The sequence below is a fragment of the Pseudoalteromonas nanhaiensis genome, from assembly GCF_051235485.1.
Lineage (GTDB): Bacteria > Pseudomonadota > Gammaproteobacteria > Enterobacterales > Alteromonadaceae > Pseudoalteromonas > Pseudoalteromonas lipolytica_C.
This window is the reverse complement of sequence record NZ_JBPNYQ010000006.1, coordinates 1-205,525: the sequence shown is the minus strand read 5'-3', so window position 1 is coordinate 205,525 and position 205,525 is coordinate 1. Positions and strand designations below refer to the sequence as shown.

General features: G+C 40.9%; 193 protein-coding genes, 2 tRNA genes and 4 pseudogenes. 154 read left to right on the top strand and 45 right to left on the bottom strand.

Going from position 1 to position 205,525, the window contains the following annotated elements; translation table 11 throughout:
- Positions 1-66: 66 nt before the first annotated feature.
- Positions 67-1,863, top strand: a complete 1,797-nt coding sequence (locus ACSFVZ_RS08400; RefSeq protein WP_435558601.1) for a hypothetical protein — start codon at positions 67-69, stop codon at positions 1,861-1,863.
- Between the two features lie 208 nt (positions 1,864-2,071).
- Here the strand turns inward: ACSFVZ_RS08400 and ACSFVZ_RS08395 are convergent, their stop codons facing one another.
- Complete coding sequence (locus ACSFVZ_RS08395) at positions 2,072-2,425, bottom strand: DUF3147 family protein (RefSeq protein ID WP_348708073.1); 354 nt, start codon at positions 2,423-2,425, stop codon at positions 2,072-2,074.
- Positions 2,426-2,509: 84 nt separating this feature from the next.
- On the opposite strand from ACSFVZ_RS08395, the gene ACSFVZ_RS08390 reads away from it, so the two are divergent.
- Genes ACSFVZ_RS08390 through ACSFVZ_RS08355 form a run of 8 tightly spaced genes read left to right on the top strand, consistent with a single transcriptional unit; the run spans position 2,510 to position 11,254 of the window.
- Positions 2,510-2,893, top strand: a complete 384-nt coding sequence (locus ACSFVZ_RS08390) for a BlaI/MecI/CopY family transcriptional regulator (protein WP_138558786.1) — start codon at positions 2,510-2,512, stop codon at positions 2,891-2,893.
- A gap of 17 nt (positions 2,894-2,910) precedes the next feature.
- Positions 2,911-3,885 carry a M56 family metallopeptidase gene (locus ACSFVZ_RS08385; RefSeq protein ID WP_435558600.1) on the top strand — a complete coding sequence of 325 codons (975 nt, stop codon included), beginning with the start codon at positions 2,911-2,913 and terminating at the stop codon, positions 3,883-3,885.
- Between the two features lie 13 nt (positions 3,886-3,898).
- A complete protein-coding gene (locus ACSFVZ_RS08380; RefSeq protein WP_138558788.1) occupies positions 3,899-5,224 on the top strand; it encodes a TolC family protein in 1,326 nt (441 codons plus the stop codon).
- Between the two features lie 16 nt (positions 5,225-5,240).
- Positions 5,241-6,473, top strand: coding sequence for an efflux RND transporter periplasmic adaptor subunit (locus tag ACSFVZ_RS08375; protein WP_138558789.1), 1,233 nt, complete (start codon positions 5,241-5,243; stop codon positions 6,471-6,473).
- A 10-nt stretch (positions 6,474-6,483) separates the two neighbouring features.
- On the top strand, positions 6,484-9,627 hold the full coding sequence (locus ACSFVZ_RS08370) for an efflux RND transporter permease subunit (RefSeq protein ID WP_435558599.1): 3,144 nt from the start codon (positions 6,484-6,486) through the stop codon (positions 9,625-9,627).
- Positions 9,617-10,312, top strand: coding sequence for a HupE/UreJ family protein (locus tag ACSFVZ_RS08365; RefSeq protein ID WP_348708068.1), 696 nt, complete (start codon positions 9,617-9,619; stop codon positions 10,310-10,312). The genes ACSFVZ_RS08370 and ACSFVZ_RS08365 overlap by 11 nt, the downstream gene beginning before the upstream one ends.
- Positions 10,313-10,355: 43 nt before the next feature.
- Complete coding sequence (locus tag ACSFVZ_RS08360) at positions 10,356-10,880, top strand: hypothetical protein (protein WP_348708066.1); 525 nt, start codon at positions 10,356-10,358, stop codon at positions 10,878-10,880.
- 41 nt (positions 10,881-10,921) lie between these two features.
- Positions 10,922-11,254 carry a DUF6488 family protein gene (locus tag ACSFVZ_RS08355; protein WP_348708064.1) on the top strand — a complete coding sequence of 111 codons (333 nt, stop codon included), beginning with the start codon at positions 10,922-10,924 and terminating at the stop codon, positions 11,252-11,254.
- A 479-nt stretch (positions 11,255-11,733) separates the two neighbouring features.
- On the opposite strand, the pseudogene ACSFVZ_RS08350 reads toward ACSFVZ_RS08355, so the two are convergent.
- A pseudogene (locus ACSFVZ_RS08350) lies at positions 11,734-11,892 on the bottom strand (ISAs1 family transposase); the annotation flags it as partial.
- A gap of 90 nt (positions 11,893-11,982) precedes the next feature.
- Between ACSFVZ_RS08350 and ACSFVZ_RS08345 the strand changes: the two are divergent.
- The 3 genes from ACSFVZ_RS08345 (at position 11,983) to ACSFVZ_RS08335 (ending at position 13,933) form a co-directional block, all read left to right on the top strand.
- Positions 11,983-12,050: transfer RNA gene (locus ACSFVZ_RS08345), tRNA-Arg, on the top strand.
- Positions 12,051-12,273: 223 nt separating this feature from the next.
- Complete coding sequence (locus ACSFVZ_RS08340) at positions 12,274-12,636, top strand: helix-turn-helix domain-containing protein (RefSeq protein ID WP_205994302.1); 363 nt, start codon at positions 12,274-12,276, stop codon at positions 12,634-12,636.
- Positions 12,569-13,933 (top strand): HipA domain-containing protein, encoded by a 1,365-nt coding sequence (locus ACSFVZ_RS08335; RefSeq protein WP_435558598.1) that lies wholly within the window; start codon positions 12,569-12,571, stop codon positions 13,931-13,933. The genes ACSFVZ_RS08340 and ACSFVZ_RS08335 overlap by 68 nt, the downstream gene beginning before the upstream one ends.
- 72 nt (positions 13,934-14,005) lie before the next feature.
- Here the strand turns inward: ACSFVZ_RS08335 and ACSFVZ_RS08330 are convergent.
- From ACSFVZ_RS08330 to ACSFVZ_RS08315, 4 genes and pseudogenes are all read right to left on the bottom strand, one after another.
- Positions 14,006-14,395, bottom strand: a pseudogene (locus ACSFVZ_RS08330) (hypothetical protein); the annotation flags it as partial.
- A 14-nt stretch (positions 14,396-14,409) separates the two neighbouring features.
- A complete protein-coding gene (locus ACSFVZ_RS08325) occupies positions 14,410-15,069 on the bottom strand; it encodes an alcohol dehydrogenase catalytic domain-containing protein (RefSeq protein WP_435558597.1) in 660 nt (219 codons plus the stop codon).
- Between the two features lie 280 nt (positions 15,070-15,349).
- On the bottom strand, positions 15,350-16,783 hold the full coding sequence (nhaD, locus tag ACSFVZ_RS08320; RefSeq protein ID WP_135923810.1) for a sodium:proton antiporter NhaD: 1,434 nt from the start codon (positions 16,781-16,783) through the stop codon (positions 15,350-15,352).
- 233 nt (positions 16,784-17,016) lie between these two features.
- On the bottom strand, positions 17,017-17,745 hold the full coding sequence (locus ACSFVZ_RS08315; protein WP_138557383.1) for a glutathione peroxidase: 729 nt from the start codon (positions 17,743-17,745) through the stop codon (positions 17,017-17,019).
- A gap of 110 nt (positions 17,746-17,855) precedes the next feature.
- Here ACSFVZ_RS08315 and ACSFVZ_RS08310 point away from each other — a divergent pair, with 110 nt between their 5' ends.
- Positions 17,856-18,755, top strand: coding sequence for a LysR substrate-binding domain-containing protein (locus ACSFVZ_RS08310; RefSeq protein ID WP_235382555.1), 900 nt, complete (start codon positions 17,856-17,858; stop codon positions 18,753-18,755).
- On the opposite strand, the gene ACSFVZ_RS08305 is transcribed toward ACSFVZ_RS08310, so the two are convergent.
- Positions 18,726-19,928, bottom strand: a complete 1,203-nt coding sequence (locus ACSFVZ_RS08305) for a flagellar assembly protein FlgT (RefSeq protein ID WP_435558596.1) — start codon at positions 19,926-19,928, stop codon at positions 18,726-18,728. The genes ACSFVZ_RS08310 and ACSFVZ_RS08305 overlap by 30 nt on opposite strands.
- Before the next feature lie 113 nt (positions 19,929-20,041).
- Between ACSFVZ_RS08305 and ACSFVZ_RS08300 the strand changes: the two genes are divergently transcribed.
- On the top strand, positions 20,042-20,500 hold the full coding sequence (locus ACSFVZ_RS08300) for an LPP20 family lipoprotein (protein WP_135923814.1): 459 nt from the start codon (positions 20,042-20,044) through the stop codon (positions 20,498-20,500).
- A gap of 97 nt (positions 20,501-20,597) precedes the next feature.
- Here ACSFVZ_RS08300 and flgN read toward each other — a convergent pair whose 3' ends face one another.
- The 3 genes from flgN to flgA form a co-directional block, all read right to left on the bottom strand.
- The gene (gene flgN / locus ACSFVZ_RS08295; RefSeq protein ID WP_435558595.1) at positions 20,598-21,029 is read right to left on the bottom strand and encodes a flagellar export chaperone FlgN; all 432 of its coding nucleotides are present in this window, start codon (positions 21,027-21,029) and stop codon (positions 20,598-20,600) included.
- Positions 21,022-21,342 (bottom strand): flagellar biosynthesis anti-sigma factor FlgM, encoded by a 321-nt coding sequence (gene flgM, locus ACSFVZ_RS08290; RefSeq protein WP_135926250.1) that lies wholly within the window; start codon positions 21,340-21,342, stop codon positions 21,022-21,024. The genes flgN and flgM overlap by 8 nt, the downstream gene beginning before the upstream one ends.
- Before the next feature lie 79 nt (positions 21,343-21,421).
- Complete coding sequence (gene flgA / locus ACSFVZ_RS08285; RefSeq protein WP_435558594.1) at positions 21,422-22,126, bottom strand: flagellar basal body P-ring formation chaperone FlgA; 705 nt, start codon at positions 22,124-22,126, stop codon at positions 21,422-21,424.
- A gap of 142 nt (positions 22,127-22,268) precedes the next feature.
- On the opposite strand from flgA, the gene ACSFVZ_RS08280 reads away from it, so the two are divergent.
- The 28 genes from ACSFVZ_RS08280 (at position 22,269) to ACSFVZ_RS08145 (ending at position 51,071) form a co-directional block, all read left to right on the top strand.
- Positions 22,269-23,201, top strand: a complete 933-nt coding sequence (locus ACSFVZ_RS08280; RefSeq protein ID WP_135923817.1) for a chemotaxis protein — start codon at positions 22,269-22,271, stop codon at positions 23,199-23,201.
- Positions 23,202-23,222: 21 nt separating this feature from the next.
- Complete coding sequence (locus tag ACSFVZ_RS08275; RefSeq protein ID WP_135923818.1) at positions 23,223-24,053, top strand: CheR family methyltransferase; 831 nt, start codon at positions 23,223-23,225, stop codon at positions 24,051-24,053.
- A gap of 134 nt (positions 24,054-24,187) precedes the next feature.
- Positions 24,188-24,598 carry a flagellar basal body rod protein FlgB gene (flgB, locus tag ACSFVZ_RS08270; protein WP_135923819.1) on the top strand — a complete coding sequence of 137 codons (411 nt, stop codon included), beginning with the start codon at positions 24,188-24,190 and terminating at the stop codon, positions 24,596-24,598.
- A 2-nt stretch (positions 24,599-24,600) separates the two neighbouring features.
- Complete coding sequence (gene flgC, locus ACSFVZ_RS08265) at positions 24,601-25,032, top strand: flagellar basal body rod protein FlgC (RefSeq protein ID WP_135923820.1); 432 nt, start codon at positions 24,601-24,603, stop codon at positions 25,030-25,032.
- 13 nt (positions 25,033-25,045) lie between these two features.
- Positions 25,046-25,726 carry a flagellar hook assembly protein FlgD gene (locus tag ACSFVZ_RS08260; protein ID WP_135923821.1) on the top strand — a complete coding sequence of 227 codons (681 nt, stop codon included), beginning with the start codon at positions 25,046-25,048 and terminating at the stop codon, positions 25,724-25,726.
- A gap of 56 nt (positions 25,727-25,782) precedes the next feature.
- A complete protein-coding gene (gene flgE / locus ACSFVZ_RS08255; protein ID WP_138557386.1) occupies positions 25,783-27,135 on the top strand; it encodes a flagellar hook protein FlgE in 1,353 nt (450 codons plus the stop codon).
- Positions 27,136-27,284: 149 nt separating this feature from the next.
- The gene (locus tag ACSFVZ_RS08250) at positions 27,285-28,049 is read left to right on the top strand and encodes a flagellar basal body rod protein FlgF (RefSeq protein ID WP_054553307.1); all 765 of its coding nucleotides are present in this window, start codon (positions 27,285-27,287) and stop codon (positions 28,047-28,049) included.
- A gap of 21 nt (positions 28,050-28,070) precedes the next feature.
- Positions 28,071-28,859: a flagellar basal-body rod protein FlgG gene (gene flgG, locus ACSFVZ_RS08245; RefSeq protein ID WP_135923823.1), complete on the top strand. Its 789-nt coding sequence runs from the start codon at positions 28,071-28,073 to the stop codon at positions 28,857-28,859.
- A 15-nt stretch (positions 28,860-28,874) separates the two neighbouring features.
- Entirely contained in the window at positions 28,875-29,558 is a 684-nt protein-coding gene (gene flgH, locus ACSFVZ_RS08240) for a flagellar basal body L-ring protein FlgH (RefSeq protein WP_135923824.1), read from the top strand.
- Between the two features lie 12 nt (positions 29,559-29,570).
- On the top strand, positions 29,571-30,665 hold the full coding sequence (locus ACSFVZ_RS08235) for a flagellar basal body P-ring protein FlgI (RefSeq protein WP_435558593.1): 1,095 nt from the start codon (positions 29,571-29,573) through the stop codon (positions 30,663-30,665).
- A 204-nt stretch (positions 30,666-30,869) separates the two neighbouring features.
- Positions 30,870-31,826, top strand: a complete 957-nt coding sequence (gene flgJ, locus ACSFVZ_RS08230) for a flagellar assembly peptidoglycan hydrolase FlgJ (protein WP_135923826.1) — start codon at positions 30,870-30,872, stop codon at positions 31,824-31,826.
- A 13-nt stretch (positions 31,827-31,839) separates the two neighbouring features.
- Positions 31,840-33,849: a flagellar hook-associated protein FlgK gene (flgK, locus tag ACSFVZ_RS08225; RefSeq protein ID WP_435558592.1), complete on the top strand. Its 2,010-nt coding sequence runs from the start codon at positions 31,840-31,842 to the stop codon at positions 33,847-33,849.
- A gap of 2 nt (positions 33,850-33,851) precedes the next feature.
- Positions 33,852-35,084: a flagellar hook-associated protein FlgL gene (gene flgL / locus ACSFVZ_RS08220; RefSeq protein WP_435558591.1), complete on the top strand. Its 1,233-nt coding sequence runs from the start codon at positions 33,852-33,854 to the stop codon at positions 35,082-35,084.
- 345 nt (positions 35,085-35,429) lie between these two features.
- Complete coding sequence (locus ACSFVZ_RS08215) at positions 35,430-36,413, top strand: flagellin N-terminal helical domain-containing protein (RefSeq protein ID WP_435558590.1); 984 nt, start codon at positions 35,430-35,432, stop codon at positions 36,411-36,413.
- A 426-nt stretch (positions 36,414-36,839) separates the two neighbouring features.
- Positions 36,840-37,826, top strand: a complete 987-nt coding sequence (locus tag ACSFVZ_RS08210) for a flagellin N-terminal helical domain-containing protein (RefSeq protein ID WP_435558589.1) — start codon at positions 36,840-36,842, stop codon at positions 37,824-37,826.
- Positions 37,827-37,988: 162 nt separating this feature from the next.
- Complete coding sequence (locus ACSFVZ_RS08205) at positions 37,989-38,972, top strand: flagellin N-terminal helical domain-containing protein (RefSeq protein WP_435558588.1); 984 nt, start codon at positions 37,989-37,991, stop codon at positions 38,970-38,972.
- Positions 38,973-39,058: 86 nt separating this feature from the next.
- Complete coding sequence (locus tag ACSFVZ_RS08200; protein ID WP_435558587.1) at positions 39,059-39,481, top strand: flagellar protein FlaG; 423 nt, start codon at positions 39,059-39,061, stop codon at positions 39,479-39,481.
- 26 nt (positions 39,482-39,507) lie between these two features.
- Positions 39,508-40,914 carry a flagellar filament capping protein FliD gene (gene fliD / locus ACSFVZ_RS08195; RefSeq protein WP_435558586.1) on the top strand — a complete coding sequence of 469 codons (1,407 nt, stop codon included), beginning with the start codon at positions 39,508-39,510 and terminating at the stop codon, positions 40,912-40,914.
- Between the two features lie 38 nt (positions 40,915-40,952).
- Positions 40,953-41,375 carry a flagellar export chaperone FliS gene (gene fliS / locus ACSFVZ_RS08190; RefSeq protein ID WP_435558585.1) on the top strand — a complete coding sequence of 141 codons (423 nt, stop codon included), beginning with the start codon at positions 40,953-40,955 and terminating at the stop codon, positions 41,373-41,375.
- Positions 41,365-41,661, top strand: a complete 297-nt coding sequence (locus ACSFVZ_RS08185; RefSeq protein WP_435558584.1) for a hypothetical protein — start codon at positions 41,365-41,367, stop codon at positions 41,659-41,661. The genes fliS and ACSFVZ_RS08185 overlap by 11 nt, the downstream gene beginning before the upstream one ends.
- A gap of 7 nt (positions 41,662-41,668) precedes the next feature.
- Positions 41,669-43,744: a motility associated factor glycosyltransferase family protein gene (locus ACSFVZ_RS08180; protein ID WP_435558583.1), complete on the top strand. Its 2,076-nt coding sequence runs from the start codon at positions 41,669-41,671 to the stop codon at positions 43,742-43,744.
- Between the two features lie 33 nt (positions 43,745-43,777).
- Positions 43,778-44,731 (top strand): thiamine pyrophosphate-dependent dehydrogenase E1 component subunit alpha, encoded by a 954-nt coding sequence (locus tag ACSFVZ_RS08175; protein WP_435558581.1) that lies wholly within the window; start codon positions 43,778-43,780, stop codon positions 44,729-44,731.
- On the top strand, positions 44,715-45,779 hold the full coding sequence (locus tag ACSFVZ_RS08170; protein WP_435558580.1) for an alpha-ketoacid dehydrogenase subunit beta: 1,065 nt from the start codon (positions 44,715-44,717) through the stop codon (positions 45,777-45,779). Before ACSFVZ_RS08175 ends, ACSFVZ_RS08170 begins: the two co-directional genes overlap by 17 nt.
- On the top strand, positions 45,779-46,957 hold the full coding sequence (locus tag ACSFVZ_RS08165; protein ID WP_435558579.1) for a DegT/DnrJ/EryC1/StrS family aminotransferase: 1,179 nt from the start codon (positions 45,779-45,781) through the stop codon (positions 46,955-46,957). The genes ACSFVZ_RS08170 and ACSFVZ_RS08165 overlap by 1 nt, the downstream gene beginning before the upstream one ends.
- Entirely contained in the window at positions 46,957-47,895 is a 939-nt protein-coding gene (locus tag ACSFVZ_RS08160; RefSeq protein WP_435558578.1) for an NAD-dependent epimerase/dehydratase family protein, read from the top strand. The genes ACSFVZ_RS08165 and ACSFVZ_RS08160 overlap by 1 nt, the downstream gene beginning before the upstream one ends.
- Positions 47,888-48,826 (top strand): GDP-L-fucose synthase family protein, encoded by a 939-nt coding sequence (locus tag ACSFVZ_RS08155; RefSeq protein WP_435558577.1) that lies wholly within the window; start codon positions 47,888-47,890, stop codon positions 48,824-48,826. The genes ACSFVZ_RS08160 and ACSFVZ_RS08155 overlap by 8 nt, the downstream gene beginning before the upstream one ends.
- Entirely contained in the window at positions 48,820-50,133 is a 1,314-nt protein-coding gene (locus tag ACSFVZ_RS08150; RefSeq protein ID WP_435558576.1) for a nucleoside-diphosphate sugar epimerase/dehydratase, read from the top strand. Before ACSFVZ_RS08155 ends, ACSFVZ_RS08150 begins: the two co-directional genes overlap by 7 nt.
- Positions 50,134-50,144: 11 nt before the next feature.
- Complete coding sequence (locus ACSFVZ_RS08145) at positions 50,145-51,071, top strand: CgeB family protein (protein WP_435558575.1); 927 nt, start codon at positions 50,145-50,147, stop codon at positions 51,069-51,071.
- Positions 51,072-51,173: 102 nt separating this feature from the next.
- Here the strand turns inward: ACSFVZ_RS08145 and ACSFVZ_RS08140 are convergent, their stop codons facing one another.
- Positions 51,174-52,043, bottom strand: a complete 870-nt coding sequence (locus ACSFVZ_RS08140; protein ID WP_435558574.1) for a hypothetical protein — start codon at positions 52,041-52,043, stop codon at positions 51,174-51,176.
- Positions 52,040-53,566 carry a sulfotransferase domain-containing protein gene (locus tag ACSFVZ_RS08135; protein ID WP_435558573.1) on the bottom strand — a complete coding sequence of 509 codons (1,527 nt, stop codon included), beginning with the start codon at positions 53,564-53,566 and terminating at the stop codon, positions 52,040-52,042. The genes ACSFVZ_RS08140 and ACSFVZ_RS08135 overlap by 4 nt, the downstream gene beginning before the upstream one ends.
- A gap of 297 nt (positions 53,567-53,863) precedes the next feature.
- On the opposite strand from ACSFVZ_RS08135, the gene ACSFVZ_RS08130 reads away from it, so the two are divergent.
- From ACSFVZ_RS08130 to ACSFVZ_RS08075, 12 genes are read left to right on the top strand one after another with little or no spacing between them, the layout of a single operon-like run.
- Positions 53,864-55,387, top strand: a complete 1,524-nt coding sequence (locus ACSFVZ_RS08130) for a B12-binding domain-containing radical SAM protein (protein WP_435558572.1) — start codon at positions 53,864-53,866, stop codon at positions 55,385-55,387.
- Position 55,388: 1 nt separating this feature from the next.
- A complete protein-coding gene (locus tag ACSFVZ_RS08125) occupies positions 55,389-56,093 on the top strand; it encodes a sugar phosphate nucleotidyltransferase (RefSeq protein ID WP_435558571.1) in 705 nt (234 codons plus the stop codon).
- Positions 56,094-56,095: 2 nt separating this feature from the next.
- The gene (locus tag ACSFVZ_RS08120) at positions 56,096-57,088 is read left to right on the top strand and encodes a GHMP family kinase ATP-binding protein (RefSeq protein WP_435558570.1); all 993 of its coding nucleotides are present in this window, start codon (positions 56,096-56,098) and stop codon (positions 57,086-57,088) included.
- A gap of 36 nt (positions 57,089-57,124) precedes the next feature.
- The gene (gene pseG / locus ACSFVZ_RS08115) at positions 57,125-58,129 is read left to right on the top strand and encodes a UDP-2,4-diacetamido-2,4,6-trideoxy-beta-L-altropyranose hydrolase (RefSeq protein WP_435558569.1); all 1,005 of its coding nucleotides are present in this window, start codon (positions 57,125-57,127) and stop codon (positions 58,127-58,129) included.
- A 24-nt stretch (positions 58,130-58,153) separates the two neighbouring features.
- On the top strand, positions 58,154-59,230 hold the full coding sequence (pseI, locus tag ACSFVZ_RS08110) for a pseudaminic acid synthase (protein WP_435558568.1): 1,077 nt from the start codon (positions 58,154-58,156) through the stop codon (positions 59,228-59,230).
- Positions 59,227-59,967: a cytidylyltransferase domain-containing protein gene (locus ACSFVZ_RS08105; protein WP_435558566.1), complete on the top strand. Its 741-nt coding sequence runs from the start codon at positions 59,227-59,229 to the stop codon at positions 59,965-59,967. Before pseI ends, ACSFVZ_RS08105 begins: the two co-directional genes overlap by 4 nt.
- A gap of 1 nt (position 59,968) precedes the next feature.
- Positions 59,969-60,508, top strand: coding sequence for a UDP-4-amino-4,6-dideoxy-N-acetyl-beta-L-altrosamine N-acetyltransferase (gene pseH / locus ACSFVZ_RS08100; RefSeq protein WP_135923846.1), 540 nt, complete (start codon positions 59,969-59,971; stop codon positions 60,506-60,508).
- A gap of 1 nt (position 60,509) precedes the next feature.
- Positions 60,510-60,752, top strand: coding sequence for an acyl carrier protein (locus tag ACSFVZ_RS08095; protein WP_119853507.1), 243 nt, complete (start codon positions 60,510-60,512; stop codon positions 60,750-60,752).
- Positions 60,742-61,488, top strand: a complete 747-nt coding sequence (locus ACSFVZ_RS08090; RefSeq protein WP_435558563.1) for an SDR family NAD(P)-dependent oxidoreductase — start codon at positions 60,742-60,744, stop codon at positions 61,486-61,488. The genes ACSFVZ_RS08095 and ACSFVZ_RS08090 overlap by 11 nt, the downstream gene beginning before the upstream one ends.
- A 1-nt stretch (position 61,489) precedes the next feature.
- Positions 61,490-62,836 carry an AMP-binding protein gene (locus ACSFVZ_RS08085; RefSeq protein WP_435558562.1) on the top strand — a complete coding sequence of 449 codons (1,347 nt, stop codon included), beginning with the start codon at positions 61,490-61,492 and terminating at the stop codon, positions 62,834-62,836.
- Complete coding sequence (locus ACSFVZ_RS08080) at positions 62,820-63,863, top strand: LuxE/PaaK family acyltransferase (RefSeq protein ID WP_435558561.1); 1,044 nt, start codon at positions 62,820-62,822, stop codon at positions 63,861-63,863. Before ACSFVZ_RS08085 ends, ACSFVZ_RS08080 begins: the two co-directional genes overlap by 17 nt.
- A complete protein-coding gene (locus ACSFVZ_RS08075; RefSeq protein ID WP_435558560.1) occupies positions 63,847-64,980 on the top strand; it encodes an acyl-CoA reductase in 1,134 nt (377 codons plus the stop codon). Before ACSFVZ_RS08080 ends, ACSFVZ_RS08075 begins: the two co-directional genes overlap by 17 nt.
- On the opposite strand, the gene pseC is transcribed toward ACSFVZ_RS08075, so the two are convergent.
- Together pseC and pseB are read right to left on the bottom strand one after the other, a co-directional pair.
- Complete coding sequence (gene pseC, locus ACSFVZ_RS08070; protein ID WP_435558559.1) at positions 64,972-66,147, bottom strand: UDP-4-amino-4,6-dideoxy-N-acetyl-beta-L-altrosamine transaminase; 1,176 nt, start codon at positions 66,145-66,147, stop codon at positions 64,972-64,974. The genes ACSFVZ_RS08075 and pseC overlap by 9 nt on opposite strands.
- 8 nt (positions 66,148-66,155) lie before the next feature.
- Positions 66,156-67,157, bottom strand: a complete 1,002-nt coding sequence (gene pseB, locus ACSFVZ_RS08065; protein ID WP_435558558.1) for a UDP-N-acetylglucosamine 4,6-dehydratase (inverting) — start codon at positions 67,155-67,157, stop codon at positions 66,156-66,158.
- Positions 67,158-67,350: 193 nt separating this feature from the next.
- Here pseB and ACSFVZ_RS08060 point away from each other — a divergent pair, with 193 nt between their 5' ends.
- Complete coding sequence (locus ACSFVZ_RS08060; protein ID WP_435558557.1) at positions 67,351-68,136, top strand: flagellin N-terminal helical domain-containing protein; 786 nt, start codon at positions 67,351-67,353, stop codon at positions 68,134-68,136.
- Between the two features lie 141 nt (positions 68,137-68,277).
- Positions 68,278-69,717, top strand: coding sequence for a sigma-54 dependent transcriptional regulator (locus ACSFVZ_RS08055; protein WP_138557426.1), 1,440 nt, complete (start codon positions 68,278-68,280; stop codon positions 69,715-69,717).
- Positions 69,718-69,770: 53 nt separating this feature from the next.
- On the opposite strand, the gene ACSFVZ_RS08050 is transcribed toward ACSFVZ_RS08055, so the two are convergent.
- A complete protein-coding gene (locus tag ACSFVZ_RS08050; protein WP_435558556.1) occupies positions 69,771-70,358 on the bottom strand; it encodes a DNA-3-methyladenine glycosylase I in 588 nt (195 codons plus the stop codon).
- Positions 70,359-70,486: 128 nt separating this feature from the next.
- On the opposite strand from ACSFVZ_RS08050, the gene ACSFVZ_RS08045 reads away from it, so the two are divergent.
- The 31 genes from ACSFVZ_RS08045 (at position 70,487) to ACSFVZ_RS07895 (ending at position 100,871) form a co-directional block, all read left to right on the top strand.
- Positions 70,487-71,599, top strand: a complete 1,113-nt coding sequence (locus tag ACSFVZ_RS08045) for a sensor histidine kinase (RefSeq protein ID WP_135923856.1) — start codon at positions 70,487-70,489, stop codon at positions 71,597-71,599.
- Positions 71,596-72,999 (top strand): sigma-54-dependent transcriptional regulator, encoded by a 1,404-nt coding sequence (locus ACSFVZ_RS08040; protein ID WP_135923857.1) that lies wholly within the window; start codon positions 71,596-71,598, stop codon positions 72,997-72,999. The genes ACSFVZ_RS08045 and ACSFVZ_RS08040 overlap by 4 nt, the downstream gene beginning before the upstream one ends.
- A gap of 168 nt (positions 73,000-73,167) precedes the next feature.
- Positions 73,168-73,500, top strand: a complete 333-nt coding sequence (fliE, locus tag ACSFVZ_RS08035; RefSeq protein WP_135923858.1) for a flagellar hook-basal body complex protein FliE — start codon at positions 73,168-73,170, stop codon at positions 73,498-73,500.
- Between the two features lie 20 nt (positions 73,501-73,520).
- On the top strand, positions 73,521-75,236 hold the full coding sequence (gene fliF, locus ACSFVZ_RS08030) for a flagellar basal-body MS-ring/collar protein FliF (RefSeq protein ID WP_435558555.1): 1,716 nt from the start codon (positions 73,521-73,523) through the stop codon (positions 75,234-75,236).
- On the top strand, positions 75,229-76,269 hold the full coding sequence (fliG, locus tag ACSFVZ_RS08025; protein ID WP_036970138.1) for a flagellar motor switch protein FliG: 1,041 nt from the start codon (positions 75,229-75,231) through the stop codon (positions 76,267-76,269). Before fliF ends, fliG begins: the two co-directional genes overlap by 8 nt.
- 3 nt (positions 76,270-76,272) lie before the next feature.
- On the top strand, positions 76,273-77,091 hold the full coding sequence (fliH, locus tag ACSFVZ_RS08020) for a flagellar assembly protein FliH (RefSeq protein WP_135923860.1): 819 nt from the start codon (positions 76,273-76,275) through the stop codon (positions 77,089-77,091).
- Positions 77,092-77,123: 32 nt separating this feature from the next.
- Entirely contained in the window at positions 77,124-78,443 is a 1,320-nt protein-coding gene (gene fliI / locus ACSFVZ_RS08015; protein WP_435558603.1) for a flagellar protein export ATPase FliI, read from the top strand.
- The gene (gene fliJ, locus ACSFVZ_RS08010; RefSeq protein WP_063706592.1) at positions 78,443-78,898 is read left to right on the top strand and encodes a flagellar export protein FliJ; all 456 of its coding nucleotides are present in this window, start codon (positions 78,443-78,445) and stop codon (positions 78,896-78,898) included. The genes fliI and fliJ overlap by 1 nt, the downstream gene beginning before the upstream one ends.
- Positions 78,899-78,998: 100 nt before the next feature.
- The gene (locus ACSFVZ_RS08005) at positions 78,999-81,215 is read left to right on the top strand and encodes a flagellar hook-length control protein FliK (protein WP_435558554.1); all 2,217 of its coding nucleotides are present in this window, start codon (positions 78,999-79,001) and stop codon (positions 81,213-81,215) included.
- A 75-nt stretch (positions 81,216-81,290) separates the two neighbouring features.
- Positions 81,291-81,812, top strand: a complete 522-nt coding sequence (gene fliL, locus ACSFVZ_RS08000) for a flagellar basal body-associated protein FliL (protein WP_435558552.1) — start codon at positions 81,291-81,293, stop codon at positions 81,810-81,812.
- 9 nt (positions 81,813-81,821) lie between these two features.
- On the top strand, positions 81,822-82,913 hold the full coding sequence (gene fliM / locus ACSFVZ_RS07995) for a flagellar motor switch protein FliM (RefSeq protein WP_135923864.1): 1,092 nt from the start codon (positions 81,822-81,824) through the stop codon (positions 82,911-82,913).
- 22 nt (positions 82,914-82,935) lie between these two features.
- On the top strand, positions 82,936-83,337 hold the full coding sequence (gene fliN / locus ACSFVZ_RS07990) for a flagellar motor switch protein FliN (protein WP_135923865.1): 402 nt from the start codon (positions 82,936-82,938) through the stop codon (positions 83,335-83,337).
- The gene (gene fliO, locus ACSFVZ_RS07985) at positions 83,334-83,717 is read left to right on the top strand and encodes a flagellar biosynthetic protein FliO (protein WP_135923866.1); all 384 of its coding nucleotides are present in this window, start codon (positions 83,334-83,336) and stop codon (positions 83,715-83,717) included. Before fliN ends, fliO begins: the two co-directional genes overlap by 4 nt.
- Positions 83,718-83,721: 4 nt before the next feature.
- Entirely contained in the window at positions 83,722-84,462 is a 741-nt protein-coding gene (gene fliP, locus ACSFVZ_RS07980) for a flagellar type III secretion system pore protein FliP (RefSeq protein ID WP_135923867.1), read from the top strand.
- Positions 84,463-84,502: 40 nt separating this feature from the next.
- Positions 84,503-84,772 carry a flagellar biosynthesis protein FliQ gene (fliQ, locus tag ACSFVZ_RS07975; protein ID WP_054553264.1) on the top strand — a complete coding sequence of 90 codons (270 nt, stop codon included), beginning with the start codon at positions 84,503-84,505 and terminating at the stop codon, positions 84,770-84,772.
- Positions 84,773-85,552 carry a flagellar biosynthetic protein FliR gene (fliR, locus tag ACSFVZ_RS07970; protein ID WP_135923868.1) on the top strand — a complete coding sequence of 260 codons (780 nt, stop codon included), beginning with the start codon at positions 84,773-84,775 and terminating at the stop codon, positions 85,550-85,552.
- A gap of 9 nt (positions 85,553-85,561) precedes the next feature.
- Positions 85,562-86,692, top strand: a complete 1,131-nt coding sequence (gene flhB / locus ACSFVZ_RS07965) for a flagellar biosynthesis protein FlhB (protein WP_135923869.1) — start codon at positions 85,562-85,564, stop codon at positions 86,690-86,692.
- A 71-nt stretch (positions 86,693-86,763) separates the two neighbouring features.
- Positions 86,764-88,875, top strand: a complete 2,112-nt coding sequence (gene flhA, locus ACSFVZ_RS07960) for a flagellar biosynthesis protein FlhA (protein ID WP_135923870.1) — start codon at positions 86,764-86,766, stop codon at positions 88,873-88,875.
- 20 nt (positions 88,876-88,895) lie between these two features.
- Positions 88,896-90,377, top strand: a complete 1,482-nt coding sequence (gene flhF / locus ACSFVZ_RS07955; protein ID WP_135923871.1) for a flagellar biosynthesis GTPase FlhF — start codon at positions 88,896-88,898, stop codon at positions 90,375-90,377.
- Positions 90,370-91,230 carry a MinD/ParA family ATP-binding protein gene (locus tag ACSFVZ_RS07950; RefSeq protein ID WP_135923872.1) on the top strand — a complete coding sequence of 287 codons (861 nt, stop codon included), beginning with the start codon at positions 90,370-90,372 and terminating at the stop codon, positions 91,228-91,230. Before flhF ends, ACSFVZ_RS07950 begins: the two co-directional genes overlap by 8 nt.
- A gap of 26 nt (positions 91,231-91,256) precedes the next feature.
- Positions 91,257-91,967, top strand: a complete 711-nt coding sequence (locus tag ACSFVZ_RS07945) for an RNA polymerase sigma factor FliA (RefSeq protein ID WP_135926251.1) — start codon at positions 91,257-91,259, stop codon at positions 91,965-91,967.
- A gap of 40 nt (positions 91,968-92,007) precedes the next feature.
- On the top strand, positions 92,008-92,391 hold the full coding sequence (gene cheY, locus ACSFVZ_RS07940; RefSeq protein ID WP_016708035.1) for a chemotaxis response regulator CheY: 384 nt from the start codon (positions 92,008-92,010) through the stop codon (positions 92,389-92,391).
- Positions 92,392-92,408: 17 nt separating this feature from the next.
- A complete protein-coding gene (locus ACSFVZ_RS07935; RefSeq protein ID WP_138557430.1) occupies positions 92,409-93,176 on the top strand; it encodes a protein phosphatase CheZ in 768 nt (255 codons plus the stop codon).
- Between the two features lie 15 nt (positions 93,177-93,191).
- On the top strand, positions 93,192-95,465 hold the full coding sequence (locus tag ACSFVZ_RS07930) for a chemotaxis protein CheA (protein ID WP_435558549.1): 2,274 nt from the start codon (positions 93,192-93,194) through the stop codon (positions 95,463-95,465).
- Between the two features lie 63 nt (positions 95,466-95,528).
- Positions 95,529-96,668, top strand: a complete 1,140-nt coding sequence (locus ACSFVZ_RS07925; RefSeq protein WP_138557432.1) for a protein-glutamate methylesterase/protein-glutamine glutaminase — start codon at positions 95,529-95,531, stop codon at positions 96,666-96,668.
- Positions 96,661-97,425: a flagellar motor protein gene (locus ACSFVZ_RS07920; RefSeq protein ID WP_135923876.1), complete on the top strand. Its 765-nt coding sequence runs from the start codon at positions 96,661-96,663 to the stop codon at positions 97,423-97,425. The genes ACSFVZ_RS07925 and ACSFVZ_RS07920 overlap by 8 nt, the downstream gene beginning before the upstream one ends.
- Before the next feature lie 4 nt (positions 97,426-97,429).
- On the top strand, positions 97,430-98,389 hold the full coding sequence (locus tag ACSFVZ_RS07915; protein ID WP_135923877.1) for a flagellar motor protein MotB: 960 nt from the start codon (positions 97,430-97,432) through the stop codon (positions 98,387-98,389).
- 11 nt (positions 98,390-98,400) lie between these two features.
- A complete protein-coding gene (locus ACSFVZ_RS07910; protein WP_135923878.1) occupies positions 98,401-99,171 on the top strand; it encodes a ParA family protein in 771 nt (256 codons plus the stop codon).
- 2 nt (positions 99,172-99,173) lie between these two features.
- Positions 99,174-99,932, top strand: a complete 759-nt coding sequence (locus tag ACSFVZ_RS07905; protein ID WP_435558547.1) for a chemotaxis protein CheW — start codon at positions 99,174-99,176, stop codon at positions 99,930-99,932.
- A gap of 21 nt (positions 99,933-99,953) precedes the next feature.
- Positions 99,954-100,451, top strand: coding sequence for a chemotaxis protein CheW (locus tag ACSFVZ_RS07900; RefSeq protein WP_054553251.1), 498 nt, complete (start codon positions 99,954-99,956; stop codon positions 100,449-100,451).
- A 15-nt stretch (positions 100,452-100,466) separates the two neighbouring features.
- Positions 100,467-100,871: a DUF2802 domain-containing protein gene (locus tag ACSFVZ_RS07895; RefSeq protein WP_135923880.1), complete on the top strand. Its 405-nt coding sequence runs from the start codon at positions 100,467-100,469 to the stop codon at positions 100,869-100,871.
- A gap of 30 nt (positions 100,872-100,901) precedes the next feature.
- Here ACSFVZ_RS07895 and ACSFVZ_RS07890 read toward each other — a convergent pair whose 3' ends face one another.
- Positions 100,902-101,210 carry an EscU/YscU/HrcU family type III secretion system export apparatus switch protein gene (locus ACSFVZ_RS07890; protein ID WP_135923886.1) on the bottom strand — a complete coding sequence of 103 codons (309 nt, stop codon included), beginning with the start codon at positions 101,208-101,210 and terminating at the stop codon, positions 100,902-100,904.
- A 5-nt stretch (positions 101,211-101,215) separates the two neighbouring features.
- Positions 101,216-103,849 carry a flagellar hook-length control protein FliK gene (gene fliK, locus ACSFVZ_RS07885; RefSeq protein WP_435558546.1) on the bottom strand — a complete coding sequence of 878 codons (2,634 nt, stop codon included), beginning with the start codon at positions 103,847-103,849 and terminating at the stop codon, positions 101,216-101,218.
- A 102-nt stretch (positions 103,850-103,951) separates the two neighbouring features.
- On the opposite strand from fliK, the gene ccmA reads away from it, so the two are divergent.
- The 10 genes from ccmA to ACSFVZ_RS07835 are packed head-to-tail and all read left to right on the top strand — an operon-like array spanning position 103,952 to position 111,664.
- Entirely contained in the window at positions 103,952-104,572 is a 621-nt protein-coding gene (ccmA, locus tag ACSFVZ_RS07880) for a cytochrome c biogenesis heme-transporting ATPase CcmA (RefSeq protein WP_135923887.1), read from the top strand.
- Positions 104,572-105,258, top strand: coding sequence for a heme exporter protein CcmB (gene ccmB, locus ACSFVZ_RS07875; protein WP_135923888.1), 687 nt, complete (start codon positions 104,572-104,574; stop codon positions 105,256-105,258). The genes ccmA and ccmB overlap by 1 nt, the downstream gene beginning before the upstream one ends.
- A 1-nt stretch (position 105,259) precedes the next feature.
- Positions 105,260-105,997, top strand: coding sequence for a heme ABC transporter permease (locus tag ACSFVZ_RS07870; RefSeq protein ID WP_135923889.1), 738 nt, complete (start codon positions 105,260-105,262; stop codon positions 105,995-105,997).
- Between the two features lie 2 nt (positions 105,998-105,999).
- Positions 106,000-106,203, top strand: a complete 204-nt coding sequence (gene ccmD / locus ACSFVZ_RS07865; RefSeq protein ID WP_054553244.1) for a heme exporter protein CcmD — start codon at positions 106,000-106,002, stop codon at positions 106,201-106,203.
- Positions 106,200-106,679: a cytochrome c maturation protein CcmE gene (gene ccmE, locus ACSFVZ_RS07860; RefSeq protein ID WP_135923890.1), complete on the top strand. Its 480-nt coding sequence runs from the start codon at positions 106,200-106,202 to the stop codon at positions 106,677-106,679. The genes ccmD and ccmE overlap by 4 nt, the downstream gene beginning before the upstream one ends.
- Before the next feature lies 1 nt (position 106,680).
- Positions 106,681-108,636 carry a heme lyase CcmF/NrfE family subunit gene (locus ACSFVZ_RS07855; protein WP_138557435.1) on the top strand — a complete coding sequence of 652 codons (1,956 nt, stop codon included), beginning with the start codon at positions 106,681-106,683 and terminating at the stop codon, positions 108,634-108,636.
- Positions 108,633-109,205 (top strand): DsbE family thiol:disulfide interchange protein, encoded by a 573-nt coding sequence (locus tag ACSFVZ_RS07850; RefSeq protein WP_135923892.1) that lies wholly within the window; start codon positions 108,633-108,635, stop codon positions 109,203-109,205. The genes ACSFVZ_RS07855 and ACSFVZ_RS07850 overlap by 4 nt, the downstream gene beginning before the upstream one ends.
- Positions 109,202-109,663, top strand: coding sequence for a cytochrome c-type biogenesis protein (locus ACSFVZ_RS07845; RefSeq protein WP_135923893.1), 462 nt, complete (start codon positions 109,202-109,204; stop codon positions 109,661-109,663). The genes ACSFVZ_RS07850 and ACSFVZ_RS07845 overlap by 4 nt, the downstream gene beginning before the upstream one ends.
- Entirely contained in the window at positions 109,664-110,923 is a 1,260-nt protein-coding gene (ccmI, locus tag ACSFVZ_RS07840) for a c-type cytochrome biogenesis protein CcmI (RefSeq protein WP_138557436.1), read from the top strand.
- A gap of 9 nt (positions 110,924-110,932) precedes the next feature.
- Positions 110,933-111,664: an MlaA family lipoprotein gene (locus ACSFVZ_RS07835; protein WP_435558545.1), complete on the top strand. Its 732-nt coding sequence runs from the start codon at positions 110,933-110,935 to the stop codon at positions 111,662-111,664.
- 66 nt (positions 111,665-111,730) lie between these two features.
- Here ACSFVZ_RS07835 and ACSFVZ_RS07830 read toward each other — a convergent pair whose 3' ends face one another.
- Positions 111,731-112,954, bottom strand: coding sequence for an EAL and HDOD domain-containing protein (locus tag ACSFVZ_RS07830; RefSeq protein WP_435558544.1), 1,224 nt, complete (start codon positions 112,952-112,954; stop codon positions 111,731-111,733).
- A gap of 370 nt (positions 112,955-113,324) precedes the next feature.
- Here ACSFVZ_RS07830 and putP point away from each other — a divergent pair, with 370 nt between their 5' ends.
- A complete protein-coding gene (gene putP, locus ACSFVZ_RS07825; protein ID WP_135923897.1) occupies positions 113,325-114,836 on the top strand; it encodes a sodium/proline symporter PutP in 1,512 nt (503 codons plus the stop codon).
- Between the two features lie 62 nt (positions 114,837-114,898).
- Here the strand turns inward: putP and ACSFVZ_RS07820 are convergent, their stop codons facing one another.
- On the bottom strand, positions 114,899-115,201 hold the full coding sequence (locus ACSFVZ_RS07820) for a YebG family protein (protein WP_135926253.1): 303 nt from the start codon (positions 115,199-115,201) through the stop codon (positions 114,899-114,901).
- 287 nt (positions 115,202-115,488) lie between these two features.
- Here ACSFVZ_RS07820 and ACSFVZ_RS07815 point away from each other — a divergent pair, with 287 nt between their 5' ends.
- Entirely contained in the window at positions 115,489-115,782 is a 294-nt protein-coding gene (locus tag ACSFVZ_RS07815; protein ID WP_135923898.1) for a ComEA family DNA-binding protein, read from the top strand.
- A gap of 23 nt (positions 115,783-115,805) precedes the next feature.
- On the opposite strand, the gene ACSFVZ_RS07810 is transcribed toward ACSFVZ_RS07815, so the two are convergent.
- From ACSFVZ_RS07810 to ACSFVZ_RS07800, 3 genes are all read right to left on the bottom strand, one after another.
- Positions 115,806-116,108 (bottom strand): DUF6170 family protein, encoded by a 303-nt coding sequence (locus ACSFVZ_RS07810; protein WP_235382065.1) that lies wholly within the window; start codon positions 116,106-116,108, stop codon positions 115,806-115,808.
- Positions 116,108-116,626: a disulfide bond formation protein DsbB gene (gene dsbB, locus ACSFVZ_RS07805; protein ID WP_199527882.1), complete on the bottom strand. Its 519-nt coding sequence runs from the start codon at positions 116,624-116,626 to the stop codon at positions 116,108-116,110. Before dsbB ends, ACSFVZ_RS07810 begins: the two co-directional genes overlap by 1 nt.
- Before the next feature lie 127 nt (positions 116,627-116,753).
- A complete protein-coding gene (locus ACSFVZ_RS07800) occupies positions 116,754-117,905 on the bottom strand; it encodes a chorismate mutase (protein ID WP_135923901.1) in 1,152 nt (383 codons plus the stop codon).
- Positions 117,906-118,237: 332 nt separating this feature from the next.
- Between ACSFVZ_RS07800 and ACSFVZ_RS07795 the strand changes: the two genes are divergently transcribed.
- On the top strand, positions 118,238-121,237 hold the full coding sequence (locus ACSFVZ_RS07795) for a bifunctional diguanylate cyclase/phosphodiesterase (protein WP_435558543.1): 3,000 nt from the start codon (positions 118,238-118,240) through the stop codon (positions 121,235-121,237).
- A gap of 16 nt (positions 121,238-121,253) precedes the next feature.
- Here ACSFVZ_RS07795 and ACSFVZ_RS07790 read toward each other — a convergent pair whose 3' ends face one another.
- Complete coding sequence (locus ACSFVZ_RS07790) at positions 121,254-121,583, bottom strand: SUI1 family translation initiation factor (RefSeq protein WP_435558542.1); 330 nt, start codon at positions 121,581-121,583, stop codon at positions 121,254-121,256.
- Between the two features lie 133 nt (positions 121,584-121,716).
- On the opposite strand from ACSFVZ_RS07790, the gene ACSFVZ_RS07785 reads away from it, so the two are divergent.
- The 4 genes from ACSFVZ_RS07785 to ACSFVZ_RS07770 all read left to right on the top strand — a co-directional run bounded on the left by ACSFVZ_RS07785 (position 121,717) and on the right by ACSFVZ_RS07770 (position 125,661).
- Positions 121,717-122,022 carry an STAS domain-containing protein gene (locus tag ACSFVZ_RS07785; RefSeq protein ID WP_135923903.1) on the top strand — a complete coding sequence of 102 codons (306 nt, stop codon included), beginning with the start codon at positions 121,717-121,719 and terminating at the stop codon, positions 122,020-122,022.
- The gene (locus tag ACSFVZ_RS07780; protein WP_435558541.1) at positions 122,022-123,692 is read left to right on the top strand and encodes an ATP-binding SpoIIE family protein phosphatase; all 1,671 of its coding nucleotides are present in this window, start codon (positions 122,022-122,024) and stop codon (positions 123,690-123,692) included. The genes ACSFVZ_RS07785 and ACSFVZ_RS07780 overlap by 1 nt, the downstream gene beginning before the upstream one ends.
- Positions 123,693-123,737: 45 nt before the next feature.
- Positions 123,738-124,397 carry a GAF domain-containing protein gene (locus ACSFVZ_RS07775; protein ID WP_435558540.1) on the top strand — a complete coding sequence of 220 codons (660 nt, stop codon included), beginning with the start codon at positions 123,738-123,740 and terminating at the stop codon, positions 124,395-124,397.
- Between the two features lie 73 nt (positions 124,398-124,470).
- Positions 124,471-125,661, top strand: coding sequence for an amino acid aminotransferase (locus ACSFVZ_RS07770; RefSeq protein ID WP_054553227.1), 1,191 nt, complete (start codon positions 124,471-124,473; stop codon positions 125,659-125,661).
- Positions 125,662-125,735: 74 nt separating this feature from the next.
- Here ACSFVZ_RS07770 and ACSFVZ_RS07765 read toward each other — a convergent pair whose 3' ends face one another.
- From ACSFVZ_RS07765 to ACSFVZ_RS07730, 8 genes and pseudogenes are all read right to left on the bottom strand, one after another.
- Complete coding sequence (locus tag ACSFVZ_RS07765) at positions 125,736-126,485, bottom strand: DUF3379 family protein (protein ID WP_138557442.1); 750 nt, start codon at positions 126,483-126,485, stop codon at positions 125,736-125,738.
- A pseudogene (locus ACSFVZ_RS07760) lies at positions 126,485-127,027 on the bottom strand (sigma-70 family RNA polymerase sigma factor); the annotation flags it as partial. The pseudogene ACSFVZ_RS07760 and the gene ACSFVZ_RS07765, both read right to left, overlap by 1 nt.
- Before the next feature lie 78 nt (positions 127,028-127,105).
- Positions 127,106-128,755 carry a BatD family protein gene (locus ACSFVZ_RS07755; RefSeq protein WP_435558539.1) on the bottom strand — a complete coding sequence of 550 codons (1,650 nt, stop codon included), beginning with the start codon at positions 128,753-128,755 and terminating at the stop codon, positions 127,106-127,108.
- A complete protein-coding gene (locus ACSFVZ_RS07750; RefSeq protein ID WP_435558538.1) occupies positions 128,749-130,626 on the bottom strand; it encodes a vWA domain-containing protein in 1,878 nt (625 codons plus the stop codon). Before ACSFVZ_RS07750 ends, ACSFVZ_RS07755 begins: the two co-directional genes overlap by 7 nt.
- 1 nt (position 130,627) lies before the next feature.
- Positions 130,628-131,614 (bottom strand): vWA domain-containing protein, encoded by a 987-nt coding sequence (locus ACSFVZ_RS07745; RefSeq protein WP_135923911.1) that lies wholly within the window; start codon positions 131,612-131,614, stop codon positions 130,628-130,630.
- On the bottom strand, positions 131,607-132,047 hold the full coding sequence (locus tag ACSFVZ_RS07740) for a DUF4381 domain-containing protein (RefSeq protein WP_138557445.1): 441 nt from the start codon (positions 132,045-132,047) through the stop codon (positions 131,607-131,609). The genes ACSFVZ_RS07745 and ACSFVZ_RS07740 overlap by 8 nt, the downstream gene beginning before the upstream one ends.
- Positions 132,048-132,049: 2 nt before the next feature.
- On the bottom strand, positions 132,050-132,994 hold the full coding sequence (locus ACSFVZ_RS07735; protein WP_138557446.1) for a DUF58 domain-containing protein: 945 nt from the start codon (positions 132,992-132,994) through the stop codon (positions 132,050-132,052).
- Positions 132,995-132,997: 3 nt separating this feature from the next.
- The gene (locus tag ACSFVZ_RS07730) at positions 132,998-133,954 is read right to left on the bottom strand and encodes an AAA family ATPase (protein ID WP_135923914.1); all 957 of its coding nucleotides are present in this window, start codon (positions 133,952-133,954) and stop codon (positions 132,998-133,000) included.
- Positions 133,955-134,313: 359 nt separating this feature from the next.
- On the opposite strand from ACSFVZ_RS07730, the gene fadI reads away from it, so the two are divergent.
- From fadI to ACSFVZ_RS07710, 4 genes are all read left to right on the top strand, one after another.
- Complete coding sequence (fadI, locus tag ACSFVZ_RS07725; protein WP_063529462.1) at positions 134,314-135,624, top strand: acetyl-CoA C-acyltransferase FadI; 1,311 nt, start codon at positions 134,314-134,316, stop codon at positions 135,622-135,624.
- Positions 135,624-137,849: a fatty acid oxidation complex subunit alpha FadJ gene (gene fadJ / locus ACSFVZ_RS07720; protein WP_138557448.1), complete on the top strand. Its 2,226-nt coding sequence runs from the start codon at positions 135,624-135,626 to the stop codon at positions 137,847-137,849. The genes fadI and fadJ overlap by 1 nt, the downstream gene beginning before the upstream one ends.
- A gap of 156 nt (positions 137,850-138,005) precedes the next feature.
- Positions 138,006-138,935 carry a signal peptidase I gene (lepB, locus tag ACSFVZ_RS07715; protein ID WP_435558537.1) on the top strand — a complete coding sequence of 310 codons (930 nt, stop codon included), beginning with the start codon at positions 138,006-138,008 and terminating at the stop codon, positions 138,933-138,935.
- A gap of 124 nt (positions 138,936-139,059) precedes the next feature.
- On the top strand, positions 139,060-139,590 hold the full coding sequence (locus ACSFVZ_RS07710) for a GNAT family N-acetyltransferase (RefSeq protein ID WP_138557449.1): 531 nt from the start codon (positions 139,060-139,062) through the stop codon (positions 139,588-139,590).
- Positions 139,591-139,604: 14 nt separating this feature from the next.
- On the opposite strand, the gene ACSFVZ_RS07705 is transcribed toward ACSFVZ_RS07710, so the two are convergent.
- Positions 139,605-139,991, bottom strand: a complete 387-nt coding sequence (locus ACSFVZ_RS07705) for an MmcQ/YjbR family DNA-binding protein (protein ID WP_135923918.1) — start codon at positions 139,989-139,991, stop codon at positions 139,605-139,607.
- 190 nt (positions 139,992-140,181) lie between these two features.
- Between ACSFVZ_RS07705 and efpL the strand changes: the two genes are divergently transcribed.
- From efpL to ACSFVZ_RS07670, 7 genes are all read left to right on the top strand, one after another.
- Positions 140,182-140,754: an elongation factor P-like protein EfpL gene (efpL, locus tag ACSFVZ_RS07700; protein WP_135923919.1), complete on the top strand. Its 573-nt coding sequence runs from the start codon at positions 140,182-140,184 to the stop codon at positions 140,752-140,754.
- A 177-nt stretch (positions 140,755-140,931) separates the two neighbouring features.
- The gene (locus ACSFVZ_RS07695; protein ID WP_435558536.1) at positions 140,932-141,660 is read left to right on the top strand and encodes an RDD family protein; all 729 of its coding nucleotides are present in this window, start codon (positions 140,932-140,934) and stop codon (positions 141,658-141,660) included.
- Positions 141,657-142,607 carry a stage II sporulation protein M gene (locus tag ACSFVZ_RS07690; protein WP_435558535.1) on the top strand — a complete coding sequence of 317 codons (951 nt, stop codon included), beginning with the start codon at positions 141,657-141,659 and terminating at the stop codon, positions 142,605-142,607. The genes ACSFVZ_RS07695 and ACSFVZ_RS07690 overlap by 4 nt, the downstream gene beginning before the upstream one ends.
- A complete protein-coding gene (locus tag ACSFVZ_RS07685) occupies positions 142,597-144,057 on the top strand; it encodes a hypothetical protein (RefSeq protein WP_435558534.1) in 1,461 nt (486 codons plus the stop codon). The genes ACSFVZ_RS07690 and ACSFVZ_RS07685 overlap by 11 nt, the downstream gene beginning before the upstream one ends.
- Positions 144,047-145,195, top strand: a complete 1,149-nt coding sequence (locus ACSFVZ_RS07680) for a hypothetical protein (RefSeq protein ID WP_435558533.1) — start codon at positions 144,047-144,049, stop codon at positions 145,193-145,195. The genes ACSFVZ_RS07685 and ACSFVZ_RS07680 overlap by 11 nt, the downstream gene beginning before the upstream one ends.
- On the top strand, positions 145,192-146,175 hold the full coding sequence (locus ACSFVZ_RS07675; RefSeq protein ID WP_138557453.1) for an AAA family ATPase: 984 nt from the start codon (positions 145,192-145,194) through the stop codon (positions 146,173-146,175). Before ACSFVZ_RS07680 ends, ACSFVZ_RS07675 begins: the two co-directional genes overlap by 4 nt.
- Positions 146,172-147,491 (top strand): DUF58 domain-containing protein, encoded by a 1,320-nt coding sequence (locus ACSFVZ_RS07670; RefSeq protein WP_435558532.1) that lies wholly within the window; start codon positions 146,172-146,174, stop codon positions 147,489-147,491. Before ACSFVZ_RS07675 ends, ACSFVZ_RS07670 begins: the two co-directional genes overlap by 4 nt.
- 78 nt (positions 147,492-147,569) lie before the next feature.
- Here the strand turns inward: ACSFVZ_RS07670 and ACSFVZ_RS07665 are convergent, their stop codons facing one another.
- Positions 147,570-148,046, bottom strand: a complete 477-nt coding sequence (locus ACSFVZ_RS07665) for a DUF4234 domain-containing protein (RefSeq protein WP_135923926.1) — start codon at positions 148,044-148,046, stop codon at positions 147,570-147,572.
- A 374-nt stretch (positions 148,047-148,420) separates the two neighbouring features.
- Between ACSFVZ_RS07665 and ACSFVZ_RS07660 the strand changes: the two genes are divergently transcribed.
- Positions 148,421-148,615, top strand: a complete 195-nt coding sequence (locus ACSFVZ_RS07660; protein WP_135923927.1) for a hypothetical protein — start codon at positions 148,421-148,423, stop codon at positions 148,613-148,615.
- On the opposite strand, the gene ACSFVZ_RS07655 is transcribed toward ACSFVZ_RS07660, so the two are convergent.
- Both ACSFVZ_RS07655 and ACSFVZ_RS07650 read right to left on the bottom strand, forming a co-directional pair.
- On the bottom strand, positions 148,612-150,726 hold the full coding sequence (locus ACSFVZ_RS07655; RefSeq protein ID WP_435558602.1) for a sensor domain-containing protein: 2,115 nt from the start codon (positions 150,724-150,726) through the stop codon (positions 148,612-148,614). The two genes, ACSFVZ_RS07660 and ACSFVZ_RS07655, sit on opposite strands and share 4 nt — an antisense overlap.
- A 176-nt stretch (positions 150,727-150,902) precedes the next feature.
- Positions 150,903-153,623: an insulinase family protein gene (locus tag ACSFVZ_RS07650; RefSeq protein ID WP_435558531.1), complete on the bottom strand. Its 2,721-nt coding sequence runs from the start codon at positions 153,621-153,623 to the stop codon at positions 150,903-150,905.
- Positions 153,624-153,819: 196 nt separating this feature from the next.
- Between ACSFVZ_RS07650 and sixA the strand changes: the two genes are divergently transcribed.
- The 4 genes from sixA to ACSFVZ_RS07630 are packed head-to-tail and all read left to right on the top strand — an operon-like array spanning position 153,820 to position 155,887.
- Positions 153,820-154,296: a phosphohistidine phosphatase SixA gene (gene sixA, locus ACSFVZ_RS07645; RefSeq protein ID WP_135923930.1), complete on the top strand. Its 477-nt coding sequence runs from the start codon at positions 153,820-153,822 to the stop codon at positions 154,294-154,296.
- Between the two features lie 49 nt (positions 154,297-154,345).
- On the top strand, positions 154,346-154,696 hold the full coding sequence (locus ACSFVZ_RS07640) for a RidA family protein (RefSeq protein ID WP_435558529.1): 351 nt from the start codon (positions 154,346-154,348) through the stop codon (positions 154,694-154,696).
- On the top strand, positions 154,680-155,150 hold the full coding sequence (locus ACSFVZ_RS07635; protein ID WP_435558528.1) for an ASCH domain-containing protein: 471 nt from the start codon (positions 154,680-154,682) through the stop codon (positions 155,148-155,150). The genes ACSFVZ_RS07640 and ACSFVZ_RS07635 overlap by 17 nt, the downstream gene beginning before the upstream one ends.
- Positions 155,151-155,152: 2 nt before the next feature.
- Positions 155,153-155,887, top strand: coding sequence for an SDR family oxidoreductase (locus tag ACSFVZ_RS07630; RefSeq protein WP_435558526.1), 735 nt, complete (start codon positions 155,153-155,155; stop codon positions 155,885-155,887).
- Between the two features lie 3 nt (positions 155,888-155,890).
- On the opposite strand, the gene ACSFVZ_RS07625 is transcribed toward ACSFVZ_RS07630, so the two are convergent.
- The gene (locus tag ACSFVZ_RS07625) at positions 155,891-156,811 is read right to left on the bottom strand and encodes an AEC family transporter (RefSeq protein ID WP_295512678.1); all 921 of its coding nucleotides are present in this window, start codon (positions 156,809-156,811) and stop codon (positions 155,891-155,893) included.
- Between the two features lie 24 nt (positions 156,812-156,835).
- A complete protein-coding gene (gene smrB, locus ACSFVZ_RS07620) occupies positions 156,836-157,393 on the bottom strand; it encodes an endonuclease SmrB (protein WP_135923935.1) in 558 nt (185 codons plus the stop codon).
- A gap of 101 nt (positions 157,394-157,494) precedes the next feature.
- Here smrB and prmB point away from each other — a divergent pair, with 101 nt between their 5' ends.
- Both prmB and aroC read left to right on the top strand, forming a co-directional pair.
- The gene (gene prmB, locus ACSFVZ_RS07615) at positions 157,495-158,430 is read left to right on the top strand and encodes a 50S ribosomal protein L3 N(5)-glutamine methyltransferase (RefSeq protein ID WP_135923936.1); all 936 of its coding nucleotides are present in this window, start codon (positions 157,495-157,497) and stop codon (positions 158,428-158,430) included.
- Between the two features lie 65 nt (positions 158,431-158,495).
- A complete protein-coding gene (gene aroC, locus ACSFVZ_RS07610; protein ID WP_135923937.1) occupies positions 158,496-159,593 on the top strand; it encodes a chorismate synthase in 1,098 nt (365 codons plus the stop codon).
- A gap of 59 nt (positions 159,594-159,652) precedes the next feature.
- On the opposite strand, the gene ACSFVZ_RS07605 is transcribed toward aroC, so the two are convergent.
- Positions 159,653-160,492 (bottom strand): LysR family transcriptional regulator, encoded by an 840-nt coding sequence (locus tag ACSFVZ_RS07605; RefSeq protein WP_435558525.1) that lies wholly within the window; start codon positions 160,490-160,492, stop codon positions 159,653-159,655.
- A gap of 101 nt (positions 160,493-160,593) precedes the next feature.
- Between ACSFVZ_RS07605 and ACSFVZ_RS07600 the strand changes: the two genes are divergently transcribed.
- From ACSFVZ_RS07600 to ACSFVZ_RS07565, 8 genes and pseudogenes are all read left to right on the top strand, one after another.
- Entirely contained in the window at positions 160,594-161,244 is a 651-nt protein-coding gene (locus ACSFVZ_RS07600; RefSeq protein WP_435558524.1) for a glutathione S-transferase family protein, read from the top strand.
- Positions 161,245-161,368: 124 nt separating this feature from the next.
- Positions 161,369-162,583: a GGDEF domain-containing protein gene (locus tag ACSFVZ_RS07595; protein WP_435558523.1), complete on the top strand. Its 1,215-nt coding sequence runs from the start codon at positions 161,369-161,371 to the stop codon at positions 162,581-162,583.
- A gap of 956 nt (positions 162,584-163,539) precedes the next feature.
- A pseudogene (locus ACSFVZ_RS07590) lies at positions 163,540-165,114 on the top strand (HD-GYP domain-containing protein); the annotation flags it as partial.
- A 122-nt stretch (positions 165,115-165,236) separates the two neighbouring features.
- On the top strand, positions 165,237-168,413 hold the full coding sequence (locus tag ACSFVZ_RS07585; RefSeq protein ID WP_435558522.1) for an HD domain-containing phosphohydrolase: 3,177 nt from the start codon (positions 165,237-165,239) through the stop codon (positions 168,411-168,413).
- A gap of 90 nt (positions 168,414-168,503) precedes the next feature.
- Complete coding sequence (locus tag ACSFVZ_RS07580; RefSeq protein ID WP_435558521.1) at positions 168,504-169,073, top strand: elongation factor P hydroxylase; 570 nt, start codon at positions 168,504-168,506, stop codon at positions 169,071-169,073.
- A complete protein-coding gene (locus ACSFVZ_RS07575; RefSeq protein WP_135923946.1) occupies positions 169,063-170,205 on the top strand; it encodes an ATP-NAD kinase family protein in 1,143 nt (380 codons plus the stop codon). Before ACSFVZ_RS07580 ends, ACSFVZ_RS07575 begins: the two co-directional genes overlap by 11 nt.
- Positions 170,206-170,207: 2 nt before the next feature.
- Positions 170,208-170,486, top strand: a complete 279-nt coding sequence (locus ACSFVZ_RS07570; protein WP_135923947.1) for a YfcL family protein — start codon at positions 170,208-170,210, stop codon at positions 170,484-170,486.
- A gap of 149 nt (positions 170,487-170,635) precedes the next feature.
- A complete protein-coding gene (locus tag ACSFVZ_RS07565; protein WP_135923948.1) occupies positions 170,636-172,195 on the top strand; it encodes an AbgT family transporter in 1,560 nt (519 codons plus the stop codon).
- 135 nt (positions 172,196-172,330) lie between these two features.
- Here the strand turns inward: ACSFVZ_RS07565 and ACSFVZ_RS07560 are convergent, their stop codons facing one another.
- The 3 genes from ACSFVZ_RS07560 to ACSFVZ_RS07550 form a co-directional block, all read right to left on the bottom strand.
- Positions 172,331-174,157 carry a DEAD/DEAH box helicase gene (locus tag ACSFVZ_RS07560; RefSeq protein WP_435558520.1) on the bottom strand — a complete coding sequence of 609 codons (1,827 nt, stop codon included), beginning with the start codon at positions 174,155-174,157 and terminating at the stop codon, positions 172,331-172,333.
- A 147-nt stretch (positions 174,158-174,304) separates the two neighbouring features.
- Positions 174,305-174,568 (bottom strand): GrxA family glutaredoxin, encoded by a 264-nt coding sequence (locus ACSFVZ_RS07555; RefSeq protein WP_054553185.1) that lies wholly within the window; start codon positions 174,566-174,568, stop codon positions 174,305-174,307.
- A gap of 113 nt (positions 174,569-174,681) precedes the next feature.
- Positions 174,682-175,140: a TlpA family protein disulfide reductase gene (locus ACSFVZ_RS07550; protein WP_235382040.1), complete on the bottom strand. Its 459-nt coding sequence runs from the start codon at positions 175,138-175,140 to the stop codon at positions 174,682-174,684.
- Positions 175,141-175,469: 329 nt separating this feature from the next.
- On the opposite strand from ACSFVZ_RS07550, the gene ACSFVZ_RS07545 reads away from it, so the two are divergent.
- A complete protein-coding gene (locus tag ACSFVZ_RS07545) occupies positions 175,470-175,916 on the top strand; it encodes an Hsp20 family protein (RefSeq protein ID WP_135923951.1) in 447 nt (148 codons plus the stop codon).
- 78 nt (positions 175,917-175,994) lie between these two features.
- On the opposite strand, the gene ACSFVZ_RS07540 is transcribed toward ACSFVZ_RS07545, so the two are convergent.
- Positions 175,995-177,551: a cryptochrome/photolyase family protein gene (locus ACSFVZ_RS07540; protein ID WP_435558518.1), complete on the bottom strand. Its 1,557-nt coding sequence runs from the start codon at positions 177,549-177,551 to the stop codon at positions 175,995-175,997.
- Between the two features lie 129 nt (positions 177,552-177,680).
- Between ACSFVZ_RS07540 and ACSFVZ_RS07535 the strand changes: the two genes are divergently transcribed.
- The gene (locus ACSFVZ_RS07535) at positions 177,681-178,460 is read left to right on the top strand and encodes a DUF4124 domain-containing protein (RefSeq protein WP_435558517.1); all 780 of its coding nucleotides are present in this window, start codon (positions 177,681-177,683) and stop codon (positions 178,458-178,460) included.
- On the opposite strand, the gene ACSFVZ_RS07530 is transcribed toward ACSFVZ_RS07535, so the two are convergent.
- Complete coding sequence (locus ACSFVZ_RS07530) at positions 178,455-178,916, bottom strand: globin (RefSeq protein WP_135923954.1); 462 nt, start codon at positions 178,914-178,916, stop codon at positions 178,455-178,457. The genes ACSFVZ_RS07535 and ACSFVZ_RS07530 overlap by 6 nt on opposite strands.
- Positions 178,917-179,161: 245 nt before the next feature.
- Here ACSFVZ_RS07530 and ACSFVZ_RS07525 point away from each other — a divergent pair.
- From ACSFVZ_RS07525 to purF, 22 genes are all read left to right on the top strand, one after another.
- A tRNA-Met gene (locus ACSFVZ_RS07525) sits at positions 179,162-179,238 on the top strand.
- Between the two features lie 295 nt (positions 179,239-179,533).
- Positions 179,534-179,989, top strand: a complete 456-nt coding sequence (gene rimP / locus ACSFVZ_RS07520; RefSeq protein WP_062569821.1) for a ribosome maturation factor RimP — start codon at positions 179,534-179,536, stop codon at positions 179,987-179,989.
- Positions 179,990-180,027: 38 nt separating this feature from the next.
- Positions 180,028-181,527 (top strand): transcription termination factor NusA, encoded by a 1,500-nt coding sequence (nusA, locus tag ACSFVZ_RS07515; protein ID WP_135923955.1) that lies wholly within the window; start codon positions 180,028-180,030, stop codon positions 181,525-181,527.
- Between the two features lie 25 nt (positions 181,528-181,552).
- Positions 181,553-184,210, top strand: coding sequence for a translation initiation factor IF-2 (gene infB, locus ACSFVZ_RS07510; protein ID WP_421966215.1), 2,658 nt, complete (start codon positions 181,553-181,555; stop codon positions 184,208-184,210).
- Between the two features lie 110 nt (positions 184,211-184,320).
- On the top strand, positions 184,321-184,725 hold the full coding sequence (gene rbfA / locus ACSFVZ_RS07505; RefSeq protein ID WP_036969898.1) for a 30S ribosome-binding factor RbfA: 405 nt from the start codon (positions 184,321-184,323) through the stop codon (positions 184,723-184,725).
- Positions 184,725-185,669: a tRNA pseudouridine(55) synthase TruB gene (gene truB / locus ACSFVZ_RS07500; protein ID WP_135923957.1), complete on the top strand. Its 945-nt coding sequence runs from the start codon at positions 184,725-184,727 to the stop codon at positions 185,667-185,669. The genes rbfA and truB overlap by 1 nt, the downstream gene beginning before the upstream one ends.
- Before the next feature lie 108 nt (positions 185,670-185,777).
- The gene (gene rpsO / locus ACSFVZ_RS07495) at positions 185,778-186,047 is read left to right on the top strand and encodes a 30S ribosomal protein S15 (RefSeq protein WP_036969894.1); all 270 of its coding nucleotides are present in this window, start codon (positions 185,778-185,780) and stop codon (positions 186,045-186,047) included.
- A 243-nt stretch (positions 186,048-186,290) separates the two neighbouring features.
- Positions 186,291-188,420 (top strand): polyribonucleotide nucleotidyltransferase, encoded by a 2,130-nt coding sequence (pnp, locus tag ACSFVZ_RS07490; RefSeq protein ID WP_138557813.1) that lies wholly within the window; start codon positions 186,291-186,293, stop codon positions 188,418-188,420.
- Positions 188,421-188,548: 128 nt separating this feature from the next.
- Positions 188,549-189,427: a lipoprotein NlpI gene (nlpI, locus tag ACSFVZ_RS07485; protein WP_135923959.1), complete on the top strand. Its 879-nt coding sequence runs from the start codon at positions 188,549-188,551 to the stop codon at positions 189,425-189,427.
- 226 nt (positions 189,428-189,653) lie between these two features.
- The gene (locus tag ACSFVZ_RS07480; protein WP_435558516.1) at positions 189,654-190,613 is read left to right on the top strand and encodes a hypothetical protein; all 960 of its coding nucleotides are present in this window, start codon (positions 189,654-189,656) and stop codon (positions 190,611-190,613) included.
- A gap of 212 nt (positions 190,614-190,825) precedes the next feature.
- Positions 190,826-193,618, top strand: a complete 2,793-nt coding sequence (locus tag ACSFVZ_RS07475; RefSeq protein WP_199527848.1) for a monovalent cation/H+ antiporter subunit A — start codon at positions 190,826-190,828, stop codon at positions 193,616-193,618.
- On the top strand, positions 193,618-193,962 hold the full coding sequence (locus ACSFVZ_RS07470) for a Na+/H+ antiporter subunit C (protein ID WP_135923962.1): 345 nt from the start codon (positions 193,618-193,620) through the stop codon (positions 193,960-193,962). Before ACSFVZ_RS07475 ends, ACSFVZ_RS07470 begins: the two co-directional genes overlap by 1 nt.
- Entirely contained in the window at positions 193,959-195,476 is a 1,518-nt protein-coding gene (locus ACSFVZ_RS07465; protein WP_435558515.1) for a monovalent cation/H+ antiporter subunit D, read from the top strand. Before ACSFVZ_RS07470 ends, ACSFVZ_RS07465 begins: the two co-directional genes overlap by 4 nt.
- Positions 195,476-196,012, top strand: a complete 537-nt coding sequence (locus ACSFVZ_RS07460) for a Na+/H+ antiporter subunit E (RefSeq protein WP_135923964.1) — start codon at positions 195,476-195,478, stop codon at positions 196,010-196,012. Before ACSFVZ_RS07465 ends, ACSFVZ_RS07460 begins: the two co-directional genes overlap by 1 nt.
- Entirely contained in the window at positions 196,006-196,275 is a 270-nt protein-coding gene (locus ACSFVZ_RS07455) for a K+/H+ antiporter subunit F (RefSeq protein ID WP_135923965.1), read from the top strand. The genes ACSFVZ_RS07460 and ACSFVZ_RS07455 overlap by 7 nt, the downstream gene beginning before the upstream one ends.
- Positions 196,276-196,283: 8 nt before the next feature.
- Complete coding sequence (locus tag ACSFVZ_RS07450; protein WP_135923966.1) at positions 196,284-196,616, top strand: Na+/H+ antiporter subunit G; 333 nt, start codon at positions 196,284-196,286, stop codon at positions 196,614-196,616.
- 102 nt (positions 196,617-196,718) lie between these two features.
- On the top strand, positions 196,719-197,513 hold the full coding sequence (truA, locus tag ACSFVZ_RS07445) for a tRNA pseudouridine(38-40) synthase TruA (protein ID WP_135923967.1): 795 nt from the start codon (positions 196,719-196,721) through the stop codon (positions 197,511-197,513).
- 158 nt (positions 197,514-197,671) lie between these two features.
- Positions 197,672-198,547, top strand: a complete 876-nt coding sequence (gene accD / locus ACSFVZ_RS07440) for an acetyl-CoA carboxylase, carboxyltransferase subunit beta (protein ID WP_135923968.1) — start codon at positions 197,672-197,674, stop codon at positions 198,545-198,547.
- 25 nt (positions 198,548-198,572) lie between these two features.
- A complete protein-coding gene (folC, locus tag ACSFVZ_RS07435) occupies positions 198,573-199,838 on the top strand; it encodes a bifunctional tetrahydrofolate synthase/dihydrofolate synthase (protein ID WP_435558513.1) in 1,266 nt (421 codons plus the stop codon).
- Positions 199,839-199,849: 11 nt separating this feature from the next.
- On the top strand, positions 199,850-200,503 hold the full coding sequence (locus tag ACSFVZ_RS07430) for an SPOR domain-containing protein (RefSeq protein ID WP_435558512.1): 654 nt from the start codon (positions 199,850-199,852) through the stop codon (positions 200,501-200,503).
- Positions 200,504-201,075: 572 nt separating this feature from the next.
- Entirely contained in the window at positions 201,076-201,570 is a 495-nt protein-coding gene (locus ACSFVZ_RS07425) for a CvpA family protein (RefSeq protein WP_135923971.1), read from the top strand.
- 18 nt (positions 201,571-201,588) lie between these two features.
- The gene (gene purF / locus ACSFVZ_RS07420) at positions 201,589-203,115 is read left to right on the top strand and encodes an amidophosphoribosyltransferase (protein WP_135923972.1); all 1,527 of its coding nucleotides are present in this window, start codon (positions 201,589-201,591) and stop codon (positions 203,113-203,115) included.
- Positions 203,116-203,192: 77 nt separating this feature from the next.
- On the opposite strand, the gene ACSFVZ_RS07415 is transcribed toward purF, so the two are convergent.
- Both ACSFVZ_RS07415 and ACSFVZ_RS07410 read right to left on the bottom strand, forming a co-directional pair.
- The gene (locus tag ACSFVZ_RS07415) at positions 203,193-203,792 is read right to left on the bottom strand and encodes a Yip1 family protein (RefSeq protein WP_135923973.1); all 600 of its coding nucleotides are present in this window, start codon (positions 203,790-203,792) and stop codon (positions 203,193-203,195) included.
- A gap of 441 nt (positions 203,793-204,233) precedes the next feature.
- Complete coding sequence (locus ACSFVZ_RS07410) at positions 204,234-205,472, bottom strand: PKD domain-containing protein (protein WP_435558510.1); 1,239 nt, start codon at positions 205,470-205,472, stop codon at positions 204,234-204,236.
- Between the last annotated feature and the right edge of the window lie 53 nt (positions 205,473-205,525).

Here is a 205,525-nt window from a genome sequence, read left to right as displayed (position 1 = left end):
TTTTACACCCAAATTTGTATGCTTATTAGCATAACATTTCTTTCTTAATGGGTGGCCAAATTAACTATGCCACTACAATTCGATGGCATTAGAGAGTCTAGCCAAATTACGATTGTGGACGAATATGAAGAGTGTATTAATTCCTTCACTCAAAGTGCACGGATGGGGCAAACCCTAACTAGCAGATATCAAGCATTAGCGAAATTCGTAAAATTACTCAATAAGCCAAAAGTGATCCTAGCAGATGCGTTGTTTTGCGATTTGAGTATTGAGCAATTACAAAAACTGACAAATAAAAAAATTCACATCCTCAGCAACTCCGCAACACCCAAATACCCAGCTAAAAAGATTCATGTTTTGGATGATAAGCAGCACTTATTTAACCTGATTGAAGCAAGAAAGTCTGGTGAATCCATGGCTATTTTCAACGACGCAAGTCAACAAAAGTTCAATAAGTTTAAATCGGTATTTGAGGCAATAACGGAAGGTGAAAACAATATTGGTTATTGCGCAAATGCAAAGTTTCTTCGTTCAAAGTCAGGACAAGAATACTTAAGAAACATAGATCAAGAATTGATTGAAAAGAAGGTTCACCAATTTAGTCCTTCAATTACTTCAGGGCATAGCTTTGAGCAAGTCGAAATGGATTCAGTCAATATATTTTCAAACAAGACAATATTGCCGACGCAGATAATTCAATCCACTGGTCGTTTTCGGTTAAATTACAAGGTTTATCTCTCGTTTTACAAACCTAATATTCCCGTAGATTTTGAAGTTAGTCATCAAGCAATAAAAGATGAACTAATTAAAGAGGAACTCTATAAGAATAGCTCAGCAGAAGAGGAAGAGCTTCAAAACAATTTGTATGTTGACGTAATTGTTCAGCGAGTTCGTCAGCAAAGACTTATGACTAAAAATTACTGTGCCAACACACTTTTAATGTTAGAGCATTTGGGTTGCACAATAACTTATGGATCTAATTTCGATGAACATAAAGAGCTTGCAAAAAAAAGGCTATCAAATGCTGAAGCAGCGTTATCTGAACAATATCTTTTAATTAACTTGGAAGAACCTGTTTCTGAACATAAGTACTTGAAGCTGTTATCTAATTCTCATTGGAATACGGAAGAACAAGAGCAGCTAATCTACACTTATGAGCTTATAAATCACTACCAACTTCATAGTCATCCGATGCTTATTGAAGAAGTATTAGCGTTTGACAGCTTTGGTCAAGGGCGCCAGCATATCTCTAATATTGAGCTGATAAAAAGCAATATAGAATTTAAAGAAATAGAGCTGGCTTACAAAAAGTTGGTGTTAGGAAAACTGGCGAAGATAACAGGATTACTTGAATCTGATACACCTGAGTGGACCAGCCATGACGCAGTGAGTTTTGTTAATTGGTTAGCTGAAGAAAAATTGGTTCTTAATGCCATTCTAGTGCCAATAGCGAGATATTTTGAGGTGGTATTTAATTACACAAAAATATCAAAACCCCAGCCTGCAAGCACAATAAAAGCACTTTTAGAGAAAGAGTTTGGCCTTCAAGTAGTGAAGAAAAAGGAAACTAAGTCTATTAATGGTGAGCGCCCTTATCGTTTCAGCATCAAACATGCAGACTTGGATAAACTAAGGGCAGGCAAAAAACTAACATCAAATGACCAAATTGCGAGAGCGCAAGGCTTACTGTATTTCTATCAGCAGTCGTTCCCTGAATTTGAACTTGAAGACACAGAAATTAAATCCTGTGAGCCAAAACAGTTGCGGCATTCGCTAAAGTTTGCTCAGAACAGGGCCTCATATTACGACTACCTTGATGAGCGAATAGTAAGAATGCAATCTGAAGCCTATGAACATCATTAGTTTACTATTGCATGAGGTGGATTACTCTCATGTGTACAGCATGAGGTGGATTAGCATGAGGTGGATTAGTCAGGACGTGATCTTCCAGTTCTCTAACAGCGATGTAATCAGTTCTGACAGATTACTCTTGCTCACTTTTCCCCATTACGCGTTCACGTAAATATTCTAATGGCGGCTGTGGGGCGAACAACGGACCTTTCTGCTACCCTCAAGGAAGCAAATCAATCCCAAACTGCTTCAGTAATAACGAAAACAGCCAAAAGCAAATTATGGTTACTATTGAGCTGATGAGTAACGATAGCCAAAAACTGTAGCGTTGGATCAGCATGGGGAAAAGTAAAAACATGGGCAATGTCGGAAGTACATACCAAAAGGTGTACCAAGTATGATTGGCTATTTTCTCAGCAGGTTGCTTTTCAACATATAACCAAATCATGGTTAAAATGGTGACTGTCGGTAACGCCACTATCAGTGCGCCTAGTTTATCATTTCGTTTTGCTAGCTCCGATGCCGCGACAATGACCGTAGCGGTGATCAAATACTTAGTTATTAGCCAACCCATATAATGTCCTTAAATGAAAAAACCGATTGCCTATCGGTTTTTGTTGTGACAATATAGCCAACGAATTAAATAGAGTAAAGTGTTATGCAGTTAGGTGAACTAGAAAAGTTAGTGCTTCAACATTTCTGGAATGTGAAAGAAGCGGATGCAAAGCAAGTACATAAAGTACTGGGGTTAGCTCGTGGTAATTCGTTAAATACTATCCAAAGTACGCTTGATAGGTTATTTAAAAAAGAATTACTTAAACGCACTAAACAAGGCCATGCGTATTGTTATTCAGCCAGAGTAGATCGTGAAGGCTTAATTGCTCAACTTATTTCAAATGTAACCAGTGACTTTGTTGAAGATGGTGAAAATAGCTTAATAGCCGCTTTTAGTTCTGCTTCGGCACAGCTTAATGACGAACAACTCGATACATTAGAAAAAATGATCGAGAAACAACGCCAGCTTAGAAAGGAGCGGGCTTAATTATGTTAGTTGGAGATATGGCAGTCGTTCTAAATTTGCTCAGTGTTTCAGTGCTTGCATTTGTGATCGGTATTGCAACTGTTGCTGTCGTATCTCGTTTTGTGTTGTTCAGACTCAAACAAGTCAGTTTTAATAGTCAAAAGTTTATATTGTGGTCACTAGTGAGTGCACCTTGGTGGATAGCCTTTTCTTGTATTGGTTACTTTATGCCTTACTCGTTAGGGTTTGATAAAGTTTTTAACATAAGCTGGTTCGAAGATTTTGCCCATTGGCACCATATCGATATTTTTAGCTTTTCAAGTTGGCACGCGTTAACCTTACTTTTAGCACTAATCTATTTAGCTTGGCGCGTAACTAATACTACCTTTGTTAGAACCAAACAGTCCATCGCATTATCGAGTTTACTAAGCTTTACTGATGCACAAGATGCTAGGACGACTAATGGCAATCAATATTTATTGATGCCTGTTAAAGTGCCTGTTGCCTTTACTACAGGTTTTATATCTCCCAAGATATATGTATCAACCGGACTACAAACCCAAGTTAGCGATGAACAACTTAATATCATCGTTAATCATGAACTGGCCCATGTAACGGCAAGAGACCCGTTATTTAAAGTGCTTTTCACGGCACTTGCCAGCTTCTATCCGTCAGGTATAAAACAAACCTTAATCGAACAATATGTCTTAATGACGGAAAAGATAGCCGACAATGAGGTCACTAAAGAATACGACCATCTTGATATCGCACAGACATTAATTGATGTCGCTAGACTTCAAAAAGCACTTCCTACGGATTGCGATCAGGCGTCTGTTAGCTACTTCGGACATGATTACACGAGTCTTCGTGTTGAGGGGTTATTAAATCCAATTAATAAACCGTCACTTACTACTATCATCATTACTCTAGCATTATTGGCAACTATGCCAGTACTAGCGGCATCCACTGTCGATAGTTTTCATCACTTTATCGAAACTTTTTTCATCCATTAATTAAGGATATGGAATGAGATTTAATCTTTATAAAAGCAACGAAAAAAAACCGATTGGCTATCGGTTTTTGGCTGTTGGTATAGCTGTAACAACGGGACTTGGTTTAGCAATATCAACTCCCTCTTTGGCTAATTCGAAGTCCCAGCAGCAAATACAGTCATCACATCAGATTATTAATCTGAGTAAGGCTGTGACCATGACTCTAGAAAGTCATCCCGAACTAAAAGCCTTGGTAGCTGAAGAAGCTGTGTGGCAAGGCAATATCGAGCAAGCTGCCATTGGAGAACGCCCACAAATAGGTTTAATGATTGAGGATGCGTTAGGGACAGGTGAGCATAGCGCATTAAAAAGTATGCAATCGACTCTCACCTACTCTTGGCTGCTTCAACAAGATCAAATTGATGGCCGAGTTAATGCAGCAAAAAGCCAAGCAAGTGCAGTAATAGTAGAGCAAAAAATAAAAGCACTCGATCTATCTGCGATTGTTGCGAAGCAGTTTGTTGAAATCTTGATAAAGCAAGAGCGCTTAAAATTAAATCAATTAGCAGTTTCTCAGGCACAGGAAGTGGTTGACGCGATTGCCAATAGAGTAAAAGCGGGTAAAAGTTCCAATGTTGAAATGCGCTTGGCTCAAGCCGAGCTGGTTCGAAGAAATCTCGCTGTAGAAGATTTAGAGCACGAATTAAAAGCTAGTCATTATCAACTGTCATCCTTATGGGGCAAGCCTCAGGCTGAGCTTAAATTAACTGGGAATTTAATGCTTAAGCCGGAAATTCCCTCGGTAGAAAGCCAGCTAATCAAGCTTAAGCAAGTCCCACAAATACAGCAGTTTGTTAATGAACAACGTATCGCTCAGTCTCAAATGGAGCTTGCACGCATTGAAGCAAAACCTCAGTGGCAACTCACTGCGGGATTGAGACGATATGAAGCGACAGATGACTTTGGTTTAGTAGCGGGTATATCTATTCCTTGGGGGAATGACAATAGCAATGCAGGAACAATAGCGGCCTTACGCGCAAAACAAGATGTACTGGCAACTCAGCAACAAGCCTTAATGCAGAAACTGGATGCACAGCTATATGTGCTATTACAAGAAATGGCGCATTCCCACCATGTCATTGAAACGATTCAAGCTGAAATTATTCCCGTACTAGAAACCGCATTGACTGAAGCAAGTCAGGCATTTGATATCGGCAAGCTTAGCTACAACCAGTGGAGTGATATCCGTAGAGAGCTACTTAGCGCCCAAAATCAGTTACTTGATGCCTATCAATCTTTGCACTTACAACATATTGAAATTCAACGTCTAACTGGCGTGTCCGTTAGTGATAGCGAGTAGAACCGTGAGCAACCTTATGAAAAATAAAAATATCCTGTCGTCACTGAGCTTGGCGATACTTATCTCATTAACAGGTGTCATCGCACCTAATGCTGTTGCATCATCAACACCTGCGGCAGAGCAAGCTGAACCAGAGAAAGGTCCACACCGTGGGCGCATGTTACGAGATGGTGACTTTGCAATAGAGTTATCTATTTTTGAAACAGGTGTACCGCCAGAATTTCGAGTTTGGGCGACTAATGATGGACAGCCTATAGACCCAAAGAATGTCGATTTAAACGTAAAATTAATTCGCTTAGGCGATGGTACTGATGATATTAACTTTAATGCCCAAGGTGATTTTCTTCGCGGTGATATGGTCATTTATGAGCCTCACTCTTTTGTTGTTGCCATTGAAGCCACTTATCAGGGTAAAAAGTACAATTGGCGATATGACAACTTCGAAGGTCGCACCACGATTGAACAGGCAGTTGCCGATGCAATGGAAATCAACACTGAAATTGCAGGCCCTGCGACCATTCATCAAACCATACCCGCTTATGGCAAATTAAGTTTACCTGTGGACGCTAAGCGAAACATTGCTGCCCGTTTTGATGGTGAAATCACCAAGTTACATGTCAATTACGGTGAAACTGTTAAAAAAGGCCAAACGCTGTTCACAGTAGAGAGTAATGAAAGTCTTAAACCCTACGTTATTAAAGCGCCCACTAACGGTGTTGTTACCCAGTTATTCGCAAACGCGGGTGAGCAAACGGGTGGTAGAACCTTACTGACCATTACTAATTTTAATCGCTATATTGCCAAATTAGCGGTTTATCCCTCGGATTATTCCAAGGTGAAACTGGAAACGCCAGTAACGTTAAACGTTGAAGGTCATGAGGAAACCCTTGCAGGTAAGGTGTCATTTATTGAGCCTAGCGTGAGAGATGATCAGGCAAGAATAGTTTGGGTCGAATTAGCTGATGGCCTCTTTTCTGAAGGCAGTTTTGTTAAAGCTGACATAGAAATTGCCACTATTGATGTGCCACTCGCAGTTAAACGTGTTGGCTTGCAAGGATTTAGAGATTTTACTGTCGTTTACGCCAAAGTGGGTGAGCAGTATGAAGTTCGTATGCTTGAGTTGGGCCGCGCTGGAGGCGAATGGATTGAAGTATTAGGTGGCCTAAAAGCGGGAACCGAATACGTGACCGACAATAGCTACATCTTAAAAGCCGACATTGAAAAGTCTGGCGCATCACACGATCACTAGGAGCGTATAAATGTTGGAGTCAATTTTACGCTTTTCAATAAAGCGCAAATTCCTTGTTATGGTGATGGTGTTAGCTGTGTCAGGTTTGGGTATTTGGAACTTTACCAAATTACCGATTGATGCAGTGCCCGATATCACCAATGTGCAAGTCATGATCAATACCGAAGCGGCTGGGTTTACGCCATTAGAAGTTGAGCAAAGAGTAACCTTTCCGTTAGAAACTGCGTTATCGGGTTTGCCGGGTTTAACCTATACCCGCTCAGTTTCTCGTTATGGCCTATCTCAAGTGGTTGCAATATTCAGTGATGATACCGATGTCTATTTTGCTCGTCAGCTTGTTAATGAGCGTTTATCAGCGGCACGCGCCGAATTACCGCAGGGCTTAGAGCCTCAACTTGGGCCAATTGCGACAGGTCTTGGTGAAATATTCATGTTCACCGTTGATGTAGAGCCTGATGCGACACACGCAGATGGCACGCCTATTACACCAATGGATTTACGAACAGTACATGACTGGACAATTAGACCTCAGTTGATGCGTGTACCGGGTGTAGTAGAAGTCAATCCGATAGGCGGATTTGAGCGTGAAATTTTAGTCGCCTTCAAACCTGAAAAGCTACTTGCTTTTGGGCTGTCACAAGCCGATGTGGTGGATGCAATTTCGCAAAATAATCAAAACCAAGGCGCAGGCTTTATTGAGCAAAATGGCGCACAGTGGCTGTTAAGGCTACCCGGTCAAGTTGCTGATATGACGGCCATTGGTAATATTCCGCTTAAGTCGATTGATGGTTCATCACTTTATATTAAAGACGTCGCCGATATTGAAAACGGCAAAGGGCTTAGAACTGGCGCTGCTACACAAAATGGTCGTGAAGTGGTGATGAGTACGGTATTTATGCTTATTGGCGAAAATAGCCGCACAGTAGCTCATGCCGTGGGAGAAAAGCTCAAGGAAATTAACGCCACTTTACCAGAAGGTATAGTCGCAACTGCTGTTTATGATCGCACTAAATTAGTAGATAAAACGCTACAAACGGTTCAGCTTAACCTGATCGAAGGGGCGATATTGGTTATCGTTGTACTCTTTGTGCTACTGGGTAATTTCAGGGCTGCATTTTTAACAGCCTTAGTGATCCCATTTGCCATGTTGATGACAGTAACAGGTATGGTACAAACTCGCGTGAGTGCTAACCTGATGAGTTTAGGCGCGTTAGATTTTGGTTTGTTAGTCGATGGTGCCATTATTATCGTGGAAAATTGTCTTCGCAGGCTAAGTCAAGCAGGAAACAAACCTCTGCCGCTAAAAGAACGCATGGAACTCGTGTTCGAAGCCACAAAGGAAGTCATACGTCCAGCGCTATTTGGCGTGTTTATTATCACCGCTGTTTACTTACCCATTTTTGCTCTTGAGGGTGTTGAAGGCAAAATGTTCCACCCGATGGCGATCACCGTGGTTATCGCGTTACTTAGCGCTATGGTGTTATCGGTTACCTTTGTACCCGCTATGGTTGCCCTGTTATTCAAAAAACCTGTGAAAGAAAAACATAGCCCAATAATTCGTGGTGCTGCTGTTCTTTACAAGCCTGCTTTAAACTGGGTTTTAAAAGCCCGTTGGTTCGTTGTTATAGCCGCAACAGTATTAGTGGGTTTCTCAGGTTATCAGGCAACTAAGTTAGGTAGTGAATTTGCGCCTAATTTGGATGAAGGTGATATTGCCATGCACGCGCTGCGAATTCCGGGTACGTCACTGTCTCAAGCAATCGCGCTTCAGGAATCTTTAGAAGATAAAATTAAACAAATGCCAGAAGTTGAACGCGTCTTCGCCAAAATAGGCACAGCCGACGTTGCAACTGATGCCGTACCGCCAAGTGTCGCAGATAACTTTATTATCCTAAAACCTCGCGAGTTATGGCCTGATCCTGACAAAACTAAAGTACAAATCGTAGAAGAGCTGGCCGCGCTAGTAGAGCCAATTCCGGGTAACCGCTATGAGTTCTTACAGCCAATACAAATGCGTTTTAATGAATTGTTAGCTGGGGTGAGAGCTGAACTTGCGATAAAAGTGTTTGGTGATGACTTTGATACGTTGACCACGTTAGGCGATGAGATAGAGGGTGCAATCTCTCAGGTTGAAGGTGCCGTAGATATACAAGTTGAGCAAACCACTGGTTTACCAATGCTTAATCTTGTGCCAAATCGTGAAAAACTGATGCAGTTTGGCATTAGCATTAGCCAAATACAGTCTCAAGTGGCAACGGCTATGGGCGGTACAGTTGCAGGTAAGTTTTATCAAGGCGATGTCCGTTCTGATATTGTGGTGCGCCTTGCAGAGTCTAAGCGTAATGATATAGATTCATTACCTTATTTACCGATAGCCTTGGCTGATGGGCATTCAGTACCGCTTAAAGAATTGGTTGATATTGAGCTGATATCGGGTGCAAACCAAATTAACCGTGAAAATGGTAAACGCAGAGTGGTGGTGACTGCCAATGTTCGCGGCAGAGACTTGGGAAGTTTTGTTGCCGACATTCAAAGCGTGATTAATGAAAATGTTGAAGTTCCGGCAGGCTACTGGGTGGAATATGGCGGCACTTACCAAAAACTGCAATCCGCTTCAGAGCGCCTAAGTATTGTTGTACCTGTCACTTTAATCATGATTGTTGGTTTGTTAATCCTCGCGCTTAACTCATTTAAAGATGCCATGATCATCTTTACGGGTGTTCCGCTTGCATTAACTGGTGGTATTGCTGCGCTGTTATTACGTGATATTCCATTCTCAATTTCGGCAGCAGTTGGCTTTATTGCCTTATCGGGCATCGCTATCCTTAATGGACTGGTTATGGTGTCGTTTATTAGAGAGCTGCGCAAAGATGGCTTAGCACTTGATAAAGCAATCTTTGATGGTGCGTTGACTCGTCTTCGCCCTGTGTTAACAACCGCACTGGTTGCTTCATTAGGTTTTATTCCTATGGCGTTAAATACAGGTATAGGCTCAGAGGTTCAGCGGCCTCTAGCAACAGTGGTCATTGGCGGCATTATTTCGTCAACGATTTTGACCCTGTTTGTCATTCCTGCCTTGTATAGAATTTTACATAAAGAAAAGGAGTCTATTTTGACTGATGTTGAAGTATTGGAGTCACAAGATGCCAAGTAACATGATTAAAGTACTGACCTATCTGACGATTGCGCTGTTAGCGCTTCTCAGTATCGAAGCTTTTGCTCACGGAGTCGATGATAAAACCAGAGCATTTTTAGAGCAAAATAATGGTGTACAGTTTATCCCGTTTTTATATATAGGCGCTAAGCATATGATAACGGGCTATGACCACTTGTTGTTTTTAGTCGGTGTTATCTTCTTTTTATATCGTAGCCGTGACGTACTGTTGTACGTCACCATGTTTACTATTGGGCATAGTACAACCCTGTTATTTGGTGTGTTAAGTGACATACAGGTCAATGCTTATTTAATTGATGCCATTATCGGTTTTTCCGTAATTTATAAGGGCTTCGATAATCTAGGTGGCTTTAAGCGTTGTTTTAATTGGCAGCCTAATACCCAATGGGCGGTGCTGATTTTCGGTCTGTTTCATGGCTTTGGTTTAGCTACCAAATTACAAGAGTTTAGCCTAGCTGATGAAGGTCTTATTACCAACCTGATTGCCTTTAACTTAGGTGTTGAACTTGGTCAATTTGCTGCGCTCGCAATTATTTTGATCATGATAAATGCATGGCGAAAACTGCCTTCATTTCAACGCTTTTCGACAGTCACAAATACCGCACTAATGAGTGCTGGTGTGATGTTGATGGGCTTACAACTTACTGGTTACTTTACCATTTAATCGATTTTTAACTTATAGAAATACAGAAATAAAAGAGAATTTTATGCAACATACAGTTAGTACCAAAACACTCGTTAAAGCGAGTATTTCAGCAGTCGTTGTCGCGGCTATTGCATTGGTTACCTTTATCTTACCAGCAGAGTACAACATCGATCCGACAGGTATTGGAAACAAGTTAGGTTTAACAGCACTTGCACAAGCGGCTGAAGTGGAAACAGCCTCATTAGAATCAACTAAAGGCACGGATGAGTTTCAAACAATAGAAGTGACAGTCCCTGCGGGACGCGGCATCGAATATAAATTTTATATGAAGCAGCATGAAAAAATGACTTATGAATGGTTAACCGATGGTGCTCCATTGTACTTCGATTTACATGGTGAGCCAGAAGGTGACACAACGGGATATTTTGAAAGCTATGCTATTGCTACTACTAATGAAATGAACGGTAGTTATACCACGCCATTTGAAGGCTCTCATGGCTGGTACTGGAAAAACAAATCAGACAAGCCAGTTTCAATACAGCTACTGGTCAAAGGAGATTATGAAGTTATTGGACTTAAAAAATAACGAATTTGATTTAACGAATTCCACACGAAATGGAGACTAAAATGAACAAACTAATATCAATTTTTGCACTTTGCGGTGCCTTGCTTACTGGTAACGTACAAGCTCATGGTGATCATGGAGTTATCAGCGGTCAAAAAGCTGTTAGCATCGCTGCAACACATATTCAAAAGATGACATTTAAAGACGCTGGTTTTGAAGTCGGTAAGTTAGATGAGTCATGGAAAAATATTGATAAGTCGCAACTTTCGATTGCTAGCGTTGAAGACAATTTCTACGTAGTTAGTGCATCTAATGCTAGCAACGAAGATAAGCTTTACTTCCAAATTGCAAAAAATGGTCAAGTTATAGCGGTTAAAAATAAAAACAACTTTTAACAAAATAAGAAGGCACCTTTTGATACATGAGGTGCCTTTGTTTTTGTACCAAGTCCGCTATTGGCACAGAGCCACTGGTCGGCTCTAACTCATTCTGTCCAGAAGCGATTTTGGTGGCATAAGAGACAGTCTGTACGACTAGGTCAGACTTTACCACCATAGGTGTCAGATCGTGTATGAGTCAGTACACATGAGAGTAATTCACTTCTAATTATTCAAGTTTCTCTCCTTAAAAGCCGATAATGTAGTAAAAATAAACAACAAACCGCTGCACGATAGTTCGACTAAAAACGGATTCTGCTTTGTTGAGCAAATTTTACTTAGGTTGTTAGGAAGCAACTCTCTCGCGTGGACGCTGCTGATTGATACCAGCATAATTTTTCGGTAAATCCTTCTCTCTGGCATTTATGCCATCAAGTATTGAACTCTATCGACCATAGGGCCTACCCTAAAGGCCGAAAATTTAATCCGCTTTGATAAATAATTTGTTTTGCTATCTCGCTTTGACATCCCATCGCGTCCAATATGAAGATGCTACTTTCAATGTCCAGCATCGTTAATAATTCGGGGATCGCTATTATTTCATTGCTTTTTCCATCGACTGCCGTTTGGCCTAATACCAATTGATGCTGGCAACTCCGCACCAGTTACTTATTATTTAGTATATTTAGGGAAGCTTTTTGAACCACAATTCTGAACCATTGATTTTTAAGTATATGATATTTAATAGTTAAATTACTTTAATCAGCCCCCTCCTAAGGGGCAGTTACAGGTTCGATTCCTGTAGGGGCTACCAAATCTCACTTTTTGAATATCACCCCCAATAATTTCACCATAAATGTAATTAGTAATGACCAAAGTAATACTGAAAATTTTTAAAGTCTATCAAGGTAGACTTTAATAGAGGTATTGTAATTATTTACATATAAAGTCTACTATATTGGACTTTATTTTGGTTTTTAAGTCTTAAAACTGTAAAAGTCTTTTAAGGTAGACTTTATTTAGATTTATGGTGTAGGTTGAAATTAAAGTCTGATAGATTAGACTTTAATAGAAACATTGTTCAAATTGAGATTGTGATGGCAAAGAAAGTTAAAGCGAGTAAATCCCCAGATTTAAGTAGGGCGTTCACACCTTCTTTGCTTGGTGACGTTATTAAAGCGAAGAGAACACAAAGCAATATCACGCAAACTGACGCTGCATTACTTTCGGGTATATCAAAGCAGACATACATAAATATTGAACAAGGTAGTGCTGATGTAAAAGTGGCCTCGTTAATGAAAGTTGTCTCGGCATTAGGCGTAAAGATATCAATTGAGCCATGGCAAAGTGATAGCACAGCTAACTCACCGCTGGAGGATGAGAATGACGTCTGGGTCTGATAGATATACGCTCGATATAATTTATAGCCAAAAGCTGGTTGGTAAATTACATCTTTCTAGAGAAAGCGATAATTTATCATTGAGTTATCAACAAGAGTGGGTGGATGAGGGCTTTCCAATATCTCCTCATTTACCTTTTGGACATGACATACCTTCTGTCAGTATCAGACGTTTTTTACAAAACTTACTACCCGAAAATAAGGGGCTAGATTATTTAATAGATTACTTAGGGGTATCACGGACGAATGTATTTGCTCAGATCGGTGGAATTGGTAAAGATACCTCTGGGGCTATGATGTTTTTACCTGAAGGTGCTTTAAACGATAAAGTAAAAAGTAACTTTATCGCTATTAGTGATGCTGAACTGATCAAAAAGTTATCTGATCCTCAATTTTGGCATTTGGAAGTCTGGGACGGTAAGCCAAGATTGTCAGTAGCAGGTGTTCAATCAAAATTAAATGTATTGTCAGTTGATGGCAAGTTAGGTTTTGGTGAAGGAGACCTTTGTTCTACCCATATTATTAAGTTTGAAAAGAATAATCAGCAACATCTTGTTATAAATGAATTTGTAACAATGAAACTTGCAAAACTAGCTGGGCTAAGTGTTGCAAAGGTTGAACTTAAATATTTTGATCACCACCCTGCATTACTTGTAGAAAGATTCGATAGAAAATTGTTTAGCCCTGAAAGTGTAAAGCGCAGGCATATGATTGATGCATGCCAAGCTTGTAATTTAGGGGTTGATAAAAAGTACGAAAGAAATTTAGGTAAACAGCGAGATGTTCGTCACATTCGTGATGGTGCAAGCTTTGAAAAATTGTTTGCGCTATCTAAACTCTGCGAAAACCCAATAGCGGCAAAAATTGAAATTTTAAAGTGGGCGTTATTTAATCTTTGTATCTACAACTCAGATGCACATGGCAAAAACTTTAGCTTTTTTGTGCAAAAATCAGGTCTAATCCCTGCGCCATTTTATGATTTAGTAAACGTTAAAATGTATCCAGAGTTTGAACAGGATCTAGCTATGAGTATAGGAGATGAGTTTGACCCTGATGCAATTAATGCCTATCAGTTAGTTGACTTTGCAGATGAAAATGGAATTTCAAAAAAGTTACTACAAAGCCATCTAACTAAAATAGCGACAAGTATTAAAAATAATTTACAACAGGCGATATCGCTTGTTGATAGCCCTTCAAAATCACAAGTGTCATATTTAAAGCATTACTTTGATATAGTTAATGCACGTTGTGAGCACTTTCTTGAACAGGCAACTGTAATCCCTGATATCGAACTATAGTTTACAGTTTAGAAATTAACGTTTGATTGTTAATTTCTAAATTGCAGGGTTATTACTGGTTTTTAAACTAAATTAACCCGTTACTTTTTCAAGCTCACCTGTGCGCCATGGTTCAATGATGATTTTGATATGGTCATTTGGTTTAAATAAGGTGTCAAACGCACCTTGTACGCCGTCTATGCCGACTTTACCAGTACGCATTTTTTGCCATGCGATCTTGCCTGACGCGATGTTTTCAAGTGATTGTGCAAACTCTTCTGGCTGGTAGTAATAAGAGAAAATAAGGTCTAACTCTTTCACTGTGGCATAGGCAAAGTTAACGTTTAGTGGCGCGGTATGTACACCTGTTACAACGATTTTTGCTTTTGCTGGCGCACGTAAAATGTAGTCGTTTAATAAGCGGCTTACACCAGCACATTCAAAAATAACCACTTTATTATTGTCTGCAAGGGCTGCTGCTTTGGCTACTTCATCATCTAGGGTCGGGTTAACATATTCAGTCGCACCAAACTCAAGAGCGACGTGTTTTTACTCTCTTGTGGGTCTGAGGCAATAATATGCTTAACACCTTGCAATCTAAGTGCTGCAATTGCGGCAAGGCCAATTGGGCCACAGCCAACCACGATTGCTATGTCGTCATTACTCATTTGTGCGCGGTTTACCGCATGCAAGCCAACAGCAAGGGGTTCTGTAATGGCTGCAGCTTCTGATGGTACTGCATCAGGAATAGGTAATAACAAAGCTTCATCAACGATAAAGTATTCAGAATAGGCACCATACAGCCCCGGGGTTACACCCACGCCAGCACCGCCCGCAGAGAGTAAGATTGGCACTGAGGTTACACGGGTGCCTTTAGCAAGTTCGCCTTTGGTATTTGGGCCGTAGCTGACGATTTCTGCCGCATACTCGTGACCTAGTAATACTTCTTGGTCGTCACCTGCATCGTTTGCCATGATGCCCAAGTTTTTATAGATATCAAATACATCACTGGTATGGCGGGTGATATGAATATCTGAACCGCAAATACCGCAAGCAAGGCTTTTTACGAGTACTTGGCCTGGTCCTGGTGTTGGAATATCAATTTGTTTTACATGCAGTTTACCATTTTGCATGGCAACAGAGTTCATTTGGGTCATTTGTGTGTCCTCGATCAATCACGAAGAAGTTTCTTCGTTTCGATCTCTAGACTAAAGTAAAGTGACTGGTGATATCTTGACTTTTTACGCCAAAAATACAACAAATTGCGACAATGCTGTTTATAAATTCTTCATTTATGATTTTTTAAAACAAAATGCTCATGAGTATTTATTGGCTTCTTGGTGCGAATTTAAAACGAGTAAGCCTTTAATTGTCGATAGAATTGAAGTTAAAACCCTAAACTAACCATCAGGGTTTTAACTTTGACATTTTTAAGGCTTAGCCGAAATAGGCAGTATTGAGGTATAAATGAGTAAATACACCAGCAAAGTAACCCAGTAAAATGACAGGCGACCATTTTAAGTGGCTATTAAATGTGTAAATCCCTCGTGCTTGGCCCATTAGTGCAACACCCGCGGCTGAACCTATCGATAGTAAACTACCGCCAATCCCAGCTGTTAGGGTGATCAAAAGCCATTGACCATGAGACATCTCTGGCATCATTTGAAGAACAGCAAACATCACAGGAATGTTATCTACTACCGCTGACATCAAGCCTAATATAATATTTGCGCCAGTTGCAGACCAATTCGTATAAAGTAAATCAGAAAGCAGTGCTAAATAGCCTATAAACCCTAAACCACCGACGCAAATAACAATACCGTAGAAGAACAATAATGTATCCCACTCAGCGCGTGATACCCGGCTAAATACATCAAAAGGAACAACGTTACCTAGGCGAGACAAGCGCTCTTTATCTCCTTCACGCTCTGCCATCGCGCGTTTTCTGGCAAGCGAGCCGGGCAGGGTGACTCGTAAAAAGTAACCAAAAAATTGTAAGTAACCTAAACCCATCATCATGCCTACAACAGGAGGTAAGCCAAAGGCTGTTTTTAGTACTACGGCGGTTAAAATTGTTAATAAAAACAGGCATAAGATTCGTAGCGCACCGCGTTTTAATTCAATATCTTCGTCGACAGTATCAGGGTGCTTATTATTGATGAATAATGACATTACCGCCGCTGGAATGATATAGCTCACAAGAGCAGGTAAAAACAATACAAAAAACTCTGTAAATTCAACAACGTCAGCTTGCCAAACCATTAGCGTGGTAATGTCTCCAAACGGGCTGAATGCACCGCCGGCATTGGCTGCTATCACAATATTAATGCATGACATGGCGATAAAGCGGTTATCATTTGCGGCAACTTTCATTACGACTGCACACAATAGTAGCGCTGTTGTGAGGTTATCGGCGATGGGTGAAATACAAAATGCCAGTACGCCACTGATCCAAAATAATTGTTTATAACTAAAGCCTCTGGCGACCAGCCAACAACGTAGGCCATCAAACAGTCTGCGCTCTTCTAAGGCATTAATATAGGTCATGGCGACCAATAGAAATAGCATCAGTTCAGAGAACTCTAGCAAGGCATGGCGAAATGCATCTGTGCTCAAGTCTGACATATTGTAAGCACTGTATTGCCAAGCAATTAATGTCCAAATGATACCAGCAGCAACAAGAACGGGTTTTGACTTACGTAGATGGATTTTTTCTTCAAGGATAACCAGTACATAAGCGAAGATAAAAATGACAAGGCAGATAATACCAACAGGGTGGGTGAGTAGATCGATAGTACCGGTTGACGCAGCATGAGCTTGGCCAGCGAAACTTAGCAAGGACAGGATCAATCCTTGTAGTAGTTTTTTCATTGTATGTTCCAATTAATTCATTTTAATTTCGTTACGGGTTGTGTGCATGTAGCTGCAGACATTTTAGATTCATTCTTTTGGTTATGTAACAAATTAGTAACTAAGAGGTTAGTATTTTGAATATAAATATGGATGATGGCGAGAGCAGACCAGTTGATTAATCTATAAATTAATCAATAAGTTGTGGGGATTTGAATTGAAAAGGGCTGCATAGTGCAGCCCTAACTTGAAAATTATGCAAAGTGTTTCTCTAAATCGTCAGAACCACCTATATGCTCACCACCTATAAATACTTGTGGTACCGTTTCACGGCCTGAAATGGCTTTTAAACTCGTTAATGAAGCATGTTTACCTAAAATAATTTCTTCGTAAACATAACCTTTGCTGTCTAACAATGCCTTAGCTTTTGTGCAAAATGGGCAGTTAGGTTTAGTAATAATGCTCACTGGCTCAGGCTTTACTTGAGCTGGGTTAATATATTCAAGCATTGTATCAGCGTCAGATACCTCAAATGGGTCGCCTGGCTTTTGTGGCTCAATGAACATTTTTTCAATAACGCCATCTTTCACTAGCATCGAGTAGCGCCAGCTACGTTTGCCAAATCCTAAGTCGTTTTTGTCGACTAGCATACCCATGCCATCAGTAAATTCGCCGTTGCCATCTGGTAATAGGGTGATGTTTTGCGCTTCTTGATTTTGTGCCCAAGCATTCATTACAAAGGTATCATTTACTGATATACACACAATGTCATCAACACCATTTTGCTTAAACACACCTGCAAGTTCATTGTAACGTGGCAAGTGAGTTGATGAGCAAGTTGGTGTAAATGCACCGGGTAATGCAAATAGCACAACCGTTTTACCTTTAAAAATTTCATCAGTAGTTACTGACTTCCATTGCTCGTCTACACGGGTTGCGAATGTAACGTTTGGTACTTTTTGACCTTCAATATTGTTTAGCATTGTTTTAATTCCTCTTGATTTGTTGAGTGCTATTATGTCGCCCATAGCTTAATAGTTCCAATCGTTTGTTTTTATCGATATGATAGTTAAAAACTATTGATGAGTTTGCGATGAATTTAAAAGATTTTGAATATGTAAAAGCGGTGGCGCAGTTTAAACACTTTCGTAAAGCCGCAGATGCTTGTTATGTCAGTCAGCCAACTCTTAGTGGACAAATTAAAAAGCTTGAACAAGAGCTTGGAGTGACAATATTTGATCGCTCTACTAAACAAGTAACCTTAACTGCACAAGGAACGCGTTTACTTAGTCAAATTTCTCTCATCCTTGAACAAACTAAGGTGCTTAAAGAGTTGGCGGCAAGCTCTCACGATCCACTCAAGGGGAAGGTTAATGTTGGTATTATTCCTACCATCGCGCCTTATTTATTGCCGACCTTGTTAACTTCAATGAAGCAGGCCTTCAACGAAACACAATTTTCATTTATTGAAATGCAAACCGCACAAATACTGACAGCACTCGATGCCGGCGATATTGATATTGCGATTGTCGCTGATGTGCCAGATTTAGCGAGCTATCATATTTCGTCTTTGTATAAAGAAGATTTTTTAGTGGCAGTGTCTGAACAACACCCACTTGCAAGCCGAACAGAGGTGGCACTGCGTGAGTTAAACGAATGCGATATTTTAATGCTAAACGAGGGGCATTGCTTTAAAGAGCAAGCTGAACAGTTCTGTTTTTCGGCAGGAGTTGAAGTGTCTAATCAGTACAAAGGTAATAGCATCGAAACTTTACTTGCGCTGGTGGCGATGAATGACGGCATTACCTTTGTACCAAAACTAGCATGTACAGCACGTGCAGGAATAAATTACCTTACGATGAAACCAAACCAGCAACGTCATGTGGTTATTGCAACGCGTAAGCATTACCCACATATTGCTGGAGTAGAGCTGTTAGCGCAATGGCTAAGCCATCATGAAGGTTTAAAAGCTCATTTGCTCTTTTCCAGCTAGTTCAACAATATCGTTAATCTGAATATTTGGCAGTGGCTGTTGGTCAATACTTATTGCAACCGCAGACTGCTGATAAAGCTGTGTAACTTTTAACTGGTTTAACGTGGTTATCTTATGGGGCAACTTGTTACCTTGCGCATCGGTTAAGTAATTATGATGTGCAATATTTAGTATTTGCCCTTGTTCAAGACCATGCGCTTTACCAAGATTAATGATTAGCCTATCGTTTTCAATATGTAGAATTTTACCTTGAGTAGGCAAGCAAGCCATAACTGCTTGCAAGTCATAGGTCAATGTTTGGTTTATGTCGGTAATGGCTTTGCCATAATCGGTTGCCCAAAATCGGTCGCTGTAAACATCGATAATTTCGGTTTTTTTGTATGGCCAAATCCCTTCTGTTTGGTAGCTTTTTTGCCAAAGTTTTTCGTATGTCGTGCCATCAAATAACACATAGTCAACTTTGTATGCGCGCTTAAAACTATCGTCTTGCCAAAAAGCATAGTCGTTATTGATTTTATGGTTGACCGATAAGTCGCGAATACGACTTAACAATACATATTGCGAATTGCTGCGGCTGGTGATCTCTTCAAGTAATGCATTACTGTAGTCATATTGCTGTGTAAAGAAATGATCGACTCTAAGCGGCAAATTATAATAAGCCGTGGGTTTAGCAGCCATTTGAGTGTTCTCTAAGCTGGTATACAGGTGCTCACTAATCGCTTTGTTTACGTCAAAAATTTGGCCCATACGAGCTTGTTCACGATTAGCCAACTGGCTTTGTGTAATTGCAATAAATTTAGTGTATTGATTTGCTGGGCACTCTTCAGCTTGTGGGAAAATATCTAAACGCAGGGTAATGGCATAGGTGTCGTTATGGCGGTTTTCGCTGATCAATTCAATTTTTTGTATTTCACCATGACTACTGATCTTTAGTTGATCTTGTGTCAAAACCCCGTCAACTAAGGTTTGTACAGAGGAAACTCGAGCGCCAGAGAATACTAAAGCTTGCGTTATCGCATCTTTTATCGCGGCTGATTTTGCTTGACTAGTATCACCATTTTTGACCGTAGCATGCCCTGTAGACTCAAACCATTGAGCTAAACTATTGTTTGAAAAAACAATTGCACTGACTAAACCAAGCCATTTTATATTTGCCATAATTTTAACTTTCATGCTGACACCTAGCATTGATACTCATAGATTACAGGTAAATGAGCAAGGACTGTACCAGATGTGGCATTAAACGTGCATATTTACGAGAAATGAGTTCTAAGCGGAAGCAAATTATGCGAGCACTTTTATTAAGCGGGCTAGTTGCCTGCACAGCATTAACAGGCTGCAGCAGTATTTTCGACAAGCATGTCGAGTATCGCTATGTAGAGCCTGATAATTATCCAGTACTAAAAGCAATAGGTTACGCGCCAATTAGCGCTCAACCAAGTAGCAATGAGTCGCAACGCACCTTACTTGCAATTAAAGCGTCAAAGCTTGAAGCTTACCGTGAACTTGCTGAGCAAGTGTATGGGCAAAAAATTTCCGCAGGCACAACAGTGCAAAATAGTATTGCTCAAAACGATCAATTACAAAGCCAGGTATTAGGTGTAATAAAAGGTGCGCAGGTTATAAAAACTTATGCAGTAGGCGATACCTACGCAACAGAATTACAACTTGATATGAAACGCGTACATGACCTTTATATTGGCGAAATAAAACCACGCGAAGTTAAAAAAGTAACCTATTACTAGGTTACAACATCAGAAATGTATAATCTGCTCTAAAAAATAAAGCGCGATAATTTGGTATTATCGCGCTTTATTTTTGTATTCAATTTAATATCAGTTGCTAGGCTTTTAGGTTATGTACAATTGTTTTGTCGCCTTGAACCACACTGCCGCCTTGGTCGTAGGTCATCGATGAAGGCGAACCGATTAAGATATCTTTAAGTTGTTTAACACTTAGTTGAGCTTGATGCGCAGCATGAGCGTTAACATCGTTTTTCTTTTTACATTCAGCAAGTAGGCTGTTCACTTGCTTAATAAGAGCAGTAACGTCGTCATCTTTAGAATCATTATTGACTGATAGTTTCTGCACTTCTTTGTCGATAGTTTGAATTTGTTGCAGCAAAGAGATTTTCTGTTGGGCAATACTTTTTAACCCTTCGCCACGTTTCGATGCGATTGCATTGAGTTCATCATCTAAAAGCGCAGCAATAGACTCCAAGCAAGAAACTTGTTGTGTTAGTTTACTGGCAATTAAATGATTAAGATTAGCCATAGACATCAAACTCAAATGCGGCGATGTTCTTCGCTAGTTTTTCAGCATCAATTTGGTATTTACCTTCACTAATTGCTTTTTTTAGCTCGGCAACTTTGTTACTGTCAAAACCAGACGATTGCTCTGCTTTTTCTTGTAAAGATTTAAGCTGTTTAGCTTGAGGTGTTAAGCTTACAGAATCTGCACTTGCTTTTGGCGCAGCTGACTTAGCTTCAGCAGCGTTAGCATTATCTTTTTGTAAATCAAGCTTTTTTTGCTTGGTATTTGTCAACACAGAGGTTTGTTGTTGACCATTATTGACATTGCTTACCATAATATTTGACCTATACATTACCCAACATATGCCTTTATATCGGCAGGCAGAGCGGATACTTTAGCATAAATATAAAAAATTAAATATTTACCTGAACAGACTCGACACCATCCACACGTGCATTTAATACTTTACCTGATTTTTTGTTTTTTACACGCACTAATTCGTCTAACGTACCATCTTCAAGGGCAATGCCTGTCGTTTTAATTCTAAGGCCTCGTAGTGAAGCGTAAATAGTCACGTTGTCGCCTTTACAAACCATGCAAACCTGACTCATTACAATTGGTGTACCGTCACGCAAATTGCGCTTAATTCGACTGCCAATAAGTATAGACTCATCTTGCACATATTGCGTTCTAACAAACTGTTTTGGTTTCATTTCAAGGCGTAAATGTTCAGCCCTGATCACTTCACCACGGCTTAAATGAGTTGTCACAACAACCACAGGCTCAAGCTCAATGATGCGCACGTGTACGTATTGGGTCCAACTATTTATATCTTCGCACTTAAGTTGTACAGTTACCTGCCGATTAAAAGGAGGTGTTGTTGGTACTTCTTTACTTAAAGGTGATTCACACGCTCTGTCGGGTATGCGGCTATCAAGCGGCAATGCACTCACTTGTGGTGTACTTTCTAGATCAGTAAGCTGCTCACTAACAAAATCGATAGCGATCTGTTGAAGCTGCTCGTTTTTATATACTTCTGCATGCACTTGTGTAATGGACAACAAGCTAGCAAGGAAATAAAAAACACTGTATCTTCGGCTTTTTTTTAACAAACTCATATTGTTTCGACTATGCTTATGGTTGAAAACAAGGTATAAATATTTTGCGTCAAAAAACAGACGCTTTGTAACCTTATGTAGCTTTAACACAAAGAAAGCAATTATTGTTCCGGCTCTGATTGTTTATCTTTAGGAGATTGAAATGGCAGGCATTTTAGACTCAGTGAACCAGCGCACGCAGTTGGTTGGGCAAAACCGCCTTGAATTACTATTATTCAAACTCAGAGGGCGACAACGCTTTGGTATCAATGTGTTTAAAGTGAGAGAGGTTTTGCAATGCCCACCACTCACAAACATGCCCAAATCTAATGCTTATATACGAGGCGTAGCTCACATTCGCGGTCAGACTATTTCAGTCATTGATTTATCAATGGCCGTTGGCGGTCCTGCTATCGAAAATATCAAAGACAGCTTTATTATCATTGCCGAATACAACCGCTCTGTGCAGGGGTTTTTGGTTGGCGGTGTTGAACGTATCGTTAATATGAATTGGGAAAAAATAATGCCCCCACCATCAGGTGCGGGTCGTTATTCTTACTTAACTGCGGTCACCGAAATCGAAAACGAGCTGGTTGAAATTCTAGACGTAGAAAAAATCTTGAATGAAATTTGCCCTGTAAATACAGAAGTAAGTGCAGAAGTAGTGGGTGATGGTGAAATCCAGCGAGACTTAGGTGAACGTATTGTCTTTATAGCAGACGACTCTGCTGTTGCGCGAAACCAAGTTAAACGAGCGCTTGAGCCATTAGGTGTGCAAACTGAACTCGCTAAAAATGGTAAAGAGGCTTTATTACGGTTACGTGAGATTGCAAAACTCGATTGCCAAAATGATATTACCGAACGCGTAGGGTTATTAATTTCAGATGTTGAAATGCCTGAAATGGATGGTTATACCCTTACGGCAGAGATAAAAGCGGATCCAAAATTATCACCTTTGCATGTGATCTTACACACTTCTTTAAGCGGTGTATTTAACCAAGCAATGATCCAAAAAGTAGGTGCAGATGATTTTATTGCAAAATTTAACCCTGACGAATTAGCAACGGCTGTTAAAAAGTGGGTTCATTGTGATTAATTATTTATAGGTGGTATTACTTTGGAAAATAAGCACTTACAACAAAGCGAATACGATCAATTTCGCTCTTTTCTAGAGCAACAGTGTGGCATTGTGTTAGGCGACAATAAGCTTTACCTAGTGAAAAGTCGTCTTGCGCCATTAATGGTGCGCTTTAATGTTGAGTCTCTATCGCAGTTAGTTAGTAAAACGCTCAGTCCACATGAAAGACAGCTTCGTGCTGCTGTTGTGGATGCGATGACGACGAATGAAACCTTATGGTTTCGTGATCAATACCCATTTGAATTGCTCAAAACAAAGCTGTTTCCTGAGTTGAAAGATGTGCGTAGGCCACTAAAAATCTGGTCAGCGGCAAGTTCATCAGGCCAAGAGCCGTATTCAATTGCTATGTCGGTTGCTGAGTTTCAGGCGAAAAACCCTGGCGTACTTAAAATGGGCGCGCAGATTATCGGCACTGATATATCTAATACCATGCTTGATATGTGTAAAAATGCTGAATATGACTCGTTGGCACTGGCCCGTGGTTTATCAATTGAAAGACGGCAAAAGTTTTTTAAAGACAGCGGCAATGGCATGGCGCAGGTGATTGATCCAATCAAAAAAATGGTGAGCTTTAGGCATTTGAATTTATTAGATTCTTACGCCTTAATGGGCAAGTTTGATATCATTTTTTGCCGCAATGTACTGATCTACTTCTCTCCAGAGGTAAAAGCAAAGATTATCTCTCAATTTGCTCAGGCCCTTAATCCAAAAGGGTATTTATTTTTAGGGGCATCTGAATCTATGGCTGGCTTAAGTGATAGCTTCGAGATGGTTCGTTGTAACCCAGGTATTATCTACCAGAAAAAGTAATCTCTTCTTAGCAACCTAGCTCTTAGGTTGCTAAATTATTTATTATTCAAAAGCTTACCGTGCTTTATCTATCTAGTTAATTTTGGCTTGCCTTTTGCATCTGCACTAGCAGAGTCAATTTTTTGGAGATGGTTATGGCTATCAGTTTTGATAAAGCATTTGGTGTGCACCCGCATGCAATGTTGATCCGTTCACAACGCGCTGAGTTATTAGCGACAAACATCGCTAATGCTGATACGCCGGGCTACAAAGCAAAAGATATCGATTTTGCGGCGGCTCTAAAAGCGGCAAAAAGCAACCAGCAAGGCGGCAATAACATGGTGCGAACTGACGCAAAACACCTTGCCGGTGGCAGTCGATTTGTTGGTAACGCAGAAATGTTTCGTACGCCAAATCAAGCAGATACAGGTGATGGTAACTCAGTTGATATACAAGTGGAACGAAACTTGTATGTACAGAACTCATTAGAGTATCAGGCAAGCCTGCAATTTATGAGTAGTAAAATTAAAGGCCTTAAAAAAGCCCTCGGTAGTCAAGGAGCTTAATCATGAGTTTATATAATGTTTTTGATATTTCAGGCACTGGTATGAGCGCGCAAAATGTGCGTCTTAATACAACAGCAAGTAATATCTCGAATGCGAATACGATTAGCTCTAGTCAAGACAAAACATACCGAGCGCGCCATCCTGTTTTTGCTGCGGAGTTGACAAAAGCGTCAGCAACACAAAGCAATCCTCAGGGCTCTTCTGTTGGCGTAAAAGTGTTGGGTATTGTTGAGAGCGATAAGCCTCTGCAAATAGAGTACAACCCTAATCACCCCAGTGCGGATGAAAACGGTTATATCTACAAACCTAACGTTAATGTCGTAGAAGAAATGGCTAATATGATTTCTGCCTCTCGCTCTTACCAAACAAATGTGCAAGTTGCTGATGCAGCTAAGCAAATGTTAAGTAAAACACTGTTGCTTGGGCAGCGGTAACCGAGGATAAGTTATGAGTAACGACATCAGCAGTGCGTCATCCACGTATTTAGATAATTTACGTTGGCAGGACAATCAAAACAAACCAGAAGAGAAAGATGACACTTTAACGCAAGAAGACTTCTTCTCGCTTTTAACACAACAGTTGTCGTTTCAAGACCCAAGCAAGCCGGCTGATAATGATCAAATGATTGCTCAGATGACCAACTTTACCATGGCTGAAGGGATCTCGAATTTAAACTCAAAATTTGATGCACTTACTGCGTCAATGACATCGAACTCGGCATTACAAGCTTCGACCTTAGTTGGTAAACAAGCACTATTAGAATCAAATACGATTGATTTTGATGGTAGTAACGTTGCTAAAGGTTCGGCAATTGCAGAAACGCCTGTTGAAGATCTTACGCTTCGCATTACTGATGAGTCAGGTCAACTTGTACGTACCATCAGCATGGGCGCTCAATCGGCTGGCGCAGTTCGTTTTGAGTGGGATGGTAAAAATGACGATGGAGAGCTTTTGCCTCCAGGCGAATACGAAGTTAAAGCTGAAGGATTCCAAAATGGTGACTATAGCAGTCTACCTTTAGCGACTTTCAAAAATATTGAAAGCGTTAATATCAATGGATCTAGCGGCATTATTATTAATACTAAAGAAGGCGCGGTTAGGCTAACTGATGTTGCAGAAATCGCTTAATTACACAGATTAACTAGTTAGCCTAGTGCTACAGATTGACACTTTAGAGGTGACTTATGAGCTTCAATATTGCATTAACCGGCCTTGCTGCCGCGCAAAAAGACTTAGATGTAACAGCAAACAATATTGCTAACGTTAACACCACAGGCTTTAAAGAGTCTCGTGCTGAGTTTGCTGATGTGTACGCATCATCAGTATTTAGCTCAGGTAAAACTAAAAATGGTGACGGCGTAAGAACTACAATGGTGGCACAGCAATTCCACCAAGGTTCATTATCTTTCACTAATAACTCACTGGACTTAGCAATTACTGGTGAAGGTTACTTTGCCATGGCAAATGACCTAGGTGCACAAGATTTTACATATACTCGTGCTGGTGCGTTCAAACTTAATAAAGACAACTTTATTGTGGATGCTAGCGGAAACTACTTACAAGGTTTCCCTGTTGATGAAGCAACGGGTGATACAACTTCTGTTAGTTTAAGCACCTCTTCTGCGCTACAAATTCCTGATGCATCAGGTTCTCCACGCGCTACGACCAATGTTTATTCGTCGTTTAACTTAGATTCGCGTGCATTAACGCCAGCAGTTACACCATTTGACCCAGAGACAAGTGCATCGTACAACAGTTCAACATCAACAACGGTGTATGATTCTTTAGGTGAGCCACACATTTTACAGTTCTTCTTTGTTAAAACTGACGCAGCAGTGACTGGTAATGACAATGAATGGCAAGTGTTTGCAACACTTGATGAAAAGCCGTTTGCTGCTAATGGTACTGAGCAAACTGTGTCGCCATATACACCTATTTCAACTTTTCAGTTTGACTCAAGTGGTTTACCTCAAAGCACTGGTGGGACTCCAAATACTGATGCTACGTTTAATCCATTAACAATACCTTCAGGCGGTATATCTGGTTTATTATCTAACGGTGCGAGTTTCCCTGATGATGTAAACATCAATTGGCGCGATGAAGCTGGTACAACGAATAAAATACCGACTCAATATGCAAGTAACTTTGAAGTGAAAGCGCTAGAGCAAGATGGTGCGACTGTAGGTCGTCTATCAGGTATTGATATTGGTACAGATGGTAAAATCGTTGCTTCTTACAGTAATGGTGATACTTCATTCTTAGGCCAAGTGGCAATGGTGCGCTTTTCTAATTCACAAGGTTTACAGCAAGTGGGTAACACGGCATGGAAGAAAAGCTTAACCTCTGGTGAGCCAATTGCCGGTGAACCAGGTTCAGGTACATTAGGTTCAATTAACTCATCAGCTCTTGAGCAGTCAAACGTTAACTTAACAAGTGAACTTGTTGATTTGATCAGTGCACAACGTAATTTCCAAGCAAATTCACGTGCATTAGAAGTTAACTCAACACTACAACAAAACATCCTACAGATCCGTTAACCTTAACGGCTCTGAGCTTAATCCGACACGAAGGCTGCTCCCTCAATTGGCAGCCTTTTTTCATTTTTACCATCCTGTTTATGCGTCAATTTTACTTTGGCACTTTTATTGCATTTCTTTAGTTATCGTATTTTTAGTGAGTCAATGTTATGGACAAAATGGTCTACATTGCCATGTCTGGTGCCAAGCAAAGCTTGCGTGGTCTTGAGTTAAAGGCTAACAACCTTGCTAATGCTAACACCACTGGCTTTAAAGCTGATTTTGCACAAGCGCGTTCCATGCAGGCTTTTGGTGAAGGCTTGCCATCACGTGTGTTTGCGATGCAAGAGCGTCCTGGTTCAAATATGGAGTCGGGTGGATTCGTTGAGACAGGCCGAGAGCTTGATATTGCCATGAGCGACCGTGGTTGGCTCAGTGTGCAAGATGCATCAGGTAACGAAGCTTATACCAAAACAGGCACACTAAACATCACACCTGACGGCGCATTGATCACCAGCCATGGCCGTCAAGTTATTGGCGAGGGCGGGCCTATTATCTTGCCTTTGCCAATTGAGAAGGTTGAGTTTAGCGAAGATGGCGCGATCCAAGTGCGCCCGCAAGGTGCGCCTGCCAACTTTTTAGAAGTGGTTGACCGCTTAAAAGTGATCGAAGCTGATAACACTCAGCTTGAAAAAGGTAATGACGGTTTATTTAGACCAAAAGAAGATATGTTGGTCAATGATCTTTGTGGGTTCTGTGATATTTCACCCAATGTAAAAGTACTGTCAGGTACGCTTGAAATGTCGAACGTTAATCCAGTCCATGAAATGGTCGACATGATCAGCAACCAACGCCAATTTGAATTACAAGTTAAATTGATGAAAACAGCCGAAGAGCTTGATGAGCGTCAAGATCAGCTGTTACGCATTGTTTAAGATGACTGAGAGGGTAGAGTTATGAATCCAGCATTGTGGATCAGTAAAACCGGGCTTGACGCCCAGCAAACCGATATTTCGGTGATCTCAAATAATCTCGCGAATGCCAGCACGGTCGGTTACAAAAAAAGCCGCGCCGTATTTGAAGATTTACTATATCAAAACATTAATCAACCAGGTGGTCGTTCGTCTCAAGATACTGAAATGCCATCAGGTTTAATGCTTGGTGCCGGTGCTAAGGTTGTAGCAAACCAAAAGAACTTTTCGCAAGGTAATATGTTAACGACCGAAAACTCACTGGACTGGATGATTTCAGGACCAGGTTTTTTTGAAGTACAGTTACCTGACGGCAATATTGCTTACTCACGTAATGGTCAATTTACGACAGATGAAGACGGTCGTATCGTAACTTCAGGTGCGGGTTTCCCGTTGCAACCTGAAATGAATGTGCCAAATGATGCGCAATCAATTACGGTGTCACAAGATGGCGAAGTATCTGTTCGTGTAGCAGGTCAGGCAGAAAATGTGGTAATTGGTCAGCTCACTATAACAGACTTCATCAATCCATCGGGTCTTGAGCCAATGGGGCAAAACTTATACACAGAAACAGCTGTAAGTGGCGCACCAGTGCAAGGTAATCCGGGGATTGATGGTTTAGGTACTGTGGTACAAGGTTCGCTTGAAACGTCAAATGTAAATGTAACTGAAGAGCTGGTTAATCTGATTGAAACGCAACGAATTTATGAAATGAATTCAAAAGTGATTTCAGCAGTGGATGAAATGCTTAGTTACATCAATCAACAGTTATAAGTCGTAGGAGGCAGCATGCGTAATCTTATCTTAGTCACATCAGCAGCATTTATGCTGGGTGGTTGTATAACAACGCAAAATCATCATGTGGTTCAGGATGACCCTTACTATGCGCCTATGTACCCAGAGCCTACAACAGAACAAATGGTGCCAACAGGATCGTTGTTTGATAGCTATACATCAAACGATTTGTACTCTGATAAAAAGGCACTGCGTGCTGGCGATATCATCACTGTTAAATTGCAAGAGTCAACGCAAGCAACCAAAGCAGCAAAAACCGAAACCGATAAAGAAACAGATGCTAACTTAGACCCTGTAATTGGGTTAGGTGGTAATCCGGTTAACATTGGTGGTGACAGCATTCAATTTGGCATTGGTTCAGGGTCATCATTTAAAGGTGACTCAAAGTCGAATCAATCGAATAGTCTATTTGGTGATATCTCTGTCAATGTGATGCGCGTTTTACCTAATGGAAACTTAGTGATCCGTGGTGAAAAGTGGCTCACGTTAAATACCGGTGAAGAGTTTATTCGTTTGGAAGGGTTAGTTCGTCCAGAAGATGTCTCAGCAAGTAATACAGTCACGTCAAACCGTATAGCGAATGCACGTATACAATATTCTGGTAAAGGGCAAATGCAAGAAACACAAAGTGCTGGCTGGCTTTCTCGATTCTTTAGCAGTTCGCTTTTCCCATTTTAGAGGAACAAAGTCATGAATGGGTTTAAATACATTATTGCTCTTTGCTTAATCAGCCTGCAGTTTTCTGCTCAAGCTGAGCGAGTTAAAGATGTGTCTATGGTTGAGGGTGTACGCTCTAACCAGTTGGTAGGCTATGGCCTTGTTGTTGGTTTGCCAGGCACAGGTGAGCAAAGCCGGTTCACACAACAAAGTTTTAAAGCCATGCTAAATGGCTTTGGTATCACTTTACCTGATAGCTTAAAACCCAAAATAAAGAATGTCGCAGCGGTGGCTGTGCACGCCGAGCTTCCAGCGTTTAGAAAGCCTGGGCAAACTATTGATGTTACGGTTTCGTCTATAGGTAGTGCGGGCAGTTTACGTGGCGGTACTTTATTACAAACCTTCTTAAAAGGGGTTGATGGCAATACTTATGCGATTGCACAAGGCAGCTTAGTTGTGGGCGGTCTAGGTGCTGAAGGTGCTGATGGTAGCCGAGTTATTATTAACACACCAACAGTAGGTCGTATTCCAAATGGTGCAATTGTAGAACGTGCTATTAAAAGCCCGTTTATGCAAGGCGATTACATTACTTTTAATTTAAATCGTCCAGATTTCACAACAGCAAAGCGCTTAGAGCAAACCATTAACGATTTAGTGGGCCCTGATAGTGCCCAGGCAATCGATGCAGCCTCAGTACGCGTGTTAGCACCGCGAGATGCGTCTCAACGTGTTGCTTATTTGTCTACTCTTGAAAACTTAGAGTTTAAACCTGCAGACACAGCAGCGAAAATTATTGTTAACTCTCGTACCGGTACCATTGTGATTGGCAAAAACGTGAAGCTACAGCCTGCGGCTATTACGCATGGTGGATTAACGGTGACGATCGCTGAGCAGCAAAATGTATCGCAGCCAAATGCGTTAAGTGAGGGTGAAACCACAGTTACCAATCAAAGCATTATTGATGTGAATGAAGATGACTCACGTGCTTTTGTATTTAATCCAGGTGTTAATCTTGATGATCTCGTACGCGCAATCAATGAGGTTGGGGCTGCACCGGGTGACTTAATGGCAATACTTGAAGCTTTAAAAGAAGCGGGGGCGATAAACGGGCAACTGGTTATCATTTAAATTAAAACGCGCTCTAGGGCGCGTTTTTTGTTTTCATATCTTTTAGCACTTTTTATATCTTTCACTCTTCAAGCATTAGCTAAAACTATTGTTTTAAAGTTAGTCAAAACCAATATCATTTATTAGCTATTCATTTCTAAAGATTTTTATTGGCGCAATTTTTGCATTTTAATTTGCATTATTAACTATTGTGTCAAAAAGCTGATGGATACTAATCATCTCGACAAGCAAAACTTTTTTGATTTAGGTAACTTAGACTCACTACGTCAAAGTGCCCTGAAAAGTGATGCCTCTAGCGATGCGTCAAAAGAGGCGCTGAAAAAAGCGGCGGCACAATTCGAATCTATCTTTACGCAAATGCTGCTTAAAAGTATGCGTAAAGCCAATGAGGCATTCGAAGATAAAGATAGCCCATTTAATTCAAGTGGCGTGAAGTTCTTTGAAGAAATGCATGACCAACAGCTTTCAGTCGAGTTGTCGTCGAATGGCTCGCTAGGCTTAGCTGATTTAATCGTTCAGCAGTTATCACCAGACGGTAAACAGTTTACCCCAGGCTCAGTACTAAGAACGACGACTGAGTTTGATAGTGATAAACGAGCAAGAGGGCAAGATGATGCTAATGCTCAAACTAAATCGGTTACAGATACTGAGCTAAATGAGCAGGCTAATAATCGTTTTGACGATGCTGAATCGTTTATTAGTTCTATCTGGGAACATGCCAAAAATGCTGCACAAAAGATTGGCCTGAATCCGGCGGTTATGGTTGCTCAAGCCGCACTTGAAACGGGTTGGGGTAAACACATCATCAGCAAAGCGGATGGTACAAGCAGTAACAACTTATTCAATATTAAATCAGATCAGCGTTGGCAAGGTGATAAAGCAAGTAAGCTTACCCTTGAGTTTGAACAAGGCGTGCCTGTTAAAAAACAAGCAAGTTTCCGCGCATATCAATCAATTAAAGACAGTGTGAATGACTTCGTTGACTTCTTAAATGAAAACCCACGTTACGAAGAAGCACTAAAAAACACTGCAGAACCTGCTGCCTTTTTAGATTCGTTACAAAAAGCAGGCTATGCAACTGATCCAAATTATGCCGATAAAATAAAGCAGGTGCTGAAGCGTGTTGAGCTTCAAAGTGTCGCTGCTTCATTGGTACGTTAAGGAGTAAACCCTCATGTCATTTAGCTTATATGACATTGCTAATGCCGGTGTAAGAGCGAATTCTGAGCTTTTACAAACCACCAGTAAAAACATAGCGAATGTGAATACTGAAGGCTATGTGCGTGAACGCACTGAGTTCACAACCATGATCGACAACCAAGTGGGTCGTGGCGAAACGTATCGCTTGTTAAATGAGTTTGCCCAAAAGCAATTAAATCGTGATACCTCAAATAAGGCATTCTTTGATCAGTTTGTAACTGAAGCAAGCCGAGTCGATAGCCTGTTTTCAGAAGAATCAAACAGTTTATCGACCAGTATCAACTCGTTTTTTAACAACGTACAAGAAAGCTTAAATCAGCCTTCATCAAGAGTCGCTCGTTCACTAGTAATGACTGATGCACAGAACTTGATTGATCAGATGGATAGGTTATCGAGCATCGTGGTTGATCAAAAAGCGGTTGTGAATGAACAATTAGAAATCTTCTCAGATGAGGCGAATAACCTTATCCAAAATATTAGTGATTTGAATACTAAAATTGCGGCGGTTCATGGTACTGATCGTGAGTCAGTCTCTAGTGGTTTATACAATGAGCGTGATAAAGCAATTCGTGATTTATCAGAGTTGATATATATTGAAACACTTGATGGTAATAACGGCGAAAAACAAGTGTATTTAGGCTCAGGTCAAGCACTTGTTATGCAAAGCGGTACATTTAACCTGTTTTCATTTAGTGGCGACCCCGATCCAAACTTTAAAGAGTTAAAGCTCGACGTCAATGGTGGCAAAGCCGTGCCGCTTGAAGTTGATGTAAGTAAATTAAAAGGCAAAATTGGTGGGCTGCTTGCTTTTCGTGATGACATTTTAGTCCCTGCCCAGAATCAACTTGGTCAAATGGGCTTAGCGCTGGCAGATGCATTCAATCAGCAAAACCGCCTAGGTATGGACGCCAATGGTGAAATTGGTGGCGATATTTTTGCTATTCCAACCGTTGATGCATTTAGCTACCAAGCCAATACCGGTTCATCAACCATGACGGCAACGGTTGAACCAGGTAAAGGCAGCGAATTGCCAGCAAGTGATTTTATTATCACCTATACCAGTGCTACCACTGTCGAAATTCAAGCTATTGATAATAAAGGTGAGCCAATTGGCACAGCGTCAACAGCGAATGTGACGGCAGGGGTGATTGATTCATCAACCATCACAGGCGGTGAAGCGTTTGGTTTACAGCTTAATGTATCAAGCACAGCAAATGCCGGTGACCAATTTATGGTGAAGCTTAACTCACAAGCAGCAACAACGTTAGAGCTTGCAACTGAGCGTCCTGAAGACTTAGCGCTTGCTTCGCCCATACGTACTCAAAATGATATAAACAATACCGGTGACGCCAATATTTCGCCGGGTACGGTTACTGACATAGCAAACTCGACGGGTATTACAGTGGGGCCCCCACCTAGTTTGGCTAATAGCGATATAACATTAGTAAAAACGGCGAATGCTAACGAGTATCAAATCACAGATGGTAACGGTACTAGCACCTTTACAATCACACCTCCGGCAGAGAATATTCTTGCGCAAGCAGGGGCGCCATATGATAGCTACGGTTTTGACTTTAATATAGAAGGCACACCTGCTACCGGCGATACTTTTACGCTTGAATTTAACACAGGTGGTTTTGATGATAATCGTAATGGTTTATTACTGGCAGGCTTACAAACTGGCGACTTAGTGCGTCAAAATGTTGAAGCAAGCAGCACCGCTGATAATCATAAAACATTCAACCAAGCATACTCTGGCATTGTCACTGATATTGGTGTTGTTACGAGCCAAGCACAAACCAATGGTGCGGCCTTTACCGCATTGGCTGATCAATCTGAAGCTTGGTACGAGTCATTATCTGGTGTAAACCTTGATGAAGAAGCGGCAAACCTGCTTCGTTTTCAGCAGTCTTATGCGGCATCAGCGCAGGTACTTGCAACAGCACGTACTATTTTTGACACCTTATTAAGTGCGGCGAGGTAATTATGCGTATTTCAAATAATATGATGTATAAGAATAACCTTAATTCTATTCTTAACTCACAGCAAAATGTTAATAAAGCACAAGAGCAGGTTAATACCCAAAAGCGCGTTTTAACTGCTGCGGATGATCCTTCAGCAACTGCACGTGCGTTACTTTATAGTGACCGCATTCAAGGTAATGAACAGTTCACAAAAAATATCACTATGCTGAATAGTCGTTTAACGACGGAAGAAAGTGTGCTGCAAAACATCAAAGGCGCACTTGAATCTGCTTATACATTATCTATTCAAGCAGGTAATGGTGCTTACAGTGATATCGACCGTGAAGGTATTGCTGAAGAAGTTAAAGCATTGCAAAGCACGGTGCTTGATTTAATGAATGCAAAAACCGAAGACGGAAAATATATCTTTTCTGGTTACCAAGATAATACGCCTACTTATAGCTATGACAGTGCATCAGGTCGTTACGAATACGGTGGTGACCAAGGTCAGCACAAAATTAAAGTGGCCGAAGGTGTAGAAATAAAGTCGAGTGATAATGGTTTTGATACGTTCGAAAAAGTAAATGCCCGTTTAAATGTAGCGTCAAATGACGGTACTGTGTCAGGTGGTATCACAAGTTCTAAAATTTATGTCACAGAGCAGGGCGATTTTGATAGCTTCCATAAATCTAACTACAATGCTGATCCGGCTGCAGCAGCGAATGCAAATACATTAAGCTTTATTACCACCACAGGTACACCAAATACTTACGTGGTACAGCAAGCGGGTGTAACAATTGGCAGCGGTAGCTTTGATGAAGGCAAAATTAATTTTAAAGGAATGCAAGTAACTATTGACCCTGTTGCTAACGGGCAAGTTGATGTAGACCTAGAAGCACCACAAAAAGAGAATGCCCTTAATACCTTAGATGATTTAATTGCTGGCCTGACAGCGCCGAACTTAACGCAAGAAGAGTTTGATCAGGTGCTCGCCGATGCTGTTGTACAGCTAAATAATGCTAAAAACCAAGTATCTCTGGTTCAAGCCGGTTTAGGTGGCCGTTTAAACACAGCAAAGAAAATTGAAGAGTCTAATAGCGATCTTGATATAAACAACAAAGCTGCAAAAGCCGAGTTAGTTGAGCTTGATATGGCTGAAGCAATTACAGAGCTTACTAAACAAGAGACTGCACTGCAGGCATCGCAGGCCACATTCGGTCGTTTAGCCAATCTTTCTTTGTTTGATTATCTATAATTAATCTAGGTTAAGCTCATTTTTTGGGCTTAACCTTTAAAACCTGCTTTAAATTACCTACCAAAGAGCCTTTTGAGCGAAATATTTATAAAGTTTTAAACGTCTACAATACATATCTAAAACTATTTTTTAGCTACTCTAAAATGATTGATAAAGATTTTTAAAATTAATTTTCATTTAAATACAACGGTTTAAATAAAAAATGAAAAATTGTTTAAAAATTCGCTAAAGGATTTTTTGACCGGACCGATAACTTAATTAACCAAGCAGCGTAGCAAATAACAGTTACCGCTTAATTAGAGTAAGTTTGAGAGTAAATGATAAGTTTACTTCGGGAGAAATATCATGGCACTTTATGTAAATACAAATGTTAGTTCATTAAACGCACAAAGACAATTAATGAATTCTGGTAACTCACTTGATACTTCATTCAAGCGTTTATCATCAGGTATGAGAATCAACAGCGCAGCTGACGATGCGGCAGGTCTACAAATTTCAGACCGTTTAACATCACAAATCAACGGTCTTAACCAAGGTAACCGAAACGCGAATGATGGTATCTCTTTAGCGCAAACAGCTGAAGGTGCACTAGACGAAGTTACTGCAATGTTCCAACGTGTACGTACGCTAGCGCAACAAGCTGCAAACGGATCAAACACAGATGAAGATCGTTTAGCGATTCAAGAAGAGATTCGCTCATTATCTGCAGAAGTAAATCGTGTTGCTAAAGATACAACGTTTGGTGGACAAAACTTATTAGATGGCTCTTATGAAGCTAGCTTCCAAGTTGGTGCAGATGCTGTGCAAACGATCGGCTTCAGTATGAAAACTGTTGGTAATACAGCTGAAGATACTCAGAATAGAAGCTTAGCTGCACAAGGTGGCTTCACTCTTTCAGGTATTGCAAGCGTTGCAAGTGCAACAGCTGATAAGGGGTTAACAACATTAGCTGCAGGCGTGTCAGATATTTCAGGCGTAGCAATAGCTACTGGAACAGACAGTTTTGCAGCAAGGTTTGATGCTGACACAATTAGTGTATCTACACAAGCAAATGCGCAGTTTGTGTTAGCCGGTATGGATGCAATGATTGCTGTAGTTGATAAAAAACGAGCTGAGTTAGGTGCGGTACAAAACCGTTTCCAATCAACAATTCGTAACCAATCGAATATTGCTGAGAACCTAAGTGCTGCTAAATCACGTATCAAAGATACTGACTTCGCTCAAGAAACAGCTAACTTAACTAAGATGCAAATTTTACAACAAGCTAGCCAAACAATCTTAAGCCAAGCAAACCAACGTCCTCAAGCGGCATTAAGCTTACTAGGTTAATAGTTGGTAACTTGAGTTGAAGTGAAGTCAAAACTTTGACTCAAAAGAAAAGCGCCTTTGTCTAATGGGGTATTAACAAAGGCGCTAAGATCGGATTATAAAGCGGAGGCGCTCAAAATCCTGACAGTAGTGTTCTAACATTTGTAAGAACATAAAATACTAAGCACAGACTGTGCCATAGTTTGTGTTGATTTAACCCACTCTCAACTTATCTCTTTCAAGGCTCCTTTTAGGAGCCTTTTTTCATTCTGTTACTATTTTATCAATAGTTGGCCTATTTATTGCTCTATTTAATTCAAGTTAACTAACTAACACGCAAAGTGGCAGCTTTTTGCCTTAGGCAACTTAGAATTGCCGCCTAGTAAGCCACTTTGTCAAAACACTTTTAAAGTGACTTAACTTTGACAGATAAGAAGAGAGTTTATTATGGCTTTATATGTAAATACTAACGTGAGTGCACTAAACGCACAAAGACAACTAGATAGAACAGGTGGTGATTTAGATACCTCGTTTAAGCGTCTTTCATCAGGCCTACGCATCAACAGTGCGGCTGATGATGCTGCCGGTTTGCAAATTTCTGACCGCTTACAATCACAAATTCTTGGTCTAAATCAGGGTAACCGAAATGCGAATGATGGTATATCACTTGCGCAAACGGCAGAAGGTGCCCTAGAGGAAATTACTAGTTCATTTCAAAGGATTAGAACGCTTTCGCAGCAAGCTGCGAATGGTTCGAATACAGATGAAGATCGTTTAGCTATCCAAGAAGAAATTCGTCAGTTATCAGCAGAAGTAAACCGAATTGCTTCAGATACAACGTTTGGTGGTCAGAACTTACTTGATGGTAGTTATTCTGCTAGCTTTCAAGTAGGAGCTGATGCAGTGCAAACAATTGGATTTAGTATGCAATCTGTTGGTAATACGGCTGAAGATACTCAAAATAGAAGCTTAGCCGCTCAAGGTGGCTTTACTCTTTCAGGTATTGCAAGTGTTGCAAGTGCAACAGCTGATAATGGATTAACATCATTAGCTGCAGGGGTGTCAGATATTTCAGGCGTAGCTATAGCTACTGGAACAGATAGCTTTGCAGCAAGGTTTGATGCTGACACAATTAGTGTATCTACACAAGCAAATGCGCAGTTTGTGTTAGCCGGTATGGATGCAATGATTGCCGTCGTAGATAAAAAGCGAGCAGAACTTGGAGCGGTGCAAAACCGCTTTCAATCTACTATTCGAAACCAAGCGAATATTTCTGAAAACTTAAGTGCTGCAAAATCACGAATTAAAGATGCTGACTTTGCAGCAGAAACGGCAGCACTAACAAAGAACCAAATTTTACAACAAGCAAGCCAAACAATTTTAGGTCAAGCAAATCAACGACCTCAAGCGGCTTTAAGCTTACTACAAGGTTAAAATTTAATAATTAGTTAAAAAATTTACAAATAAAGCTAAAGCTTTCGCTTTATCGGACGATAACTGAGTTAGAGAACTATAAATCTAGGACTCTAAGTCGGTTAAGTAGCTGGGTAGGGGTATCCCGCTGTTTAGCTATAAAATGATAAAGCGGAGGCTAATATGGCTTTATATGTAAACACAAATGTGAGTTCTTTGAACGCACAACGCCAGTTAATGAATTCTGGTAATTCACTGGACACTTCATTCAAGCGTCTATCATCAGGTTTACGCATTAACAGTGCAAAAGATGACGCTGCTGGTATGCAGATCGCTAACCGTTTAACAAGTCAAGTTAATGGTTTAACGCAAGGTAACCGAAATGCGAACGACGGTATTTCTTTAGCGCAAACAGCTGAAGGTGCGCTAGATGAGGTAACATCGATGTTCCAGCGTATTCGTACTCTTGCACAACAAGCTTCAAATGGTTCAAATACAGATGAGGACCGTTTAGCACTTCAAGAAGAGATTCGCTCTCTTTCTGAGGAAGTAAATCGTGTAGCTGAAGATACAACTTTCGGTGGGCAAAACCTTCTTGATGGTACTTATGATGCTAGCTTTCAAGTTGGTGCAGATGCCGTTCAAACTATAGGTTTCAGCATGAAAACTGTAGGGAACACATCTGAAGATACTCAAAATAGAAGCTTAGCTGCTCAAGGTGGATTTACTCTTTCAGGTATTGCAAGTGTTGCAAGTGCAACAGCTGATAAGGGGTTAACAACTTTAGCTGCAGGCGTGTCAGATATTTCAGGCGTAGCAATAGCTACTGGAACAGATAGTTTTGCTGCAAGGTTTGATGCTGACACTATTAGTGTCTCTACACAAGCCAATGCACAGTTTATTCTTGCAGGTATGGATGCAATGATTGCGGTCGTAGATAAAAAGCGAGCAGAACTAGGTGCGGTACAAAACCGTTTCCAATCCACTATTCGAAATCAAAGTAACGTGGCAGAAAATTTAAGCGCTGCGAAATCACGTATCCAAGATACAGACTTTGCCCAAGAAACAGCTAACTTAACGAAGATGCAAATCTTACAACAAGCTAGCCAATCAATCTTAAGCCAAGCAAATCAACGTCCTCAAGTAGCACTTTCACTACTAGGCTAATATTTGTTTTATAAGTCACTTCAGACTCAGGAAATTTGCTCTGAAGTGGCTTATACTTAACGAGTAAGATATTAAGAGGTGTTACTATGATAGATCTTAATTCAACACAAAGGTCTAATGATAACCTTACTACCAGTGGAAATTCTGCAAATTTAAAAGCTGAAATCGATGATATTAAAGCAAATAAAGGCACAGAACTTGCTGGAAGGGAGGCGGTGGATATTGAGCTGGTTTCTAAACAAAATGAGCAAAAAGACAAAAAAGTTCTAATTGCCGAAGTAAAACAAAACTTAGAAAAGCTTAATAGTTATATCCCAGTTACATCAACAAATTTAATTTTTGAATTTGATGAAAAAGGTGATCCACCCATTATCAAAGTTCTTGATAAAGAAAATGATGAAGTAATTCGAGAGATTCCAACAGAAGAATTTCGCGAAGTAGCTAAAGCTTTAGAAGAATTTGCCGATAAATTAAGCAATAAAGGTTTGTTGTTCGATAGAACAGCGTAGCAATACAGTTTTTTAGGAGTATTACAATGGCATTAATTACATCTGCTGGGGTTGGTTCTGGGCTTGATCTGGAAAGCATCATCAGTGCAACATTATCAGCTGAGAATACCCCTAAACTACAAGCTTTTGCAGAAAAAGAAGAGTCCCTGAAGGTTGAACTATCTTCGTTGGGCGAAGTTAAATCAGCTATGTCAAAGCTTCAGGATACTATCGAAAAGCTTGCTGATATTGATAATTTTAACAAGCGTATTGCAAATATTAAGCAACCGACTAGTGATGATGGTGACCTCATATCTGTAACACCAACTTCAGATATCTCGCCTGGGGATTTTAATATTGAAGTGATTGAGCTTGCTCAGGGTAGTCGTGCTACCTCAAATGCTGGTCTATTTACTTCAACAGACGATGTTGTTACAGCTTCTGGCGGTACTTTATATTTTGCTGCTGGTGATGAGAGCTTTGATTTAACGCTTGATGCAGGTGCGACCTTAGCGGATTTACGTGATGCTATTAATGATTCAGATGAGAACTTCGGTGTAACTGCAAACATCATTAATACGGGCACGGAGTCTAAACTTGTTCTCACATCAAATGTATCAGGTGCAGGTAATGATTTAGTTATTACCAACGATACTGCTGAACTTGATAATGTTTCAACACTTGCTAACGATGGTGTTACTGCAGGCGGTATTGCTATTGCTGCTGATGATGAAGCTAAAAGTGCAGAAATCAAAGTTGATGGTATTTCAATTGTTAATGATACCAATACATTTAAAGATGCTGTACAAGACATGACAATTGTTGCAAAGCGACAAAGTGTTGACGGTGAAACAGCGAAGTTATCTGTAAACGTAGACACTGAAAGTGTTACTAAGCTAGTTGATGAGTTTATCGCGAACTATAATAACCTAATAGGTCAAATTGGCTTGCAAACGCGTGTAGGTAAGCCTTTAAATGCTGATTCGACTATTCGTTCATTCGATTCTCAATTAATTAATGCTCTTTCAACACCTATTACGGATGCAGGTCCTTTTTCAAGTATCTTTGATATTGGTTTAGGTGTTGATAAAGATGGTTACTTGGAAAAATCTAGCCTAGTCCGTAGCTTAAATGAAGCAATGGATGAAAATTATGATGATATTGGCAAGGCTTTTGCAGGTGAAAATGGGATAGCAAAACAATTAGAGTCTCTTTTTGACAATTATTTAGACTCTAAAGGAATCATGAATCAACGAGAAACTAACTTAAATTCTCAACTTGATGACCTAGAAGATGATGTTATTAATCATGAATATAGAATGGAAGAGTTAGAAGTAAGGCTTCGCCAGCAATATGCAGGCTTAGATGTGTTGTTAGCGCAAATGCAGTCAACACAAACTTACTTAAGTGCACAACTATCTAGTCTTCCAGGATTTACTAAGTCATCATCATAAAAGTTATTTTTCTCTTTGTTTAGGCATATAGGTGAACCATGTACAACGCAAAAGTTAAAAATTATCAAAAAGAAGCACTTAAAACTCGCATTGCAGGTGCTGACCGTTACGAAATCATTCAAATGCTAATGGCTGGCGCTATTGAAAAGATGGTGCTGGCGAAAGTGGCAATTGAAAAAAGGCACCTTGAAGTCAAAAGTGAACATTTATCAAAAGCATCTGCAATCTTAGAGGCTCTTCGTGGTTGTTTAGATTTTGAAGTGGGTGGTGAGGTTACAGAGAACCTATATGCTTTATACTCATATATGATCGACCGTTTGTTAGATGCAAGTATTAAAAATGACACTTCGATTATTGACGAAGTTTCTGGTTTATTGAAAGAAATCAAATCAGCCTGGGATGCGATCCCTGTTGAAACTCGTAATCAAACTTTTTCTGAAAATAGCGCCCATGCAAGCTAAAATTGAGCAAGCAAAAGCAATTTTAGATGTGTTGGAACAAAATTTTAATTCAATGAGTATTGATGATGCTAAATCTAAAGCGCTAGAATTAATGCTTTGTTTAAAAAAAATTTTTGAAAGTCCAAAGTCTTTGAGTGAAGCTGAACAGCATACTCTCATTATACTTGATGAGCGTCTCAATAAATTTTGTATTACCCTGAGTCAAGCAAAAGAAAATAGTAAGAGCGAGCTCTCAAAGCTTGTACAAAATAAAAAGAAAGTTGGGCTATATAACCAACTAAAATAGGCTATCTATGACCTTACCTGATGATTTAAAAGCTCAATTTACTGAGCTTGAACAAAAACTAAATCAAGCTCAAGAACAGCAAATTAGAGAGCAGAAGTTTGCAGTTGACGCTAATGAACGTTTTCAAAATAACTTCATAGCCTTTGAAAAGTTTTACCCTAACATAGCACGTGCTATTGAGAATTATCAACCTCGTGAAGACTTCTGCATTCATGTTACTAAAACTGGGTTTGGTAATTTTATTTGCAAGGGCGAATCAACTCCCATTTATTCTGATTCACCATTAGAGCAAGCTAAGGTTCAAGTGACTAAATCTATAGAATCTCCAACGTTTACTTTAACATCATATTCTCATTACCCTAAAGATATGAGGGATACACGGCTACACATTGAGTTTATGAGAAAGTTGGGCAAAGAAATAGGGAGTATTGAAGAGGATGGGAGTTTTGAAGCTTTACAAGGGTTACCCAGCAGATTTCCTACAGCAATGATATTTGGAATTGGTTTAGGTTACCACCTTCCAATATTACTTAGTAAAACCGATTTTGATTATGTTTTTGTTATTGAGCCAGATTTTGAGGTTTTTTTTGCAAGTTTATATTGTACTGACTGGTATGAAATCATAAATAAATTAGACAATGATGGTAGTTGTTTGTTTTTACTTTTAGGCGCTACTTCTGAAACTATTGTTAATGATTTAAAAACAATATCTGAAGATATTGGTGCATTTTCTATTGTGAGAAGTTTCTGTTATCAGCATACACCAATGCCTGAACTAAACTCTGTAATTACAAAGTTCTTTGAGGATTATTTTCAGTTTCAGTTCGGTCATGGCTTTTACAATGATGCAATAACTGGGCTTTCGCATTCTTTTTATCATTTGAAGAATGGCACTTCTCTATATTCACCCAAAAACAGACTTGCATTAGCGCTTAGCGATACCCCCGTTTTAATTGTTGGAAATGGTCCTTCTCTTGATGAAGTAAAAGACTTTTTAATTAAAAACCAAGATAATGCGATTATTTTTGCATGCGGAACTGCGCTCACATCTTTATTAAGAATGGGGGTAAAGGTTGATTTTCATATTTTAGTTGAAAGACCCTACAGGAATTACCAGGCTGTACTAGATATGGCTTCAAAGTCTGAATTAAACAATATTAACCTGATGTCTGTAAATACAGTCTATCCTGATACCACAGGGTTGTACAATTGGTCAGGCTTAGCTCTGAAAGGAAACGAAGCCGGAACTGACTTTATTAACAGCCAATTAATGTTAAATGGTTATCAAAAAATAATACCCACCTCCTATTCAAACCCTTTGGTAGCAAATACAGGTTTGTCATTTGCAATTCATTTTGGTTTTAAAAACATCTATTTAATGGGGGTTGATAACGGTAAAAGTAATAATGGTAAATCGCATTCAATTTTCAGTATTTATAATGATAATTCAGGTCAAAAGTATAGGTATAATGCGAGTAAAAAAAATGATGGTTATTTAAAGGGGAATCTTGGTGGTAAGGTTTTAACTAACCATCTTTACAAAGTTTCAAATAATCAATTAGAGAGATTAATCGAGTTAAGCTCCTCAAATATTTATAATGTTGGTAGTGGAGCTTATATTGAAGGGGCAATTCCAGTAAAAGTTGAGGATCTGATAGATTTAGATTCTATTGATAAAAAGGTAACAATCGAAGCCATAAAGAATTTATTTACAGCAGTTGATTTCAAAGGGGTAAATTCTGATTCTTTGAATAAAAATGAGATCGATGAAGTGTTTGAGCATTTGATTAGTATTGCTAGCGAAATTCCGAAGAGTATCGAGGATGCCTCTAATATTCTTAAAAGACAGCAAAGATATTTGTATACATATAAGAAAACGTTGAAAAGTCATATTTTTCATATAATCAAAGGATCTTTGTTGTACTACCATTGTCCAATGGTGACATATTTGTTTAAATTTGATGAAAGTAGCTCTCTAATCATTTATTCTCGTCTTAATGGTTTATGGGTTAGTTATTTAAAAGATATGAAAAGCCACTGTGAAAGACATCTGCTTGATAAGTGTGATTGGGAACTATACTAAACGATTTAAATTATTTAATTTTAGAGAAATGCTATGGTGCGTTATCCAGATGTAAATGCCAGACTTTACTATGATTTGGCTTATATTAGAAAAGTAGAAGAAGCGATAGCTGAAGTATATCCGAGCGACAAGATTAAGAGCCCTGTGCATTTGGCGATCGGTCAAGAGTTCATATGTTCTGCTGTAATAGATCACCTCAAGGAATCAGATTATGCATGCGGTACTTATAGGGGGCATGGCGTTTATCTTGCGAAAGGTGGAAACTTAAACGCGATGATGGCAGAACTATATGGGAAGGTAACGGGGTGTGCAAAAGGAAGAGCTGGTTCCATGCACTTAGTTGACTCCCAACAAGGTATTATTGGTATGTCAGCTGTTGTTGGTACTGGAATTCCTGTTGCTGTAGGTTATGCCTTGGCTATTAAGCAAAAAAAATCACCAGATGTGGTAGTTGTTTTTATGGGCGATGGTGCAACTGAAGAAGGTTGTTTCAGTGAAAGTATCAACTTTGCTGCATTACACAAACTTCCAATCTTATTTGTATGTGAAAATAATCAATTAGCGATCCATGAACCAATAGAAAAGCGATGGGCGACGCCCTATTTAGCCGAACGAGTAAGTACATACGGAATTCCATCTAAACAGTTTACCAAACCAGATATATTAGCAATACATGAATATGTTGGAGCACAGATCGAGCAAATGCGAAAGGGGTCAGGACCTTCTTTCATAGAGTGCTTTACTCATCGTTGGAGTGAGCATGTTGGACCGAATGAAGACTATGACCAAGGCTATAGAACTTCAGAAGATGCTAAGCAGTGGCGGGAAAATGATGTTTTGATAACTCTAGGCCAAACTCTAACACCAGAGCTGCGTGATAGTATCGATAGAAAAATTGAGACCAAAATTAAAGAAGCTTTAGAGTTTGCAGAACAAAGCCCATTTCCTGATCCTACGGAGCTGTACGATTATGTCTACGCTAAATAACACTCGCCTATTAAAATATTACGAAGCACTTAATGAAGGTGCTGAGCAGGCGATGCTTGAAGATCAACGCGTATTTATGATGGGTCTAGATGTAGACGATCATAAAGGAATACAAGGCTCAACACTTGGATTGGTTGATAAGTTTGGAACAGAGCGAGTATTTACCACTCCTTTATCTGAAGATGCCATGACAGGCGTTGCAATTGGAGCTGCAATGGCTGGGCAACGTCCTATTCACGTCCATATACGTATGGACTTTATGATGTTGTGTATGAATCAGTTAGTTAATATTGCAGCAAAAAGTCACTATATGTACGGTGGTACGGTTCAAGTTCCTCTAGTAGTGAGAACTATGATTGGTAAATCTTGGGGGCAGGGAGCCCAGCACTCACAGGGACTTCACGCAATGTTTGCGCATGTTCCTGGACTGAAAGTAGTGGCCCCATCTAATGCTTATGATGCTAAGGGGTTAACAATACAAGCTGTTAGGGATAATAACCCTGTTATCATAATGGAACATAGGTTGCTCTATGGTACTGAGTCCTATGTTCCAGAGCAACCATATACTGTCGAATTTGGTAAATCTAGGGTAATAGAAGAGGGCTCCGACATCACTATAGTTGCCATTTCCAATATGGTTACTGAGGCAATTCGTGCTGCGGAATTACTCTCAATGCAAGGAGTAAGTGTAGAAATTGTTGACCCTGTAACAATTTCACCATTAGATTCTAAAACTATAGAGCAATCGGTAAATAAGACTGGAAAGCTATTAATAGTTGATAATGGCTGGCTTAATTGTGGAATTTCTGCGGAAATATCTGCTAGGGTTGCTGAAAGCGAGCTTATTACAAGAAAAGTACAGGTTAAGCGACTTGGTTTTGCTGCAACTACTTGTCCAACAACTCCATCGCTAGAAAATGCTTTTTACCCATCGCCTAAATCAATAGCAGTAACAGCTATGAATTTATGCCATCCAGAAAGTACTTGGGAGCCAAGCGATACTCAATGTGAGTTGGCATACCAGAAGCAATTTAAAGGACCATTTTAATGTCATATAATTTAGCTGCACCTAGCTGGGGAAAAGAAGAGTTAGAGGCACTACAAAAAGTAATCGATTCTGGTTTTTTTACCATGGGCCCAATTGTATCAGAATTTGAGCGACAGTTTGCCAGCTACCATAAAAAGAAACATGCAATTATGGTGAATTCGGGGTCATCAGCTAATTTAATATCAGTAGCCTCACTATTTTTTAAAAAAAACAACCCCCTTAAACGAGGAGATGAGGTATTAGTACCAGCTTTAAGTTGGGCTACTACATATCATCCGTTACAACAATATGGCTTAAAAGTTAGGTTTATTGATATTGAGCTTGAAACGTTGAATATGGACCCTGATATTTTGCGTGAGGCGATAACAGAAGATACACGTATGATTTTAGGGGTTAGTATTTTAGGTAACCCTGCAGCACTAGATGTTATGCGAGAAGTTGCTGATGAAAATGGATTGTACTTTATGGAAGATAACTGTGAGTCTATGGATGCGGAGTTAAATGGTAAAAAAGCTGGTACATTTGGAGACCTCAATACATTTAGTTTCTTTTTTTCCCATCATATTTCAACCATGGAAGGCGGAATGATTTTGACAGATGATGATGAGCTAAATGAAGTTTGCCGTAGCCTAAGAGCCCATGGTTGGACTAGAGACCTACCAGCTGATTCTCTTTTATTCGATAAAAAAGAGGATGATCTTTTCGAAGCTTATCGTTTCATTTTACCTGGCTATAATGTAAGGCCAACTGAGTTGAACGCAGCTGCAGGTATTGAGCAATTGAAAAAGCTGCCTGATTTTACTAAAGCGAGAAGGAAAAATTTCGCATTATTTAAATCGCTATTTGCAAATGATGATAGATTCATTATTCAAAAAGAGAATGGTGTAAGCTCATGCTTTTGCTTTACAATAATTTTAAATCCAGAGATGAAGTTCGACCGTTCAGCTATTTTTGATGCACTAACTGAAGCAGGAATCGGTTTTAGAATTATTACTGGAGGAAACTTTTTACGACACGATGTAATAAAGTATTACGATTACACTGAAGCTTCGTCGATAGTTAACGCTAATATTGCTCATGACAATGGTTTTTTTGTTGGTAATCATCCATTTGACTTAAGTGCTGAGTTAGTTAAATTACGTAAAGTATTAGATAATGTTGCCAAGGAGGTAATCTAATGGCTTTAAATATTTTAGTAACAGGTGGTGCTGGTTACTTGGGTTCTATTATGGTCCCTGAATTACTTCGAAAAGGTCATAAAGTAACAGTTCTAGATAATTTTATGTTTGGGCAAGACTCTCTCAACGCTGTTTGTGTGAACCCTAATTTTTCTGTTATTCGTGGTGACTGTCGAAATTTAAGCTTAATGTCTAGTCTGGCAAGTAAACATGATGTAATTATCCCGCTAGCAGCACTAGTAGGAGCGCCGTTGTGCTCCCGTGATGAAGTTGGAACTATAACAACGAACAGGGATTCAGTTATTTCGCTTACTAAGCTTCTAAGTAAAGAGCAAATGATTTTAATGCCTATCACTAACAGTGGTTATGGAATAGGTGAGTCTGGGAAGTTATGCACAGAGGAAAGTCCACTTAACCCTATCAGCTTATATGGTAAGACCAAAGTTGAAGCTGAAGCAGCAGTGCTTGAGCGTGAAACATCAATAAGCTTTAGACTCGCTACTGTTTTTGGTTTTGCTCCGAGAATGCGCTTGGATTTATTAGTTAATGATTTTGTGTATCGCGCAGTAAAGGATAAAGCAGTTGTTCTGTTTGAATCTCATTTCAAACGTAATTATATCCATATTCGCGATGTAACTAGGGCCTTTCTTCACGGACTAGAAAATTTCGAAACAATGAAAGGTGAAGCCTATAATGTAGGTCTTTCAGATGCCAATCTATCTAAGCTAGAGCTTTGCCAAAAAATACAGAAGCAAGTGCCGCAGTTTACATTTTTAGAAGCACCGATAGGAGAAGATCCTGATAAACGTGACTATATCGTTTCTAACGATAAAGTTGAGGCTACTGGCTTTTTACCTAAATATTCTTTAGAAGATGGTATTTCCGAACTTGTTAAGGGCTACAATATGATATCAAATACAAAATATAGCAATGTCTAAGATTTTCGATTTAAACAATAAGAAGGTATTTGTTGCAGGCCATAAAGGGCTAGTTGGAAAAGCGCTTATAAAAGCGCTTTCTACGTTAGATGTGGAAATAATCACAGCAGATAAAGAATCTCTTGATTTGCGAAGCCAGTCCGATGTAAAAAACTTTATTGCTGATACAAAGCCAAATGTAATTATTGGTGCTGCAGCGATGGTTGGTGGTATTGAGGCCAATCGTACCCAGCCAGTTGAGTTTTTGTACGATAACTTAATGATTGCAACAAACTTAATACGTTCAAGTGCCGAATTAGGTGTTGAGCGGTTTCTTAATCTAGCTTCTAACTGTTTTTACCCAAGGCTTGCAGAACAGCCAATTCAAGAGAAAAGCTTACTAACCGGTCCATTTGAACCAACAAACGAAGCTTACGCTATTGCTAAGGTCGCAGCTACAAAGTTAACAGAGTATTATGCCCGGCAGTATGACCGTAAGTATTTAACACTAGTTCCTACTAGCCTCTATGGTCCCGGTGATCATTTTAATGATGAACGAGGTCATGTAATTCCAGCTTTGATAAACCGATTTCATAAAGCAAAGTTAGATGGAAAAAGTGAGGTTATGCTATGGGGGAGTGGAGAGCCGACCCGAGAGTTTTTATATGTGGATGATGCTGCAAAAGGAATGCTGTATTTTTTAGAGCATTATGAGGGGGTTGAGCCGATTAACTTATGCGGTGGAGAGATCGTTTCAATTAAGGAGTTAGGTTCCATGATTGCTGCTGTGACTGGGTACTCCGGACAAATCCTGTGGGACTCTTCTAAACCAGACGGAATGCCCCATAAATCACTTGATAAAACACTTTGCCAGCAATTTAAATGGCGACCTGAAGTGGACTTTAAAACAGGTCTTACCATGACATACCAGGACTACTTAAAACAATGCTAAATAGTCCAAGAACCTTTTTTGCCATTCATTTGTTTGAAACAAAGCCTTACGAAGACTCAGCAGGAAAATTAGAGGTGAGGGAGCCTATGGTTCAGTCTGGCTTACTTGGTGAACATGAAACCTATGCATTTGGTTGGCAAGAGGCAGACAGTGAAGAACTAGTAAGTCGGTCTGTAGACAATTGTTTGTCTAAAACTGGTCAAGCCCCAGTTGTAGTTTATGGTGCTGGGGCTCATACAACACAATATTGGAAGTACATTAGTCGTCTTAATGTTATTGCTATTGCTGATAAGAATGAAAAGCTCTGGGGTAAAAAACTAAACGACTTACCTATAATATCACCTCAAGATATAGGCTCTTATAGTTTAAATGTACTGGTTTCTAGCCGAGCTTACGAAGATAATATATATACAGAGTTATCCCAAAGATATCCGACTGCAGCACTTTTTAAGCTTTATGGAACTGAGTTTATGGCTGCAGCATTGGGAAAGTGGTGTGAAGAACTAGAGTCACGCATTTTGGCATTCAAGCCGGTTCTTTTGGTACATACTCCCACTCATGTAAAAGAAAATATTCCTAAATCATTTTTTCTTAACTTAAAAAGTCAGCTACCTAAGTTGAAAATTGTAACAGTATGGTGGGATTATGATGAAGAGAATGAAGAGTCGGGGTATTTAGATTACGAAAGAGATGTATTAGAGTATGCAGATTTGATAATTGAAAACTCTAATGCAAGTAGGCTAAAAAAAATGGCTAAAAAGCTTCCTCCTTACCAATTACATTGCCATCCTGAAAAAGTTATTTTTCATCCCACTTGGTTTGATCCTTCTCTTTTTTATACCACTCCAGAAGAGCCTAAAGAAGTTAAAATTGGGTTATTTGGTAGCTTAGTTGGTGAGCGGGAAAAGTGGGTTAAAACTCTGAGTAAACACTTTGGTAAGTGCTTTAAGCACTTTGGAGGTGTTTCTGGGCAAGCAAGAAAGCCACTATCAATTAAAGAGTACGCAGATACGATAAGAAAAACGCAAGTAGTTATTAATACTCAAACTTACAGTTTTAGAAGCCAATGTAAGGGGAAAGTTAGGGAAGCTATACAGGCAGGGGCTTACCTAATTGAGCAAGATAATAAAGAAACAAGGCACTTTCAGTCAAAATATCCAGAATTTTACATAAATTATTTTGATTCAGAAGCTTCTTTGATTGAAAAAGTGGAGTTCTTACTGAGTGATAGTAGGCCAAAGCTTCCAAATGTTAATTCTAAAGAGCTTTGTAAAACCTGGACTTTTCATGTTTTAAAGTCCTTATAAGGTGAATTTATATGAGTAAAATGCGAATTACATATGATAACCATTGGAACTTTGGAATTCATGTTACTGATACAATCAAGTTAGCTCAAAAATTGTTTAGCTCAATAGGGTTTGAGGTCGAAATTGCTAAATCAATTGATATATCCAAAATAAATATATTAATTGAAAACTTTGATGATGAATATACAGAAAAAGTGATGCAAGCACATAAGCAAGGTGCTGAATTTATAGTAATTGCAACGGAGTTTTTAACTGGCACTACATTTAATAGCTTTAATGACTTTAATAGTGAGGAGCATTACGAAAAAAAAGTTTATTGGAAAAAAAGGCATGATAATTTTAAAAAAATTGCGCCTATATCAAAGTTGATATTACATCTGTCTGATATTCAAGTTCCAATATATCAGCGAGCAATTCCTAGTACTCCAGTAATATACTTACCTCATGTCTTCTTTAAATCTTTAGTTAGGTTTGAAATGAAGCCATTCCGTGAGAGAGATATAGATGTTTTGTTTACAGGAACAATGACGTCATATAGACAAGAACAAATAAATTTATTGAGTGAAGCTGGGTTTAATGTCGTTGTTTTACCAATGCTCACTGCTGACTTCCATAGGGAGGACGTTGTCAGTAGAGCGAAATTAACACTCAATATACCTCAAAGCAGGGATTGGGCTTACCCTTCAAATTCAAGGTTATATTATCACCTGCTGCATAACTCTCCGATACTTTCACAGGAAACAGAAGTTTCTTGTGATTTGGATAGGTATGTGTTTCATTGTCAGCCTGATACTCTTGTGGCAGAAGTTAGTGAATTGTTGGTGAATGAACAATTTATTAAAAACTTTCAGTTAAAAAGGCTAAGCTTTATAGAAAACGATGAAGTTAAAATAAATGCTCAAAAGGAAATCCTGTCTAATTTAAACTTTAATGCGTAAAACTTCAGTGTAGTGGTTCAATAATCCCGAGCAATGGATTATTGAATCACTACATTGGTCAATATTATTTTTTAAATCTTTGAAGTATTAGCTGGTTTAAATTTAATCGAATTTCTTATGGTCATGATTTAGTTCAGGTAATTCATAATTCAGCGTATATAAATAAGCGTATAACTCTTCTGGTATTATAGATTGCAAGATAACCTTTTCATCTTTTGATAGATTAATTTTTTGTTTATGGCTTGTCTGATGTTGATTTATTTTCCCTTTCTCAACCCATTGCTTTAATGAGTTTTGATCGTATTCGCAATCCGTTATTTCCTCGCAGATGGATTTTAAGGCTATTGGGTTCGTTGTTATGTCTTCCATTCTAATAGTTTTCATAAGGCTACCGTACCTCCTTATGTCTTGAGCTAAGTTGAAGAGAGTATAGCAGCTAATGATGAATGCTCTTTGATTTGGGTTGCCTTTGTCAAACCAAGCTTTTTTAAGGATATAGGGGAACCTTGTTAAGAAGAGTTTATAAAAGTTTTCATAGTGTTCATTTAGTTCTGGCACATTATGAGACTGAAGCACTCCGGTAGTGTGGCTCTTTAAAAATGCAATGGGGTTTCTTACTAAGTGAAATACTCGTATGTCTAAACTTTCTCCCCCTTCTTTATAAAAAAGCTCTCTAGGCACGTATGTATGTACATTGCCATATGCTTGCATACCAGGAAAGCTGCTTTGATACAAAGAGTAGAGCTTATTAATTGCCATAGTCTTTATATCAAGCCTCTCTCTTCCACGAGTTAGTGAGTCAAGGCGCTCACCTGATTTTTCATGTTCTCTTTCAATACTATCTGAGCCATTATAAATTGAGTCTATTGCATAAGTTCCATGGGACACAAATACTTTTGGGTGTAGGGATAGGCTATAAGCTAGCCAGCGGCTAGCTGAGTAACCGTAACTTACGACAGCAAAATTCTTCATTCGAAGTTCTCCTTGGTAATTAATTTGGCAGAGAAGCCTTGTCCTTGTGCGAACTTTTTCATACTTTCAATTGCTTGATCATGCTGTGGCAATGCGATGACTTTTCCATTAAAGCTTTTTAGATGACCGGTTTCAGCGACTGTTTTACCGTTAATTATTAAACCAGACTCCAGTTGATCAAATAAGGTTAAATTTGGATAATCTGAAATATCAATACCTAATTCATTAATTAGTTTTGAAAAGTCACTTGATATACCCCAAAGGCCTAAGTTTAGACCCTGATTTAGAGTGCTCTTTATTTCTTGTTCCAACTTTTCAAAGCAACTGTCTTCGGCTTTTATCTTTTTATTAATCTTTCTATTTAGAACTTTATTAGACTCTAATATTATATTTTCTAACATCTCAATATTTGTGAAAGTGGAACGTTCAATCTTTGTATTTTCAACCCAATCGCCAACATAAAAATTATATTCACTTGCATCTATATTGGACTTGTTAAAGCTGAATGTTAGGAAGTCTCGATCTTTTATGGTTGGTTTATTGCCATTTTTAATATTTTCAGCAATCTCTCTTTGTTTGGGAGTGTATTCATTTTCATTTAGGTATTTGAGCTCTGAGTACCCCAAATCTTTTACTATATGCTGGAAACCATGTTGTAAGAAAAGCTCTATGTGCTCATTTACAATATTATTCTTCCAGTCGCCAATAATACCTTTTTGCTCTCTATAGTTGTGCTGATGATATAGCATGGTATTTACGTGATCCATTGAGTTCCAAATAGATGCTAATGCTGAATGAGGCAAACTTATGCCTAAAATTGCCGATATTTTCTCCAATGTGGTGATGGGGTGTGTTATTAGATCTTCCCATTTAATGACGTTAAAGTTATCTTTTATATTTAAGAACTCATCCCAGTACTTCTTTTGGTGCTTCAGCAAGCCCGTACAGAGCTTAAGGTCTGAGAACTTGCAAATTGACATTTCTTCCCTTACATCACTTGGTGATTTATCAGGGCAAAACTTTTGCAAATACTCACTAGATAGAGCATTGATTGAGTGGTTGGCGGAGTTGAAAATCCCAAGAGGATTTCTGACGGTCGCAAAAGCTGTTTTATTATCTACTAAGTTTAGCAAGTTACTCGGGTTTTCATGTGAATGAATCGAATCATAAAAGTACTTTAACTCGCTTGGTATCTTATGAGTTACAAGGATGTCTCCCATGCCAACAATGCCAATATACTTTCTTACATACATCTCACCGTCAGGCCCAAACCACTGTGGGCCACCACATATAGTTCTGAACTCACCATTGATAATAATATTTTCTTTATTTTTTACATACGGCTCAAGTGCTTTCATATAACCATGATAAAGCTGAATACCAAATTCTTGGAATGCGTTTTGCGCTATTTTCTTATTAATGTCTTGGTTAAGTTTTCCACTACATAACAAAAGCTTGTGTATGATAGTGTTAAACAGAGCATAACCTGTTCTTGGTTGGCCTGATAGTATAATTTTGTTCATTGAGTCTATCCTTTTAAAGCGGCTAATTGTATCTTCATAACTGATGTAAAGGCTTATTTGATGCAATGACTTTTGTTAATCCTTGTCATTAAACTTCTTCTGCTTATTGTTTTGGGTATGAAAATTTTGTGCCAATAACGTGATTGTTTTAAAAACAAAGCTTTAAGTCAACTTCTTAAGTGGCTAGAATATGGTTGATATCAAAATAAAAAATTAAATATCTATATCGATTGTTTAAAGACTTTACCACTCAAGCCGATATAGCTTTATACACTAAATAAAAGTCGAGGAGATACCTTGAATTCAATTTCACAAGAGTCGAGAAAAGTAGTTGTAGTCAACCCAGGAGGAAGAGGTAAGATCTATCAGTCTCTTGGAGAAGAGCTTACAGCTATCGAACCACCTCTTTGGACCAGACTCGTTGCTGGTTATTTAATTGATAGAGAGGTTCCTGTGCAGATTATTGACACTGAAGCAGAAGCTCTAGGTGTCAAAAATGCGGCGCAAAAAATTAATGACTTAGCCCCTAAACTCGTTGTAATAGTCGCTTTTGGCCACCAACCATCCGCATCAACTCAGGTTATGACTGGTGCTTCAGATCTCATTGACGAGCTAAAACTTATTAACTCTGAGGTTAAAACGCTTTTAATCGGTGGTCATGTTTCAGCCTTACCCCAGGATACACTTGAAAAAACGCGAGTCGACTATGTATGCCAAGGCGAGGGTACTGTAACCTCTTTTGAGCTTTGGCAAGCTCTTAATAATCAGATTCGTATTGAGGAAGTCAAAGGGCTTGTGTATAGAGAGCAAGGAGGGGAGTATTATTATGGTCCTAAGGCAAAAATCTCTGATGACCTAGACACCGATTTACATGGAAATGTGTGGCATTTACTCCCAATGGAGAAGTATCGCGCTCATAACTGGCAATGTTTTGGTGAGCTAGAGTCAAGGCAGCCATATGCTTCAATTTACACCACACTCGGTTGTCCTTACAAATGTATTTTCTGTTGTATCAATGCTCCATTTGATACAAATAAGTATCGTACTCGTAGTCCAGCAGCGGTGGTTGAGGAAATAAAACACCTTTATGAGGAGTATGGAGTCAAGACTTTCAAAATTATTGATGAAATGTTTGTACTCAAAAAAAACCACTATATTCCTATTTGTGAAATGCTAGCAGAGTTACCGTTTGCAGATGAACTTAATATTTGGGCATACGCCAGAGTAGATACAGTTAAAGAAAACACTCTGCCCTTGTTACGTAAAGCTGGTATCCGTTGGCTGGCTCTAGGAATCGAATCCGGGAGTGAAGTGGTCAGAGATGGTGCTAAGAAATCTTTCTCTCAGGATGATATTAGAAATATTGTGAAGCAGATTCAAGAAGCTGATATTAATGTTATGGGTAACTTCATTTTTGGTTTGCCCGATGATGACATTAATGCCATGCAACAAACATTGGATTTAGCTGTGGAGCTGCAGTGTGAGTTTATTAACTTTTACTCTGCAATGGCTTATCCAGGATCAAAGCTCTATGTTGACGCTAAAAAGCTTGGGTGGGAGTTACCAAAAACTTGGTCAGGTTATTCTCAGCACAGTTATGATTGTCAGCCTCTACCTACTAACCATGTTTCTGCAGCAGAGGTGTTAGCTTTCAGGGATTCAGCTTTCCACAATTATTTTGAAAATTGCCAATATCTCGACTTTGTTGAGAAGAAGTTCGGCCTTAATACTCGCGAGCATATTAACACGATGGCTAAAACCCGCTTGCGTCGTAAAATTGTTGAAAGGGCAGCTAACCAGATAAAAATTAATGAACAATAACATGGATAAACTACCAATCGTCTTGGTTTTGGCTGGGGGCAAGGGGTCTAGGTTAAGAAAACTAGTGAGTGATCGGCCGAAGATACTAGCTGATATAAACGGTAAACCGTATATACAATACTTAATGGAGTGGCTCCACAAACAAGGAGCTCTGCAGGTTCACTTATCACTCGGACATCTGGCTGATCAGGTTATAGAATGGCTTCAACAGGCAAAACTTTTAGGTATGGATATATCTTGGCATGTAGAAACGCAATCAAGGGGAACAGGTGGAGCGATTGTCGATGCAATCAATGATTTAGAAAAAAGAGGTAGCTTGACCGAACTTTTGGTGTGTAACGGTGATACTTTTGTGGATTTTGATTTATCTGAGTTTGTTCAAAAAAGCAAATGCTGTGGTGGTATGTTAACCACAAAAGTGTCCAATGCTTCTAGATTCGGAGCTGTAAGTAAATCTGGTGACCTACTTTGTTCATTTCAAGAGAAACAAGTTCTTGATGTAGCCGGAGAGGTAAATGCTGGGTGGTACTTTTTAGAGAAGACACACCTGGAATCATTAAAAAACAGAGATATCTTCTCCTTTGAAAGGGAGTATCTAATGGATCCCTTAAGGCCGCCGATAAAGTGTGTAAACGAAGGCTATAACTTTTTAGATTTTGGCACACCTGAGAGCTATTTACAGGCTCAATTTATTTTTAAGGAGTAGTTATGATAATTACAAGAACTCCGTTTCGGGTTTCCCTGTTTGGTGGGGGGACAGACTATCCTGCTTGGTATTTGGAAAATGGTGGCGCTGTAGTTGGAACGACCATTGATAAATACTGTTATCTTAGCCTCAGGAAATTACCACCGTTTTTTGAGCACAAACATAGAATTGTTTACTCTAAAATAGAAAATGTTTGCGATCCCTCAGAGATTCAACACCCAGCAGTTAGAGCAGTGATGCAAGAACATCCATCAGAGCATGGCATTGAGGTTCATCATTTTAGCGATTTACCTGCGCGCTCTGGCTTAGGTTCAAGTTCAGCTTTTACTGTTGGTTTAATTAATGCCATGCGTGCTCTTGAAGGTAAAATTACTTCAGCCACTCAATTAGGGCTTGAGGCTATAAGGATCGAGCAAGAGATTATTAAAGAGAAAGTTGGCTCTCAAGATCAAGTATGGGCTGCTCATGGTGGCACTAACTATATTGAGTTTAATCATAACGGCCGTATTGATGTATCAAAGTTGATAATGAGACCTGGTAACCATGACATTTTAAATAATCATATCTTACTGTTTTTTACAGGATTCACTCGAATTGCGGAAACCATTGCGGTAAAAAAAATAGAAAATGTCAAAAAGAAAGCGTCACAATTAAACACGTTACATCAAATGGCTGTTGAGGCTAAGAGTATCTTGCAGTCCAAGGAGCCTCAATTTGAGAATATTGGTTTGATGTTAGATGAAGCTTGGCAGTTAAAGCGCGAGCTAGCCAATGGGGTATCCAATCCACAAATAGATGAAATTTATAACGTAGGCAAAGCAGCCGGTGCATTGGGTGGTAAACTGCTTGGCGCTGGCGGTGGAGGATTTATGATGTTTTTTGCTCCCCCAGATGCACATAATAAAATTAAAGCTGCGCTCTCAAGCCTAATACATGTTAACTGCAATATAGGTAGTGAAGGCAGTAAAGTTGTTAGTTATGAGCACTATGAGTAAGCTTTAATTTAGTCCTTATTGCAAGAGGGTTTGAAATTGCAATTTAAAAAGCATCAAGAGGTTAATAACACACTTTGTATTTATGCAAATGCAAGCCAGCAAATTGGCTATGGGCATGTAATGCGACAAATAGCGTTGATCGAAGTGCTGCTTAACAAACAGCATAAGGTCACACTTTTTTACCGTGATTTAGCCCCTCAGTTGCATAGTAAACTCAGCAGGATGGGGGTGGTTCTAAAGTGTGCTGTAGATGAAATCGCTCTTGTAAACATGCTATCAAAAGCCGATATTTTAATTGTCGATGATTATGCTCTATCAAACGAAACAATAATTCAGTTAAAAAACACCGTAAAACAACTTGTTATATTTGATGATGGCACGTATCAGGGGCCATTAGAATTTGATTTAATCGTCAATCCTAGTGATGTAGTCGATACAATTCATAAAGCGCCTAGGGTGTTACAAGGTTTAGATTATCGGCTAATACGAAGTGAGTTTAAATCGTATAGGGCGCGCGAACGCTTTATTGAAAAGAGTATCTTCATTAGTTTAGGTGGTACGGATGTCAAAATGTTGACTCCCGAGCTTTGCCAACAACTTGTTGCTAGTAATGATATTTCAAAGCTCGTTGTTGCAGTGAGTAGTAGTTGTTCAGAACATACACTTACTTTGCTCAACAGGTTAAAGCAACATGCTAAGTTTGAATTACATATTGATTATCCAAATCTCGCTAGATTAATGAGTGAAGCTGATATTGCTATTACGTCAGCAGGAGGGAGTTTGTACGAATTAATGTATTTAGGCGTACCAACGATTGCTTTAGTTTTGGTTGATAACCAATCTCAAGCATTAGACTCAACACTAAACAATGCGGCTTATCAATGCATAGATTTTAGAAATGAGCAGCCGGACTTTGCTAATGTGGTAAAACAGGCTCTATTTTTGCTTAATTCAGCCGATAAAAAGAGAAAGTTGTCACTTTATGGCCAACAGGCAATTGATGGCATGGCAGCAGAGCGCATTATTGAAGCGCTAGATTAATCAAATAATGGTCGATGTAATATAATGAAAAAATTTGATGTTGGGCAATTGCACAAGAGTATCAATATTGATGGTGTCGATATTGGTGAAAATTATCAACCTTACACGATTGCCGAACTTTCAGGAAATCACGGTGGCGATATTAATAAAGCACTTGAACTAATTGATGCAGCAGCAAAAACGGGTGCAAGTGCAATTAAAATTCAAACATATCGTCCAGATACAATTACCCTGGATCATGATGGTCCTGAATTTGTTGTGAAAGATAAATTATGGCAGGGTCGCACCTTATATGAATTATATGAGGAAGCACATACACCTTGGCATTGGCACGAGGCATTATTTGCACGAGCTAAAGAGCATGGCATCACTTTGTTTTCTTCACCATTTGATAAAACAGCAATTGATTTACTCGAAGATTTAAATTGCCCTGCATATAAAATAGCCTCATTCGAAATTACTGATATTGGTCTGATTCAATACGCTGCTAAAACGGGTAAGCCTATCATCATGTCGACGGGGATGGCGACGCTCGCTGAGATTGAAGAAGCAGTCACTGCTGTGAAAGAAGCGGGTGGCACGCAGTTAGCTATTCTTCATTGCGTGAGTGGGTATCCTACTCCAATTGCTGATTGTAATCTTTCAACCTTGGCCTATTTACATCAGTATTTAGATATACCTGTAGGGTTAAGTGATCACAGTTTGGCGGATACTGCTGCGATTGCCTCTGTTGCCTTAGGTGGCAGTATTATTGAAAAGCACTTCAAAATGGCGAACGATACAACAAGTGTCGATGCCGCTTTTTCATTAGATCCAAATGAATTTTCTCGCATGGTGTCTGCGGTTAAAAATACCAAAAGGGCACTGGGTGAGCCTAGTTTTAGACTGGCAAAAAGCGAGCAAGATAATGTTGCATTTCGTCGTTCACTTTATATTGCAGAAGATATCAAAGAGGGCGAGTTATTTACCGAACAAAACCTGCGTTCTGTACGTCCTGGCTCGGGATTGCATCCGCGTTATTTAGATGAATTAATTGGTAAACCTGCGAAACAAGCGTTAACGAAAGGAACACCGATGAAACTAGAGTACGTAACACAATGAAGATTGTAGCCTGCTCACAAGCGCGACTTGATTCAACACGGTTACCTGGAAAAGTATTGCTACAGGTTTGGGGGAAGTCGTTACTTGACTACCACATCAGCCGTGTTGCTCAAGCTACAAAATTGGTTGAGCATGTTATTGCGACCAGCGAGAATGAAAATGACAATAAGATAGTCGCATTTTGCGAGCAACGAGGCGTTAGAGTTATTAGAGGCAGCAAAGATAATGTACTGCTTCGTTTCAACGCAGTGGCAGATGAATTAGCATTAGATAACGAGGACCGTATTATTCGTTTGACGGCTGATTGCCCATTAGTTGATGGCAAATTGATTGATGAGTTAGTTAGTAGTCACTTAGCGCAAGGTGATGACTATACAAGTCTTAATACGGGCAATCTTATTCGTGGATTTGACGCAGAAATTATGTCAGTTGCAGCACTTAGGTATGCAGCTAAACAGGCTTCTAAAGACTATGAGCGTGAACACGTTACACCTTACATCTATCAGCATCCTGAGTTATTCAAATGTGGTCACTTTAAAGCGTTGACTAATATCAGTAGTGCTGCGAGGTTATGTATTGATGAGCCTGCCGATTTTACAATGTTTGAAGCGCTAGTTGCTGCCTACCCTGATGATCTTCTGTGTGCAAGCAGTCAAGATATAATGGCTTTTTTAGCACAGCATCCAGCTATTGCGCAGCTTAATTTACATGTACATCAAAAGCGCTTAGGTGAATAATATGCACATCGCAAATTATGCTGTTACATTAAAGCGGGTAACCGAACAAGATTGTGAGCGTGTCTGGCAGTGGCGCAACATGCCACATGTGCGTCAGCAAATGACCAACCAACAATCTATCCCATGGGATGATCACCAAATTTGGTTTAAGAATATGTTGGTTGATAATTGCCAACGTCATTTTGTTATTTACTACAAAGAGCAGCCAATAGGCGTGATTAATGTTAAGTCAGATCAGCCGATTGAAAACGCCAACCGCGCTGAAATTGGTATTTATATCAGTGACACTCATTTTTTGGGTAATTTAATTGCCTTTGCGCCTTCGCTTGCATTGATTGATTATCTTTTTAATGAGTTAAATGTTAAAGAGTTATATTCAGAAGTAAGGCGAGAAAATACAGCGGCAATCCGCTATAATCAACAACTTGGCTACCAATTGGCAGACCACCCAACAAACCAGGCGTTAGTCAGTATTTCGTTAACTCATGACGACTATTTTCATGCAACGCCTAAACTTAAGTCATTTTTAAACCGAGGTTAATGTGTCACTTAATAAACTGACAGATGCGTTTGTTAGCGTATTAGAAATCGAACAAGACGAAGTATGTGACCAGTTAAGCTATTCAGAGCATCCCAAATGGGACTCTATGAGCCATATGATGCTGGTGGCAGAATTAGAAGCGCAATTTGATATTATGCTTGATACGGATGATATTATTGATATGAGTTCGTTTTTAAAAGCCAAACAAATTCTATCAAAATATGGGGTGTCATTTGACGAGTAATAGCAGCCGAGTATTGATCACTGGTGGTAGCAGCGGTATTGGCTTTGCGGTGGCAAAGCGACTGCTAGAGGATGACTCAAAACTATTATTGGTAGCGCGGGACGAACAACGTTTACAAGCAGCGCAGCAAGCGCTTAAAGCGGATTATCCAGATGCAGATGTTATTGTTTTTGTTGCCGACACGTCTGTTCCTGCTGAAATAAAGAAAATATTTGCTTATTTGCAGCAACAAAAATGTTCATTGTCAGGGCTTGTCCATTGCGCGGGAAGTATGCTTGAAGCGCCATTGATGATGGTACGAGAAGAGCAAATTGATGAGCAATACGCTGTCCATTTAAAATCTGCACTAATGCTTTGTCAAAGCGCCAGTAAAATGATGCTTAGAGCGAAACAGGGCAGTTTAGTCCTTGTAAGCTCTGTTGTGGCTGAACAAGGAAGCAGTGGGCAAGTTGTTTATGCAAGTATGAAATCAGCGATGAGCGGATTGGTTAAAAGTCTTGCCCAAGAGCTTGGTACATTTAATATTCGTGTTAACTGTGTAAGCCCGGGCGTAATAGACACTCCTTTGCTTGCTCACTACGATGATGAAAAAAAGCAGCAACTTGCTGAAAAGTCAGCACTAAAACGCTTAGGCACGGCAAGCGAAGTCGCTAATTTAGTTCGTTTTTTATTAGCTGATGAAAGTCGCTATATTACAGCTCAAAATATCGCTGTTGATGGTGGTTTAAGGTTGTAATATGCATGGTGAGTTTTGGCAATTAGATAATAAAAACCCTGAGGCAAAGCTTTATTACAAAGACCATTGCATAGATTACAATGAGCTAGAAGCTCAAGTGCAGCAGGCCGTAAACTCATTGCCATCTGAGCGCTGTTTAATTGCTTTAGTTGCGCAATCAACACTCGACTTTGTCATTTTTTACTTAGCAGCTCTTAGACAATCTCATGTTGTGTTATTAGTTGATGCAGCCCTCGCTGAAAACGACAGAAATGCGCTACTAGAGCACTATCAAGTTAATCTGCTTATTGAAGGAGAAAAGATTCACTCATTAAGTGATTACACACATCAATTAGCTGATGAACTATGTCTGTTACTATCTACCAGTGGTTCAACGGGCTCCCCTAAGTTGGTCAAGTTGAGTAAAGCTAACTTGGCGGCAAACTGCGCTTCAATAAATCAGTTCTTACCGATAATCAAAGATGATGTGGTAATGACCTTTTTACCGTTATCCTATTCGTTTGGTTTGTCTATTTTGCATACCCATTTAGCAGTGGGGGCGAGTATTGTGCTGCAATCAGATAGCCCTATGTCGGCTGACTTTTGGCATAATTTTGAGCACTACGAGGTGACCAGCTTTTATGGTGTGCCATTGAGTTATCAATTACTTAATAGATTGGGCCTTGAAAAAATGCCGCTTGGCAATGTTCGTTACATGGCACAAGCTGGTGGTAAGTTACTTGTACGTGATTGGCAATTATTAAGTGATTACACGCACAACAATGACATTGATTTTTTTGTTATGTATGGTCAAACCGAAGCAACAGCGCGCATAGCCTATTTACCCGCAGAGTATTTTAGTCGTCAAATTGGTTTTATTGGTAAAGAGATCCCCGGTGTTGAGCTACAGCTTCTTGACTCAGAAGGTGAACGAGTTAAGCAGTTTGATAGCCAAGGTGAGCTGTGTGTTCGTGGTGGTAATATATTTGGCGGTTATAGTGAAACACTGGCAGAGCTGAGCTATTTCGAAAATATTTCTTTGCTCCATACCGGCGATATTGCAATACAATCGCCATCTGGTTTATATCAAATCGTCGGGCGCTCTAAGCGCATCTGTAAAATAGCTGGGCGTCGTATTAATCTTGATGAATTGCAATCGTGGCTCGACGCTTTGTGCCAATTTGAAGTGGTCTGTGTTGGTAGTGAAGATGAAATAGTTGTTTATTCAGAGCAACCTATCGAAGCGGAAGTAATAAAACAATTAGCCACTAAGCTTAAGTGCCATAGTCGTTTAATACAAACAGTCGTGCTCGAAGCGATCCCAAGACTAAGTAACTCTAAGGTGGATTATCATGCACTTAAGCAATGAGCAACTCCTCGAGTTGCCAATTTATGGCTTAAACAAAACGCAAAAGCAGGCGTTTCTTGCATCGCAATTAAGCTTTTTAGATAACCACCATCTTCAGCACTGTGCCTTGTATCAGCGATTGCAACAAGGCTGTGAGCCAGTATCGCCTTTGACAGTACCATTATTTAAAGGGTTTTTGTTAACTAGTATTACAGCCGAGGATCAGCATCGTTTGCTAACCTCATCAGGCACGCAAGGACCTACCTCTAAAATAACGTTAGATTCTGAAACTGCGCAGTTACAAAGCCGGATTTTAACGAAAACCTTACAGCATTGGCTAGGGAAGCAACGGCTTCCAATGCTTGTTATTGATGCAAAGGCAACCATACAAAAGAAAGCTGGTATGTCCGCCCGCGCAGCTGGTATTCAAGGCATGTTGTTTTTTGGCCGCGATCCACATTTTGCATTAAACGATGACATGACATTAAATATTGAAGTCATTGAGCAATTTTTTGAGAAGTATAAAGACACCCCAGTTTTTATGTTTGGCTTTACTTTTATTGTTTGGCAGCAGTTTATTCAACAGCTGGTGCAAATGGGGAAACGCTATTCGTTTTCAAAAGGCATGCTACTTCATGGTGGTGGCTGGAAAAAAATGCAGCAATCAGCGGTAAGCAATAATATGTTTAAGCAGCAAATAGCTCAATCTCTTGGCGTTATTAGCGTGCATGATTATTACGGTATGGTTGAACAAACTGGTACCATTTATATTGAGTGTGAACATGGTCATTTACACGCACCTGTTTGGTCAGACATAACTGTTGTTGATGCAGCCACTGCTGAGCCTCTTGGTAATAATCAAGCGGGCGTGATTCTTCTTAATTCGGTTTTACCAAAGAGTTACCCTGGTCATCGATTATTGACCGAGGATTTAGGAGTGATCCATGGTGAAGATGATTGTGCTTGTGGTCGCTTAGGTAAATATTTTTCAGTGCTTGGCCGTTTGGCGAAGTCGCAGGTGAGGGGTTGCAGTGATACCTTTAGTTGATGATCCTCAAGTAGAGTTTTTATTTGGTAACCCGGCTAACTTGAGCTGTTTAGACACGGCATTTAGTGATGATGTCATAAATGAAATAACTGCTTTTTCAACTTTTCTTTTAAAAGCACAGCACTCTAATGCTCATTCGGCGTTGGGCTTTTGGTGCCGTAAAAGTAACGTATTAGCAATGAAGAGCGATTTTAAAAGCTTTGCTCAATCATCACCGAAAGGGCTTATCTTTCATATTACCCCAGCAAATGTTGATACCGTTTATTTTTACAGCTTAATCCTTAGTATTCTGTGTGGTAACAGCAACATAGTGCGCATTAGTGATCGAAGTGGGGATGAAGCGTATCAGCTAATTGATTCTCTAAAGCGCTTTTTAAGTCAGCGTCCTCAATCAGTATTACATGCTTTAATTTGCATTATTTCTTACCCAAGTTCAGCTGAAGAGCTAACACGATATTTTAGTGAACTATGTGATATGCGGGTAATTTGGGGCGGTGATGACGCAATTGCTAAAATTAACCAGCAATCACCCGTAACAAACCAGATTTGCTTTCCAGATCGCTTCTCCATTGCCGTGTTACATCTTGAAAGTGAAGCTGAAATAGAAGATGCTGCTATACGCTTTACACGTGATTATGTACCTTTCTCACAACAAGCTTGCTCTTCTATAAAAGCGGTTTTGTGGCATAAAACAAGCAAATCTTTACAAGCATTATTCTGGCAGTCTTTAAAGGATAAAGTGCAGTATGGTGATGAAGCATTTTCACAAACCGCTCAATATAATCGTTTATATAACTTTCAGCGATTATTATTGATGCATCAATTTAGTGTCGAAAACACTTATAAATCTGTTGCGGGTTTAATTTGTGAAGCTGCACCTTTTGATTTAGCTATTTTAGCTGATCATAAAGGCGATGGACTCTTACTAAGCTTTGAACTAGAAAATTTTGATTTTGCGACACACGCAAAATTACAAACTGTTTCTTGTTTTGGCTTAACCACTTCAGAGCTTGAAAAGTTATCTTCCCAAGCGCTTAGAATAACATCTCTCGGTTCAGCGTTAATGTTTAATTACCTGTGGGATGGTGAAAATCTATTAATGGCGTTTTCAAATTAATTGCTGATAAGTTTTGAGCACAGTCTGCTTAATATATTCAATGTCTTGTGATGACAAAGATGGATGCAATGGAATTGTCATTGCTTGTTGGTAATACTGCATGCTTTGCGAGAAGTCACACTTATTAAACCCAAGTTCTTGGTAGTAAGGCTGTAAAAAAATCGGAATGTAGTGAAGGTGAGCTTGAACACCTTGCTCTCTTAGCCGTGTAACCATCTGAGCTTGTTGTTGCTGGGTCGTAAAGTTGATTTTCAAGATATATAAATGATAACTGCTGTAACACTCTGACTTTTGTTTTAACGGCTCAAGCCCCTGACTTGTAAAGTACTTATCAAAATCTTCAGCTATTTGGTTTCTAATAGAAATAAAGTTATCTAATTGTTTTAACTGGCTAAGCCCTAATGCGGCTTGCAATTCAGTCATTCTATAATTAAAACCAAGTTCAATTTGTTGATAATACCAAGGACCGTGACTTAGCTCGGTCATTTCATCAGGATGATTTGTAATGCCATGACTACGTAAGCGTTTCATCTTTTTATCAAGCGTTTCACAGTTGGTAACAGCCATACCCCCTTCAGCAGATGTGATTATCTTAACTGGATGAAAGCTAAAAACAGTGATGTCAGAGTAATCACAACTGCCAACAGGGTTGCCTTTATACTTGGCGCCAATAGCATGAGAGGCATCTTCAATCACCTTAAAACCATACTCTTTGGCAAGTTCATTGATTGCTGCCATATCGCATGACTGGCCAGCTAAATGAACTGGGATCACAACTTTAGGGAGTTGCTGGTTTTGTTTGGCTATCGCTAGTTTTTCTTTAAGGGCAACAACAGACATATTGCCTGTCTCAAGATCGATATCAACAAAGTCGACACTTGCGCCACAATACAGTGCGCAGTTACTTGATGCGACAAAGGAAATTGGTGATGTCCATACGATGTCAGCAATACCTACACCTAAAGCTAGGCAAGCAATATGTAAAGCTGAAGTAGCACTGTTAGTGGCACAGGCATGGTTAGCACTGCAATATTCAGCAATGGCACTTTCAAATGCCGGAACCGCAGGTCCCTGCGTTAGCCAGTCAGACTTTAATACATCAATTACGGCATTAATGTCATCTTGCGAAATACTTTGCTTACCGTAGGGAATTAGCTTATTTGTCATGAGAAGTATTACAGTAAAGCTTGAACATTGAAGTTTTTAATTTCTTCAATGCTCATATAATCAGGGTTATCAAGTGAGTTATACTCGAATCCTTGGGCTACTTGTTCACCTTTTTCACCAAGCGCATTAACAGTGAAGTCATTACTACGACTACTGAATTTAATACCCGGAGCGATTACAAAGTGATCGCTATATTCGTACGTCTCAAAGCATAAGTCGGCCGGGCACATGACTTCGTGTAACTTTTCACCAGGGCGAATTCCGATAATCTTAATTGGTAAATCGGGTGCCATGGCTTTGGCAAGATCAGTAATACGAATTGAAGGTATTTTTGGAACGAAAATCTCACCACCTAACATACGTTCAAAGTTAGTTAGAACAAAATCAACACCTTGTTGCAGGCTAATCCAAAAGCGAGTCATTTCTTCATGAGTAATTGGAATGTGGTCACGACCTTGGTCAATAAATTTTTGGAAAATTGGCACCACTGAGCCACGCGAACACACGACATTACCGTACCTTACTACTGAAAAGGTTGTGCGATTGCCGCCAGCAATATTATTTGCAGCAACAAATAATTTGTCTGATGCAAGTTTTGTCGCACCATATAAGTTAATAGGGTTCGCTGCTTTATCAGTCGACAGTGCAATCACTTTTTCTACGTTATTATCAAGAGCTGCATCAATGACGTTTTCAGCACCATTAATATTAGTTTTGATACATTCCATTGGGTTGTATTCAGCGGCAGGTACTTGTTTTAATGCTGCTGCGTGAATCACATAGTTCACGCCGCGCATGGCACGGCGAAGTCTTTCTTTATCGCGTACATCACCAATGAAATAACGCATACACGGTTGGTCAAACTCTTGCTGCATTTCAAACTGTTTTAGTTCGTCCCGAGAGAAAATAATGATTTTTTTAGGTTTAAAGCGTTCTAATAACGTTTTGACGTATTTTTTACCGAATGAACCGGTACCACCGGTAATTAAAATTGTTTTATTGTCGAACATAGTGTTACCCGAGTTATTTATCATTGGCGTTTGATACGCAAAGTGAGAATTTTGACACAATTCTCAGTAATTTAACTATTAACTAATACTCTAGCAAGTCAGATGCCAAGTTAATTTATCTAAACCATGGTACAAAGTACAAATTTTGGCAAATTAAGCTATAATTTAAGCAATCGGTTTGTCGGAGGCCGCCATGAAAATTCAATCACCCAATACCGGGTTTTTAAACCAAACTCAGCAAGCGAGTAATAAGCTTGCTGAGCAATTAGCGTCAGGTAAAAAAGTAAACTCAGCAGCAGATGATGCCGCTGCACTGCAAATTATTGATAGATTAACATCGCAGCAAGATGGTTATAGCCAAGCTATCAACAATGCCTACGATGGTATTTCTTATTCACAAGTTACTGAATCAAACCTATCAGGTGTAAATGATGCGGTATCACGTATTAGAGAGCTGTCTATCCAAGCGGGTAACGGTGCGCTCACAGATACTGACAGAGCAGCACTACAAGAAGAAGTGTCACAATTGCAAACGCAAATTTCAGAAACATTTGAAAATGCGACATTTGCTGGCAAACCTTTATTTGATGGTGAGCAAGTGTCGTTTCAGGTTGGTCCTGATGCCAACACGACGCAATCAGTAACGCCTTCAGATGGCAGTATTGCTTCTGTGATTGCGGGTATTGATATTTCTACCCAAGCAGGTGCGCAAGCGGCCATTGATATCAGCGATCAAGCTGCTGAAGAGATTAATAATCAGCGTGTTGAACTTGGCGCTTTCCAAAACACTTTAGAAAGTACGATAAAAGGGTTGGGAAACCAACGGGAGAACATTGCTGCGAGTCGAAGCCGCATTGAAGATACTGATTACGCAAAAGCAGTGTCTGATCAAGTAGCTAACGATATTTTGTCGCAAGCTTCAATCGCTTTACGTGGTCAAGCGAATCGTTCAGCAGAATCTATCCTAGGTTTGCTTTAATACTTTAGTCTTGTTTTTAGGCGTTAAGTGACTATTTTTTGGCGTTGATGTCAATAAATTGCCGCTTAGCGCTTGCATCCCTCCTAAACTCGCTTACAATTTAACATTAACAAACCCCGTGGTAACTGTGGTTCGCCAATAATGATCTTAATTTTAGACAATAATAATAATCGTGCGATAGGTTTACATGCTTCACTCACCTTCATTGGTGAAACAGCACAATTAGTTGATGAAACAAATCTTCAAGCATTTTGTGAAAAACACCAGCAACAAGAATGTATGGTCATTTTGGGGGCTCTACAGCAGCTTAATCATGAAGCTGTGATCAAACAGTTTCCAGCTATTCCATTTTTGTTAATAGGTGAAACCCTCAAACCCCTTCTTAGTATTGCTAATGTTGTAGGCTTGATATGTGAGCCTTTCAATCATGACGTAACCACTCAGTTATTGCATGACTGTCAGCAATATCAGCGTATGCTGCCCGGTGCTCATAAACAGTCTAAGTCGCAAAAATCGTTTGATGGACTTGTTGGTGAAACTGATGCTGTAAAAGATGTTCGTTTTTTAATTGAGCAGGTGGCTAAAACCGATGCCAATGTACTTATTTTAGGTGAGTCTGGCACAGGTAAAGAGGTGGTAGCACGAAACGTTCACCTACTATCTAAACGAAATAGCGGGCCATTTGTGCCAGTAAACTGCGGTGCTATTCCTGGTGAGTTACTTGAAAGTGAGTTATTTGGTCATGAAAAAGGGGCGTTTACAGGGGCAATTTCAGCGCGAAAAGGGCGTTTTGAATTAGCACAAGGCGGTACACTGTTTTTAGATGAAATTGGTGACATGCCACTGCAAATGCAGGTTAAGCTTTTACGAGTATTACAAGAGCGCAGTTATGAACGAGTAGGTGGGACAAAGCCTATTCAAGCTGATGTACGAATTATTGCTGCAACTCATCGTAATCTTGAAGAAATGATTGAAAAGGGCGACTTCCGCGAAGACCTTTTTTATCGCTTAAACGTGTTTCCAATTGAAAACCCTTCGCTAAGTGAGCGTGCTGACGACATTCCTCTACTTTTAAAAGAGTTAATGCGCCGTGTGAATGAGCAAAGTGGCACAACAGCAAAATTCACCGAACGGGCAATTCAAAGCTTAAAAGAGCATGCATGGCCGGGAAATATCCGTGAGCTAGCCAACTTAGTAGAGCGCATGGTCATTATGTTCCCTGATAAAGTGGTTGATGTGCCAGACCTACCAGCTAAATATCGTTACATTGAGGTCGAAGCGTATGAGCCTGAGTACCCTGAAGAGCTGATGGAACGAGATGCTTTCAACGATATTTTTAGCACAGGCTTTAGTGATTACGAAGACGAAGAGCTTGATACGCCAGCAACAACGGTTGACTCTGGTTTATTACCCGATGAAGGCATTGAGCTGAAAGAGTACCTTGCTGAGCTTGAAATCAGCTTAATTAGCCAAGCATTAGAGCGCTATGATTATGTCGTAGCGCGTGCGGCTGAAATCTTAGGTGTACGCCGTACAACTCTCGTTGAGAAGATGAAAAAGTATAACCTATCGCGAGATTAACTCGCGGTAGGTTTAACGCTCTCTACATAAAGCATGTTTCTGCAGATTTGCGGCTAATATTCACTCACTATTTCGGCTTTTCTAAAACAATCATTACTGTGATCATTCACCATACCGCAGGCCTGCATATGCGCATACACAGTCGTTGGGCCTAAAAACTTAAAACCACGCTTTTTTAAATCTTTGGCAAATGCTGTGGAGGCTTCTGTAATAGCCGGGTAATCCTCTAGTTTATCTAGGTTGTTTACCAAAGGCTTACCACCTACAAACTGCCATTGGTAGTTTGAGAAACTACCAAACTCTTTTTGAATTTCAATAAAACGCTGCGCGTTATTGATAGTCGCGGCGATCTTGGCTCGATTACGAATAATGCCATCAAACTGCATTAACTGCTCGACGTCGTCCTCAGTCATTTTGGCAACCTCTTCAACAACAAAGTTTTTAAAGGCGCTGCGATAGCCATCACGCTTTTTAAGTATGGTATACCAACTAAGTCCGGCTTGTGCTGACTCTAAGGTTATAAACTCAAACAAACGATGATCATCATATAATGGCACCCCCCATTCTTGGTCGTGGTAGGCCACATAATCTTCTTTGCTGGTGTCGAGCCACGGGCAGCGACAGTGGTGTTCTTTTTGCATTGTTCCCTCGCAAGTGTCATTTTTTTGTTGGTGTTTATTTTGACTTTAATTTATTGAAATAAAACAAAAATAATTATGGTATGAATTGTGCATTTAGCTGTGTAGACACGATTTTTTGAGTATCGATTATGGCCTTGGCACATGTATTAAAACCACAATTTATCACAGCTAATCAATATAACCCATGCTTACAGCAAGAAGAGTATGTTGGCGAGTTGAGTGAGCTTCGCCAGCAAGCTAGTTGGCTAAGTCATTTAGTGCATACTATGCCTGCGGGCGTTGTGGTTTTAGATGGTCGAGGCATGATTGCAAAAGCAAATCAAATTGCTATTGATATGCTGGGTGAACCGCTTGAAGGTGAAAAATGGTTTAGCGTTATTCAGCGCTCATTTCGACCAAAGCAAGATGATGGTCATGAGGTATCACTCAAAGATGGGCGTTTAATAAAGCTTGATATTACTGCGCTTGCACCTGAGCCAGGGCAGTTAATTTTAATGACAGATTTAACAGAAACTAGGCGTTTACAAAAACGAGTAGCACATATGCAGCGCTTAAGTGCGCTTGGTAAAATGGTTGCTTCGCTTGCTCATCAGGTCAGAACGCCGTTGTCAGCCGCCATGCTTTATGCCGCAAACTTGGGTTCAAAGCGTTTACCAGAAAGCTCGCGTGGTAATTTTCATACTAAATTAATGTCACGTTTAAAAGATTTAGAAACCCAAGTAAATGACATGCTGTTATTTGCAAAAAGTGGCGAACAGCAAGTTGTTGAAAGTGTCTCGATGCAACAGTTACTCAATGAAGTAAAAGCGGGGGCGGATGCAATGGTTGCACAAAACCAAAGTACCTTAGCCGTTAACTTGCCAGAACCAGACATTGAGATTGTGGGTAATAAAACCGCACTTGCCAGTGCGATTCAAAACTTAATTCATAACAGTATTCAAATAATTGGCAAACATGCAGAAGTATCGCTTAGTGCTGAGCGCGACACCGCAAATGATAACAGTGTTCGCATCAGTGTAAGTGACAACGGTCCTGGCGTAGATATGAGTCAGGCCGAGAAATTATTTGAACCTTTCTTTACTACAAAAAGCCAAGGCACAGGGCTTGGACTTGCTGTTGTGAGTTCAGTCGCTAATGCGCACCAAGGACGGGTTGAAGTGACTAATAATGCCCATGGGGGGGCATGTTTTAGCTTGATCCTGCCAATAAGTGCAGAATTTACGTCAGCGGAGGCAAAATGAATACGAACGCAATTTTAGTCGTTGAAGACGACGCAGGCTTACGAGAAGCTTTGATTGATACACTCGAAATGTCAGGAATTGATTGCATCGCAGCAGATAGTGCTGAGCAAGCAATGGTGCTGTTAAAACAAGGCACGTATTCATTAGTGGTCAGCGATGTACAAATGGGCGCGATGAGTGGCCTTGATTTACTTCGCAGCATTAAGCTCAACTACCCTGAACTACCTGTACTTATGATGACAGCTTATGCCACCATTGATGATGCAGTTGAAGCGATGCGTTTAGGTGCGATTGATTACATGGCAAAACCATTTGCCCCAGAAGTATTGCTTAATATGGTCAGTCGATATTTACCCGAAAAGGAAAAAGAAACAGACGGGCCAATTGTTGCTGATCCATCGAGTATTAAGTTACTCGAACTTGCGAGCAAAGTAGCGCGTTCAGATGCCAGTGTTATGGTTCTTGGACCAAGTGGTTCAGGTAAAGAAGTGTTAGCCCGCTATATTCATGATAAATCGAATCGAGCAGATGCTCCCTTTGTTGCCATTAACTGTGCCGCTATTCCTGAAAATATGCTTGAAGCAACCTTATTTGGTTACGAAAAAGGCGCGTTTACCGGTGCCATTCAGGCCTGCCCTGGTAAATTTGAACAAGCACAAGGCGGTACCATCTTACTTGATGAGATCACCGAGATGGATTTAGGTCTGCAAGCAAAATTACTGCGTGTACTACAAGAGCGTGAAGTAGAGCGCTTAGGCGGCCGTAAAACGATTGAGCTTGATGTTCGTGTCTTAGCTACGAGTAACCGTGATTTAAAAGAAGCGGTGAGTGAAAATCTATTTAGAGAAGATTTATATTATCGCTTAAATGTGTTCCCGCTGATGTGGAAACCATTAGCAGAACGCCCGGGCGACATTGTTGTATTGGCAGAGCATTTAATTGAGCGCCATTGCCTGAAAAGTAAAGAACCCATTGCTATGTTGACCGAGTCAGCTAAGCAAAAGCTGCTAACACATGCTTGGCCGGGTAATGTGCGAGAGCTTGATAATGTTATTCAACGTGCGCTGATATTATGTGATGGTAACAGCATTCATGAAGATGATGTCTTCATTGAAGAGTTACTAACGGTAGAGATAAAGTCAGTTGCTACGCCACCGCACAATGCACCGGTGTATCAAGAGCAACCCGTTGAAGTTAATTTAGATACAGTGCCACAGGTGAGTGAGCAAGGTAATTACAAAGACGAGCTTAAAGACAAAGAGCATCGTATTATTTTAGAAACCCTCGCACGCTGTAATGGTAAGCGAAAAGAGGTGGCTGAGACCTTAGGTATTAGCCCTCGCACCTTGCGATATAAACTAGCGCAGATGCGCGATCTAGGGATTGCACTGCCAGCCTAATTCTCCTTCCAAAACAGTGTCAAACAAGCTCACAGCATGTGGGCTTGTTTGCTGTCAAAACTCTGACAAGCAAAATAAATTGTATAAGCTATTGAAATTTATGGTTTTATTTTGTGGCACGGTTTATGCTTATCAGTTTATAAGTAAACTGTATTGTCAGAGAGTATTATGAAAGTTCAAAACAGCGCATTATTTCAAGAAATGCAATCTATGGCCCTTGAAGCTAGCCGTAGTAACTCAATTACAAATTTACCAACTCAGACACAGCCTACATCAACGGCACAATTTGGTGATCTACTTACCAATGCATTAGATACAGTGAATGGCTTGCAACAAGAAGCCAAGCAAAAAGTGACCGCTCTTGAAATGGGTGATCGCAGTGTATCGCTTGCAGATGTGATGATTGCTTCACAAAAATCATCAGTTGCATTCGAAGCAACGGTACAGGTTCGTAATAAACTTGTTGAAGCATATAAAGAAATCATGAACATGCCTGTGTAACTAGGTAGTGGAGAATTATCGTGGCGCAATCTAATCAATCAACTGATCTAGCCCTAGCAGGCGGCGGTATCGATTCTACCGATACTGATGATCAACAAGAGCAAAAGTCAGGCTACTTAAGTGCCTTAAACGGTGTAGATGTTTTACGCCAGGTAACTTTAGTGATTGCTTTGGCAATTTGTTTGGCTATCGCAATTTTTATTATCATTTGGGCACGTCAGCCAGATATGCGTCCGCTTGGTAAAATGCCAACGGAAGAGCTTATTCAAACGCTAGACTTTTTAGACGCGCAAAAGATTGATTACGAACTCGATGGTAATGTCATCTCTGTAGAAGAAGGTGAGTACCAAAACATTAAGTTATTGATGGCTCGTGAAGGCCTTGAGCAAGCGCCAAGCTCAGGTACTGACATCATCATGCAAGATATGGGATTTGGTGTAAGCCAACTCCTAGAACGTGAACGTTTAAAACATGGTCGTGAGCAACAACTTGCTCGCACTATCGAAGAGCTAAAAAATGTTACTCGCGCCAAAGTACTTTTAGCTATTCCAAAAGAAAACGTATTTGCTCGTCGCGAAAAACAACCTTCAGCTACAGTGGTTTTAACACTTAAACGCGGCCGTACGCTTGATGGTGAAGAAGTTGACTCAGTTGTTGATATTGTTGCCTCAGCGGTACAAGGTTTATCGCCAGAGCGTGTTACTGTTACCGATCAAAATGGTCGCTTACTAAACTCAGGCTCACAAAACTCACTCGCTGCACGTTCTCGCAAAGAGTATGAAATAGAGCGCAAGCGTGAAGAAGAGTACTTAAATAAAATCGACAGCATTCTCATTCCAGTGGTTGGTTTAGGTAACTACACTGCGCAAGTTGATTTAAATATGGATTTTAGTGCAGTAGAAGAAACTCAAAAACGCTATAACCCTGATTTACCAGCAGTGCGCAGCGAAACGACTTTCGAAGAAAATAACATCGGCGGTCTTGCTGTAGGTATTCCTGGTGCGCTTACAAATCAGCCACCTGCAAACTCAAATATTCCTGAAATTGCTGGTCAAGGCAGTGCAGGCTCAGCGACTAACCCTAGCCGTTCTCACAAAGAAGCAACACGCAACTACGAGTTAGATACCACGATTTCTCATAAGCGTCAGCAAACAGGTGTTATTCGTCGTATTAGCGTATCAGTCGCTGTTGATTACGTACCAGAAGTTGGTGAAAACGGTGAAACGACTATGGTGCCTCGTTCTGTCGAAGCATTGTCAAATATTCGTCGTTTACTACAAGGTGGTGTAGGCTTTGATATGCAACGTGGTGATGCACTTGAAGTGGTCACAGTTCCGTTTGTTCGTGAAAACACAGAAATGGCGATTGAAGTGCCGCTGTGGGAACAAGACTGGTTCATGAAAATGCTTCGCTTAGCGTTAGGTGCCTTGGTTATTATCGTACTTATCTTGGCTGTTGTTAAACCAATGCTGAAACGCTTAATCTACCCAGACGATACACTTGAAGAGTATGATGAAGATGCGTTAAGTGCGGGTGTAGATATTGGTGATAGCACGCTAGATATGCTAAATAAAGACTTTGACTCTGCTGCTGTAGGATTCTCAAGTGATGGTACACTACAGCTGCCAGATTTACATGGCGATGAAGATTTACTCAAAGCAGTTCGTGCATTGGTTGCTAATGAACCAGAACTGTCTTCTCAAGTGGTGAAAGCGTGGTTAACTGAAGATGACTGATCAAGAACAAAAACAACTACCACCGGCGTTTGATGTTGATAAATTAGACGGTGTCGATAAAGCAGCTATTTTATTGCTGAGTTTATCGGAAGAAGATGCTGCGCAAATTCTAAAACATTTAGAGCCTAAGCAAGTACAAAAAGTAGGTATGGCGATGGCGGCGCTGGATGATTTATCACAAGCGAAAATTAGCGCTGTTCACAACTTGTTTATTGAGCAAATTCAAAGCTTCAGCACCATAGGTTTCCAATCTGAAGACTTTATCAAAAAAGCGCTTACAGCGGCACTTGGTGAAGATAAGGCTGCCAGCCTTATTGACCAAATTGTTATGGGCTCTGGCGCCAAAGGCCTTGATTCACTGAAGTGGATGGACTCAAAACAAGTAGCGAATATTATTCGTAATGAGCACCCGCAGATTCAAACTATTGTTTTATCGTATTTAGAGCCTGAGCAATCGGCTGAAATCTTGTCGCAATTTCCTGAAAAAGTGCGCTTAGATTTAACCATGCGTATTGCTAACCTTGAAGAAGTTCAACCAGCAGCACTCCAAGAGCTAAACGAAATCATGGAGAAACAGTTCGCAGGTCAAGCAGGTGCGCAAGCTGCGAAAATGGGCGGCTTGAAAGCAGCGGCAGATATCATGAACTACCTAGATACCAATATTGAAGGTCAGTTGATGGATTCGATCCGAGAGCATGACGAAGAAATGTCGCAGCAAATCCAAGATCTCATGTTTGTATTTGAAAACTTAATGGATGTTGAAGACCGAGGCATTCAAGCAATTCTTCGTGAAGTACAACAAGATGTACTTATGAAAGCAATTAAAGGAACAGATGAAGCACTGAAAGAGAAGATTTTAAGTAACATGTCGAAACGTGCTGCTGAGCTATTAGCAGATGACCTTGAGGCGATGGGACCTGTGCGTATCAGTGAAGTTGAAGCCGCACAAAAAGAAATCTTGTCGACAGCACGTCGTTTAGCTGACTCAGGCGAAATAATGCTTGGCGGCGGCGGTGGTGAGGAGTTCCTATAAACCATGTCTAAACCTTCTTTACATAAAGGTCGGCCAATTCACCCTAGTGAAGCAGTGGATGAACTTCTTGAAAACTGGCCAATTCCTGATGTTGCACAAGACACCAGAAAGTTGGCTGGACGTTCAACTGCCTATGGTACGCCTTTAGCTGACATGTACCGCAAGGAGCGTCAAAAACAAGCGGTAGAAGAACAGCCCGAAGAGCCGGAAATTCCTGCTCTGACCATGGCAGAGCTTGAAAAAATTCGCCAAGATGCTTACGAAGAAGGGCTTAAGCAAGGTCATGAGCAAGGCTATATTGATGGCTTTGAAAAAGGGGCTCATGAAGGCAAAGAAGCAGGCTTCAAAGAAGGCGTTGAACTAGGCAAAGAGCAAGGCCAAGAAGAAATAAAGCCAATTTTAGAAGAGCAGTTAACCACACTGAGAAGTTTGCTTGATAGCTTATCTCAACCATTAGCAAAAGTTGATGAAAGTGCAGAGAAGCAGTTGGTGCAGTTAGCGGTCATGCTAACTGAGGTATTAGTTTACCAAGAAATTAAAACCTCACCAGAAGTCATCTTGCATGCATTAAAGCAGGCCATTGACGCATTAGGCGAAGAACAAGCGAAAGTACGTATTCACTTACATCCTGATGACATAGCATTAATTACACAAAGCTATGGCGAACAAACTATTGCAGATAATCATTGGCAGTTAGTTGCAGAGCCAACCTTAGAACGTGGTGGTTGTGAAATCAAAACCCCGCAGTCGTCTTTGGATATGACAGTTAAAACCCGCGTCAAAGAAACGTTGGAAAACTTTTTGCATAGCAGTGGTATATAACATTTATTAGGCTCTTTATGAGTACTCACGCAATGACCCTTAGCGATCGCTTAAAACGCTACGAAAAACATATCAAAGCCCCAAAACCAGCTGTTGCTGGTATTTTGACGCGTGTTGTTGGTTTAACACTCGAAGCGAAAGGGCTCAGAGCGCCGGTTGGCAGTCAATGTAAAATTGAGACGATAAATGGCTTTGTTGATGCAGAAGTGGTTGGCTTTAACGACCAAACTTTGTATTTAATGCCCAATGACCATATTTCTGGTGTATTGCCTGGGGCACGAGTGATACCACAGATGAATGAAACTGGTTTACCTGTGGGTATGTGTTTGCTTGGGCGTGTCGTTGATGGTCTTGGTCGTCCACTCGATGGTTTAGGGGCGATTAATGCTGAGCACCATCTTAAATTTGCCCAAAATTCCATAAACCCCCTTGCAAGACGTCCAATTAGCCAGCCTATGGATGTAGGTGTACGGGCTATCAACTCTGTTATTACCGTAGGTCAAGGCCAGCGTATGGGGCTATTTGCAGGCTCTGGTGTTGGTAAGTCAGTGCTACTTGGGATGATGACACGTGGCTCTGAGGCTGATGTGATTGTGGTCGGTTTGGTGGGTGAACGCGGCCGCGAGGTAAAAGAATTTATTGAAGAGATTTTAGGTGTTGAAGGTCGTAAACGTTCAGTTGTAGTAGCTGCTCCGGCCGATGCTTCACCATTAATGCGTTTAAAAGGTTGCGAAAGTGCAGTAACCATTGCTGAATATTTTCGTGATCAAGGTCTTAACGTATTGTTGTTACTGGACTCTGTTACCCGTTATGCCATGGCACAACGTGAAATCGCTTTAGCGGTTGGCGAGCCGCCTGCAACCAAAGGTTACCCGCCTTCAGTATTTGCTAAACTGCCTGCGCTGGTGGAGCGTGCTGGTAATGGTGGTGAAGGGCAAGGTGCGATTACGGCATTTTTCACCGTGCTCAGTGAGGGCGATGATATGCAAGACCCAATTGCAGACTCTGCCCGTGCTATTTTAGATGGTCACATTGTTTTATCTCGGGATTTAGCCGACAGTGGTCATTACCCGGCTATTGATATCGAAAAATCAATTTCCCGTGTTATGCCGCAAGTGGTCTCTGAAGCGCATATGCAACAAGCGCGAGTGCTCAAGCAAGTGTATTCAATGTATCAACAGAATAAAGACATGATTACGTTAGGTGCATATCAAAAAGGTACCGACCCTATGCTCGACCAAGCAATCAATATGATGCCGCGAGTCAATCAATTCCTTCAGCAAGGCATGAAAGACGTTATTAGTTATGATGATGGTCTGCAAGGTCTAGCGCAGTTATTAGGACAAGGTTAATGGCTAAAAGTAAACTTGATTTATTGTTAAAGCTTGAGAGTGATAAAGAAGAGTCTTTACGCATGGATTACTTAAAAGCGCAGCAGCACTTACAAAGTAATCAACAAAAACTGCAGGGGCTGAATAACTTTCGCATGGAGTATTCTCAGCAGTTACATTTGAAAGGGCGCTCAGGTTTGTCTAGTGCTGGGTTTAGCCAATACCATGCCTTTATTGCCAAAATAGAAGAAGCGATTCGCCAGCAAGCAAGCACTGTTAACACTGCAAAGCAAGTTGTTACGCAGCGCAAAGCCTTGTGGTTAAAACAGCAAGTGAAAGCAAAAGCGGTGGCAAAGTTAATTGAGAAACAAGCTGAAAAGCAAGCGATGCTAGTGGCGAAAGCGGAGCAAAAAATGTTGGACGAATTTGCTTCAAATCAGTTTTATCAACGTCAGCTTAAAAACGCACTTCTCTAAAATCCTAACCTTTTTAGGCATGTTAATTGCATTTACTTAATCAGAAGCATTAATTTTGGCACTTGCGGCGGCAAATTGCCTCTTTCTTTTTAGGTGAATTATGGCGATCAGTGATATCAATTTGCAGGTTAAAACTGAGCAAGGTACTGGTTTTTCTAGCAAAGAGACGGAGTCTTACGATACAGCTTCAGGGTTGCGCTTTTTAACGTCATTAACAGAAGCAAGTGAAGCGGCAAATGCCCAAACAACCTCTCAATCTAAAAATGACAACGAGTATTATCGTCTTGAAAAAAGTGAACAAGAGTCTGAAGAGCTGACTGTCGATACAGACTATGACCACGAATCAGCCACAGCAGATGTAAGCGATAGCAAAAAGAATACGAGTGAGACTGTAACAAAAGAGCAAGATGAGTCACAAACAGACTCAAGCCTAAATGAAGAAAACTCATTACTTTCGCAAATTAATGCAGCCCAAGCGATGAGTACACGGGTTAATAAACTTATTGAAGATAATGAGTTAGGCGATGATGTAACTGCTAAAAAGCCAGTCTCTGGTGATTCTGTTACCCCAATAATTCCATCACCAATGAACTCTATGTCTGATGCTGATAAGTCTGCTGGCAATTCTGATATCAACAATACTGCTGCGAGCGTATTACATAAATCAAAAGTTGCGACAGCTGTCGATAATCAGTTAAAAGCTGGTACTGAAATACCGCAGAAAGATGCAAAAACGTCTGATAGTGATAGCCCATTAATCGATAAAAAACTAACTGTTTCTGCAGCTGATACGCCAAATACAGTGCCGCAACAGTCCGAATCAGCTAAAGAGACAAAAGCAAACCTCTCGGAAAAAAATAGCCTTAATAGTCTGTTAAAGGCTACGGGAGAGGCTGATGCTCAAAAACCAACATCAGCACAGCTCGCCGCTCAAAATAACCAAGCTAGTGTCGCCAGTTCTGTGGTTGCAGAAGTCACTAATGCCAAAACTGTTTCCTCTACTGAGCAAAACCTTGATTCACCTAAAGTTAACCAAGGGATAGAAAATTCTGTAACAGATAAATCAATTATCAGTTTGTTTGCTAAGGTGCAAAGCGGTGATGGTAAAGCTGTTAGTGAATTTGCAAAAGGTTTATCACTTACCCACGAGCAGCAACAACAGCTTGAACAACAAATTAATCAGTTAAAGACAGATCACAAGTTAGACTCAAAAGACGCTGAAACTATTAAAAACTTGCTTACAGAATTGATGAACAAAACTACGCCGTTGCAAGTCACGCAAAATCAAGCCTCACAATTAACGGCTGATGAGTCGCAAATACAGCAAGATGTTAAGTTATCTGAGCAAAAAACAAGTGACTTTAAATTGCCTATAGGTGTTGAAAAGCAACTGGCTGCATTGACAAAAGATGAGCAACAAGCGCTGTTGAACAAGGTTAATGCACAACTACAAACAGTCACAGCTGGTACTAGCCAATTTGAAAAGCTAACAGCAGCTAAGGCTTGGCTTTCAGAGGCTGTTAACACTACCGAGAAAACAAATCTAACTACGCCAGTTACTACAGCCAATGCAAGCGCGGTAGAAAATAGTAATACAACACCTACGCGAGCTGAAAAGTTAGCCCCTGCGGTAGGTAACGTAAATAATTCTGAAGAGTCATCAGTTGAGCGAGATATTAAGCTTAATGCTGAACGTTCGCAGGAGGTTAGTACCCCGCGAGTTACTCAGTTATTAAATCAGTTAACGTCGCCTGTGGCGACGTCGATTCAGCCAACTGCACATGATATTGCTCAGCATCATCATGAAAATGCAATAGATGCGCATATTATGCAGACGCAAACAACTCAGCAAGCGCAGAGCAAATCGGTGAGTGTAGATCCTGGGGTTATGCAAGCGATTAATATCATTAAAAGTGATGCCGCGAAAATGCTTCAGGAACGAGTCAGTGCTTTGTTAAATATTAATAATAAAGAAGCTGAAATCCGTCTTGATCCGCCTGAAATGGGCAGTATGCAAATACGTATCCGCAGTGACGCAGAGCAGGCACAAATAAACTTTGTAGTACAAAACCAGCAAGCTAAAGAAGCGCTTGAACAATCTATGCCCCGACTACGCGAAATGCTTGCTCAGCAGGGAATAGAGCTAGGTGAAAGTAGTATTCAGCAGGGTAGCCCTGAGCAGCAGCAGGATGGAGAGCCTGGTCAAGGCCAGTTAGCTGGTAATCAGCACAATGAAGAGCAGCAACAAGAGGTAACAGCACAAAGTGCAGAAACTTCTCGACAACAATCTTCATCATCAATAGATTACTATGCATAAGTCCTGCTATTATAAGAAATAAAATAGTTACAATGAGTATATTTCCTAACTGTTGTAACGCTTAAGGAAGTGACAATGGCCGAAGAAGCAAATTTAGAAATAGAAGATACAGGTAAAGGTAAAAAGAAGCTCATAATTATCATTGCTGCGGTCGTTGTGATAGTGGCTGCTGCAGCAGGCTACTTTTTATTTATGGGTGGTGAAGAACCAGTAGAAAGTCTTGCCGACGAAACAACGGCAGCAGAAGCCACGGCACCTTCAAGTTCTGCTGAAATTGGCTCTGCTTTGTATGTTGCTATGCCTCGTCCTTTTGTTTTCAATGTACCGGGCGCTAGTCGTGACCGTATTGTGCAAATTAAAGTGCAGCTTTTAGTACGTGGCGAAGTAAATGAAGAAACGGCTAAAAAGCATATTCCACTCATTGAAAGTACCTTATTAAGCGTACTGTCAACAACGACAGCGGATGAGCTAGGTACCAGTGAAGGTAAAGAGTCTGTTCGTGTTGCAGCACTTGAAAAAGTGCAATCTGCTTTAAATGATGTGGAAGGCAGCAAAGTGATCGAGCGGGTACTGTTTACCGGCTTTGTGATGCAATAAGGGGTCAGCGTGAGCGATTTATTATCTCAAGACGAAATTGATGCGCTCTTACATGGTGTTGATGAAGTCGATGAGGAAGATATTCACGAAGGTGATGACTTAGACAGTAATACACTGCAATATGATTTTTCTTCACAAGATCGTATCGTACGTGGTCGAATGCCGACGCTGGAAATCGTGAATGAACGTTTTGCGCGTCACATGCGCATTAGCTTATTCAATATGATGCGCCGCACCGCTGAAGTCTCGATTAACGGCGTTCAAATGATCAAATTCGGTGAATATATTCATACCTTATTTGTTCCTACAAGCTTGAATATGGTGCGTTTTCGTCCGCTAAAAGGCACAGGGCTTATCACCATGGAAGCACGCTTGGTGTTTATTTTGGTTGATAACTTCTTTGGGGGGGATGGTCGTTACCATGCCAAAATTGAAGGCCGCGAATTTACCCCAACAGAACGCCGTATCGTGCAAATGCTGCTTAAAATTATCTTCGAAGATTACAAAGAAGCATGGGCGCCGGTAATGGATGTGTCATTTGAGTATTTAGACTCAGAAGTAAACCCAGCCATGGCCAATATCGTTAGCCCAACAGAAGTGGTTGTTATCAGTTCATTTCACATTGAACTTGATGGTGGTGGTGGTGATTTTCACATCGCCTTGCCTTACTCAATGCTTGAACCTATCCGTGAGTTACTTGATGCCGGTGTGCAATCAGATACAGAAGATACTGATTTACGCTGGAGTAAAGCGCTGCGCGACGAAATTATGGATGTTGAGGTTGACTTATCAACACAGCTTCTCGAAATAGATTTAACGCTACAGCAGATTATGGAGCTTAAAGCGGGTGATATTATTCCGGTTGAAATGCCAGAGCATATCACTGTGTTTGTAGAAGAGTTACCGACATTTAGAGCAAAAATGGGCCGCTCTAGAGATAATGTTGCTCTACAAATTAGCGAAAAAATTAAACGCCCTGAATCAGTTAAGTCTGAGCTTCATGTGTTCACAAAAGGTGGCAAAAAACTGGATTCAGATGCAGAATTAGCAGAACTAGAAGAAGATCTACACCTTTCTGATGGTGTCGATTTAGACTGGTAGTCGATTTATAAGGTTAAATATAATGAGTGATGATCAAGATACAATGGACGAATGGGCTGCGGCCTTAGCCGAAGCTGAGGAAGCCGAAAATGCCACAAGTGATGCTTCTGTGGCAGAGCTTGATGAATTAAAAGATGAAAGGCATGAGCTCTCAAGTGATGAAAAACGAAAGCTTGATACCATCTTAGACATTCCGGTGACTATTTCGATGGAGGTCGGTCGTTCAAAAATCAATATTCGTAACTTATTGCAATTAAACCAAGGTTCTGTGGTTGAACTTGACCGGGTTGCAGGTGAACCGCTTGATGTGTTGGTTAATGGTACGCTAATTGCGCATGGTGAAGTGGTCGTTGTAAACGACAAGTTTGGTATTCGCTTAACGGATGTGATTAGCCAAGTAGAGCGTATTAAAAAGTTACGATGAACGCACTTATCGCTTTATCGAGTGCGTCGAGCACTGTGTTTCCAACGGCATCACCGACGGCAGATCTTCTGTCTATGGTGATGTCTTTGCTTTTGGTGTTGGTTGTTATTATTGGATTAGCCTTTTTTGTAAAAAAGCTTAACCCGAATCTCGCTAACAGTGATGAGTTTAAAGTTGTCCGAAGTTTACCGTTAGGCTCACGTGAGCGATTAATGGTGATTGAAATAGATAACGCTCAACACTTAATTGGTGTGACACCTCACAGTATTAATTACTTACATAAGCTTGAAACACCCTTAAAAGAAAAAGAATTGCCAGAACTAGCAAAACGATTTGGCAAACTATTAAACCCACAATCACCTTCTAATAAAAAGAATTAACGCTATGATCAAGTGGCTCGTTATTTTAGCAAGTGTGTTGTTTTTACCTTCCGTCAATGCAGAAGGTGTCGAAGCGCTCACTATCACCACTAACCCTGATGGCTCGCAAGATTACTCGGTAACGCTGCAAGTGTTAGCGATCATGACTGCGCTGAGCTTCATTCCTGCCGCAGTCATCATGATGACCTCATTTACACGTATCATAGTTGTACTTGCTATATTGCGTCAGGCTATTGGTTTACAACAAACTCCATCGAATCAGATATTGCTTGGTATGTCATTGTTCTTAAGTATTTTTATAATGGCTCCTATCTATCAGCAGGTAAACGAACGTGCAATTGAGCCTTATTTAAATGAACAGGTTACTTCTACACAAGCATTGGAGCTTGCAAAAGAGCCAATGAAAGCGTTTATGCTCTCGCAAGTTCGCATAAAAGATTTAGAAACCTTCGCAAAAATTGCCGGCTACGATAAATTAGATTCACCAGAAGATACCCCGCTAATTGTTTTAATTCCTGCGTTTGTTACCAGCGAATTGCAAACGGCCTTTATCATTGGTTTTATGTTCTTCATCCCGTTTTTGATAGTTGATTTAGTTGTCGCCTCGGTATTAATGGCCATGGGTATGATGATGCTCTCACCTATGATTGTATCCTTACCCTTTAAGATTATGCTGTTTGTGCTAGTAGATGGTTGGAGCCTTGTGATGGGCACATTGGCGAAGAGCTTTGGGCTTGGGGTGTAGCCATGCAATTACAAGCACATAATTAGGTAGGAGAGACAAAATGGAACCAGAAATTTTTGTCGATATACTCAGTGACGCGCTGTTTTTAGTCATAAAGTTAGTGTCAGCAATCGTGGTGCCAGGCTTATTAGTTGGTCTTGTAGTGGCAGTTTTCCAAGCGGCAACATCAATCAATGAGCAAACCTTAAGCTTTTTACCGCGTTTGTTAATTACCATAAGTGCACTTATTATCGGGGGCCATTGGTTTACTCAAGAGCTTATGGATTACTTTACGCGTTTAGTGATGTCGATACCGGAGATTGCAGGCTAAATGGAGTTTCCATTTGCAGTCATAATTCAATGGCTCAGTGATTTTCTACTGCCGTTGGTCCGTATAAGCTCAATGATCATGATTATGGCTGGTCTTGGCGCGAAAAACGTTCCCACACGAATTAAACTAGGTTTAGCTATTGTAGTAACGTTTGTTGCTGTACCTATGTTGCCGCAGGCAAGCTTTAATAATCTTTTCTCATTTGAAATGATATTAGTCGTGATACAGCAAATGCTGATTGGTGTTGCGATTGGCTTTGCTTCAGTCTTACTGCTCAATACCTTTGTTCTTGCCGGACAAATACTAGCAATGCAAACCGGTCTTGGTTTTGCGTCGGTCGTTGACCCGTCAAACGGTATGAATGTTCCAGCAGTGGGCCAGTTTTATCTCATTTTGGCTACTTTGCTGTTCTTTGTGTTTAACGGTCATTTGATGATGATTCAAATGGTTATTCATAGCTTTGAGGTATTGCCAATCGATGGTAATTGGTGGGCGGTGGATCATTACTGGGATATCGTTACTTGGGGCGGTTGGATGTTTACCACAGCCTTAGTACTTGCCTTGGCACCACTAACAGCTATGCTGGTTATTAACATGTCGTTTGGTGTAATGACCCGTGCAGCGCCGCAACTTAATATCTTTTCCATAGGTTTCCCGTTTACTCTTGTTGCTGGGCTTGTGATTATTTGGGCAACGCTTGGTAACTTTATGACTCAGTTTGAGTTTCAGTGGTTAAAAATGGTTGAGTTAATGTGCAGCCTTGTTGGTTGTACACCTTAGGAGCGAGCTATGGCTGAAGATTCAGGTCAAGAAAAAACCGAAGAACCCACCGGGAAAAAAATAGAAGATGCCAAGAAAAAAGGCCAAGTAGCGCGCTCAAAAGAGCTCGGCACTATGTTTGTACTTATTTTCTCAGCAATTTCGTTACTAATTTATGGTCCTGAAATCGGCAAAGGTTTGTACAACATTATGGGCCGATTATTGAGCCTGAATCGCAATGAAACCTACGACACCACTAAAATGTTCTCTGTGTGGGGAATTGTTGCTGATGCGTTGATTTTCCCTATGGCGATGTTCGTTTTTATCATTGTCATTGCTGGTTTTATAGGAAATACCTTGCTAGGCGGATTTAATTTTAGCTGGGAAGCCGCAGCACCAAAAGCGAGTAAAATGTCGCCTGCAAAAGGTATTAAACGTATGCTTGGCCCTCAAGCTGGCGTAGAGCTTGTTAAATCCATTTTGAAGTTTGCAGTGGTTGCAGGCTTTGCGGTGTTTTTAATTAATACCTTTTTTGATGAAATACTTCATTTGAGCCAAGAAAGCGCACCCAGTAATTTTATTCATGCGCTTGAGATCCTCTCTTGGATGTTTTTAGGATTGACCTGCACGTTGATAATCATCGCAGCGATTGATGCTCCATATCAAAGCCACAAGCATCATAAAGAGCTGAAGATGACCCTACAAGAAGTAAAAGACGAATACAAAAACTCAGAGGGTGACCCACAAATTAAAGCGCGTATTCGCCGTACGCAGCGTGAAATGTCGCAAAGGCGCATGATGCAAGATGTCCCCGATGCCGATGTTATTGTTACCAACCCGACCCATTACTCTGTGGCGCTAAAATATGATACAGCCAAAGCGGGTGCGCCTATTGTGCTTGCTAAAGGGGTTGATGAACTTGCTATGCAAATTCGTAAGGTTGGTAAAGGAAACGATGTGCCTATTGTTGAGTCTCCAATGCTTACTCGTGCGCTTTATCACACCACCGATGTAGGCCAGCAAATTCCGGATCAGCTGTTCACTGCAGTTGCTCAGGTTCTCGCTTATGTATTCCAGTTAAAACGCTTCCAAAAAGGGCGTGGTAAACGGCCTGTTCCACTCGACAAAAAGTTACCGATTCCAGATGGTTACAAATATTAATTCCTAGCCTTATAACTTGGAATAGTTATTGCAAATTCCGTGTAGTGTCAATTTTTTGAAATTGTTGAATTATGGAATTTAAAGCGGTATTACAACAACTTAACAGAGATAAAAAAGAATATGCTAAGGGTGTCGGTACGCCACTGCTGGTACTTGCAGCCTTGGGTATGGTTATTTTACCCCTGCCTCCATTTCTTTTAGATATTCTTTTTTCGTTTAATATCGCGTTAGCCCTAGTGGTGTTACTTGTTACTGTGTACACCATGAAACCGCTTGAGTTTGGTATGTTCCCAGCGGTACTTCTGATTGCAACCATCATGCGCTTAGCACTGAATGTAGCCAGTACCCGTGTGGTATTGCTTGAAGGTCATAATGGTGGGGACGCTGCAGGTAAAGTAATCGAGGCCTTTGGCTCGGTAGTTATCGGTGGTAACTATGCGGTTGGTTTAGTCGTCTTCCTTATTCTTATCATCATTAACTTTGTGGTTATCACTAAAGGTGCTGGCCGTATTTCTGAAGTGTCAGCTCGTTTCACCCTTGACGCAATGCCAGGTAAACAAATGGCAATTGATGCTGACTTAAACGCTGGTTTCATTAGTGCTGAACAAGCCCGTGAACGTCGTGAAGAAGTAACTCGCGAAGCCGATTTCTATGGCTCGATGGATGGTGCGAGTAAATTCGTAAAAGGTGATGCGATTGCTGGTATTGTCATCTTGGTTATTAACATTGTTGGTGGTTTATTTGTTGGTATGATCCAGCATGATCTTACTTTTGGTCGTGCAATGGAAGTTTACACTCTTCTAACCATTGGTGATGGTCTTGTTGCGCAATTACCTTCGCTATTATTATCAATCGGCACCGCGATTGTTGTAACCCGTCAAAATGAATCGCACAACATGGGCGATCAGTTTAAAACGCAATTGGGTAATGAAAAATCGTTATTCATTGCCTCTGGTATCCTAATCATTATGGGCTTAGTACCGGGCATGCCACATATTGCATTTTTAAGCTTAGGTGCATTGTTAGGTTATTTAGCGTATTACACGCAACAACAAAAACTTAAAGCTGCAGCTGAGAAAGCAGAGCAAGAAGCTAATGGCGGTGCAACGGGTACGGGTGTTGCTAACAAACAAGAACAAAAAGAACTTGGCTGGGATGATGTACAGCAAGTTGATGTGATTGGTTTAGAAGTAGGTTATCGCTTAATTCCACTTGTTGACCAATCTCAAGGTGGTGAACTGTTAAATCGTATTAAAGGTGTGCGTAAAAAGCTGTCTCAGGAACTTGGTTTCTTGGTACCTCCTGTGCACATTCGCGATAACTTAGAACTTGACCCTAACGCTTACAGAATCACGATGATGGGTGTTTCAAGCGGCGAGGGCGAGCTTAAGCATGGCGATGAGCTCGCGATCAATCCTGGTCAAGTATTTGGCCCAATCAAAGGCGTGGCTACTAAAGACCCTGCATTTGGTTTAGATGCGGTATGGATCAAACCAGATCAAAAAGATGAAGCGCAATCATTAGGCTACACCGTAGTTGACTCAGCAACTGTTGTCGCGACTCATATTAGTCAGTTACTTACTAACAGTGCAGCGTTACTACTTGGCCATGAAGAAGTGCAAAACTTATTAGATATGTTAGCGAAGAGTCATCCTCGTTTAGTTGAAGGACTGGTTCCTGACGTATTACCACTCACAACAATCGTAAAAGTGCTACAAAATTTACTAAACGAAGGGGTGGCAATTCGCGATATGCGCTCAATTGTACAGACCCTTGTTGAATATGGCCCACGTAGCCAAGACCCTGATGTACTAACGGCTGCAGTGCGAATTTCACTGCGCAGACTTATCGTTCAAGACGCCGTTGGTATGTCTTCAGAAATCCCTGTCATAACCTTGGCGCCTGAGTTGGAACAGATGTTGCATCAGTCACTTCAGAATGCAGGTGACGAAGGTGCCGGAATTGAGCCAGGTCTTGCAGAGCGACTTCAACAATCATTGAACGAAGCGCATCAAAACCAAGAAATGGCCGGTGAACCTTCGATACTGTTAACGTCAGGAATGTTACGTACTGTGTTATCTCGCTTCGTTAAGTACACCATCCCAGGTTTAAGGGTGATGTCTTACCAAGAGGTACCAGACGAAAGACAGATTAAGATTGTCAGCTCAGTAGGCCAACAATAGGATAGTAAAGGGGTTGAACCATGAAAATTAAACGTTTTTTTGCCAAAGATATGCGCACAGCACTCAAGGAAGTGAAAGACGAGTTAGGTGTTGATGCGGTAATTATGTCAAACAAAAAGCTAGCCAACGGTGTTGAAATCGTTGCAGCTGTTGATTATGACAAAGCAGCCCCGAAAGCAGAAGCAAACCCAGCTCCAGTGCAATCAGCACCTGCGCCACAGCATAACTTCGTCAAACCTGAGCCAATGCGTGCCAAGCCTGAGCCGCAAGCAAAAGTTGCCGATAGCTTACAAGCGTTACTAGAGCGTCAAGCCCCACGCCCTCGTTCGCCAGAGCTGGCGTCAATGTTCAGTCAGTCAGGTATTGATACGAGTGAACACTATCAACCTAAAGAGCAAAGTTATGACCAACCTCGTCCTGAATATGCTCCAAAACCACGCTATCAAGAGCAAGCTGCTCCACGTATGCAAACACAAGCGCACAGTTTAGGTTTTGATGATGACTTAGACTCAGGATTTGATGATCTTGATACACCTACAGAGCGCAAACAAGCAGCGCCGGCAAACCAATCTGAAATTGCGACAATGCGCGAAGAAATGAATGCCATTCGTCAATTACTTGAACATCAAGTATCAGGCTTAATGCAACAAGATATGGCGCGTCGCGATCCGACTCGTGCGTGTATGATTGACCGTTTAGCTGGTATGGGTATTGAGCGTGACGTTGCAGAGCAAATGGCCTGTTTTATTCCTGACGATGTATCACGTCAACAAGCTTGGCAAGCACTTCTGCAAATGGTTGAAAACCAAATGCATACAACGAATAACGAAATCCTGCGTCAAGGTGGTGTATTCGCTTTAGTTGGCCCTACAGGTGTTGGTAAAACAACCACTGTTGCAAAACTCGCAGCACTTGGTGCACAAAAATATGGTGCCGATAAAGTGGCGCTTATCACGACTGATACTTACCGTATTGGTGCCTACGAGCAACTTGCAACTTATGGCCGTATTATTGGTTGTGGTGTGAAGCAAGTAAAAGATGCCAATGAATTGGCTGAAGTGCTATACCATTTACGAAATAAGCGTCTAGTATTAATAGACACTGCAGGTATGAGCCAACGTGATTTACGCTTAACTGAGCAACTTAATACCTTAATGCGTAATCAGCGAGTTGATATTCGTAGTTATTTAGTGTTGAGTGCTACAGCACAAATTAATGTGCTACAAGAAACCGTAAGACACTTTAAAAAGGTTCAGCTAAGTGGCTGTATCTTCACTAAATTGGATGAATCGTTGAGTTTAGGTGAGATTATTAGCATAGCGATTCAAAATCGCCTGCCAATAGGGTATCTTACTAATGGTCAGCGTGTTCCAGAAGATATTCGCGTAGCGAATGCTGAAAAACTAGTGAAAAAAGCTGAACAATTGTATTTAAAACGAGCAAAAGCACAACATTCACGACGTCAAGCAGTAGCGTCGAACACAGTAGGGATGTATGATTAACACAGTATTAGATCAAGCAAGCGGCCTGCGCAAAATGAATCAAAATAATAATAGTGGCGTTAAAGTTATCGCTGTTACTGGCGGCAAAGGTGGTGTGGGCAAAACGAATGTATCACTCAACACTGCAATTGCATTAGGTCAGCAAGGAAACCGCGTATTAGTATTGGATGCCGATTTAGGATTGGCAAACTGCGACGTGATGCTTGGTTTACGTGTTGAACGTAATTTATCTCATGTTTTATCTGGCGAATGTGAGCTTGATGAAATTCTTGTAGAAGGCCCTGCTGGTATTAAAATTGTGCCAGCAACGTCTGGCTCGCAAAGCATGGTGGAGTTAACTCCTTCTGAGCATGCAGGCCTTATTCGCGCTTTTAGCGAATTAAACACCGAGTTTGATATTTTAATTGTCGATACCGCCGCAGGTATTTCGGACATGGTATTAAGCTTTTCACGTGCAGCACAAGATGTCGTTGTGGTTGTGTGTGATGAACCTACCTCAATTACAGATGCCTACGCGCTTATTAAAGTGTTAAGCCGAGAGCATGGTGTATATAAATTTAAAATTGTTGCCAACATGGTGCGTAGCATGCGTGAAGGGCAAGAATTATTTGCTAAACTTTCAAAAGTAACGGATCGTTTTTTAGATGTTTCTATGGAATTAGTCGCAACGATTCCCTATGACGAAAACATGCGTAAATCTACGCGACGTCAAAAGGTTATCGTTGAGTTATTTCCAAACTCACCAGCAGCGGTGGCGTTTAAAACATTAGCAACGAAAGCAGTTAAGTGGCCGATCCCTAACCAACCGTCTGGTCACTTAGAATTTTTTATTGAGAAACTAGTAAACGGCTAACTATGACAACATCGGTGAATAAAGCGATGGGATATCAATCAGCACAGAATTTAAATGCGATTGTTGAAAAGCACGCCTCTTTAGTCAAAAAAGTGGCGTGTCATTTGATTGCTCGTTTACCTGCTAGTGTTCAGCTCGATGATTTAATTCAGTCAGGTATGATCGGCCTTATTGAGGCGTCAAAAAACTTCGACGCTAGTAAAGGTGCAAGTTTTGAAACCTTTGCAGGTATCAGAATTCGCGGTGCAATGCTTGATGAAATCCGTCGAGGCGATTGGGCACCACGCTCTGTGCATCGAAATGCACGTCTAGTCGCAGAAACAATTGCTGAATTAGAAAGTACCCTAAACCGCGAGCCCAAAGACACAGAAGTTGCTGAAAAACTTGATATTACACTAGATGAGTACCATCATATTCTACATGACGTTAATTCAAGTAAAGTATTAGGTATCGAGGATTTAGGTGTTGATGAAGACGTAATAACACCAATGGGTCATGATTTAGCACTAGACAAACCGTTTAATAACGTTAAAAATGAGCGGTTTAACCAGTCTCTATTAACGGCTATCCAATCGTTACCAGAAAGAGATGCCCTTGTTTTGTCTTTGTATTACAACGATGAAATGAACTTGAAAGAAATAGGACACATACTCGATGTTAGCGAGTCGCGTGTGAGTCAAATACATGGTCAGGCGATGATTAAGCTCAAAGCAAAAATCAATGACTGGATTAATTAGTAGTAAGTAAATATAGGTTCAAACCTCACCGGAGGATGTTTTGGATAAAAACATGAAGATTCTTGTTGTTGACGATTTTTCTACAATGAGACGTATCATTAAAAATCTATTAAGGGATTTAGGTTTTACCAATGTGCAGGAAGCTGATGATGGTTCAACAGCATTACCAATGCTACAAAATCAAGAATTTGATTTTGTTGTAACAGATTGGAATATGCCTGGCATGCAAGGTATTGATTTGTTACGTGCTATACGTGCCGATGATAGCCTTAAACACATTCCTGTTTTAATGGTAACAGCTGAAGCGAAAAAAGAACAAATTGTTGCTGCTGCTCAAGCAGGTGTTAATGGCTACATTGTTAAACCATTTACTGCTGCGACACTTAAAACCAAATTGGAAAAAGTGTTTGAACGTTTAGGTTAATCTAAGGGGAGAGGCTTATGTCAGCACCTGCTGCGCCTCATATAAGTTTAGAGCAAGCTCGTCAACTTGTTGAGTATCTTGAAAAAGGTGAACAAGAGAAGGCAGATAAGCTAATTCTTGAAGCCGCATCAAAAGAACAATCAGAGTTGTTTGCCGAAGTCGGTAAATTGACGCGTCAACTGCATGAAGCGTTAAAGAACTTTGATCTTGATACTCGTCTCGCCGATTTAACTACCGATGCGATACCCGACGCTAAACAGCGATTAAACTATGTCATGGAAATGACAGAAAATGCAGCAAATAAAACCATGGATGCTGTTGAGGCAAGTTTACCTATTGCTCAACAACTTGCTGATGAAATTGCAACAATCAAGCCCACGTGGGATCGATTGATGAACCGAGAAATTGAGCTTGGTGAGTTTAAAACCTTATGCCATAGCTTAGATAAGTTCATGAACAACTCTCATGCTAAAACTGATGAATTACAAGGCTTGATGACCAATGTGCTTATGGCACAAGACTACCAAGATTTAACTGGTCAGGTAATTCGCCGTGTTATTGAACTAGTACGAGAAGTTGAAGACAGTTTAATTAATCTCTTAACTGTATTCGGCAGTCAAGAAGATGGTCAGCAAAAACAAGAAAAACAGGCCACAGAACAAGCACCTGCAACAAGCGATACGCTAGCAGGTCCTGAAGGGCCAATTATTGATGCAGAGTCACGTGATGATGTTGTCTCAGGACAAGATGAAGTTGATGACCTATTATCAAGTTTGGGCTTCTAAGAGGAGAGTAACTGCATGAGCTTTGAAGTCGATGAAGATATTTTACAGGATTTCCTTGTTGAAGCAGGGGAAATTCTAGAGCTTTTGTCAGAACAATTGGTTCAGCTTGAGAACAACCCAGAAGACAAAGACTTACTTAACGCAATTTTTAGAGGTTTCCACACTGTAAAAGGTGGGGCAGGTTTCTTGAGTATGACAGAGCTTGTTGACGCTTGTCATGGTGCAGAAAATGTCTTCGATTTACTTCGCCAAGGTGTGCGTAGTGTAACACCTGAATTAATGGATGTTATTCTTCAAGCTCTTGATACCATCAACGAAATGTTCTCAACTATTCAAAATCGTGAGCAACCAGAGCCTGCCGATCCTGCTCTACTTGATGTACTTCACAAGTTAAGTCAGCCACCAACAGCAGAAGAGCTTGCAGGAGAAGACACTAGTGTTATTGAAGACACAACCCCTGCACCTGAAGAGCCAGTAGTAGAAGAACCTGTTGTTGATACTGCTGATGTAACAGCCGACATAAACACTGATAATATTGATGAAAGCGACCCGTTTGCTTTTGATATGCTATTTGATGGTGGTGGTTTAGCTCAAGAGAGTGCTTCACAGAATATTGATGAAATCACTGAAGACGAATTTGAAAGTTTACTTGATGAGTTACATGGTAAAGGTCAAGGACCTGCAGCTGCAACTCTCGATACAAGCAGCAATGATAGTGATGACATTACCGACGATGAGTTTGATAGCTTATTAGACGAACTTCATGGCGTGGGTAGTTTTGGTGAAGTTAAACAACCCGATACCCCTCAACCTGAAGCTCCAAAACCTGCTGCTCCTAGCACCAGTGTAAGTAGTGATGGTGATGACGAGATCAGTGATGATGAATTTGAAGCATTACTTGACGAATTACATGGCAAAGGGAGTGCACCAAAATCACTTGAAAGCACCCCAACAGCCGCACCGAACGTAGAGCCAGAGAAACCAACGCAAGCAGAGAAACCTGTTGCTAAAGCTGCGCCACAACAAGCTGCACCGAGTAAACCAGCAGCACCAAGTAAAGCGACTCCTGCACCAGCTAAAGCGCCTGAGTCTGCTGCTGCACCGAAAAAAGCGCCGCCACCTCAGGCCGAAACCACTGTACGTGTTGATACAAAACGCCTAGATGAAATTATGAACATGGTGGGCGAGCTTGTATTAGTGCGCAATCGATTAGTGAGCCTTGCTAATAACACAAACAGTGAGTCAATGGGCAAAGCTATTTCAAACCTTGATGTGGTTACAGCAGACTTGCAAGGTGCGGTAATGAAAACCCGCATGCAACCAATTAAAAAGGTATTTGGTCGCTTCCCTCGCGTAGTACGAGACTTAGCACGTAGCTTGAAAAAAGATATTAATCTGCAGCTGGTTGGTGAAGAAACAGATTTAGATAAAAACCTTGTAGAAGCGTTAGCAGATCCATTGGTGCACTTAGTGCGTAACTCTGTTGACCATGGTATTGAAATGCCAGAAGTGCGTGAAGCTGCGGGTAAACCTCGCACAGGTACTGTCACTTTATCGGCATCTCAAGAAGGTGACCATATCTTACTGACCATTCGTGATGATGGTGCAGGTATGGATGCTGAAAAGCTGAAGAAAATAGCGATTAGCAAAGGGGTTATTGACCATGATCAAGCAAGTCGTTTATCTGACACCGAGGCTTATAATCTAATTTTTGCACCGGGTTTCTCAACGAAAGAAGAGATCTCTGACATTTCAGGCCGTGGTGTAGGCATGGATGTAGTAAAAACGAAGATCACCCAGCTTAATGGCTCGGTTAATATCCAGTCAGAATTGGGAGTAGGTACTGCGCTTGAAATCAAGGTGCCATTAACACTGGCTATCTTACCGACCCTTATGGTTGTGGTAGGTGAGCAAACTTTCGCATTACCACTTGCAGGTGTTAGCGAAATTTTCCATCTTGATTTAACTAAAACTAACGTTGTTGATGGTCAGCTAACAATTATTGTGCGTAAAAAAGCGATTCCGCTTTTCTATTTACAACACTGGTTAGTGAAAGGAGCCAACCGCCAAGAGCGAAAAGCAGAAGGTCACGTGGTGATTGTGCAAATTGGTACCAAGCAAGTAGGGTTTGTTGTTGACTCATTGATTGGTCAAGAAGAGGTCGTAATTAAACCTCTTGATGCATTACTTCAAGGTACACCTGGTATGGCTGGTGCAACAATCACATCAGATGGTGGCATTGCGTTAATTTTAGATGTACCGAGTATGCTCAAGCACTACGTTGGCTAATAAGAAATAGTAATTTGCAGCCAATAGGCTGCATTAAATACGATAAATAACAAGAGAGTGCCAATGGCAGTCAAAGTATTAGTTGTTGATGATTCAAGCTTTTTTCGCCGTAGAGTGAGCGAAATATTAGAGCAAGACAGCAATATTCAGGTAATAGGGTTTGCAGTAAATGGGCGCGAAGCGGTTGATAAGGCCCGAGAACTAAAGCCTGATGTAATTACCATGGATGTGGAAATGCCTGTACTTGATGGCATAAGTGCCGTTAAAGAAATTATGGCAGCCACACCCACGCCTATTTTAATGTTTTCATCGCTTACTCGTGATGGTGCAACAGCCACTCTTGATGCATTAGATGCCGGTGCGCTTGATTTCTTACCAAAGAAATTTGAAGACATTGCACGCAATAATGAAGATGCAATTGCATTATTACAAAATAAAGTAAAAGAGATTGGCCGTCGTAGAATCTCTCGATTTACCCGCCCAGCACCTATTGTAAGACCGTCAACTTCTACCAGTTCACGCAGCAGCGGTATTGTACAGCCAGATCGCAGTTTTAGTCGTTCAACACCGACTGCAGGCTCTTCATCGCCATCTGCAGCAAGTAACATTCGGGCTTCTGGTAAACAATATCAGTTGGTCGCAATTGGTACGTCAACGGGTGGCCCTGTGGCATTGCAAACTATTTTGACGCAATTACCTGCTAATTTTCCGCATCCTATTTTACTTATCCAACATATGCCTGCGGCGTTTACTCCGGCATTTGCAGCACGGCTAAACGGCTTGTGTAAAATTAACGTAAAAGAAGCACAGCAAGGCGATAGACTGGTTGCTGGCACAGCTTATTTAGCTCCGGGCGGTCAGCAAATGTTGGTAGAAGGACGTGGCAGCTCACGTACGCTACGCGTGTTTGAAGACGATAGTCCTCGTATTACTTATAAACCAAGTGTAGATGTTACTTTTGCCAGCGCAGCCAAAGCGTACGGGGCAGATGTATTAGCTGTCGTGTTAACGGGAATGGGGGCTGATGGCCGAGATGGTGCCCGCATGCTCAAGCAAGCAGGTGCGACAATTTGGGCTCAAGACGAAAAAACGAGTGTCGTATATGGTATGCCTCAAGCTGTTGCTAATGCAGGCCTTGCCAGTGAAAGTCTTGCATTAAATGATGTTGCGGCTCGTTTAACGCGAGAGACTGGCTGTGGATAAGCTTTCCTTTCTTGGTTTAATCGTTGCTGTCAGCGCAATTGCTTTTGGTTATGCGCTAGAAGGAGGAGTGGTAACAGCCTTATTCAACGGGCCTGCGCTAGTCATCGTACTTGGCGGTACCTTAGGTGCGGTGATGCTCCAAACCCCAGGCAGTGTTTTTGCAAAAACACTTAAAATTAGTCATTGGGTTTTTTTTCCTCCATATCATGATATCGACGCCGCCATTGAGCAAGTAAAACGCTGGTCACATAAAGCGAGGCAAGAGGGCTATTTATCATTAGAGTCTGAAGCACTTGCTCATTCAGACCCCTACGCGGCAAAAGGGTTGAACTTATTAGTCGACGGTATTGATGAGAATAGACTTAGAGATACGCTAGAAATCGACTTAATGCTTGAACGTGAGCGCTTGCTTGAAGTTAGCAGAGTGTATGAAGCGATGGGGGGCTACAGCCCGACAATCGGTATTTTAGGTGCCGTATTAGGCCTAATACAAGCAATGCAATTTATTACTGATCCTGAAAAACTAGGTGCGGGTGTAGCAACCGCCTTTATCGCTACCATTTATGGTGTTGGCTTAGCAAACCTGTTGTTTTTACCTATGGCGAATAAGCTGAAGCAGCAAATCGAACAAAAAATGCTTTATCATGAGTTACTTGCTGAAGGTATTATTGCAATCTCTCAAGGCGAAAGCCCACTAAACATTGAACTTAAACTTGAGGCGTACCGTGTTGATCGCCCAAGTTTAGTTGACGAGTAATATCATGTTGCGCCGTCGCTTGCGTCAAAACACTCAAAAAAGTCAGCATACTGAACGTTGGTTGGTTTCATACGCAGATTATATGACTATTATGTTTGCGTTTTTTGTGGTGATGTACGCGATCGCAATTAGTAAAAATGAAGATTTCCAAATCCTCTCAGATTCTCTTGAACAAGTTTTTGAAAAATCAGCCCGTCAGCAGCAGCAAGTTGGAACAGGTGTCAACGGCACGGGTATTTTGACTGACCGAGTCAGTCCCGAAAATGATATTTTATACGGAGAAAGCATCCGTAAAGATGAACAAGGCCCAGAGCTACTTGATGGGCAAAGTGAGACCAGTAATATTGATAAGAAGCACCTAGGTAAACCACTCGATAGCCTTCTTACCAAGTTACAGTCTGCACTGATAGATGAAATTCGCGATGGTGAGGCAAGTCTTGAGTTACATCAAGATTGGCTAATTATAGAGTTGAGTTCGGGTATGCTGTTCTCTTCTGGAAGTGCGGTGGCTCAGCAACGAGCCAAGCAAGTTGTAAGCTTAGTCAAAGATATAATTGCCCCTGTAGATAACTATATTCGTGTGCGTGGTTATACCGATAACGAAGGTATTCGCAATGAAATGTTTCGTTCTAACTGGGAATTGTCGGTTGCACGTGCCACTTCTGTGTTAGTTGAACTTGAAAACTTAGGTATCAACCCAGCACGTATGGCGATTGAAGGCTACGGACAATATTCACCGTTTGCGAGTAACGATACAGAACAAGGCCGAGCTGAAAACCGTAAAGTGGTGGTTGCGCTTTCTAAATATGGTTTACCACCAGAACCGACAACCCCTAGTGATGAAGACACTGAAAAGCCGCAGCAACAAGCTCCTGAAATTGAGTTGCCAAGCAATGATAACACCATTAAAGTGATTCAATTACCTCATGGTGGCATTCGAATAACCACGCGCAATGAACAATAATAAGGTGTGATGTGAAAGTTTGGACAGTAGCAAATCAAAAAGGTGGCGTAGGGAAAACAACAACAGCTGTCAGCCTTGCGGGTATTCTTGCATTACAAGGTAAGCGCGTTTTACTTATTGATACCGATCCACATGCATCTTTAACTTATTATTTTGGTATTGATTCTGAAGAGCTTGAGGTTAGCGTGTATGATATTTTTGCACGCGGCAACAGCATGGCAAGTGAAGAAATTTTGCAAGCGTTATGCCCTTCAACATTAGAAAACCTTGATATTTTACCTGCCACTATGGCAATTGCGACACTTGATAGAAGCATGGGTAATAAAAATGGTATGGGCTTAATTCTTAAGAAAGCGCTGGCAAAAATTAGTGACCATTATGACTATGCAATTATTGACTGCCCACCAGTACTAGGGGTGTTGATGGTTAACGCCTTGGCAGCCAGTGAGCGTATTTTGGTGCCAGTACAGACTGAGTTTTTGGCTCTTAAAGGGCTTGACCGAATGATGCGGACGATGGAATTAATGCAAACATCGCAGTCAAAGCAGTATCAATATACTATTATTCCTACAATGTACGACAAACGGACTAAAGCATCACTTGAAGCGTATAAAACTCTGCAGGATAATTACAAAGACAAAGTATGGTCGGGTGTTGTTCCTGTCGATACAAAATTTAGAGATGCTAGTTTAGCACAACAAGTGCCGATTCAATTTTGCCCTCGTTCTCGAGGTGTATTTGCCTATCGCGCCTTGCTTGATTATTTAGTTGCACAAGGTTAATGATGAGTAAGCATTTATTTGCTAATGAAAAAGTGATGACCCAATATTTGGGTGCTTTGCTGTGTGAAGATGAACCTAGCGAGCAGAATCTTGAACCCGTAGCTAAATTACTCGAGCAGGTTAATGAGCCTGAACAAAAGCAAGAAGAAAAGATTACCTCCACAGTAATTGCTACTGAACCGCCTTTACCGAGTGTTGAGTCAACTAAAGAGCTTGAGAAAACCGAGAACCAAGCTAATATCAAAGATATAGTTGCAGAATCTAATGCAGATATTATTGCTAAGACATCGACTGAGCGCCAAGAAGATTACTTTGATGGCGAGTTTCAGGCACTGTTTTTTGAAGTTGCAGGTTTAACCTTAGCAGTACCACTAAAAGCATTAGGGGGAATTCATCAACTGACAGAGGTTAACCAATTGTTTGGTAAACCAAAATGGTTTAAAGGCGTAATGCTTAACCGAGATGAAAAACTCAATGTTGTTGATACTGCACGTTGGGTTATGCCAGAAAAATATGATGAAAGATTAGAACAAGCATTAAATTATCAGTATTTAATCACCTTAGGTGATAGTCAATGGGGATTATTGGCAGAAAAGCTCGTAAATAATATTACGCTTCAAAAAGAAGATGTAAAATGGCGAGCAAAATCAGGTAAGCGGCCATGGTTAGCCGGTGTTATCAAAGAGAAAATGTGCGCCTTGATTGACGTTGAAAATTTATATCAATTGCTAGAGCAGGGCTTAGACAGCCGTGAGCAGTAACTATTTTTACGGAGTAATAGCATGAGTGAAGAAAGACTACTGTCAGCTAATAAAAATGCTGATAGCAACGATGAAGTGTTACAGTGGGTAACCTTTAAGCTTGAAGAAGAAACGTACGGCATTAACGTAATGCAAGTACAAGAGGTGCTTCGCTATACCGAGATTGCTCCTGTTCCAGGCGCACCTTCGTATGTGTTGGGTATTATTAACCTTCGCGGTAATGTTGTAACAGTGATCGACACCCGTGCACGTTTTGGTTTGATGGGCGCAGAAGTTACCGACAACTCACGTATTGTCATCATTGAAGCTGAAAAACAAGTTATTGGTATTTTAGTTGATAGTGTCGCTGAAGTGGTTTACTTACGCAGCTCAGAAATTGACAGTGCGCCAAATATTGGCACAGAAGAAAGTGCTAAGTTTATTCAAGGTGTATCAAACCGTGATGGTGAGTTATTGATCTTGGTAGACCTTAACAAGCTTCTAAATGACGATGAGTGGGACGAGCTGAGCGCACTATAAACGCTTGGAAACTATATGCTGTTATACTCTTTGTTTGGTGCCTCAATCTTACTAGTTTTAGTGTGTTTGGGGCTTATTTTTGTCAATAACAATAAACAAGCTGCCGCAATTCAGGCTAAGCAAAAACAGCTGCAAGATGCTCAACAACAATTGAGTATATTACGCAGTGAAGTTGCAGAAATGCGTGCAGGAATGCTCAGTATTGGCAAACGTGTTGTAGCTGTTGAAGAAAAAAGTAGAGAACTTGAGCAACTACAAGACGCACAAAAATATGATGACCCGAATGCGAAAATCTATTCGCGAGCGGTTAAAATGGTTGAGCTAGGTGCTGATTTAGAAGAAATAATTCGTGAATGCGAGTTACCCAGAGCCGAAGCTGAACTTCTTATGTCTCTTCATAAACAAAAAGGCGCCCAATGAGGCGCTTTTTTATTGGAGCACTTCTGAGCCCTAAGCTTGAATGTTGAGCTTACCCTGAAAATCTTGCCAACCCGGTGGAAATTTACCACGCAATACATACGAAAATGCAATTAATTCAGCAATGACATAGTAAAGCTCTTTTGGTATTTCTTCACCTAACTCAAGGTGCGATAAGGTTTGTGCTAAATCAGCGTCTTGATGTATTAAAATGCCTTTTTGTTCGGCAAGTTTAACAATTTCGTCAGCAAGTTCACCAAAGCCTTTACTGGTTACTCGTGGCGAACTGCCCGCTTCGTAGAGTAGGCCAATAGCAGATTTATGTTGATATTGTTCGCTCATAAAATTTAGACCTTGATGTTAATAATCGCATGTGACTTGTAAAAGGCTTGATGACTTGGCGTACCCTGTTGCAAATTAAGCTCGCCAACATTTAGACCATGGCTTGCTAGTTTATGACGCAGCGTTTCTAAATGCGGATGTGCAAGAGCCGTGACCTCTTGTGAAGAGGCTAATAATTGGCAATCTACCGCTGTGTCCATAACCTCTGCGGTAACTTGTAATTTACCAAGCTGCGCATAGTCAAAGTTTAGCCTAACAAACCATACATTTTTACTTTCAAGCTTGTTTTTGCTCGGCTTTTTATATTGACCTAAGCTGATTTCTGTTTGCCCTGCCTCTGCTGGGAGTTTCATCGGTAAGAAAAATTGTGCAAGCGGGTTACTATCTTGCTGTTGGTTTATCGGTGTCGTTTGTACTTGCGTGAGAGTATTCTTTACTTGGCTTAACTCACCCGCTAAGGCTTGCAAATTGGGTTGTTGTAATTGCTCCAGTAACTTACTGCCATTAACGGCTTTAAAATTGGGTACTAGCACTTGCAATAAAGCATCAAGACCTGTTTGGTTGTTAAAGCTTAAATTAGTGGGAGCCTGATTAATAATAGGTGCAGCCAAAGCGGTTACTGCTAGTTGCTCTAGACCTTGATTAAAACTTGCTTGTTGGTTTTGTGGTGTTAAAGATGCTGGTCTAAGTATACTTAGTAGTTCACGCTCGATCGTTGCTGGGTGTATGTTTTGACTTGAAATCATGCGGTTAAATGCTTGATTAACTAACCTATTTAGATCAACAGAAGAAGACGTACTTTGCTCACTAAGAGCGACTAACTTTTCACTCAACTGCACAGGTAGTGGCGTGCTTGTGGGCTTTTGACTCTGTGGCATTGGCACTAACTTGGCTATTAGTGCAGCTTCAATAGGCCCAATAGCGAGTAGGGGTTGGCGTAAATTAGGCTCTTTTGCTGCTAAAAAAGGAGCAAGAGAAGAAACTTGGCTTGTTATTGATGCAGGCAGTTCCGCTTTAACTTTTAAATGATTTGTCGTTTGCTCTGTAATTGCACCCTTTGTTCCCGCTAAGGATTGCAACTGATCACCACTCACAGTTTGTTTAATCGCCTTAGTTGCAAGCGCTGGATTGTCTTTCGATACTGCGTTATCAATATTAGTGGCGATGTTTGAAGCTTGAGCGGGTATAGAGTTCACCTTATTTATAGCATTTGCTGCTGAAGTTGTAGGAGGCTTTTCGGCTATTTGAGCGCTACTAATGAGTGCTGCTTTGTCATTGATTGCGGGCGTATTTATTAATGGTTCAAGACTTACTTTAAGTTGCTGAAACAATTGAATTAGCGGCGCCGACTTATTAAAGCTGACAGGCAACATAGGTTGTTCGCCAGCAGACTTTGTGGCCGCCAACTGCACATTGTTATTGATTGTAGGCAAAAGTGTGCCCGGCTGTTGTTTTAAAGGCGAGTTAGAGGTCATTAACCTCGACCAATTTGGGTCTAAAGACGCGAGCTTAATTATATTGATTTGTTTAGCATTATACCCTACCTGGCTTACACTGTTGCTTGCACCCGGCGTTTGACTAACAGATAAGTTAGCTGTTGATTTTGTTGTTGCTGGTAAACGCTCAAAGTAACGCACTGCATCACTAATACGGGTTTTCAAATCGGCAAAACTGTCTTTTAACCAAGAGCGTATTGGTGAATCATTACTACTTGATGGAGCCAAAGGCGTTGTCTTACTGTCAAGTGGTTGGCTTTTAAGAGCATGTGTAAATGTATCTGAGAGTGAGTTTTTTAATAACAAATGTTGTATTGGCGCTTTGTTGACAAGTTCAATGGTCTCTTTTACGCGCTGTGATAGCAGTTTTAGCGTATGAGGATTAAATTGCCAATGCGCTTGAATTTGTTTTGCTTGTTTTGGGGGGATTGCTGCAAGTGGCAGCGTTAACTCGCTATTTTGTTTGGTTGCTAAACTCAATTGTAGCTGTTGGCCGGTGAGTTTTAAGTCTATTTCTGGGACTAGTTTAGCGACTAAATCAGCGACTTTTTGTTGGCTAACACTTTGTTGATGCAGTGAATCCCCAAAGCGATTAATGATGTTTAAGTTAAAACTATTTTGCTGATTTGTAGCTGGCAACAAGATTGCTTTGAGTGGCGCTTCAGTTTTTAACAGTGTTGCTAAGGTATTGTTAAGGGCAAACTCTGTTTTCAATGATGGCAGTTGCAACATTGGCTGATTGCTGGCAATAGTTGCCGGGTAGGGCGTGTTTGTATTTGCATTCCCCTGTGTGAACAAGTTAAGAAGTGCTTGCAACTGCTGACTTTTGCCCAGTGTAATTGTGATAGGCAGAGGTGTAATAGTGAGCCCTTTGCCATCATTACTTAATTGGATGTTTGCCGATAAGAATCGTTCAGTTTTGGGATTTTCTTGCTCAGTAGATAAACGCAATGTTTGCCATGCATTGTTAATTAATACATCCATCTGCACACTGTGTTTGCTAATCACGATATTACGGGCAGTTAGACTCTGATCAGCGAGCATTTTTAGTGCCTCGCTTGATGAATGTTGTGAAGCACTGCTAATACTTTTAGGGTCAATATTAAGCTGGGTGCTGAGAGTCAACTGGCTTTGTTTATTCATTATTTTAGATCAAATATAAGTTAATCGTTTTAAAGCAATATTCGTATTACCCTATCATTATGGTAGACTAACGCCTAATTTTGGGTATAGAGAATCGTCATCTTGTTACACATTAAGGCCGTCACCTGCATCAAGCAAGATCGTTGTTTGTTTGCGGATCTTAATTTCAGCTTAAAATCTGGGCAAATTATGCAGTTAGCTGGTCCAAATGGGGCTGGTAAAACATCATTATTGCGTATTATCGCAGGTTTCGCTATGCCTGATGAAGGTGAGGTATTATGGCAACAACGTTCTATCGCAAAATACTATGATGAATTTGCTGATGAGTTATTATTTATCGGTCATAAGACAGGTGTAAATAGTCAACTTACGGCACTTGAAAACCTTGCTTTTTGGCTGAAAATAAACGGCTATGATAGCAAGCAAGACTTATATCCGGTCTTAGCTAAGATAGGTCTAGTGGGTCTTGAAGACGTACCTGTGCGCATGTTATCAGCAGGACAACAGCGTCGTGTTGCATTGGTTCGTCTTTGGTTAAATAACGCCAAACTGTGGATATTAGACGAGCCTTTTACTGCGCTTGATAAAAGTGGGGTGGCGTTTTTGCAAGAGCGATTTGTTGAGCATCTTAATGCGGGTGGAGCTATTTTATTAACCACCCACCAAGATTTAACGGCACATTTTAGTGACCTTAAAACAGTGACTTTGGAGTATCGCCACTGATGGTAAAGCAGCACTCGTATTGGCAACTATTCTCTGCGGTTTTTTCAAAAGATCTTAAATTAGCGTTTCGTCAGCGTGCTGAAATCGTTAACCCTATCTTGTTTTTTCTTATTGTAATTACACTTTTTCCGTTAGCAATTGGCCCTGAGCCCGGTCTACTTGCTCGTATGGCGCCAGGCATTATTTGGGTCGCAGCATTACTCTCGACCATGTTAGGTTTAGATAAGTTATTTCGTGATGATTATCACGACGGAACATTAGAGCAGTTAATCGCTTCGGCATACCCATTACCACTGACCGTTCTTGCTAAAGTTGCGGCTCATTGGGTGATTACGGGGCTGCCTCTTGTGCTTATGACTCCGGTATTTGCTTTATTATTGAATTTAGAAAGTTCAGCGCTGTTAGCAACCGTTCTGACGTTATTGTTAGGGACGCCATTGCTGAGTTTCATTGGCGCAATTGGTGCTGGACTGACTGTGGGATTACAAAAAGGTGGCATTTTAATGAGTTTACTTGTTTTGCCTTTGTATATCCCTGTACTAATTTTTGCAACCTCGGCTATCGATACCAGCTCTATGGAGCTTGCCTATAGCGGACAGCTTGCAATCCTTGGTGCCATGCTAATCGTAGCGATTATAGCGGCGCCAATTGCCATATCGTCAGCATTGAAAGTGAGTGTAAGTTAATATGTGGAAGTGGTTACATCCCTACGCAAAAGCAGATCGTGCTTACCAATTGTGTAACACCTTACTGCCTTATTTCGCCGTCGTTACGGTGGTCTGTATGATTGTTGGATGGGTCTGGGGGCTTGCTTATGCCCCAGCCGATTACCAACAAAAAGACAGCTACCGAATTATTTTTATCCATGTGCCTTCAGCTATTTTATCTATGGGCGCTTACTCTTCTATGGCGATTGCTGCAGTGATCGCACTAGTATGGCAATTACGTAATGCAGAACTCGCAGTGATTGCAATTGCACCTGTTGGGGCATGTGTGACAGCGATAGCATTAATTACCGGTGCTGCATGGGGTAAACCTATGTGGGGCGCTTGGTGGGTGTGGGATGCACGCCTAACCTCTGAGCTCATTCTGTTATTTTTATACCTTGGTGTGTTATCGCTTTATCATGCTTTTGAAGATAAAAAAGCGGCGGGTCGGGCAGCCTGTATTTTAGCGATTGTCGGGGTGATCAATTTACCGATTATTCACTTCTCGGTTGAGTGGTGGAACACCTTGCATCAAGGTGCAACCATTACAAAGTTTGATACTAAAGCCATTGATCCAAGCATGTTTTGGCCACTGATGGTGAATATTGTGGCATTCGCAGCGTTCGTCGGTACGGTGACGTTAATACGTCTTAAGAACGAAATTTTACAACGTGAAAAGCACCGCCCTTGGGTGCGTGATATGCTTGAGCGAGGTTAATCATGCAGTTTGATTCTTTTGCAGATTTTATTGCCATGGGTGGCTATGGCTTTTATGTTTGGCTGTCGTTTGGCAGCTGTGCATTAATTTTACTTGGTATTTTATTTAGTTCGTTAAACGACACAAAACGTATTTTCTCTTCAGTAAAGCAGCAAGCACAACGTGAAGAGCGCATTAAGAAAGCGAAGCAAGAGGCAGGGCAATGAATCCAAGACGTAAAAAGCGTTTATTAGCGGTTGTAGCCATTATTTTTGGTGTGGGTGCAACGATTGGTTTAGTGCTGTATGCACTGCAAGAAAACATTAATTTATTCTATACACCAAGTGAATTGGTTGATGGAAAAGGGCCTAATAAAGAAAAACCGCATATTGGGCAAAAACTACGTATCGGCGGCATGGTTGTGCCAGGCTCAGTTGTCCGTGACGAATCAAGCTTAAAGGTAAGCTTTAAGTTAATCGATACGGGCCCTATGGTGACAATTAATTATCAAGGAATTTTGCCGGACTTATTCCGTGAAGGCCAAGGGATTGTGGCGCAGGGCGTGTTAGTGAAAGCGAATGAAATTGATGCCTTTGAGGTACTTGCAAAGCATGATGAAGAATACATGCCAGCAGAAGTCGCAGAAGCTGTGAAGGGTATCAAACACGAAAAACCGACCTATAACTTAGATAACGGCAATTAATATGATCCCAGAACTCGGTTATTTTTCTTTAACACTGGCCATGGTGCTCAGTGTTCTACTGTGTATTTTTCCTTTGTGGGGGGCGCATACCGGCAATTTAAGGTTAATGCGTGCAGCCCCATCACTGGCAATTGGTCAGTTCGTATTCGTACTTTTATCTTTTGCAGCACTTATTTATGCCAGTTTAACCGACGACTTTACCGTTTCGTATGTTGCTTATCACTCAAGTAGCACCTTACCTTGGTACTACAAAATAACCTCAACATGGGGTGGCCATGAAGGAGCAATTTTACTTTGGTTAGTGATGCAAGCAGGTTGGACAGCGGTTGTTGCTATGCGCTCACAATCATTACCTTGGGTATTACGTGCTCGTGTACTGGGCGTGCTAGGCTTTTTAGGTGTTGGCTTTATGCTGTACACCTTATTAATGTCGAGCCCATTTGAGCGCTTATTACCGTATTTCCCTGTTGAAGGTCGCGATTTAAACCCATTACTGCAAGACCCAGGTATGATCATTCACCCGCCATTGCTCTATATGGGCTATGTTGGGTTATCTGTGTCGTTCTCATTCGCCATTGCGGCGTTACTTACAGGCAAACTTGATAATACTTGGGCAAAGTGGTCTCGTCCTTGGACAATGACTGCATGGGGCTTTTTAACACTCGGTATTACCATTGGTAGTTGGTGGGCATACTCAGAACTCGGCTGGGGTGGCTGGTGGTTCTGGGATCCCGTTGAAAACGCATCACTAATGCCTTGGCTTGTGGCAACCGCGTTGTTGCACTCATTATCAACCACAGAAAAACGTGGTGTATTTAAGTCTTGGACCGTATTACTAGCTATAGCAGCATTCTCGTTAAGCTTACTGGGTACCTTTATTGTTCGTTCGGGCATTATTGTATCTGTGCATGCTTTTGCGTCAGACCCTAATCGAGGCATGTTTATTTTAGCTTTCTTGGCCATTGTTGTTGGCGGTGGTTTATCGCTTTATGCACTGCGTGTTTCGCAGGTTAAAAGTGAGGGGCGCTATAAGTTTGCTTCACGTGAAGTAGCGCTTTGGTTAAATAATATTTTCTTAGTTGTGGCAACACTGATTGTTTTACTGGGCACTTTATTGCCAATGATCCACAAAGAACTTGGCTTAGGCAGCATCTCGATAGGTGAACCATTCTTCAATAAGATGTTTGCTATTTTACTCGTGCCATTTGCTATCTTAATGGGGATAGGTCCGCTGTTACGCTGGAAGCAAAACAAGTGGTCAATGCTACAGAACAAGCTGTTATTATCGGCTGTGGTCAGTGTGGTTGTTACCGGTGCATGGTTATATTCAAGCTACGACGTAATTGCGCCAATTACCTTTATTGCAACCGCATTAGCAGTATGGATTTTTGTTACTACACTGATAGATTTAGCTGCAAAAGTGACTATTCATAAAACCATAGGTGAAGGCTTTAAGCGATTAGGTCTAAGCTATTGGGCAATGGTTTTAGGTCACATTGGTTTAGCGTTTGTAATTGCAGGTGTCACGTTAACCTCTGCTTACTCGGTTGAGCGTGATGTATCAATGAAACCGGGTGACACAGTGGCTTTAAATGAATACCAGTATCGCTTTGACGGTGTTAAGTCTATTCGCGGGGCTAACTACAGTGGCCATGCTGGGGTTGTCACCGTGCTGAAAAACGATAAACAAGTGACGGTTTTACATGCTGAAAAACGCCGTTATGACATTGGCATGCAGTTTATGACAGAAGCAGCTGTTGATGCAGGCTTCACCCGTGACTTGTATCTAGCGCTAGGTGAGCAATTAAGCCAAGGTGCGTGGTCGTTACGTATTTACCATAAACCATATGTTCGTTGGATGTGGCTCGGTGGCATCTTGATTTCACTGGCAGGCTTTTTAGTGCTTGGTGATAAACGCTATCGCCAGAAATCGACTAAGCAGGAGGCTTCAGCATGAACCGCAAATTGTTAGCGCTAGCGCCATTATTGGTTTTCGTTTTGTTGTGTGTGTTTTTATATCAAGGCTTGTTTGCAAACCCGCGTGAGCTGCAAACAGGGCGTATTGGTCAGACTATGCCAACATTTAATCTACCTGATTTGATGGATGAGTCAAAGCGTTGGACAGATGCCGATCTGAAAGGCGAAGTATACCTGCTGAATGTGTGGGGTACATGGTGCCCGACCTGTTTAGCTGAGTTAGGTTATTTAACAGAGCTTAGAGAGCAGGGCGTTAAGATTATTGGCTTATATTACGAGCAAGGTTATGACCCTGACTTTGATGGCCAGTTTGATATTAATGCGTTACGTGAAGATGTAACCAGCATGCTAAATCGCGCTGGCGACCCTTATCAGTTCAATATTTTGGATTTAAAGCGTACATTAGCCCTTGATTTAGGGGTATCTGGTGCGCCTGAAACGTTTTTAGTTGATAAGCAGGGCACAATTTTGCTTCATCACACCGGTGATATTAATCCACGTGTTTGGCGTGCTAAATTTGCACCGTTAATGCAGGAATTACAGCAATGAGATTCGTTATTCTTCTAGCAAGCTTGCTGATCGCCTTTAGTGCAATTGCAGAGCAAGACAAGTACCAGTTCGATGACAAAGAGCAAGCTACGCGTTTTAGTGAATTAACTAAAGAGTTACGCTGCCCTAAATGTCAAAATCAGAATATTGCCGACTCAGACGCCGTTGTTGCCAAAGACTTGCGCGATAAAGTATTAGCCTTAGTAAAAGAAGGCAAAACAAAAGACGAAGTGATTGACTATATGATTGACCGCTATGGTTACTTCGTTCATTACGATCCGCCTGTCACTCCAGCAACACTTGTGCTTTGGGTTTTACCAGTGCTCATTGTGGTGCTTGGCTTTGGCTTTATTGTATTGCGTCAGCGTAAAGCATCAGTAAAGCAAACATGGACTGAGCAAGACGAGAAATTACTTGCAAAACTAATTGAACAAAATCAACGTCAGGAGCAAAGCTAAATGGCATTAATGTGGGCTTCTTTTGTTTTACTCACACTGATTGCATTGCTGTTTGTTGTCGTGCCGTTTTTTAAACGCGAACGTATTCAACGCCTTGATCACAATGCAAACTCGGAATTGATCCGAATTTATTACCAACGTTTAGATGAGCTTAAAGACGATCTTGAAAATCAACGTATCGATGCACAAATGCATGACGAGGCAGTTGTTGAGCAAAAGCGTCGTTTACTTAATGAGTTATCACCAGAAAAAGCCTTAAACAGCAAAGGTAACAATCGTATATTTGCTTTAACAGGAGCAGGCTTTTTAATCGTTTTAACAGCTATTTTCTATGCCTACACTGGCAGTCAGCAGCAAATAAAAGGCTGGCATGATGCAATGGCAAATCTAAAGTCATACGGTGAGCGAGCTGTGATGCAAAATGGTGAGCCGTTGACTGCAAATGAACTTCAAGCATTTGCATTAGCGCTGCGTACTAAACTTGATCAAAGTGGTGATGACGAAGTAGCTTGGATGCTACTTGGACGTGTTGCGATGTCGTTAAATGAATTTGATATGGCAAAGCAGTCATTTGATAAAGTATTGAAAATGAATCCGGATAACAAGCAAGTGCTGATCAGCTACTCGCAAGTTCTGCTAATGGAAGGCAATGACGCGAACATGTCTCAGGCTGCGACTATGCTTTCAAAAGTGTTAAAAGCAGAGCCAACCAATATTGATGCAATCTCATTGTTGGCCCTAATTGCCTACGAGCGTAAAGATTGGCTGCAAGCTAAAACCGCGTTTGAAGTACTGCTAGCGAGCATGGAGCAAAACGACCCTCGTTATAGCATGATTGCAGAGCGTATTGCTGAAATTGATGCCCATTTAAATAATGAGCAAGTCACAAATACAGAAGTAGCTGATGCTTCAAACAGTGAAATTAGCATCACAGTTGATTTGGATCCAGCACTTGCTGACTCACAGCCACAAAACGGCACGTTATTTGTTTTTGCAAAAGCAGCCAGTGGTCCGCAAATGCCATTAGCTGTGGTAAAAATGACAGAATATAGCTTTCCACTAACCGTGACGTTAAGTGATGCTAACGCAATGGTTGATGGCCTGAATTTATCGAGTGTTGAGCAAATTATTTTAACCGCGCGTTTATCGAAAGATGCAACTGTGGTAACTTCTAGCGGCGAGTTGGAAGGCAAGTCGGATGTCTTAGAGCGTGCTAACGTTAAAGAATATTCGTTGCTAATTAATGAGTTAATACCTTAAGGATAGCCAATGTTTAGGCATAGTATATTTTTAATTTTTTTTGCTGTACTTGCAGGATGCGCACAAGTACCCGAAGAAAAAGCGGATGATCGAGATCCATTGCAGTCATTCAATCGTCCTATGTATGACTTTAACATGGACGTGCTTGATGCTTATATTCTGCGCCCTGCTGCGGTTGGCTATGTTACAGTGACACCTATGCCTGTTAGGCGCAGTATTGTTAACTTTACCGATAATATTACTGCACCAACTGATATGGTTAACGCTGGTTTGCAGGGCAAACCAGCGAATATGGGGATCAGCCTTGCGCGTTTCTTAGTGAACTCGACGGTTGGCTTATTTGGCTTTTTCGATGTGGCCTCTTCATTAGGGCTAGAGATCGTTGATGAAGATTTTGGCCAAACGCTAGGTGTGTGGGGAGTAGGAGATGGTGCCTACTTGATGATACCTGGCATGGGGCCAAGTACAGTACGAAATTTAACGGGTGATGTAGTTGATAACATAGTATTACCTGAAATAGCGTTAACAACACCTCAAACCATTTTAGTGTTTGCACTGAAAGCGGTTGAAGCGCGTGCTTCTTTGATACCTCAAGAAAGCCTATTAAATGAGTCACTTGACCCGTACATATTTGTTAAAGATATCTATTTCCAGCGTCAATTATATGAGCTTCATGATGGCAATCCGCCAATGGAAAAAGAGCCAGACGATTTTGATGAAGACTTCTTAGAAAACCTTTAATAGCGTTGACCACAACGAAAAAATGCCAGCAATATTGCTGGCATTTTTGTATTTACATTTCGAACATTAGTCGCCGAATACAGACATTTGTTCATTCGACCAGTTCAATGCATCGTGATATGCATCGGGCACCTCTTCGGGTTTGAGGCCGAGTTGTTGTTGGATCTCTTTGGCACTTTCCCAATCAGCTTGCTCGTAAAACTTCACAAGGCGTAAATACGATGCTAATAAACCTTCGTCATGAAGAAGGGCACCTTTAATTTCATTTGTTAGCGGTAATTTGCCCATTACGCTTGGCATATCTTCATCTAAGATTGCATCCATAAGCGACATCATACCGGTCAAAAATGCCATTCCAGTATCGCGTAATTGCCCATGACTGATAGCTAACAGCTCAGCAAAGCGAGCTCGCGTGAGTGATAAGCGGATGAGTTCAGCAGGCTTATCTGCAGCCACTTGTGCGGCGAATAACAGCGATAAGAAACGTTTAATTTCTTCGCTACCTAAAACGATAAGTGCCTGTTTGATGGTGCTGATTTCAGCACGACGTTTAAATGCTGCAGAGTTTGAATAACGCAGTAACTTGTAAGATAAGTTAACATCTCTTTCAAATACATCGGTGATTTTTTTAAGATTTAAGTCAATACTCGATGTTTCATACAAAAGCTCAGCTAATGCCATCTCAGACGGTGGTAAAGTTTTGCTTTGCACCATCTCAGGTTTCGAAAAGAAGAAGCCTTGAAAGTAGCTAAAACCCATATCGAGGGCCAGTTGGTACTTCTCATGGGTCTCAACTTTTTCTGCCAACAACTTAATGTGTGGGTGAGGCTTTATAGCTTCAATCACCGTCTGCAGAGATTCAGGTGTACAGGTTAGAAAATCGATTTTTATAAGATCAATATACGGGTAAAAATGACGCCAAACTGGTTGGTGAATATAATCATCAAGTGCTAGCGTATAGCCTCTTTCTTTCAAATCTTTGACAAGAGCCAGTAATCGTTTACCTGGTTGAATAGTTTCAAGAATTTCAACTACAACATTGTCTTTACCTAATAATAACGGGTAACCCTTTTGTAATGTTTCTAACGTAAAGTTTATATAAGCAGGTTTGTTGTCTGTTAAGTCTTCCAAACCAAAGTTAAATTGGCTGCCTTCAATGAGCCGTGACGTTGCTTCATCGCCATCAATATCTGGAAACACATTATCTACTCCATCCCTAAAGAGGAGTTCGTAGCCGACTAGTTTCTTTTCCTTATCTAAAATCGGTTGGCGCGCAGCGTAAAAATACATAGTCCAAGCTTGTCCACATCAGTTATTTCATTATCCCCTCGCAATATATGCCATTGTATCTAAAATAGCATTAATAAAATGACAAGATATGGGGATAAATTATGATTTTATCTTAACGTTAAGACTAGGATAAATCGTAATGAAATTCTATAAGTTATGATTAAATATCACAATTTTGTTAGCGTATCGTTGTAAATGTAAACTTAGTTGGTTATCGGCACCATTGGAGTTATAGTGTCGAAGCGTGGTATAGTCATGAGTGATATCGGTTTTTACCCCAATAATGTCTTATAATTAAATAACTTGCGAGTCATTATTCGGATTAAAAGCCAACATTAACTAATTTTTGGAGGCTAATTTGGAAACAGGAATGATAATTTCGTTAGCATTATACTTCATCGTAATGTTGGGAATAGGGCTATATGCCTATAAGCAATCAACAGATGATGTGTCAGGTTATATGCTAGGTGGACGTAACTTATCTCCAAGTGTTGCGGCGCTTTCAGCGGGTGCATCAGACATGAGTGGTTGGTTATTAATGGGCTTACCAGGTGCAATGTACTTATTTGGCCTAAGCAAGGTTTGGATTGCAATCGGTTTAGTGCTTGGTGCATGGGCTAACTACTTTTTAGTGGCACCTCGGTTACGTGTTTACACCGAAAAAGCCAATGATTCGATAACTATCCCTGATTACTTTGCAAACCGTTTTGAAGATAATAAAAATATCTTACGTGTTATTTCTGCAGTCGTTATCATTGTATTCTTTACTCTATATACCTCATCAGGAGTTGTCGCGGGCGGCAAGCTGTTCGAAAACTCATTTAATATGAGTTATGAAATGGGCTTGTACATTACTACGGGTGTTGTTGTGCTTTACACCTTATTTGGTGGCTTTTTAGCAGTGAGCTTAACTGACTTCGTGCAAGGCTGTATCATGTTTATCTCGCTGTTAGCGGTGCCTATTGCAACCTACACTATGCTTGATCAACCATTTATGGATACGCTTGCAAATGCACGCTATGACTTATTATTAAGTTCTCCTAAAGAAACAGAAATACATGCACTTAACATGATGGACTGGTTCGCTGGTGGTTCAACAATTGCCATTATTTCTGCAATGGCATGGGGCTTAGGCTATTTTGGTCAGCCACATATTATTGTTCGTTTCATGTCAGTTCGCTCTGTTAAAGATATGCCAACGATGCGTCGTGTAGGTATGTCGTGGATGACGCTTTCAGCTATTGGTGCCGTATTTACAGGCTTATTTGGCGCAGCGTACATGCTTGAAAATCAAATGCCAATCGATGATAAAGAAACGATTTTCTTGGTGTTATCTGAGCTTATTTTCCATCCACTTATTGCGGGTTTCTTATTGGCTGCTATTTTAGCGGCGATCATGAGTACTATCTCGTCGCAACTATTAGTATGTTCAAGTTCACTAACAGAAGATTTCTATAAGATTTACTTAAATCGTAGCGCTTCACAAAAAGAACTAGTGTTAGTGGGTCGTATCAGCGTTATTTTGGTTGCTTTATTTGCTATTTATCTTGCGTATGACCGTGACAGCTCAATCCTTGATTTAGTAAGTAATGCATGGGCTGGTTTTGGTGCTGCATTTGGTCCGCTTGTGCTAATTAGTTTGTACTGGAAGCGCATGAACTTACAAGGAGCAATCAGTGGCATGGTTGTTGGTGCAGCAACAGTGTTGTTTTGGATTTACGCGCCAATCACTATTGACGGCCAAGCTCTAAGTGCAATCATCTATGAGATTGTCCCTGGCTTTATTTTATCAACGATAGCGATTGTTGTTGTAAGCCTTATGACAGCCGAGCCGAAAAAGGAAATTACAGACTTATTTGATGAAGTTGAATCATCACTGTAGTTTTTGATTAAACACAAAAAAGGGCAACAGATGTTGCCCTTTTTTAATTTTATAGCGAATGGTTAGCTTGCAGCTTTCTCTTTTATATCTGCAACGTTATCGTCTGACTTTGCCTTTTTAGGCTTCGCAGGTGCTTCTTTTGCACCTTTGAGTACAGCCATAAATTGGTCTTTTTCTTTTGCCATTTCAAGCGCCAGTGACTCAATTTGTTGCTCGCTTAATGGTACATCAACTTTTTCAAGCATTAGTTCCAATGACTCAGCAATGTCGAGCATTTTGTCATACGCATCAGCTTCTTTTTTAGTAGTAAACGTCATGCGCTCGACTCCGTTTCTTTCTACAACATATTTAACAACAACAGCCATGATCTCTCCTGCATTTAAGCGTGGCATTTGTAGCGTAAAATCGCCATCTTGATTACTGTTTTTATATACAGTAATGTGTTGTGGCATTATTTGCAAGTAGCAACTTACATTTTTCTTTCTATCATTTGACAAAGAAAGCGAAATTAGCTTAATTTAAATTGTTACCTAAAATCTATCCAAGCATCGGAAAACTGCTAGGCCTATAATTTTAAAAACACAAGCGATGGAGCGAGTGTTTGGTAACAAAGGAAATTAGTTGTCCAAGTAAGGACATCATGGAGGAAAATATGAAATTATTATCAAGTCTATTGTTAGCTTCAAGCCTTGCGCTTTTGCCCGCCACAGCTGCACTTGCAGCGAAACCTGTTGATGTTGCAGATGTTAAGCTACAAAAAGTAAGTTTGAATAAAGCCACGTTAGAGCAGCTTACTCAATTACCAGGTATTGGTGAAGCAAAGGCCAAAGCAATTATTGAATATCGTAAGAGCCAAGGTAACTTTAAAACTGTCGAACAGCTAAAAGAGGTTAAGGGGATTGGTGAGAAACTCTACCAAAAATTAAAGGGACAAATTACGCTTTAGAAAGCCACTCTGTCAAACAGGGCCTAACAGCCCTGTTTGTATTCTTTAATAGCGGTTTGCAGATGTGGCAATGCAAATATATTTTCGAGTGGTGTGGTTAGAAGCGGATAGCTTACCCCCGCTAACAGTAACCAGGGCAGAAGCATCCATCCTTCAAAATACGCGAGCCCTAAAAATAGTGGTGCCAAAAAAGCAAGTTTACAGACAGATAAAGTGATTTTGTGCATAGGGCTCAAATGGCTAAGTGCAAGGGCAATGATTTGCTGGCGCTGCCTCACTTTAAAGGCCTTTAATTCAGGAATTTGACTGGTAAAAAAATATATCATTACAGTGACTTTTTGCATACAAGGCGGCTAATTATAACCACTAAAAATACGACAGAGAACGCAGCGAAGATCACTTCCATCCAAGCTGGCATACTCAGCGATGCAAACTGCCAATCTATATTGCCGCAATCACCAGTAGCAGCAAAGAAACTTGGGATCCACTCATGAAGAGGCATAAAGCTCGGAAAGTTTGGTTCAAAAGCACAGCTGAATGCAAAAGGATCAGTGTTGTTTTGCATTGCAATGTGTTCTTTGGCGATAAAATAACCCCAAATTGCTGATATACCCCAACTGACAAATGCTACTACTCTACATACCATCGCCTGCGGGTTAATCGCACCTATAACACCTGCAGCAAGTAAGCCTAATACTGCTGTACGTTGATAAATACACATGATGCATGGCTCAAGACCCATATTGTATTGAAAAAACAATGCGGTGATTTCAAATGCTAAGGATATCACGGCTAATAATAGCCAAGGTGTTCTTTTAGTTGCTAATTCTGCTAACCAATTCATGTATGTTCCAGTTTAAAAATGTTTTCAAGATTATGCTTACACTGGGAAGGGGGTGCAAGTCTCTGCGATAAAATTAAACAAAAAGGAGCCTGTTGGCTCCTTTATTTAACTAATAGAATAAGGTGGATTAAACGCTTACTGCTTGTAATGATTCACTTTGATAACAGCCTAATACACGGGTGTACTGGGTGTGTTCTTTTAGCTCTTCGAGCGCTTGTTTAACATGTAAGTCATCAAGGTTCGCTTCAAGGTCGACATAAAACACTTCTTCCCATGGGTTACCAGGTACAGGGCGAGATTCAAGCTTTACGAGATTGATCTGATGGTGTTTAAAAATCATCAGTGCATCTGCCAACGAACCGGCTTGTTGTTTTGTAGCCATAATTAAACTGGTTTTGGTCGGAATTTGCTTTGAAACTTGTAACGGTTTACGTGCTACAACGATAAAGCGGCTATGATTTTCACTTTGGTTAGCAAGACCTGACTTAACAACCTCTAGGCCAACATTTTTACCGGCTTGTGCTGAACCAATTGCGGCACTGTTAGGTGTTTCAACAGCTGATTTTAACGCGTGATAGGTTGAGTCGCAGGTTTCATGCTGAATATCTCCCAAACCTTGGATAAAGCGGCTGCATTGAGCAAAAGGCTGAGGGTGAGCAAACACTTTGTTGATGTGAGAAAGCTCCGTGCCAGGCATCGCTAATAGGCAATGTTCAACACTGTGTGTCACTTCACCGACAATGGATACTTGCGCATGTTGTAATAAATCAAACACCTCATTAATACTGCCTGAGCTGGTATTTTCAATAGGCAATAAGCCAAAGTCTGCCTGACCACTTTCTACTTTACCTGTGATTTGATCAAAACTAGTACAGCCCATTTCAATTACTTTACCTGGGCGACGGCTAAAATATTTATGGCAAGCTAGTTGGCTATATGAGCCTTGTCCTCCTAAGTATGCTACGCGGTGTGTTTCGCTCATTGCTTCAGGGTTGAGGTTCTTTTGCAACATGGCTTGCTGATTTAAAACTGAGTCTTCAAGAATGGTCTGAAAGACATTGTTTATGTAGTAGGCGTCTAGGCCAAGTGATTTACCATAGCTTATTAGCTTTTCGAGTAACGCTTGCTCACGTGCTTCATCTCGTATTGGTTTATTGTTAGCAATTTTATACTCAACAACGCTATGGCTTATTCGGCGTCTTTTGGCCAGTAAGACTAATAAATCTGAATCAATTTCATTGATATCGTGTCGTAATGCATTTAATACATCATTGCTCATGTTGGTTTCCTCATTCCAAAACAGTGCACAAACAAAAAAGCCTCCCAAGAGGGAGGCTTTAGCTATTCGGTGAATTTATCTCGCAAACAGTTAAGCCTCCTCTATCTAAAGAAGCTAAAAAACGAAAAACGTGTGCGAGAGATAATTTTATTCATTGCTTTAATGTAAAAACACTTGTACACAAAGTCAACTGCATATCGCAGTAATTTATAAATGAGTACACTGATTAGGAAAATTCATTAATCTTCATAAAAAATTTATAAATATAAAAATGAATCTGGTATATTTGTTTTTGCATAATAAATAATAACAATTATTAATAAGGTAGTCCTGTGGTGTATCGACGACCGCCATCACGGTTTGGTGTGAATTCATTAAGTATGAAATTGTCGCTGCTGATCTCTGCGATTTGTTTAATTGCGGGTATTTGTGCAGCGGCTTTAATGCTCAAATCCGAAGAGAAGCAACTCGTGTTTGAAGAGCATGATCTCTTAAAGCACTCAAGTGAACGCTTAACAAAGCAGTTTAATCATTTAATCAACACTAAAATTAATATTGCGGAACAGGCTAATTCTGTTGTTAGTAGCCAGTTGCTACAAAGCGACTCTCATTTGCAAAGTAATTTTAACTCAGAAATTAAATTTGCTGTAGACGGCAGTATTCGTAGCACTTCTGCTGATGGGTTATCAGCTGCATTTATACCACAAGAAAATTACTCACCGTTTTACAAACAATTAATTAATGATTCCGAGTCATTATGGAAAATTGTTTCACCTACCTTAATCCAAGACTTTTTCAATTTCTATCTGATCACAAAAGACAATTTTATTCGTATTGCGCCGCCTAACTGGGCGCTAAATGTTCCGGGCGATTTTAATTTTACGACTGGTAAAACCTTTAACTACGCTAAAGAAGCTACCAACCCAAGTCGTGAAGCTGTTTGGTCAAATGTTTATTACGATAATATATGGCACAAATGGGTTGTGAGTGTGCTCGTTCCTATTTATCTTGGAAATGAGTTTTTTGGTGTAACAGGAAGTGATATTGCACTTGAAACACTGCTTTCTCAATTACCGATTGGCGATCGCGAACAAAACCTATTTGTTTTTGATGCGAATGGTCAATTATTGGCGCACCCTGATTTAGATAAGAAAACATTAGAAAAGTACGGGCGTGAGGGGAAAAAATTAGCGACTCAAGATTTTGTGAATGCTGACTTGCAAAAGCTAGTCTCTGAAACCATTCGTCTTAGGTTGCCTGAGTCGGCAAATTCATTTGTACAAGATGGTGAAACTCACATTATCAATATCCGCAAAGTTGAACAGCTCGACTGGTATATTGGTATTTATAAAAAGCGTTCATCGGCATTATCTGCATTAGAAGAGCTGAAAGTTAAATTTTTTGGCTTATTTATTTTGTACGCTATTTTAGTTGCACTGTTACTTCATCAAGCACTTTATCAATTAGTGTTACGCCGTATTCACTCTTTGGTTAATGCTGTGGTGAGCTTTGGTAAAGGGCAATTGCAAACAGAGTTTCCCAAAGAAAATAAAGACGAAATCGGTACGTTAAATGGTTCTTTCAGAGATATGGCCGTTGAGATCCGTAAATTGATAGATGGTTTAAATCAGCGTATCAGTGAAAAGGAAATTGCAGAAAAAGCGGCAAATCGATTATCTAAGGCTGTTGCATTCTCCGGAACAGGGGTGGTCATTACAGATGAAGAGTTTGAAGTAAAATACGTCAACCCAAAAATGGTTGAGATGACAGGCTTTGAAGAACGTCACTTTATAGGCTCTCCTTTACTGAGTATTATTTCACAAGAGATGGCAATATTAGTTGATGATATTGATATTGACCTGCGAAGCCGAAATTATTGGCGCGGTGATACCTTATTACAAGCAAATGATCGTCAATCTGTTTGGGTTTCTTTAAGTATTTCACCAATTCGTGAAGACAGTGGTGAGATAACCAGTTACGTGGCATCAGCTCAAGATATTTCTTTTGTAAAAGAAAGCCAACGTAAGATGGAGCAACTTGCTTATTTTGATACTTTAACGGGGCTTGCAAACCGTACTTTCTTTAGAATGCAATTGCGTAAGTCAATGGCCTTAGCAGAGCGTGGTCATTATGCCTTTGCTTTGTTCTATTTTGATTTAGATGAATTCAAGCGTATCAATGATACGTTAGGCCATGATGCAGGTGACCAATTACTGGTTGAAGTAGCCAATCGCTTGAAAAAACGTTTACGCACAGAAGATACCATTGCCCGTTTAGGTGGTGATGAGTTTGCGGTTTTACTTAGTGGTATTGAGCATCAAACTCATGCGACAGAAGTTGCTAATACCATTCAACGTACGCTTAATGAGCCAATTAAGTTAGGTAACAATGAAGTGATCATTAGTGCCAGTATTGGTATTACAATGGCACCATTTGATAGCCAAGAAGAAGACCAATTACTCAAACATGCTGATCTTGCAATGTATGAAGCGAAAGCAAAGGGACGAAACACCTATCACTTCTATAGCCAAGAATTAAATGCTGCTGCGAATGAACGATTATTCATTGAAAATGAGTTACGTACAGGTATTCGTGAAGGCCAATTCAGAGTGTACTACCAACCTCAAGTTGATTGTCGTAACAACCAAGTTGTAGGATACGAAGCGCTGATACGTTGGTTCCATCCGGAAGAGGGAATGATCCCACCGACAAAATTTATTCCTATTGCAGAAGCAACTGGATTAATTGTTGAGTTAGGAGCCTGGATTTTAAAAGAAGCCTGTGAGTTTGCAGCTCGATTAGCAGATCAGAATTTAAAAAATAATATCTCGATCAACTTATCTGCTCGACAGTTTAAAGATGCCAACCTAGTATCTACGCTTGATAACATTATTAAGCAAACCGGTGTGGAGCCAAAGCGGCTGCACTTAGAGCTCACAGAAAGTATGCTGATGGGGCATGTAGAAGCTGCTATCTTGCAACTACATCAACTGAAAGCATTGGGCGTGTCGATTTCGATTGACGACTTTGGTACAGGCTATTCATCATTAAGTTATTTGAAGCGTTTCCCGGTTGATATTTTGAAAGTTGACCGCTCGTTTGTTAAAGATATTCCTGAGGATAGCAACGACATGGAAATCACGGCTGCAATTATCGCGATGGCGCAAAAGCTTAAACTAAACGTGGTTGCTGAAGGGGTTGAAACGATTGAACAAATAGAATTTTTGCAAAATAACAATTGTTATATTGTGCAAGGCTTCTATTACAGTAAACCAGTCCCAGAAGATGAGTTACCAGCACTTTATGAGCACCTAAGCTCAATGAAGTCATAATGAGTGAGGGGGCTGACTAGCCCCCTGCAATTTTTACTTTAAATTTAAGCCCTTCGAGAATAGCTTTGAGTTTTTCTCTGTCGTCACCTTGCACCTCAATGATGCCTTCTTTAACGGCGCCACCTTGACCCATTTTACTTTTAATGGTTTTAGCCAGCTTTTTTAAGTCATGTTGCTCACTGTCAATACCAACAACTAGCATGACGCCTTTGCCTTTGCGGCCTTTTGTTTGACGCTCAATACGTAAAAAGCCATCTTTAAACGTTTTGCTTTGGATTGGCTTTGTTTCTTTAGGTTGTTCAATACGGCCAGTCGCTGTTGAATAAACTAGATTATTGTCGCTCATAGTGGATCTCATTGTGAAAGCTTGCCCAAATAATAACAAATTTCATTCTAAGTGTTTTAATTTTTGGCTTATTTCTTTTAAGCAGTTATATTTAGATAATTCTGAGGAAGGAATTGTTTGTTAGGAGTTTATTATGAGTTTAACGTGCAGTACATCTGCAGATGGCGAAATTTTAACCGTTCAGATCAAAGGAAAGTTTGATTTTAATCTAGTGCAAACTTTTCGTCAGGCTTATGCTGACTTAAACGATAATATTAACAAAGTTGTTATTGACCTAAGAGAAACAGACTATATGGATAGCTCTGCACTAGGTATGCTGCTTAACATGAAAAAAAACCTTTCAGGTAAGGTCGACACAATTCAAATCAGTAACTGTCAGCCACAGCTAAAGAAAATTCTGCAAATTTCTCGTTTTGACAAAAAGTTTGATATTGATTGATGCTAAATATACTGGTTGTTGATGATTTAGAGTTAAATCGCCGTCTATTAACAGTGATGTTAGAGCAACAAGGTTATCGTGTTTTTAATGCCGATAATGGCTTGAATGCATTAAAGCTATTAGAAGAGAATAAAATCGACATCGTGTTACTTGATGTCATCATGCCAGTTATGGATGGCTTTGAAACTGCATCGATAATCAAAAAGCGCTTCAGCCAAGTTTACCTGCCAATTATTTTTATTACCTCATTAGAAGATGAGGCAAGTTTTGAGCGTTGTTTAGCTGTTGGGGGAGATGACTTCTTACAAAAACCATTTCAAGAAGTGATTCTAAACGCCAAGATAAAAGCACATAGCCGAATTAGAAACTTAAGCCAAAAAGCTCATGATCAGAATTTGCAACTTGAGTACCATCAAAATCAAGTTGAAAGAGAGCATGAGATTGTTGAGCATATCTTTAATAACGCATTAGAAAACCAGCAAGCATTTCCTGCTCATTTAGACTTCCATTTATCTCCTGCCGCCATGTTTAATGGTGATATGTTTCTTGTGGCACAAAGCCCTATTGGCAGTTTATATTGCATGTTAGGAGACTTTACAGGTCACGGCTTAGCTGCAGCGGTTGGTGCATTACCCGCTTCACGCGTGTTTTATACCATGGTAAGTAAAGGTATGTCGGTCAGTGATATTGCGGCTGAAATTAATACTGTACTGGGCAATTTACTGCCAGGCCATATGTTTTGTGCTGCGACTATTTTAGAGTTGAGTAAGTCTGGAAGAAGTGTTTCAGCATGGTTAGGTGGTTTACCTGACATTTATGTTATTAATGAAAAAGGCAACATAACCCGAACGCTAGAATCACAGCATATGGCGCTGGGTATTCTTGAGCCTGAAGAGTTTGAACGTGGTTTAATTCACATCGAAGTTGAGCCATCATCGCGAATCGTGATGGCAACAGATGGCATTATTGAAACAACTAACCTCAATGATGAGTACTTTGGTGAACAACGATTTAAAAAAGTATTAGTGTCAAAATCGTATATAAGTACAGAACAAATAATTGAGCGTGTTAATCGTTTTGCGCGTGGCAATCAACAACAAGATGACTTGAGCTTAGTGTTGTTAAATTGTTTGCCGGTTCCTTCACCAGAACAGACATATGAGCAATTTTCGCCTTTACCTTTTCATATCTCAATGAGTTTAAACGCAAAGCAAATTAAAAGTACCGACCCCGTTTTAGAAGTGATCGAACTGCTTAGCAAAATTGGTGGCTTAAATGATCATCGGGCTAATATATTTTTGATGTTATCTGAGGCTTATAATAATGCACTTGATCATGGTGTTCTTGGGCTTGACTCAGAGATAAAAAACCAAGAAGACGGTTTTTTAATCTATTATCAACAACGAGAAGAAGCTCTGGCTTCGTTAAGCGAAGCATTAATCATTATAGATATTCAATATAGTCCCGAAACATTAGAATTAGACTTTACGATTTGTGACTCAGGGAATGGATTTTCAAAAACAGGGCAGAGTCAGCAAAACCTAGTTAGAGAACATGGTCGAGGTCTATGTTTACTTTCTGAGATAGCTTCTAAAGTCTCATTTAATAGCGCTGGCAACCAAGTCGAAATTAATTATAAATTAACTGCAAGCAAAGCTAGCTCACACTAAAATCGCATGTTATCATTTCGGCATTATAGATGTTTGGATGGCTAAATGATTTCTACTTACTTATCTGTTGCTCAACTAGATTTACCTGAAAACCTTGTTGCGGAGCAATTATCAAACCTTGAGCAATATCTTGCAGAGTCAGCATTACCTTCAGTGCGCTGGCAGTACCAAATCCCTGAGCTAGGCGAGGGTGGTGCGTGTAGCTTATTTGGTTTTTTGCAAGATGAACCATTCAAATTAAACGACTATGTTGCAGACAATGCTGTAAACACTGAAAAGCTGGCTAAGCTTCAACAAATCATCGATTTTGTCGTAGCCCAGACGCAAGTAGATTGGTTTGGTATTTATCAAGCAACAAATACAGACGAAGGCCCACAGTTATTGAAGCTGGTTTACCATGGCGCGCCAAGTCGTCCGTTATTTCCTCTAACAGACGCATTCGCTAAGGGTAGCAATAATGTACAGGTTGCACTATCTAAGCAAGGGCGTGTGATCAATAACGTTGCTGATTACCTTGCTCAAGGTGGTGAGTACTATACTTGTGATCCTAAAGTGAAAGCAGAGACCTGTTTACCATTACTTTCAGACAAAAACGAATGCTTAGGTATTATAGATGCAGAAGCATTTAATACTGATTTCTTTGATCAACAAACCCTTGCATTACTTGTTGCATGTTGTATTAAAATTCCTCAACTCTTGGTCTAATTTAACTAGTAATTAGGCTGGGTTTTTATGTTAAGCTAGTGGCAACGCTAACCCCTATAAAAAGAGATAGTCAATGTTCTCAGAATTAAAACCATTACCAACAGATCCTATTCTTGGCCTAATGGCGGCCTTTAAACAAGATACAAACCCGAAGAAAATCGATTTGGGTGTAGGTGTTTATAAGGATGAGCAAGGCAATACGCCTGTATTAAAAGCGGTTAAAAAAGCGGAAGCGTTTCGTTTAGAAAACGAAACCAGTAAATCGTACATTGGCTTGGCGGGTAACTTAGATTACTGCCAAAAAATGGAAAACTTATTACTGGGTGAGCATCCTGCGTTATTAGCAAACCGTGTTCGCACTGCACAAGCACCAGGTGGTACAGGTGCACTTCGTGTTGCAGCTGAATTCATCAAGCGTTGCAATAAAGATGCAACGGTATGGGTTACTACGCCAACGTGGGCAAACCACATTAGCTTATTTGAAGCGGCAGGCTTAACAGTAAAAGAGTACCCTTACTACGATTACGAAAATAAAGACCTATTGTTTGATGACATGATAAACACCCTAAAGCAAGTGCCTAAAGGTGATGTTGTGTTATTCCACGCATGTTGTCACAACCCAAGCGGTATGGATTTAAATGCTGAGCAATGGAGCACAGTTGCTGATCTTGCTGTTGAAGTTGGTTTTACGCCACTTGTTGATATTGCTTACCAAGGTTTTGGTTCAAGCCTTGAAGAAGACGCTGCGGGTCTACGTAAACTAGCAGCAGCGGTAGATGAGCTAATCATTTGTTCTTCATGTTCGAAAAACTTCGGTCTATACCGCGAGCGTATCGGTGCGTGTTCAATTATTGCAAAAGATGCTGCAACTGCTGATATCTCTAACTCTGTATTATTAAGCGTTGTACGTAGTATTTATTCAATGCCGCCTGCACACGGTGCTGATATTGTTAGCACGATTTTAGGCAGCACTGAGCTTACGCAAATGTGGCACGATGAGCTTGATGAAATGCGTAACCGTATTAATGGTTTACGTACTTTAATCAAAGAAAGCTTAGCAGCGAAAGGGATTGAACAAGATTTCTCATTTATTGACCGTCAAAATGGTATGTTCTCATTCCTAGGTATTAATAAAGAGCAAATCGAACGCTTACAAAAAGAGTACTCAATCTACATTGTTGGTTCTAGCCGTGTAAACGTTGCTGGTATCAGTGATGCAAACATTGATTACTTTGCTAATGCAGTAGCAGACGTTTGTAAATAATCGGCTCTATAGCGATAAAAAAACCGCAGTCACACTGCGGTTTTTTTGTATCTAAACTTTATTTGCGGACAGGGCTAATGTAACCAGCGTATCGCATCATTTAGCATTGCGTTATAGCTATCAAGCGGTGCATCAAGGCTGGCTATCAGTATCGTGTCAGCTTGTTTACCGCGGTTTATATGCCCAGCAAAACGTTCATCACTGAAATCTTCTGAGCCAGTACCAAAAGGCTGTTCGTCAGCAGGGACGATAAAGACAGTCATTGGACCAAAGTCAGATTCAAATACCAAGTGCAGGCCTTTTTTCCCCTGAAAATTACAAAACATTAAATAAGTAACTTTACCGGGTAGCTCATCTAAATGTCCGCCAATTGTGGCAAACTTTTCGTTCACATAGGCAAGGTCAATTGGCTCATGTTTATTGAGCGAGTCAATTTCATGATACAAATGAGTAAAAGCATGCTCACCAACACTGTATAACGTATGCTGTTTGTTAGTAACGAAGAACACACTAATTGCCACTAAAAACGACGCTGCAGCCGCTAAATAAAGGCGATTAAAGGCGAAGCGCGACTTAGCCTCAATAATAGTGTCTAACGGCTGCTCAGAGAGCTGTTCTTCTGCTGCATAAGTATTATCAATAATTCGCTTTGCTAGATTTTCAGGCACGGGTACGTTGAGTGCCTTGCTTAGCTCATCATCTAAGGCACGTACATCATCGATAAACGCCTGTTTATCTTCGTCCTGCTCGGCAAACGCGTCAAGCTCCTTATCAGTCGTGCTTGGCTCGGCGAGGATGCGGCGGCGAAACTCGAGTTCATCCATTAATTTGATGCTCCTCTAAGTTGATCATCATCACTGCTTAAAGCCTCTTTAAGCTGGTTTCTGGCACGGAAAAGACGTGTCATTACCGTGTTTTTATTTAAATCGAGTATCTCGGCAATTTCATCACCCGAACACCCCATTACTACTTGTAACAGCAGTGGCTCGCGATACTCTTGTGATAACTTTCCAATTTGTCGTTGAATCACTGTTTGTTCCATTTCAGCATCAAGCGTCGTGCTTTTTTCATCTACAAGTGTGTCATTTTCAATATCGGCGTAATCAAATTGTTTGCGTTCGAATCGCCGAGCATTTTCTCGTCGTAATATAGTGAGTAACCAAGGTTTGGCTGCTTGCTGATCTTGCAGTGAATCCAAGGCACGCCAAGCCCTCAGGAAGGTTTCCTGCACTAAGTCTTCTGCAATACTCTGATCACGACATAACCAATATGCAAAGCGAAAAAGCTCACTGTGGTAGATATGAACCAGTGCTTCATATCGCTTTTGTTTTTCTGTCATAGTAAATAAGACCCGCCCACCAGAAAAAAACTTTCTGAATTTATATTATTTTTATATAAAAAACGGCTAATTGTAGATTAGCCGTTTAAATTCAACGTATTAATATTAATCGTATAGATTCTTTAATACATCTTCTTGGTTTGTCGACTTAACGTGCTTAGTGGCTTGGCTAAGCAAAGCCACAATCTTTGCTAAATCAGGATGCTCGTCTGCTGAACTATAGAGTTTAGCGCGTAATTTAGCAATTTCCTCATTGAGGGCTTGATTGTTAAGTGTTGCTTGCAGGTGCTCAATTGGTCGTGTTGTTTGACCGGTTTGCTGTTTAGCGTAGGCCATGAATGTGCTGTAGAAGAGAGCATTGTTGCGTTGTTTAGCGACCTTCTTAAGCTCATCAAGTGATGTTGAAGAAGCAGCTACTGATTGTGGTGCGACTTCACGTACTGTTGGGCGTTTTTTAATATACAGAACCAAAGTGACTAACCACAGGCCATAGCCTACAGCTGCAACAATTATGAGCCAAGCTGGTGTGCTGACTTGAGTGACAGTTTGCACAGCCGGTGGCATATCTGTCACAGCGGCAGAGTTGTCAGTTTGGGGCTGTGTAAGCGTCGCTGGTGGCGGGGTTAATGGGTTAGTACTTGGTATCACCGTAATTGTGCGTGCAGGAAGCGTGGCATAACTGATACGGTTTATTTTAGTATTAAACCAAGGCAGTTTGATTTCAGGTAAAGTGTACGTTCCTGGTGTTTGAGGTAATAACGCATAAGACGCTGTTTGCTGAGAAATAACGCGACCATCACGCACTAAGTGGTTATTCTCTTTTTGATCAGGGTAACTTCTAAAACCTTGTACTTGTGGCATCTCGATATCAGGCAGCTGTTCTTTGGTGACACCAAGCGCGGTGAGTTTGATAGTACGTGTAATTGGCGTACCTACCTCTACCGTGTCATCTTTTGGTTGCCATTGCTCATCAAGGTTGACTAATTCACTTGGCAGCCAAGCACCTGTGTAGTTATCAGGAATTGGTTTTATGTCTACATCAACATTTTCACCCATAGCTGAAATTGCCATTTGGCGATAGTTTTGACGGATACGGCCATTAAAGACAGGGGCTGTAATGGTATTAATGCCGCTTTTTTGTGGTTGCACTAGGTATTCGCGAGTGATCACCAAATAACGCTTTCCATCAATCAGCTCATAGCTTTCTGATTGTTTATTGATGGCGGTTAATTCGGCATTTTCCATTTCTGGTGTCGTAAGGTTGCCATCAAGTAGCTCTTTATTGTTGTCTATGTATAGCTTAACTGTATAAACACCGGCTTCTTGCACATACAAACTTTGCGGTTTAATACTGGTTTTGATAAATGCATCTTGGCTTTGTTCAGAGTTTTGACTCCGTTTGCTAACCGTTAACTCAATTGGCTGCGAAGTTGCACCAGCAACGGTAAATGCTGGGATTGTGTAAGTCCCTTCTTTGCGAGTCATTAATTTTACAGACCAACTCGTTTGCTTACTGATTTCACCATTAATAATGTTGGTGCGGGTACTAACGCTCGTTGGTCCAACAACAAAGTCTTTTAATAGTACAGAGGTATCAGGTTGCTCGCTGTTGATGGTGTCGTCAGCGGTAATAGTTAATATGAAAAACTCACCTGCAAGGACTGGGTTTTTATCAACACTTGCCTGTAGTTGGGTGGCAGCCCAAAGCGGCGCTGCCGCGATTAGCAATAAACAACATAATAATCGCATTACCATGATTTTTCGGCTCCTCGTGGACGACGTTGATAGTTTCGTTTTTGTGCTTCTAATTGCATTTTATTTCTTAATAAGATCGCAGGATCATCAGGGACTTTACGAAGTAACTGATTAAGCTGTTGTGCTTTTTCTTTCTCTTCATTAGTCAGTTCAGCTGCTTGTGCCTGCATAGCTTGTTGCTCTGCTTGCTGTTTAGCTTGTTCATCGCTTTGCGATGGCTCTGGCTTTGCATCTTGTTGCTCGGGGGACTGCTCTGGCTTTTGTTCACCTGATTGTGGTGACTGTTGTGCTTCAGATTCCATTTCAGGTTTGTTTTGCTGGCCACTTTCAGACTCGCTTTGCTCACCTTTTTGATCTGATTGTTCATCTTGCTCAGAGGGTTGTTGCCCCTCTTGCTGCTCACTTTGCTCAGAGTTTTCGCCTTGCTGGGAATTCTCTCCCTGTTGCTTTTGCTGGTTATCTTGCTGGCCATCGCTGTTTTGTTGATCATTGTTTTGCTGTTGATCTTGTTGCTGCTGTTGTTGCTCTTGCTGCTGCAATAACTGTTCAACGAGGGCTTGGTTTTCTTTTGCTTCAGTAAAATCATTTTTAAGTTGCTGGGCTTGTTTATAAGCCTCTATGGCTTGCTCTAGCTCACCAGCCTTGGCAAGAGCATTACCATAGTTATACAAACCAGTAGCTGACTTATCTTCGCTAAAGGCGTCCATGGCCGCTTGGTAATTACCTTGCTGATAAAGGGCTGCGCCTTTTAGTTGCGCGTTTTCTGCTTGTGCGGCTTGTTCAAATTGATTCTGCTGATAGGCATCAAGGGCGCGTTGGTCTTGGTTTTTAAACACCTCTGGTAACTCAGCGGCGTAAACCTGTTGCTGAGGCAGTAGCATAACAAACAAAACCCCAAGCACTAGGCTGCTTCGGCGAATCAAAAAAAGTGCTAACGGTAGTAAAATAATCAGGCCATAAATACCCGCATCAACACGCCATAAAGCTTGGCTTTGTTTTTCATCTTTAAGCACTTCAGCATTGGCACTAGGTGCGAATGTTTTAATATCTTGATTACTGGTTTGATAGAGCGCAAATTTGCCACCACTATTACGTGCAAGTGCATTTAAGCGACTCACATTTAATTTTGGAATAACAATTTGTCCTTGCATGTCTTTCAAAAAACCACCTTCAGGAAGCTTGATTGGCGCACCTTGCTCAGTGCCTACACCATAAATATTTAAGCGATAATCCGATTCACTTGTAAAGCGAGCAATATCTTCTTGGTCAAGTTGGTCAACACCATCCGTTACTAAAATAATATCGCCTTCAAGGTAACCCGCTTGTTTAAGTAGCTCATTTGCTTTTTCTAAACCATCAATCACATTTGAGCCTTTGCTTGGCATGATATCAGGGCTTAGGCTTGGGATAAGATTAGCCAACGTGCTGGCGTCATTGGTTAGCGGCGAAATGGTAAATGCAGAGCCTGCATAAGCAACCAATGCCGTATCACCTTCTTTGAAAAGCTCAATCATATCAAGTGCTTTAAAGCGAGCTTGAACTAACCGGCTTGGCGCAATGTCGGTACTGAACATAGAGTACGACATATCCATCACAATGACTCGAGCGTTTTTTGCTTGAAACACTGGCACTTGTTTTTTCTCAAAGCTTGGGCCAGCAGAAAACACAATAGCTAATAAGGTAAACAGCGCAACTAACCAAAGTGGTTGGCTTTGTTTTTTTTGGTTGTCGCTCATTACAAACTGTGCCAAATGGGGGGCTATTAAATCAGCTGGGGCGCTTTTTTTATTGCGCACTAACAACACACTAAAAATAATCAATGTTGGGATCAATAACCAAAGTAGGACAGGGCGAATAAATTCAAAATCCATACTAGCTCTCCTGCTTAAATTGGCGGATAAAACTGACTAGCATTGCTAAGCTTATTAAGCCAAGCGCTATAAGCAGTGGAATATAAAACAAAGAAATTTGCGGGCGGAACGTTTGCTCATCGCTACTAATAGGCTCAAGTTTATCAAGCTCTTGATAAATTTGTTGTAAACCAGCCACATCTTTTGCTCTAAAGTATAAGCCGCCGGTTTGCTCTGCAATACGCTTTAATAAGCTTTCATCAAGGTTACCACCATTCATGCCACCCATATTAAATAGGCTAAAACCACGTGGGTTATCTGAGCCAACGCCAATGGTATATACTTTGATACCTTCTTCGCGGGCTAACAGTAGCGCATCTTCTGGATCAAGGTTACCAGCGGTGTTTTGTCCATCAGTTAATAGTACAACAATACGATTACTTTCATCTTTGTTGGCAAAGCGTTTTACCGATAAACCTAATGCATCACCGATGGCTGTTGCTCGGCCAACTAGGCCAATTTGTGCTTCGCTTAGCATTTGGCTCACAGTTTTAACATCACGTGTAAGTGGCGTTTGTAAAAATGCCGTATCGCCAAATAAAATAAGACCAAGGCGGTCACCCTGACGCTGCTCAATAAAGTCACTTAATACAGCTTTTACCATGGTTAGCCTATCGACATATTGATTCTGATAGGCCATGTCTTGCTCGGTCATTGAGCCAGATAAATCCACTGCAAGCATAATGTCGCGGCCTTCATTAGGCAGTGTGATAGGCTCATCAAGCCAAGTTGGGTTTGCTATTGCAACAACCAGTGAACCCCATACTGCCCATTCGAGTAATGAAACTTTACGGCTATGTTGCTGCACTGTTTGATTATTCAAGCCAAGCTTAGCAAAGCCTGGGATACGTAAACGTAACTGCCCTTGCTGCTTTAGCGGCATAAAGCGGCTTAATAACCAAGGAAGTGGTAAAAGTACAAAACACCATGGCCAACTAAACTCAAACATTGATTGGCTCCTTGAGTTTAAAGTTGTGGATGGCGCTGCGTAATTTAGCCCCAAGCTCGGCATTATTCGTTTGCTGTTGATAAAGTGGCATTAGTTCATCGTAACTAAAGTTGTCGCCACTAAGCTTAGACAAGCTTTCTGACCACTTTGCTAAAGGCTGAGAGGCAAGCTGGTTGTTGTAATAATGACGAGTTAAACGTTTTAAAATAATGTGTAGCTGTTGTGCGTCATCATCAGCCACTGTTTTACTTAATTTAATGGCTTGTTTTTTGGCTTTTTTAAACTGCTGGTTTTTATATAAAAGCACTAAGCCGACAATTAATAACGAACCAACTAAGGCGATGATAAGCCACCAAATTGGAGCAAGTGGCCACCATGCAACCTCGGTTGGTGCAATGACATCATGTAAGCCATCTAGCGGATTTTTTTGCATTGTTACTTTCTCACTAATTGCAGCTCAAGTGGGGTGGCTGCACTGAATGAAATTAAACTAAGCCCAGATTTTTGTAAGCGTTTTAATCTATTAGAAAACGACTCTTCAGCAGACTTAGCAAAACGCTCGCGAAATTGCTTATCCATTAAAGGTAAAGCCAGCTCTTGACCATTAGCCGACACGGTCACAGTTTGCTTAAAAGCCGGTAACTGATGCTCGAATGGGTCGCTAATATGGCAGCCAATTAACTCACAGTGTCTGCTTAGCATCTCAAGCTGTTTGAAGCTTGCTTCATCAAGGGCACTGAAATCAGAGACGATATAAACCAAGCTTCCTGGTTTTGCTAAATGATTAAGGCGTTTAAGGTTTTCGCTAAATAAGCTGGTGGTTGTTTGATCTATATTAGTCAGTGCTTGGCTGTGAATATCACATAAATTGTGACAAAGCTTTAGCACTGCTTTTTCGCGCGATGTAGGCTTTAATTCGTGATGGCTATGCTGATTAAACACCAGACCACCAATCCGATCACCGCGTTGACATGCTGACCATGCAACCAATGCACTAATGTGCGCTGCTTGCACTGACTTTAATAATAACTTTGAGCCGAACAGCATTGAGTTTGAAAAGTCAGTAAATACGAAAACAGGGCGTTCTTTTTCTTCTTGAAACAGCTTAGTGTGGGTTTCGCCAGTACGTGCGGTAACACGCCAGTCGATAGAGCGTATGTCATCACCGGCTTGGTAATGCCGTACCTCGGCAAACTCCATACCGCGGCCTTTATGAGGCGCAAGGTATTGCCCAGCTAAACTGTTTTTGATTTTTACTTTGGGCGCAAGTTCTAGCAAGCGAGCTTTGGCTTTGTAATACATCAACTCTTTGAGTGATAAGTTTACGCCTTGACTATGGCTTGCTGCTAACCACGCCGCTGTATCAAATTGGCTCGACATAGCTTATGGTACTGCCACCAATTCTAAAATACGGCTGATCACATCGTCTTTACTAATGCCATCGGCCTGCGCTTCGTAGCTCAATATAATACGATGACGTAACACATTGTGAAGCACAGCTTGGATATCATCAGGGGCTACAAAATCACGACCTTCAAGCCAAGCATGAGCACGCGCACACTTATCAAGGGCAATCGTTGCACGTGGGCTTGCACCATATTCAATCCAGCGACCAAGTTGCTCATCAAGTTCAGACGCTTCACGGGTGGCAACAATTAATTGTACTAGGTACTTCTCTAGTGGTTCAGCTAAATACAAACCTAATATGGCTTTACGGGCAGCAAAAAGCTCACTTTGGCTAATTTGTTGTGTCGTTGCTTGCTTATCAGAGATAGCTTCACCTCGAGTTAGACGTAAAATGTCTAATTCGTGTTCAGCACCCGGGTAATCAATGCTTAAATGCAGTAAGAAGCGGTCAAGCTGGGCCTCTGGCAGTGGGTAAGTGCCTTCTTGCTCGAGCGGATTCTGCGTTGCCATAACCATAAATAGGTCAGACAGTGGATAGGTGTTTTTACCAACTGTTACTTGGCGTTCAGCCATTGCTTCAAGAAGTGCTGATTGTACTTTAGCTGGAGCACGGTTAATTTCGTCAGCCAAAATTAGGTTATGAAATAACGGGCCTTTTTCAAATACGAACTCACTGGTTTGCTGACGATAAATATCGGTACCGGTGACATCCGCAGGTAGTAAGTCAGGGGTAAATTGAACTCGTTGGAAGCTGCCTTCAACGCCTTTTGCTAATGCATTTACAGCACGGGTTTTTGCAAGACCCGGAGGGCCCTCAACTAATAAGTGGCCATCAGCCAAAATTGCGATTAACAGTGCTTGAGTTAATTGGGGTTGGCCGATAATTTGCGTGTCTAAGTATGTTTTTAATTGTGAAAATGCGTTAACTGCCATAATAAAAAGACTGTCCTAAAAGCGTGAGTCAAAAATTGTTTTTTATACCGCACAAACGTGAAACGTTCAGTGCTTATCAATCGTGTTTACGCTACCGTGAATGGGGCGCTATCAACAAGTTATAAGGATTCAAAAGTTATAACACAAGTGTTAGACAGAAAATCCTCAAATAGTTCGTTATTTTTTAAGGAATTTTATCCTAACCTATAAAAATTTTAGCCTACCATATAAATACAGTGTTTTTTTGTAAATCGGTCGAAAAAAGCCTATGGTTGAAAACTTACTATTGGCATTCGTACACGGGTTGTTTTAGAATCAGGAAAAACAAACAGGTCAGACCTGTCAGCGGGAGAGCATAAATGTCTGAGCAAAATATACTTAAAACAGCAAAAGGCGATCGTATCGCAATCGTTAGCGGCCTACGAACGCCGTTTGCAAAGCAAGCCACAGCATTCCACCATGTACCAGCCCTTGATATGGGTAAGTTAGTTGTCAACGAAATGCTTGAGCGACTAAATTTCGATAAATCTGAAATCGACCAACTGGTATTTGGTCAAGTAGTACAAATGCCAGAAGCGCCAAATATTGCCCGTGAAATCGTATTAGGTACGGGTATGCCTGTATCTGTTGATGCTTATTCTGTATCGCGTGCGTGTGCGACAAGTTTCCAAGCCATTGCTAACGTGGCTGAGTCAATTATGGCAGGCTCAGTGCAAGTTGGTATCGCGGGCGGTGCTGACTCATCATCTGTATTACCTATTGGTGTTAGCAAAAAATTAGCGGGTAGCCTTGTTGATTTAAACAAAGCACGCACTCTTGGTCAGCGATTAAAGATTTTCTCAAAACTGCGTCTTAAAGACTTACTGCCTGTACCGCCAGCGGTCGCTGAGTACTCTACTGGCTTATCTATGGGTCAAACAGCTGAGCAAATGGCGAAAACGCATAACATTAGCCGCGAAGATCAAGATGCTTTAGCACATCGTTCTCACACTCTTGCAAGCCAAGCGTGGGCTGATGGTAAACTGAAAGACGAAGTGATGACTGCCCATGTTGCACCTTATAAGAGCTTTATTGAGCAAGATAATAACATTCGTCATAACTCAACAGTTGAAGGCTACGCGAAGTTAAAACCAGTATTTGACCGTCAACATGGTTCAGTGACTGCAGCTAACGCAACGCCATTAACCGATGGTGCAGCTGCGGTATTAATGATGAGCGAGAGCAAAGCAAAAGCATTGGGTTACAACATTTTAGGTTATGTACGCAGTTTTGCTTTCTCTGCAATTGGTGTACATGAAGACATGCTAATGGGTCCGGCGCACTCAACGCCAATTGCCTTAGATAGAGCTGGTATCACATTAGCTGATTTAGATTTAATCGAAATGCACGAAGCATTTGCAGCGCAAACACTTGCCAACATGAAGATGTTTGCGTCAGATAAATTTGCACAAGAAAAGCTAGGTCGTAGTAAAGCGATCGGCGAAATTAACATGGACAAGTTCAATGTATTAGGTGGCTCTCTTGCATACGGCCACCCATTTGCGGCAACAGGCGCGCGCCTGATCACGCAAAGCTTACATGAACTTAATCGTCGCGGTGGCGGCTTAGCGCTTACGACTGCGTGTGCAGCGGGTGGCTTAGGCGCAGCCTTTGTATTGGAGAGTGCGTAATGACAGATTCAGTATTTAGTTTATCAGTGGCTGATGACGGCGTAGCCGTTGTAACTATTGATGTGCCGGGTGAAAAAATGAACACCCTGCGTAGTAGTTTTGCAGAAGATTTAAAAACCTTACTTAAAGACGCACAAGAAAAAGCGGTAAAAGGCATGGTATTTATCAGTGGTAAAAGCGATAACTTTATCGCTGGTGCTGATATTAAAATGCTTGATAGCGCCAATAGCCGTGAAGATGCATTAGCGTTAAGCGAAATGTGCCAGCAAGCATTTTTCGATATGAAAAAGCTGCCTTTCCCAACGGTTAGTGCCATACACGGTGCAGCATTAGGTGGTGGTTTAGAGTTTGCTTTAGCTTGTGATTATCGCGTGTGTTCAGACAGCGATATCACTAAGCTTGGTTTACCTGAAGTACAGTTAGGCTTATTACCAGGGGGTGGCGGTACACAACGTTTACCTAAATTAGTTGGTTTGCAAAAAGCACTTGAGTGGATGCTTACAGGTAAACAAGTGCGTGCAAAGCAAGCGAAGAAAACAGGCTTAGTAAATGATTGTGTCCCCCACAGTGTATTACTAGATGTTGCTAAAGAGTTTGCACTCAAAGGGAAGGCTAAGGTTACTAAACCTAAGCTAGACCGATTAAGCCAATTACTTGAGTCAAACCCATTTGGTCGTAATATTATTTTCAAAAAAGCACAAGAAAATGTGCTGAAGAAAACAGGCGGTCACTACCCAGCTCCTTTAGCGATTATTAAAGCGGTTCGCGCAAGTGTTGAGCTTGATCAGTTAAAAGCATACAAAACTGAAGCTGAAGGTTTTGCCACGCTAGTTATGAGCGATGAGTCAAAAGCATTGCGCGGTATTTTCTTTGCAACCACAGAAATGAAAAAAGAGTGGCGCAATGATGACGCACCAGCAATCGCTAAAGCAGCAGTATTAGGCGGCGGCCTAATGGGCGCGGGTATTGCTCATGTTAGTGCCGTAAAAGCCGGTGTTCCAGTGCGCATTAAAGATGTGGCTGAAAAGGGCATTAGCAATGCAATGAACTACAGCTATAAAATTTTAGATAAAAAGCAAAAGCGTCGTATTTTATCTAAAGCAGAACTACAACAAACCATGAACCGTATCACCGGTACCACCGATTACAGTGGCTTTAAGCACATCGATATCGTTATCGAAGCGGTGTTTGAAGATCTTGCTTTAAAGCAAGGTATGGTGGCTGATGTTGAACGTGAATGCCAAGACAATACGATTTTTGCAAGTAATACCTCATCATTACCGATCGCGCAAATCGCTGCTGATGCAGCACGCCCAGAAAATGTAATTGGTCTGCATTACTTCTCACCTGTTGAGAAAATGCCACTTGTTGAGATTATTCCACACGCTGGTACATCTGAAGAAACTATCGCACGCGTGGTTAACTTTGCCCGTAAGCAAGGTAAAACTCCAATTGTGGTTAAAGACATGGCAGGTTTCTATGTAAACCGTATCTTAGCGCCTTATGTAAATGAAGCGGCTAATTTACTGCTTGCAGGTGAGCCAATTGAAAAGATTGACCAAGCACTTGTTGAGTTTGGATTCCCGGTAGGACCTTTAGCGTTACTTGATGAAGTAGGGATTGATATCGGTTCTAAAATTGCGCCTATCCTTGAAAAAGAATTGGGCGAGCGCTTTAAAGCCCCGGATGCCTTTAATCGCTTAATCGATTCTAAGCGTTTAGGCCGTAAGACAGGCCGTGGTTTTTATCTTTATGACAAGAAAGATAAAAAAGTGGATGAGTCAGTATACGAGCTACTGGGTGTTACGCCATCACCTCGTTTAAACAAGAGCGAAATTGCTAAACGTTGTGTTGCGCAAATGCTGAACGAAGCGGTGCGCTGTTTAGATGATGGCATTATTGCAAGCCCGCGTGACGGTGATATTGGTGCTATTTTTGGTATCGGTTTCCCACCATTCTTAGGCGGTCCATTTAGCTATATGGATAAACTGGGGGCCGCACAAGTGAGCTCAGAAATGGCGACTTTTGCTAACTATAATCCAATTTTCACACCTTGCGATACGTTAAAAGCAATGGCTGAAAAGGGTGGTCGTTTTTACCAAGCAGAAAGCGAAGAGCCGGCAGTTGAAGAAGCTGCGCCTGTCGATCCGGTTGAAGTAACCAAAGAAGTGGTCGAAGACGAGCAAGCGTCAGAAGAAGCTGATACCGAAACAACTAAAAGCTAGTATTTTAATTAATTAGCTAATTTAAAAGCCCTGCTCACATTGAGCGGGGCTTTTTGCTTTTTAAAAAAATGTTAGAAGCTTTATGGCATCACTGTGATTTTATATTTAACATTGGACAATTATTTGCAATGACTTAAGTTAAATAAGGAAATGAGAGTGTCTACTACATGGAAACCCAAAGGTTTTATCGCAATAATTCTTGGTGTGTTATTACAACCATTTGTATTTTTGTACGTTAATAAAGCCAGATTGTTCATTACATACTTTGTGTTGATGGTTATATGTTATTTGTTTGATATTAGGCTACAAGCAAATGCAGAAGAGTCAGATTGGTATCAAGGCATTTATTTCACTAGTGTATTTATTCTTATTTGTCCCATTCATGCTTTTTGGGTAACTCAACATTATAACGCTTCTCAAAAGAGGGCTTGGTTCGCGCGTTGGTGGGTTACTTTTTTACTTTTTACTACTATTTATACTTGCCTTACTTTAGTTAGGATTTTCTGTTTTGAATTTTTCACTATACCTGCTTCATCAATGGCTCCAACGCTAGAAAAAGGCAGTCAAGTTATTGTCAGCAAGCTAGGTTATGGTAATTATCAATATTTAGGTCAACAAGTTTTAAAATCTGAGATGACAGCTGAAGTAAGGAGAGGAGATATTGTCGTATTTCAATATCCGCAAAACCCTCAATCTATTTGGATGAAGCGGGTCATTGGTTTAGCTGGCGATAGGGTTGTATATCGAAATAAAACACTCTATATCAAAAAGGCGTGTAAGCAGCCTACAGATAATTGCTCCGATTATAGTGTTATTGAACAATCGCTAGTTTCACAAGATGAAAATGGGCTAAAAATTCTACAAGAAGCGAATGAGGATAGTAGCTACCAGATTTTAGTGAATGACAATCATATGGATCTAATAAGTCATTATTTCAGCCAAGTCGGTAGCAGACATGGTGAGTGGGAAATACCTCAAGGCCATTATTTTGTTATGGGGGATTCAAGAGATAATAGCTCAGATAGTCGCTATTGGGGGTTTTTACCTGAAGATAACCTAATAGGAAAAGTCATTCTCAGTTGGTAACAAATTAATATAAAAGCCCTGCTCATTGAGCGGGGCTTTTTGCTTCGATATTGGCCATAAGTGGTATTTAACTTGCTATGTCGGTTTGTTATAACTAGGCTTATTTACTAATTGATTAATCACCATGACTCTCACCACTGAGCGATTAACATTACGGCTGTTAAATGCCGATGACTGGCCATTGTTTTATACTTTGCATAATGATGCCCAAGTAATAGCGAAATGCTTTGATAAGCCGTCAGAAGCGCAGCTACGCGCTAAGTTTAATGAACGTTTAAAGCCTTGGCAGCCAAATTCGAATACACCACTGTGTTTAGTGATTGTTGAAACCAGCACAGGAAAAGAAGTTGGCGTGACTGGGTTTACCTCATCAACTGTCCCTGAGATACAAGAAGTTGGTTATTTGCTGTTGCCTAACTTTCATGGTCGAGGCTATGCCACTGAGTCTTTGCAAGCGGTGCTCGATTATGCCGCATCAGAACATGCTGTACGTGAATTTAAAGCGGTTGTTACCGAAGGTAATATCGGTTCAGAAAAAGTACTTGAGAAGTGTGGCTTTCAGCTGATTGAAAAGCAACCTGACGCCTATGCAATTGGTGGTATTTTGTATGCCGATCATCATTATCATTTAAGCTGCACTGATCACAGAGTGTGATCAGTGCAAAACTTTTACAGATGAAGCTCAATCGCTTTTCTGTCTTTTTCTGGCATATTCGCAACCACTAAATTAAACGAATTATCGATCATTCGTTCAATTTCTCCTTGTGGTACGGTGCCATCTAAAATAACCGTATTCCATAAACGTTTGTTCATATGATAACCCGGGATCACAGACGGGAAAATATCACGTAATGCTTGAGCCTCATCAGGGTCGCACTTTAGATTAAGCCACCATACAAGGTTGCCTTCATCATCTGTTTGACCTTCTTTGCCCTCTGCGAGGGTAGCAAACATTTTATGATTAACTTTATAAACATCGACATCTTGGCCAAATGGTTGTGTGATCATCACCAATGGCTTGTTCATTAAATATTCGTGTACTGCGTGTTGATTCATGATCCAATCCTTGAAGTCATTTTTCGTAGTTATAAACATAGCAGCTTTTTCGTAGTTTGGAGACAACTATTGCCATAATTTGCTGAAAAATAGGATAAATCACAGATGTGATTTAAAACTATAAATTTTTATTGAACAAACGCTATTACGTGGTAAATTCCTGTCATCAAAAAACGATAGGAATACACCCATGCCTAAGGCAAGTGAAGTTAAAAAAGGCGCCGCTATTGAGCATAACGGCCGTGTTTTAGTAGTTAAAGATATTCAACGTTCTGTACCGCAAGGTCGTGCAGGTGGTAGCTTATACCGCATGCGTTTATACGATGTAGTAACAGGCGGTAAAGTGGATGAAACATTCAAAGACAGCGACATGTTAAAGCTAGCTGACTTAACTCGCCGTGAAGCAATGTTCTCTTACATTGACGGTGAAGAGTATGTTTTCATGGATAATGAAGATTACACGCCATATAACTTAAACAAAGAAGCGATTAGCGAAGAAATTTTATTCGTTAATGAAGAAACTCAGGGTCTTCACGTAATTGTAATTGATGGTGCTCCGGTTGGCCTAGACTTACCATCAAGCGTTGAACTTGTTGTTGAAGAAACAGACCCTTCAATTAAAGGTGCTTCTGCTAGTGCACGTTCAAAGCCTGCACGTTTAACAACGGGTTTAACGATTCAAGTTCCTGAGCATATTTCTACAGGCGACCGAATTCGTATCAACACGGTTGAACATAAATTTATGGGCCGTGCTGAGAAATAATAGCACTCACTGATAGAAACCGGCTATTTGCCGGTTTTTTTGTGTCAAAAAATAGTATTTCAGTGTTTTATTAAGCGACAGAATAAAAGGTTGCTCCTACAAAGGCATTGAAAAAGGGACAAAAAAGCCGCATCATTAAGGGCTTACGAAAACAATAATAATGCTAGTTGTCGATTAATGTTAAACCACGGATTGGAAAACAGAGAATATATAAAACTTCCCGAAGGCGTTGATATCGCCATAACTCCTGCTGGCGTTGTTGCCCGAAGCTACGCTTACCTTATTGATTTTATTATCCGAGGCCTTGTTTTAATTGCTGTGAGCAGCGCTTTGGCATTTTTAGGTGATGCAGGGCAAGGGCTTATTTTAATTGCTTACTTTGTAATTTCTTGGGGGTACAACATTCTTTATGAAATGGAGAATGGCCAAACACCCGGTAAAAAAAGACTTAAAATTCGTGTTGTGCAAGATAATGGCTTACCCGCGAGCTTTTCGCAAATAGTGGTGCGCAACTTATTACGCCCCGCAGATATGTTACCGATAGGCTATTTCTTGGGTCTTGTGGTTATGTTGTTTAACAACCGTTTCAAGCGAATTGGTGATTGGGCTGCTGGTACTATGGTTATTTATGAAGACGAGTTAGAAGCGCGACCAGAGCTGTCGAAAGGCCAAGTGCATGTACCTACAGTAAGTTTAACTACCGAAGAGCAACTTGCAGTGCTGGCTTTTGCTGAGCGTCATGACGAGTTATCTGATGCTAGGCGCCACGAACTAGCGCGTATTCTCGCAGAGTCATTTGCGACAGATGAAAACAATATTGAGTGGCAATTGCTCAGTTATGCGCGCCATTATGCTGGACAAGTCAATGATAATACAGATTACCCACCGCAAGAGGGTAAACCATGAAACAAACTCAATTTGTAAAGTCGAATAGTGAACGCTGGGATGAATTTAAGACTTTGTGTGAACAAAAAAGTACAGAGGCTTTACCTATTCACTTTCCTAATTTGTATCGAAAAGTGTGTAATGACTTAGCCATTGCGCAAAGTCGTCAATACAGCCCCGTGTTGATTGAGCAAATCAATAGACTCGTGCAGTTAGGGCAAAAGCGACTTTATTTATCGCGTAGTAATCAATTTTCTGAATTATGGCACGTAGCACGCACAGCATTTCCTCGCGCCCTATATGAAAACCGTTTAATGCTTGGTATTAACTTATTGGCATTTTGGGGATTGGCTCTTATTGCTTTTATTTGGGTGACACTTGACCCTGATGCCGTCTATACATTTTTAGGGCAAGGCACCGTCCTTAATATCGAACAAATGTATAACCCCAGTGGTAGTGTACAATCGGCTGAGCGAGGCGCATCACAAGATCTCATGATGTTCGGGGTCTACATTTACAATAATATTGGTATTGCATTTCAGATGTTTGCAGGCGGTGTGTTGTTCTGTGTAGGCGCTGCCTTTTTCTTATTATTCAATAGCTTTTATTTTGGGGCTATTGCCGCTCATATTGTTAATGTAGGTTTTGAAGGGCCGTTTTTCTCATTTGTTATCACCCATGGCTCGTTTGAGTTAACCGCTATCATAATTGCCTCAGCGGCAGGCTGTCAGATTGGTTACGGGCTTTTAAATCCCGGCCAGTTTACCCGTGCATATGCGATGAAAGAGGCTGCTCAAAAAGCACTCCCACTGATTGTTGGGGCGTTTTTAATGTTGGTGATAGCCGCTTTTATTGAAGCATTTTGGTCACCTCGTGATATTGCTAATGAAATTAAGTATGTTGTTGGCGCAGGCTGTTGGGCTTATGTGATTTTTCGCTTATATAAGGGTATGCGTTATGGAGCTTAATCACCTAAGCTTTAACCCTCGTAAGCGCAGCGCCTATGAAACCTTTGATTTAACGGTATTACTGGTTAAGCAACACTTTGTAGCATTGGTAGCTATGTATTTAATAATGGCAGTCCCGGTGTTTTTAATGATTGGCCTGTTGTTTAATTGGGGAATAAGTGCTTTTGTTATCTGGTGGCTCAAGCCTCTATTTGAGCGGCCATTACTCGATTACATGTCAAAAGCGGTGTTTAATCAGCCGCTAAGTATTAGTCGTAGTTTAAGGTCAGTGAAACAGTTAAAAATGACCGACATGGCCGCTCATTTAACGATATATAGGCTTAGCCCAAATCGTGCATTTTTAGCGCCAGTTGAGCAACTAGAGCGACTTTCAGGTGAGCGAAAAACCAAGCGTAAGCAAGTATTGTTTGCCTCAACGAAGCCTAAGCAAACACTATGGATGCTGTTTTGTGTGCATTTTGAATACATTTTGTTGATGGGGATATCGGCACTGACTATCGCATTAATCCCCCAATCGTTTTCTGCCGAAGAGGCTATGTACCAAATTTTTGAATCTCCAGAGTGGCTAGAGATAGCTTTTAACCTTATCTACATAATTAGTATTTCGTTGGTTGCACCTTTATTTGTTAGTGGTGGATTTCTTGCTTATTTACACCGCCGTGTAGAGCTTGAAGGTTGGGACATTGAGCTGGCATTTAAAAACATTCGTACCCGCCTCGCAGGCTTACTCAGTGCTGTAGGGCTATTTATGCTAACAATGTTTACCCTGCAACCATCAACTAGTTATGCTGAGCAAATCGATAAGCAAGCGATAAAAGAGCAAGTCACCGCACTCTATAATGAGCCTAATGTCATCGAAACAGAAACCACCTGGGTGCCAAATTTAGAGCCTACAGAGAGTTCATCACACAGTGATTGGTCATGGCTTATCGACCTGTTTACAGCGATAGGCAATGGGTTTGGTGTATTAGTTTGGCTGTTAGTTGGATTATTACTGGTTTGGCTCGTTTATTACTTGATTAAAAAACGAGGTTTTTTTGCCAACTTAAGCTTACCTGAGCGCACAAAAGTAACTGAAGAGTCAGTGATCCCAACCTTATTTGCAGAGATTAAAAGTAAAGATTTACCAGCAGATTTAATTGCTGCTGCACAGCAATGCTTTGAGCAAGGTGAGCATCGCTTAGCGTTAGCGTATTTGCTTCATCATACTCTGAGTTGGGCTCAGCAGCATCACCAAGTGCTCCTGCACCGCTCGATGACTGAACGCGAATGTAAACGTGCAATTGATGCAAAGGTGCCAAATCAAGGGCAAGCGATATTTGCCCGCTTATTTTCTGCATGGGTCACGGTTGCTTGGGGTCATAAAACCCCTGATATCAATTTTGTAGAGTTAACTGCACAAATTACAGCAATGACAGCAAATACTCAGGAGCAAGCCCATGAAGCTTAAGGTTGTGCTAATTGCTCTATTAGTCTTGTTTACCGTGTTTATTGTTGCCTCACTGGCCTCATTAGATTGGGAAAAAAAAGAAGTTGAAATAGGGTTTCATTCAGATGTTGCCAAAGATAACTTCACCATGGCCCAACGTCTTTTAAAGGCCAATGGAATAAGTTGGATCAAAGATAAACACTTGGCTGAACAAGCACAAAGTGAAGAGCTTGCGATAGATCCAAAAAGCATTTTAATTTTAGATGAAGCCGTACTTGCTGACTCTTATCTGCTTGATACTCAGCTTGCTGACTGGGTCGCTGATGGCGGGCGTTTAATTTATGTATTAAATAGGCAGCGCGAAGAGCTAGCAATCGATAATTCAGTGTTCTTTGGGCAGCTTGGCATCAATGTGCTAAGTCAAGAAGATGTCTTTGAGTATGATTTTGCGATGCGCAAAGAGGGAGATAAAAACAGTGTGTTGTCTATTGATGAAAATACTGAGCTCGAACTTGAATTAAGCCGTGCCTTTTACATCGAAAACTGCCCTGGTGTAAGTACAAATACTTCTGAGGGCAAAACCGTAATGTGTGATTTTGCCTTTGGTCAAGGCAGAGTAGTTGTGATGCCATCGTTATTACCTTTTACTAACTATCGTTTGCGCCACCTCGACCATGGCAGTCTATTACTTTGGTTAAGTAAAGGCGCTAAGAGTATTAGCTATGTTCCGTACCTGACTTACCCTAATTGGCTTGCAAAGCTTTGGCACTGGAGCTGGCAATTTGTAGTGACTCTAGTGTTATTAATTGTGCTTGCAGTGTGGCATATTACGAGCCGTATTGGCCGAGCATACGCCCCTGATTTTGAAGCTAAAACCAGTTTTAATCAGCATATTCGTGCACTCGCTAATTTTTACTCTGAACACGGCCATGAAGCCGTATTATTTGCCGCACTCAAGAAAGACTTTTACAGCAAGGTAGAAGCGCGTGTACCAAACTTTAAAATGCTAAGCGCAGAAAAACAGGCGCAGAGTATTGCTAATTTAACCCATTTTGAAAAACAACAGGTAGCGCAGCTATTGGCTAGCAAGTTACCTGACTCAAAAACACAAAGAACAAATTATATAAAACGATTTAAACAGTTAAGGAATGCCTTATGAGCACGGAATTAGACACTAATCGCATGAGCTTAGTTGAGGCCGCTGATGCAGTTAAACAAGTAAAGCATAACATTTCGCGTGTGTTAGTCGGTCAAGATGCCATTGTAGAAGATGTGCTTACCGTTCTTTTTGCTGGTGGCCATGTGCTGCTTGAAGGGGTTCCGGGACTTGGTAAAACATTACTTGTTAGAGCTTTAGCTAAAAGCTTAAGTGTAAATTTCTCACGTGTACAATTTACCCCAGACTTAATGCCTTCGGATGTAGTAGGGCATAGTTTATATGATATGAAGTCAGGTGAGTTTAATATCAAAAAAGGCCCTGCCTTTACTAATATCTTACTTGCTGATGAAATTAACCGTGCGCCAGCAAAAACGCAATCAGCCTTACTTGAAGTGATGCAAGAACAACAAATCACTATTGATGGTGAATCGTTATTAATAAATTCCCCGTTTATGGTATTAGCCACTCAAAACCCACTAGATCAAGAAGGGACTTACCCATTACCAGAGGCCGAATTAGACCGCTTTATGATGAAAGTAGAGCTTGGTTTTCCTTCTCATGAATCGGAAGTTGAGCTTTTAAAACTGAATACACAAATAGTTTCTAATGAAAGCAAAGTGGAGCAGCTTCCAGCGGTATTAGATGCCAAGCGTATTGCTGAAATTAAACAGCTTTGTGCGGATATTTTAGTAGACGAGCAAATTCTTAATTATGCCGTTGATATAGTTCGTAGCTCACGAACTTGGCAAGGCGTGCTGCACGGTGCAGGGTTACGTGCCTCAATTAATATCATTAAAGCTGCAAAAGTAATGGCATTGATGAATGGCCGTGATTTTGTTACCCCAGATGATGTGAAGCTAGTCTCGCCAAATATTTTAAGGCACCGTTTAATTTTATCTGCGGACTTAGAACTGGAAGGTGTTTCGTTTGACGAAGTGATCAGTGCTATTTTAGCCAGTGTTGAAGCGCCACGCTCATGAACCGTATCAAGCTTAGGCCAGCAAAACGTTTAGTTGTGTTAACAGCACTCATTCTGTTGCTTATGCTTGTGTGTGCTATTGCTCAGGTCAATGGCATGCTTTTAACCGCCTTGTTATTGGTGCCAGCTTTAGTTGCAATTGTTGATTGCTTGGCAGCTAAGTCAACGCCTTTACTCGAAGTAAGCGCAGAAACTAACCTAAATATGGCGTTATACAGACGCCAAGATTTAAACGTGTTGATTAAAAATAATGCCAAACATGCTAAGCAATTAGATGTGAGTGTGCATTTAAGCAACGCTATTGAATTGTTAAAGCCAGTGCAAACCCTATTCATTGACGCTACGCAACAGGCAAAGCTGGTCTTTATGATACGCGCCCATAAGCGGGGGGATGCACAAATTAGTGCGATTGAGCTTAGGGTGGGGTCGCCACTAGGCCTTTGGCAAGCAAATTGGTTGGCAACTCAAGCTACTCAGTTAAAGGTTTACCCAGACTTTAGCCGTGTTACCTCGAAACAGCATTTAAACGGGGTCGTGAATAAGCCTATTTCGGGGTTAAAACTCACCAAAAAGCGCGGTGATGGTATTGAATTCCAGCAATTACGCGAATATCGCCAAGGTGACAGCGTCAGGCAGATAGATTGGCAGGCAACAAGTAAACGCCGAAAATTAATTTCGCGAGAGTATCAAGAAGAGCAAAACCAGCATGTAATAGTTATGCTTGATGCCTCAAAAAAAATGGCCATGGAAGCCAATGAAGGCAGCCACTTTGATCATGCATTAAATGCATTATTACTACTTTCTCACACGGTTTTAAAGCAAGGTGATTGGTTTAGTATGCAGAGCTTTAACCAAAACCTACGCTGGTTACCCGATGTTAAAGGCGCGCAGAATGTATCTCGGGTGATGAATCATTTTTATGATTTATACCCAGATAATAGCAGCAGTGACTATTTGGTAGCTGTAAACCAGTTAATTGCTAAGCGCAGTAAACGCTCTTTAGTGTTATTAGTCACCACCCTAGATGAGCAAAGTATTGACGAGTTAATACCTGCAATAAAGCTATTGCAAAAACATCACTTGGTCGCACTTATCAATATTAACAATCGTGCCGTGAGTGAAGTGCTCGAAGAACCTATAGAAAAGTATGAAGATGCAACCAGTTACTGTGCAGCATTAGCACTACTAAATTCACATAAAGCCAATATGGCTAAGCTGAAAAAGCAAGGGGTGATAGCCATAGACTGTAACCCTGAGCAGCTGTTACCGCATGTGCTTAATACCTATTTGAATGTGAAGCACTCAGGGGCGTTGTAATACCCGAATACCAAGCTTTAATAAAAAAGGCATTGAATTCAATGCCTTTTTTATTAATTAACGAAACCTGTGAAACGATTACTTTTGATTATCAATGGCCTCATTAATTTTGTATTGGAAATAAATCGCATAAAAGAAAAACGTGAGTATGCCACTTAAATGTACGGGCTCATTGCTGCCTTCATTAATTAACTCTTTTAGTGAAGTACGTAGCGAGAAAATGAATACCAGACCAACAATTAAAGAAATAATAGAAGCAATAGCAGACAAGACTTCAGAAATATCGGTGAATGCCAAAACAAAGTTGATTACGTAAATAGCAACATAGCCATAAATTAAGTTTTGATTTACCTGATGTTTAGCAAGTGCGTTTGCTTTGTTTGCGCGGCTTACTAGCCAGTATAAGGCGTAGATACCTAATGTGATAAGACTCAAAAAGAATACGCCCCAAGCGGAGAAGCGCTCGAAGTTTAAAATAGGTTTATTGCCACTTGTATTTGCTTGAGTTAGCTCTGCTTCAGGTGCTTCATATACATTTGTTGATTCTTCAGACACAACGGATCCTCATTTTTTTGTTAGTTCCTTGATTACACCAATTCACAAAAATACTAAATTATTTGAGAGGTTAAACCTGTCGCTATCTGCGTTAAAAATTTCTGATTTAGAACAACTAAATAACGAAATTTTTGCCTTGCTATCAACGAGGTTTTAATGCCTCAAAATAGACCACTTAATTAAGCGAACTGGTATTAGTTTGTTCCTATATTAGTAAATCGTAATTATTTAGTACACATTAATTGTTGCTTTACCTAGTAAAAATAATAAAAAGTTCGTTGTATAAACACGCGTTATGCAGACTATATAAAGTGTGAAGTTCCAAAAGCTGTGTGAATTATGTACACTGCCGCTGATTTTTAATGAGGTGTTGTGTGCTATTTGTTATTTTAAGCTGTATGTTTGTTTTGGTGATGTATTTAGAGTCGTTGTCTAAAGGGATGCCAGTAAAGCGTTGGATGCTTCTCGGTGGAATGCTTGGCCCAATTGCGTGGTGTTTGTTTAACGTACATTATCGACGTGCCTTTATTCGTCATATCGGCCGCCAATCATGTGGCTGGCGACCTTAGGCTTCTACGCTTCTTAATAAACTTGGCGCAGACTTATCGAGCTGGCTTTTTAAAAATTCTGTAAATTCTGGCTGTGATAACGGTTTAGAATAGAAATAACCTTGTATTGTTTGGCACTTTAATTGTTCTAACATTGTCACTTGGTCAGCTTGTTCAACCCCTTCAGCAACTACATGTAAATCAAGGTTATGGGCAATGGTCACAATCGAGTCGACCATGTTGCGACCACGCTCTGATTGCATATCATCAATAAAGGCTTTATCAACTTTTAAGGTGTTAAGCGGAAATTGCTTTAAATAGGCCAATGATGAGTAACCCGTACCAAAGTCATCCATTGCTAGGTGAATACCACGAGCGCTTAGTGAGCGCATAATTGTTATCGCTTCTTTAGGGTCATCCATTACCGTACCTTCGGTAATTTCAAGTTCTAAGAAATAAGATGGCAGCTCATTTTTTTGTAAAATTACATCAATGCGAGTGGTCAAATCAGGCAAGCTGAATTGTTTCGCTGATAAGTTAACCGCAACTCGGCCGTTAAATAAGCCTTGATCAATCCAGTTTTTTACATCACGACATGCTTTGTTTAATACCACTTCGCCGATTTCGATGATTTGCCCGGTTTCTTCTGCAATAGGGATAAATACGCCCGGGCTTATAATGCCTTTTTTAGGAGTAATAAAACGAACCAGTGCTTCCATACCATCTAGTTTGCCAGTGCGAATATTCATTTTCGGCTGATAATAGACTTCAAAATGATCTTCTTTTAAGCCGTAGCGCATCAAGTTTTCGATTTGTAGCCTTTTGACGGCTTGGCGGTTCATAGTGTCGTTGAAAAATAGGTAACTATTCCCTTTTTTCTTGGCATGATACATGGCTGTATCGGCATTCTTAAGCAATAACTCTGGGGTATTACCATCTTCAGGAAATAACACAATACCGACGCTCGATGTGATCACCAGCTCATGGCCTGCCATGTTGAATGGTGTAGCTATCGCCGCTAAAAATAGCTTAGCCATACGAGTAATGGTGTGTATGTCGTTGGTACCCGACATGACCAGTGCAAACTCATCTCCACCTAGGCGATAAAATACGTCTTTTTCGCGGGTAAGTTTATTCAAACGCATCGCAAGCTTAGACAGCAAGCTATCGCCAAGTTGATGACCAAGTGAGTCGTTGATCTTTTTAAAGTTATCTAAATCGAAAACTAACAGGGCATGATGGTTATCTTGCTTAGCGAGCTTCTTTAAATTCGTGAAGAACAGATTTCGATTAGGTAAGCCTGTTGTGCGGTCACGGTTTGATAAATTATGAAGTTGCGATTCGGCTTTTTTTCGTTCAGTTTGATCAGAGAATACAACCACATAATTACAAATTTGATTGTGCTCATTTTTGATTTCATCAATTGAAATTTCAATGGGCAGTAGCTGTCGCTTGGCGTTTCTCAGTTTGACTTCTTGTTGCCAATGTTCAGTGGCTTTAACAGTCGCTTTAACTTCATCTACATAACTTTGGTCATAACCATTAAGCATGAAGTCTTTTTTTAGGTATTGCTCGCGGCTGCCACCAAACAAGGTTAAAAAGCTTGGGTTTAAATCGACTAATTTGAAGTTTTTATCGTAAATAGCAATCGCGTCAGTTAATGACTCAACACATTTAGCAAATAAGTTTAAGCGTGCCTCAGTGGACTTTAATTGCGAAATATCCCGCACGGTGCCAGTCATGCGTAATGGCTGTAAGTTTGCGTCTTTTTCTATAATTTTTCCGCGGTCTAATACCCAGTGCCAACGGTCAAAATTATCTTTAATACGGTAACTTGCTTCGAAAAAAGCAGTGTGTTCAGCAAAATGTTTTTTTAGTGCTTTTTCTACTTGGTGAACATCATGGGGATGGATAAGGTCACGATTAGGAGGGAAGTCGCTGGTGTTATTAGTATTCGCGGTGTATTTGTCGTTAATACGTAGCACTTCGCCTGTTTTTATATTCCAATCCCACAATGTATCTCCACTTCCCTCTACAGTACTTTTTAGTCGATGTTCTGAGATACGGAGTTGATGGCGAGAGCGTTTGAGCTTGAAAATTATAAATAATAGGTACGGCAATAATAACAACATCACCCCACTTGGTATTAACAGCAAAGTTGTTTGCTCAAGTTCTATGGGGCTTGCAGCGGCGCTAAAAACGCTCGCTATACTTATTGTTAGAAAAGCAGAAATCATTGTTATTATTTTTGTCATTAATGCATTACCCTAATTCGCATCAGTTAATTTAATCCAAGCTGACGAATGAGTCAAAGAGAATGCGAATAAAGGGTGGTTTTTGCTGTCTTTTTAGTCTTAGGTTCGCTTAAAAGTTCTATTCTTGGGCGTTCATCGCTGAATATCTCTCTCACATATTGCTGCATATCGCTCAGACTTAATGCTTCTAGGGCAGTTAAAAGTTGCTGCTGCATGTTAAAATCACTGTCGCGATTACCTATGGCTAGCCATAAACGCTGTGAGCGAAGACGCAAATTTTTGTCTTTTTCTGCGATATGAGTCACTAAGCCTGCTTTTGTATCAAGCCATTGTTGCTCACTGATTTGTGAGATCTGTGTTACATAATTTTCAATAAACTGCTTATGACGTTTTAAAATTTCATCAGCGCTATGTTTAGGGGATTGCACATAAAAAGCGATACCAGCGCGGGTATTGAAAGGTGCGTAACCTGCGCCTACCAAATAACCTAGCTGTTGCTTGGTTCTTAATTCGTTGAAGTAATCTTGATTGATGAGGTGGTTCAACAACATCATTTTTACTTTTTCTTCAGTCGCATCGGTTTGAGCTTGGTAATAAAGAACCATCGCATGGTCATTACAATTTAAACAAAAGCGCTGCTGCGACACATCCGTAATAGTAGATAGAGGTCTGGTTAAATCAATAATGGTATTGCTGCCAGCGAGGTGCTCAGCGATTTGTTTTTGAAATTTCAATGCATCGCTACGCTGCCAATTACCATGCAAAAAAGACTCTACATGCAATGCTTTGAAAAACTCTTCTCTAAAGCAATTAAATTGATGAAAACTCGTATCTTTTAAAGCTTGTGCAAGCGCATTTGGTTCTGGGTTCCAAGGCATTATCTGTGCACCAAGGATACTAAATAATTCACCTACAGGTTTGTTTTGATTGCTGTTTCGCCAATGCCTAACTAGTTGCTTTTTATATTCTGCAAAGCGTTTTGCGCAGATCTCAACATTAAAGAGTGCTTCAAGTAACTCATTAACCAGCTCTAACTGACTCGATGAAAGGCCTGCAGTATGTAAGGTCAAACCGCCTTGGTGAGAGGTTAAATGATAACTAAGGCCAGCCAGTTCTGCTGGATAAAATTGTTCAGCGACACTGTCCATAAATAGGTCGGCAAACAAACGTGTGAGTGCCATATGCTTAACATCTTTTATCGCAAAGGAAGAGTCCATTGCTAAATAAAAATGCCCTTTTGCAACACGAAAGGTTGCATCTTGCTTAAACCAAAAATCAAAACCTTCTTGTTTTACAAGTAATTCTGGTGTTTTTGTTGGCGCGTCTAAGGGGAGTAACTCAACCTCTTTATTAAGGTAAGGATTGGCGCTTGGTAAGCACATTTTAGGCAGGGGGGTGTTTATTTCGCCGAGTGCTTCTAACCAGCAAGGAGAAATATCCTCAATTTTATAAGGCGTATTGTACCATGCTGTCGTATGCTCAGGTTCGACACCTGGGTGAATTAACACTAAGCGCATATTGTCTGGCGTAAGCCACTGCATAGCAATTTCATGGGCACATTGATTAAAGCCTTCCATAAGGTAGTCACCCTGAACATAGTTAGCTTCATCATAATGCTGCATGTTAATGCTTAAATTACTTACCCAATCAATTAAGCGTGCTTTTTCTTGATTATCAAAGGCGATTTGCAAAAGGTTCTTTTTATCTTGATAAAGACGCGGCAACTTATCGCAGTTTTGGTTAATTAAGCAGATATATTCAAACACCATTTCGACGATATCTTCATAGTATTCAATACCTTCATCTGTCAACGCCATGCTGATGTTAAAGTCTTTGAAATTACTGCCATTGATACCACCACCTGCAGAAAGCGCGTTGATCCAACCTTGCTCTTTCAAAATTGAATACAGCGACCCTTTGCCTTCATAGCCGAGTAAGTGAGCAATAAAGCTCACCGTTTTGTGACGATAAAAGTCATCAATGTTCGGCATTGCAAAACTTATAATTAGCTTTTGCATATGCTTGTGTGGCTCAATATGCAGTACTTTACCTAAGTCTTGTTTGCGATAAAGAGGCTGCTCAATGATCGCCTTACTTTTTTGCTGCCCTTTAATGGCGCTGAAATATTGGCTTACCCAGTCGCTCATTGTGGCAATATCTTCGTTACTGCAAATGACTAAAGTCATCCATTGTGCTTGGTAGTGGCGGTCAAAAAAGGCACGTAATTCATCGCTAATACAACCTTCACGATCTGCAAGTGTTTGTTGGTTACCAACCGAGAACTTAGCAAAAGGGTGAGCAGGATTAACGGTTTCTTTATGGGCTTGGTAAATACGACGGCCATCGTCTTTTATTTTTAATTTAAACTCTGCATCAATCGCATTTCGTTCTTTAGCAGTTTCGTTAGGGCTTAATAGTGGCGCAATAAAAAAGCGACTAAATTGAGCCAGAGCTTCTGAAAATTGTTGGTTATTGATATCAAAGAAAAAGCAAGAATGCTCAGTGCCTGTCCATGCGTTGGTACTGCCACCTGATTGTGAAACAAAATTAGAAAACCCGCCTGACTCTGGGTACAGATCGGTACCTAAAAAAAGCATATGTTCTAAAAAGTGAGCGAGCCCTTGTCTATCAAGAGGATCGTCAAAGTGACCAGCGTTTATCGCCATAGAAGCCGCGGATTTTGTTGACTCAAGGTCTTGCACCAAGAGCACTTTTAGACCATTGTCCAGTGTTAGGGGCTGATATGTTCTGTTATCATTGCGGCTGATATTCAAAAGATGCTCCTGAAAGAATGCGTTAACTCGCTAACAACAGATGATAACTTCAGGAAGGCTAAAAATGGCACAGCAATGAAAATCTACCTGAATATCAATAAGCGGATGTTTAATGTATCTAGTGATGATATTCTAATATAGCTAACAATCAAGCAAACTGGCTACTGTTTTATATTCTTTAATCGGTTGATTTTTTATGAAAACAATCTTAATCATGCGCCATGGCGAAGCAACGCCAATGCAAGCAGATGATGCAGCAAGACAACTGACCGAAAATGGTCATCAAGAAGCCAGTAGAATGGGGCAATGGTTAGCAACACATTATAAACCAGATGCTCTGTTGGTGAGTCCTTACATTCGTGCTCAACAAACCGCTACTGATGCAACGCAAAATATTTCGTTACAATTTAATGAAACTTGTAGCGATATTACGCCAGATGGCGTGCCACAAGTTGCTGCTGATTATTTAGAAACCCTCATTGCCATGCATCCTCAGTGTAATACTTGGTTAGTGGTAGCGCACATGCCAATAGTCAGCTATTTAGTTGATCAGTTGAGTCCTGGCCACATGCCTATTTTTAATACTGGCGCAGTCGCCGTAATTGAATATGATGAGCACAATCAGCGCAGTTACTACCATAGTATTCACTCACCAAATAACGTCGAAATATAACAGTGGATTTGCTAAATTAGCGCCACTGTTAATTTTTTAAGTCCTTACTATGACAATTGAACGCTTACAAACGGGTGCGCGTATGAGCCGCATCGTTAAGCATAACGGCACTGTTTACTTGTGTGGCCAAGTGTGTGCTGATGCCGAAAAAGATATCACTGAACAAACTCAAACTATGCTTGATAAAGTTGAAGCCTTACTCATTGAGGCTGGTAGTAGCAAAAAGCATATGTTAAGTGCCACTATTTATCTGAAAAGCATGGAATATTTTGCCGAGATGAATGCTGTTTGGGATGCATGGGTACCCCAAGGCCATGCACCTGCTCGCGCTTGTGTTGAGGCAAAAATGGCGCGCGATGCTCTGCTTGTAGAGATATCTGTTGTTGCATCTGTTAAGTAACGAGCAGCGAATTGCGCAGTTGATTGCTCGCTTTAATGAGCAATCTGGGTGCGCAGTTGTTCAATTACCAAGTTGGCATTTTTGTGATAATGAGCAAGATGCCAATGACTGCGCATTGCTGGTTTTAAAGGGTGTAAAACAAGCAACAACCCCTTCACTTTATTGGTTTAAAGCCAACAATGAAGCCCTTCCTGAAGTGGGTGATTTGGCCATTTTTACTAATTGGCTAGGACAGCCGCTAGGCATTATTGAAACTGTCTCTGTAACCATTACCTCATTTAATCAAATAAGCGCAGATTATGCCGCGCTAGAAGGCGAAGGCGACAAAAGCCTTGAATATTGGCAACGCGTACATTGGGACTTTTATCAGCGAGAATTAGCTGGCACAGGCTATCAATGTCATCCCGATATGCCTTTAGTGTGTGAACAGTTTAAGTTAATTTTTAAGGAGTGAGCATGAGTTCAAATCCTGTGGTTCTTATCACTGGCGGCGGACGAGGTATTGGTGCCGCGACAGCAAAGCTGTTTGCTAAACATGGCTATGATGTGTGTATTAATTATAAGTCAGATTACGCAAGTGCAGAGCAAGTCGCTGATAAGCTAAAAGCCTATGGCGTGAATGCCTATTTGTTGCAAGCCGATATCGCAGATGAGCAGCAAGTAATCGCCATGTTCGCCAAACTCGATGGGCTGGTTGCGCGCTTAGACGTGTTAGTGAATAACGCGGCGATGATGATGCCGCAAATGCCGTTATTAGAGATGGATGCTAAGCGTATTAACACTATTTTAAGTTGCAATGTCACAGGGGCATTTTTGTGTGCGCGAGAAGCAATTAAGCGCATGGATAAAGGTAGTATTGTGAATGTGTCATCGGGTGCGTCGCGAACCGGCTCGCCAAATGAATATTTAGACTATGCTGCATCTAAAGGAGCACTTGATACCTTCACTATTGGCCTTGCAAAAGAAGTAGCGAGTAAAGGTATTCGAGTTAATGCGGTAAGGCCTGGTCTTATTTATACCGATATGCATCGTGATGGTGGTGAAGTAAACCGCGTCGATCGTTTAAAATCTAAATTGCCGCTGGGGCGTGGTGGAGAAGCTGATGAGGTCGCTTCAGCGATTTACTTTTTGGCAAGTGAGCAAGCATCATTTACAACAGGCAGTTTTATAGATGTTTCAGGTGGTTTATAAAAACTAAAGTAAAATAGTTAACCAAACACTAAAGCTCACTACACTTAACACCGTTGAAAGCACAACGCTACTTGCCAGTGTCGCCTGATGTTGTTTAATTTGATTAGCAATTAAATAAGCGTTTACACCTAAAGGAGAGGCGCTTAAAAGGACAAGTACTTTCAGCAGAGATTGCTCCAAATTAAAAACGTGGCTAGCAAAAAAGTATACAGCACAAGGTAAAACGGCAAGTTTGATGATGGTAGCAATAACGGAGGCCTGCCAGTTGTCTGCAACTTTATAGAACACCAAATTTGCCCCTAACACGAATAGCGCACACGCAATGGCGGGTTTAGCAAGTAAGCTTAAACCATTTGCTAAATCATCAAAAAGTGTAAAACCAAATAGGTTAACAGCAAGGCCACTACTGATACTCAACACGACTGGGTTCAGTAGCATGTTTTTAGCAAACGCTCGCCAAGAGAATGTTTGCTGCGACTTAGCGCTGAGCAAAAAGGTGAGGGTAAACAATAATGCGCTGTGAAAAGTGATGATCATAAACACAATGCCGACCATTTGCTGCCCAAGAGCAGCAATAATAATAGGCAGACCTACCAGTACGGTATTTGAGTAACTACTGCCAAGAGCAAATACAGCGTGACGCGATGGTGCAGATTGCGTTGCTATAAAATACCGGTCAATTACATAGCCAAGGGCATAAATAGCTAATACTGGAATATAAAAACTTAAAAAGCCGGCAACAGAAACACTATTTTTTAAATCGGCTTGTGCCATATTCAAAAATAGAAAAGCAGGCACGCTAATGTAAAAGGTAAACTTGCTTAACCCTGCTATGTGCTCTTTCGATAAAAACTTGCTACGCGAGCTAATGTAACCACTTAAAACGATAAAAATCAGTGGAAAAATAATCGAAAAAATATGCACATTAGGCCTTATGACAAGAAGACGTTAGCGTCTGAACTCATCACTTTGTGGAAGATTAATTAAAATAAGTACCGCACCTTTACCGCCAAACTCAAGAGGTGCTTGATGCATAGCAATTACATCAGGGTGTTGTACTAAATATTGTGGCACTTTGTGTTTGAGTATGCGCTCACCAATACCATGCACAATACAGGCACAATAGTAGTGCTGTTTTTTACACTCATGAATTAATCCAGCCAGCTCATCTTTGGCTAACTCTTTATTTAAGCCATGTAAATCAAGGGTTAACTCAGGCGGGTAATCTCCACGACGAAGTTGCTTTGCCAAAAAGCTATCATGACCTGGTTTGACATAACTGACAGTGCCATGAGTGTCGATGTCTGGTACATATTCATCAGAAAAGAAAAATTCTGCCTGATGTTGCTTTTTTTGCTGGGAAAATTGCTTCGCTTGTGACACTTTAGGCTTATTGGTGAATCGAATAGTGTCTTGTTTAAAGGCTTTGGCACCACTAATACTCTGACGAAATAAATCAATATCGTCAGGGCTAATGTGATTGTTGGCGTGGGGATCTTTTTTCATGGCGGCAGTCTAAACAAAAAAACGCTAAAAATCGAGTAAAAACCAACTGAAAAGACGGTACAATACGCGTCAGAATAGACTTTGAAAGTTAAGGAACATACATGAACCATTTCCAGATTGAAGATGCAATTTTAGACGAGGCAATTGCAGAACTTTCAACGTTGCACGATTGGTTACGTTGGACAACCAGTCAATTTGCCAGCAGTGGTATTTTCTTTGGGCACGGCACAGATAATGCGTGGGATGAAGCAGTTAGCTTATTATTACCCGCATTAAGTTTGCCTATCGACGCGCCAAAAGAGCTAATGCATGCGCGTTTAACCAGCACCGAGAAGAACCGTTTAGCTGAACTAATTGCAGAGCGTATTAATGATTGTACGCCAGTACCATACCTGACCAACATAGCATGGTTTGCAGGTATGCCGTTTTATGTCGATGAGCGCGTGTTAATTCCACGCTCGCCATTTGCAGAGCTAATTAACAACCGCTTTGCACCTTGGTTAGAAGAGCCAAGCTCAGTAACGCGCATTCTTGATTTATGTACCGGCTCTGCGTGTATCGCCATTGCACTTGCACAAGCATTTGAAGATGCTCAAGTTGATGCGGTTGATATTTCTTATGAAGCGCTCGAAGTTGCTGATATTAATATTAGCGATTACATGCTCAATGACCGTGTACTGCCAATTCAATCAGACGTGTTTAGTGGCGTTCCGGGTCAAAAATATGATCTGATCGTAGCAAACCCACCTTATGTTGATGCTGAAGATATGGCTGATTTACCGCGTGAATTCCACCATGAACCAGAACTTGGTTTAGCATCGGGCCATGACGGCCTAGACGTAACGCGTACAATTTTAGCTGAAGCCGCAGAGCATCTAACTGATAACGGTTTGTTATTTGTCGAAGTCGGCAACTCTATGGTACATATGGAAGCGTTATATCCAAATGCACCGTTTGAGTGGGTTGAGTTCGAGCAAGGTGGATTAGGTGTGTTTGTGATCAGCAAAGAGCAACTAGTTAAGTATTTTGCTGACTAACGGCAGATTTTAAAAGCCGAGCCTGAGGGCTCGGTCTCAGTAGTCATTAGGAATGAGGAAAGTTAATGGCAGGTAATAGCATTGGACAACTATTTAAAGTGTCCACCTTTGGTGAGAGCCACGGCGTTGCATTAGGCGGCGTTGTTGATGGTACACCAGCAGGCCTTGAAATTTGCGAGGCCGACTTACAAATTGATTTAGACCGTCGTAAACCGGGGCAAAGTCGTTATACAACGCAGCGCCGCGAAAGTGACGAAGTTAAAATTCTTTCAGGTGTATTCGAAGGTAAAACCACAGGTACTAGCATTGGTTTACTGATTGAAAACACCGATCAACGTTCAAAAGACTACGGCAAAATCGCTGAGGTGTTTCGTCCAGGTCATGGCGATTATACCTATTGGCATAAATACGGTATCCGTGATTACCGAGGTGGTGGTCGCTCTTCTGCCCGTGAAACGGCTATTCGTGTAGCGGCAGGTGCAATTGCTAAAAAATACTTAAAACAGTTTCATGGTATTGAAATTCGAGCATGTTTGAGCCAACTAGGGCCAATCAAAGCAGAAGACTACAACTGGGATGAAGTAGAAAATAATGCATTTTTCTTTCCAGACACCAGCAAGCTAGAAGCGCTTGATGAGTACATGCGCGACCTAAAAAAACAAGGTGATTCGGTAGGCGCTAAAGTCAAAGTGGTTGCTAAAAATGTGCCTGTAGGCTTAGGTGAGCCAGTATTTGATCGCCTAGATGCAGAGCTTGCACACTCATTAATGAGCATTAATGCGGTAAAAGGCGTTGAAATTGGTGATGGCTTTGATGTGGTTGAGCAAAAAGGCTCTGAGCACCGTGATGAGTTAACTCCTGATGGTTTTACATCAAATCACGCGGGCGGTGTACTTGCGGGTATCTCAACAGGGCAAGATATCATTGCCTCTATCGCACTTAAGCCAACCTCAAGCATTACCATACCGGGCAACAGCATTAATACCAGCAACGAAGCGGTAGAGATGATCACCAAAGGACGCCATGATCCCTGTGTAGGCATTCGTGCTATTCCTATTGCTGAGGCGATGATGGCGATTACCTTAATGGATCACTTATTGCGCCAACGTGGTCAAAACCCACATGTTAGCCACGAACATGGACCAATCAAAGGTTCGATTTAAGCGCAGTCTTAAATAAAGTAAACGCAGTTAATGAGCGCGATGATTATCATCGCGCTTTTTTATGCCTTAATTATTTCCACAAGCTGTTTAATTTTTTCATGACTTAGCGGGTTGTGGGCATGATTACCGTAAAGCAGGACGATATCAATGACAGGCAGTATCGGAAGTGAGTTATCGCTGATTTCTTCCACACCTGATTGCATGCTGATTCGCGCCATACTACCTATTGCAAGTCCTTGTTTAATCAAGCCATGTAACGCTCCCGCTGAGCCACAGCAGGCAATAATATTAAAACGGCGTTCGGCCTTTAAAAGGCCTTCAATACTGGCTTGGTGAAACTTACAGTCTCGTTGAAACAAGGCGATAGGAAGTGGGGTTGAATCTTCAATCTCAAAACCGGGGCTTTTCACCCACACGCCTTGGCTTGATTGTAATAAATAACCTTCTTCGCTGTCTGGCGAGCGAGTGGCAATCACTAAATCGAGCATACCTTGGTCTAGCTTGGCTCTAAGCTCAGTACTTGGGGCGCAGCTTATTTGTAAATCTAGCGCATTAAACTGTTGATGTAAGGCATCAACAAGCTCTGGTAGTAAAGAGTGGGCATAGTCGTCAGGACAACCTATGCGTACGCGCAGATTGCCTGCGCCTGCTTTTAATTGCTTAAACGCTTCATCATGAAGCGCTATCAATTGTTTTGCATAGCTTGCTAGCTGGTGGCCTTGATGAGTTAGCACCAGTTGACGACCTTGCTTTTCAAATAGGGGGCTTGCAATGTCTTGTTCAAGCTTTTTCATTTGCATACTTACCGCAGATTGGGTTCTGCAAATCTGTGCTGCAGCGCGGGTAAAACTGCCTGTATCAACAAAGGCACAAAAAGTCCTGAGGGCATCAATATCCATAATGTATCAACTTTACTTATAGGTAGCATAAAAACAATTGGCGAGTAATTACCCAATTGCTGTTTTATAGTGAGCCTAATCTAAACGTTAAAGGAAGCGCAATGCAATTATTTATTGGCAATAAAAATTACTCAACTTGGTCATTAAGAGCGTGGTATTTACTGAGTAAATTCAATATTTCTTTTACAGAGCAACAGTTAGTTTTAGATACGCCTGAGTTTTATGAAGCATTAAAAAGCACGTTTCCGGTGCAAAAAGTGCCGGCACTTATTGATGCTGAATTAATCGTGTGGGATTCACTCGCCATTTGTGAATATATCAATGATGCTTATCTAAATGGTGCTGCTTGGCCTAGTGAAATAGCCCAAAGAGCAAAAGCTCGCAGTCTAGCTGCCGAGATGCATTCTGGTTTTGCTGCACTTCGCAATGAAATGCCGATGAACATTCGCGCTAAAAGGCATGTTGAATTATCAGAGCAAGCTAAAAAAGATATCGCACGTATCGATGAGATTTTTTCGGCTCAGCAGCAGCGTTATCCTAATGCGTGGTTATTTGGCGAGTTTTCTATTGTTGATGCGATGTTTGCACCTGTGGTGTTGCGTTTTAAAACCTATCAGGTGGAGCTGTCGAGTGCAGCACAAGCTTATTGCCAGCATGTGCTAGCTTGCCCTGTGTTGCAAACCTGGATCAATCAAGCATTAAAAGAAACCGATATTGTTGTATGTGATGAGGCAGGAAAAGAGATTTCATAACATAATTACGGAGTATTTCATTAATACTTCGTTTGCCCCTACTTATATTGTGCTGGTTAAAATGTGTTATTTTTATACAAAATAACTAGTTCAATTCTAATCTCTTCCTTCTATAATAGAGTTGTTGCTCTTTAATTCAACACTTCTCATTCTCCCTTTTGTTGTAGGCACATTTATGGGCGTTTATGCTGCAAAGTTATTAAACAAAGATATGACTATTAACCGTTATGCTTGTCAGTTCAAGTCGAAACAGGTTGAGTTGTTGTTTATACAAAGTAAATTGGTGCAAGATAAAAAGCTTGCTCAATTTCTTGCATGTATAATCGCCGTTGTGACTATGCTCGTCACTTTTTTCGATAAGATGATTATTCAGCCAGATTTCTGGCCTGATATTGCTTTGATTGGCAGAACTATCACTGTATTTGTATGCGTTAGCGCTGCTTTTGGTATTAGTTTTGTAAAGTCACCGAAGCAGTTAATACAGATGGTCATCGCCTTTATGATATTTATGTTTTTGAATATGCAATTTATGGTTATCACCTATGAGCGTCATTATATATTGCATATGTTTTTTGATGTCATTGTATTGATTACATTTTACTTCTCGACTTTGCTCTCCTTGAAACTATCAGCGCTATTAGGTGTGTTTTATAGCTGTCTGGCTATTTCCGTTATTTATTTTAATAAAGATATAAATTTGCATTCTTTTTATGTGGTTATTTTAGCTCACATAGCGGCTAATTTAGCGGGATCGATCATGGCTGCCCATGAACACATTATTCGTCGTGAGCTATTTGTACGTAATACGCAATTAGGTCAATTAGCTCAAGAAATGAAAAAGCAGGCCTTGAAAGATGCGCTTACACAGTTACCTAACCGCAGAGCGTTTGATAATACTTATGAGCATTACCAAAAACTCAGTAAAGAAAATCAATATAAATCAAAACAAGTATGCGTTGTTTTAGCTGATATTGATTACTTTAAACGTGTTAATGACACCCATGGGCACGAAGTTGGCGACGCTGTGCTAGAAAAGTTTTCAACATTCCTTACAAAGTCTTTGAGAGCTTCTGACGATGTTTATCGTTTTGGAGGAGAGGAGTTTGTAATTGTGTTGCCGCTTTGTTCTGTTGAAGATGCGACGATAATTGTCAATAAAATGATTGAAACACTGAATGCTGAGCCGTTACATCTTAATGATATGTCTTTATCAATAAGAGCAAGCTTTGGTTTGACAGTTATGCGTGAGGAGCTTCAAAAGTCTGTTATTGCTCGAGCAGATTCAGCGTTATACGAAGCCAAAGAGGCTGGTCGCAATCAACTGGTCGTTAAAATCTAGCGAGTCTGTCTAAATAAGTTGTTTTAGATTTCACTTTTATTTTTATTTTATACCTAGATAGGTATATTCAGCATGCAAGGAGCCGCAATATGCTACCAGGCCAACCTAAGGGCTTTAAAGTTTCAATTCGCGTCAGTGTGTTACTGGTGTTTGCCTTGGCAAGTTTATTAACAGGGATTGTGGCAATTAGTCTCCATTATTACTTTAGTGAAAAGTTTGTACTGCAGACAAAAACGGACCAATTTAAGCAGACCAGTCAACAAATAGCAGACCATATCTCGAGAATAAATCATCGGGTTGATAATACGCTCAGCGTAATGATCCATGATACTCGACTCTTTTCTGAAGATAGCAAGGATAAAGACACCTTGCGTAATGTGTTGATAGAGGTACTAAGTCGACATGCGGATTTTTACTCATTAATTCTTGCGCATCAAAATGGTGATATGCTGCAAGTAATTAATTTAAAAGGTGATGCAACCTTACCCGCTAGTTTTCAAATCCGGCCTTTGGAGCGTTGGTTGATTTATAAAGTCTCCGGGCAAGGTGATGCGCGCAAAACCGTAAAGTTATTCTTGGATGAAAGCCTTTCGGTTATTAGAGTCAACGAAGAAAAAACTGACTATGATCCTCGTACCCGAAAGTGGTTTAAGGAGGCCTCTAGTGAGTCAGTCTCAAAGTCTGAGCAGTATGTTTTTAATCTATTAGAAATGCCGGGCTATACCTATTCAATACAGTCAGCAGACACAGGTGATGTACTTGCACTTGATATAGCCAGCTCCAGTTTGAGCCACTTTCTTTTAGAGCAACAACTTAAAATGCAGTTCTTAGTTTCTTCTGAAATGTATGTTTACCGGGGTGATGGCGAAATCATCGCAGCAAGTCGTAATCAAAGTCAGCAACGAACATTCGACGACTTATCTAAGCTTATTCGACTTGATGAGCAACAACCTGGGCTTGCCAATAAAAAGCAACAGTTCGGTAAAATGCTTGATGTGCACGAAAATGGTCAAGAAAAATATATGTTTGTAGTGCCATTGCCACTTAGTGGCGATATGCACTCTGATGAAGTGGATTACTTTACAGTGCTAGTTGCGAAAGAAGATGTGCTAGCAATTATTAAAGAGAAAATCAGAATCTCAATTTTAGTCACAGGGTTATGTTTATTGTTACTTTTGCCCGTATCGTGGTTTTTTGCATCTTCGATTGTTAATCCCATTTTGAAATTGGTGGGCGAAAATAAAAAAATCCAACAGCGTGATTACAATGAGGTTTCTACACTTTCGAGCCATATTCTAGAGATTCATTATTTAGCCAGTTCTATGGTTGATATGAGTCGCTCAATTGAGCAGCATGAAAACTCGCAAAAAGCGTTAATGGAATCTTTTATTGAGCTTATAGCGCAAGCAATTGATGATAAATCACCTTACACGGCAGGGCATTGTGAGCGGGTGCCAGAGCTCGGTATTTGGCTTGCTGATGCAGCATCAGATTCAAAGGATGAGGCGTTTTCTGAGTTTAGTTTTAAAACCCCAGATGAACGACGAGAGTTTCGTTTAGCAGCATGGTTGCATGACTGCGGTAAAATTACTACGCCAGAACATATTGTTGATAAAGGCACTAAGCTTGAAACAATTTACAACCGAATTCATGAAGTTCGTATGCGCTTTGAAGTACTGCTGCGAGATGCAAAACTAGACTACTACGAAAAACTACTTGTAAACCCAGAACAAAAACAGCAGTTACAACAGCAATTAGACGCTCAGATTGAAAAGTTGCATGCGGATTTTAGCTTTATTGCGGCATGTAATGTCGGCGGAGAGTTTATGGATGAGTCGCAATTAAATCGTTTACATCAGATTGCCAGCATCAAGTGGTATCGTCACTTCGATGCTAGTCTTGGGTTATCGCCACTTGAAGAGTTGCGCATGGTAAACCTTAAAGATCAAACTTTGCCTGTTGAAGAATTACTATTGAGTGATAAACCAAGTGATTTAATTCCTCATGAAAAGGCCGTTGATTACGAAGCTGATTTAGGGATAAAAATGACAATCCCTGAGTATAAATACAATCTAGGTGAGATTTATAATTTATCTATTTCACGCGGTACGCTCACTGCTGAGGATAGGTTTAAAATTAATGAACATGTTATCAGTACTATTCGCATGCTTTCTAATGTTCCTTTTCCGAAAGAGCTTGCTCGGATCCCACGCTATGCCTCGACGCATCATGAAACATTAAAAGGTACTGGATATCCTCGCCAATTAACTGCAAAAGATTTATCAATACCTGAACGAGTGTTAGTGCTGGCTGATATTTTTGAGGCTCTAACTGCGACAGATAGGCCGTATAAAAAAGCCAAGCCTCTGAGTGTTGCAATTGATATTTTAGCGAAGATGGTCGATGACGAGCATATTGATCGTGATGTATTTGAGCTATTTTTAACCTCAGGCATATACCTAAAATATGCAAAACAGTTTTTAGATGAGTCGCAAATCGATTCGGTCGATATTCAAAAATATCTAAGGTAATTATTTGCTTATGCTTTAGGCTAATATTGCAGTGTTTTTGTTTGTAATACAAAGTTATTGGTGTATACATATTATACAAGCTAATATTATTTACGAACAAAGCATTGCAAGGAGATGCATAAGTGCTGGTATCTGCTTTTCAAAAACTCAAACAAAAAATTCGTTTTTCGATTCGTCTTACCGTTGTTGCTGTGTTCGTATTAGCAACCTCACTCACCGCGTTAATTGCCATCAGTTTGCAATATTATTTCAGTGAAAAAATGGCGTTAGAAGCCAGTGTCAAAAACTTTAATTTAGCCACAGGCTCTGTCGCTGATTATCTGACCAGTGTGAACGAAAAATCTGAAAACACTTTAAGTGTGATGGTACAAAACGGTAGTCTTATCAGTGCCAACAATGAAGATAAAAGTGAACTGAGAAATGTCATGAGTGAAATCATGCAGCTCAATCCATTGTTTTATGCTTTATATGTGGGGTATGAAAATGGTGACTTTTACGAATTAATTAATTTAGAGAGTAGTGAAATAGTTCGCCAACAGCTGCAAGCCATCGAAGCTGATCGCTGGGTGGTGATCCATATTACCGATGAAGGTGCAGATCGAGTTCAGCACACTCATTACTTTGACCAGCAATTTAATTTACGCATCTCTCAAACAAAAGGTACCAGCTATGACCCCCGAGAGCGTTTGTGGTTTAAGCAAGCAAACTCTACCCGTGTCAATAAAACCAAACCATACTTCTTTACCCACCTGCAAGCACCAGGGCAAACCTATTCGATAAAGTCAGCAAGCGAAAATAGTGTGTTGGCGTTAGACGTTAGCTTATCGAGCATTTCAGAGTACCTAAGCAAACAGCAGAGTAAAATGAGCAGTCAATATTTAAGTGAGCTGTATATTTATAATAAAGAGGGTGAAATTGTCGCCTCTAACCAACAAAAGCATAGCTTACTTCTGCCAACGCTCGAAAAACTCCCTCTGACTGAGGCCCAGCAAAGTGTCTTGGCTAAGTACCCTTATTTAAGTGTTTCAAACGAAACTAATTGGCCGCCAATGGATTTTAGTGTTGGCGGTAACCCCAAAGGCTATAGCATTGATTACATTAATGGCTTGGCCAATATGCTCGGAATTAAAGTGACCTTTATCAATGGGTTTACTTGGTCTGAGTTTTTGAATCAATTTGCTAAAAAAGAAATAGATGTTATTCAGCCTATTTTTAAAACGCCTGCCAATGAGCCGCTTGGTATTATGAGCCAAACCATGGCAACCTTACCATTTAGTATTATTACTGCACAAGGTACGCCCCCAGTTGTTAGTATGAAGCAGTTGGCGGGTAAGCAGCTTGCAATTGGCGAAGGTTGGTCGGTGATCAAAGTGATCAAAGAGCACTTTCCCGACATAGACATTGTTGAGCTGCCAAGTACAAAAGCGGTACTTGATGCGGTAAGCCAAGGGCGGGTCTTTGCAGGCCTAGATAACGAGGCGGTGTTTAAATACACCCAAAAGCAGTTTTTTATTGATGGGGTTCAATATAATCAGCTTGATAGTTACAGCCATGACCTTTTACCCGATACGCTGCATTTACTGTTTCACCCGGAGGATGCAGCGCTTAAAGATTTAATTGATATGGCAATAGAGCAACTGCCAGATTCGTATATTGCAGCACTTGAGCGTAAATGGTTAGGAAGCGACCCCAATCAGCAACCACAAGTGATTGGCACCGTGCCTTACCCTGAATTTTTAACCTTAATTAAAGATAAAACAAACTTTGCCCATTTACGTTTGATGACTCTTAATGGGGCTGAAAAGTACGTATATATCACCCCGCTTTCTGAGATGGGCGATAATAGCGATTTCCTAGCGATAGTGGTGCCCAAAGAAGGTGTATTAAGCTCTACTCGCGAGAAAATTAAGCTGTCAATTTTAATCACTGCGGCATGCTTAATTATGGTTTTACCCGTGTCGTGGTTTTTTGCTTCACCCATCGTTGCACCAATTAAGACCTTAGAGGGCGAAAACTTAAAGATTAAACGGCGTCAATTTGACCAAGTTTCTACGCTAAAAAGCAGTATTAAAGAAATTAACAACCTATCTCGCTCTATGGTGCAAATGAGTCAATCGATTCAGCAACATGAGCAAAAGCAAAAGGCCTTAATGAAGTCATTTATTGAGCTTATCGCACAGGCTATCGATGATAAGTCTCCCTATACAGCAGGGCACTGCGAACGGGTACCAGAGCTTGGCATTATGCTAGCCAAAGCAGCTTCAAACTCAAATGAACATGCTTTTAAAGAGTTTGCGTTTAAAAATAAAGACGAGCTAAGAGAATTTAGTCTCGCAGCGTGGCTACATGACTGCGGTAAAATTACCACGCCAGAACATATCGTAGATAAAGGCACTAAGTTAGAAACAATATACAACCGTATTCACGAAGTGCGCACACGTTTTGAAGTACTTTGGCGAGATGCAGAAATCGCATATCTAAAAGCATTGCAAGCCTCACCCGAAAAGCAGCCAGAGCTTGAGGCTGAACTTACTAAACGCCAAGCAGAGCTGCGGAGTGATTTTTCGTTTATCGCTACCTGTAATGTCGGGGGCGAGTTTATGGATGAAGCTAGCCTTGAGCGTTTAGAAGCACTCAGCAATATTACTTGGCAGCGCTATTTTGACGATAAAATAGGCCTTTCGCCAGTCGAAGAGCTGCGAGTTCATAGCAATGATGAGCAACTCCCTGTAACTGAAAAGCTACTTTCTGATAAGCCTGAGCATTTGATTGCCCACGATAAACCAATTCACTATGATGAACGGTTAGGGATAAAAGTAGATATTCCAGAGTATAAATATAACTTAGGAGAGTTATATAACTTACAGGTTCAGCGCGGTACTTTAACAAGTGAAGACCGATTTAAAATTAATGAGCATATTATTAGCACTATACGTATGCTCGATAATGTGCCGTTTCCTGAAGAATTAGCCCGTGTGCCACGTTATGCCTCGACTCACCACGAAACTTTAAAAGGCACGGGGTATCCGCGTAAGTTGTCTGCGGGTGATTTATCGATACCTGAACGCGTGTTGGTGCTTGCTGATATATTTGAAGCATTGACCGCAGCCGACAGACCCTACAAAAAAGCCAAACCGCTGAGTGTTGCCATTGATATTTTAGCCAAGATGGTGGCCGATCAGCATGTTGATGAAGATGTATTCAAATTGTTCTTAACGTCAGGTATTTACCTTGAGTATGCAAAGCGCTATTTAAACCCAGAGCAAATCGATGATGTTGATATCGCAAAATACCTGTAACTGAGGGCGGTTGCTTTTACTTTAGGCTGAAAAGTCCGTACAATTCGCCTCGTTTTTAGTGACGCTTTTAACGAGACAAATTCAAGCCGTATGCATCAGATTGCTGACTTAATCACTATTTTTGAAAACACCTTTTATCAAAGTCATAATACACGTTTGATAAAAGGTGATGATGAACCTATTTACCTGCCTGCTGATGAGCAAACGCCTTATCATCAAATTGTATTTGCCCACGGTTTTTATGCCAGCGCCTTGCATGAGATTGCCCATTGGCTGGTGGCAGGAGAGGCACGCCGGTTAAAAGAAGATTATGGTTATTGGTATTGCCCAGATGGCCGTGATAAACACCAGCAAGCTGAATTTGAAGCGGTTGAAGTAAAACCGCAAGCCATTGAGTGGGCGCTCAGTACAGCAGCGGGTTTCGATTTTAATGTATCAGTTGATAATCTTAATGGCGAGCAAACCTGCCGGTTTGACTTTCAAGCGCGGGTTCATCAGCAAGTATTGGATCTATTAGTATCTGGCTTTAATCAGCGCACAGAGGCGTTACTTAAAGCATTGAGCGATTTTTATAACACCCCATGGCCATTATCCGCTGCACAGTTTACGTGGCAGCGCGATTTTCATAGCAACCCAGGAGTTTTAGCTGATGCAGTTTAAATTAGGTTTGATTGTTAATCCGGTTGCCGGCTTAGGTGGCAGTGTGGCACTCAAGGGCAGTGATGGGGCAGATACCGCAGCAAAGGCAATGCAACTTGGCGCAGAGCCAAAAGCAAACTTACGCACCCGAGCGGCACTTGAGGTTCTGCTTGCACATCAAGATGAGTTAACCATTTACACTGTAAACGGTGAAATGGGTGAGCAAACGGCAAGCCAGCTTGGTTTTAATACTCACGTCATTTACCAAACAAATGAAATCACTACCCCTGATGACACAGAGCAGGCAGCCAAGCTATTGGTCGAGCAAGGTGTCGATCTTATTTTATTTGCTGGTGGTGACGGCACTGCTCGCAACATTTGTCACGCAGTTGGTGATAGCACACCTGTGTTGGGTATTCCTGCTGGCTGTAAAATACACTCTGGTGTTTATGCGATTACTCCAAAGGCAGCAGGTCGCGTTGTCGAAATGCTAGTAAAAGGTGAGCTTGTAAGCCTTGGTGATGCCGATGTGATGGATATCGACGAAGAAGCATTTCGCGAAGGCACGGTAAAAGCTAAGCGCTATGGTGAAATGCAAGTACCTAGTGAAGTGCGTTATGTGCAAGCAGTTAAAAATGGCGGCAAAGAAACGGATGAATTAGTCCTTGCTGATATTGCGGCCTATGTTGTTAGTGAAATGGATGAAGACTGTTTATATGTGATGGGCAGTGGTTCAACCGTGGCTGCAATAATGGAAGAAATGGGCCTTGAGAATACCTTGTTAGGTGTTGATTTAGTGGCTGATCAAGAACTCGTTGCACAGGATTTAACGGCTCAGCAATTACTTGAGCTTACCGAAGGTAAAGCGACTAAATTAGTGATTACCTTAATTGGTGGCCAAGGCCATATATTCGGCAGAGGAAATCAGCAATTAAGCCCTGCGCTTATTCGTGCTATTGGTCGTGACAATATTATTGTAGTGGCGACTAAAACTAAATTACAGGCCTTAAATGGCCGACCGCTGATTGCCGATACCGGCGATAGTGAGTTAGACGATGAATTAAGTGGTTATATACGCGTAACCACCGGTTTTAATGACCATATTATGTATGCAGTGGGTCATCAAGATGGGCTGCACCCAGAGGAGAAGTAACAATGAGTTTAGTAAGTTATATTGATGCAGCGCAGCAATATTTTGATGATTTAGTTGATAAAGCGACTGACGACGAACTGTTTGCGGGTGGCTATTTACGTGGTCACTTTGACTTAGCGGTAGGTTATGCACAAGTAGAAGAATTAAACTTGTCAATTGAGGAACTTAACAATCAAGTAGAATCAAGCTTAGTTAAAGCTTACCGCAATGGTGAGCTAAACGAAGAAGATAAAGAGCTTGTTGTGCGTCTGTGGGATGAAGTTAAAGCGCTAGCAGCTTAGCTTAGTATCTAAACCAAATTTATAAAGCGACCTGTGTCGCTTTTTTTACAGCTAGACCTTAGCTTTATCAGTAAAGCTATTAACTTAAAATTTACCTTATTACTTAGATACGTTAAGGTTAACGAGAATTTTTTCTAGGGAATTTGAAAATGAATAACAATAATGATGTGCAAGCACAAAGCGGTGCGATAGCACGTTTTCTAAATACGATTGAAAGGGTGGGTAATAAACTGCCCGATCCGGCGATTATCTTCTTAGTCGCTATGCTATTAATTTGGTTTTTATCTTGGCTCTTTTCGGGCACCACATTTGACGCTATAGACCCACGCACAGGCGAAGCCATAGTTGTAAATAACTTACTTGCGGGTGATTCATTAGCCACCTTCTTATCGTCGATGGTGAAAACATTTACCAGCTTCGCCCCGCTTGGTGTGGTACTCGTTGCTATGTTAGGTGTCGGGGTTGCTGAGCATTCAGGCTTCATCAACACTGGCCTCAAATTAATGTTAAAAGTAACGCCAAAACAGCTTTTAACGCCTTCTATTATTTTAGTGGCGATTGTCAGCCATACCGCCACTGATGCCGGTTATGTATTGGTGATCCCATTGGCTGGGGTTATTTTCTATGCGATGGGTCGTCACCCGCTTGCCGGTATTGCTGCAGCGTTTGCTGGGGTAAGTGGTGGCTTTAGCGCAAACTTTATTCCATCAGGCATTGACCCGTTACTACAAAGCTTTACCCAAAGTGCGGCGCAAATTATTAATCCTGATATGGCAATAAACCCGCTTAATAACTGGTTTTTTACCTCGGCTTCGAGCCTATTTATTATCTTATTAGGCTGGTATATCACAGATAAAATCATCGAGCCGCGCTTACAAAACACGCCACTTGATGGTGACACACAAGATTTACCTGCCTTTGATGAAGCGCGCAGTGATGAAAAACGAGCGTTTTATATTGCAAGCACAGTGATGATTGCAGGCCTTGCTTTACTTTGGTTTGTTTCGGCCCCAGCCGATTCAGCAATGCGAAGCAGCGATGGCTCTTTAACTAACTTCCGCTCACCGTTAATGCAATCAATTGTGCCACTTATCTTCTTACTGTTTTGGATCCCTGGTGCCGTCTACGGTTTTGCCGTGGGTACCTTTAAAAGCTCTAAAGATATGATAGATGCCATGAGTAAAGCCATGAGCGGTATGGCTTACTATATTGTTATGGCGTTCTTCTGTGCGTTATTTATTGCCGCATTTAGTAAATCAAACCTTGGCGCATTACTTGCGATTGAAGGTGCAGAGCTACTTAAAGCAATGGCACTGCCAAGCTCAGTCACTGTGGTAGGTATTATCTTTTTAACGGCGTTTGTGAACCTATTTGTTGGCTCAAGCTCAGCAAAATGGGCGCTGTTAGGACCAATCTTTGTTCCAATGCTGATGCAACTGGGTATTTCACCTGATTTAACGCAGGCTGCGTACCGTGTAGGTGACTCAAGCTCGAATATCATCACGCCACTGATGCCATACTTCCCACTGGTTGTAGTGTACTGCCAAAAGTATGTAAAAGGCACAGGTATCGGTACCTTAATTGCGATGATGTTACCTTATTCAATCGCCTTCTTAATAGGCTGGAGCATCTTCTTACTTGCGTACTGGGGCTTAGGTATCCCACTAGGTCTACAATCAAGCTACGCATACCCAGCCATTGGTTCATAATGATTAAGTTTTAAAGCCTCAGCAATCCAGCTTGAGGCTTTAAAAACTGCGGTCTGGTAGCTGACAGCTTTACTACAGACACAAAAAAACCTTGTCACTCGCATGACAAGGTTTTTTTATTGCTTAAAGCTTCAATTAGTTCGCAGTGAAGCTCACTGGACGACGCTCTTTACGAGGGCCTCCACGTTTTTCACCACGGTCTTTGAAGTTACGCTTTTTATCACCACGGTCACCACTTGGGCGTTCTGCGCGAGGAGCAGCAGGACCTTGATCTTGTGTTAGCGTCATATTCATAGGACGTTTACAGATAAATACCTTTTGGAAGTGATCAAGCACATCTTTTGGCATGTTCTGTGGTAATTGTACTGTACTGTGGCTGTCGTGTAAGCGAATATCACCAATAAACTTGCTTGAGATATCAGCTTCGTTAGCAATCGCACCAACAATGTTTTTAACTTGTACACCGTGCTCGCGACCTACTTCGATACGGTAAGTATCCATAGGACCCATGCTGCGGCTATTGCGCTCACGCGGCTCGCGCGGTTCACGAGGTTTACGCTCGCGTGCAGAACGCTCACCACCACGATCACCACGTTCGTTGCGACGACGGTCGCCACGTTCGCTGCGTTCGCCACGCGGTTGAACTTTAACTTCTTCAACCTTGATTGGTGATTGTTGCTGCGCTAAACAAAGTAACGCACCTGCTAAGTCTTCAGTACTTAACTTAAGTTTTTCAGCCATGTTAGCAGCTACTTGATTAAAGAACGTAATGTCTTTGTTTTCAAGCGCAATTGTTAACTTGTCTTGAAGTGCTTTAATACGCTTTTCTTCAACGACTTTTGCAGTTGGTAAATCAACTTGTGCGATCTCTGATTTCGTATGACGAATGATATTTTTAAGTAAATAACGCTCGTTGTGTTTTACGAAAAGAATCGCTTTACCTGTACGACCTGCACGACCTGTACGGCCGATACGGTGAACGTAGGCTTCAGAGTCTTGCGGGATATCGTAGTTGATAACTAAGCTTAAACGGTCTACATCAAGACCACGTGCAGCAACGTCTGTTGCAATAACGATATCAACTAGGCCGTTTTTCAAACGGTCTACTGTACGTTCACGTGCTTGTTGGTTCATGTCACCATTAAGTGGTGCCGCAGAGAAACCTTCGCGCTCAAGTAATTCAGCTAACTGTACCGTGTCGTTACGCGTACGTACGAAAACAATTGCACCATCGTATTCTTCAGCTTCTAAGAAGCGAACGATTGCTTTGTTTTTGTGTACATGTGCATTCCAAAATACTTGCTCAACTGTTGATACAGTTGAGTTACGAGCAGAAATATGAACTTGCTCAGGCTCATTCATGTACTTGCTGCTAATATTTTGGATTTGCTTAGGCATGGTCGCAGAGAAAAGACATGTTTGCTTTTCACGTGGCGTTTTCTCCATGATGCTTTCTACATCATCAATGAAGCCCATGCGTAACATTTCGTCTGCCTCATCAAGAACAAGGGCTTGTAAGCTCTCAAACTTGATAGTGCCACGGTTAATGTGGTCAATTAAGCGGCCAGGCGTTGCAACAATGATTTGCGCGCCACGACGAAGTGCACTTAGTTGGATGCTGTAGCTTTGGCCACCATATAGGGCTAAAACTTCAACACCACGAGTATGCTTAGCATATTGTTCGAATGCCTCAGCTACTTGGATCGCAAGTTCACGCGTAGGCGTTAAAACAAGGATCTGTGGCTGCTTCACAGACGGGTCAATATTATTTAGTAACGGCAGTGCAAATGCTGCTGTTTTACCTGTACCCGTTTGCGCTAGTCCCAGTACGTCCTTTCTTTCTAGCAATAACGGTATACATTGAGCTTGGATTTCAGATGGAGTCTTGTAACCCAACTCTTCAACTGCTTTAAGGATTGCAGGAGAAAGATTTAGAGATTCAAACGTGACTGGTTCTGACATTAATACGCCTCAACGAATTTAAAGAGGCGCGCATTGTATAGGAAATACAAGGCAATTGCTTGTATAAATTACAACTAATTTGTATGTGGTTGATGTTGGTCATAATTTAATCAATTTAAATTTGCAAAAATCAACCACGTTTACAATTTATTGATATAACCCTAAATTTTCTTTAGCGTATGCTTCGAACTCAGTGAAGCCACCAATGTGGGCTTGGTCAATAAAAATCTGTGGTACGGTTGGGCAAGGTTTGCCAGCAGACTGCTCTAAATCTGCTTTGCTGATCCCTTCTTTGATGATATCGATATAGCGGTATTTAAAATCATCACGCTCATTAGCTAGTTTTTCAGCAACGTCTTTTGCACGTACACAGTATGGGCAGCCTTCACGGCCAAAAATTACAGTTAACATATCGCTCTCCTCGATGTTCTTTGTCTGGTTATCATCTTAACGAATTAAATGAATAAAAACAGTGCATAAAATCGATTGTACTGTTCTATTTTTTCTCAGCAAATGTGATTGAGCTAATCAAGTGTGCGTATTCTGAGGCCAAGTTCTGTTGAGTAACCCATAGAATGCGCAGTGATAGCCAGCTGCTCATCAATAACATAATAAGTTGGGTAGGCACTGATTTTATAATCTTGGCCTGTACTTTTACTGCCAAGTAACACAGGCATGGTTAATTCGAGTGAATCAGTAAACTGTTTTACTTCAGTAATATTCTCATAATCGAGGGCAATCGCTATCGCATTTAACTTACCTTGCTGATAGGCAGTTTCTAAATTTGGCATACTGTAGCGGCAAATTGAGCACCATGGCGCAAAGAAATACACCACTGTTTGCTTTCCTTGTAATTGTGCAATGGTCATCCGCTGTGTCGGGTCTTTTAACGTGGCCAAATTAAAATAGGGGGCAGGGGTTTTATCTGTTGAGAGTAAATTTCGCTGCTGAAATGTGGTCACAGCATACACAATGACTGCCATTAACACGACATTTTTTAGCACACTTAAAAATTTTTTTAAAAAAGTTGGATTTTTTTTCATTGTTATTTTGTACGTGGTTAGCCCTTTAAAATCAACTTATTCAGACCAGTTTGAGAGCACTTAACTTTCATTTATTTTAAAAAAATTGCAATTTTTTTTGCTAAAAATCTTGAAAAGAATTTACCCGCCCATAAATAGTTTAGTGAGGACGCCTGATGGGTCCCAAATAAACTAAAGTAATTGAAATATATAATATTAATTTAACTTTGTTAGCGCTGGTTCAATAGAAGAGCACTAACAAAATATCGCTTAAATATGAGGATATAATTATGCGTACAGTAGACTTATCACCACTTTATCGTTCATTCATCGGCTTCGATCATTTAGCATCATTAATGGATGCGGCAGCTCGTACAGACAAGCAGCCAAGTTTTCCTCCGTATAACATCGAAGCGCTCGATAAAGACAAATATCGTATCACTATGGCTGTAGCCGGTTTTAGTGAAAGTGAATTGACCATCGAGTCAGAAAACAACACATTAAAAGTCAGTGGCACAAAAGCTGACAAAGAAGACAATGCAGAGCGTAAGTTCATTCATCAAGGCATTGCAGAGCGTAACTTTGAACGTAAGTTCCAATTAGGCGACCACGTTAAAGTATTAGGCGCTGACCTTGAAAACGGCTTACTAAGTATCGATTTACAACGTGAAATTCCAGAAGCGCTGAAACCACGTAAAATCGAAATTGGTAATGGTAAATTACTCGAGAATAAGTAATTTTATACTTATCAACAAAGCATTGTTTCCCTAGTTATTTGTTAGTTATAAGCCGCCTCAATTGAGGCGGCTTTTTTATTACAGCTTTTCTAAATTATTTAAACACCATTTGGCTCGCTCAAGCGTCGCTTGCTGAAGAGCTTCATCTTGTTTATACCAGTTTTTATAGATCATACCGATCCGTGGGTTTTGCGATAACTGTTCCTCATGCTCTAACATAAAGTGCCAATATAAACTGTTAAATGGACACGCATCCTCAGTGGTTTTCTCTTTTACTTTGTAGCTGCAGTGTTTGCAGTAATCACTCATTTTATTAATGTAATTGCCACTAGCAGCATAGGGTTTAGTGGCAATTAACCCACCATCAGCAAACTGACTCATTCCCCGAGTATTGGGCATTTCAACCCATTCAATAGCATCGATGTAAATACCTAGATACCATGCATCAACTTCAGTTGGCTCGATTGCGGTCAATAAGCAAAAATTCCCAGTGACCATTAAGCGTTGTATGTGATGGGCATAAGCTGTTTCAAGACTTTGTTTGATGGCATGCTGCATACAATTCATGTTTGTTTTACCATGCCAAAAATACTCTGGCAGGGAACGCTGCGCATTTAAGTGATTTTTTTCACTGTATTGAGGCATATTCTGCCAGTAAATCCCTCTTACATACTCGCGCCAGCCGAGGATTTGTCTTATGAATCCTTCAACTTGCGCAATATCTATATCATCAGTATGTTGCTCGTAGGTGACTAACACTTGTTTAATGACTTGCATCGGATGCAGCATCTTGATGTTAAGAGCAAATGACAAGCGGCTATGATACAAAGACCATTGATGCTGTGAATTGCAGGTCATTGCGTCTTGAAATTGGCCAAAATGGGGCAGCAGGTTTTCACAAAAAAAACGCAGCAGTTGTTTGGCATCATTACGTGTAGTTGGCCACAGCAAAGTTTTTCCGCATTCGCCGAAGGTATTTACTTTATGTTTTTCGATACGTTTTAAGATGTGGCTCACGTCATGGCTAAAACATAATGGAGCTGGGATTTTATCAAGGTCGTTTTGTTTTAACTTATTTCTGTTTTGCTGGTCAAAATTCCATTGCCCGCCGCAAGGTTGATTATCGTCGTCTATGAGAATATTAAAGCGCTTTCGCATTGCACGATAGAAAAATTCCATTTTGACGTGTTTATCTTTTTTAAAGTGCGTACTTATATCTTCAAACGGCAGTAGAAAGTGCTCTGTATCATAGCCTTTGACGTCTAAATCACTTTGCTCAGCAAATTCTGACATTTGTTTTTTTAGTCTGAACTCATCAGGGTATTGATATTCAATAGTGTTGCACTGATAGTGTTTGGCCAGTCGGGTCAATAATTCACACAAGGTGCTGTCATCTTTTGTATCATCAAGCGTAAGGTGTACGCAATTTAACCCGACTTTATCAAGCGCGTTAGCAAAGTTTTCCATGGCTGCGAAAAATGCAGCTACCTTTTGGATATGGTGCTTCACATAGTTTGTTTCTTGTTTTAATTCGGCAACAACATATAGTATATGTTGTTGATCTTGCTCTTTGTACCAGCTGTGGTTGGCGTTTAGCTGGTCACCAAAAATAAATCGGATGGTAGAAAATTGCACGCTGTCTATACCCAGTCTGAGGTAAATTATGCTTTACGACGTAAACCTGAATATCGATCTATTATAGAGTATGAATAGCTATTAGGGTGTTACCATTTTATTGATGTACACCACTACGGAAGGTGAAATATGAACAATAATGTCATTCAATTAGTAATTGTCATCACAGGGGTGTTGGCAAGTTCAATTGCAAATGCGGCCATTTACAAGTGCGAGCATGATGGTACTGTTGAATTTAGTCAGCAACCATGTGGTGTTGATGCAAAGCTGATAGTTATCGAAGACCATCAGCTTCAAACTAACCCTAACTCAGTACCTAAACCTGTCGCACTTGCTAAACAAAATGATGAGCTTGATAGATATATTCGTTTGAAACAAATCGCTGTGAAAAAAGCTGAGCATTTCGATAAGATAGATACCTATACCGCGCGATTAAATAGTGAAATAGCTGCATTGAATAATCAGGCAGATGAGTACTTTCGTTCTTCATTTGGAGCAAAAAAGGCAGCCGCAGTTGCTGAACAAATGACTGCTGTTTCAGAGCGTTATAATTTATTAATCGATAATGAACAACGTAATATTGATAGATTAAATGCAGAGCAAGCTAGCTTAGAGTCAACGCTATCAAAGACTGAAAACACCGAGATTGATAGCTATATTCGCAGTGAACAGATCAAGCGAAAAATGACTGAACACAAGAACAAGATAGACAGCTATTACGATGAATTGAATCAACAGATAGCCAAATTACAACAGCAAGCTGATAAACAGGCAATTAATCTTAGTACTGTTAATAAAGATTATGCGTTGTCCGCCAAAATGAGTGCAGTAACTAAAAAGTACAATACTCTAATTGCGGTAGAACAACGCCAATTAGACAGATTGAGTAATGAGCTGGTTAAATTATGAGGTTCGTCTTACTGCGAAATTATCTTGCAGTGGTATGACATTGCTGTATGAAAACAAATAGCACTTAACGATATTTGCAAAAAGGCGAGTTGCTAATTGCCACGCATCTTTAAGTTGTTCACTCATAGGTTCTTGCATTGATTCAACGGTTTTCATAAAAGCATTCGTTAAATTATCTATATCTTGACTTGTTACGTTTAAAAAACTGAGGTTGTTGGCTAAGTATTCTATGAAAGGTGTTACTTGTTTCAAATCATCTAAGTGCATGACAACTTTATTCAAAGCACAAAAAAGCAGATAACTACGTCTATTAATACTTTCTTGACTGGGCAGGGTCATGTGTAAACTATGCTTATTGGCCAGTGTGTGGAACTGTAAAGTAAATTGATGGAAATTAGGTTTTAAATGTTTAATGTTTTGCTGTAAAAGCCTTTTTTGTGCAGTGGATAAACTCATCGCAGCTCACTTATATAGTCTTGGCTATAGGTTGTTCTTATTATATGACTTAATATAGACCAGATTTAATAAAACAATAAATTTTATGACAATGCTGTCATAAAATTTTTAGGTAAAAAATAGTCTAACTAATTCATGCTGGAAGGTTGCTAATTGAGCGCTACATGCTTATAATGGCCGCCATTGAATTGAGGTGTTAATACTCGATTAGATGATATTAAGTAATTTACTTTAATATCGATTGGCGCGGGATGGAGCAGCCTGGTAGCTCGTCGGGCTCATAACCCGAAGGTCGTCGGTTCAAATCCGGCTCCCGCAACCAACTACATACTAAGGCATTTTAAATGCGCTTAGTGTGCTCAGTAATTAATTTACTGTATGAAGTCGCGCATTCTGGGTAATGCGCGTTTTGCGTTTAGGCTATCTAGTTTAATTTAGTCAGATATTTGACTCGCAACCAAGCTTGGCCCTAGGCCACACAGTTTTATGCTTTAGGTGTGACGCCCCGCTTGGTTCGGGGCGTTGTTGTATCTGGTCTAGCATGATGTGTTTTAATCATCATTAAACTCAGTATTTCAGGGCTTTATGCCCTTTTTTTGTTTGTATGGAGGATTTTCGTGACAAAACTTGAGCAAGATTTAGTAACCATGCTCTCACCAGCCGTAGAAATGTTAGGCTTTGAGTTACATGGTCTTGAGTTTGTGCAAGCTGGTCGCCACTCTACATTACGTGTTTATATCGATCACGATGCAGGGATTACGGTTGACAATTGTGCCGACGTAAGTCGTCAAGTTAGCGCAATTTTGGATGTCGAAGATCCAATTACAAATGAATATGATTTGGAAGTGTCGTCTCCTGGTGTTGATCGTCCATTATTCAAACAAGATCATTACGAGAAGGCGCAAGGAGAAGAAGTACGCGTGCGTACTAAGCTTCCACAAGATGGTCGTCGTAACTTTAAAGGCGACTTAGTATCAGTTAGCAGTGATATGATCACACTTTCGGCAGATGGCACTGAGCATATGATTATGCTTAGTAATATCGAACGTGCGAACATCATCGCAAAGTTTTAATTCGAGTGCGAAGGAATAGGGCAAGCGAGGCATAACCCATGGCAAAAGAAATATTATTGGTTGCTGAAGCCGTCTCCAATGAGAAAGCGGTTCCAAAAGAAAAGATTTTTGAAGCGTTGGAGTTCGCATTAGCGACTGCTACAAAGAAAAAACACGATGGCGAAATTGATGTTCGCGTAGCAATTGATCGTAAAACAGGTAATTACGATACATTCCGTCGTTGGAAAATTGCAGAAGTTCTTGAAGATGGTTCATTAGAACATCCTTACAGCGAAATCACATTAGAAGCAGCACAAGTTGAAGACCCGTCTTTACAACTTGGTGATTACGTTGAAGAGCAAATCGAATCAATTAAATTTGACCGTATTACAACGCAAATGGCGAAGCAAGTTATCGTACAAAAAGTACGTGAAGCTGAGCGCGCACTTGTTGTTGAAGAATATAAAGATCAACAAGGTGAATTAGTAACAGGTGTTGTAAAAAAAGCAACACGTGACGCTATTATCCTTGACCTAGGTAACAATGCTGAAGCGGTTATTTACCGTGACGACATGCTACCGCGTGAAAACTTCCGTCCGGGTGACCGTATTCGTGGTTTACTTTACGAAGTAAAACCAGAAGCACGTGGAGCACAATTGTTCGTTACACGTTCTAAGCCTGAGATGCTAATGGAGTTATTCCGCATTGAGGTGCCAGAGATTGGCGAAGAAATGATTGAATTACGTGCCGCGGCGCGTGATCCTGGTTCTCGTGCAAAGATCGCTGTTAAATCAAACGACAAACGTATTGACCCTGTGGGTGCGTGTGTTGGTATGCGTGGTGCACGTGTACAAGCTGTTTCTACAGAGCTTGGCGGTGAGCGTGTTGATATCGTTCTTTACGATGACAACCCAGCTCAATTCGTTATTAATGCGATGGCACCAGCAGAAGTTGCGTCAATCGTAATGGACGAAGACACGCATTCAATGGATATCGCTGTAGAAGCAGATAACCTAGCGCAAGCAATCGGTCGTAACGGTCAGAACGTACGTCTTGCTAGCCAATTAACTGGCTGGGAATTAAACGTAATGACAGTTGATGAAATGCGTGAAAAGAATGAAGCTGAGTCTGATAAACTAATCAACTTATTCACTGAGTACCTAGATATTGATGATGAGTTTGCAACATTACTTATCAACGAAGGTTTCTCAACACTTGAAGAAGTTGCTTACGTTCCAGCATCAGAATTCTTAGAAATCGACGGTTTAGATGAAGAAACAGTTGATATCTTACGTTCACGTGCAAAAGACGCGTTAACAACAAAAGCGCTTAAGACAGAAGAAAGCCTTGAAGGTGCAGAACCTGCAGAGGACTTACTTGCACTTGAAGGTCTTGAGCGTCACCTTGCATTTGTTATGGCAAGTAAAGGTGTAGTAACACTAGAAGATTTAGCAGAGCAAGGTATTGATGAGTTAGTGGATATCACTGAACTTTCAGAAGAAGAAGCTGGCAAGCTAATTATGGCTGCGCGTAACATTTGTTGGTTCGCAGAAGAGTAATTTATTAACGGAGGTATTACACACTATGGCAGAAGTAAATGTTGAAAAACTAGCCGGAGATATTGGTACAACTGTTGATAAACTACTACAGCAGCTTGAGCAAGCCGGTATTTCTAAAAAAGCAGGTGATATGGTAACTGAGTCTGAAAAGTCGACGTTACTTGACCACTTGAGCAAGCAGCATGGCGGTACGGGTTCTGAAGGCCCAGCCCGCATGACTTTGCAACGTAAAAGCAAAAGCACGCTTAGCGTGACTGGCTCAACAGGTAAAGCAAAGTCTGTCCAAGTTGAAGTACGTAAAACTCGTACTTATGTTAAGAAAAGCGCCATTGAGCAACAGCAAGAAGAAGAGCGTTTAGCTGCAGAAGAAGCTGCCCGTAAGGCAGCAGAGCTTAAAGCCCAGCAAGAAGCTGAGGAGCTTAAAGCGAAACAAGAGGCAGAACGTAAAGCGAAAGAAGAAGCTGACCGTAAAGCCAAAGAAGAGGCTAAACGCAAAGCTGAAGCTGAGCGTAAAGCGAAACAGAAGCAGATGACCCCAGAGCAAAGTGCTAAGTCTGAAAAAGATCGCGCCGAAGCTGAGCGTCTGCAAAAAGAAGCAGAAGAGGCCGCATTGAGAAAAGCTGAAGAAGAAGCGAAACGTCAAGCAGAAGAGGCAAGAAAGCTAGCTGAAGAAAATGAAGCTCGCTGGAAAAAGGAAGAAGAAGAGCGTAAGCAGCGTGAAGAAAACGCTGATCACCACCTTACAACTTCAACTTACGCACGTGAAGCAGAAGATGAGTCTGATGCACGTGAAGAGCAAAGCGCTCGTCGTAAGAAAAAGAAAAAAGGACCTCAAAAAGAGAAAATGCCTGTTGGTCCTAAAGGCAAAAAAGGCAAGCTTAAAGCACCAACGTCTTTACAACATGGTTTCCAAAAACCAACGGCTGACGTGAAAAACGAAGTTCGTATCAGTGAAACAATCACTGTTGCAGAGCTTGCATCACGTATGGCGGTTAAAGGTGCTGAAGTTGTTAAAACAATGATGAAGATGGGTGACATGGTTACCATCAACCAAGTGATCGACCAAGAAACAGCACAACTAGTTGCTGAAGAAATGGGCCACAAGGTTATCATCGTTAAAGAAAACGAATTAGAAGAGAAAGTACTAAACGACCGTAGCGAAGAAGGTAAAGCCATTCCTCGTGCACCGGTTGTGACAGTAATGGGTCACGTTGACCACGGTAAAACGTCAACACTTGATTACATTCGTTCAGCAAAAGTAGCTTCTGGCGAAGCCGGTGGTATTACGCAGCACATTGGTGCATACCACGTTGAAACAAATGGTCACATGATCACGTTCTTAGATACTCCGGGCCACGCCGCGTTTACATCAATGCGTGCTCGTGGTGCGAAAGCAACAGATATCGTAATTCTAGTAGTTGCTGCGGATGATGGTGTAATGCCACAAACTAAAGAAGCGGTTCAGCACGCCCGTGCTGCAGGCGTTCCTTTAATCATCGCAGTTAACAAGATGGATAAAGAAGGTATCGACCCAGATCGCGTTAAGAACGAGTTAGCTCAGTTAGACGTTATCCCTGAAGAGTGGGGCGGTGATACGCAATTTGTACACATCTCTGCAAAAACTGGTTTAGGTATCGATGACCTACTTGAAGCAGTATTAATGCAAGCTGAGATCTTAGAACTTACTGCACCAGCAGAAGGCATGGCGGCAGGTGTTGTAATTGAATCACGTCTTGATAAAGGCCGTGGTCCAGTTGCGTCAATCCTAGTTCAGTCTGGTACGCTTAACCAAGGTGATATCGTACTTTGTGGTCTTGAATATGGCCGTGTACGTGCGATGAAAGATGAGAACGGTAAAGACATCAAGTCTGCAGGTCCATCTATCCCAGTTGAGATTTTAGGTCTATCTGGTATCCCTGCTGCAGGTGATGAAGCTACTGTTGTTAAAGATGAGCGTAAAGCGCGTGAAGTAGCACTTTATCGTCAAGGTAAATTCCGTGAAGTGAAGCTTGCTCGTCAACAAAAAGCGAAGCTTGAAAACATGTTTACTAACATGACTGAAGGCGATGTTTCAGAAGTTAACATCGTACTTAAAGCTGACGTACAAGGTTCGATTGAAGCGATTGCTGATTCACTAACTAAGCTTTCTACTGATGAAGTTAAAGTGAAGATTGTTGGTTCAGGTGTAGGTGGTATCACTGAAACTGATGCAACGCTTGCTGCGGCATCTAACGCAATCGTTGTTGGCTTTAACGTACGTGCTGATGCTTCAGCTCGTAAAGTGATTGAGTCAGAAAACCTAGACTTACGTTACTACAGCGTAATCTACAGCCTGATTGAAGAAGTTAAACAAGCGATGTCAGGTATGCTTGCTCCAGAATTTAAGCAAGAGATCATTGGTCTTGCTGAAGTTCGTGACGTGTTCAAGTCACCTAAGATTGGTGCAATCGCAGGTTGTATGGTTACTGAAGGTATCGTTAAGCGTAGCGCGCCTATCCGTGTACTTCGTGATAACGTGGTTATCTATGAAGGTGAACTTGAGTCACTACGTCGCTTTAAAGATGACGTACAAGAAGTACGTAACGGTATGGAATGTGGTATCGGCGTTAAGAACTACAACGATGTTAAAGTTGGCGACCAAATCGAGGTATTCGAGACGGTTGAAGTACAACGTTCACTTTAATTTCGTTTAAGTCACTATTTTAAATGGGGGCCTAGCCCCCATTTGTGTATTCGTAATTAAATTAACTTATTGTTTAACATCAATAAGTTATTATTTTAGAGTGAAATGAAATGAGAGAATTTTCTCGCACTGATCGTGTTGCTCAGCAAATTCAAAAAGAGATTGCTGTTATTCTTCAACGCGAAATCAAAGATCCACGCTTAGGCATGGTGACAGTGTCTGCGGTTGAGGTATCTCGCGACTTATCTTATGCAAAAGTATTTATCACAGTGTTTAATACTGATGATGAAGATAAAGCCAAGCAAAGCGCTAAAATCTTAAATGAAGCAACGGGTTATATTCGTTCTTTATTAGGTAAACGCATTCGTGCGCGCATCATGCCTGAGTTACGATTTGTAATCGACAACTCGCTAATGGAAGGTATGCGTATTTCAAACTTGGTTGACTCAGTTATTCGTGAAGATAATGCCAAGCATGTAAATGAAGATGATAGCGAAGAAGGCACTAAAGACTAATGGCTAGACGCAGTAAAGGTCGTGCTATTGACGGCATTTTATTACTTAATAAGCCGCAAGGTATTTCATCAAACAAAGCATTGCAGCAGGCAAAGGGTATTTACTTTGCACAAAAAGCAGGCCATACAGGTGCGCTTGATCCGCTCGCGACGGGTATGCTGCCAATTTGTTTTGGTGAAGCGACTAAGTTTACCCAGTTTTTGCTTGATACAGACAAAACTTATGTTGTACGCGCAAAACTTGGCGAGCGAACTACCACATCTGATTCAGATGGTGAAATCGTTGAGACGCGTGAAGTATCAGTTACGCGTGAGCAATTAGCTGAGCAAATTGCCAGTTTTATAGGTGAGTCGGATCAATATCCTTCAATGTATTCAGCGCTTAAATACCAAGGTCAGCCTTTGTATAAATATGCGCGAGAAGGCATTGAAGTGCCGCGCAAGTGTCGAAAAATTAATGTATTTAGTTTAACGCTTGATGAGTTTGACGAAGCGAACAACGAAGTACAAATGACGGCGCATGTGTCTAAAGGTACCTATATTCGTACAATTGTTGACGACTTAGGTGAAAAGCTAGGCTGTGGTGCGCATGTTATCATGTTACATCGCAGTGCTGTGGGCCATTATCCTAGTGAGAAAATGGTCACTCTTGAGCAACTTGAAGAAAAGCTACAGCAAGCAAAAGCAGATGATGTGGCACCTTCAAGCTACCTAGATGAGCTACTTTTGCCAATGGATACCGCGCTGGTTGATTTACCTGTGATTGAAATTACACAAGAGCAGGGCGTGGCGTTCAGCCATGGTCAAACAGTGGTAATTGGTAAACCTGTGCCTGATGGCGTGGTAAAAGTTATGGCTGATGGCGTGTTTATTGGCACTGGTGAGCGCCATAAAGATGGGCACCTAAAATCAAAGCGCGGTTTATCAAATCAATTGCCTGAGTAAAGATTACCTTGTAGTTATTACTAAAGCTGGTAGAATACGCCCGCTCAATCGTTTTGGCTGAATTAGTGATCGGCTAAAACACAATTTAAATTAATTTTTGGAGTTACTATGTCACTAAGCAATCAAGAAAAAGTTGAAATCATCGCTAAATTTGCACGCGCTGAAGGCGACACTGGTTCACCTGAAGTACAAGTTGCACTTCTAACTTTCGATATCAACAAGCTTCAAGGTCACTTTGCTGATCACAAGCACGACTTCCACTCACGTCGTGGTCTTTTACGCAAAGTAAGCCAACGCCGTAAACTGCTTGATTACCTTAAAGGTAAAGACATTGCACGTTACACTGCGTTAATCCAAGAGCTTGGCCTACGTCGCTAAGAACTAGATTACGAGAAAAGGGGCTATATAGCCCCTTTTTTTGTGCGCTTATGAAAGGTATACTAGCGCACATCTTAGTAGGCAAATCTGCTAAGTGATTGAAAAAACATCATTGCCAATTGTAGTACTTAATTAATTTTTCTTAAGTTTAATTAAGTACTGTAATTGGTACTTTGATGGACTATTTTTTACCAATTCGGAGCACTGCTCTGAGTTGCTTTTACATTTAAAGGACATTTTTAAGTGCAAGCAATTATTAAAGAATTTCAACTAGGTCAACACACTGTGACTCTAGAAACAGGTGCTATCGCTCGTCAAGCTGACGGCGCAGTACTAGCAAGCATTGGCGACACTTCAGTATTAGTTACTGTTGTTGGTAAGCGTGATGCACAACCAGGTCAAGACTTCTTCCCACTAACAGTTAACTACCAAGAGCGTATGTACGCTGCGGGTCGTATCCCTGGTGGTTTCCTTAAGCGTGAAGGTCGTCCAAACGATGGCGAAACACTTATCGCTCGTCTAATCGACCGTCCGATTCGTCCACTTTTCCCAGACGGTTTCGTAAACGAAGTACAAGTAATCGCGACAGTTGTTTCTGTTAACCCAGAAATCCAACCTGACATGGTTGCTATGATTGGTACTTCAGCAGCACTTGCTATCTCTGGTATTCCATTTAATGGTCCTATCGGTGCAGCACGTGTTGGTTTCATCAACGGTGAATACGTACTTAACCCAACACTAGCTGAGCTTGAAGAAAGCCAATTAGACCTAGTTGTTGCAGGTACTGATAACGCAGTACTTATGGTTGAATCAGAAGCTGAAACACTATCTGAAGACGTCATGTTAGGTGCGGTTGTTTATGGTCATGAGCAATCTCAAGCTATCATCAACGCAATCAACGAGTTCAAAGCAGAAGCTGGTAAACCAGCTTGGGATTGGACTGCACCAGAGAAAAACGTAACTCTTGCTGAGAAAATCTCTGCAATCGCTGCTGAAAAAGTAGGTGAAGCTTACCGCATCACTGACAAAGTAGCGCGTAAAGAAGCACTTGGTGTTGCGAAAGAAGAAGTTGTTGCTAAATTAACAGCGGAACTTGCTGAAGGCGAAGAGCTAGATACACAAGAAGTTGGCAAACTATTCGGTTCGTTAGAAAAAGAAATCGTTCGTGGCCGTATCATCGCTGGTGAAAAGCGTATCGATGGTCGTGAACCAGACATGGTTCGTGCACTGGACGTAATGACGGGTGTTTTACCACGTACTCACGGTTCTGCAATCTTCACTCGTGGTGAGACGCAAGCACTTGTGACTGCAACACTTGGTACTGAGCGTGATTCACAGTTAATCGACGACTTAACTGGTACTAACAAGCATCACTTCATGCTTCACTATAACTTCCCTCCGTTCTGCGTAGGTGAAACAGGTTTTGTAGGTTCTCCTAAGCGTCGTGAAATCGGTCACGGTAACCTAGCTAAGCGTGGTATTGCTGCGGTATTACCAACATTAGCTGACTTCCCATATTCAATCCGTGTTGTTTCAGAAATCACTGAATCAAACGGTTCATCGTCTATGGCATCAGTATGTGGTACATCACTAGCACTTATGAACGCTGGTGTACCAATCAAAGCATCTGTTGCTGGTATTGCGATGGGTCTAGTTAAAGAAGGCGACGATTTCGTTGTTCTTTCTGACATCTTAGGTGATGAAGATCACTTAGGTGATATGGACTTTAAAGTAGCGGGTACTTCAAACGGTATCACAGCACTACAAATGGATATCAAGATCGAAGGTATCACTAAAGAAATCATGCAAATCGCGCTTAAACAAGCGAAAGCTGCACGTTTACACATCTTAGGTGTTATGGACGAAGCGATTTCTGCTCCTTCTGAAGAGTTATCTCAGTTCGCACCACGCATCTACACAATGCAGATCCCTGCGAAGAAAATCGCTGAAGTTATCGGTAAAGGTGGCGCAACTATCCGTCAACTTACTGAAGAAACTGGCACAACGATTGAAATCGAAGATGACGGTACAATCAAGATCGCTGCAACTGATGGCATGAGTGCAAACGAAGCTATTAAGCGTATTGAGCAATTAACTGCTGAACTAGAAGTAGGTGCAATCTACACTGGTAAAGTTGTACGTATCGTTGATTTTGGTGCGTTCGTTAATATCCTTCCGGGTAAAGACGGTCTAGTGCACATTTCACAAATCAGCACTGAGCGTGTTAACAACGTAACTGACCACCTAAGCGAAGGCCAAGAAGTTAAAGTTAAAGTTCTTGAAGTAGATCGCCAAGGTCGTGTACGTTTAAGCATCAAAGAAGCAATGGAACCAGCTGCTGAAGAAAAAGCTGAAGAGCCAAAAGACGCTTAATGATGATTGAGTAGCCAGTTATTTGCTGGTTATAAGAAAAAGGGGCTGTTTAGCCCCTTTTTTTATGCTTTAATGAAACCTATTAGCTTCGATTTTGTCTACAGAAAATTCAGGTATTAAGGAATTTAATGATTTTTAAACACTTAGCATTGACCGCAGTGGCTATTTTTTCTTTAAGTGCGTGTCAAACAACCTCACAACCTGAGTCAGTTCCGATTGTTAATGTTCCATTCACTGCGCCGCTACTGCCTGATTTCCGCAATGAAATTACGATTGCGCGCTACTCTGAACTTTTAAATCGTGCAGATTTGAGTGCAGAACAACAAGCCAAACTTTATTATGACCGCGGTGTATTATTTGACAGCTTAGGCATGTCGACACTGGCACGTATCGATTTTAACCGTGCGATTAAGCTTAAACCTGATTTAGCTGAGGTGTATAACTTTTTAGGTATTCACCACACACTCATGCAACAGTATGAACAAGCTTATGAGTTTTTTGATTCAGCACTAGAATTAAATGAGCAGCATGAATATGCTTATTTAAACAGAGGGATTGCGCTCTACTATGCTGATCGCCCGTTACTTGCTCAAGATGATTTGCAACAGTTTTTAAATCGCTCACCAAGCGACCCATACCGTGTACTTTGGCTTTACTTAGCACAATCAGAAGCCGATAAAGCACAGGCCTTAATTGACTTAAAAGCAAATGCACAAGGTGTTGACGAGTCTCAATGGGGTTACCAGTTACTTGCACTGTATTTAGGCGATGTCAGTGAGTTTGAATTCTTGTCTGGTATTATCGAAGGGGTTACCTCTGAACAAGAGTATGCACACCGCTTATGTGAAGCCTATTTTTACCTCGCTAAGATGCATCAAGCGGCAGGTGATAATTACTTGGCTGCTGATTACTTTAGACTTGCCCTTGCCACCAATGTGCATGAGTTTGTTGAATATAAATACGCTCGCTTAGAACTTGAGTTAATGGCTGGTGAAGACGCGAGCTAGTGTTTATTTGTTGGTTATTACTTTACTGAGCTTGGGCTGTGTTTCAAGCTCAGTATCATTGTTTTCTCCAAGTTACGTTTTTTACGCTCAGAAGAGACCTTCCCAAGCCGTTGCTATTTATCACCTAGCGCCTAATGCTCTCAACACGCAATTGGACACACTTTCAACCCTGCAATTACGAAGGCTCGCTGAACTTAAAAATATTAATGCAACCTATCAACTTGCCATGCGATTTTTACAAAAGGGTGATTACTCTGCTGCGCAATTATGGTGGCAAACTCGGTTTGATAGCTTCAGTCCTTTACAGCAACAACGCTTAGCTGATCATCTGGCAGCGGATCAACAATGGCAGGCTATTTCTATGCTGTGGCGTAGCGGCCAATTACCAAATGGTAATGCCAAACAATCTTGGTATTTACGACAAAGCATGGCAACAGCAAATATAAGTCCTCAATATGCTGAACAACATCAATTTGTGTTATCGCTAAATGAATTGAAAGCACAGCCACAGTGCCATTTTAATGTGCTGATGATGACTGATCACGCTGATGGAATTGCTACGCTGAAGTTGTTTAAGCAACGTTACGAGTCAAAGCCAGAACCTTCGCTCAACAGTTTTTGTTTTAGCGAAGTTGTTTATGTCGCAGACCAATTTCAATGTAACAGCAGTGATAATGTGCTGCAGTGTGATTGGTATCAGGCAGAAGATTACACGTGGCCCGCTGGATTTGATTTTATTGTTATGATGTCTGAACAGGGCAGTGCTAACGTGCGTGGCGGAATAATGCATATTAATTCAACACAGCCTTATGCTGTGTTTTTACATGAGTTGATGCATTTTAATGGCTTTGAAGATGAATACACATTGCCAACTCAAAAGCAGCAGTGGCTATGTCAGCAGCAGGGTCATGTTGCACCAAATTTATTTATAGCGCGTCAGCTTAAACCTCCAGTAGGCTGGCAAAAGAGTATCGCTTGTAATAATAATTTGGCCTATAAGCCAAGCCCTGATTGGTCAATTATGCAGTATCAGTTAATGGGGCTGTCTGAACTGTATCGACAACTTTGGCAAAAGCAAATTAACCAGCCCTTAACAAAGCCTGTTCGATTTTTAGATTACTTTGCTTTTTTGGGCTTAAAACCTTCAATTACAATGGCTTCAACTAAACATAGTTTTTCTGACTAATCGTCAATTTATTGCTATTTTAGTATGTAAAGTGGTTAAAACTTGTGCGAATAGGTGTGGCTGCTATAGACAAAATAGCCCCTGATCAGTATAACTATACGCATTGTAAGCTTTTTTTGAAGCCAACTTTTAACCATCCAAATGAACAGTACGCAACTAATTATAACTAGCAGCAGTATTGATATTCTTATGACACTAAAAGGCTCTTAATTATGACTTTGCTCTGGATACCCCTGTTATCCTTAATCGGCAGTGTTATTTCATCCTGCACCTCAAAACTAACGCGTAATCAAAGTACCGCTTTGACTATGCTAGCGCCTTTGCTTGCCCTTGGAATAGTATTCTCGTACACACCTGCGGTATTTTCTGGTGAAATGATTCGCTACAGCGCAGAGTGGATCCCGTTATTAAACATGCAAGTGTCTTTTAGACTTGATGGTTTAACCTTACTCTTTTTATACATGATCTTAGGTATTGGTACCTTAGTGATTTTCTATGCGCGTTATTATTTAAGTAATAACGACTCCCTGCCTAAGCTTTATTGCTACTTAATGCTATTTATGACCGCGATGGTCGGAATAGTAATGTCGAATAATGTTATCCAGCTTTGGCTATTCTGGGAGCTTACCAGTATTAGTTCCTTTTTGCTTATTAGCTATTGGTGGCATAAATCTGAAGCCCGTAAGGGCGCGCGCATGGCGCTTGCCATTACAGGGGCGGGCGGTCTTGCGCTATTGGCAGGCTTATTATTGATTGGTGACATCGTTGGTAGTTATGATCTGGATGTTATCTTAGCGAGTAAAGCACTCATTCAATCTCATGCGCTCTACGAAGTGGCGTTAGTATTGGTGCTTTTGGGGGCGTTTACTAAATCGGCGCAATTCCCGTTTCATTTTTGGTTGCCGCATGCAATGGCTGCACCTACACCTGTCAGTGCCTATCTACATTCAGCTACCATGGTTAAAGCTGGTATCTTTTTGCTTGCCCGTTTCTACCCAGCATTAGCAGGCACTGATACGTGGTTTATCTTGGTTGCTATGACTGGTCTTGCTACTTTATTGGTTGGCGCTTATATCGCATTATTCAAGCATGACTTAAAAGGTTTACTTGCTTATTCAACCATCAGTCATTTGGGTCTTATCACGTTATTACTTGGCTTAGATACTGAACTTGCCACGGTTGCAGCGATTTTCCATATTATTAACCATGCAACGTTTAAAGCCTCATTGTTTATGGCAACCGGTATTATTGACCATGAAACGGGTACTCGTGACATGCGCAAACTAAACGGTATGTGGCGCTTTATGCCTTATACTGCCACGCTTGCAATGGTTGCTGCGGCTGCGATGGCTGGTGTGCCATTGTTAAATGGTTTCTTATCGAAAGAAATGTTCTTTGCTGAAACCTTGCATCAGCAAGTACTAGGTTCGATGTCGTGGCTCATTCCGGTTTTAGCAACTGTAGCTGGTGCTTTATCGGTCGCTTATTCTGCACGTTTTATTCATGACGTGTTCTTTAATGGTGACCCGATTGATTTACCTAAACAGCCACACGAACCACCACGTTACATGCGTGTGCCAATCGAAATTTTAGTGGTGTTATGTTTATTAGTGGGTATGTTCCCTCACTTTGCTGTGAGCGATATTTTAGCGTCTGCTTCGTATGCGGTACTTGGTGATGCAGCTCCAGATTATAAGCTCTCGGTATGGCATGGCTTTAATTTACCTTTATTAATGAGCTTTATTGCTACTTGCTGTGGTGTGCTTATTTATGTGCAACGTAAGCACCTGTTCCATTTCCAAGCTTCATTACCGACATTAAATGCTAAAAAAGGCTTTGAACGAGGCCTGTATTCTGTGATCAAGTGGTCACAAGCTAAAGTTAACCGTATTGAAAATGGTTCATTGCAAAGATACGCTTTTGTAATGATTGTGGTTGTTTTGATGTGTGCTGGTTGGCCATTGTTTGAGATGCAACAACTCGCGGGCACAAGTGAATTAACACCTATTGATTTTCATAACGCCATTGGCGCGGGTCTGTTAATTATCGGTGCGCTTGTCACTGTTATTTGGCATCGTTCGCGAATGATATCTTTGATTATGATTTCAATTGTAGGTCTGATGGTATCTGTAGCTTTCACTCGATTCTCTGCGCCAGACTTAGCACTGACTCAGTTAACAGTTGAAGTTGTCACTGTGATGCTACTGATGCTCGCATTATTCTTTTTACCGCAGCGTACCCCTAAAGAATCTAGTTCATTGCGTGTCTTGCGTGACTTAGGGATTTCCTCAGCTGTTGGGGTTGTTGTGGCCAGTATCTGCTACGCGCTATTGACCAGACCGCTTGAATCAATTTCTGATTTCTTTATTGCCAATGCTAAAACTGGCGGTGGCGGTACTAACGTTGTAAACGTGATTTTAGTTGACTTCAGGGGCTTTGATACCCTTGGTGAAATAACCGTACTGGGTATTGCCGCATTAGGTATTTATAAATTACTTATTAATCTGCCATTGTTTATGCCGGCAAGTGATAGCGAAGGGCGCCCATGGGCTAGAGAGCGTTATCCAATCTTACTGTCGAGTATTTCGCAAAGTCTATTACCACTGGCATTATTGGTGTCTGCTTATATTTTCTTACGAGGCCATAATTTACCGGGTGGTGGTTTTATTGCAGGTCTAGTAACAGCGATTGCGTTTATTTTGCAATATATGGCAAATGGTTCACACTGGATTGCAGACAGATTTGATGTGAATTATCGCAAAATTATTGCATCAGGTATTGCCATTGCGTTGTTCACAGGTGTGGGTAGTTGGTTCTTTGACCGTCCGTTCTTAACAACGTGGTTTGATTATTTTGATATTCCGTTAGTCGGCAAAACAGAACTTGCCAGTGCTATCGTATTTGATTTAGGTGTGTATTTAACTGTTGTAGGTGCAACGCTGATGATTTTGGCAAGTTTAGGTAAATTGACTGCCGATACACCCAAGCGAGAGGTAAATATTTAATGGAAGTATTGTACGCATCATGCGTGGGCGTGCTGGTTGCATGCGGGATTTTCTTAATATTAAGAGCACGTACCTTTCCGGTTGTGCTTGGTTTAACCATGTTATCGTACGCGGTTAACCTATTTTTATTCTCGTCAGGTCGCTTAACGATTAATAAAGCTGCAGTACTAGGCAGTGCTAGTGAGTATGCGGATCCATTACCGCAGGCACTTGTGCTTACCGCTATAGTTATCGGTTTTGCGATGACCGCCTTTGTGGTTATTTTAGCTATTCGTGGTCGTGCTGATTTGGGTAATGATCATGTTGACGGTCATTTATTAAAATCATCTAAGGAGCAAAAATGATTCAGCATTTAGCTTCTTTACCCATTTTAATCCCTATGTTGGCGGGCGTTATTTTATTAATGCCACCGTGCGGTAAAAACTTACATATTCGACGTGTAGCTTCCGTTATTTTATCGATAGTTACGTTGCTAATAAGTGCTTATTTGCTATTTCATGTTAATACTACTGCATCACTGGTTTATGCTATCGGTGATTGGTCAGCACCTTTTGGTATTGTACTTGTGGCTGATAGGCTCTCTGCATTACTGGTGCTACTAACCAGCCTATTGGGCGCGGTGATTGTGCTTTATAGCTGTGCAGGTGACGACAAAAAAGGCAGCTTTTTTCACCCGCTAGTCCATTTTTTAATTCTGGGTGTGAATGGTGCTTTTCTAACTGGTGATGTGTTTAACCTATTTGTATTTTTTGAGGTGTTACTGATTGCCTCTTATTCGCTATTGATGCATGCCGGTGACAAACACAAAACACGAGCAGCACTGCAGTACGTGATATTAAACCTAATTGGTTCAAGTGTATTCTTAATCGCGTTAGGTATTCTATATGGTGTCCTAGGAACATTAAATATCGCTGATTTAGCACAAAAAGTCCCTTTACTAAAAGGTGATGATGTATATCTTGCGAAAATAGGTGGCTTGTTACTGATTGTCGTGTTTGCACTAAAGGGCGCGCTCTTACCTTTACATTTATGGCTACCGAATACTTACGCAAGTGCAATGCCATTGGTAGCTGCATTATTTGCTATTATGACTAAGGTAGGTGTCTATGCCATGCTGCGTGTATACACCGTTATATTTGGTGAGAATGCAGGTGAGCTTGCTCATATGGCACAACCTTGGTTGTGGGGCTTAGCACTGGCGACAATTGTGATGGGCGCTATTGGTGTTTTAGCTAGCCAAGATTTCCGTAAGTTGATTGCCAACTTGGTGGTGGTGTCGGTTGGTACTCTCGTTGCGTTGGTGGCCATTCAAAATGTCTCTGCCACAGCTGCGTTACTATACTACTTAGTTCATTCAACTTTAATTTGTGCTGTCCTGTTTTTATTGGCTGATTTAATTGCGCAGCAGCGCGGTAAGGTCGCTGACCGCTTAGTGGCGGGGCGTGCAGTTGCTCAGCCATTCTTGTTAGGTATTTGTTTTGTGATTGCGGCACTTGCCGTGGTGGGTATGCCACCATTGTCAGGTTTTGTCGGTAAAATTTGGATTTTAAAGAGTACTCTAGATAGCGAAAAAGCCATGTTGTTTTGGCCTATTTATATTTTATCTAGCTTGGCACTGTTGGTTGCGATATCGCGTGCTGGTACAAGCCTTTTTTGGGATCACAAATATAAAGATAGTGAAGCAATTGAGGGCGTAAAAGCACACCCTTTACAAGTGACTGCGGTCATTGTGCTGTTAGCATGCTCTCCGTTAATGGTTATTTTTGCAGGGCCAATATCTGAATATATGCTAGCAACCTCTGAGCAATTGTTTAATATAAACCAAGGCATTCAGAATGTATTACAAGGAGGCCAATAATGCGTTTAGAAGCTCGTTTTCGTTGGCTACCGACTCCATTTCGTAGTGTATTACTTTTTGTTGTTTGGTTATTACTCAATAATAGCGTGTCGCCAGGGCATCTGCTGTTAGCTACTTTTTTTGCTATAACAATTCCGTGGATCACTTTTCCATTTCGCGATCCACAGCCCCTTATTGTTAGACCAGGATTGGCGTTTAAGTACTTACTTTTAGTGTTGTACGATATTGTCACTGCCAATTTACAAGTTGCTCTTTTAATACTCGGGCCGACTAAAAAGTTGCGTCCGGGCTTTATAAAAGTACCACTTGATTTAAGTCATGAAATGCCAATCACTATTTTGGCAAGCACTGTGTCACTAACCCCAGGCACTGTGAGTGCAGAGGTTTATCCTATTCCTGAGTCACTCGAAGAGGGCGAAGAAATTGAGCAGCGCTATTTACTGATCCATGTGCTCGATTTAGCAGATGAACAGGCGTTAATTAATACTATTAAGCAGCGCTATGAAGCACCGCTTAAGGAGATTTTTAGATGCTAGATACCGTATTTTTAATTGTCTATGCGATGATCGCCATCTCGTTATTACTAAATTTATGGCGCTTAATAGTGGGTCCATCGGTACCTGACCGTATATTAGCGCTAGATACGATGTTTATTAACACCATTGCGCTGATAATTCTTTATGGCATGAGTATGGATACCGGGCTTTATTTTGAGGCCGCTTTATTAATTGCCATGCTAGGTTTTGTTAGTACCGTTGCAGTATGTAAGTATTTGCTGCGCGGCGATATTATTGAATAAGGTAACAAATAATGAGTGAATGGATTGTATCAATCTTACTGTTAATTGGTGGTTGCTTTATTTTGATTGGTTCGATTGGTTTAGTGAAAATGCCAGACTTTTTTATGCGTTTACATGGGCCAACTAAAGCCACTACTTTAGGAATGGCATCATTACTTATCGCTGCAATGGTGTATTTTAGCTATCACCATGATGGAGTGAGCGTTAAAGAGATCCTAATTTCAATTTTCTTACTGATCACCGCACCTATCAGTGGTTACATGTTGATTAAGTCAGCTATTCATCACAAACTTCGCGCTAAAGAAGGTACCAAGGGCTTAGACAACGTCGAGGACGATTAAAAACTAATCGTGCTAACAGGGTGAAGTACAAGGGTGCTTTTATTGCGCGAGCAGATCGCATAAAATGCCCCGTCATTTAGCACAGTAGGTAAATAGGTCATTATGCGAGTAGCACTTGGAGTAGAGTACAACGGCGCCCGTTACAGTGGTTGGCAACGTCAATCACATGTCAATAGCGTACAGCAAGAAGTAGAAACGGCGTTGTCGCGGATTTGTAATCACCCAGTCGAAATCGTATGTGCTGGCCGCACTGATGCTGGTGTTCACGGCACAGGGCAAGTGGTTCACTTTGACACTCATGCAGAACGTGAAATGGTTGCATTCACAATGGGCATGAATACCCTGTTGCCGAAAGATATTTCTATTCGGTTTGCCGAGCCTGTCAGTGAAGATTTTCATGCTCGTTTTAGCGCCACAGCTCGTCGCTATCGTTACGTTATTTATAATTACACCTATCGCGGTGCAATCATGAGCGAAGGGGTGACGCATTTTCATCACCCACTCGATGAAACTAAAATGCAAGAAGCCTGTCAGTATTTAATTGGTGAGCATGACTTTACCTCTTTTAGGGCACTGCATTGCCAAGCGAATACAGCAAATCGTACGATTCACCATTTGTCGGTAAAACGCCAAGGTGACTATGTGATAATTGATATTAAAGCCAATGCATTTTTACATCATATGGTACGAAATATAACTGGCTGTTTGATGGATATTGGTCTGCATAAACATGAACCAGTCTGGTTAAAAGAATTACTTGATTTAAAAGAACGCGCTAAGGCAAGTGCCACAGCAAAGGCTGCTGGTCTTTACTTAGTGGATGTGGATTACCCTGAACACTTTGGTATTCCTAAAACACCATTAGGACCTCTGTTTTTACCTGATTCAGATAGTTAACTGAAAGTGCTGCACTACTAAGACCAGTTTTTTATATCGTCTACGGGTAATTCATGTTTTAATTGAAAAAATCTGTCTGTTTAATTACTAGAAGTAGTGCATCGAGCGTACTTGATTAAACAGACTGCGACACAGAACAGCATTTAAGAGAGTTGCAAATGAGTTGGTTAGAAAAAATCTTACCTAAAACGACTAAATCATCAGGTCGTAAAGAAATCCCAGAAGGGGTTTGGGCTAAGTGTACAGACTGTGATTCAATTTTATACAAAGCAGAATTAGAAAAAGCACTTAACGTATGTCCTAAGTGTGATCATCACATGCGTTTAAGTGGCCGTAAACGTTTAGAAAACTTTTTAGATGATGCTGATCGTCACGAAATTGGTGCTGAACACGAACCAAAAGACGTATTAAAGTTTAAAGATTCTAAAAAATACTCTGACCGCATCACCCAAGCACAAAAAGCAAGTGGTGAAAAAGACGCACTTGTTGCAATGAAAGGCCGTTTAAAAGGCATTCCTGTTGCTGCTGTTGCATTTGAATTCTCATTTATGGGTGGTTCAATGGCGTCAGTAGTAGGTGCACGTTTTGTTGAAGCTGTTGACCAATGCTTAGAGCATGATATGCCACTTATCTGTTTTTCTGCATCGGGTGGTGCACGTATGCAAGAAGCCCTTATGTCATTAATGCAAATGGCTAAAACAAGTGCTGCGCTTGCAAAGATGAGCGAAAAAGGTTTACCGTTTATTTCAGTATTAACTGATCCAACAATGGGTGGTGTATCTGCATCGTTGGCAATGCTTGGTGATGTGAACGTTGCAGAGCCTAAAGCATTAATTGGTTTTGCGGGTCCTCGCGTAATCGAGCAAACAGTACGTGAAACGCTACCAGAAGGTTTCCAACGCAGTGAATTCTTGCTAGAGCATGGTGCAATCGACATGATTGTTGACCGCCGTGAAATGCGTGACACCCTTGCACGTATCTTGGCGAAATTTATGAACTTGCCTTCTACTGAACAAGAGCATAGAGTAGCGTAAATTTCAGCTGAACTGATTAAACGCTATGACAGAAATCCTTCCTAGCCAATCATCAAGCCTTGATGATTGGCTTTGTTATTTAGAAAGTGTCCATCCTGCTAATATCGAAATGGGTTTAGAGCGCGTAGAACGCGTGGCAAACCAAGTCGGCTTACTCGATACATCAAGCAAAATAATCCTAATTGCAGGCACCAACGGTAAAGGGACTACAGCCCGTTGCCTAGAAAGCTTATTACTTGCACAGGGTTACAGTGTGGGTACTTATGCTTCTCCGCATCTTATTCGTTACAACGAACGCGTGCGTATTAATGGCCAAGAGCTTGATGATCAATACCATGTTGATGCTTTCGATATGCTCGAAAAAGGTCGTGGTGACACACCACTGACTTACTTTGAATACGGAACACTGGGCGCTTTAGCTATTTTTAAACGCCATGCGGTTGATTATGTACTCTTAGAAGTGGGTCTAGGTGGTCGTTATGATGCTACTAATATAGTCAACCCATATGCTTGTGTGATCACTACGATAGATTTAGACCATAAAGAATACCTTGGTGATACTCGTGAGTTAGTTGGCTACGATAAAGCAGGTATATTCCGTACTAATACGCCCGCAATCGTTGGCGATTTAGCTATTCCACACACAGTAACTGATTACGGTAATGAAATTAACGCCGATATGGTGTTATCAGGTCGCGACTTTAAATTCACAGAAGACAGTGAAGGCTTTAATTGGCAATACAAAGCCAATGACTGGCGTTTAGCTAAACCTGCTATCCCTTGTCAAAATGCTGCTACAGCATTGACTCTACTTAGTAAGCTTGATTTATTACCAAATGAACAACAAGTAAGAGACTGTTTAGCAAACTTAACGGTTGAAGGTCGCTTTCAGCAGCTAAGTGAGCAACCACTTATTTTTACTGATGTAGCTCATAACCCAGAGTCGGCTCATTATTTAGCACGTAAATTAAGCGTGTATAAAGATCAAGGGTTTAAAATTCATGCATTAGTCGCTATGCTTGCAGATAAAGATAAAGTGGCTGCTATGTCGGCTGTGGCCGATGTAGTTGATGAATGGTCGTTGGCGAGTTTAGACTGTTTTCGTGGAGATACCGTCGAAAACCTTGCCAGCGCATTAGCAGAAACGCCATCAACAGCGCCTAGCACCCATTATGAGAGTGTTGAAGCTGCATTAGATGCAATGTTACCAAAGCTAGATAAAAGCACCTTATTGATTGTGTTTGGGTCATTTATAACTGTGGCTGCTGCTATCAATTACTTTAAAGAATAGAGAGGAAATCGGTGAACGCAGGGTTTATTAATCGCTTAGTAGGAACCACCATTGTGGTTGTAGCGGCTATTGTCTTCATTCCAAATATTTTGGACGGAGAGAAAGTTCATCATGCAGAAAACTTTAAAGCGATCCCTGACCGCCCTGAGTTCACCACGATTGACTTACAACAAGCTATAGACAATAAAGTGGCATCAGCTGAGCAACCCGCTGAAGTTGCTGTTGAAGATGTTAAAGCTAATGATGCCGAGTTAACGGCAACAGAACAGCAATCATTTAGCGATGCCCCGAAAATGATTGAAGCATCAACAGATGAGCCTGTGATTAATAAAGCTGAGCCAAAAGTTGCAGTGCAAGAGCCTGCAAAGCCGGTCGCTAATACTCCTGAGCCAACCCGTAAGCCAGAAGAAAACCTCACCAAAATGGCGTATGTTATTCAATTGGGGAGTTTTTCTCATGCACCTAATGTGAAATCGCTTCAAGAAAAACTAAAAGCGAATGGTTTCAAAACTTTCACGCGCCCGATAAAAACCCCGAACGGCACACTGACAAAAGTCTTTGTAGGACCTTCACTTAGCAAGAAAGAGTTAGAAAGTAAGCTTCCTGAGTTAAAGCAGTTAACCAAGTTAAACGGCAAAGTTACTCAGTTTGAAATTACAAAGTGATCTGATAAAGGATACCCAAACCACCTGTAGATCCATGATTCAGCGCTATCACAGGGCTTTCAATACACGGCGTGGCAATACAGGAATGTAGGTACCTTTCAAGTTGCCACAACACAGTAGTGGAAGCCCTGTGAAGCGCCCGAAGGGCATGGCTAAAACGCATTTACTCTGCGTTATTGATTTTGCTAATGGGTACACCATTACCTACAATCAATGCCTTGCCTAAATACGTTTTATCTCATGCTGAATTCTTGCATCTACAGGTGGTTCTTATACCCAAACCACCTGTAGATCCATGATTCAGCGCTATCACAGGGCTTTCAATACACGGCGTGGCAATACAGGAATGTAGGTACCTTTCAAGTTGCCACAACACAGTAGTGGAAGCCCTGTGAAGCGCCCGAAGGGCATGGCTAAAACGTATTTATTCTGCGTTATTGATTTTGATAATGGGTACACCATTACCTACAATCAATGCCTTGCCTAAATACGTTTTATCTCATGCTGAATTCTTGCATCTACAGGTGGTTTGGGTATAGAATGCGCCCCAAATTAACGACTAGTTGGTTCTTATGATCTGGGTTGATTACGCCATACTTGGCATTATTGCACTATCCACTATCATCGGTTTAATACGTGGCTTTATAAAAGAAGCAATGTCTTTAGCGGTGTGGGCTGGCGCATTTATCATCTCTAGTTTGTTTTACCAATATTTAGCATCCTTCCTAACGAGTATTTCAGAACCCCTTTTAAGAAATGCAGCCGCAATTGCCATATTATTTTTTGCGACACTCCTGTTGGGTGGTTTACTAAACTATATTTTAGGTGAACTTGTACAGCGTACTGGTTTATCTGGCACAGACCGTGTTTTTGGCATTGTGTTTGGTGCTCTTCGTGGCGTGTTGGTCGTGAGCGCGTTACTTTTCTTTCTTGATGCTTTTACCGGTGCACCAAATACGCATTGGTGGGGCAACTCTATTTTGATTCCAGAATTTGGCTTTGTTGTTGAGTGGTTCTTTTCGTACCTCGAAAACAACTCAAGCTTTTTAAATTCGGTAAACCGTTAATCGGCGAGGATAAATTTAATGTGTGGTATCGTTGGCATAGTCGGCACTTCTCCTGTTAATCAGGCGTTATATGACGGCTTAACTGTTTTGCAACACCGTGGTCAAGATGCAGCGGGCATCATTACCATTGAAAACAACACGTTTAGCTTACGCAAAGCCAATGGCCTAGTGAAAGATGTGTTTCATACCCGTCATATGAAACGTCTGCAAGGCACTATTGGTATTGGCCATGTACGCTATCCGACAGCTGGTTCATCTAGCTCGTCTGAGGCGCAACCTTTCTATGTTAACTCGCCATTTGGTATTGCGCTTGCGCACAATGGTAACTTAACAAATGCAGAAGCATTAAAGCAGCAATTATTTTCAGAAGCTCGCCGTCATGTTAATACAACATCAGACTCTGAAATCTTACTTAATATCGTGGCGCATGAGTTAAGTAAGTCAAATAAGCTTAAGTTAGATGCAGAAGATATTTTCACCGCGGTAACCGAAGTTAATAACAAAGTGACAGGTGGTTATGCAACAATTGCAATGATCATTGGCCACGGTATTGTTGCTTTTCGTGACCCTAACGGTATTCGTCCATTAGTTTTTGGTAAGCGTGAAACTGCAAATGGCACTGAATATATGTTTGCATCTGAAAGCGTTGCATTAAAAACTGATGGTTTTGAGTTTGTGCGTGATGTTGCGCCAGGTGAAGCAATTTACGTTACTGAAGACGGTCAGTTTTTCTCGCAAGCGTGTGCAGAAAAAGCTACTTACTCACCATGTATCTTCGAGTTTGTTTACTTTGCGCGCCCAGATTCAACAATTGACCGTATGTCTGTTTATGCAACGCGTGTAAACATGGGTACTAAGTTAGGTGAAAAAATCGCTCGCGAATGGGCCGACAAAGACATCGACGTTGTTATTCCAATTCCTGAAACATCATGTGATGTAGCACTTGAGATTGCCTCAGCTCTTAACTTGCCATACCGCCAAGGTTTTGTTAAAAACCGTTACATAGGCCGTACTTTCATCATGCCTGGTCAAGAGATGCGTAAGAAATCAGTTCGTCAAAAACTGAATGCTATTGACCGTGAGTTCAAAGGTAAAAACGTATTACTTGTTGATGACTCAATTGTTCGTGGTACAACGTCAGCACAAATCGTTGAGATGGCTCGTGAGTCAGGTGCAAAGAACGTTTACTTCGCTTCAGCTGCGCCTGAGATTCGCTTCCCGAACGTATATGGTATCGACATGCCATCGGCTGCAGAGTTAATTGCTCATGGTCGTGAAGTTGAAGATATCAATGCTAGCATTGGTGCGGATGGTCTCATCTATCAATCGCTAGATGACTTGATTGCGGCGGTTAGCCAAGAGAACCCTGAAATCACTCGTTTCGAAACGTCTGTATTTGATGGCCAGTACATCACCGGCGATATTGATCAAGAGTACCTAAACCACATTGACCGTTTACGTAACGATTCAGCAAAATCAACGCGTGAAAATGCTATGTCTGCGGGTTTAGAACTTCATAATCAAGAAGAAAATAGCGCTGACTAGTCACTGTTTTCAAGATGATAAAAAAGGAGCTTTGCAACTCCTTTTTTGTTTTGGAAAGAAAGGAAATAATAATGAAATCAAGTAAACATGGGGTGAACAATACCGTTTGTCCAGAGTATAGCTGTTGCAGCTAAAATAATTACTAACAGAATAAGCCCGCAAGTAACGACCGAGCTTGCATAAATAAAACCTCTTTCCTCAGGTATGTGCATGAGAATAGGCACGCCTGTGTAAAGTAGGTAAACAGAATAGGCAAGTGCAACTAAGCCAACACACACTACAAACCAAAGCTCTGGCAAAAATGCTGCAAATGACGACATAAACACTGGCGTTGCTGTATAAGCGGCAAGTTCTAGGGTTTGTGTGAAAGTGGGTTTAGCACCAAATGTTACTGCCATCCAATGAGCTAGATAAGCAAGCGCAAATACGCCTACTATGAGTGCAAAATACATCGCTACTGCGATCATCAATGCACTATCATGGGTTAAAAATACAGCTTCACCAGAACCAATACTCCATCCTAAGTGAACCGACGAATAGTAGCCCATAATTGAAGGGATACATGCAATTAATAGGATATGAGATAGGCTATAGCGCAAACTCTCATGGCGATTATCAATCGTTTGCCATTCTTCGAGTGGATGGGCGTATAAGCCCCATAAGTGGTTTAAAATCATAATTGTTGCCCCTGTAAAAAAGGAATAGTAGCTGTTTTATTTTTGTACAGCTTTGATTAAGTTATGGTTCAGTAATTAAATCTTGTCAAGAAGCTGAAATAATCGAAACAGTCGATTGAATGTAACTCTTTAGTGCATATAGGAAATTACTTTGCACTGATATGTGGCGTAGATACTATTAAATTAGTGTAAAAATTCTAAACTTTATATTGCTGCAGATGATTATTTGCTTTTATTAATACCTTTATGCTCTTTATACATTAATACGCGCCTGCTAAGGCGCGTATCAATAGTTTCACTGCTTTAGTGAAGTTAGCCATCATTTCTTAAATTATGAACTTTATCCTCAGCATTTAAGTATCGATTTCACTATTATTTGCATCAAATAGATACCAAAGCTAAAAAGGTACGGCTGTTTAGAATTGAATTTTTATAACGAGTTTATTGTCCTTCGTAATTTACAATGATTTCGTCCCTTTTGCTTTCATGATTACCATCAGATACGGTTAAGCCCACGATAACCTGACCAACATAGTTTTCATCCGTTACTAGGGTTACTTTTTCAGATGTATGATTTAGTAGGCTAGGTTTTGTCGCATCGTTACCATTTAAGCCAATGATTCTCCATTGATAAGTTAATGTTTCATTATCATTATCAAAACTTTTTTCGGCAGAAAGTTGAACATTCTCGCCACTTTGTGTTGTGATATCTTCTCCAGCTTCAGCTACTGGGACTGCATTTTCATATGAGCGAACTGTTAAGTGCTCAATAGAAGTAACTTGTTCATCTTTAATTAGTCGCAACTGAAATATAAATTTACCATCTACATCTAAGTGAAATGAAGGGGTTAAAGATTCCCTATTTGTAATTTCAGACGTTGAATTATATGGGGCGTTAATTAAATCCCAAGCTATGGTGACAGATTCATCTATACCAATACTTTTACTGCCATCAAGAGTAATTTGTGTCCCTTCTTGGGCTGTTATTTCATTTTGAGTAAATGCTACTGTAGGCGTCAATTGTTCATAAACATAAAACCAAGCGCTGTCTTTACTGTAGCCAGAGCTTGTTGAGTCATCGGCTCTTAAGCGAAAATTGTAAAATCCAGGTACAGTTGGTTTAAGAGTATGGTTAACACTATTAGTGTCTTTAAGCTTTAATTGTGAAGTTGGTGGCTGATAAGCCTCTTCCCAAAAATAACTCAGAACATCATTTTCATGATCAAATGATGATGCACCGTTTAGTAAGATTTCATCTCCAAGTTTAATGAAGTGTGGGTTTGAAGACTGGCTACTAGGCATCATATTTTCATCAGTTCCATATAACCTAACATATACATATTTGCTAGTAATGTTATCGCCATCTTTCATCGTAACTCGAAGTCGATAAAATCCCGCTTTATCACCTTTGAATTCAGTCTCTGCTTTATCGACAATTGATCTAGATAACGATGGTCTGCTGCCATTAGGCCCTGAACTGACTGTCCACGAATACTCTAATTCATTACCTTCTGGTGAATCGCTCTTTGCAAAGTCAATAAGTACTCTTTCATTAACTTTTCCATAATATTGATCTGTACCCCCAATCCTATGCTCATATTCATACTTAGGTGAGATAGTAGCTGTAACCAGTTCAGATTCTACAGAGTTGAACCCTGATCTGGTCAAGCTAGGCCGCACACTTTTTCCTTACACTTTCAAACTCAATTGGCGACATATCATTTAATGAAGTA

Coding starts and splice junctions, on each gene's coding strand:
- ACSFVZ_RS08400 (WP_435558601.1), top strand. CDS start 67: ATGCCACTACAATTCGATGGCATTAGAGAGTCTAGCCAAATTACGATT.
- ACSFVZ_RS08395 (WP_348708073.1), bottom strand. CDS start 2,425: ATGGGTTGGCTAATAACTAAGTATTTGATCACCGCTACGGTCATTGTC.
- ACSFVZ_RS08390 (WP_138558786.1), top strand. CDS start 2,510: ATGCAGTTAGGTGAACTAGAAAAGTTAGTGCTTCAACATTTCTGGAAT.
- ACSFVZ_RS08385 (WP_435558600.1), top strand. CDS start 2,911: ATGGCAGTCGTTCTAAATTTGCTCAGTGTTTCAGTGCTTGCATTTGTG.
- ACSFVZ_RS08380 (WP_138558788.1), top strand. CDS start 3,899: ATGAGATTTAATCTTTATAAAAGCAACGAAAAAAAACCGATTGGCTAT.
- ACSFVZ_RS08375 (WP_138558789.1), top strand. CDS start 5,241: ATGAAAAATAAAAATATCCTGTCGTCACTGAGCTTGGCGATACTTATC.
- ACSFVZ_RS08370 (WP_435558599.1), top strand. CDS start 6,484: ATGTTGGAGTCAATTTTACGCTTTTCAATAAAGCGCAAATTCCTTGTT.
- ACSFVZ_RS08365 (WP_348708068.1), top strand. CDS start 9,617: ATGCCAAGTAACATGATTAAAGTACTGACCTATCTGACGATTGCGCTG.
- ACSFVZ_RS08360 (WP_348708066.1), top strand. CDS start 10,356: ATGCAACATACAGTTAGTACCAAAACACTCGTTAAAGCGAGTATTTCA.
- ACSFVZ_RS08355 (WP_348708064.1), top strand. CDS start 10,922: ATGAACAAACTAATATCAATTTTTGCACTTTGCGGTGCCTTGCTTACT.
- ACSFVZ_RS08325 (WP_435558597.1), bottom strand. CDS start 15,069: ATGACCCAAATGAACTCTGTTGCCATGCAAAATGGTAAACTGCATGTA.
- nhaD (WP_135923810.1), bottom strand. CDS start 16,783: ATGAAAAAACTACTACAAGGATTGATCCTGTCCTTGCTAAGTTTCGCT.
- ACSFVZ_RS08315 (WP_138557383.1), bottom strand. CDS start 17,745: ATGCTAAACAATATTGAAGGTCAAAAAGTACCAAACGTTACATTCGCA.
- ACSFVZ_RS08310 (WP_235382555.1), top strand. CDS start 17,856: ATGAATTTAAAAGATTTTGAATATGTAAAAGCGGTGGCGCAGTTTAAA.
- ACSFVZ_RS08305 (WP_435558596.1), bottom strand. CDS start 19,928: ATGAAAGTTAAAATTATGGCAAATATAAAATGGCTTGGTTTAGTCAGT.
- ACSFVZ_RS08300 (WP_135923814.1), top strand. CDS start 20,042: ATGCGAGCACTTTTATTAAGCGGGCTAGTTGCCTGCACAGCATTAACA.
- flgN (WP_435558595.1), bottom strand. CDS start 21,029: ATGGCTAATCTTAATCATTTAATTGCCAGTAAACTAACACAACAAGTT.
- flgM (WP_135926250.1), bottom strand. CDS start 21,342: ATGGTAAGCAATGTCAATAATGGTCAACAACAAACCTCTGTGTTGACA.
- flgA (WP_435558594.1), bottom strand. CDS start 22,126: ATGAGTTTGTTAAAAAAAAGCCGAAGATACAGTGTTTTTTATTTCCTT.
- ACSFVZ_RS08280 (WP_135923817.1), top strand. CDS start 22,269: ATGGCAGGCATTTTAGACTCAGTGAACCAGCGCACGCAGTTGGTTGGG.
- flgB (WP_135923819.1), top strand. CDS start 24,188: ATGGCTATCAGTTTTGATAAAGCATTTGGTGTGCACCCGCATGCAATG.
- flgC (WP_135923820.1), top strand. CDS start 24,601: ATGAGTTTATATAATGTTTTTGATATTTCAGGCACTGGTATGAGCGCG.
- ACSFVZ_RS08260 (WP_135923821.1), top strand. CDS start 25,046: ATGAGTAACGACATCAGCAGTGCGTCATCCACGTATTTAGATAATTTA.
- flgE (WP_138557386.1), top strand. CDS start 25,783: ATGAGCTTCAATATTGCATTAACCGGCCTTGCTGCCGCGCAAAAAGAC.
- ACSFVZ_RS08250 (WP_054553307.1), top strand. CDS start 27,285: ATGGACAAAATGGTCTACATTGCCATGTCTGGTGCCAAGCAAAGCTTG.
- flgG (WP_135923823.1), top strand. CDS start 28,071: ATGAATCCAGCATTGTGGATCAGTAAAACCGGGCTTGACGCCCAGCAA.
- flgH (WP_135923824.1), top strand. CDS start 28,875: ATGCGTAATCTTATCTTAGTCACATCAGCAGCATTTATGCTGGGTGGT.
- ACSFVZ_RS08235 (WP_435558593.1), top strand. CDS start 29,571: ATGAATGGGTTTAAATACATTATTGCTCTTTGCTTAATCAGCCTGCAG.
- flgJ (WP_135923826.1), top strand. CDS start 30,870: ATGGATACTAATCATCTCGACAAGCAAAACTTTTTTGATTTAGGTAAC.
- flgK (WP_435558592.1), top strand. CDS start 31,840: ATGTCATTTAGCTTATATGACATTGCTAATGCCGGTGTAAGAGCGAAT.
- flgL (WP_435558591.1), top strand. CDS start 33,852: ATGCGTATTTCAAATAATATGATGTATAAGAATAACCTTAATTCTATT.
- ACSFVZ_RS08215 (WP_435558590.1), top strand. CDS start 35,430: ATGGCACTTTATGTAAATACAAATGTTAGTTCATTAAACGCACAAAGA.
- ACSFVZ_RS08210 (WP_435558589.1), top strand. CDS start 36,840: ATGGCTTTATATGTAAATACTAACGTGAGTGCACTAAACGCACAAAGA.
- ACSFVZ_RS08205 (WP_435558588.1), top strand. CDS start 37,989: ATGGCTTTATATGTAAACACAAATGTGAGTTCTTTGAACGCACAACGC.
- ACSFVZ_RS08200 (WP_435558587.1), top strand. CDS start 39,059: ATGATAGATCTTAATTCAACACAAAGGTCTAATGATAACCTTACTACC.
- fliD (WP_435558586.1), top strand. CDS start 39,508: ATGGCATTAATTACATCTGCTGGGGTTGGTTCTGGGCTTGATCTGGAA.
- fliS (WP_435558585.1), top strand. CDS start 40,953: ATGTACAACGCAAAAGTTAAAAATTATCAAAAAGAAGCACTTAAAACT.
- ACSFVZ_RS08185 (WP_435558584.1), top strand. CDS start 41,365: ATGCAAGCTAAAATTGAGCAAGCAAAAGCAATTTTAGATGTGTTGGAA.
- ACSFVZ_RS08180 (WP_435558583.1), top strand. CDS start 41,669: ATGACCTTACCTGATGATTTAAAAGCTCAATTTACTGAGCTTGAACAA.
- ACSFVZ_RS08175 (WP_435558581.1), top strand. CDS start 43,778: ATGGTGCGTTATCCAGATGTAAATGCCAGACTTTACTATGATTTGGCT.
- ACSFVZ_RS08170 (WP_435558580.1), top strand. CDS start 44,715: ATGTCTACGCTAAATAACACTCGCCTATTAAAATATTACGAAGCACTT.
- ACSFVZ_RS08165 (WP_435558579.1), top strand. CDS start 45,779: ATGTCATATAATTTAGCTGCACCTAGCTGGGGAAAAGAAGAGTTAGAG.
- ACSFVZ_RS08160 (WP_435558578.1), top strand. CDS start 46,957: ATGGCTTTAAATATTTTAGTAACAGGTGGTGCTGGTTACTTGGGTTCT.
- ACSFVZ_RS08155 (WP_435558577.1), top strand. CDS start 47,888: ATGTCTAAGATTTTCGATTTAAACAATAAGAAGGTATTTGTTGCAGGC.
- ACSFVZ_RS08150 (WP_435558576.1), top strand. CDS start 48,820: ATGCTAAATAGTCCAAGAACCTTTTTTGCCATTCATTTGTTTGAAACA.
- ACSFVZ_RS08145 (WP_435558575.1), top strand. CDS start 50,145: ATGAGTAAAATGCGAATTACATATGATAACCATTGGAACTTTGGAATT.
- ACSFVZ_RS08140 (WP_435558574.1), bottom strand. CDS start 52,043: ATGAAGAATTTTGCTGTCGTAAGTTACGGTTACTCAGCTAGCCGCTGG.
- ACSFVZ_RS08135 (WP_435558573.1), bottom strand. CDS start 53,566: ATGAACAAAATTATACTATCAGGCCAACCAAGAACAGGTTATGCTCTG.
- ACSFVZ_RS08125 (WP_435558571.1), top strand. CDS start 55,389: ATGGATAAACTACCAATCGTCTTGGTTTTGGCTGGGGGCAAGGGGTCT.
- ACSFVZ_RS08120 (WP_435558570.1), top strand. CDS start 56,096: ATGATAATTACAAGAACTCCGTTTCGGGTTTCCCTGTTTGGTGGGGGG.
- pseI (WP_435558568.1), top strand. CDS start 58,154: ATGAAAAAATTTGATGTTGGGCAATTGCACAAGAGTATCAATATTGAT.
- ACSFVZ_RS08105 (WP_435558566.1), top strand. CDS start 59,227: ATGAAGATTGTAGCCTGCTCACAAGCGCGACTTGATTCAACACGGTTA.
- pseH (WP_135923846.1), top strand. CDS start 59,969: ATGCACATCGCAAATTATGCTGTTACATTAAAGCGGGTAACCGAACAA.
- ACSFVZ_RS08085 (WP_435558562.1), top strand. CDS start 61,490: ATGCATGGTGAGTTTTGGCAATTAGATAATAAAAACCCTGAGGCAAAG.
- ACSFVZ_RS08080 (WP_435558561.1), top strand. CDS start 62,820: ATGCACTTAAGCAATGAGCAACTCCTCGAGTTGCCAATTTATGGCTTA.
- pseC (WP_435558559.1), bottom strand. CDS start 66,147: ATGACAAATAAGCTAATTCCCTACGGTAAGCAAAGTATTTCGCAAGAT.
- pseB (WP_435558558.1), bottom strand. CDS start 67,157: ATGTTCGACAATAAAACAATTTTAATTACCGGTGGTACCGGTTCATTC.
- ACSFVZ_RS08060 (WP_435558557.1), top strand. CDS start 67,351: ATGAAAATTCAATCACCCAATACCGGGTTTTTAAACCAAACTCAGCAA.
- ACSFVZ_RS08055 (WP_138557426.1), top strand. CDS start 68,278: ATGATCTTAATTTTAGACAATAATAATAATCGTGCGATAGGTTTACAT.
- ACSFVZ_RS08050 (WP_435558556.1), bottom strand. CDS start 70,358: ATGCAAAAAGAACACCACTGTCGCTGCCCGTGGCTCGACACCAGCAAA.
- ACSFVZ_RS08045 (WP_135923856.1), top strand. CDS start 70,487: ATGGCCTTGGCACATGTATTAAAACCACAATTTATCACAGCTAATCAA.
- ACSFVZ_RS08040 (WP_135923857.1), top strand. CDS start 71,596: ATGAATACGAACGCAATTTTAGTCGTTGAAGACGACGCAGGCTTACGA.
- fliE (WP_135923858.1), top strand. CDS start 73,168: ATGAAAGTTCAAAACAGCGCATTATTTCAAGAAATGCAATCTATGGCC.
- fliG (WP_036970138.1), top strand. CDS start 75,229: ATGACTGATCAAGAACAAAAACAACTACCACCGGCGTTTGATGTTGAT.
- fliH (WP_135923860.1), top strand. CDS start 76,273: ATGTCTAAACCTTCTTTACATAAAGGTCGGCCAATTCACCCTAGTGAA.
- fliI (WP_435558603.1), top strand. CDS start 77,124: ATGACCCTTAGCGATCGCTTAAAACGCTACGAAAAACATATCAAAGCC.
- fliJ (WP_063706592.1), top strand. CDS start 78,443: ATGGCTAAAAGTAAACTTGATTTATTGTTAAAGCTTGAGAGTGATAAA.
- ACSFVZ_RS08005 (WP_435558554.1), top strand. CDS start 78,999: ATGGCGATCAGTGATATCAATTTGCAGGTTAAAACTGAGCAAGGTACT.
- fliL (WP_435558552.1), top strand. CDS start 81,291: ATGGCCGAAGAAGCAAATTTAGAAATAGAAGATACAGGTAAAGGTAAA.
- fliN (WP_135923865.1), top strand. CDS start 82,936: ATGAGTGATGATCAAGATACAATGGACGAATGGGCTGCGGCCTTAGCC.
- fliO (WP_135923866.1), top strand. CDS start 83,334: ATGAACGCACTTATCGCTTTATCGAGTGCGTCGAGCACTGTGTTTCCA.
- fliP (WP_135923867.1), top strand. CDS start 83,722: ATGATCAAGTGGCTCGTTATTTTAGCAAGTGTGTTGTTTTTACCTTCC.
- fliQ (WP_054553264.1), top strand. CDS start 84,503: ATGGAACCAGAAATTTTTGTCGATATACTCAGTGACGCGCTGTTTTTA.
- fliR (WP_135923868.1), top strand. CDS start 84,773: ATGGAGTTTCCATTTGCAGTCATAATTCAATGGCTCAGTGATTTTCTA.
- flhB (WP_135923869.1), top strand. CDS start 85,562: ATGGCTGAAGATTCAGGTCAAGAAAAAACCGAAGAACCCACCGGGAAA.
- flhA (WP_135923870.1), top strand. CDS start 86,764: ATGGAATTTAAAGCGGTATTACAACAACTTAACAGAGATAAAAAAGAA.
- flhF (WP_135923871.1), top strand. CDS start 88,896: ATGAAAATTAAACGTTTTTTTGCCAAAGATATGCGCACAGCACTCAAG.
- ACSFVZ_RS07950 (WP_135923872.1), top strand. CDS start 90,370: ATGATTAACACAGTATTAGATCAAGCAAGCGGCCTGCGCAAAATGAAT.
- ACSFVZ_RS07945 (WP_135926251.1), top strand. CDS start 91,257: ATGGGATATCAATCAGCACAGAATTTAAATGCGATTGTTGAAAAGCAC.
- ACSFVZ_RS07935 (WP_138557430.1), top strand. CDS start 92,409: ATGTCAGCACCTGCTGCGCCTCATATAAGTTTAGAGCAAGCTCGTCAA.
- ACSFVZ_RS07930 (WP_435558549.1), top strand. CDS start 93,192: ATGAGCTTTGAAGTCGATGAAGATATTTTACAGGATTTCCTTGTTGAA.
- ACSFVZ_RS07925 (WP_138557432.1), top strand. CDS start 95,529: ATGGCAGTCAAAGTATTAGTTGTTGATGATTCAAGCTTTTTTCGCCGT.
- ACSFVZ_RS07915 (WP_135923877.1), top strand. CDS start 97,430: ATGTTGCGCCGTCGCTTGCGTCAAAACACTCAAAAAAGTCAGCATACT.
- ACSFVZ_RS07905 (WP_435558547.1), top strand. CDS start 99,174: ATGAGTAAGCATTTATTTGCTAATGAAAAAGTGATGACCCAATATTTG.
- ACSFVZ_RS07900 (WP_054553251.1), top strand. CDS start 99,954: ATGAGTGAAGAAAGACTACTGTCAGCTAATAAAAATGCTGATAGCAAC.
- ACSFVZ_RS07895 (WP_135923880.1), top strand. CDS start 100,467: ATGCTGTTATACTCTTTGTTTGGTGCCTCAATCTTACTAGTTTTAGTG.
- ACSFVZ_RS07890 (WP_135923886.1), bottom strand. CDS start 101,210: ATGAGCGAACAATATCAACATAAATCTGCTATTGGCCTACTCTACGAA.
- fliK (WP_435558546.1), bottom strand. CDS start 103,849: ATGAATAAACAAAGCCAGTTGACTCTCAGCACCCAGCTTAATATTGAC.
- ccmB (WP_135923888.1), top strand. CDS start 104,572: ATGGTAAAGCAGCACTCGTATTGGCAACTATTCTCTGCGGTTTTTTCA.
- ACSFVZ_RS07870 (WP_135923889.1), top strand. CDS start 105,260: ATGTGGAAGTGGTTACATCCCTACGCAAAAGCAGATCGTGCTTACCAA.
- ccmD (WP_054553244.1), top strand. CDS start 106,000: ATGCAGTTTGATTCTTTTGCAGATTTTATTGCCATGGGTGGCTATGGC.
- ccmE (WP_135923890.1), top strand. CDS start 106,200: ATGAATCCAAGACGTAAAAAGCGTTTATTAGCGGTTGTAGCCATTATT.
- ACSFVZ_RS07855 (WP_138557435.1), top strand. CDS start 106,681: ATGATCCCAGAACTCGGTTATTTTTCTTTAACACTGGCCATGGTGCTC.
- ACSFVZ_RS07850 (WP_135923892.1), top strand. CDS start 108,633: ATGAACCGCAAATTGTTAGCGCTAGCGCCATTATTGGTTTTCGTTTTG.
- ACSFVZ_RS07845 (WP_135923893.1), top strand. CDS start 109,202: ATGAGATTCGTTATTCTTCTAGCAAGCTTGCTGATCGCCTTTAGTGCA.
- ccmI (WP_138557436.1), top strand. CDS start 109,664: ATGGCATTAATGTGGGCTTCTTTTGTTTTACTCACACTGATTGCATTG.
- ACSFVZ_RS07835 (WP_435558545.1), top strand. CDS start 110,933: ATGTTTAGGCATAGTATATTTTTAATTTTTTTTGCTGTACTTGCAGGA.
- ACSFVZ_RS07830 (WP_435558544.1), bottom strand. CDS start 112,954: ATGTATTTTTACGCTGCGCGCCAACCGATTTTAGATAAGGAAAAGAAA.
- putP (WP_135923897.1), top strand. CDS start 113,325: ATGATAATTTCGTTAGCATTATACTTCATCGTAATGTTGGGAATAGGG.
- ACSFVZ_RS07820 (WP_135926253.1), bottom strand. CDS start 115,201: ATGGCTGTTGTTGTTAAATATGTTGTAGAAAGAAACGGAGTCGAGCGC.
- ACSFVZ_RS07815 (WP_135923898.1), top strand. CDS start 115,489: ATGAAATTATTATCAAGTCTATTGTTAGCTTCAAGCCTTGCGCTTTTG.
- ACSFVZ_RS07810 (WP_235382065.1), bottom strand. CDS start 116,108: ATGATATATTTTTTTACCAGTCAAATTCCTGAATTAAAGGCCTTTAAA.
- dsbB (WP_199527882.1), bottom strand. CDS start 116,626: ATGAATTGGTTAGCAGAATTAGCAACTAAAAGAACACCTTGGCTATTA.
- ACSFVZ_RS07800 (WP_135923901.1), bottom strand. CDS start 117,905: ATGAGCAATGATGTATTAAATGCATTACGACACGATATCAATGAAATT.
- ACSFVZ_RS07790 (WP_435558542.1), bottom strand. CDS start 121,583: ATGAGCGACAATAATCTAGTTTATTCAACAGCGACTGGCCGTATTGAA.
- ACSFVZ_RS07785 (WP_135923903.1), top strand. CDS start 121,717: ATGAGTTTAACGTGCAGTACATCTGCAGATGGCGAAATTTTAACCGTT.
- ACSFVZ_RS07780 (WP_435558541.1), top strand. CDS start 122,022: ATGCTAAATATACTGGTTGTTGATGATTTAGAGTTAAATCGCCGTCTA.
- ACSFVZ_RS07775 (WP_435558540.1), top strand. CDS start 123,738: ATGATTTCTACTTACTTATCTGTTGCTCAACTAGATTTACCTGAAAAC.
- ACSFVZ_RS07770 (WP_054553227.1), top strand. CDS start 124,471: ATGTTCTCAGAATTAAAACCATTACCAACAGATCCTATTCTTGGCCTA.
- ACSFVZ_RS07765 (WP_138557442.1), bottom strand. CDS start 126,485: ATGGATGAACTCGAGTTTCGCCGCCGCATCCTCGCCGAGCCAAGCACG.
- ACSFVZ_RS07755 (WP_435558539.1), bottom strand. CDS start 128,755: ATGGTAATGCGATTATTATGTTGTTTATTGCTAATCGCGGCAGCGCCG.
- ACSFVZ_RS07750 (WP_435558538.1), bottom strand. CDS start 130,626: ATGGATTTTGAATTTATTCGCCCTGTCCTACTTTGGTTATTGATCCCA.
- ACSFVZ_RS07745 (WP_135923911.1), bottom strand. CDS start 131,614: ATGTTTGAGTTTAGTTGGCCATGGTGTTTTGTACTTTTACCACTTCCT.
- ACSFVZ_RS07740 (WP_138557445.1), bottom strand. CDS start 132,047: ATGCAAAAAAATCCGCTAGATGGCTTACATGATGTCATTGCACCAACC.
- ACSFVZ_RS07735 (WP_138557446.1), bottom strand. CDS start 132,994: ATGTCGAGCCAATTTGATACAGCGGCGTGGTTAGCAGCAAGCCATAGT.
- ACSFVZ_RS07730 (WP_135923914.1), bottom strand. CDS start 133,954: ATGGCAGTTAACGCATTTTCACAATTAAAAACATACTTAGACACGCAA.
- fadI (WP_063529462.1), top strand. CDS start 134,314: ATGTCTGAGCAAAATATACTTAAAACAGCAAAAGGCGATCGTATCGCA.
- fadJ (WP_138557448.1), top strand. CDS start 135,624: ATGACAGATTCAGTATTTAGTTTATCAGTGGCTGATGACGGCGTAGCC.
- ACSFVZ_RS07710 (WP_138557449.1), top strand. CDS start 139,060: ATGACTCTCACCACTGAGCGATTAACATTACGGCTGTTAAATGCCGAT.
- ACSFVZ_RS07705 (WP_135923918.1), bottom strand. CDS start 139,991: ATGAATCAACACGCAGTACACGAATATTTAATGAACAAGCCATTGGTG.
- efpL (WP_135923919.1), top strand. CDS start 140,182: ATGCCTAAGGCAAGTGAAGTTAAAAAAGGCGCCGCTATTGAGCATAAC.
- ACSFVZ_RS07695 (WP_435558536.1), top strand. CDS start 140,932: ATGTTAAACCACGGATTGGAAAACAGAGAATATATAAAACTTCCCGAA.
- ACSFVZ_RS07690 (WP_435558535.1), top strand. CDS start 141,657: ATGAAACAAACTCAATTTGTAAAGTCGAATAGTGAACGCTGGGATGAA.
- ACSFVZ_RS07685 (WP_435558534.1), top strand. CDS start 142,597: ATGGAGCTTAATCACCTAAGCTTTAACCCTCGTAAGCGCAGCGCCTAT.
- ACSFVZ_RS07680 (WP_435558533.1), top strand. CDS start 144,047: ATGAAGCTTAAGGTTGTGCTAATTGCTCTATTAGTCTTGTTTACCGTG.
- ACSFVZ_RS07675 (WP_138557453.1), top strand. CDS start 145,192: ATGAGCACGGAATTAGACACTAATCGCATGAGCTTAGTTGAGGCCGCT.
- ACSFVZ_RS07670 (WP_435558532.1), top strand. CDS start 146,172: ATGAACCGTATCAAGCTTAGGCCAGCAAAACGTTTAGTTGTGTTAACA.
- ACSFVZ_RS07655 (WP_435558602.1), bottom strand. CDS start 150,726: ATGTTGTTATTATTGCCGTACCTATTATTTATAATTTTCAAGCTCAAA.
- sixA (WP_135923930.1), top strand. CDS start 153,820: ATGAAAACAATCTTAATCATGCGCCATGGCGAAGCAACGCCAATGCAA.
- ACSFVZ_RS07640 (WP_435558529.1), top strand. CDS start 154,346: ATGACAATTGAACGCTTACAAACGGGTGCGCGTATGAGCCGCATCGTT.
- ACSFVZ_RS07630 (WP_435558526.1), top strand. CDS start 155,153: ATGAGTTCAAATCCTGTGGTTCTTATCACTGGCGGCGGACGAGGTATT.
- smrB (WP_135923935.1), bottom strand. CDS start 157,393: ATGAAAAAAGATCCCCACGCCAACAATCACATTAGCCCTGACGATATT.
- prmB (WP_135923936.1), top strand. CDS start 157,495: ATGAACCATTTCCAGATTGAAGATGCAATTTTAGACGAGGCAATTGCA.
- aroC (WP_135923937.1), top strand. CDS start 158,496: ATGGCAGGTAATAGCATTGGACAACTATTTAAAGTGTCCACCTTTGGT.
- ACSFVZ_RS07605 (WP_435558525.1), bottom strand. CDS start 160,492: ATGGATATTGATGCCCTCAGGACTTTTTGTGCCTTTGTTGATACAGGC.
- ACSFVZ_RS07600 (WP_435558524.1), top strand. CDS start 160,594: ATGCAATTATTTATTGGCAATAAAAATTACTCAACTTGGTCATTAAGA.
- ACSFVZ_RS07580 (WP_435558521.1), top strand. CDS start 168,504: ATGCATCAGATTGCTGACTTAATCACTATTTTTGAAAACACCTTTTAT.
- ACSFVZ_RS07575 (WP_135923946.1), top strand. CDS start 169,063: ATGCAGTTTAAATTAGGTTTGATTGTTAATCCGGTTGCCGGCTTAGGT.
- ACSFVZ_RS07570 (WP_135923947.1), top strand. CDS start 170,208: ATGAGTTTAGTAAGTTATATTGATGCAGCGCAGCAATATTTTGATGAT.
- ACSFVZ_RS07565 (WP_135923948.1), top strand. CDS start 170,636: ATGAATAACAATAATGATGTGCAAGCACAAAGCGGTGCGATAGCACGT.
- ACSFVZ_RS07560 (WP_435558520.1), bottom strand. CDS start 174,157: ATGTCAGAACCAGTCACGTTTGAATCTCTAAATCTTTCTCCTGCAATC.
- ACSFVZ_RS07555 (WP_054553185.1), bottom strand. CDS start 174,568: ATGTTAACTGTAATTTTTGGCCGTGAAGGCTGCCCATACTGTGTACGT.
- ACSFVZ_RS07550 (WP_235382040.1), bottom strand. CDS start 175,140: ATGGCAGTCATTGTGTATGCTGTGACCACATTTCAGCAGCGAAATTTA.
- ACSFVZ_RS07545 (WP_135923951.1), top strand. CDS start 175,470: ATGCGTACAGTAGACTTATCACCACTTTATCGTTCATTCATCGGCTTC.
- ACSFVZ_RS07535 (WP_435558517.1), top strand. CDS start 177,681: ATGAACAATAATGTCATTCAATTAGTAATTGTCATCACAGGGGTGTTG.
- ACSFVZ_RS07530 (WP_135923954.1), bottom strand. CDS start 178,916: ATGAGTTTATCCACTGCACAAAAAAGGCTTTTACAGCAAAACATTAAA.
- nusA (WP_135923955.1), top strand. CDS start 180,028: ATGGCAAAAGAAATATTATTGGTTGCTGAAGCCGTCTCCAATGAGAAA.
- infB (WP_421966215.1), top strand. CDS start 181,553: ATGGCAGAAGTAAATGTTGAAAAACTAGCCGGAGATATTGGTACAACT.
- rbfA (WP_036969898.1), top strand. CDS start 184,321: ATGAGAGAATTTTCTCGCACTGATCGTGTTGCTCAGCAAATTCAAAAA.
- truB (WP_135923957.1), top strand. CDS start 184,725: ATGGCTAGACGCAGTAAAGGTCGTGCTATTGACGGCATTTTATTACTT.
- rpsO (WP_036969894.1), top strand. CDS start 185,778: ATGTCACTAAGCAATCAAGAAAAAGTTGAAATCATCGCTAAATTTGCA.
- nlpI (WP_135923959.1), top strand. CDS start 188,549: ATGATTTTTAAACACTTAGCATTGACCGCAGTGGCTATTTTTTCTTTA.
- ACSFVZ_RS07480 (WP_435558516.1), top strand. CDS start 189,654: ATGCGATTTTTACAAAAGGGTGATTACTCTGCTGCGCAATTATGGTGG.
- ACSFVZ_RS07475 (WP_199527848.1), top strand. CDS start 190,826: ATGACTTTGCTCTGGATACCCCTGTTATCCTTAATCGGCAGTGTTATT.
- ACSFVZ_RS07470 (WP_135923962.1), top strand. CDS start 193,618: ATGGAAGTATTGTACGCATCATGCGTGGGCGTGCTGGTTGCATGCGGG.
- ACSFVZ_RS07465 (WP_435558515.1), top strand. CDS start 193,959: ATGATTCAGCATTTAGCTTCTTTACCCATTTTAATCCCTATGTTGGCG.
- ACSFVZ_RS07460 (WP_135923964.1), top strand. CDS start 195,476: ATGCGTTTAGAAGCTCGTTTTCGTTGGCTACCGACTCCATTTCGTAGT.
- ACSFVZ_RS07455 (WP_135923965.1), top strand. CDS start 196,006: ATGCTAGATACCGTATTTTTAATTGTCTATGCGATGATCGCCATCTCG.
- truA (WP_135923967.1), top strand. CDS start 196,719: ATGCGAGTAGCACTTGGAGTAGAGTACAACGGCGCCCGTTACAGTGGT.
- accD (WP_135923968.1), top strand. CDS start 197,672: ATGAGTTGGTTAGAAAAAATCTTACCTAAAACGACTAAATCATCAGGT.
- folC (WP_435558513.1), top strand. CDS start 198,573: ATGACAGAAATCCTTCCTAGCCAATCATCAAGCCTTGATGATTGGCTT.
- ACSFVZ_RS07425 (WP_135923971.1), top strand. CDS start 201,076: ATGATCTGGGTTGATTACGCCATACTTGGCATTATTGCACTATCCACT.
- purF (WP_135923972.1), top strand. CDS start 201,589: ATGTGTGGTATCGTTGGCATAGTCGGCACTTCTCCTGTTAATCAGGCG.
- ACSFVZ_RS07415 (WP_135923973.1), bottom strand. CDS start 203,792: ATGATTTTAAACCACTTATGGGGCTTATACGCCCATCCACTCGAAGAA.